Source organism: Haloprofundus salinisoli, assembly GCF_020097815.1.
GTDB classification, from domain to species: Archaea; Halobacteriota; Halobacteria; order Halobacteriales; family Haloferacaceae; genus Haloprofundus; species Haloprofundus salinisoli.
The window spans coordinates 2,694,395-2,918,943 of the sequence record NZ_CP083663.1 but is presented as its reverse complement, the minus strand read 5'-3'; the positions used below and the strand labels follow the sequence as shown (position 1 = coordinate 2,918,943).

General features: G+C 65.5%; 219 protein-coding genes, 3 tRNA genes and 3 pseudogenes (2 of these 225 running past the window's edge). 105 read left to right on the top strand and 120 right to left on the bottom strand.

Going from position 1 to position 224,549, the window contains the following annotated elements; translation table 11 throughout:
• The 4 genes in view from LAQ73_RS15300 to LAQ73_RS15285 are tightly spaced (at most 57 nt apart) and all read left to right on the top strand, a layout consistent with a single transcriptional unit that may run on beyond the window.
• Positions 1-641 carry the 3' portion of an alkaline phosphatase family protein gene (locus tag LAQ73_RS15300; protein ID WP_224269121.1) on the top strand. 907 nt of this gene lie to the left of the window's left edge, so the window shows 641 of its 1,548 coding nt (coding positions 908-1,548); its start codon lies off the left edge, out of view; the stop codon is at positions 639-641.
• Positions 641-2,104 (top strand): oligosaccharide flippase family protein, encoded by a 1,464-nt coding sequence (locus tag LAQ73_RS15295; protein ID WP_224269120.1) that lies wholly within the window; start codon positions 641-643, stop codon positions 2,102-2,104. Before LAQ73_RS15300 ends, LAQ73_RS15295 begins: the two co-directional genes overlap by 1 nt.
• A 57-nt stretch (positions 2,105-2,161) precedes the next feature.
• Positions 2,162-5,449, top strand: coding sequence for an oligosaccharyl transferase, archaeosortase A system-associated (locus LAQ73_RS15290; RefSeq protein ID WP_224269119.1), 3,288 nt, complete (start codon positions 2,162-2,164; stop codon positions 5,447-5,449).
• Positions 5,450-5,453: 4 nt separating this feature from the next.
• The gene (locus LAQ73_RS15285; protein WP_224269118.1) at positions 5,454-6,437 is read left to right on the top strand and encodes a DUF368 domain-containing protein; all 984 of its coding nucleotides are present in this window, start codon (positions 5,454-5,456) and stop codon (positions 6,435-6,437) included.
• Between the two features lie 58 nt (positions 6,438-6,495).
• On the opposite strand, the gene LAQ73_RS15280 is transcribed toward LAQ73_RS15285, so the two are convergent.
• Together LAQ73_RS15280 and LAQ73_RS15275 are read right to left on the bottom strand one after the other, a co-directional pair.
• Entirely contained in the window at positions 6,496-7,050 is a 555-nt protein-coding gene (locus tag LAQ73_RS15280; RefSeq protein WP_224269117.1) for a class I SAM-dependent methyltransferase, read from the bottom strand.
• Between the two features lie 159 nt (positions 7,051-7,209).
• On the bottom strand, positions 7,210-7,530 hold the full coding sequence (locus LAQ73_RS15275; protein WP_224269116.1) for an EthD family reductase: 321 nt from the start codon (positions 7,528-7,530) through the stop codon (positions 7,210-7,212).
• Positions 7,531-7,668: 138 nt separating this feature from the next.
• On the opposite strand from LAQ73_RS15275, the gene LAQ73_RS15270 reads away from it, so the two are divergent.
• Entirely contained in the window at positions 7,669-7,860 is a 192-nt protein-coding gene (locus LAQ73_RS15270) for an HEWD family protein (protein WP_224269115.1), read from the top strand.
• A gap of 21 nt (positions 7,861-7,881) precedes the next feature.
• Positions 7,882-8,193 (top strand): divalent-cation tolerance protein CutA, encoded by a 312-nt coding sequence (gene cutA, locus LAQ73_RS15265; protein WP_224269114.1) that lies wholly within the window; start codon positions 7,882-7,884, stop codon positions 8,191-8,193.
• A gap of 16 nt (positions 8,194-8,209) precedes the next feature.
• Here cutA and LAQ73_RS15260 read toward each other — a convergent pair whose 3' ends face one another.
• Complete coding sequence (locus LAQ73_RS15260; protein WP_224269113.1) at positions 8,210-8,875, bottom strand: phosphoglycolate phosphatase; 666 nt, start codon at positions 8,873-8,875, stop codon at positions 8,210-8,212.
• Positions 8,876-9,002: 127 nt separating this feature from the next.
• Here LAQ73_RS15260 and dhaK point away from each other — a divergent pair, with 127 nt between their 5' ends.
• The 4 genes from dhaK (at position 9,003) to LAQ73_RS15240 (ending at position 12,283) form a co-directional block, all read left to right on the top strand.
• Complete coding sequence (gene dhaK, locus LAQ73_RS15255) at positions 9,003-10,004, top strand: dihydroxyacetone kinase subunit DhaK (RefSeq protein WP_224269112.1); 1,002 nt, start codon at positions 9,003-9,005, stop codon at positions 10,002-10,004.
• 204 nt (positions 10,005-10,208) lie between these two features.
• Positions 10,209-10,952 carry a dihydroxyacetone kinase subunit DhaL gene (dhaL, locus tag LAQ73_RS15250; protein ID WP_224269111.1) on the top strand — a complete coding sequence of 248 codons (744 nt, stop codon included), beginning with the start codon at positions 10,209-10,211 and terminating at the stop codon, positions 10,950-10,952.
• Complete coding sequence (gene dhaM, locus LAQ73_RS15245) at positions 10,953-11,345, top strand: dihydroxyacetone kinase phosphoryl donor subunit DhaM (RefSeq protein WP_224269110.1); 393 nt, start codon at positions 10,953-10,955, stop codon at positions 11,343-11,345.
• Positions 11,346-11,605: 260 nt separating this feature from the next.
• Entirely contained in the window at positions 11,606-12,283 is a 678-nt protein-coding gene (locus LAQ73_RS15240; RefSeq protein ID WP_224269109.1) for a helix-turn-helix domain-containing protein, read from the top strand.
• Positions 12,284-12,405: 122 nt separating this feature from the next.
• Here the strand turns inward: LAQ73_RS15240 and LAQ73_RS15235 are convergent, their stop codons facing one another.
• Together LAQ73_RS15235 and glpK are read right to left on the bottom strand one after the other, a co-directional pair.
• On the bottom strand, positions 12,406-13,473 hold the full coding sequence (locus LAQ73_RS15235) for a DUF7973 family transport facilitator (RefSeq protein ID WP_224270775.1): 1,068 nt from the start codon (positions 13,471-13,473) through the stop codon (positions 12,406-12,408).
• 57 nt (positions 13,474-13,530) lie between these two features.
• A complete protein-coding gene (gene glpK, locus LAQ73_RS15230) occupies positions 13,531-15,069 on the bottom strand; it encodes a glycerol kinase GlpK (protein WP_224269108.1) in 1,539 nt (512 codons plus the stop codon).
• Positions 15,070-15,356: 287 nt separating this feature from the next.
• On the opposite strand from glpK, the gene glpA reads away from it, so the two are divergent.
• From glpA to LAQ73_RS15210, 4 genes are all read left to right on the top strand, one after another.
• Positions 15,357-17,114, top strand: a complete 1,758-nt coding sequence (glpA, locus tag LAQ73_RS15225; RefSeq protein WP_224269107.1) for an anaerobic glycerol-3-phosphate dehydrogenase subunit GlpA — start codon at positions 15,357-15,359, stop codon at positions 17,112-17,114.
• Positions 17,114-18,388, top strand: a complete 1,275-nt coding sequence (gene glpB / locus LAQ73_RS15220; RefSeq protein WP_224269106.1) for a glycerol-3-phosphate dehydrogenase subunit GlpB — start codon at positions 17,114-17,116, stop codon at positions 18,386-18,388. Before glpA ends, glpB begins: the two co-directional genes overlap by 1 nt.
• A gap of 4 nt (positions 18,389-18,392) precedes the next feature.
• On the top strand, positions 18,393-19,700 hold the full coding sequence (locus LAQ73_RS15215; protein WP_224269105.1) for an anaerobic glycerol-3-phosphate dehydrogenase subunit C: 1,308 nt from the start codon (positions 18,393-18,395) through the stop codon (positions 19,698-19,700).
• A gap of 108 nt (positions 19,701-19,808) precedes the next feature.
• Positions 19,809-21,056, top strand: coding sequence for an FAD-dependent oxidoreductase (locus LAQ73_RS15210; RefSeq protein ID WP_224269104.1), 1,248 nt, complete (start codon positions 19,809-19,811; stop codon positions 21,054-21,056).
• A gap of 17 nt (positions 21,057-21,073) precedes the next feature.
• Here the strand turns inward: LAQ73_RS15210 and LAQ73_RS15205 are convergent, their stop codons facing one another.
• The 3 genes from LAQ73_RS15205 to LAQ73_RS15195 form a co-directional block, all read right to left on the bottom strand.
• On the bottom strand, positions 21,074-21,577 hold the full coding sequence (locus tag LAQ73_RS15205) for an SHOCT domain-containing protein (RefSeq protein WP_224269103.1): 504 nt from the start codon (positions 21,575-21,577) through the stop codon (positions 21,074-21,076).
• A 78-nt stretch (positions 21,578-21,655) separates the two neighbouring features.
• Positions 21,656-24,874, bottom strand: a complete 3,219-nt coding sequence (ileS, locus tag LAQ73_RS15200; protein ID WP_224269102.1) for an isoleucine--tRNA ligase — start codon at positions 24,872-24,874, stop codon at positions 21,656-21,658.
• Positions 24,875-24,966: 92 nt separating this feature from the next.
• Positions 24,967-25,119: a hypothetical protein gene (locus tag LAQ73_RS15195; protein WP_224269101.1), complete on the bottom strand. Its 153-nt coding sequence runs from the start codon at positions 25,117-25,119 to the stop codon at positions 24,967-24,969.
• A gap of 15 nt (positions 25,120-25,134) precedes the next feature.
• Here LAQ73_RS15195 and LAQ73_RS15190 point away from each other — a divergent pair, with 15 nt between their 5' ends.
• On the top strand, positions 25,135-25,428 hold the full coding sequence (locus tag LAQ73_RS15190; RefSeq protein ID WP_224269100.1) for a hypothetical protein: 294 nt from the start codon (positions 25,135-25,137) through the stop codon (positions 25,426-25,428).
• A 60-nt stretch (positions 25,429-25,488) separates the two neighbouring features.
• On the opposite strand, the gene LAQ73_RS15185 is transcribed toward LAQ73_RS15190, so the two are convergent.
• From LAQ73_RS15185 to LAQ73_RS15175, 3 genes are read right to left on the bottom strand one after another with little or no spacing between them, the layout of a single operon-like run.
• The gene (locus LAQ73_RS15185; protein WP_224269099.1) at positions 25,489-25,947 is read right to left on the bottom strand and encodes a DUF7992 family protein; all 459 of its coding nucleotides are present in this window, start codon (positions 25,945-25,947) and stop codon (positions 25,489-25,491) included.
• Between the two features lie 47 nt (positions 25,948-25,994).
• The gene (locus tag LAQ73_RS15180; RefSeq protein ID WP_345778388.1) at positions 25,995-26,159 is read right to left on the bottom strand and encodes an SHOCT domain-containing protein; all 165 of its coding nucleotides are present in this window, start codon (positions 26,157-26,159) and stop codon (positions 25,995-25,997) included.
• The gene (locus LAQ73_RS15175; protein WP_224270792.1) at positions 26,156-26,434 is read right to left on the bottom strand and encodes a hypothetical protein; all 279 of its coding nucleotides are present in this window, start codon (positions 26,432-26,434) and stop codon (positions 26,156-26,158) included. Before LAQ73_RS15175 ends, LAQ73_RS15180 begins: the two co-directional genes overlap by 4 nt.
• Positions 26,435-26,579: 145 nt before the next feature.
• Between LAQ73_RS15175 and LAQ73_RS15170 the strand changes: the two genes are divergently transcribed.
• The 3 genes from LAQ73_RS15170 (at position 26,580) to LAQ73_RS15160 (ending at position 31,532) form a co-directional block, all read left to right on the top strand.
• Positions 26,580-27,146 (top strand): sugar O-acetyltransferase, encoded by a 567-nt coding sequence (locus tag LAQ73_RS15170; RefSeq protein ID WP_224269098.1) that lies wholly within the window; start codon positions 26,580-26,582, stop codon positions 27,144-27,146.
• 55 nt (positions 27,147-27,201) lie between these two features.
• Positions 27,202-27,657, top strand: coding sequence for an acyl-CoA thioesterase (locus LAQ73_RS15165; RefSeq protein ID WP_224269097.1), 456 nt, complete (start codon positions 27,202-27,204; stop codon positions 27,655-27,657).
• A 236-nt stretch (positions 27,658-27,893) separates the two neighbouring features.
• Positions 27,894-31,532 carry a PAS domain S-box protein gene (locus LAQ73_RS15160; protein ID WP_224269096.1) on the top strand — a complete coding sequence of 1,213 codons (3,639 nt, stop codon included), beginning with the start codon at positions 27,894-27,896 and terminating at the stop codon, positions 31,530-31,532.
• 85 nt (positions 31,533-31,617) lie between these two features.
• On the opposite strand, the gene LAQ73_RS15155 is transcribed toward LAQ73_RS15160, so the two are convergent.
• The 3 genes from LAQ73_RS15155 to LAQ73_RS15145 form a co-directional block, all read right to left on the bottom strand.
• On the bottom strand, positions 31,618-32,073 hold the full coding sequence (locus LAQ73_RS15155; protein WP_224269095.1) for a bifunctional nuclease family protein: 456 nt from the start codon (positions 32,071-32,073) through the stop codon (positions 31,618-31,620).
• Positions 32,074-32,207: 134 nt separating this feature from the next.
• Positions 32,208-32,825, bottom strand: coding sequence for an ArsR/SmtB family transcription factor (locus LAQ73_RS15150; protein ID WP_224269094.1), 618 nt, complete (start codon positions 32,823-32,825; stop codon positions 32,208-32,210).
• Between the two features lie 53 nt (positions 32,826-32,878).
• Positions 32,879-34,231 carry a glycerate kinase type-2 family protein gene (locus LAQ73_RS15145; protein WP_224269093.1) on the bottom strand — a complete coding sequence of 451 codons (1,353 nt, stop codon included), beginning with the start codon at positions 34,229-34,231 and terminating at the stop codon, positions 32,879-32,881.
• 126 nt (positions 34,232-34,357) lie between these two features.
• Between LAQ73_RS15145 and LAQ73_RS15140 the strand changes: the two genes are divergently transcribed.
• From LAQ73_RS15140 to LAQ73_RS15125, 4 genes are read left to right on the top strand one after another with little or no spacing between them, the layout of a single operon-like run.
• Positions 34,358-36,034, top strand: a complete 1,677-nt coding sequence (locus LAQ73_RS15140) for a TraB/GumN family protein (protein ID WP_224269092.1) — start codon at positions 34,358-34,360, stop codon at positions 36,032-36,034.
• Positions 36,016-36,630: a zinc metalloprotease gene (locus tag LAQ73_RS15135; RefSeq protein ID WP_425601134.1), complete on the top strand. Its 615-nt coding sequence runs from the start codon at positions 36,016-36,018 to the stop codon at positions 36,628-36,630. The genes LAQ73_RS15140 and LAQ73_RS15135 overlap by 19 nt, the downstream gene beginning before the upstream one ends.
• Before the next feature lie 59 nt (positions 36,631-36,689).
• Positions 36,690-38,090 (top strand): NAD-dependent succinate-semialdehyde dehydrogenase, encoded by a 1,401-nt coding sequence (locus tag LAQ73_RS15130; RefSeq protein WP_224269090.1) that lies wholly within the window; start codon positions 36,690-36,692, stop codon positions 38,088-38,090.
• Positions 38,087-39,664, top strand: a complete 1,578-nt coding sequence (locus tag LAQ73_RS15125; RefSeq protein ID WP_224269089.1) for an acetolactate synthase large subunit — start codon at positions 38,087-38,089, stop codon at positions 39,662-39,664. Before LAQ73_RS15130 ends, LAQ73_RS15125 begins: the two co-directional genes overlap by 4 nt.
• Before the next feature lie 14 nt (positions 39,665-39,678).
• On the opposite strand, the gene LAQ73_RS15120 is transcribed toward LAQ73_RS15125, so the two are convergent.
• Positions 39,679-39,930, bottom strand: coding sequence for a DUF8028 family protein (locus tag LAQ73_RS15120; protein WP_224269088.1), 252 nt, complete (start codon positions 39,928-39,930; stop codon positions 39,679-39,681).
• 342 nt (positions 39,931-40,272) lie between these two features.
• Between LAQ73_RS15120 and purM the strand changes: the two genes are divergently transcribed.
• Positions 40,273-41,241, top strand: coding sequence for a phosphoribosylformylglycinamidine cyclo-ligase (purM, locus tag LAQ73_RS15115; RefSeq protein ID WP_224269087.1), 969 nt, complete (start codon positions 40,273-40,275; stop codon positions 41,239-41,241).
• 192 nt (positions 41,242-41,433) lie between these two features.
• Here the strand turns inward: purM and LAQ73_RS15110 are convergent, their stop codons facing one another.
• Both LAQ73_RS15110 and LAQ73_RS15105 read right to left on the bottom strand, forming a co-directional pair.
• Positions 41,434-41,973, bottom strand: coding sequence for a CBS domain-containing protein (locus LAQ73_RS15110; RefSeq protein WP_224269086.1), 540 nt, complete (start codon positions 41,971-41,973; stop codon positions 41,434-41,436).
• 96 nt (positions 41,974-42,069) lie between these two features.
• Entirely contained in the window at positions 42,070-42,426 is a 357-nt protein-coding gene (locus tag LAQ73_RS15105) for a DUF555 domain-containing protein (RefSeq protein ID WP_117591109.1), read from the bottom strand.
• A 283-nt stretch (positions 42,427-42,709) separates the two neighbouring features.
• Between LAQ73_RS15105 and LAQ73_RS15100 the strand changes: the two genes are divergently transcribed.
• Together LAQ73_RS15100 and psmB are read left to right on the top strand one after the other, a co-directional pair.
• Positions 42,710-42,883, top strand: coding sequence for a hypothetical protein (locus tag LAQ73_RS15100; RefSeq protein ID WP_224269085.1), 174 nt, complete (start codon positions 42,710-42,712; stop codon positions 42,881-42,883).
• A 134-nt stretch (positions 42,884-43,017) separates the two neighbouring features.
• Positions 43,018-43,743: an archaeal proteasome endopeptidase complex subunit beta gene (gene psmB, locus LAQ73_RS15095; protein WP_224269084.1), complete on the top strand. Its 726-nt coding sequence runs from the start codon at positions 43,018-43,020 to the stop codon at positions 43,741-43,743.
• Positions 43,744-43,784: 41 nt separating this feature from the next.
• Here the strand turns inward: psmB and LAQ73_RS15090 are convergent, their stop codons facing one another.
• Genes LAQ73_RS15090 through LAQ73_RS15080 form a run of 3 tightly spaced genes read right to left on the bottom strand, consistent with a single transcriptional unit; the run spans position 43,785 to position 46,680 of the window.
• Complete coding sequence (locus LAQ73_RS15090; RefSeq protein ID WP_224269083.1) at positions 43,785-44,288, bottom strand: redoxin domain-containing protein; 504 nt, start codon at positions 44,286-44,288, stop codon at positions 43,785-43,787.
• Positions 44,289-44,346: 58 nt separating this feature from the next.
• The gene (locus LAQ73_RS15085) at positions 44,347-45,879 is read right to left on the bottom strand and encodes a glutamate-cysteine ligase family protein (RefSeq protein ID WP_224269082.1); all 1,533 of its coding nucleotides are present in this window, start codon (positions 45,877-45,879) and stop codon (positions 44,347-44,349) included.
• A gap of 48 nt (positions 45,880-45,927) precedes the next feature.
• Positions 45,928-46,680 carry an FxLYD domain-containing protein gene (locus tag LAQ73_RS15080; protein WP_224269081.1) on the bottom strand — a complete coding sequence of 251 codons (753 nt, stop codon included), beginning with the start codon at positions 46,678-46,680 and terminating at the stop codon, positions 45,928-45,930.
• Positions 46,681-46,825: 145 nt separating this feature from the next.
• Here LAQ73_RS15080 and ligA point away from each other — a divergent pair, with 145 nt between their 5' ends.
• The 4 genes from ligA (at position 46,826) to LAQ73_RS15060 (ending at position 51,158) form a co-directional block, all read left to right on the top strand.
• Positions 46,826-48,559, top strand: a complete 1,734-nt coding sequence (gene ligA / locus LAQ73_RS15075) for an ATP-dependent DNA ligase LigA (RefSeq protein WP_224269080.1) — start codon at positions 46,826-46,828, stop codon at positions 48,557-48,559.
• Positions 48,560-48,688: 129 nt separating this feature from the next.
• Positions 48,689-49,438, top strand: a complete 750-nt coding sequence (locus tag LAQ73_RS15070; protein ID WP_224269079.1) for an MBL fold metallo-hydrolase — start codon at positions 48,689-48,691, stop codon at positions 49,436-49,438.
• Positions 49,439-49,443: 5 nt separating this feature from the next.
• The gene (locus LAQ73_RS15065; protein ID WP_224269078.1) at positions 49,444-50,283 is read left to right on the top strand and encodes an alpha/beta fold hydrolase; all 840 of its coding nucleotides are present in this window, start codon (positions 49,444-49,446) and stop codon (positions 50,281-50,283) included.
• A 53-nt stretch (positions 50,284-50,336) separates the two neighbouring features.
• Positions 50,337-51,158: a DUF8108 domain-containing protein gene (locus tag LAQ73_RS15060; RefSeq protein WP_224269077.1), complete on the top strand. Its 822-nt coding sequence runs from the start codon at positions 50,337-50,339 to the stop codon at positions 51,156-51,158.
• A gap of 4 nt (positions 51,159-51,162) precedes the next feature.
• On the opposite strand, the gene LAQ73_RS15055 is transcribed toward LAQ73_RS15060, so the two are convergent.
• The 3 genes from LAQ73_RS15055 to LAQ73_RS15045 all read right to left on the bottom strand — a co-directional run bounded on the left by LAQ73_RS15055 (position 51,163) and on the right by LAQ73_RS15045 (position 55,680).
• Positions 51,163-52,071 carry a DMT family transporter gene (locus tag LAQ73_RS15055; RefSeq protein WP_224269076.1) on the bottom strand — a complete coding sequence of 303 codons (909 nt, stop codon included), beginning with the start codon at positions 52,069-52,071 and terminating at the stop codon, positions 51,163-51,165.
• 86 nt (positions 52,072-52,157) lie between these two features.
• On the bottom strand, positions 52,158-53,258 hold the full coding sequence (locus LAQ73_RS15050; protein ID WP_224269075.1) for a DNA topoisomerase IV subunit A: 1,101 nt from the start codon (positions 53,256-53,258) through the stop codon (positions 52,158-52,160).
• A 1-nt stretch (position 53,259) separates the two neighbouring features.
• Positions 53,260-55,680, bottom strand: a complete 2,421-nt coding sequence (locus LAQ73_RS15045) for a DNA topoisomerase VI subunit B (protein ID WP_224269074.1) — start codon at positions 55,678-55,680, stop codon at positions 53,260-53,262.
• A gap of 455 nt (positions 55,681-56,135) precedes the next feature.
• On the opposite strand from LAQ73_RS15045, the gene gyrB reads away from it, so the two are divergent.
• On the top strand, positions 56,136-58,052 hold the full coding sequence (gene gyrB / locus LAQ73_RS15040) for a DNA topoisomerase (ATP-hydrolyzing) subunit B (protein ID WP_224269073.1): 1,917 nt from the start codon (positions 56,136-56,138) through the stop codon (positions 58,050-58,052).
• 3 nt (positions 58,053-58,055) lie between these two features.
• Entirely contained in the window at positions 58,056-60,563 is a 2,508-nt protein-coding gene (gene gyrA / locus LAQ73_RS15035; RefSeq protein ID WP_224269072.1) for a DNA gyrase subunit A, read from the top strand.
• Here gyrA and LAQ73_RS15030 read toward each other — a convergent pair.
• Both LAQ73_RS15030 and rocF read right to left on the bottom strand, forming a co-directional pair.
• Positions 60,461-61,843, bottom strand: coding sequence for a DUF389 domain-containing protein (locus LAQ73_RS15030; RefSeq protein ID WP_224269071.1), 1,383 nt, complete (start codon positions 61,841-61,843; stop codon positions 60,461-60,463). The genes gyrA and LAQ73_RS15030 overlap by 103 nt on opposite strands.
• Before the next feature lie 69 nt (positions 61,844-61,912).
• A complete protein-coding gene (rocF, locus tag LAQ73_RS15025) occupies positions 61,913-62,821 on the bottom strand; it encodes an arginase (RefSeq protein WP_224269070.1) in 909 nt (302 codons plus the stop codon).
• Positions 62,822-62,955: 134 nt separating this feature from the next.
• On the opposite strand from rocF, the gene LAQ73_RS15020 reads away from it, so the two are divergent.
• Positions 62,956-64,314, top strand: a complete 1,359-nt coding sequence (locus tag LAQ73_RS15020) for a DUF389 domain-containing protein (protein ID WP_224269069.1) — start codon at positions 62,956-62,958, stop codon at positions 64,312-64,314.
• A gap of 78 nt (positions 64,315-64,392) precedes the next feature.
• Here the strand turns inward: LAQ73_RS15020 and LAQ73_RS15015 are convergent, their stop codons facing one another.
• Positions 64,393-65,310, bottom strand: a complete 918-nt coding sequence (locus LAQ73_RS15015) for an NAD-dependent epimerase/dehydratase family protein (protein ID WP_224269068.1) — start codon at positions 65,308-65,310, stop codon at positions 64,393-64,395.
• 201 nt (positions 65,311-65,511) lie between these two features.
• On the opposite strand from LAQ73_RS15015, the gene LAQ73_RS15010 reads away from it, so the two are divergent.
• Positions 65,512-66,045 (top strand): Rrf2 family transcriptional regulator, encoded by a 534-nt coding sequence (locus LAQ73_RS15010; RefSeq protein WP_224269067.1) that lies wholly within the window; start codon positions 65,512-65,514, stop codon positions 66,043-66,045.
• A 222-nt stretch (positions 66,046-66,267) separates the two neighbouring features.
• Here LAQ73_RS15010 and LAQ73_RS15005 read toward each other — a convergent pair whose 3' ends face one another.
• The 3 genes from LAQ73_RS15005 to cdd form a co-directional block, all read right to left on the bottom strand.
• A complete protein-coding gene (locus tag LAQ73_RS15005) occupies positions 66,268-67,434 on the bottom strand; it encodes an NAD(P)/FAD-dependent oxidoreductase (RefSeq protein WP_224269066.1) in 1,167 nt (388 codons plus the stop codon).
• A 128-nt stretch (positions 67,435-67,562) separates the two neighbouring features.
• On the bottom strand, positions 67,563-68,387 hold the full coding sequence (locus LAQ73_RS15000) for a nucleoside phosphorylase (protein ID WP_224269065.1): 825 nt from the start codon (positions 68,385-68,387) through the stop codon (positions 67,563-67,565).
• Between the two features lie 261 nt (positions 68,388-68,648).
• Complete coding sequence (gene cdd / locus LAQ73_RS14995; protein WP_224269064.1) at positions 68,649-69,068, bottom strand: cytidine deaminase; 420 nt, start codon at positions 69,066-69,068, stop codon at positions 68,649-68,651.
• A gap of 128 nt (positions 69,069-69,196) precedes the next feature.
• On the opposite strand from cdd, the gene LAQ73_RS14990 reads away from it, so the two are divergent.
• Positions 69,197-69,451, top strand: coding sequence for a DUF7520 family protein (locus tag LAQ73_RS14990; protein WP_224269063.1), 255 nt, complete (start codon positions 69,197-69,199; stop codon positions 69,449-69,451).
• Between the two features lie 54 nt (positions 69,452-69,505).
• Positions 69,506-69,775: a DUF8142 family protein gene (locus LAQ73_RS14985; protein WP_224269062.1), complete on the top strand. Its 270-nt coding sequence runs from the start codon at positions 69,506-69,508 to the stop codon at positions 69,773-69,775.
• A 16-nt stretch (positions 69,776-69,791) separates the two neighbouring features.
• Here LAQ73_RS14985 and LAQ73_RS14980 read toward each other — a convergent pair whose 3' ends face one another.
• The gene (locus LAQ73_RS14980) at positions 69,792-70,379 is read right to left on the bottom strand and encodes a GNAT family N-acetyltransferase (protein ID WP_224269061.1); all 588 of its coding nucleotides are present in this window, start codon (positions 70,377-70,379) and stop codon (positions 69,792-69,794) included.
• A gap of 73 nt (positions 70,380-70,452) precedes the next feature.
• The gene (locus LAQ73_RS14975; RefSeq protein WP_224269060.1) at positions 70,453-72,003 is read right to left on the bottom strand and encodes a hypothetical protein; all 1,551 of its coding nucleotides are present in this window, start codon (positions 72,001-72,003) and stop codon (positions 70,453-70,455) included.
• Positions 72,004-72,327: 324 nt separating this feature from the next.
• Here LAQ73_RS14975 and LAQ73_RS14970 point away from each other — a divergent pair, with 324 nt between their 5' ends.
• Both LAQ73_RS14970 and LAQ73_RS14965 read left to right on the top strand, forming a co-directional pair.
• Complete coding sequence (locus tag LAQ73_RS14970; protein ID WP_224269059.1) at positions 72,328-74,421, top strand: AMP-binding protein; 2,094 nt, start codon at positions 72,328-72,330, stop codon at positions 74,419-74,421.
• Between the two features lie 73 nt (positions 74,422-74,494).
• Positions 74,495-74,956, top strand: a complete 462-nt coding sequence (locus tag LAQ73_RS14965) for a hypothetical protein (RefSeq protein WP_224269058.1) — start codon at positions 74,495-74,497, stop codon at positions 74,954-74,956.
• A gap of 30 nt (positions 74,957-74,986) precedes the next feature.
• Here the strand turns inward: LAQ73_RS14965 and LAQ73_RS14960 are convergent, their stop codons facing one another.
• Positions 74,987-75,982 carry a DMT family transporter gene (locus tag LAQ73_RS14960; RefSeq protein ID WP_224269057.1) on the bottom strand — a complete coding sequence of 332 codons (996 nt, stop codon included), beginning with the start codon at positions 75,980-75,982 and terminating at the stop codon, positions 74,987-74,989.
• A 220-nt stretch (positions 75,983-76,202) separates the two neighbouring features.
• On the opposite strand from LAQ73_RS14960, the gene LAQ73_RS14955 reads away from it, so the two are divergent.
• Positions 76,203-76,997: a helix-turn-helix transcriptional regulator gene (locus LAQ73_RS14955; RefSeq protein WP_224269056.1), complete on the top strand. Its 795-nt coding sequence runs from the start codon at positions 76,203-76,205 to the stop codon at positions 76,995-76,997.
• 9 nt (positions 76,998-77,006) lie between these two features.
• Here the strand turns inward: LAQ73_RS14955 and LAQ73_RS14950 are convergent, their stop codons facing one another.
• Positions 77,007-78,344 carry an amidohydrolase gene (locus tag LAQ73_RS14950; protein ID WP_224269055.1) on the bottom strand — a complete coding sequence of 446 codons (1,338 nt, stop codon included), beginning with the start codon at positions 78,342-78,344 and terminating at the stop codon, positions 77,007-77,009.
• An 85-nt stretch (positions 78,345-78,429) separates the two neighbouring features.
• A complete protein-coding gene (locus LAQ73_RS14945; RefSeq protein WP_224269054.1) occupies positions 78,430-79,149 on the bottom strand; it encodes an acyl-CoA synthetase family protein in 720 nt (239 codons plus the stop codon).
• Positions 79,150-79,350: 201 nt separating this feature from the next.
• On the opposite strand from LAQ73_RS14945, the gene LAQ73_RS14940 reads away from it, so the two are divergent.
• Together LAQ73_RS14940 and LAQ73_RS14935 are read left to right on the top strand one after the other, a co-directional pair.
• On the top strand, positions 79,351-80,511 hold the full coding sequence (locus tag LAQ73_RS14940; protein ID WP_224269053.1) for a glutathione-independent formaldehyde dehydrogenase: 1,161 nt from the start codon (positions 79,351-79,353) through the stop codon (positions 80,509-80,511).
• A 255-nt stretch (positions 80,512-80,766) separates the two neighbouring features.
• Positions 80,767-80,919 (top strand): hypothetical protein, encoded by a 153-nt coding sequence (locus tag LAQ73_RS14935; RefSeq protein WP_168191268.1) that lies wholly within the window; start codon positions 80,767-80,769, stop codon positions 80,917-80,919.
• Between the two features lie 11 nt (positions 80,920-80,930).
• Here the strand turns inward: LAQ73_RS14935 and LAQ73_RS14930 are convergent, their stop codons facing one another.
• The 5 genes from LAQ73_RS14930 to LAQ73_RS14910 form a co-directional block, all read right to left on the bottom strand.
• Positions 80,931-82,106: a CobW family GTP-binding protein gene (locus LAQ73_RS14930; protein WP_224269052.1), complete on the bottom strand. Its 1,176-nt coding sequence runs from the start codon at positions 82,104-82,106 to the stop codon at positions 80,931-80,933.
• 93 nt (positions 82,107-82,199) lie between these two features.
• Positions 82,200-82,520, bottom strand: coding sequence for a cupin domain-containing protein (locus LAQ73_RS14925; RefSeq protein WP_224269051.1), 321 nt, complete (start codon positions 82,518-82,520; stop codon positions 82,200-82,202).
• 165 nt (positions 82,521-82,685) lie between these two features.
• Complete coding sequence (gene dnaJ, locus LAQ73_RS14920; protein ID WP_224269050.1) at positions 82,686-83,843, bottom strand: molecular chaperone DnaJ; 1,158 nt, start codon at positions 83,841-83,843, stop codon at positions 82,686-82,688.
• A gap of 122 nt (positions 83,844-83,965) precedes the next feature.
• Complete coding sequence (gene dnaK / locus LAQ73_RS14915; protein ID WP_224269049.1) at positions 83,966-85,858, bottom strand: molecular chaperone DnaK; 1,893 nt, start codon at positions 85,856-85,858, stop codon at positions 83,966-83,968.
• A gap of 173 nt (positions 85,859-86,031) precedes the next feature.
• Complete coding sequence (locus tag LAQ73_RS14910; protein WP_317988511.1) at positions 86,032-86,709, bottom strand: nucleotide exchange factor GrpE; 678 nt, start codon at positions 86,707-86,709, stop codon at positions 86,032-86,034.
• 209 nt (positions 86,710-86,918) lie between these two features.
• Here LAQ73_RS14910 and LAQ73_RS14905 point away from each other — a divergent pair, with 209 nt between their 5' ends.
• Positions 86,919-87,641 carry a DUF2270 domain-containing protein gene (locus LAQ73_RS14905; RefSeq protein ID WP_224269048.1) on the top strand — a complete coding sequence of 241 codons (723 nt, stop codon included), beginning with the start codon at positions 86,919-86,921 and terminating at the stop codon, positions 87,639-87,641.
• Positions 87,642-88,259: 618 nt separating this feature from the next.
• On the opposite strand, the gene LAQ73_RS14900 is transcribed toward LAQ73_RS14905, so the two are convergent.
• Together LAQ73_RS14900 and LAQ73_RS14895 are read right to left on the bottom strand one after the other, a co-directional pair.
• On the bottom strand, positions 88,260-88,424 hold the full coding sequence (locus LAQ73_RS14900) for a hypothetical protein (protein ID WP_224269047.1): 165 nt from the start codon (positions 88,422-88,424) through the stop codon (positions 88,260-88,262).
• A gap of 843 nt (positions 88,425-89,267) precedes the next feature.
• Positions 89,268-89,735 (bottom strand): hypothetical protein, encoded by a 468-nt coding sequence (locus LAQ73_RS14895; RefSeq protein WP_224269046.1) that lies wholly within the window; start codon positions 89,733-89,735, stop codon positions 89,268-89,270.
• Positions 89,736-89,873: 138 nt separating this feature from the next.
• Here LAQ73_RS14895 and LAQ73_RS14890 point away from each other — a divergent pair, with 138 nt between their 5' ends.
• Entirely contained in the window at positions 89,874-90,437 is a 564-nt protein-coding gene (locus LAQ73_RS14890; protein ID WP_224269045.1) for a hypothetical protein, read from the top strand.
• A gap of 296 nt (positions 90,438-90,733) precedes the next feature.
• Entirely contained in the window at positions 90,734-91,396 is a 663-nt protein-coding gene (locus LAQ73_RS14885) for a hypothetical protein (protein ID WP_224269044.1), read from the top strand.
• A gap of 223 nt (positions 91,397-91,619) precedes the next feature.
• Here the strand turns inward: LAQ73_RS14885 and LAQ73_RS14880 are convergent, their stop codons facing one another.
• Entirely contained in the window at positions 91,620-92,060 is a 441-nt protein-coding gene (locus LAQ73_RS14880) for a hypothetical protein (protein WP_224269043.1), read from the bottom strand.
• 995 nt (positions 92,061-93,055) lie between these two features.
• The gene (locus LAQ73_RS14875; protein ID WP_224269042.1) at positions 93,056-93,799 is read right to left on the bottom strand and encodes a proteasome assembly chaperone family protein; all 744 of its coding nucleotides are present in this window, start codon (positions 93,797-93,799) and stop codon (positions 93,056-93,058) included.
• Between the two features lie 110 nt (positions 93,800-93,909).
• On the opposite strand from LAQ73_RS14875, the gene LAQ73_RS14870 reads away from it, so the two are divergent.
• Both LAQ73_RS14870 and LAQ73_RS14865 read left to right on the top strand, forming a co-directional pair.
• The gene (locus LAQ73_RS14870) at positions 93,910-94,866 is read left to right on the top strand and encodes an RsmB/NOP family class I SAM-dependent RNA methyltransferase (RefSeq protein WP_224269041.1); all 957 of its coding nucleotides are present in this window, start codon (positions 93,910-93,912) and stop codon (positions 94,864-94,866) included.
• Entirely contained in the window at positions 94,863-95,420 is a 558-nt protein-coding gene (locus LAQ73_RS14865; protein ID WP_224269040.1) for a DUF7122 family protein, read from the top strand. The genes LAQ73_RS14870 and LAQ73_RS14865 overlap by 4 nt, the downstream gene beginning before the upstream one ends.
• Before the next feature lie 18 nt (positions 95,421-95,438).
• On the opposite strand, the gene LAQ73_RS14860 is transcribed toward LAQ73_RS14865, so the two are convergent.
• Together LAQ73_RS14860 and LAQ73_RS14855 are read right to left on the bottom strand one after the other, a co-directional pair.
• On the bottom strand, positions 95,439-96,161 hold the full coding sequence (locus LAQ73_RS14860) for a hypothetical protein (protein WP_224269039.1): 723 nt from the start codon (positions 96,159-96,161) through the stop codon (positions 95,439-95,441).
• Positions 96,162-96,225: 64 nt separating this feature from the next.
• Entirely contained in the window at positions 96,226-97,731 is a 1,506-nt protein-coding gene (locus tag LAQ73_RS14855; RefSeq protein ID WP_224269038.1) for a DUF790 family protein, read from the bottom strand.
• A 119-nt stretch (positions 97,732-97,850) separates the two neighbouring features.
• Between LAQ73_RS14855 and LAQ73_RS14850 the strand changes: the two genes are divergently transcribed.
• Entirely contained in the window at positions 97,851-98,258 is a 408-nt protein-coding gene (locus tag LAQ73_RS14850; RefSeq protein ID WP_224269037.1) for a transcriptional initiation protein Tat, read from the top strand.
• Here LAQ73_RS14850 and LAQ73_RS14845 read toward each other — a convergent pair whose 3' ends face one another.
• Positions 98,259-99,605, bottom strand: coding sequence for a DEAD/DEAH box helicase family protein (locus LAQ73_RS14845; protein ID WP_224269036.1), 1,347 nt, complete (start codon positions 99,603-99,605; stop codon positions 98,259-98,261).
• Between the two features lie 105 nt (positions 99,606-99,710).
• Here LAQ73_RS14845 and LAQ73_RS14840 point away from each other — a divergent pair, with 105 nt between their 5' ends.
• The 4 genes from LAQ73_RS14840 to LAQ73_RS14825 all read left to right on the top strand — a co-directional run bounded on the left by LAQ73_RS14840 (position 99,711) and on the right by LAQ73_RS14825 (position 103,745).
• Complete coding sequence (locus tag LAQ73_RS14840; RefSeq protein WP_224269035.1) at positions 99,711-99,863, top strand: hypothetical protein; 153 nt, start codon at positions 99,711-99,713, stop codon at positions 99,861-99,863.
• A 119-nt stretch (positions 99,864-99,982) separates the two neighbouring features.
• Positions 99,983-101,572: a right-handed parallel beta-helix repeat-containing protein gene (locus LAQ73_RS14835; protein ID WP_224269034.1), complete on the top strand. Its 1,590-nt coding sequence runs from the start codon at positions 99,983-99,985 to the stop codon at positions 101,570-101,572.
• Between the two features lie 124 nt (positions 101,573-101,696).
• Positions 101,697-102,818 carry a pyridoxal phosphate-dependent aminotransferase gene (locus LAQ73_RS14830; RefSeq protein WP_224269033.1) on the top strand — a complete coding sequence of 374 codons (1,122 nt, stop codon included), beginning with the start codon at positions 101,697-101,699 and terminating at the stop codon, positions 102,816-102,818.
• 72 nt (positions 102,819-102,890) lie between these two features.
• Positions 102,891-103,745, top strand: coding sequence for a UbiA family prenyltransferase (locus tag LAQ73_RS14825; RefSeq protein ID WP_317988510.1), 855 nt, complete (start codon positions 102,891-102,893; stop codon positions 103,743-103,745).
• A 26-nt stretch (positions 103,746-103,771) separates the two neighbouring features.
• On the opposite strand, the gene LAQ73_RS14820 is transcribed toward LAQ73_RS14825, so the two are convergent.
• Positions 103,772-103,951: a hypothetical protein gene (locus tag LAQ73_RS14820; RefSeq protein ID WP_224269032.1), complete on the bottom strand. Its 180-nt coding sequence runs from the start codon at positions 103,949-103,951 to the stop codon at positions 103,772-103,774.
• A 297-nt stretch (positions 103,952-104,248) separates the two neighbouring features.
• On the opposite strand from LAQ73_RS14820, the gene LAQ73_RS14815 reads away from it, so the two are divergent.
• Together LAQ73_RS14815 and LAQ73_RS14810 are read left to right on the top strand one after the other, a co-directional pair.
• Entirely contained in the window at positions 104,249-104,464 is a 216-nt protein-coding gene (locus tag LAQ73_RS14815; protein WP_224269031.1) for a hypothetical protein, read from the top strand.
• A 205-nt stretch (positions 104,465-104,669) separates the two neighbouring features.
• On the top strand, positions 104,670-104,990 hold the full coding sequence (locus LAQ73_RS14810; protein ID WP_224269030.1) for a PadR family transcriptional regulator: 321 nt from the start codon (positions 104,670-104,672) through the stop codon (positions 104,988-104,990).
• Between the two features lie 93 nt (positions 104,991-105,083).
• Here LAQ73_RS14810 and LAQ73_RS14805 read toward each other — a convergent pair whose 3' ends face one another.
• Complete coding sequence (locus tag LAQ73_RS14805) at positions 105,084-106,259, bottom strand: redox-regulated ATPase YchF (protein WP_224269029.1); 1,176 nt, start codon at positions 106,257-106,259, stop codon at positions 105,084-105,086.
• A 50-nt stretch (positions 106,260-106,309) separates the two neighbouring features.
• Positions 106,310-107,164 (bottom strand): polymer-forming cytoskeletal protein, encoded by an 855-nt coding sequence (locus LAQ73_RS14800; protein WP_224269028.1) that lies wholly within the window; start codon positions 107,162-107,164, stop codon positions 106,310-106,312.
• A 95-nt stretch (positions 107,165-107,259) separates the two neighbouring features.
• Between LAQ73_RS14800 and LAQ73_RS14795 the strand changes: the two genes are divergently transcribed.
• Positions 107,260-107,457: a DUF5800 family protein gene (locus LAQ73_RS14795; RefSeq protein ID WP_224269027.1), complete on the top strand. Its 198-nt coding sequence runs from the start codon at positions 107,260-107,262 to the stop codon at positions 107,455-107,457.
• Positions 107,458-107,592: 135 nt separating this feature from the next.
• Here LAQ73_RS14795 and LAQ73_RS14790 read toward each other — a convergent pair whose 3' ends face one another.
• A complete protein-coding gene (locus LAQ73_RS14790) occupies positions 107,593-108,342 on the bottom strand; it encodes a ribonuclease H-like domain-containing protein (protein WP_224269026.1) in 750 nt (249 codons plus the stop codon).
• A gap of 97 nt (positions 108,343-108,439) precedes the next feature.
• Here LAQ73_RS14790 and LAQ73_RS14785 point away from each other — a divergent pair, with 97 nt between their 5' ends.
• Positions 108,440-109,147, top strand: a complete 708-nt coding sequence (locus LAQ73_RS14785; RefSeq protein WP_224269025.1) for an SOS response-associated peptidase — start codon at positions 108,440-108,442, stop codon at positions 109,145-109,147.
• A 425-nt stretch (positions 109,148-109,572) separates the two neighbouring features.
• Here LAQ73_RS14785 and LAQ73_RS14780 read toward each other — a convergent pair whose 3' ends face one another.
• From LAQ73_RS14780 to LAQ73_RS14755, 6 genes are all read right to left on the bottom strand, one after another.
• Positions 109,573-110,634, bottom strand: a complete 1,062-nt coding sequence (locus LAQ73_RS14780) for a tyrosine-type recombinase/integrase (protein ID WP_224269024.1) — start codon at positions 110,632-110,634, stop codon at positions 109,573-109,575.
• Positions 110,624-111,019 carry a DUF5805 domain-containing protein gene (locus LAQ73_RS14775; protein WP_224269023.1) on the bottom strand — a complete coding sequence of 132 codons (396 nt, stop codon included), beginning with the start codon at positions 111,017-111,019 and terminating at the stop codon, positions 110,624-110,626. The genes LAQ73_RS14780 and LAQ73_RS14775 overlap by 11 nt, the downstream gene beginning before the upstream one ends.
• Before the next feature lie 289 nt (positions 111,020-111,308).
• On the bottom strand, positions 111,309-112,214 hold the full coding sequence (locus LAQ73_RS14770) for a phosphoribosyltransferase HisG-related protein (protein WP_224269022.1): 906 nt from the start codon (positions 112,212-112,214) through the stop codon (positions 111,309-111,311).
• Positions 112,215-112,294: 80 nt separating this feature from the next.
• A complete protein-coding gene (locus LAQ73_RS14765; RefSeq protein WP_224269021.1) occupies positions 112,295-113,842 on the bottom strand; it encodes a hypothetical protein in 1,548 nt (515 codons plus the stop codon).
• A 144-nt stretch (positions 113,843-113,986) separates the two neighbouring features.
• Positions 113,987-114,820 carry an MBL fold metallo-hydrolase gene (locus LAQ73_RS14760; protein WP_224269020.1) on the bottom strand — a complete coding sequence of 278 codons (834 nt, stop codon included), beginning with the start codon at positions 114,818-114,820 and terminating at the stop codon, positions 113,987-113,989.
• A gap of 47 nt (positions 114,821-114,867) precedes the next feature.
• A complete protein-coding gene (locus LAQ73_RS14755) occupies positions 114,868-115,941 on the bottom strand; it encodes a phosphotransferase family protein (RefSeq protein WP_224269019.1) in 1,074 nt (357 codons plus the stop codon).
• Positions 115,942-116,306: 365 nt separating this feature from the next.
• Between LAQ73_RS14755 and LAQ73_RS14750 the strand changes: the two genes are divergently transcribed.
• Positions 116,307-116,795, top strand: a complete 489-nt coding sequence (locus LAQ73_RS14750; RefSeq protein ID WP_224269018.1) for a hypothetical protein — start codon at positions 116,307-116,309, stop codon at positions 116,793-116,795.
• 162 nt (positions 116,796-116,957) lie between these two features.
• The gene (locus LAQ73_RS14745) at positions 116,958-117,362 is read left to right on the top strand and encodes a helix-turn-helix domain-containing protein (RefSeq protein WP_224269017.1); all 405 of its coding nucleotides are present in this window, start codon (positions 116,958-116,960) and stop codon (positions 117,360-117,362) included.
• Positions 117,363-117,438: 76 nt separating this feature from the next.
• Here LAQ73_RS14745 and LAQ73_RS14740 read toward each other — a convergent pair whose 3' ends face one another.
• Positions 117,439-118,002 carry a type 1 glutamine amidotransferase domain-containing protein gene (locus LAQ73_RS14740; RefSeq protein ID WP_224269016.1) on the bottom strand — a complete coding sequence of 188 codons (564 nt, stop codon included), beginning with the start codon at positions 118,000-118,002 and terminating at the stop codon, positions 117,439-117,441.
• A 118-nt stretch (positions 118,003-118,120) separates the two neighbouring features.
• On the opposite strand from LAQ73_RS14740, the gene LAQ73_RS14735 reads away from it, so the two are divergent.
• Positions 118,121-118,876 carry an NAD-dependent protein deacylase gene (locus LAQ73_RS14735; RefSeq protein WP_224269015.1) on the top strand — a complete coding sequence of 252 codons (756 nt, stop codon included), beginning with the start codon at positions 118,121-118,123 and terminating at the stop codon, positions 118,874-118,876.
• A gap of 23 nt (positions 118,877-118,899) precedes the next feature.
• On the opposite strand, the gene LAQ73_RS14730 is transcribed toward LAQ73_RS14735, so the two are convergent.
• Positions 118,900-119,889: a DUF7972 family membrane protein gene (locus LAQ73_RS14730; RefSeq protein ID WP_224269014.1), complete on the bottom strand. Its 990-nt coding sequence runs from the start codon at positions 119,887-119,889 to the stop codon at positions 118,900-118,902.
• A 121-nt stretch (positions 119,890-120,010) separates the two neighbouring features.
• Here LAQ73_RS14730 and LAQ73_RS14725 point away from each other — a divergent pair, with 121 nt between their 5' ends.
• Both LAQ73_RS14725 and LAQ73_RS14720 read left to right on the top strand, forming a co-directional pair.
• The gene (locus tag LAQ73_RS14725) at positions 120,011-120,784 is read left to right on the top strand and encodes an SDR family NAD(P)-dependent oxidoreductase (protein ID WP_224269013.1); all 774 of its coding nucleotides are present in this window, start codon (positions 120,011-120,013) and stop codon (positions 120,782-120,784) included.
• 54 nt (positions 120,785-120,838) lie between these two features.
• Positions 120,839-121,876: a hypothetical protein gene (locus LAQ73_RS14720; protein WP_224269012.1), complete on the top strand. Its 1,038-nt coding sequence runs from the start codon at positions 120,839-120,841 to the stop codon at positions 121,874-121,876.
• Positions 121,877-121,956: 80 nt separating this feature from the next.
• On the opposite strand, the gene LAQ73_RS14715 is transcribed toward LAQ73_RS14720, so the two are convergent.
• Positions 121,957-122,172, bottom strand: coding sequence for a hypothetical protein (locus LAQ73_RS14715; protein WP_224269011.1), 216 nt, complete (start codon positions 122,170-122,172; stop codon positions 121,957-121,959).
• 93 nt (positions 122,173-122,265) lie between these two features.
• On the opposite strand from LAQ73_RS14715, the gene LAQ73_RS17655 reads away from it, so the two are divergent.
• Positions 122,266-122,400: a hypothetical protein gene (locus tag LAQ73_RS17655; protein WP_255634881.1), complete on the top strand. Its 135-nt coding sequence runs from the start codon at positions 122,266-122,268 to the stop codon at positions 122,398-122,400.
• Between the two features lie 30 nt (positions 122,401-122,430).
• Here the strand turns inward: LAQ73_RS17655 and LAQ73_RS14710 are convergent, their stop codons facing one another.
• Both LAQ73_RS14710 and LAQ73_RS14705 read right to left on the bottom strand, forming a co-directional pair.
• Entirely contained in the window at positions 122,431-124,041 is a 1,611-nt protein-coding gene (locus LAQ73_RS14710) for a hydantoinase B/oxoprolinase family protein (protein ID WP_224269010.1), read from the bottom strand.
• Complete coding sequence (locus tag LAQ73_RS14705; RefSeq protein WP_224269009.1) at positions 124,038-126,056, bottom strand: hydantoinase/oxoprolinase family protein; 2,019 nt, start codon at positions 126,054-126,056, stop codon at positions 124,038-124,040. Before LAQ73_RS14705 ends, LAQ73_RS14710 begins: the two co-directional genes overlap by 4 nt.
• 244 nt (positions 126,057-126,300) lie before the next feature.
• Here LAQ73_RS14705 and LAQ73_RS14700 point away from each other — a divergent pair, with 244 nt between their 5' ends.
• From LAQ73_RS14700 to LAQ73_RS14690, 3 genes are all read left to right on the top strand, one after another.
• Complete coding sequence (locus LAQ73_RS14700) at positions 126,301-126,759, top strand: Lrp/AsnC family transcriptional regulator (protein WP_224269008.1); 459 nt, start codon at positions 126,301-126,303, stop codon at positions 126,757-126,759.
• Between the two features lie 195 nt (positions 126,760-126,954).
• Entirely contained in the window at positions 126,955-127,239 is a 285-nt protein-coding gene (locus tag LAQ73_RS14695) for a HalOD1 output domain-containing protein (RefSeq protein WP_224269007.1), read from the top strand.
• Complete coding sequence (locus tag LAQ73_RS14690; RefSeq protein WP_224269006.1) at positions 127,239-127,388, top strand: hypothetical protein; 150 nt, start codon at positions 127,239-127,241, stop codon at positions 127,386-127,388. Before LAQ73_RS14695 ends, LAQ73_RS14690 begins: the two co-directional genes overlap by 1 nt.
• A gap of 175 nt (positions 127,389-127,563) precedes the next feature.
• Here the strand turns inward: LAQ73_RS14690 and LAQ73_RS14685 are convergent, their stop codons facing one another.
• Positions 127,564-128,106, bottom strand: a complete 543-nt coding sequence (locus LAQ73_RS14685) for a DUF8173 domain-containing protein (protein ID WP_224269005.1) — start codon at positions 128,104-128,106, stop codon at positions 127,564-127,566.
• 75 nt (positions 128,107-128,181) lie between these two features.
• A complete protein-coding gene (gene dph2, locus LAQ73_RS14680; protein ID WP_224269004.1) occupies positions 128,182-129,228 on the bottom strand; it encodes a diphthamide biosynthesis enzyme Dph2 in 1,047 nt (348 codons plus the stop codon).
• A gap of 181 nt (positions 129,229-129,409) precedes the next feature.
• Here dph2 and LAQ73_RS14675 point away from each other — a divergent pair, with 181 nt between their 5' ends.
• On the top strand, positions 129,410-130,066 hold the full coding sequence (locus tag LAQ73_RS14675) for an alpha/beta hydrolase (RefSeq protein ID WP_224269003.1): 657 nt from the start codon (positions 129,410-129,412) through the stop codon (positions 130,064-130,066).
• Between the two features lie 33 nt (positions 130,067-130,099).
• A complete protein-coding gene (locus LAQ73_RS14670; protein WP_224269002.1) occupies positions 130,100-130,516 on the top strand; it encodes an HIT family protein in 417 nt (138 codons plus the stop codon).
• 20 nt (positions 130,517-130,536) lie between these two features.
• Here the strand turns inward: LAQ73_RS14670 and LAQ73_RS14665 are convergent, their stop codons facing one another.
• Positions 130,537-131,559 carry a sodium:calcium antiporter gene (locus LAQ73_RS14665; RefSeq protein WP_224269001.1) on the bottom strand — a complete coding sequence of 341 codons (1,023 nt, stop codon included), beginning with the start codon at positions 131,557-131,559 and terminating at the stop codon, positions 130,537-130,539.
• A gap of 95 nt (positions 131,560-131,654) precedes the next feature.
• On the opposite strand from LAQ73_RS14665, the gene LAQ73_RS14660 reads away from it, so the two are divergent.
• The 3 genes from LAQ73_RS14660 to LAQ73_RS14650 all read left to right on the top strand — a co-directional run bounded on the left by LAQ73_RS14660 (position 131,655) and on the right by LAQ73_RS14650 (position 133,529).
• Entirely contained in the window at positions 131,655-132,029 is a 375-nt protein-coding gene (locus tag LAQ73_RS14660; protein ID WP_224269000.1) for a YlbF/YmcA family competence regulator, read from the top strand.
• Positions 132,030-132,262: 233 nt separating this feature from the next.
• Positions 132,263-132,883, top strand: a complete 621-nt coding sequence (locus LAQ73_RS14655) for a MinD/ParA family ATP-binding protein (RefSeq protein ID WP_224268999.1) — start codon at positions 132,263-132,265, stop codon at positions 132,881-132,883.
• A gap of 19 nt (positions 132,884-132,902) precedes the next feature.
• A complete protein-coding gene (locus LAQ73_RS14650; protein ID WP_224268998.1) occupies positions 132,903-133,529 on the top strand; it encodes an RAD55 family ATPase in 627 nt (208 codons plus the stop codon).
• A gap of 20 nt (positions 133,530-133,549) precedes the next feature.
• On the opposite strand, the gene LAQ73_RS14645 is transcribed toward LAQ73_RS14650, so the two are convergent.
• Positions 133,550-133,798, bottom strand: a complete 249-nt coding sequence (locus LAQ73_RS14645; RefSeq protein WP_224268997.1) for a DUF8049 family protein — start codon at positions 133,796-133,798, stop codon at positions 133,550-133,552.
• Between the two features lie 57 nt (positions 133,799-133,855).
• Entirely contained in the window at positions 133,856-134,866 is a 1,011-nt protein-coding gene (locus LAQ73_RS14640) for an FKBP-type peptidyl-prolyl cis-trans isomerase (RefSeq protein WP_224268996.1), read from the bottom strand.
• A gap of 183 nt (positions 134,867-135,049) precedes the next feature.
• Between LAQ73_RS14640 and cyaB the strand changes: the two genes are divergently transcribed.
• Complete coding sequence (cyaB, locus tag LAQ73_RS14635) at positions 135,050-135,613, top strand: class IV adenylate cyclase (RefSeq protein WP_224268995.1); 564 nt, start codon at positions 135,050-135,052, stop codon at positions 135,611-135,613.
• Between the two features lie 14 nt (positions 135,614-135,627).
• Here cyaB and LAQ73_RS14630 read toward each other — a convergent pair whose 3' ends face one another.
• Complete coding sequence (locus tag LAQ73_RS14630) at positions 135,628-136,788, bottom strand: ABC transporter permease (RefSeq protein WP_224268994.1); 1,161 nt, start codon at positions 136,786-136,788, stop codon at positions 135,628-135,630.
• A 73-nt stretch (positions 136,789-136,861) separates the two neighbouring features.
• Here LAQ73_RS14630 and LAQ73_RS14625 point away from each other — a divergent pair, with 73 nt between their 5' ends.
• From LAQ73_RS14625 to LAQ73_RS14595, 7 genes are all read left to right on the top strand, one after another.
• Entirely contained in the window at positions 136,862-137,860 is a 999-nt protein-coding gene (locus LAQ73_RS14625) for an ABC transporter permease (protein ID WP_224268993.1), read from the top strand.
• A 121-nt stretch (positions 137,861-137,981) separates the two neighbouring features.
• On the top strand, positions 137,982-139,187 hold the full coding sequence (locus LAQ73_RS14620; protein WP_224268992.1) for a methionine adenosyltransferase: 1,206 nt from the start codon (positions 137,982-137,984) through the stop codon (positions 139,185-139,187).
• Between the two features lie 273 nt (positions 139,188-139,460).
• Positions 139,461-140,726, top strand: coding sequence for an NRAMP family divalent metal transporter (locus LAQ73_RS14615; RefSeq protein WP_224268991.1), 1,266 nt, complete (start codon positions 139,461-139,463; stop codon positions 140,724-140,726).
• Between the two features lie 18 nt (positions 140,727-140,744).
• The gene (locus tag LAQ73_RS14610) at positions 140,745-141,515 is read left to right on the top strand and encodes a sulfite exporter TauE/SafE family protein (protein WP_224268990.1); all 771 of its coding nucleotides are present in this window, start codon (positions 140,745-140,747) and stop codon (positions 141,513-141,515) included.
• A gap of 74 nt (positions 141,516-141,589) precedes the next feature.
• The gene (locus LAQ73_RS14605) at positions 141,590-142,813 is read left to right on the top strand and encodes a tRNA sulfurtransferase (RefSeq protein ID WP_224268989.1); all 1,224 of its coding nucleotides are present in this window, start codon (positions 141,590-141,592) and stop codon (positions 142,811-142,813) included.
• Between the two features lie 61 nt (positions 142,814-142,874).
• On the top strand, positions 142,875-143,327 hold the full coding sequence (locus LAQ73_RS14600; protein WP_224268988.1) for a DUF5804 family protein: 453 nt from the start codon (positions 142,875-142,877) through the stop codon (positions 143,325-143,327).
• A 135-nt stretch (positions 143,328-143,462) separates the two neighbouring features.
• A complete protein-coding gene (locus LAQ73_RS14595; RefSeq protein WP_224268987.1) occupies positions 143,463-144,524 on the top strand; it encodes a Kelch repeat-containing protein in 1,062 nt (353 codons plus the stop codon).
• 31 nt (positions 144,525-144,555) lie between these two features.
• Here the strand turns inward: LAQ73_RS14595 and LAQ73_RS14590 are convergent, their stop codons facing one another.
• Positions 144,556-145,581 carry a PLP-dependent cysteine synthase family protein gene (locus LAQ73_RS14590; protein ID WP_224268986.1) on the bottom strand — a complete coding sequence of 342 codons (1,026 nt, stop codon included), beginning with the start codon at positions 145,579-145,581 and terminating at the stop codon, positions 144,556-144,558.
• A gap of 188 nt (positions 145,582-145,769) precedes the next feature.
• On the opposite strand from LAQ73_RS14590, the gene LAQ73_RS14585 reads away from it, so the two are divergent.
• Complete coding sequence (locus LAQ73_RS14585; protein WP_224268985.1) at positions 145,770-146,153, top strand: TlpA family protein disulfide reductase; 384 nt, start codon at positions 145,770-145,772, stop codon at positions 146,151-146,153.
• Positions 146,154-146,159: 6 nt separating this feature from the next.
• Here the strand turns inward: LAQ73_RS14585 and LAQ73_RS14580 are convergent, their stop codons facing one another.
• Positions 146,160-148,259, bottom strand: a complete 2,100-nt coding sequence (locus tag LAQ73_RS14580; RefSeq protein ID WP_224268984.1) for a thioredoxin domain-containing protein — start codon at positions 148,257-148,259, stop codon at positions 146,160-146,162.
• 166 nt (positions 148,260-148,425) lie between these two features.
• On the opposite strand from LAQ73_RS14580, the gene purD reads away from it, so the two are divergent.
• From purD to LAQ73_RS14565, 3 genes are all read left to right on the top strand, one after another.
• Positions 148,426-149,721: a phosphoribosylamine--glycine ligase gene (gene purD / locus LAQ73_RS14575; RefSeq protein WP_224268983.1), complete on the top strand. Its 1,296-nt coding sequence runs from the start codon at positions 148,426-148,428 to the stop codon at positions 149,719-149,721.
• A gap of 128 nt (positions 149,722-149,849) precedes the next feature.
• Positions 149,850-150,995 carry a GNAT family N-acetyltransferase gene (locus LAQ73_RS14570; RefSeq protein WP_224268982.1) on the top strand — a complete coding sequence of 382 codons (1,146 nt, stop codon included), beginning with the start codon at positions 149,850-149,852 and terminating at the stop codon, positions 150,993-150,995.
• A 69-nt stretch (positions 150,996-151,064) separates the two neighbouring features.
• Positions 151,065-151,685 (top strand): acyltransferase, encoded by a 621-nt coding sequence (locus tag LAQ73_RS14565; protein ID WP_224268981.1) that lies wholly within the window; start codon positions 151,065-151,067, stop codon positions 151,683-151,685.
• Here the strand turns inward: LAQ73_RS14565 and LAQ73_RS14560 are convergent.
• The 3 genes from LAQ73_RS14560 to LAQ73_RS14550 all read right to left on the bottom strand — a co-directional run bounded on the left by LAQ73_RS14560 (position 151,676) and on the right by LAQ73_RS14550 (position 153,750).
• Positions 151,676-152,464, bottom strand: a complete 789-nt coding sequence (locus LAQ73_RS14560) for a mechanosensitive ion channel domain-containing protein (RefSeq protein ID WP_425601133.1) — start codon at positions 152,462-152,464, stop codon at positions 151,676-151,678. The two genes, LAQ73_RS14565 and LAQ73_RS14560, sit on opposite strands and share 10 nt — an antisense overlap.
• Positions 152,457-153,266: a diadenylate cyclase DacZ gene (gene dacZ, locus LAQ73_RS14555; protein ID WP_224268979.1), complete on the bottom strand. Its 810-nt coding sequence runs from the start codon at positions 153,264-153,266 to the stop codon at positions 152,457-152,459. Before dacZ ends, LAQ73_RS14560 begins: the two co-directional genes overlap by 8 nt.
• A 400-nt stretch (positions 153,267-153,666) precedes the next feature.
• Positions 153,667-153,750, bottom strand: a tRNA-Leu gene (locus LAQ73_RS14550).
• Between the two features lie 94 nt (positions 153,751-153,844).
• On the opposite strand from LAQ73_RS14550, the gene LAQ73_RS14545 reads away from it, so the two are divergent.
• Positions 153,845-154,153, top strand: a complete 309-nt coding sequence (locus LAQ73_RS14545) for a cyclin family protein (RefSeq protein ID WP_224268978.1) — start codon at positions 153,845-153,847, stop codon at positions 154,151-154,153.
• 5 nt (positions 154,154-154,158) lie between these two features.
• On the opposite strand, the gene LAQ73_RS14540 is transcribed toward LAQ73_RS14545, so the two are convergent.
• The 10 genes from LAQ73_RS14540 to paaA all read right to left on the bottom strand — a co-directional run bounded on the left by LAQ73_RS14540 (position 154,159) and on the right by paaA (position 160,668).
• Positions 154,159-154,653, bottom strand: a complete 495-nt coding sequence (locus LAQ73_RS14540) for a phosphopantetheine adenylyltransferase (RefSeq protein WP_224268977.1) — start codon at positions 154,651-154,653, stop codon at positions 154,159-154,161.
• A gap of 51 nt (positions 154,654-154,704) precedes the next feature.
• The gene (locus tag LAQ73_RS14535; protein WP_224268976.1) at positions 154,705-155,217 is read right to left on the bottom strand and encodes a helix-turn-helix domain-containing protein; all 513 of its coding nucleotides are present in this window, start codon (positions 155,215-155,217) and stop codon (positions 154,705-154,707) included.
• 66 nt (positions 155,218-155,283) lie between these two features.
• Entirely contained in the window at positions 155,284-156,360 is a 1,077-nt protein-coding gene (locus LAQ73_RS14530) for a glutamate--cysteine ligase (protein ID WP_224268975.1), read from the bottom strand.
• Between the two features lie 107 nt (positions 156,361-156,467).
• Positions 156,468-157,100 (bottom strand): fibrillarin-like rRNA/tRNA 2'-O-methyltransferase, encoded by a 633-nt coding sequence (locus tag LAQ73_RS14525; RefSeq protein ID WP_224268974.1) that lies wholly within the window; start codon positions 157,098-157,100, stop codon positions 156,468-156,470.
• Complete coding sequence (locus tag LAQ73_RS14520; RefSeq protein WP_224268973.1) at positions 157,097-157,939, bottom strand: NOP5/NOP56 family protein; 843 nt, start codon at positions 157,937-157,939, stop codon at positions 157,097-157,099. The genes LAQ73_RS14525 and LAQ73_RS14520 overlap by 4 nt, the downstream gene beginning before the upstream one ends.
• Positions 157,940-157,985: 46 nt before the next feature.
• The gene (paaE, locus tag LAQ73_RS14515) at positions 157,986-158,150 is read right to left on the bottom strand and encodes a 1,2-phenylacetyl-CoA epoxidase subunit PaaE (protein WP_224270791.1); all 165 of its coding nucleotides are present in this window, start codon (positions 158,148-158,150) and stop codon (positions 157,986-157,988) included.
• Positions 158,150-158,569, bottom strand: coding sequence for a 1,2-phenylacetyl-CoA epoxidase subunit PaaD (gene paaD / locus LAQ73_RS14510; RefSeq protein ID WP_224268972.1), 420 nt, complete (start codon positions 158,567-158,569; stop codon positions 158,150-158,152). The genes paaE and paaD overlap by 1 nt, the downstream gene beginning before the upstream one ends.
• Positions 158,566-159,399, bottom strand: coding sequence for a 1,2-phenylacetyl-CoA epoxidase subunit PaaC (paaC, locus tag LAQ73_RS14505; RefSeq protein WP_224268971.1), 834 nt, complete (start codon positions 159,397-159,399; stop codon positions 158,566-158,568). Before paaC ends, paaD begins: the two co-directional genes overlap by 4 nt.
• The gene (gene paaB, locus LAQ73_RS14500; RefSeq protein ID WP_224268970.1) at positions 159,396-159,722 is read right to left on the bottom strand and encodes a 1,2-phenylacetyl-CoA epoxidase subunit PaaB; all 327 of its coding nucleotides are present in this window, start codon (positions 159,720-159,722) and stop codon (positions 159,396-159,398) included. Before paaB ends, paaC begins: the two co-directional genes overlap by 4 nt.
• Before the next feature lies 1 nt (position 159,723).
• On the bottom strand, positions 159,724-160,668 hold the full coding sequence (gene paaA, locus LAQ73_RS14495; RefSeq protein WP_224268969.1) for a 1,2-phenylacetyl-CoA epoxidase subunit PaaA: 945 nt from the start codon (positions 160,666-160,668) through the stop codon (positions 159,724-159,726).
• Positions 160,669-160,753: 85 nt separating this feature from the next.
• On the opposite strand from paaA, the gene LAQ73_RS14490 reads away from it, so the two are divergent.
• Positions 160,754-161,395, top strand: coding sequence for a helix-turn-helix domain-containing protein (locus tag LAQ73_RS14490; protein WP_224268968.1), 642 nt, complete (start codon positions 160,754-160,756; stop codon positions 161,393-161,395).
• Between the two features lie 26 nt (positions 161,396-161,421).
• Here the strand turns inward: LAQ73_RS14490 and LAQ73_RS14485 are convergent, their stop codons facing one another.
• The 7 genes from LAQ73_RS14485 to LAQ73_RS14455 all read right to left on the bottom strand — a co-directional run bounded on the left by LAQ73_RS14485 (position 161,422) and on the right by LAQ73_RS14455 (position 167,377).
• Positions 161,422-162,570: a YhjD/YihY/BrkB family envelope integrity protein gene (locus LAQ73_RS14485; protein ID WP_224268967.1), complete on the bottom strand. Its 1,149-nt coding sequence runs from the start codon at positions 162,568-162,570 to the stop codon at positions 161,422-161,424.
• A gap of 64 nt (positions 162,571-162,634) precedes the next feature.
• Positions 162,635-163,849, bottom strand: a complete 1,215-nt coding sequence (locus LAQ73_RS14480; protein WP_224268966.1) for a YihY/virulence factor BrkB family protein — start codon at positions 163,847-163,849, stop codon at positions 162,635-162,637.
• Positions 163,850-163,897: 48 nt separating this feature from the next.
• Positions 163,898-164,722 (bottom strand): prolipoprotein diacylglyceryl transferase, encoded by an 825-nt coding sequence (locus LAQ73_RS14475; protein WP_224268965.1) that lies wholly within the window; start codon positions 164,720-164,722, stop codon positions 163,898-163,900.
• Positions 164,719-165,540 (bottom strand): hypothetical protein, encoded by an 822-nt coding sequence (locus LAQ73_RS14470; RefSeq protein WP_224268964.1) that lies wholly within the window; start codon positions 165,538-165,540, stop codon positions 164,719-164,721. Before LAQ73_RS14470 ends, LAQ73_RS14475 begins: the two co-directional genes overlap by 4 nt.
• Positions 165,533-165,781, bottom strand: a complete 249-nt coding sequence (locus LAQ73_RS14465; protein WP_224268963.1) for a hypothetical protein — start codon at positions 165,779-165,781, stop codon at positions 165,533-165,535. The genes LAQ73_RS14470 and LAQ73_RS14465 overlap by 8 nt, the downstream gene beginning before the upstream one ends.
• Positions 165,778-166,749, bottom strand: coding sequence for a hypothetical protein (locus LAQ73_RS14460; protein WP_224268962.1), 972 nt, complete (start codon positions 166,747-166,749; stop codon positions 165,778-165,780). The genes LAQ73_RS14465 and LAQ73_RS14460 overlap by 4 nt, the downstream gene beginning before the upstream one ends.
• 166 nt (positions 166,750-166,915) lie before the next feature.
• Positions 166,916-167,377 carry a MaoC/PaaZ C-terminal domain-containing protein gene (locus LAQ73_RS14455; RefSeq protein WP_224268961.1) on the bottom strand — a complete coding sequence of 154 codons (462 nt, stop codon included), beginning with the start codon at positions 167,375-167,377 and terminating at the stop codon, positions 166,916-166,918.
• A gap of 95 nt (positions 167,378-167,472) precedes the next feature.
• Between LAQ73_RS14455 and LAQ73_RS14450 the strand changes: the two genes are divergently transcribed.
• Both LAQ73_RS14450 and LAQ73_RS14445 read left to right on the top strand, forming a co-directional pair.
• Entirely contained in the window at positions 167,473-167,586 is a 114-nt protein-coding gene (locus tag LAQ73_RS14450; RefSeq protein WP_224268960.1) for a hydrogenase maturation nickel metallochaperone HypA, read from the top strand.
• 88 nt (positions 167,587-167,674) lie between these two features.
• Positions 167,675-168,139, top strand: a complete 465-nt coding sequence (locus tag LAQ73_RS14445; RefSeq protein WP_224268959.1) for a DUF8009 family protein — start codon at positions 167,675-167,677, stop codon at positions 168,137-168,139.
• Positions 168,140-168,153: 14 nt separating this feature from the next.
• Here the strand turns inward: LAQ73_RS14445 and LAQ73_RS17775 are convergent.
• Positions 168,154-168,490 (bottom strand): annotated as a pseudogene (locus tag LAQ73_RS17775) (ASCH domain-containing protein).
• A 111-nt stretch (positions 168,491-168,601) separates the two neighbouring features.
• Between LAQ73_RS17775 and LAQ73_RS17770 the strand changes: the two are divergent.
• Positions 168,602-169,000 (top strand): annotated as a pseudogene (locus LAQ73_RS17770) (hypothetical protein); the annotation flags it as partial.
• 131 nt (positions 169,001-169,131) lie between these two features.
• On the opposite strand, the gene paaK reads toward LAQ73_RS17770, so the two are convergent.
• Positions 169,132-170,415 (bottom strand): phenylacetate--CoA ligase PaaK, encoded by a 1,284-nt coding sequence (gene paaK, locus LAQ73_RS14430; protein ID WP_224268957.1) that lies wholly within the window; start codon positions 170,413-170,415, stop codon positions 169,132-169,134.
• A gap of 255 nt (positions 170,416-170,670) precedes the next feature.
• Between paaK and LAQ73_RS14425 the strand changes: the two genes are divergently transcribed.
• The 5 genes from LAQ73_RS14425 to LAQ73_RS14405 all read left to right on the top strand — a co-directional run bounded on the left by LAQ73_RS14425 (position 170,671) and on the right by LAQ73_RS14405 (position 174,629).
• Positions 170,671-171,552 carry a 3-hydroxyacyl-CoA dehydrogenase family protein gene (locus LAQ73_RS14425; RefSeq protein WP_224268956.1) on the top strand — a complete coding sequence of 294 codons (882 nt, stop codon included), beginning with the start codon at positions 170,671-170,673 and terminating at the stop codon, positions 171,550-171,552.
• The gene (locus tag LAQ73_RS14420; protein ID WP_224268955.1) at positions 171,545-172,369 is read left to right on the top strand and encodes an enoyl-CoA hydratase/isomerase family protein; all 825 of its coding nucleotides are present in this window, start codon (positions 171,545-171,547) and stop codon (positions 172,367-172,369) included. The genes LAQ73_RS14425 and LAQ73_RS14420 overlap by 8 nt, the downstream gene beginning before the upstream one ends.
• Before the next feature lie 97 nt (positions 172,370-172,466).
• Positions 172,467-173,114, top strand: a complete 648-nt coding sequence (locus LAQ73_RS14415; RefSeq protein ID WP_224268954.1) for a DUF6517 family protein — start codon at positions 172,467-172,469, stop codon at positions 173,112-173,114.
• A 312-nt stretch (positions 173,115-173,426) separates the two neighbouring features.
• The gene (locus tag LAQ73_RS14410) at positions 173,427-174,395 is read left to right on the top strand and encodes a transcription initiation factor IIB (protein WP_224268953.1); all 969 of its coding nucleotides are present in this window, start codon (positions 173,427-173,429) and stop codon (positions 174,393-174,395) included.
• 54 nt (positions 174,396-174,449) lie between these two features.
• Complete coding sequence (locus tag LAQ73_RS14405; RefSeq protein ID WP_224268952.1) at positions 174,450-174,629, top strand: DUF7836 family putative zinc-binding protein; 180 nt, start codon at positions 174,450-174,452, stop codon at positions 174,627-174,629.
• Between the two features lie 36 nt (positions 174,630-174,665).
• Here LAQ73_RS14405 and LAQ73_RS14400 read toward each other — a convergent pair whose 3' ends face one another.
• Positions 174,666-175,070: a translation initiation factor IF-2 subunit beta gene (locus LAQ73_RS14400; protein WP_224268951.1), complete on the bottom strand. Its 405-nt coding sequence runs from the start codon at positions 175,068-175,070 to the stop codon at positions 174,666-174,668.
• A 161-nt stretch (positions 175,071-175,231) separates the two neighbouring features.
• Here LAQ73_RS14400 and LAQ73_RS14395 point away from each other — a divergent pair, with 161 nt between their 5' ends.
• Positions 175,232-175,468: a UPF0058 family protein gene (locus tag LAQ73_RS14395; protein WP_117590983.1), complete on the top strand. Its 237-nt coding sequence runs from the start codon at positions 175,232-175,234 to the stop codon at positions 175,466-175,468.
• Between the two features lie 39 nt (positions 175,469-175,507).
• On the opposite strand, the gene LAQ73_RS14390 is transcribed toward LAQ73_RS14395, so the two are convergent.
• The 3 genes from LAQ73_RS14390 to LAQ73_RS14380 all read right to left on the bottom strand — a co-directional run bounded on the left by LAQ73_RS14390 (position 175,508) and on the right by LAQ73_RS14380 (position 178,352).
• Complete coding sequence (locus LAQ73_RS14390; protein ID WP_224268950.1) at positions 175,508-175,975, bottom strand: DUF555 domain-containing protein; 468 nt, start codon at positions 175,973-175,975, stop codon at positions 175,508-175,510.
• A 120-nt stretch (positions 175,976-176,095) separates the two neighbouring features.
• Complete coding sequence (locus LAQ73_RS14385) at positions 176,096-177,025, bottom strand: DNA-3-methyladenine glycosylase family protein (protein WP_224268949.1); 930 nt, start codon at positions 177,023-177,025, stop codon at positions 176,096-176,098.
• Between the two features lie 64 nt (positions 177,026-177,089).
• On the bottom strand, positions 177,090-178,352 hold the full coding sequence (locus LAQ73_RS14380) for a Zn-dependent hydrolase (RefSeq protein ID WP_224268948.1): 1,263 nt from the start codon (positions 178,350-178,352) through the stop codon (positions 177,090-177,092).
• Between the two features lie 121 nt (positions 178,353-178,473).
• Here LAQ73_RS14380 and LAQ73_RS14375 point away from each other — a divergent pair, with 121 nt between their 5' ends.
• The gene (locus LAQ73_RS14375; protein ID WP_224268947.1) at positions 178,474-179,529 is read left to right on the top strand and encodes a lysylphosphatidylglycerol synthase transmembrane domain-containing protein; all 1,056 of its coding nucleotides are present in this window, start codon (positions 178,474-178,476) and stop codon (positions 179,527-179,529) included.
• 19 nt (positions 179,530-179,548) lie between these two features.
• Here the strand turns inward: LAQ73_RS14375 and malQ are convergent, their stop codons facing one another.
• Entirely contained in the window at positions 179,549-181,039 is a 1,491-nt protein-coding gene (gene malQ / locus LAQ73_RS14370; protein ID WP_224268946.1) for a 4-alpha-glucanotransferase, read from the bottom strand.
• Positions 181,040-181,169: 130 nt separating this feature from the next.
• On the opposite strand from malQ, the gene thrS reads away from it, so the two are divergent.
• On the top strand, positions 181,170-183,098 hold the full coding sequence (thrS, locus tag LAQ73_RS14365) for a threonine--tRNA ligase (RefSeq protein ID WP_224268945.1): 1,929 nt from the start codon (positions 181,170-181,172) through the stop codon (positions 183,096-183,098).
• 86 nt (positions 183,099-183,184) lie between these two features.
• A complete protein-coding gene (locus LAQ73_RS14360; protein WP_224268944.1) occupies positions 183,185-184,234 on the top strand; it encodes a hypothetical protein in 1,050 nt (349 codons plus the stop codon).
• A 19-nt stretch (positions 184,235-184,253) separates the two neighbouring features.
• Here the strand turns inward: LAQ73_RS14360 and LAQ73_RS14355 are convergent, their stop codons facing one another.
• Positions 184,254-184,448 carry a hypothetical protein gene (locus LAQ73_RS14355; protein ID WP_224268943.1) on the bottom strand — a complete coding sequence of 65 codons (195 nt, stop codon included), beginning with the start codon at positions 184,446-184,448 and terminating at the stop codon, positions 184,254-184,256.
• 57 nt (positions 184,449-184,505) lie between these two features.
• Here LAQ73_RS14355 and LAQ73_RS14350 point away from each other — a divergent pair, with 57 nt between their 5' ends.
• Complete coding sequence (locus LAQ73_RS14350; protein ID WP_224268942.1) at positions 184,506-187,511, top strand: FAD-binding and (Fe-S)-binding domain-containing protein; 3,006 nt, start codon at positions 184,506-184,508, stop codon at positions 187,509-187,511.
• An 87-nt stretch (positions 187,512-187,598) separates the two neighbouring features.
• Positions 187,599-188,786 (top strand): pyridoxal-phosphate-dependent aminotransferase family protein, encoded by a 1,188-nt coding sequence (locus LAQ73_RS14345; protein ID WP_224268941.1) that lies wholly within the window; start codon positions 187,599-187,601, stop codon positions 188,784-188,786.
• A 214-nt stretch (positions 188,787-189,000) separates the two neighbouring features.
• On the opposite strand, the gene LAQ73_RS14340 is transcribed toward LAQ73_RS14345, so the two are convergent.
• From LAQ73_RS14340 to LAQ73_RS14325, 4 genes are all read right to left on the bottom strand, one after another.
• Positions 189,001-189,336, bottom strand: a complete 336-nt coding sequence (locus tag LAQ73_RS14340; protein WP_224268940.1) for a DUF7344 domain-containing protein — start codon at positions 189,334-189,336, stop codon at positions 189,001-189,003.
• A gap of 238 nt (positions 189,337-189,574) precedes the next feature.
• Positions 189,575-190,291: a profilin-fold protein gene (locus LAQ73_RS14335; protein ID WP_224268939.1), complete on the bottom strand. Its 717-nt coding sequence runs from the start codon at positions 190,289-190,291 to the stop codon at positions 189,575-189,577.
• 54 nt (positions 190,292-190,345) lie between these two features.
• Positions 190,346-191,011, bottom strand: coding sequence for an SRPBCC family protein (locus LAQ73_RS14330; protein ID WP_224268938.1), 666 nt, complete (start codon positions 191,009-191,011; stop codon positions 190,346-190,348).
• Positions 191,012-191,349: 338 nt separating this feature from the next.
• Positions 191,350-191,423: transfer RNA gene (locus LAQ73_RS14325), tRNA-Lys, on the bottom strand.
• A gap of 388 nt (positions 191,424-191,811) precedes the next feature.
• Between LAQ73_RS14325 and LAQ73_RS14320 the strand changes: the two genes are divergently transcribed.
• A complete protein-coding gene (locus tag LAQ73_RS14320; RefSeq protein ID WP_224268937.1) occupies positions 191,812-193,266 on the top strand; it encodes a DHH family phosphoesterase in 1,455 nt (484 codons plus the stop codon).
• Positions 193,267-193,272: 6 nt separating this feature from the next.
• Here the strand turns inward: LAQ73_RS14320 and LAQ73_RS14315 are convergent, their stop codons facing one another.
• Positions 193,273-193,563 carry a PRC-barrel domain-containing protein gene (locus LAQ73_RS14315; protein WP_224268936.1) on the bottom strand — a complete coding sequence of 97 codons (291 nt, stop codon included), beginning with the start codon at positions 193,561-193,563 and terminating at the stop codon, positions 193,273-193,275.
• A 188-nt stretch (positions 193,564-193,751) separates the two neighbouring features.
• On the opposite strand from LAQ73_RS14315, the gene LAQ73_RS14310 reads away from it, so the two are divergent.
• A complete protein-coding gene (locus LAQ73_RS14310) occupies positions 193,752-194,399 on the top strand; it encodes a halocyanin domain-containing protein (RefSeq protein ID WP_224268935.1) in 648 nt (215 codons plus the stop codon).
• 44 nt (positions 194,400-194,443) lie between these two features.
• Here LAQ73_RS14310 and LAQ73_RS14305 read toward each other — a convergent pair whose 3' ends face one another.
• Positions 194,444-196,708, bottom strand: coding sequence for an LUD domain-containing protein (locus LAQ73_RS14305; RefSeq protein WP_224268934.1), 2,265 nt, complete (start codon positions 196,706-196,708; stop codon positions 194,444-194,446).
• On the bottom strand, positions 196,705-197,202 hold the full coding sequence (locus tag LAQ73_RS14300; RefSeq protein ID WP_224268933.1) for a LutC/YkgG family protein: 498 nt from the start codon (positions 197,200-197,202) through the stop codon (positions 196,705-196,707). Before LAQ73_RS14300 ends, LAQ73_RS14305 begins: the two co-directional genes overlap by 4 nt.
• Positions 197,203-197,355: 153 nt before the next feature.
• On the opposite strand from LAQ73_RS14300, the gene LAQ73_RS14295 reads away from it, so the two are divergent.
• Positions 197,356-200,595, top strand: coding sequence for an FAD-binding and (Fe-S)-binding domain-containing protein (locus tag LAQ73_RS14295; protein ID WP_224268932.1), 3,240 nt, complete (start codon positions 197,356-197,358; stop codon positions 200,593-200,595).
• A 4-nt stretch (positions 200,596-200,599) separates the two neighbouring features.
• Here LAQ73_RS14295 and LAQ73_RS17815 read toward each other — a convergent pair whose 3' ends face one another.
• From LAQ73_RS17815 to LAQ73_RS14280, 3 genes are all read right to left on the bottom strand, one after another.
• The gene (locus LAQ73_RS17815) at positions 200,600-200,884 is read right to left on the bottom strand and encodes a hypothetical protein (RefSeq protein ID WP_425601112.1); all 285 of its coding nucleotides are present in this window, start codon (positions 200,882-200,884) and stop codon (positions 200,600-200,602) included.
• 32 nt (positions 200,885-200,916) lie between these two features.
• Entirely contained in the window at positions 200,917-201,702 is a 786-nt protein-coding gene (locus tag LAQ73_RS14285; protein ID WP_224268931.1) for a helix-turn-helix transcriptional regulator, read from the bottom strand.
• Between the two features lie 432 nt (positions 201,703-202,134).
• On the bottom strand, positions 202,135-202,569 hold the full coding sequence (locus LAQ73_RS14280) for a DCC1-like thiol-disulfide oxidoreductase family protein (RefSeq protein WP_224268930.1): 435 nt from the start codon (positions 202,567-202,569) through the stop codon (positions 202,135-202,137).
• A gap of 182 nt (positions 202,570-202,751) precedes the next feature.
• On the opposite strand from LAQ73_RS14280, the gene LAQ73_RS14275 reads away from it, so the two are divergent.
• On the top strand, positions 202,752-205,142 hold the full coding sequence (locus LAQ73_RS14275) for a DEAD/DEAH box helicase (protein WP_224268929.1): 2,391 nt from the start codon (positions 202,752-202,754) through the stop codon (positions 205,140-205,142).
• Positions 205,143-205,644: 502 nt separating this feature from the next.
• Here the strand turns inward: LAQ73_RS14275 and malA are convergent.
• Entirely contained in the window at positions 205,645-207,684 is a 2,040-nt protein-coding gene (gene malA, locus LAQ73_RS14270; protein WP_224268928.1) for an alpha-amylase MalA, read from the bottom strand.
• Between the two features lie 129 nt (positions 207,685-207,813).
• Here malA and LAQ73_RS14265 point away from each other — a divergent pair, with 129 nt between their 5' ends.
• A complete protein-coding gene (locus tag LAQ73_RS14265) occupies positions 207,814-212,340 on the top strand; it encodes a DUF7997 domain-containing protein (RefSeq protein WP_224268927.1) in 4,527 nt (1,508 codons plus the stop codon).
• A gap of 137 nt (positions 212,341-212,477) precedes the next feature.
• Here the strand turns inward: LAQ73_RS14265 and LAQ73_RS14260 are convergent, their stop codons facing one another.
• Entirely contained in the window at positions 212,478-212,753 is a 276-nt protein-coding gene (locus tag LAQ73_RS14260) for a hypothetical protein (RefSeq protein ID WP_224268926.1), read from the bottom strand.
• Between the two features lie 36 nt (positions 212,754-212,789).
• Positions 212,790-213,035, bottom strand: coding sequence for a hypothetical protein (locus LAQ73_RS14255; RefSeq protein ID WP_224268925.1), 246 nt, complete (start codon positions 213,033-213,035; stop codon positions 212,790-212,792).
• 429 nt (positions 213,036-213,464) lie between these two features.
• On the opposite strand from LAQ73_RS14255, the gene LAQ73_RS14250 reads away from it, so the two are divergent.
• From LAQ73_RS14250 to LAQ73_RS14240, 3 genes are read left to right on the top strand one after another with little or no spacing between them, the layout of a single operon-like run.
• On the top strand, positions 213,465-213,710 hold the full coding sequence (locus LAQ73_RS14250) for a hypothetical protein (RefSeq protein WP_224268924.1): 246 nt from the start codon (positions 213,465-213,467) through the stop codon (positions 213,708-213,710).
• A gap of 57 nt (positions 213,711-213,767) precedes the next feature.
• Complete coding sequence (locus LAQ73_RS14245; RefSeq protein ID WP_224270774.1) at positions 213,768-214,247, top strand: SRPBCC family protein; 480 nt, start codon at positions 213,768-213,770, stop codon at positions 214,245-214,247.
• Positions 214,248-214,298: 51 nt separating this feature from the next.
• Entirely contained in the window at positions 214,299-214,703 is a 405-nt protein-coding gene (locus tag LAQ73_RS14240) for a VOC family protein (protein ID WP_224268923.1), read from the top strand.
• Positions 214,704-214,722: 19 nt separating this feature from the next.
• Here LAQ73_RS14240 and LAQ73_RS14235 read toward each other — a convergent pair whose 3' ends face one another.
• The 9 genes and pseudogenes from LAQ73_RS14235 to LAQ73_RS14195 form a co-directional block, all read right to left on the bottom strand.
• Positions 214,723-215,655: a DMT family transporter gene (locus tag LAQ73_RS14235; protein ID WP_224268922.1), complete on the bottom strand. Its 933-nt coding sequence runs from the start codon at positions 215,653-215,655 to the stop codon at positions 214,723-214,725.
• A 112-nt stretch (positions 215,656-215,767) separates the two neighbouring features.
• A pseudogene (locus LAQ73_RS14230) lies at positions 215,768-215,947 on the bottom strand (hypothetical protein); the annotation flags it as partial.
• Between the two features lie 163 nt (positions 215,948-216,110).
• Positions 216,111-216,884, bottom strand: a complete 774-nt coding sequence (queC, locus tag LAQ73_RS14225) for a 7-cyano-7-deazaguanine synthase QueC (protein ID WP_224268921.1) — start codon at positions 216,882-216,884, stop codon at positions 216,111-216,113.
• A 19-nt stretch (positions 216,885-216,903) separates the two neighbouring features.
• Positions 216,904-217,689, bottom strand: coding sequence for a 7-carboxy-7-deazaguanine synthase QueE (locus LAQ73_RS14220; RefSeq protein ID WP_224268920.1), 786 nt, complete (start codon positions 217,687-217,689; stop codon positions 216,904-216,906).
• Between the two features lie 2 nt (positions 217,690-217,691).
• Positions 217,692-218,207, bottom strand: a complete 516-nt coding sequence (locus tag LAQ73_RS14215; RefSeq protein ID WP_224268919.1) for a 6-pyruvoyl trahydropterin synthase family protein — start codon at positions 218,205-218,207, stop codon at positions 217,692-217,694.
• Positions 218,208-218,380: 173 nt separating this feature from the next.
• Positions 218,381-218,785, bottom strand: a complete 405-nt coding sequence (locus tag LAQ73_RS14210) for an acyl-CoA thioesterase (RefSeq protein ID WP_224268918.1) — start codon at positions 218,783-218,785, stop codon at positions 218,381-218,383.
• A gap of 242 nt (positions 218,786-219,027) precedes the next feature.
• Positions 219,028-220,359, bottom strand: coding sequence for a hypothetical protein (locus LAQ73_RS14205; RefSeq protein WP_224268917.1), 1,332 nt, complete (start codon positions 220,357-220,359; stop codon positions 219,028-219,030).
• Positions 220,360-220,601: 242 nt separating this feature from the next.
• A tRNA-Tyr gene (locus LAQ73_RS14200) sits at positions 220,602-220,675 on the bottom strand.
• A 27-nt stretch (positions 220,676-220,702) separates the two neighbouring features.
• Positions 220,703-222,937 (bottom strand): N-6 DNA methylase, encoded by a 2,235-nt coding sequence (locus tag LAQ73_RS14195; protein WP_224268916.1) that lies wholly within the window; start codon positions 222,935-222,937, stop codon positions 220,703-220,705.
• 178 nt (positions 222,938-223,115) lie between these two features.
• Between LAQ73_RS14195 and LAQ73_RS14190 the strand changes: the two genes are divergently transcribed.
• Complete coding sequence (locus LAQ73_RS14190) at positions 223,116-223,880, top strand: hypothetical protein (protein ID WP_224268915.1); 765 nt, start codon at positions 223,116-223,118, stop codon at positions 223,878-223,880.
• Positions 223,881-223,904: 24 nt separating this feature from the next.
• Here the strand turns inward: LAQ73_RS14190 and LAQ73_RS14185 are convergent, their stop codons facing one another.
• Positions 223,905-224,549, bottom strand: partial view of an AIR synthase family protein gene (locus LAQ73_RS14185; protein ID WP_224268914.1) — the 3' portion only. 333 nt of this gene lie beyond the right edge of the window; only the last 645 of its 978 coding nucleotides appear in the window; its start codon lies beyond the right edge, outside the window; its stop codon occupies positions 223,905-223,907.

Sequence of the window (224,549 nt, the reverse complement as noted above, 5' to 3'; positions counted from 1 at the left end):
TCGCCGACCTCCCGACGGGGTCGGCGCTCGGCCTGGACAACGCCATCAGCCTCGGGCGCGTCGACTGGGGGCGAACTCGCGCCGTCGCCGATGTCGGTCAGAAGACGACGATGGTGTACGCGCTCCCCGACGACGCCGACGAGCGCGCGGAAATCATCGCACACGCCCGGGAGAAACTCGCCGAGGCGGCCGACGACGTCGGCCTCGACGTGCGCTTCGTCGAACTCGACCGCGGCGGCCCGCACACGCCTGATCTGGCGATGGTCATCGAGACGCCCGAAGTCCACGCCTCCTCGCGGTTCGACGCGGAGTCGCCGCTGTTCGATGTCTCGACGAGCGGCCACGCTCGTCACGGCATCTTCTTCGCCCGCGGCCCGTCGTTCCGCACCGGGACCGTCGAGGGCGCGGCCATCACCGACATCGCGCCGACGGTACTGCACGCGCTCGGCCGGACGCTCCCCTCGTCGACCGACGGCGAGGTGCTCGACGTGTTCGCGCCCGACACCGACGCCGCCGAGCGAGACCCCGAGTACTACGACTTCGTCGGCGGCGGGGCGGTCAACGAGGGCGGCGTCTCCGGCGACGACGAGCGCGAAACCGAGGTCAAATCCCGCCTCCGCGAACTCGGTTACCTCGAATAATGACGGTCGGCGCGGAGGTTTCGAAGCGGTTTCTGGCGAACGTCTTCGGAACCGTCGCCGGGTTCGCCGGGACGGTGTTCTTCACGCGGGAGCTCGGCGCGCCGGGACTCGGCGTCTACGCCATCTTCACGAGTTTCCAGATGGCGGCGGCGACAGTCGTCACGTTCGGTCTCTTCAGCGCCCTCACGAAGCGCGTGAGCGAGGGCGAGAACCAGGCGAAACACTTCACGAGCGGCATCCTCATCGTCCTCGTCGGAACGGCGCTCTCTGCGCTCGCGTTCGCGGCGGCCGCGCCGCTGGTGAACGGGGTTCTCGACGCCGACGCCGCGCTGTTGGTTCCGCTCGGCATCCTCTCGTGGAGCCTCATGCGAGTGGCCGGGGCGTTCCTCGAAGGGAAAGGAGAGGTTGCGCTGGCGGGCTTCATCGAGAACGGACGGTACGTCGTCATCGTCGGCCTCCAGACCGCGCTGTTGCTCGCCGGATACGGTGTGTACGCGCTGCTGTGGGGGCTCGTTCTCGGACAGTTCGCGACGTTTCTCGTCGCCTACCTCGGCTACGCACGGGTCGTCCCGGCGTTCCCCTCGCGCGAACTCGTCGGCGACTTCTTCTCCTTCTCGAAGTACACCTACGTGCAGTCGCTCGGCTCGCAGCTGTTCAAACAGGCCGACTACATCGTTCTCGGGCAGCTGTTCGGCACGGGAGCGGCCGGGCTGTACAAGATTTCCTTCACGCTGACGGAGGCGGCGATGCTGTTCTCGTCGGCGCTGTCGGACGTCTCGTTCCCGGAGTTCTCCCGACTCCAGGCGAACGACCGCGGCGAGCGGATACGCGAACTGCTCGCAAAGTCGGTGACGTACGCCGGCCTGTTCGCCATCCCGGCCATCGGCGGCGGCCTCGTCGTCGGCAACGACCTCCTATCGGTCGTCTACGGCGTCGCCCCCGGGACGGTCTCGCTGGGGGCGCTGGGCGCGGTCGGCGTCGGCAACCTCCTCATCGCCGTGCTCGCGCTGGCGAATCTCTCGAACGGCTACCGGAGCGTCCTCGAATCGTACTTCCTCGGGACGAATCGCCCCCGTATCAGCGCGCTCAGTTCGGTCGTGCTCATCGTGACCTACGCCGTCTTGGTCCTCCCGCTGGCCGAACTGGGCGGCACTATCGGACTCGGCCTCGTGACCACGCTCAGTTTCGGCGGCAGCTGTCTGCTCCTGTGGCGAACGCTCGACTACCGGCCGACCCGAGCCGTCGCGAAGGACGTGGGAACGCAACTGGCGGCGACCGTCGTCATGATGGCCGTCGTCGCGACGCTGTACGCGGTTCTCGACGGCGTCTCCGGCGCTCTCACGCTCTGTCTGTTGCTCGGCGTCGGCGGTGTGACGTACTTCGCGTCGTTGCTCGTCGTGAACGGACGACTCAGAAACGACGCCTGGTGGGTCGTACGGGACCTGACGGGCGAGATTCGCTAACTTCCGGCCGTTAGCGTATCATAAGGCTTATGCGGGTTTTCCAAGTCCTTTCGGCCAATGAGTCATCGAACAGAGAGCGTCGAGGAGACAGAGGACTCCTACCTCGAGCGCCTCGAAGACTGGTACCACGTCCCCGCCCTCCTGGGAGTGGTCGCCGTCATGCTCTACATCCGGTTACAGGGCTACGGCAACTACTTCGCCGAGGACGGTACCGTCGTCTTCTCCGGAAACGACGCCTGGTACCACCTCCGTGAAGTCGAATACACCGTCCGACACTGGCCCTTCACCATGCCGTTCGATCCGTGGACCTACTTCCCCTACGGCACCTACCAGGGGCAGTTCGGGACGCTGTACGACCAGATCGTCGCGACCGCCGCCCTGATTCTCGGTCTCGGCAGTCCCAGCGACCAACTCGTCGCCCAGACGCTGCTCGTCGCGCCCGCCGTCTTCGGCGCGTTGACCGCGATTCCGGTGTACTACATCGGTAAGCGCCTCGGCGGTCGGTTCGCCGGACTGTTCGGCGCGGTCATCTTGATGCTGCTGCCGGGGTCGTTCCTCCAGCGCTCGCTCGTCGGCGTCTCCGACCACAACGGCGTCGAACCGTTGTTCATGGCCATCGCCGTTCTGGCATTTATGGTCGCCTTCGCCGTCGGCGAGCGCGAGAAACCCATCTGGGAGCTCGTCGACGACCGCGACCGCGACGCCCTCCGCTCGCCGCTGAAGTGGTCCGCGCTCGCCGGTGTCGCCCTCGCGCTCTACATGTGGGTCTGGCCGCCGGGCGTCCTCCTCGTGGGCGTCGTCGGCACCTTCCTCGTCCTGAAGATGGTGAGCGACGTCGTCAACGGCGAGTCGCCCGAACCGATCGCCTTCGTCGGCGCGGTGTCGATGGGCGTCACGGCCCTCCTGATGGCGATTCGTATCGACACCTTCCAGTTCAGCGCGACGCAGTACTCGCTCATCCAGCCGGTGCTCGCGCTCGCCGTCGGCGCGGGCTGCGTGTTCCTCGCGTGGCTGGCCCGCGAGTGGGAGGCGCGCGACCTCTCGGTCTCTCTGTACCCCGTCGCGGTCGGCGGCGCGATCGCCGTCTCGCTCGGCCTCATGGCCGTCGTCATCCCCGACGCGTTCCACCAACTGACGAACAACTTCAACCGGATTCTGGGCTTCAGCGCCGGGGCGCGAACCCGGACCATCAGCGAGGCGCAGCCGTTTCTCGACCCGAACACGCTCGCGCAGTTCGGGACGACGGCGACGATGCAACTGCTCAGCGAGTACGGCCTCGCCATCTTCACCGGCGTCGCCGCGGCGACGTGGATGCTCGCGAAACCGCTGCTCCGCGGCGGCGACGTGCGCAAAGTCGGCTACGTCGCCGGCTCGGTCGCCGTCGTCGGCCTGCTGTACCTGATTCCGGCGGTTCCGCGAACGATCGGCGGTGCGCTCGGTATCGACCACGCGCTCTTCGGACTCCTCGTCGTCTTCGGCCTCATCGTCGGCGCGGCGCTGCTGACGAGTTACAGAGCCGAACACCTGCTCGTCGTCGTCTGGGCCGCGTTCATGACCGCGGCGGCGTTCACGCAACTGCGGTTCAACTACTACCTCGCGCTCGTCGTCGTCGCGATGAACGCGTATCTCCTCGGCGAGGTACTCCGCTACCTCGGGCTTCGGAAATCCGTCGCCCGCGTCGCCGACGACATCGAGGGCTATCAGGTGCTCGTCGTGGCGACGGTCATCATGCTCGTCCTCACGCCGGTGCTTCTCGTCCCGCTCGGCGGGAGCCAATCGCCCCAGACGGCGACGGCGCAGCAGATCGGTGCCGCCAACGCCCCCGGCGCGTACACCCAGTGGGACGGCAGCCTCGATTGGATGGCGAACAACACGCCGGAGGAAGGCAACTACGGCGGCGCGGGTAACGCCGACGAGTTCGGCTACTACGAGCGCTTCGGCCAACCCGCCGACGGCGACTACGACTACCCCGAGGGAACTTACGGCGTCATGTCGTGGTGGGACTACGGGCACTGGATAACGATGGGGAGCGAGCGGATTCCGAACGCGAACCCGTTCCAGCAGGGTGCGACCTCCGCGGCGAACTTCCTGCTCGCGCCGAGCGAACAGCAGTCCGAGGAAGTCCTCGCGCGCGAGAGCACCGAGGGCAATCAGACGCGCTACGTGATGGTCGACTGGCAGATGGTGACGCCGGGCGAGAAGTTCGGCGCGCCGACCGTCTTCTACGACGAAGAGGAGAACCTCTCGCAGTCGGACTTCTACCAGCGCATCTACGCCGAAGGGTTCCGCGGGAGCTTCTTCCTGAAGAACCAGCGCTACTACGACAGCACGATGGTCCGGCTGTACGAGTATCACGGCAGCGCGATGGACCCGCAGCCGTTTGTCGTCGACTGGGAGCCGACGCCAGCCGTGAACCAGCAGACCGGCGAGGAAGTCAGCGTCCCGACACCCGTCGGCGAGGGTGAGAACGCGACGCTCTTGCGGACGTTCGACAACATGAGCGCCGCCCGCGACTTCGTCGAGGAGGACGGCACCGCCCAGGTCGGCGGCGTCGGTCCGTACCCCGAAGAGCGCGTCGAGGCGCTGGAGCACTACCGCCTCGTGAAGGTCAGCGAGTCGTCGGCGACGCAGTCGCGGTCGTATTTCAGTCAACTGCTCAGCACCGGTCAGATTACGGGACTGAACGCGCAGTTCCTGACGCAGACGCCGCCGCAGTGGGTGAAGACGTTCGAGCGCGTCCCCGGCGCGACGGTCGAGGGCAGCGGCGCACCCGCCAACAGCGAAGTCCGCGCGATCGTCCAGATGCGGATGGAGACGACCGGCCAGACGTTCACCTACGTCCAGTACGCCGAGACGGACGCCAACGGCAACTTCGAGTTCACGCTGCCGTACTCGACGACCGGCTACGACGAGACGGGCGACGAGTACACGAACGTCAGCGTCCGCGCGACGGGCCCGTACTACGTCAGCACGCAGGCGACCGAGAACGAGTCGGGCGATTCGGTCGTCTACGACGGCACGGTCAACGTCTCCGACGCGAAAGTCGTCGGTGAGGACGACAGCGCCGCGACGGTCGAACTGTCCGAGTCGCCCGTCGAAGACGGCGGCAACGACTCGGGTAACGAGACGGTTGGAAACGAGACGCTCGACAACGCCACCGGCGAGAACCCGTTCGGCAACGAGAGCGTCGAGGGCGACTCCGGCAACGAGACCGGCAACTCGTCGAACGGGTCGACCGACGGCAACGACTCCGACAACAGCACGTCGCTCGTCGCCCCCGACGCGACGACCGCTCGCGGCGCGTCGACCGCACTGGTGACCGCTCCGGCGACGGTGTGGGGCTAACTCGATGGCCGACGGAGAGACGATTTCGGACGTGAACACGGTGTCGGGCGGCCTTCGCGGGTGGCTCGGCATCTACCTCAGAGGCGTCTGTATGGGTGCCGCCGACGCGGTGCCCGGCGTCTCCGGCGGCACTATCGCGCTCATCACCGGCATCTACGAGCGACTCATCGACGCGGTGACGGCCATCGACGTCGACAACGTGCTCCGCGTACTCGGCGGCGTCACCGGCGACAGCAGCGACGCGTTCGCCTCGCTGCGGGAGATGGACACCGTGTTTCTGGTGACGCTCGGCCTCGGCATCATGACGGCCATCGTCACCATCACGGGCCTCGTCGAAGTCGCCGTCGAGACCGTTCCGGCCCCGACGTTCGGGTTCTTCTTCGGTCTCATCGCGGCGTCGGCGCTCGTGCTCATCACCGAGGTGTCTGTCGATACGCCCGGTCGTGTCGCCGCTTCGGTCGCCGGGTTCGCTCTCGCGTTCATCGTCTCCGGCGAGGCGCAGTCGGCGCTCGGGCACAGTCCCGCCGTGACGTTCGTCGCCGGAGCCATCGCCATCAGCGCGATGATTCTCCCCGGCGTCTCGGGGTCGCTGCTGCTGCTCATCCTCGGGCAGTACTTCTACATGACCGGCACGCTCTCGACGTTCCGAGACGGCGTGTTCGGCCTCCTCGACGGCGGTACCCTCGACGCCCTCGTCGGTCCGTTCGTCACTATCGTCACGTTCTGTTCGGGCGCGCTCATCGGCCTGTTCACCGTCGCCCACGTCGTCGACTGGGCGCTCGAACACTACCGCGAGGCGACGTTCGCGTTCCTCATCGCGCTCATCTTCGGCGCGCTCCGCGCGCCCGTCTCGCAACTGTCGACAAGTCTCGCCGAACACGGCGGGTCGTGGACGACGGACGTCCTCGTCGCGTTCGCCGTCGCGGCGCTGGTCGGTGGTGCGCTCGTCGTCGCCGTTGACCGCTACGCGGGAATCGACCTCGACTGAAAGAACTGGGATTTTTTCGCTACTCTCGGGTCACAACGGCGTGACCGAGACGGGCGACTCAAACGGACGCGACGCAGAGGAACGTCTCCGTGCGCGACTCGGCGCGGTCGACGGAGAAGCCTGCATTTTCGAGCGCCGAAGCCGCCTCGCCGACGCTGTAGCGCTCGTCCGTCGGCGGCCCCGCGGTGCCTGCGCCGGTCGCAGTCCAGTCGACGACGACAAATCGCCCGCCGGGTCGGAGCACCCGAGAGAGTTCTGCCAGCGACGCCTCGCCCGCGAACTCGTGGTACGTCATCGTCGAGAACGCCGCGTCGAGCGCGCCGTCGTCGAACGGCAGCGACGCCACGTCGGCGACGACGGTCTCGACCGTCTCGGGGAACCCCTTCTCGCGGTAGATGTCGTGCATCGCCTCCTGGACGTCGACGGCGTAGAGGTGGCCGACGTGCGGGGCCACGTCGTCGGTGTAGAACCCGGTGCCGCTGCCGAGGTCCGCGACGGTCATCTCAGGGTGGGGACGGAGCACCGCGAGCAGCTCCTCGGCCGAGAGGTGGCGGTAGCGACTCTCGTCCTCCAAGGCGTCAGCGCGGTCGATATCGAAGGTGTGGAAACCCATGGCACTCGTTCGTCTGGCGGCGTAAGGAAAGTATCGGGCGCGGCGGTGTCTCCGACCTTCGGGCCGAGTAGCGTCGCGGTCGGTACGTCGGAGGGTGTTCAGTTAGAAGTCGTTAGTCGGAGGGTGTTCAGTTAGAAGTCGTAGTCGGAGGGCGTTCGGCTAGAGGTCGTCGAGCTGTATCGTCTCGTCGAGGACGAGTCGAGGTCCCGCGCCGGTCTCTAAGAACTGTTCGGCGTCCGCGAGGGTTCGCTCGCCCGCCTCTGAGTCGAAAGCGGCCGCCATCGCCTCGCTGTCCTCGAAGTACAGTTCGAGCACGCCGTCGTACTCGGTGCGTTCGGGGTCTTTCGGTACCGAGGTGACGTACTTCTGGAGCCCCGGCATCTCCCTGGCGATAGGGCTGTGTTCGTTCAACCAGTAGTCGACGAACTCCTCGTGGGACATCCCGTCGCGGCGCACCAGCAGTTCTACCAGTTTAATCATACAGGACCCACTCGGAGCGGCGACTTGCCTCTATCGGTCGGGTCGGCGCGTCGAACAGTCGCGCCGTCGAGTCGTTCGAGACGAACGCTTGTCGAAGACGGGAGTACGTTTAACTCGTTCGGCGCGCTCTCGAGAGGTATGAGCAGTGGTGTCCGACTCCGCCGACCGACAGAGAGAACCTGCGAGCGCTGTGGCCGTCGCGAGGCGTGGAGCGACGACAGCGAGTCGTGGCGCGTCGCCGTCGACGACGCCGACGAGCCGCAGACCGGCAGCGTCCACTGTATCCACGAGTGGGATATCAACGGCAACTTCCTCCCCATCGAGGGATAACCGACGGTCTCCACCGTTTTCATGCCCACCGCTTACATCACCGCCCCCGAGAGCGACGCGGCGACGCTCGCGCGGACGCTCGTCGACGATCGACTGGCCGCCTGCGTGAACCAACTCTCCTGCGCCTCGACGTACCGCTGGGAGGGCGAAGTCGTCGACGAAGACGAAGTCGTGCTGCTGGCGAAGACGACCGACGACGCCTACGACGACCTCCGCGACCGGGTGCTCGAACTCCATCCCCACGAGACGCCCTGTATCGAGCGTTTCGACGAGGACGACGTACTCGACTCGTTCGCCGCGTGGCGCGCGGGTGCGGTCGGATCCGAGGAGTAGCGGCGTCGACGGCTCGCTACCGAAGCGACTCCAGCACCGAGAGCGTCCCGTCGCTGTAGCTCTCTTCGAGAACTACGCCGGCGGCCGCGCGCGCCCGGTCGTCGGCGTTGGCGACGGCGTAAGACTCGTCGACCAACTCGAACGTCGAGACGTCGTTCTCGCTGTCGCCGACGGCGACGAACGTCGTCGGATCCAACGAAAGCGTCTCACAGACCGCCTCCAGTCCCTTGCCTTTCGAAACGCCCGGCGACTTCACGTGATAGGCGTAGCCGGTGTCGACGACCTCCATCCCGTACTCGTCGGCGACGGTCCTCAGCAGTTCCTCGTCGGCGTCGATGTTGACCGCGATCTCCGTCTCGCGCCAGCGGTTCGCCGTGTCCGCTCTCCCCCACCCGAGGTCGCCGCCGCGGGCGACGAACTCGTCGGCGACGGCGCTGGCGCTCTCGCGGTCGCCGGTGAACGTCACTTCGTCGGCCGCGTAGACGACGCCGCCGTTCTCGGCGACGACGGTCTCGGGGATGCCGATGAAGTGACAGAGCGCGACCGGGTAGGGAAACGACTTCCCGGTGGCGAGGACCACGGGGGCGTCCCAGTTTCGGAGTACGTCGAATATTCGTGGGTCGACGGAGCCGTCGCCGCGCGTGAGCGTCCCGTCGATGTCGAGCGCGAGGGGGCGAGACATGCGGGGAGTTCGTCTCCGAAGCCGTAAATCCCGTTCCATCGGCGCGCCCGGTGGTCGCACCGAGGCGTGAGTGGCCCCGGAGGCCAGGAAAGCTTTTGCCCGAATTACACCATTGATACCACGAGTCATGAAGAAACTCATCAACGACCCGGCGGATTACGTAGACGAGATGCTCGAAGGGATGGTTGCGGCCCACCCCGACCGACTCCGACGCCTCGACGGGACGAAAGTGCTCGTCCGCGCGGACGCGCCGGTCGACGGCAAGGTCGGCGTCGTCTCCGGCGGCGGCAGCGGTCACGAACCGGCGCACGCGGGATATATCGGCGACGGAATGCTCGACGGGGCGGCGGCGGGCGAGGTGTTCACCTCGCCGACGGCCGACCAACTGGAGGAGATGGTCCGCGCTTGCGACGCCGGCGAAGGCGTACTCTGCGTCGTCAAGAACTACGAGGGCGACGTGATGAACTTCGAGACGGCCGGCGAGATGGCCGAGATGGAGGACGCCGAGGTGGTGCAGGTCGTCGTCGACGACGACGTCGCCGTCGAGGACTCGCTGTACACGAGCGGCCGCCGCGGCGTCTGCGGCACCATCCTCGTGCACAAGATCGCCGGTGCGAAAGCCGCCGCCGGCGGCGACCTGGAGGAGGTTCGGACGGTCGCCGAGAAGGTCGTCGACAACGTCGGGACGATGGGGATGGCGCTCACCTCCTGTATCACACCCGAGAAGGGCGAACCGACGTTCGAACTCGGCGAGGACGAGATCGAACTCGGCATCGGCATCCACGGCGAACCAGGCGTCGAGAGAACCGACGTGATGAGCGCCGACGAGGTCGCCGACCGCCTCACCGAGCAGGTGCTCGACGACATCGAAATCGAGGACGGCGACGAGGTCGCCACTATCGTCAACGGGATGGGCGGCACGCCGCTGTCGGAACTGTACATCGTCAACCGCCGCCTGCAGCAGATTCTCGACGACCGCGGCGTCGAGACGTGGGACGCGTGGGTCGGCGACTACATGACCTCGCTGGACATGATGGGCTGTTCGGTCACCGTGCTCCGCCTGGACGACGAACTGAAGGAACTGCTCGGCGCACCCGCCGACACGCCGGCGCTCAAGCGCACGGACTGAGCGCGCGCCATCCGACTGTTTTTGAGCGATGAGGCGACCAGACCGCCCGTGACCTGACGAACCGCCGCGCGACGCTTCGCGAGAGTACGACACCGTGTCGCGCGGAATCGGCTATCGGTCGTGTCGTCTGTACGCCATCAATCGCGTCTACCGAGCGACGCCGTTGACGCAAACACTTTGCGCCGCAGCGTTGTTCTACCAGACATGGCAGACGCTGAAACTCAGCGGGAGGCGATTCTGGCGGCCGTCGAGAACGTCGCCGACCGCATCGCCGAGGAGAAGTCGCATCTGACGGATCTCGACTCGGCCATCGGTGACGCCGACCACGGAGCGAACATGAATCGGGGCTTTCAGGCCGTCGTCGAGGCCGTCGAGAGCGACGACGTCGACGAGATGAGCCCCGACGACCTCGTCAAGTTGGTGGGCAAAACCATCATCTCGAACGTCGGCGGCGCGGCGGGGCCGTTGTACGGCGGGTCGACGATGCTCGCCAGCAAGGAGCTCGAAGGCGGTATCACCGCCGAGACGAGCGTCGCGTTCGCGGAGGCGTATCTCCAGAAAGTACAGGACCGCGGGAAAGCCGAAATCGGTGCGAAGACCATGGTCGACGCGCTCGTCCCGGCGGTCCACACCTACAAGAAATCCATCGAACAGGACGACCTCCCGCCGCTGACCGCGCTCTCGAAGGCGGTTGACGCCTGCGAACGCGGCGTCCGCTACACCGTCCCGCTTCGGGCGCGAAAAGGTCGGGCGTCGTACCTCGACTGGCGGTCGGTCGGCCACCAGGACCCCGGCGCGACGAGTACGCTGTTCATCTTAGAGGAACTGCTCGAAACCGCCGAGGAGCATCTCGACGGCGAGGTGGTTCGAGACGCCCGGTCGCCGGACGTCCCGGACGAATCGCCCGAAGAGGCCGCGGACGAACCGCTCGACGAGGAGGGCGAGTAGATGGTCGGACTGGTCGTCGTCTCTCACAGCGAGAAGGCCGCGGAGGGTATCTGCGAGATCGCCGGACAGATGGGAGGCGGCGACGCGCGCATCGAACCCGCCGGCGGCGGGCCCGACGGCGACATCGGGACGAGCGTCGACCGCATCGAGGAAGCCATCGCCGACGCCGACGATGGCGACGGCGACGGCGTGGTCGTCCTCGTCGACCTCGGGAGCGCGGTGATGAACGCCGAAGTAGCGATGGAGATGAGCGACTCGAACGTCCGTATCGCCGACGCGCCGATTCTGGAGGGCGCGCTCAACGCCGCCGTCGAGGCGAGCGGGTCGAAGGCGACCCTCGATTCGGTCGTCGAGTCCGCCGAGGAAGCCCGCGACTACCGGAAACTGAACTGAGCGGAACCGAAATCGCCGGTCTCTCGGGGGGACACATCCGAGAAAGGAGATATCTCGAACGTCGAGTTCGGTGAGCCGGACCGCGAACTGACCAACGACGTCGTCGCCCCGACGATAATTCCGGCCAAGCGCATCAGCGTTAGTGTATGTCTTCGACAGTCACAAAACTGCTTATCTCGCTACCCGTGGACGTTTATTCGAAGGAAGTCAGGATTTCGGGCACTGTGAGGAACCCGACACGACTCAGAGAATTTACGGTTATGACAACGATCGCAGAACTACGTACGCCGGCCGAACAGTTCGCTCTCGAGACGCTCTTCGAGCGCTACTCGAACGTCACTATCGACGTTCTTCGGACTGCAGCGCACGGACAGGAGACCCCAGCGTCGCTCCTGTGGTTCAACAACGACGGGTCGGCGGACGTCGAGTCGGTTCTCGACGTCGACTCGTCGGTTGAAGCCGCGACGCTTCTGGCGGAGTCGAACGGGAAGTGGCTCTACCAACTCACGTGGGCATCGTCGGTCCGAGACACCCTCGAGACGCTGCTCGGGGATGCGACGCTACTCGGTGCGTCCGCGGAGAACGGACGCTGGCAGTTCCGTGTGCTGTTTCCCCGACACGAGCAACTCACGACGGCACACGACCGTTGGGAGTCGAACGACCTGCGGATCACCGTCGAACGAATCACCGAACTCGACGAGACGTTCGGAGACAGCGAATTCGCACTCACCGACGAGCAGAAGGAGGCATTCGTCATCGCCCACCGGCGCGGCTACTTCAAGGTCCCCAGAGACGTGACGCTCACGGAACTCGCCGACGAGATCGGAATCACGCAACAGGCGCTCTCGGAACGACTCCGCAGAGCCCACAACTCTTTAGCCGAAAGTACGCTTCACCTCACCGAACTCACCGAGGACGAAGTCGAACCGCTCGGGTGACGACGGAAACCGAACAGTTCGGCGTGTCCGGCCGCCGAGCGGACAGCGACGCCTCGGACGCAGTCAGCGGTCTTTCGAGACGGGAGTGAGCGACTACCTCGCGACGAGAAGAGATAGTCCGTTTAGAGCCCGAGCGTCGGCACGTACGACGAGTCGGGCAGGATGCCCACGATCGCGAGCAGCGCGATGACCAGCGACCCGAAGACGATAGCCGCCGCCGGCGGGTCCCAGTGGGTGTCGCCGTGGGCGTAGAAGACGCGCTGGAACGCCTCGCCGAACAGCCCCGAGATGAGGCCGAAGAACGCGCCGGCGAGCAGTCCGACCGTCGTCGCACCGGTCGGGTCGCCGCCGACGGCGGCGACCGCACCCGCGCTCCCGATGAGCGTGATGTGGTGCGTGACCGGTATCTGTTCGACGCCGCAGTTGAGGAAGACCAGCGTCGCCGCGCTGATACCGAACCCGAGGAACACGAGTCCGGTTTCGAGTGCGATGAACGCGCCGAGCAGACCGCCGAAGATGCTGAGCGTGACGACGTTCACCCACTTGTACTGGTGGGGGAGCCACGGTTCGACCGCAAAGCGGGATTTGGTCACGGTCCCTCCGTCCGTCTGCGGCTGGTCCACCCCGCCGTCGACGGCGGCTTCACCGCCGCCCGCGCGCATCTCTTCGCGTTCGAACGGCGACATGTCGAGCAGGCTGCCCCCGCGGACGTCGCCGATGAGCGAGTACCCGAAGGCGAGTCGGTGGATGAGCGCCGAGACGACGACGCCCATGGCGATGGAGTCCCACGGGAGCAGGAAGACGTTCGACACCTGGGTGATCCAGTAGCCGACGACGCCGAACACCGCGCCTACGAGGAGCACGTCGGGCTTCGTCCCCTGCGCGAAGGCGATGTTCTTCGCCTCGTGGTAGTCGAAACCGGTGTCCATGTAGCCCTGCTTCGCGGCGTACGCCGCCGCGGCGGCACCGCCGGCGAAACTGACGGCCGGCGAGAACGGCGGTCCGAAGGCGATTGCCCCGGTGATGGCGGCCGCCTCGGGGTCGACGTACTCCGCGACCTGTCCGGCGATGACCATGAAGCCGGTGAAGATGAACGCCGGGAGCGCCCCGAGCGCTGCGCCGAACGCACCGCCGGCGAGCGCCGCCAGAATCATCACCGGGTCGACGAAGACGCCGAATCCGGTCTGCATCACCGGCACGAAGCCGGAGAGGCCGACCGCAGTCAGGGGTCCGAGTTTCAGCATCGGTCACTCACTCCCGTCGCGCGCCCAGTCGAGCGAGCGCTTGACCGCCTCTTGCCAGCGTTCGTGGCGTCCCTCGACGTTCTTTCCGTCCTCGGCCTCGAACTCGCGGTCGACCTGCCAGTTGGCGCGGAGTTCGTCGACCGTCTCCCAGTAGCCGACCGCGAGACCTGCGGCGTACGCGGAACCGAGCGCCGTCGTCTCGTCGACCTGCGGGCGGACGATGGTCGTGCCGACGATGTTCGCCTGCAGTTGGCAGAGGAAGTTGTTCTTCACCGCGCCGCCGTCAACGCGGAGGTCCGTCATCTCGATACCGGAGTCGGCCTCCATCGCGTCGGCGACGTCGCGTGTCTGGAAGGCGATGGATTCGAGCGCCGCGCGGACGATGTGCTCGCGGCGCGTCCCGCGGGTCATCCCGACGATGGTCCCGCGGGCGCGGCCGTCCCAGTGCGGCGCGCCCAGTCCCGTGAACGCCGGCACGAAGTAGACGCCGTCCGTCGAGTCGACGCTTCGGGCGAGCGTCTCGCTCTCGGAGGCGTTCGAGATGAGCGTCATGTCTTCGAGCCACTCGATGGCCGCGCCGGTGACGAAGATCGCCCCTTCGAGGGCGTACTGCACCGGTTCGCCCGAGCGTTGGAAACCGACGGTCGTGAGCAGGCCGTGTTCGCTCTCGACGGCTTCCTCGCCGGTGTTCATCAGCATGAACGACCCCGTGCCGTAGGTGTTTTTCGCGTCACCCTCGTCGAAGCAGGTCTGGCCGAACAGCGCCGCCTGCTGGTCGCCGAAGGCGGCCGCGACGGGCACTTCGCTACCGAGGAAGCCCTCCGAGTCAGTCGTCCCGTAGTAGTCGTCGTCGGAGGAGGGGCGAACCTCCGGAAGCATCGCCATCGGGACGCCGAACTCCTCGCAGAGCTCCTCGTCCCACTCCATCTCGTGGATATCGAACAGCATCGTCCGCGACGCGTTCGTCACGTCGGTGATGTGGTTCCCCGTCAGTTTGTAGATGAGCCACGTGTCGATGGTGCCGAACAGTACTTCGCCGTCTTCGGCGCGTTCGCGGACGTCGGCGGGTCGCGCCCGCTGCATCTTCATCGGGTCGGCGTTGTCGAGGAGCCACTCGGCCTTCGTCGCCGAGAAGTACGCGTCGGCTTCCAACCCCGTCTTGCCGCGAATCCACTCGACTTTGTCCTCTGCTTCCAGCTGTTCGACGCGGTCGGTCGTTCGACGGTCCTGCCAGACGATGGCGTTGTGGACCGGCGTCCCGGAGTCGGCGTCCCACAGCAGCGTCGTCTCGCGCTGGTTCGTGATGCCGATGGCCTCCAGCTGGTCGGCCGTCAGGTCCTCCTCCTCGAGCGCCGACGTAATCACCGACTGCGTTTTCTCCCAAATCTCGGTCGGGTCGTGTTCGACCCATCCCGGTTCGGGATAGATCTGTTCGTGTTTTTCGTACGCACTGGTGACGACGCGTCCGCTATGGTCGAAGACCATAAAGCGCGTTCCCGTCGTCCCTTGGTCGATAGCGCCAACGTATGTCTCTGTTGTCATTGGTAGTTTCTCCCTCGTGTGTCGGAGCTAGTCCCGCGTGCTACGATGACGTGCTAGCGCCCCACACCACAATGAAAAACCGTGTATGAAGATGATAAGCGTTGCTCACTTTCGCACGCCGTGTAGCCCTCAATGGCTCCAATATCGGCAATCACGGGCGATGTTCGTTTCGGTAACTGAGAACGGAGGCGAAAGATACGTCCGGCCGCGAACCTGTCACCTAAACCGACAGTTCGGTCACAGGGAGGTAGAGTGAAGTCTCCGCGAACCCTCGTCTCGGTGAACCAATGACGGACTCACCCCACGTGCTCGTCGTCGGGGGCGGGTCGACCGGAACCGGCATCGCGCGCGACCTCGCGATGCGCGGCCTCGGCGTGACCCTCGTCGAACGTGGCAACCTCACCCACGGCACCACCGGCCGTATGCACGGCCTCTTGCACAGCGGCGGTCGGTACGCCGTCTCCGATCAGCCCAGCGCCAAGGAGTGCATCGAGGAGAACCGCGTCCTCCGCGACATCGCCGCTCACTGCGTCGAGATGACCGGCGGGCTGTTCGTCCAGAAACCCGACGACCCCGACGACTACTTCCAAGAAAAGCTCGACGGCTGTCGAGAGTGCGGCATCCCCGCCGAAGAACTCACCGCCGACGAAGCCAGAGAAATCGAACCGTACCTCGCCAAAGACGTCGAGCGCGCCATCAAAGTCCCCGACGGCGCTATCGACCCGTTCCGGCTCTGCGTCGCCAACGCCGCCAGCGCCCAAGAGTACGGCGCACGCATCGAAACCCACGCCGAAGTCGTAGACGTCCTCGTCGAAGGCGGCGAAGTCGTCGGCGTCGAGGTCGAACACGACTCCGGACCCGGCAAGCGCGTCCACCGAACGCCGGGGTCGACAGAGAAAATCCGCGCCGACTACGTAGTCAATGCTTCGGGCGCGTGGGCGGGCCAAATCGGCGAGATGGCCGGTGTCGAGGTTGCAGTACGCCCCTCGAAGGGCGTCATGACCATCATGAACACCCGACAGGTCGACACCGTCGTCAACCGCTGCCGACCGAAAGGCGACGCCGACATCATCGTCCCCCACGAGACGACCGTGATTCTGGGCACTACCGACGAGGAGGTCGAGGACCCCGACGACTACCCCGAAGAACAGTGGGAGGTCGACCTCATGATCGACACGCTCTCGGAACTCGTGCCGATTCTCAAAAAGGCGCGGACGATTCGCTCGTTCTGGGGTGTCCGCCCGCTGTACGAACCGCCGGGCACTGGAACCGTCGACCCGACCGACATTACGCGCGACTTCTTCCTGTTGGACCACGAGGAGCGCGACGACCTGCCGGGGATGACCAGCATCGTCGGCGGGAAGTTCACGACGTATCGGATGATGGCCGAGAAAATCTCCGACCACGTCTGCGCGCAGTTCGGTATCACGGCTACCTGCCGGACAGCCGACGAGCCGCTTCCGGGCAGCGAGGATTTCTCGGTCCTCCGCGATTACATGGACGAGTTCGGGCTTCGCTCGCCAATCGGCCGCCAGAGCGTCCAGCGGCTCGGCTCGCGCGCCGACGAAGTGCTCAAGACCGGCGAGCCGAACCCGGTCGTCTGCGACTGCGAGGCGGTCACTCGCGCCGAGATTCAGGACGGAATCAGCCAGTCGGGGTCCGACCTCAACGCCCTCCGCATCCGCACTCGGGCGTCGATGGGCAACTGTCAGGGCGGCTTCTGCTGTCACCGCATGGCCGCCGAACTCTCACCCGAGTACGACGAACCCACCGCGCGCGAGGCGCTCGACGAACTGTTCCAGGAGCGCTGGAAGGGCGAGCGACACGCGCTGTGGGGCGAGCAACTCTCGCAAGCGATGCTGAACTACGCGCTCCACGCGACGACGATGAACCTCGACGGCGACCCGGCGGCGATGGACGAAGCACTCGACTTCGCCGCCTTCGACGGCGGGGCGGGCGTCGGTGCGGGCGAGGGAGAGTCCGGACAGTCGGGGGCGACCGCGGCGGACGGGGGTACTCGGAAGCACGAGCGAGGTGAGCGCTGATGCCCATTCGAGAAGACGTGGTCGTCGTCGGCGGCGGTCTCGCCGGGTCGATGGCCGCCCTATCGGCTGCAGAGACCGACGCGAGCGTTCGACTCGTCTCCTACAAGAAGAGCACGCTCCGCTTTGCGAGCGGGCTCATCGACGTGCTCGGCTATCCGAACGGCGACGGTCCCGTCTCCAATCCGTACGCCGCACTCGGGTCGCTTCCCGACGACCACCCGTACTCGCTCGTCGGCGAGCAGGCGATACGCGACGGCCTCGCGCTGTTCGACGAGGTGACCGGGGACCGCTATCGCGGCGGTCACACCGACGCGAACGCGCTCGTGCCCACCTACGGCGGGACGGTCAAACCGACCGCGCGCTACCCCGAAGCGTCGGCGGCGGGACTCGCCAGCGACGACCGGCCGATGCTCGTCGTCGGCCTCCGCTCGCGAACCGAGTTCGACGCCCGCCTCGTCGCCGACCACCTCTCGGCGGCGGGCGTCCCCTTCGACGTTCACGGGGCGGAACTCTCGTTCCCGCGGGAGTTCCGAGCGGACGCCAAGATAACACGATACGCGAAGGCGCTGGACAAAGACGAGGAGGTACGCTTCGGAGGCCGCTCCGTCGGCACGCGCGAGGCGCTCGCCGAGACAGTGAAACCGCGTCTGAAGGGCGCAGAACGCGTCGGCTTTCCCTCGATGCTCGGCGACGAACACGCTTCCGAGGTGCGCGAAGAGCTCGAATCGCAGTTGGGTGCGGAGGTGTTCGAGATTCCGATGGGGCCGCCGAGTCTCCCCGGCCTGCGCCTCGAAGACGCGCTGTTCTCGGCGCTCGACGACGCCGGCGTCCGAATCAGTACCGGAAACCCCGTCGTCGACTACGAGACCGACGGCGACGAGTTGCAGGCCGTGTACGTCGACCGAAAGCGGACGCGGGTACCCTATCACGCCGACGAGTTCGTGCTTGCGACCGGCGGCCTCGTCGGGAAGGGTATCGACTCCGACCGCGAGCGCGTCCGAGAATCGATATTCGGCTGTCACGTCCCGCACTCGTCGGACCGCTACGACTGGTTCGACGAGGAGGCCTTCGGCGAGCACCCGTTTGCGAAGTTCGGCGTCGTCGTCGACGACCGGATGCGCGTCTTAGACGCCGACGATGCGCCGCAGTTTTCGAACTTGCGGGCGGCGGGTGCAGTCGTCGGCGGCGCTGATTCGACGGCCGAAAAATCCAGTAGCGGTGTCTCCCTCGCAACCGGCGTCGTCGCCGGGCGGGGCGCAGCAGCGAGTATCTAAACCCATGAGCGACGCAGAACAACCAGCAGACGAGAGCAACCCGAACGTGGCACAGGACGACTTCGAACCCGTACAGGTGTTTCCCGAAGCCGACGAGATGGACCTCCGCCCCGGCGCGGACAACTGTTACAAGTGTACGACCTGCGACTCGACGTGTCCGGTCGCCGAGGTCGACGACGAGTTCCCCGGCCCCAAATTCCAGGGCCCCGAGCAGTGGCGACTGAAGCGCAAGGGCGACGAGGACATCGACGCGTCGGTGATGAACTGCTCGAACTGCATGCGCTGCGACAACGCGTGTCCATCGTCGGTGCCGCTGAGCCAGATGCACAACACCGCACGAGGCGAGTTCGTTGACGAGCAGATGGAGAAACTCTCGCGCGAGTACATTCGCAACCGTATCCTGTCGAACTACCGCACGATGGCCGAACTCGGCAGCAAAGTCCCGCGGCTGACGAACTTCGTGATGGGTCTCGGCGTCACCAAACTGTTCAACGAGAAAGTCCTCGGCATCACGTCCGAGCGGGAGTTTCCCGAGTTCGCCACCCAAACCTTCCGCGAGTGGTGGGACGAGCGAGGTGGCCCGCAGGTTCGCTCCGAGGACAAACGCGTGGCGTACTTCCACGGCTGTTACTCGAACTACAACACGCCCGAAGTCGGGAAGGCGATGGTCCGGGTGTTCGAGTCGTTCGGTTACGAGGTCGTCGTGCCCAAGCAGCGCTGTTCCGGCACGCCGATGTTCGCCAACGGGATGCTCGACGACGCCAAACGCGCCGCTGGCATCAACGTCGAGAACTTCTCGGGGCTCATCGCCGACGGCTACGACGTCATCGCCTCCTGCACGTCGTGTTCGATGTCGCTGAAGCAAGAGTACCCCGAGCTGTTCGATTTAGAGGGTATCGAGGACGTCTCGGCGCACACCTACGAGGCGATGGAGTATCTCCGCATCCACGAGGACTTGCAGGGTGCGCTCGCCGACAGCGAGGTGTCCGAGCAGGCGTTCGCTTATCACGCGCCGTGTCACGCCCGAAATCAGGGTCTCGACAGACAGGCGGTGGAGCTGTTCCGCGACGTAGAGGGCGTCACTATCGAGGACGTCGGCTCCTCCTGCTCGGGTATCTCCGGGACGTACGGCTGGAAGGAAGAGAAGTACGAGAATTCGATGAAGATCGGCGAAGAGATGTTCGAACACATGCACCACGCGTCAGGGAACGTGGGGATGACCGAGTGCCCGACGTGTTCGATGCAGATGGAACACGGCACCGGCTACGAGATTCGACATCCCCTGCAACTGCTCGAAGAGGCGGTCGTCTGATAACCTGAAACGGGTTTTCGACAGACGGCGACGACCCACGCAGGGCTTTTCCTCGTCGGGGCCTAACCCTCGAACGGAGATTGTGGGCGGGTAATTCGCCCGACGACTATGAGTATCCAAACCGAAGTTCTCGTCATCGGCGGTGGAGCAACGGGTGCGGGAATCGCGCGCGATCTCGCCATGCGCGGTCTCGACGTGGTCGTCGCCGAGCGCGGCGGCCTCGCCAGCGGAACCTCCGGGCGGTCGCACGGCCTGCTGCACAGCGGCGCGCGCTACGCACCGGCCGACGAACTCGGCGCGGAGGAGTGCATCCGCGAGAACCGCATCCTCCGCGACATCGCGGGTCACTGCATCCGCGACACGGGCGGGTTCTTCGTCCAACTACCGGAGGACGACCCCGAGTTCTTCGACGAGAAACTGGCCGCCTGCGAGGGGATCGGCATCGAAGTCGAGGTGCTCGAGGACGAGACGGCCCGGGCGGAGGTGCCGGGACTCGCTCCCGACGCGGAGCGGGTGATGAAGGTGCCCGACGGCGTCGTCTACCCGTCGCGTCTCGTCGCCGCCAACGCGGCGAGCGCGACCGACCACGGCGCGGAGATACTGACACACGCCCCGGTGACGGACATCCGCGTCGAGGACGGACGGGCGACGGGCGCGACGCTCGGCGGTGATGTCGACGAAGACGTGGAGGCGGAGTACGTCGTCAACGCGGCGGGAACCTGGGCCGGCGAGTGCGCGGCGCTCGCGGGCGTCGGCCTGGAGATGCGTCCGACGAAGGGCGTGATGGTCTCGGTCGACTATCCGGGGCTCGGGCCGGTACTCAACCGCTGTCGACCCCCGGCAGACGGCGACATCATCGTGCCGCACGAGACGCAGGCGGTGTTGGGGACGACGAGCATCGAGGTCGGCGACCCCGACGAGTTCGACGAGGAGCACTGGGAGGTCCAGAAGATGGTGGAGGAGTGCGCGAAAATGCTCCCGGACGTGGCGACAAGCGAGATTCTCCGCACGTGGTGGGGCGTCCGCCCGCTGTACGCGCCCGACGAGGCCGACCGCGAGACGATGGACGGCGGCGAGGGCGACGCCCGCGGCATCTCGCGCGGGTTCTTCCTGCTCGACCACGACGCGGAGGGCGCCGAGAACTTCGCGAGCATCGTCGGCGGAAAACTGACCACCTACCGGATGATGGCCGAAGCGACCGCCGACCACGTCTGCGAGGCGTTCGGCGTCGACGAACCGTGTCGGACCGCAGAGGAGAACCTCCCGGGAGTCGACGACGAACGGAGGTTAGACGAGTTCGTCGCCGAGTACGACGCTCGGTCGCCGACCGACGAGGACGTGCTGACGGCGGACTGAGACGCAGCGGTCGCGTCTCAGTTCCGCTCTCGAAGCGTACGCTTCGAGGCCGCGTTTTCGCCGTCGCTTCCGCGGCGGGTGATTTCGTCGGCGTTCAGCAACGTATCCAACCGACGCTCGAACTCCTCGTCGGAGAGCTCTCCGGCCGCGTACTTGCGCTTTAGAATCTCCGACGGGTCAGTGTCGTCGGCGCGCTTAGCCGCCATCGTCGACGGTGGGCCCGCCCGACCGTACCTCTCCGGCGACTCGATATTACCGATGAGCGAGAGGTACACCGGCCAGAGCGTCAGTATCGTCAGCAACGCGGCGACGACGCCGACGCCCGCCGCGAGCACTCCCGTGAGGAACCAGACGAAGCCAAAGGAAGCCAGTCCGAAGACTGCGAGCAGGAACGCGCCACCGGAGAGCGTACCCGTCACCGACGCGAGGAGAAGGCGGCCGAGCATCCCGTCGGGCGTGTAGTGTTCGACGAGGCGGTGCGACTGACGGAGGGTCGACTGTTCGGGCGGGTCGCCAACCATACAGCGAGATAACAGATAGGCTGTAAAACAGTTCTGGAACTGTCTCCCAGCTGAATATACGAGGACGGTGCGCGCCGGTCAGTCGTCCTGTGCGGACGCGGACCGCTCGGCGACGCGGGCGATGCCGATGGTCACGTCGACACCTTCGACGTCCCACTCCTCGCGGAGGTCGAACTCCTCGCTTTCGTCGACGTACTCGCTGGTCCGCGTCTCCTCGGCGATGAGCTCCCTGTTCTCGTCGACGAACTCCGCGACCCGGTCGTCCGCGACGTCGACGTAGGCGCGGATGGTCTCCTCGACGTCGAGGTCGAGTTGCTTGCGCATCTCCTGCATCCGACGGACGACGTCGCGGGCGTAGCCTTCGGACTCGATATCGTCGGTCAACCGGGTGTCGACGTACACCGTCCCGCTCTCGAACTCGGTGGCCGAGAGATACTCGGGGGGTTCGGTGTGGAACTCGACCATCTCGTCGTCGAGTTCGTACGTCTCGCCGTCGACGTCGACGACGAGGTCGCCGTCGCCGTTCGGCGGCGAGCCTCCGGTCGCGTCGCTCCCGGAGACGCCGCCCCGCGTGAGTTCGTCGCGGGACGCGCCCTGCACCGCGCCCATCACCTTCTGGGCGTCGCCGCCGAAGGCGGGGCCGATGACGCTCATCTGCGGGTCGGCGGTCTCGACGAGTTCGTCGAAGCCGTCGACAACTTCGAGCGACCGGCTGTTGACGCGCTCCAGGAGGAGCGATTCGAGCGAGCGAACCGAGTCGGCCACCTCGTCGGCGGTCGTCTCGACGACGATTCGCTGGACGGGCCAGCGGAGTTTGCGGCCGCCCTGCTGGCGGGCGTTCGCCGCCGCTTCCTCCACTCTCCGGAGGACGTCCATGTCGGCCTCCAGTGTGGGCTGGTGGAACCGGTCGTCGACCTCGGGTGCCGAGAGCATGTGCACCGTCGTCTCGCTGCCGTCGAGGTGCTGGTACATCTCCTCGGCCAGGTAGGGAGCAACCGGCGCGATGAGCCGCACCGTTTCGAGCAGCACCGTCGAGAGCGTGGCGTACGCGCCGCGCTTCGAATCGGAGTCCTCCTCCTCCCACATCCGCTCGCGGATGGCTTTGACGTAGAACCGCGAGACGTCGCCGACGACGAACTCGAGCACCTCGTTCAACGCGTCGTGGACGCGGAAGTCGGCCCACGCCTCGTCGACGTTCGCTTTGACCGACTGCAGTCGGGAGAGCACCCACTCGTCGACGACGGTGAGCTCGCCGTCGCTCAGGTCGGCCTCGGCGGGGTCGTAGCCGTCGAGGCGCATGTATGGCAGCGGGAATCGGAAGACGTTCCAGAGGATGTTGAGCGTTGACTGCATGTCGGCGAGGCCCTCCCACTCGAACGAGAGGTCGACGCCCTGCTGGTCGTGGCTCAACAAGTAGGCGCGAAGCGGGTCGCGGCCCGCGCGCTCGATGGCCTCCTCTGGCGTGACGATGTTACCGACGGACTTCGACATCTTTCGGCCGTCTTTGTCGTTTGCGAACCCGTGCATCAGCACCTCCTTGTACGGTATCTCGCCGGCCGCAGCGGTGCCCATGCCGAGCTGCGACCAGAACCAGCCGCGGGTCTGGTCGTGCGCCTCGACGATGAAGTCGGCGGGCCACAGCTCCTCGTAGTCGGCCTCGTTGCCGGGGAAGTCGAGCGTCCCCCACGAAGCCACCGAGGAGTCAATCCACACGTCGAACACGTCGGGGACACGCTCGTACGTCGTGCCGTCCTCGGTGATGGTCAGCGGGTCGACGGAAGGTCTGTGGAGGTCGACCGCTTCGGGGTTCACGTCCTGGTCGACGCGTTCGGCGAGTTCCTCGCGCGTGCCGATGACGATGAGCTCGTCGGGGTCCGGCGTGGCGTTGCCCTTCGGCACCCAGATGGGCAGCGGAATTCCCCAGTAACGCTGTCGGGAGATGTTCCAGTCGGGGGCGTCCTCGACGAAATTGCGGAAGCGACTGTCGCGCGCCCACTGCGGGTGCCACTCCGAATCCTCGATGTTCTCCAGCAACTGGTCTTTCACGTCGGTGATGGTGATGAACCACTGGTCGGTGGCGAGGAAGATGATGTCCGTATCGCAGCGCCAACACTGGCCGTAGCGGTGGCGGTGTCGACCCGAGGCGAACAGCAAGCCGTGAGAGTCGAGGTCCTCGATGATCTTGTCGTTGGCGTCGCGGACGAACGTGCCCTCGTACTTCCCCGCCGCTTCGGCGAAGTCACCGTTGCCGCGGACCGGCGAGAACACGTCGAGGCCGAGTTCCTGACCGCGCTCGAAGTCCTCTTGACCGTGGCCGGGCGCGGAGTGGACGAGACCCGTCCGGTCGGCTTCGACGTAGTCGGCGGTGTAGACCTGCCCCGCACCCTCGAAGTCGGCGTGCTCGGGCACTTCCTCGGCGAGCGGGTGGTCGTACTCCCAGCCGACCATCTCTTCTCCCGTCACTTCGTCGACGACCTCGTACTCCTCGTATCGACCCTCTTTCAGGGCTTCCTCGACGACGGGTTCGGCTAGATACAGGAGTTCGCTCTCGCCGTCGCGCTCGGCGCGAACACCCACGTACGTCATCTCACCGTCGACGGCGACGAACGTGTTCGCGGGGATGGTCCACGGCGTCGTCGTCCAGATGACGAGGTTCCCGTCGCGCTCTTTCAGCGGGAACTTGACGTAGATGCTCGGCGACTCGATCTCGTGGTACTCGACCTCGTTGTCGGCGATGGCCGTCTCGCAGCGGGGACACTGGTTGATGGAGCGCTTGCCCTGGCTGAGCAGGCCGTTCTCGTGGACCTGCTTGAACGCCCACCAGCCGGCCTCCATGTACTCCGGCGAGAGCGTCTTGTAGGGGTTCTCCCAGTCCATCCAGACGCCGATGGACTGGAAGTCCTCGTCCATGTTTTCTCTGTTGCGCTCGGCGAACTGCTTGCACTCCTCGATGAACGCCTCCATCCCGTACTCCTCGATGTCGCGCTTGGACTCGAAGCCGAGTTCCTGCTCGACTTTCACCTCGATGGGGAGGCCGTGCATGTCGTAGCCCGGCCGGTCGGTGACGCGGTGGCCCTCCATCCGCTTGCGGCGGATGATGGCGTCCTTTAACGTCTTGTTCCACGCCGTTCCGAGGTGCATCTGCCCCGAGGTGTACGGCGGGCCGTCGACGAAGAAGAACGCGGGGTCGTCGGCGTGCGCCTCCTTCGTCGCCTCGTAGGCGTCCGTGTCGTCCCAGTGCGCCTGCGCCGAGGACTCCACGTCCTCCGGGACGTACTGGTCTGCGACGTCTTCCATACTGGGTGCTGTCGCCCGGCGTATATCAAAACGGTGGTCCCGGGCGTACGGCTGCGGGACGACTCGGGGACGGAGTCAGGGCGCACCCTCGCTCACCGACGAACGACGTTCGGCACTTCCGGACTGCCGTTTTCTATCTCCAGGTACACGTCCCAGACCAAGTCCGACAGGAGGTGGCCGTAGAGGACGACCGCCGTCAAGAGCGCGAGCGTCGGACTGAGAAGCGCGAGCACCGGAAGGAGCACGCCGGCGATGACGACGTGGCTGAGCAGTCGCCGAAGCGTCCCGACGTCGCCCTCTTCGAAGATGTCGTCCTGTCCGGCGAAGACGCGCGTCGGGTTCCGGAGACACTCACGGGCGGCGCGCCAACTCCCGGTGTTGATGCGGGCGACCAGAAAGTGGTCGAAGTCGATGCCGACGCCGACGACCGCCGAGTACGCGAGGACGAACCAGAGCGGAAGCGAGGTGTCGACGGCGAGGACGAACAGCGCGCCGAGCGCCAGCGAGATGACGAGATGGTGTTTGGAGTAGATAACGAGTCACCTGCCGTGTGAGTCACGCGGAGAGGTGAAGAATCCGGCGGGCGTCTCCGACGCGGCGGAGGAGTCGCGTCGTCAGCCGAAATCGGGTAAATCGTCGGGCGCTTCGAACTCCGCTTCCCAGTCGACGTACTCCTCCTTCAGCACGTCGCAGACGATCTGGCCCAGTTCCGTGAGGCCGGCGTTGATAGAGGAGACCGCCGACCAACTGCCGAGGTCCGGGTGGACCTCTCGCTCCTTCCAGTCCTCGGAGATGCCCGGCGCGTGGTAGCCGACCCGGTCGGCGAAGTCGTCCCAGAAGAAGTCGAACTCCGAGACGAGTTCGAGGTCTTCGACGATGGCCCACTCGGATTCGCTGAGTTCCGTCGTCGCCGCCCACTGCTCGAACGCCTCCGTCCACGCGCCCGATTCGAGGAACTCGCCGAGTTCGTCGCGGCGGTAGTCGTCCTCGGCGATGACGTCGGCATCGTCGTACTCGGTCGGGTCGACGGCGGACAGCTCCGGCGGGTCGGGCGTGGAAACGTCGAGTGCCATGGTTCGAGCGTCGCGGGCGAGAGAGAAAAGTACCGCGACGCGGGAGTTCAGCGGGCGGGCGTCTCGGAGAGGCGTTCGCGCTCGCGTCGGCTACTTCGCTCGCGGTGGTCGCGGGCGTCGCCGGGCGTCTCGGTCGACAGCAGGACGTCGAGCATCCGCTCGAACTCCTCGTCGTCGAGGTTCCCCGCGGCGTATCGCTCGCGGAGCGTCAAAAGCGGGTCCGCTTCGGACTCGGGGTCGAACTCGGGCGGCGCGGTACGCTCGCGGTGTCCAGCGTCGAAATCCAGTTCCAGCCCGCCTCGATGCGGTCGAGGAACTGGTCGGGGTCCGCGATGAACACCAGCGTCGCAGACCAGAGGAAGACGTAGGCGATGAGGAACCAGAACCCGGCGTTGACGACGACACCGGCGATGCCGAGGGCGACAAGGCCGGCGACGAGCGTGAGCGAGAGCGGACTCTCCATCGTCTCGCGCGGGAGGGGAGCCATACGATGTGATTCGTCGTATGAGGAAATAAACACTTTCGGTACCGTCTGCCGGACCGGAGTACGTTCGCTGGAGTTTCACGTCGTTCTATTCCTGTGAGTTCAACCCGAACCTACTTTCGCTCGCACACCGAGTCGGCACGCAGACGTGCCCACCGAGAGGGAGAAGATGCTCCGCGGCGATCCCTACGACCCGTTCGACCCGCAACTCGTCGCGGAACGCGACCGAGCGCGGTCGCTCACCCGCTGGTACAACGACACCGAGGAGACCGAGACGGAGACCCGCGCGGCGCTGCTGTCGGAACTGTTCGGCACCGCCGGCGAGAACGCCTTCGTCGAACCGCCGTTTCGCTGCGACTACGGCACACAGACCCACGTCGGCGACGACTTCTTCGCCAACTTCGGCTGCGTGATGCTGGACGTCTGCGAGATACGGTTCGGGTCGCACTGCCTGCTCGGGCCGGGCGTCCACGTCTACACGGCGACGCACCCGCTCGACGCCGAGACGCGCCGCGAGGGCGTCGAGTTCGGCGACCCCGTCACCGTCGGCGACGACGTGTGGATCGGCGGCCAAGCGGTACTCAATCCAGGCGTCTCGGTGGGCGACCGCGCCGTCGTCGCCTCTGGGTCGGTGGTGACGAAGGACGTCCCCTCGGACGTCGTCGTCGGCGGTAACCCGGCGCGGGTGCTGAAGGAACTGGACGCGCCGGAGTAACTGTCACGAACGATTCGACGCCACGTTCATCGGGCTTCCCCTCGAAACGGGAGATATGACCGACTTGATGGAGACGTACATCGAGAACCGGCACCTGATTCAACCGAACGACACGAACAACTACGACATGGCCCACGGGGGCAACGTCCTGAAATGGATGGACACCGACGGCGCGCTGTCGGCGATGCGCTTTGCGGGCCAGACCTGCGTGACCGCTCGGATGGAGCAGGTGAACTTCGTCCAACCCATCCCGCGCGGCGACACGGCGCTGATACAGGCGTACGTCTACAAAGCCGGCGAGACGAGCATCCGCGTCCGTATCAAGGCGTTCCGGGAGAACCCCCAGACCGGCGAGACGGAGTTGACCACCGAATCGCTGTTCGTCTACGTCGCCATCGACGAGGACCACAGACCGTCGCCGGTTCCGGAGCTGACCGTCGAGAGCGAGGAGGGCGAGCGACTTCGGGAGCAGGCGCTGGAGGCGGAGGCGGAGTTGGCGAACGGACGATAGACGCCGGCTCATCGGGCCGTTCTTGGTCCGAGCCCGACTCCCCCTCTCGTCGACACCGCCCGTCTCCCCCGATTCGGACTCGATTCAGTGTGGTCGAACGGCCGAGTGGCCGAACGAACGGGTACTCGACCGGTTGAGCGGCGGGCCGTCGAGCGGGCGTCCGGCTGTCAACTTCGATGTAAGTCACTTATCTGCCCGTTTAGTTTATGGCCTACAGCCTACTGTGAGCGACTACCATGTCTGGGGAGGCTGGGAGCAACAAGCAAACGCCCGCAGAGAGGAACCGAACGCTCCAGCGATACGAGTCGATCATCGAGACGGTCGGCGACGGAATCTACCAACTGGACCTCTCGGGACGCTTCGTCGACGTGAACGACGTCCTCCTCGACGTCACGGGGTACTCGCGCGAGGAACTCGTCGGCGAGCACGTCTCCGTACTGTTAGACGACGACGATACCGCTCGGTTCGCCTCGGATATCCTCGAACTCCTCCGCGAGCCGACCGAGAGCGTGCGAACCCGCGAGATATCGATTCGGGTTCGGGACGGCCGCGAGATTCCGGTCGAAATCAGGTTCGGGCTGCTCACCGAAGAGGGCGAAATGACGGGGACGGTGGGCATCGCCCGCGACATCACCGAACGCCGCGAACGCGAGAGGCAACTCGAGCGCGAACGCGACCTCCTGGAGAACGTCCTCGAAACGAGCCCCGTTCTCATCGGCGTCTTCGATGCCGAGAGCCGCGAGCTCGTCCGCGCGAACGACGCCGCAGCGGAGGTGCTCGACGCCCACACGGACGGCTCGGAGGTGCTTGAGTACACGGCGGGCGACATCCTGGTGTACGACGAGGAGGACGAGCCGATTCCCCGAGAGGAGCGCCCCTACACGTGGGCACTCGAACGGGGCGAACCGGTGTACGATTGGCAGGCGCAGATGGAACACCCCGACGGCGAGCGGCGCTGGTACTCCGTCAACGCGATGCCGCTCGTCGACGACGGAGAGGTCGAACAGGTCGTGGTCGTCGGCGACGACATCACCCAACTGAAGCAGCAGGCCGAGTGGCTGCGGCGCGAGCGCGACGAGCTCCGATCCGAACTCGACGAACTGTTCGCGCGGGTCACCGACGCGTTCTTCGGTCTCGACGCCGACTGGCAGTTCACGTACATCAACGAGACGGCGGAGAAATTTTTGGAACGCTCGGCCGACGAACTCGTCGGCGCGAACATCTGGGAGGAGTTCCCCGAGGCGGTGGGGGGAGCGTTCGAGACCGAGTACCGCCGAGCGATGGAGACGCAGGAGCCCGTCTCGTTCGACGAGTACTACCCGCCGCTCGACGCGTGGTTGGAGGTGCGAGTGTACCCCTCCGAGACGGGACTCTCCGTCTACTTCCAGAACCTCACCGAGCGCAAAGCGCGTGAATTCGAGCTCGAACGTTACGAGACCATCGTCGAAACGGTCGACGACGGCATCTACGCCGTCGATTCGGACGCGCGGTTCGTCCTCGTGAACGACGCCTTCTGCGAGATGACCGGCTACGACCGCGAGACACTGCTCGGCGCGCACGCTACGACGGTCCACGACGACGCGGTCGCGCCACAGGTCGAGCGGATGGCCAGAGAGGTGAGCGAGGGGAGACGCGACGAGGTAATCATCGAACTGGACCTCCTGACGAAAGAGGGCGAGAAGGTGCCCGTGGAGAGTCAGGTCGCCCCGTTCTCGACGGCGGAGAGCGACGGGCGGTGTGGGGTCGTCCGGGACGTCACCGAGCGAATCGAACGCGAGCGGGAACTCGAATCGCGGGTCCGCCAACAGCAGGTCGTCACCGACCTCGGTCAGCGGGCGCTCGCCGAACGGGACCTCGACGCGCTCGTGAAGGCCGTCGTCGTCGCCGTCGCGGAGACGCTCGAGATGGACTACTGCAAGCTTCTGGAGCATCGCCCCGAAGACGAGGAGCTGCGTCTCTTCGCGGGCGTCGGTCGGCACGGGGATATCGTCGACAGCGAGACCGTCGACGCAAAGGAGAACTCACAGGCGGGGTACACGCTGCTCTCGGACGAACCGGTCGTCGTCGAGGATCTCGCTGCCGAGACGCGATTTTCGGGGCCCGACCTCCTGATCGACCACGACGTGACCAGCGGTATGAGCGTCGTCGTCGGTCCGCCCGACGACCCGTGGGGAGTCCTCGGCACGCACGCCACCGAGCGACGGGAGTTCTCGCAGAACGACGTGAACTTTCTACAGAGCGTCGCGAACGTCCTCGCGACGGCCATCGAGCACGCCGAGTACGAGCGGGCGATGGAGGAGAGCGAGCAGCGCTACCGGACGCTCGTGGAGCACTTCCCCAACGGGGGCGTCGCGCTCTTCGACGAGGAACTGCGGTACACGCTGCTGGAAGGGGCCATCTTCGAGGAGTACGACGTACCGAGAGAGCGGCTGTTAGGGGCCGACGTCGCCGAACTCTCCTCGGACGCCGAACTGCGTGACCGCCTCCGCCGGTACTGTCGGGACGCGCTCGACGGCGAGACGACGCGCTACGAGTTCGAGTGGACCGGCCGGGTGTTCCAGGCAAGGACCGTGCCCATCGTCGGCGAGGGCGGCGAACCGTACGCCGGCATGCTTGTGACGCAGGAGATCACGGAACTGCGCGAGCGCGAACGTGAACTCGAACAGCAACGCGAACGACTCGTCGCACTCAACCACCTCAACCGGGTCGCCCGCGACATCACCGAAGCGGTCATCAGCCAGTCGACGCGCGAGGAGATCGAACGCACGGTCTGTGAGGCGCTCGCCTCCACGGACTCGTACCTCTTCGCGTGGGTCGGCGACGTGAGCGCCGAGACGGAGACGGTCTCGCTCCGCGAGGAAGCGGGCGTCGAAGGCTACCTCGACGACGCGACTATCTCCGTCGACCCCGACGACCCGCGGGGCCGAGGACCGACGGGGCGGGCGGCACAGACAGGGGAGATACAGGTCACACAGGACATCTTCTCTGACCCCGACTACGCGCACTGGCGTGAGCGGGCGACAGCGTACGGCTACCGTTCGTCGGCTGCGGTCCCCATCGTGTACGAGGGGAACCTCTACGGCGTCCTGAACGTGTACGCGGGACGAGCGAGGGCGTTCACCGAGGAGGAGAGCGAAGTGTTGGAACAACTCGGCGAGGTCGTCGGACACGCCATCACCGCCATCGAGCGCAAGCGCGCGCTCACGAGCGACCGGCTCACCGAGGTCAACTTCCAGATAGAGAACGTCTTCGAGGAACTCGACCTACGGGTGACCACCGACGACGAGATAACGCTCGACCAGTCGGTCCCGATCGGCGGCGGCGAGTACCTCGTCTACGGTACGGCGAGTGCAGACGACCTCGAAGTCGTGCGGAAGATCACCGAGAAACTGCCACACTGGCGCTCGGTTCGCGTCCTCAGCGAGGGGTTCGGCCGAGCCAAGTTCGAACTCCGGATGTCGGAGCCGCCAGTGCTCTCGGCCATCGCGTCGTTGGGGGGCTACGTCAAGCACGCCAGAATCGAAGACGACGACTACCAGATGCGCATCCACCTCCCGGTCACAGCGGACCTTCGGGAGCTCGTCGAGACCGTCCAGGAGGCGTACCCGGCGGCGGTGGTGCGCTCGCAGCGCCAGATCACGCGTACCGGCGGCTCGAACCAGGCTGCGAGCGCGTTCCACGAGGAACTGACCGAGCGGCAGCGTGCCGTCCTAGAGTCGGCGTACTACGCCGGCTTCTTCGAGTGGCCCCGCGAGAGCACCGGCGGGGAAGTCGCCGAGTCCCTCGGCGTCTCGGCGCCGACGTTCTCCCAGCATCTTCGGAGCGCAGAAAACAAGGTGTTCGGCGCGCTGTTCGCCGAGAGTCCCAACGTCTGAGTCGGCGGGCGCACCCCCGGACCCATCGCAGCGAGATTCGCGCGTCGACACGTCGAGAAGAACGGACGGACGAACTCCGGCGGATTCAGAACTGGTCGTCGTCGTCCGGCGAGAGGTCGATCGCGGAGGGCGGTCGCCCGGCGGCGTCGAGAATCTCGTCGGAGACGTAAATCGGGCAGTCGACTCGAACGGCGAGGGCGATGGCGTCGCTCGGGCGGGCGTCGAAGACGTAGCTCACCGGTTCGCCGTCCTCGTAGCGCTCGGCGTCGAGTTTCGCGTAGAACGTTCCGTCGGTGAGGTCGTCGATGCGGACGCCGTCTATGGCACCGCCGAACTCGGTCACCATCTCGACCAGCAGGTCGTGAGTCAGCGGCCGCTCGAACGGTTCGCCGGCGAGTCCGAGGCGGATGGTCTGTGCCTGGTCGGCCGTGACGAATATCGGAAGGACCTCTTCGCGGGCGCGGAGGACGACGGCGGGGACGTTCGTCCCGTCGGAACCAACACCGACGCCGATGCCTTCTACTTCGGCAGTGTGCTCCATGCTCACACGTTCGTTGTCGAAGGTAAATAGCTACCTGCGACCCGCAACTCGCGCGAACAGACACTACAGACGGAGAGAACCGCAAACGACACAATCAATTTTCTCTATAGGTCAGCGGCGGAGTGTCGAGACGCTCACCGCCGGGCGTACCAGACCGCGAAGGCGAACGCGAGGACGACGAGGCCGCCGAGGAAGAACGCCAGTCCCGGCGGGAAGGCGGGTGCCGTCGACGCAGTCGTCTCGACCGCGGAGGTGGCGACAGTGCTTCCGCCATCAGCACCTTCGGAGGCCGTCTGCGCGAGAAACGGGATCTCACCGGTGGCGACGACCTGGACCACGAAACTGACGGCCGCGAGGATTCCGACGCTCGCCAAGAGGCGTTTCAGCGCCGTCTTCAATCCCGTGCTCTCGGACTCGCGCCCGGCGAACACCACCAGCGGCCGGTCCGACGGCGCGTACACGCTCATCTCACGGCCCTTCTCGGAGTAAACGGTGTCGACGACGCCGACGAGGCCGGCGTTCTCCAGTTTCTTGAGGTGGTACTGGACGTTCTGCAGCGAGGAGTCGACGCGCGAGGCCAACCCCGACGGCGTGTCGGGTTCCTCGTGGAGTTTCGAGAGCAGGGTGCGGGCGGTGTCGGAGGAGAGCGCCGACAGCAGGTCGTCGGCGTCCTCGCTGTCGACGCCGATGACCCGCGGTTCCGCCTCGTCGGCGGCGGAGGTGTCGGGCGTGGAGGGCAACATTCTCGCCATGTCGAGAGAGTATCCAGTCGGTGAACAAAACGGTTTTCGTCAGCGAGTCGACTTCACTCGCCGTCGTCGACGACGAGCACCCGAAGGTCGTTGACGTTCGTCCCCGTCGGCCCCGTCTCGACGACGGCGTCGCGGGCGTCGAGATACGTGAACGCGTCGTTGTCGGCGAGGGCCGCTCGGGCCGCGGCGACGTCGTCGACCGTCTCGGCGTCGACGATGGCCCCGGCAACCTCGGACCCGCCGTCTCGGCCATCGGTGTCTACACTGGCCAAGACGACGTCGGCCCCGTCTCGCCACGCCGTCGCGAACTCGATGGCGGCCGAGAGCGCGAACTCCTGGTTCGGACCGCCGGTGCCGTCGCCGCGGACCGTCACCGTCGTCTCGCCGCCTGAGAACACCACTGCCGGCGGGGACACCGGGTTTCCGGTGAAAATTGCTTCTTCGGCGACTGCGGCGTGCGTCTTCGCCGCTTCCCGCGACTCGCCGCGAACCCGCGAGGAGAGGATACAGCTGTCGTACCCCCGCGACTCGGCTTCGTTTCTGGCGGCGGCGAGGGAACTGAAGTTGCTTCCGAGCAGGACGTTTCGGACCCGGTCGAAGACGGAGTCGTCCGCCCGGGGCGTCTCCGAAATCTCGCCCGCCGCGCCGCGTTCGAGTCGCGTTCGGACGGCTCCGGGCGCGTCGATGTCGTAGCGCTCCAGCACGTCGAGCGCGTCGGCGTAACTCGTCTCGTCGGGGGCGGTCGGTCCGCTGGCGATGACGCTCAGGTCGTCGCCGACGACGTCGCTGAGGACGAGGCCGACCACCGTCGCGGGGGCGGCGGCGCGGGCGAGGCGGCCGCCTTTGATGGCCGAGAGGTGCTTTCTGACGGCGTTCATCTCTCCGATCTCCGCGCCGCTGTCGAGCAGCGCGTCCGTGGCTCGCCGGAGGTCGCCGAGGCTCACGTCTCCGGCGGGTGCGGCCATGAGCGCGCTCCCGCCGCCGGTGACGACAGCGAGGACGAGCGTCCGTTCGTCGGCCGCGTCTGCGAGTTCGAGCAAGCGCCGAGTCACCTCGACGCCGCGTTCGCTCGGAACGGGATGGTCGCCGACGGCGACTTCGATTCGGTCGAGTTCGGCAGGGTCGGGGACGACCACGACACCGCCGGTGATGCGGTCGCGAAGGACGTCCTCCAGCGCGCGAACGACGCCGACGCCCGCCTTGCCGCCGCCGAGGACGACCACGTCGTCGAACTCGCGGAGGTCGTAGCTGTTGTCGTCGATTTTCAACGCCGTGCCGTCGAGCGCCACCGCGTCGGCGACGACGCGTTCGGGGTTCGCCGCGTCGATTCCGGCGTCGAGACAGGCCAGCGCCGTCTCACGGGCGTCGCTGCCGCCGAGGTCGGCAGCGTTGCGCACGAAAGTCATACCGGAGCGTCGCGCGGGAGCGACAAAAGCATGGATGAGGACGGTCCGTCTCCCCCATCGAATTCGTCGAGAGATTCGTTCACGACTCCGACACTGATAACAGGGGTGAACTTGTAGCGGAGGTCGATGAGTAACAGAGCGGAGTCCGCCCCCGAGAAGGGACGCGTGCGCGTCGTCGGCACCGCGCACGTCTCCGCCGAGAGCGTCCGCGAGGTCGAAGAGACCATCGAGGCCGAGCGACCCGACGTGGTCGCCGTCGAGCTCGACGAGGGGCGCTACCGGCAGATGCAGGGCGAGACCCCCGACGACCTCGACCCCAGCGAACTGCTGCAGGGGAACACGGTCTTTCAGTTCATCGCCTACTGGATGCTTTCCTACGTGCAGGCGCAGATGGGCGAGAAGTTCGACGTGAAACCCGGTGCCGACATGCTCGCGGCCGTCGAGACGGCCCAGGACCACGGCATCGACGTGGCGCTGGTCGACCGTGACATCCAGACGACCATCCAGCGGTTCTGGGCGCGGATGGGCTTCATCGAGAAACTGCGGATGGCCGGCGGCCTCGCCTTCGGCGTCACCGACGCTCGCGTCGTCGGTCTCGTACTCGGTCTGCTCGTCGGCGTCGTCGCCGGTCCGGTTATCGCCGTCTTCGGCGGCTTTCTCGGCATCACGGACGCGGTGTTCGTCCGGTCGCTGGGGTCGGCCGCGCTGGGCGTCGTCTCCGGGCTCGCCATCTCCTGGGTCGCCTCCTTCGTCGTCGACGACGGCGACAGCATCTTCGCGGGCATCGCAGGCGGCCTCGCCATCGCGCTGCTCGGCGGCGCGACGCTCGGCCTGGCGGACCCGTTCGTCCAGTCGACGTTCTCCGAGTTCGTGATTCAGGTGGGCGGGAGCCTCGTCCTCGGCATCTCCGGCGGCGTCGTCGTCGGACTGCTCACCGGGTTCGTCCTCGCGGCAACGGGGAGAGACCGCGGCGAAGACATCGAGGAACTCGACATGTCGGAGCTCACCGACACCGACGTGGTCAGCGTGATGATGGAGGAGTTTCGGGCGTTCAGTCCCGGCGGGGCCGAAGCGCTCATCGACGAGCGTGACGCCTACCTCGCGCACAACATCGCCGCCCTCCGCGACCAGGGGAAAGACGTCATCGCCGTCGTCGGCGCGGGGCACAAACAGGGCATCGAGAACTACCTCCGAGACACCGAGACGCTGCCGCCGATGGAGTCGTTGACGGGCGTCGCCAAGAAGCGGGGTATCCCCTGGATGAAAGTTATCGGTACGCTCGTCTCGGTCGGGTTCGTCGCCTTCTTCGTCCTCTTGGCGATGGCGGGCGTCAGAGACGACTTCCTGCTTCGACTGTTCGGCGCGTGGTTCCTCGTCAACGGCATCTTCGCGGCCGGTCTCGCCAAACTCGCCGGAGCCAGATGGTCGTCGGCGACCGTCGGCGGCCTCGTCGCGTGGATGACGTCGGTCAACCCGCTGCTCGCGCCGGGGTGGTTCACCGGCTACATGGAACTGCGCCACACGGCGGTGAACGTCGCCGATATCGGCCGGCTGAACGAACTGCTGACCGACGAGGAGACGCCGCTGGGCGAACTGCTGGGGCAGATGTTCGACGTGCCGCTGTTTCGGCTCATCATGGTCGTCGCCATGACGAACATCGGCAGCATCATCGCCAGCCTGCTGTTCGTGACGTACATTCTGCCGCTGTTCGGCGCGGAGCTCGGCGGCGCAGAGGCCGTCAGCCGACTGATGCTGGAGGGCGCACGCAGCAGCGCCGAACTCATCTGGGGGGCGGTTGCGTGAATCTCACCTTCAGCGGTCGCGAGATGCGCGACCTCGCCGTCGCGTGGGTCGCTCTCGGCGTCGCCTTCGCGCTGTTTTTCGCCGGCGGCGATCCCTTCAGACTGCTCGAACAGGGGCTGGTCTCCGGACTCGTCGTCAGTCTGCTGACGGCGGGCGTCGGCTTCCTGCTGCACGAGCTCGGACACAAAGTCGTCGCCGTCCACTACGGGCAGGTCGCGGAGTTCCGCGCCGACTACAGCATGCTGTTGCTGGCGCTTCTGAGCGCGTTTCTGGGCTTCATCTTCGCCGCACCGGGTGCGGTTCACCACCGCGGGATGCTCACGAATCGTCAGCACGGCCTCATCGCGCTCGCGGGACCGGCGGTCAACGTCGCGTTGGCGCTGCTTTTCATCCCGCTCGCGCTCTCCGTCCCTGCGGGCGGATTCCTCGCCGAAGTCGCCAACCTCGGCGTCATCATCAATCTCTTCTTGGCCGCGTTCAACATGATTCCGTTCGGCCCGCTCGACGGCCGGAAGGTGTTCGGCTGGAGTAAAATCATCTACGTGGTCTTCACCGTACCGACGGTGGGCGTGACGGCGCTTCTCCTCTTCTTCTGAAGGGAGGGGCCTTCGCTTACCAGCGAACGACTATGCGACTCGCGTCCGTCATCGAAGCCATGGAGAGCGTCAATCCGACGACTGGCGAGCAACTGGACACGTACCGCGACGACGGCGAGGAGACCGTCGACAACGCCCTCGACACCGCGACGGAGACGTTCGAGGAGTGGAGCGACACGAGTTTCACCCACCGCTGTTCGCTGTTGAAGAAGGCGGGCGACGTGCTCCGCGACAACGTCGACGAGTACGCCGAACTGATGGCGCGCGAGATGGGCAAACCCATCTCGCAGGCGCGTTCGGAGGTCGAAAAGTGCGCGTGGGTCTGCGATTACTACGCCGAGACGGCCGCAGAACACCTCCAAGACGAGGTCATTGGTACAGAAGCCGACGCACACGCGTTCGTGAGCTACGAACCGCTCGGACCGATTTTGGCGATTATGCCGTGGAACTTCCCGTTCTGGCAGGTGTTCCGCTTCGCCGCGCCGAACCTCGCGGCGGGCAACGTCGGCCTCCTGAAACACGCCTCGAACGTCCCCGGCTGTGCGAAGGCCATCGAAGACGTGTTCTCGGAAGCCGGCTTCCCCGACGGCGCGTTTCAGTCGCTTCTCATCGGCTCTGATCTCGTGAACGGCATCATCGAGGACGATCGCTTGGCGGGCGTGACGCTCACCGGCAGCGCCGCCGCCGGGAGCGCCGTCGGGTCGGCCGCAGGCGAGAACCTGAAGAAGTCGGTGTTGGAACTCGGGGGGAGCGACCCCTTCGTCGTCCTCGACGACGCCGATATCGAGCGCGCGGTCGGGAGCGCCGTCTACGGCCGGGTGCAGAACAACGGCCAGTCCTGCATCGCGGCCAAGCGGTTCATCGTGATGGACGAGGTGTACGACGACTTCGAAGAACGGTTCGTCGAGGAGATGGAGGCGCTCACCGTCGGCGACCCGATGGACGAGGAGACGGAACTCGGCCCGCAGGCCCAAGAGAGCCTGATGGAGAGCCTCCACGAACAGGTCGAAGAGACGGCAGACGCCGGCGCAACGGTGCTCACCGGCGGCGAACCGATGGATCGAGAGGGGGCGTACTACCCGGCGACGGTCCTCTCTGACGTCCCGGATGGGACGCCGGCGGCCCACGACGAGATATTCGGCCCCGTCGCGTCGCTGTGGCGTGTCGACAGCGAGAAAGAGGCCATCGAGCGGGCCAACGACACGCCGTTCGGGCTCGGTGCGAGCGTCTGGACCGGCGACCCCGAGAGGGGGGAGCGGTTCGCCCGGCAGTTCGACGCCGGCTGCTGTTTCGTCAACGAGATCGTCAAATCCGACCCGCGGGTACCGTTCGGCGGCGTCAAAGATTCGGGCTACGGCCGCGAGCTCTCAGAGCACGGCGTCCGAGAGTTCGTCAATCAGAAGACCGTCTGGGTCCAGCACGGCGACTCGAAAACCAATCTGGACACCATCTCGGAATGAAGGCCGCTGACCTACTCGTCCGCTGTCTGGAAGCGGAGGGCGTCGACTGTGTCTTCGGCGTTCCGGGTGAGGAACTCGAGGACGTGCTGTTCGCGCTTCGGGACTCCTCGATTCGGTTCGTTCCGGTGCGACACGAACAGGGGGCGGCGTTCATGGCCGACGTCCACGGCCGTCTGACCGGCGAGGCCGGCGTCTGCCTCGCCACGCTCGGGCCCGGCGCAACGAACCTCATCACCGGCGTCGCCGACGCCCACCTCGACAAGTCGCCGCTGGTCGCCATCACCGGGCAAGGCGGAAGAGAACGACTCCACAAGGAGAGCCACCAGGCGCTCGACATCGTCCACACGTTCGAGGCCGTCGTCAAGTGGAACACGCAGCTGAACGACACCGAGATCATCAACGAGTCCGTTCGGAAGGCGTTCAAACTCGCCGAGTACGAGAAACCCGGCGCGACCCATCTCGAATTTCCGGAGGACGTCGCCGCCGAGGCCGTCGACTACGAACCGCTTGCGGTCCGCGACAAAGTCCGGCGATCCGACCCGGACGCGGCGTCGGTCGAACGCGCCGCGGACCTGCTGTCGACCGCCGATCGACCCATCGTGCTCGCCGGCAACGGCGCGGTCCGGGCCAACGCCGCCGACCGCCTCCGGTCGTTCGTCGAGGCGACCGACGTCCCCGTCGCCTCGACGTACATGGGGAAGGGCGCGGTGTCGGACCGCAGCGCCCACTCGCTGATGACGTTGGATTCGGGCCCGGACGGCGAGGCGGAGGCGGCGATGGAGCGCGCCGACTGCGTCGTCGCCGTCGGCTACGACATCGCCGAACACGACCCGAAGCGCTGGAACCCGAACACCGACACTCACGTGGTCCACGTCGACCACGAACCCGCCGAGGTGTACCAGCACTACAATCCGGACGTCGAAATCGTCGCGGACATCTCGATGGCGCTCAAGCGCCTCGAAGAGACGGTCGACGAGACGTGGAGAACGTGGTGTGCCGACATACACGAGACGGTGCTGGCCGACGCGCTGGAGACGCCCGAGGACGACGACCCGTTCTCGGTCGCCGGCGTGCTCCCGTACCTCCGAGACGCGATGGCAGACGAGGACGTGCTGATCTCCGACGTGGGGAGTCACAAGATGGCCATCGCGACCCAGTTTCCCACGTTCGAGCCGAACACCTGCATCGTCTCGAACGGCCTCGCGAGCATGGGTATCGGCGTCCCCGGCGGCGTCGCCGCCGATCTGGCGCTCGACTCGAACGTCGTCGTCGGCACCGGCGACGGGGGGTTCCTGATGAACGGCGCGGAACTGGAGACGGCGACGCGTCTCGGTCTCGGGTTCACGGTCTTGGTGTTCAACGACGACGACTACGGGCTCATCTCCGAGAAGCAGCGCGAACACACCGGCGAGGCGTTCGGAACGGGACTCACCAACCCCGACTTCGTCGCGTTCGCCGAGAGTTTCGGCGTCGACGGCTACCGCCCCGAGTCGTGGGCGGAGCTCGAAGCGGTACTGAACTCGGTAGTCGACGGCGACGAGATGGCTCTCGTCGAGGTTCCGTTAGGAAGGTGACGCGTTCGGCGGCGTCACCGTCTCCGGTAGTTGTGCCCGACGACGAGTGCGAGCGCGTTCACACCGAGAAGGGCGACGAGCACCAGCGACCTGTCGCCGGCTAACCCCCCGACGACCAGCGCGAGCTGGCAGAACGGCAGTGCGACCGCCAACCAGAAGGCGACGAAACGGATCACCGAGGTGGCGACAGCACGAACCGTGGGGCCGAACCGAACGTCTGCGGGGCGAGTGATACGGCGGTCGGCAGTTGAAGGCGCACTTGCCATGGACGGCGTTCTATTCGACGGCTTTCCCTGGTTTATAAATACGAGATCGTTGAGAACTGTTCTCGAAAGTTGTCTGTTCCTACCGTCCGTGCGAGTGATTCGCACAGGGCCGGTCGGCGTGCCGTCTCGCGTTCTCCGGTTCGCCACTCGTCCGTTCGAAGCGGCGGTTTAGGGCCTGCCAACTCCTCGACAGACGCGAGTAGGCGTCGGCTTTCCTCGAAGTTGGCGTCGCCTATCACGGAACTGAGTGTCGATGCGTTTCTGTTACGCGTAGCGTACCGGCGCACCGGTGTGCGACCCGCGAGCGGTGGGCTTTTGGGGAGCCACCGCGGGGGTTCGCGCATGGGAGACGACGAGGAACTCACGTACTCGGACGCCGGCGTCGACATCGGGGCGAGCGAGGCGGCGACGGCCGCGCTCGTATCTGCGGTCGGCGACAGCGAGGGCGACTACGCCGGACTGCTGGACATCGGTGACCGGTATCTGGCGCTGGCGACGGACGGCGTCGGGACGAAACTGCTGGTCGCGGAGGCGCTCTCGGACTACTCGACGGTCGGCATCGACTGTATCGCCATGAACGCGAACGACCTCGTCGCCGCCGGCGTGCGACCGGTGGCGTTCGTCGACTATCTCGCGGTCGACGAACCCGACGAGACGTTCGCCGAACAGGTCGGCGAGGGGCTCGCGGCCGGAGCCGACGAGGCGGGCGTCGAACTCGTCGGCGGCGAGACGGCGGTGATGCCCGAGGTCATCAACGGACTCGACCTCGCGGGCACGTGCGCGGGACTCGCGGCGAAAGGCGACATCTTCGAGGGCCGCGCCGAACCGGGCGACGCGCTGGTCGGCTTCCGCTCGTCGGGAATCCACTCCAACGGGCTGACGCTCGCGCGGAAGGCGGCGACGAAGAGCCACGACTACGACGACGCCTTCCCCGGCGGCGGCTACGAGACGGTCGGCGAGGCGCTGTTGGAACCGACGCGGCTCTACACTCACCTGCTCGAACCGATGCGCGACCACGGCGTCCGCGGCGCGGCCCACGTCACCGGTGGCGGATGGACGAATCTCGAACGGCTCGGCGACAACCACTACGTCGTCGACGACGCCTTCGAACCGCAGGCCGTCTTCGAGTTCGTCCAGTCGGAGGGTAACGTCTCCGACGAGGAGATGCATCGGACGTTCAACATGGGCACCGGGTTCGTCGCGGCGCTCGCCCTCGAAGACGCCGAGGCGCTGGCGGAGGCGACCGACGGGCACGTCGTCGGCCGCGTCGAGGACGGCGGCGGCGTCTCGATTCGCGGGCTGGAGCTGTAAGCGCTCGGCCGACGGCGACGCTCACGGGGAGAACGGATGGCGGACAGACGGCGAACGGGCGACTCCGGAGGCGCAGCGGGTTCGCCGTGCTCCCGCCTCGGCCGCGCTGCGCCGACTCGTCAGGTCACGCGGCGAGGTGGTCCCGTCTTCGTACAAAAACGTCCGGAACGGCGGATGGGAACTGAGAAGCGATTACGAGAGCTGCGCGGCCACGTCGGCCTCGGTGATGATGCCGATCGTCTCGCCGCCCTCGGTCACCATCACGGCCTTGTAGTGGTCCAAGAGGTTGCGAACTTCGTCGACGGTAGCGTCGCGGGCGACGGTGGGGAACGACTCGCTCATCAGTTCGCTCACCGGCTTGTCACCGACGTTGTCACCGCCGTGGATGACGTCCGACTGGCTGATGGAGCCGACCGGAATCCCCGACTGGAGTACGGGGAGTTGCGAGTACGCCTCGTCTTCCATCGCCTCGACTGCCTCGCGGACCGAGGAGTCGGGTTCCACGTGGATGACCGTCTCGTTCATGATGTCGCCGGCGCGGAGCACGTCGCCTTCGGCTTCGTCGAGCGCCTCGACGATGCGGCGGAGCGTCGACAGACGAGGGTCGACGTCGCCGCCTTCGATGCGAGCGATGAGCGGTTGGGAGACGCCGGCAGCGTCCGCCAGCGCGCTCTGGGTCAACCCGAGCGTGTTCCTGCGTTCGCGCAGGTCCTGAGGCGTCGGAAGTTCCATATCCGCTGATAACCAGCGGTTATTGAAAAGGTTTCGGCTATCCGCACCACGGCCGGCGGTGCGTCGAGCGGGCGAGCAGTCGACGCCGTGACCGTGTTACTCGTCCTCTTCTTCGGTCTCGACGATGTCGATGACCGACAGCGGGACGTCGCGGAGCGCGCCGCCGACTTCGCTCTTGGCGATGCGGGCGGCGTGCTTCTCACCGTCGGCGTTGAAGACGTCGATCTCGAGGAGAAGGCCGACGAGCGCCGTGTTGGCCGCGATGAACGCCGAGTCGAACGGTTCACCGCAAGCCGGACACGGCGTCGCGCCGACTTCGACTTCCACGTACTCCTTGTTCTGCTGGTTGAGGCGCTTGCCCGCTTCGCTGACGGCGACGCCGATGGCGTCGTCGATGTCTTTCACGTCGCGTACGAGCCAGGCCGCCTCCATCGCTACGAGGTAGTTGCTCATACCCGTAGGTAGGGATAGGGGGTTTCGTGTCTTGTGATTCGGTCGTGACCGACCGTTCGGCGAGGAGGGCGGGCGAGCGCGGGCGAAACACCTCGGCGGATTATCTCCGTAAGTTATGCGTGGGACAGGGGTTGCTCACCGACGGTATCCGTCGTGGTTGCCACAAATTCAACCTCGTTTGTAAGAGATACAAATATACTTTAATCGCAAGCAGGCGTCGGCTTCGGCGGATGAGACGACCAAGAAGACTTATATATGGGCGTGATGGACCGCGGAGTAGGCAATGTTCGAATCGCTGTCCCGTATCAGCCTGTTCGCCCTGTACCACCTGACGCTCGCCCTAGGTATCGCGCTCCTCCCACTGACGCTCGTGGTTCGGCAGTTCGGCGTTCGACTCCCCGTCGGCCGTCTCGTCGAAACCGTTGGCACCGCCTACGAGAACGCCGCTACACAGTAAGCCCGAGAACGTCGTTTTTCGCGCTTAATCGGCCAGCAGCGACAGTACCGCGACCGCGAGAATCCACTGCCGCGACGGCGGCAACGAGCGAGTGAAGAGGTGCATTTATCTGCGCGGCCGCGCAAGTGGAGGTAATGCGTCCACCGACATCGGATTTCTCTGGGAGCGACAGTCCCCTCGACGGTGACCGTTCACGAGTGTTCGGGCCGGAACTCGGCGAGTTTCCGAACGCCGGGCAGTCGTCGGAACCGCGCGAAGGCGAGATGAAGACCGGAACGACCACCGTCGGCCTCAAAACCGAAGAAGGCGTCGTCCTTGCGACTGACATGCGCGCCAGCGCCGGCTACATGGTGGCGAGCAAGGACGTCCAGAAGGTCGAAGAGATTCACCCGACGGGCGCGCTCACCATCGCCGGGTCGGTGTCGGCCGCGCAGTCGCTCATCCGCTCGCTCCGCGCGGAGACGCGCCTCTACGAGGCCCGTCGCGGCGAGGAGATGAGCATGACCGCGCTGTCGACGCTCGTCGGCAACTTCCTGCGCTCGGGCGGCTTCCTCATCGTCAGCCCCATCCTCGGCGGCGTCGACTCCGAGGGCTCGCACGTCTACAGCATCGACCCCGCCGGCGGCACCACCGAAGAGGAGTACACCGTCAGCGGGTCGGGCTCGCAGTACGCCCTCGGTGTGCTCGAACAGGAGTACGACGACAGCCTCTCGATCGACGATGCGAAGGAAGTCGCGACCCGCTCCATCAAGAGCGCCGTCGAACGCGACCTGGCCTCCGGCAACGGCATCAACATCGCCGTCGTCACCGAGGACGGCGTCGACATCGAGCGCCACAAGGACATCAACGCGCTGCTGTAAGCGGCGAACGAGACCACTGACCGCTCGAACGCCGATTTTTCTCAGTCCGACGCGAACGCGGCTTCCTCGACGGCGTCTCTCGTCTCCGAGACGAGCGCATCGAAGTCGGGGTTCTCTCCGTCTCGAACCCACCGGTACGTCACGACGCCGTCGGTATCGACGACGAACACGCTGCGTTGGGCCACCTCTATCATGCCGTACATGTCGTCGAGCACCACGTCGTATGCGTGGATGACGTCGTGTCTCCAGTCCGAGAGCATCGGGAAGTTGAGTCCCTCCTGCTGTATCCAGATGTTCTGCGAGAACGGCAGATCGACGCTGACGCCGTACACCTGCGCGTCGAGGTCATCGAACAGTCCCATCGAGTCCCGAAAGGCGCACATCTCCGCCGTACAGCCGCTCGTGAACGCCGCGGGGTAGAACGCGAGGACGGTCGGTCCGTCCGCGACGGCGTCTGAGAACGTGAACTCTTCGAGGTCGTTGTACGTCTCCCCGCCGGCCTTCGGCACGGTGAACTCGGGTGCGTCGTCTCCGATGTCGACCATGGTCAGCAGTCGGAGCGACCGATATTCACGATTTCCCCCGAAGAACCGGACGAGTGCGCTACGTCCAGTCGGCGAACGACCCCTCCAACAGCGTCTCCTCCTGCGCCTCGATGTACGCCCGCTGCATTCCCGTGATAGCCTCGTCCAGCGACGCCCCGTCGTCGAGTCGCGTTCTCACTTCTCTGCGTTTCCACGTCGCGGGCGTCTCCATCGCGTTCACGCGCCACTGAAGCGGCGCGATGTAGCGCTCGGCCTCCGTCTCCGAGAAGCCCGACACTTCGAGGCCGTAGCGGGCGTGCGCCAACAGGTCGCGGTAGAGTTCGACGGGGTTCGTCGTCTCCTGGCCGTCGTTCGTGATCCAGCGCTGGCCGCCGTCGAGACCCATCCGCGTCGCGGCGGTGAAGTTCTCGCGCGCCCGCTCCCAGTCGAGCGAGAGCACGGGATGTTCGCGCCGCGGCAGCGCCTCCATGAGCCCCGCGAAGGCCGCCTGAAAGGCGATGGAGTCGCGGACCGTCGGCTGGGCGGGAATCGGGCGGAACTCGATGCGGGCGTTCGCCGCCGAGCGGGTCGGCCCGTCGAACACCGGACGGACCCAACGCCAGTAGGTGCCGTGTTTCGTCCGCAGCGTCGCGAACGCGTCGTCGAACCGGTCGCCGCGTTCGACCGGCATCGGCACGAGCGTGGAGTCGAGAACGACACTGTCGACCGCTTCTTCGACCGAATCGAGGTCCTCGGGGAACGCCACCTTGTCGTCGCCCTCGTCGTTCAACACCGACTCGAAGACGGCGATGCGGTGTTCGTCCCACGCGTCGGCGAGGATGGTCTCGGCGTCGACGCCCTCCTCGTAGAGATCCGGCGGGAAAAATGGCGAGTTGACGCCGAGCGCCAGCAGCGGCCCGGCGATGCGGAGCGCGTAGTTGTGGTAGACGGGGAGGTCGGCGGCGTGGGCGACCTGGTAGTGCGGCTGGATGGAGGTGATGAGGCTCTCGGGCATCACCGTGTCGGCGGTTAAATCGACGTTCGGCGCGTCGACCGTGAAGCTCTCGGCCGCTTCCGAGGTGTTGGCCATCGCGTGGTAGCGGACGGAGTCGCTCATGTTGGTCGCGATGCGGACGCCGTCGTCGACGACGCTGTCGGCGAGGTAGCTCCGGGCCGTCTCGCCGGCGGGCGGAATCGTCCACATCGCGTCGCTGACGAGGCGCATCCCCTCGGCAGCGGCGCAGTCGAGCGCCGCCGCCAGCCGCGCCTGCACCTCCGACTCCTGCGCGCGGATGCCGTACGGGCCGAACGGTTGGGGGCTCGTCGACATCTCGGCGTTGTGCAGGCCGAGCTCCTTCTCGAAGCCCATGAGTTCGAGCAGTCGGCGGGGAACGCGCATCAGCGCGTTCACGTCGTCGGTCGACTCGGTCCACCGGCCGTCGGCGACGGCGTAGAACTCGTACTCGAAGCCGACGATGGACTGGTGGTTGTCGAACGTTCCGGCCGCCAACTCCTCTTTGACGACTTCGCCGTCGGCCGCGGCCTGGGCGCGGAACTCGTCGGTGTCGACGTCGAGTACCTCCGACACGCGTTCCGCGAACGTCTTCTCCATACCGCCTCATGCGCGGAGGAGCGTCTAAAGTGCGGCGGCCTCGGCCGTTCAGTAGGGGCTGTCGACGACGTGTAACTCGTAGTCGGTGATGGGACTGGCCCACTCGTCGGCGTACGGGAGGTAGGTGACGGTGAAGGGCCACTCGGCCTCGGCTTCGAGGTTGGTCGTGCTCGCGTAGTTCGAGGTGAGAACCGTCGTCTCGTCGGCGTAGAACTTCGCCTCGGCTTTGAGATAGCCGTGCGCCTCCTCGCCGACGTTGCGGACTCGGCCGGTGAGTTCGGCTTCGACGTCCTCGGCGTCGAGTTGGCTGTCGAGGAGCTCGATTCCCTCCGGGAGGCGCGGGAGCGGTTCGACCTGGAACGCCGCTTCGAGCTCGTGCGAGGCGACGTTCACCCCGTCGTCGTAGTACGGAATGTACGCCTTCCACGTCTCGCCTGGGTTGAGACCGATGAGATACTCGGTGGCGACGTCGAGCGGATTGTCGTCCTCGTCGAAGAAGCGCGCGGTCACGCGGACGCCGCCGGACGGGGCGGGTCCGACGTTCTCCATCAGTGCGAGGACAGCCGCCGCCTGACGGTAGGTGTCGTCGGTGGTGACGAGTTCGTGGGAGGTGACCACGATGTCGGGGCTATCCTCGTCGCTACTGCCGCCGCTGTCGTTGCCCGCGAGCGCGTCGATGACGCCGTTTTCGGTCTCCGTCGGTTCGCTCGTCGTATCGACGGTCCGCGTATCGCGGGACGTACAACCCCCGACTCCGGCGAGAGCACCGCTCGCAAGCGCCAGAAACCGCCTCCGATGCATACCTGAGATAATGAGAGTTCAACATAAGAACGCTCCTACTTTCTTTTTTAAAAGAATATCTGTGGAGATGGAATAATAGTCGCGTGGTGACCGCGTCGCCGCCGAGACGAGGTAGTTAAATCGGGGACGTGAGTACCGCCCTGCGATGGAGTTCGCGGCGTTTGCAGACCGGGCGGCGGCTATCGAGGCGGAGTCGGCGGACCTCGAAATCGTCTCGCTGTTGGCGGAGACGTTTCGGGAGGCCGGGCCGGAACTGCCGATCGTGGCGAGATTCGTCCAGGGGCGCGTCTTTCCCGCGTGGCGGTCTGCGACGCTCGATATCGGGCCGAGTCTCTGCTACGAGGCTATCGCGCGCGCCGCCGGCCGGAACGTGGACGCCGCGGACGTGGAGTCGAGACTCGCCGAAACGGGCGAAATCGGTGCCGTCGCCGCCAGCTACGAGTTCGGCGGCCAACAGGGCCTCGCCGCGTTCGGGGCCGGAGGAGCCGCCGACCTGACCGTCACCGAGGTGGACGAGACGCTTCGAGCGCTCGCCGCGGCGGCGGGGTCGGGCAGCCAAGACCGCAAGGTCGACACCCTCTTCGGCCTGTTCAACCGCGCGAGTCCGGACGAGGCGCGCTACCTCGCGCGAATCGTCCTCTCGGAGATGCGCATCGGCGTCGGCGAAGGGGCGGTTCGAGACGCCGTCGCGGAGGCGTTCGAGGTCCCCGCCGAGAGCGTCGAACGCGCGCTACAGGTGTCGAACGACTACGGCCACGTCGCCGAAGTCGCCCGCGACGACGGCGTCGGCGGATTAGACGCGATGGGGCTCGAAGTCGGCCGGCCGGTGCAAGCGATGCTCGCGCAGGCGGGCAGTGTCACCGACGCCCTCGACGAGTGGGAGGAGGCCGCCGTCGAGACGAAGTACGACGGCGCGCGGGTCCAGATTCACCGCCGGACCGACGGCGTCGAGGGCGGAAGCGGAGACAACGGCGATGGCGGAGACGACGGCGATAACGGAGACGACGCCGAATCGGATGCGGTGTCGGTGTTCTCGCGCAACATGGAAGACGTGACCGACGCCCTCCCCGAAATCGTCGAGTTCGTCGAACGCTCCGTCGACGTGCCCGCGATTTTCGACGGCGAAGTCGTCGCCGTCGACGACGGGGGCGACCCGCTCCCCTTCCAGGAGGTTCTGCGTCGATTCCGTCGGAAACACGACGTCGCGCGGATGCGCGAGGAGGTATCGCTTCGGTTGCACGCCTTCGACTGCCTGCACGCCGACGGCGACGACTTGCTTACGGAGCCGCTCGTGACGCGCCACGACCGACTCGCCGACGTCGTTGACGACGACGCGGCCGTCTCGACGCTGCTTCGCTCGAACGACGCCGACGAGATAGCCGCTTTCGAGGCCGATGCACTCGACGCGGGACACGAAGGCATCATGCTGAAAGATCCCGAGTCGACGTACTCGCCGGGCAACCGCGGGAAACACTGGCTGAAACGCAAACCGGACGTAGAGACGCTCGACCTCGTCGTCACGGGTGCGGAGTGGGGCGAGGGGCGGCGCGCGCAGTTTTTGGGGACGTTTCTGCTCTCGGCGCGCGACGAGGACGGCCAGTACCGCACGCTCGGGAAAGTCGCCACTGGCATCACCGACGAACAACTCGCGGAGTTGACCGAACGCCTCGAACCCGAGATCATCTCGCAGGACGGCCGCGACGTGGAGCTTCGGCCCTCGACGGTGTTCGAGGTCGGCTACGAGGAGATTCAGACCTCGCCGACGTACTCGTCGGGGTACGCGCTACGGTTCCCGCGATTTCTCTCGGTGCGCGAAGACAAGACGCCCGCCGACGCCGACACGCTCTCGCGGGTCGAACGACTCGCCGAGAGGCAGTAACTGCAGGACGAACCCGCCCCAGGCGATGGCGGAGGGGAGGTTCGTGCGCCGCGACGAGAGCCGTCGGGCGACTCACAGCGACTGCGAAGACGTGCGAGATTTATCCCGGCGCGCTTCGACTCACACTGTATGACGATTCGACACGACGGTCTCACCGTCGACTGGTTCGGTTACGCGACGGTCAGAATCGAGACGCCCGACGGGTTCGTCGTCTACCTCGACCCCGGTCGCTACGGCGTCCTCGACGACTACGACGCGCAGGACGGCGTCTCCGGGAGCGACGCGACCGGAGGCTCGTCGCCGTTCGGCGACGGCGATTTGGTCTGCGTCACGCACGTTCACCACTACGACTCCGACGCCATCGAGCGTGTCGCAAAGGAGGACGCGACGGTCGTCGCCTACGGCGGCATCGAGGCCGACGACACCGACCGCGACGTGACACCGCTCGACCGACTCGACTACGAGGTGGTGACGCTCGGTCAGGAGGACCGATTCTCGGTCGACGGCGCGGACGTGTGGACGCTCCCGGCGTACAACGAACCCGACGGCCCCCACACCCGCGAGAACGGCGACCCCTACCACCCGGAGGGGTTCGGCGTCGGCTATCTCCTCGCGGTGGGCGGCCGAACCGTCTTCTGGCCGGGCGACTCCGACGTGCTGGAGGGCCACGAGCAGCTGGAGGTGTCACTGTTTCTGCCGCCCATCGGCGGCGCGTTCACGATGGACCGCGAGGAGGCCGCCGACCTCGCGGAGACGCTCGACCCGGACCTCGTCCTCCCAATCCACTACGACACGTTCGAGGACCTGGAGACCGATTCGCACGCGTTCGCTGCCGACGTCGCGTCGCGGGGCGTCCCCGTCGTCCTCGACGAGCGGTGAACTTCATGCGTAACCGCATCGACTACGGGCATCTCGACGGGCGACACCCCTACCATCGAGTCGGTAACGGGCCGCGCCAACTCGTCGTCTTTCCGGGGCTGAGCGACCCCCTCTCGGGGCGCGAGCCCTCTCGCTTGGTCGCCGAGCTGCTCGTAAACTACGCGTACCGCCGCTACACCGACGAGTTCACCGTCTGGGTCATCAGTCGCCCGCGGGGGATGCCCGCCGGTCACACGACCCGCGACATGGCCGCCGACTACGCGGAGGTGGTGTCAGACATCGGGTCGGCGTCGATTCTCGGCCTCTCGATGGGTGGGCTGATCGCCCAGCACTTCGCCGCCGACTACCCCGAGTTGACTCGGCGTCTCGTCCTCGGCGTCAGCGGCTGTTACGTCGGCCAGCAGGGTGCCGACACCCTCGGTCGGTGGTCGTCGTGGGCCGAACGGGACGACTGGCGCGAGATTCTCCTCGACAGCGTCGCCGTGACGTACGGCGGCTATCGATCGCTTTTCTACCCGCCGCTGCTTCGACTGTTCGGCGACGTCTTGGTTCCGGACCCCATCGTCGGCTCGGACGTGCACGTCTCCTGTCGCGCTTGCCTGGAACACGACACGAGGCGTCGACTCGTCGACATCGACGCGCCGACGCTCGTCATCGGCGGCGCGCACGACCACTTCTTCACCGAAGAGATACTGCGCGAGACGGTCGCCGGGATCCCCGACGGCCGACTCGCGCTGCTCGGCGGCACCGGACACGGCGCGCTCCAAGAACGGAAAGCGACCGCCGACGCGACCATCGAGCAGTTCCTCCGCGGTCGAACCGAAGCGATGGCGAGACTCGACTGAGCGGCGAGTCGAGTCACACAAATTACTTGTTTCCTGCGTGTCGATTTTCGGTGATGGTTCCCGAATCGAAGACGCCGAACTTCTGTGCGGACTGCGGCGCTCGTCTCACGTCGGGGGCGTCGTTCTGTTCGCAGTGCGGAACGGCCGTCTCCTCCTCCACCGAGTCGGGCCCGAACGCAACGCTGTCGTCCTTCCGGCAGCGAGTCCGCGAGTACACCGTCCACGGCTGGGAGATAGAACAGGACTACGGCGACCGGGTCGTCGTCAAGAAGCGCGGGGTCGGGTCGATTCCGGTCCACGTCCTGTTGTTCGTCTTCACCTACGGTCTCGGCAACGCCGTCTACGCGTGGTATCGCTACTCGCCCGGCGCGTCGCGGGCGGAACTGAGAGCCGACGGCACCGAGCGGTGGGTCGACGGCCGGTCGAAGAGCCGCTCGAACTGGGGGGTCGACCTCGCGACGGCGGGCGGCGTCGTCGTCGGATGCCTGCTCGTGTTCATGTCGATAGCCGTGTTTTCCACTGGCATCTCCGGCGTCGGCGGCTTGGTGCTCGGAACGTCGCTCCTGGCTGCCGGACTTCTCTTGTTCCCGCCGATTCGGGACCGACTGAACAGAGCGCAGTCGCTCACCACGTTCGGCCGAAAGCAACAGATCGACACCGAACCCGCCGACGAGACCCAGCGCTGCGTTGTCTGCGGTGAGCGCGCCCGCGGCGGCGTGACGCGGACGTTCGCCGAGAAGACCTACCTCGCCGGGGTTCCGGTGAAGACGCATCAGGAAGGGTCGAACAGCTACTGTCGCCGCTGTGCGGCCGAGGAAGCCGTGGACGCGTCGACCGCCGACCGGGCACCGAGCAAACTCCGCGAGACGGCCTGACCAGTCAGCCTGACTCTGCGTGGATGAGCCAGACGCCGACGAGGACGAGCGCGCCGCCGGCGAACGTCGTCGGCGGGAAGGGTTCGCTGAGCAGGAGCACCCCGAGTACGACGGCGACTATCGGTTCGACCGTACTGACGAGGCCGGCCCGCGAGGCACCGATTCGCCGGAGTCCGCCGAAGAACGTCACGACGGGGACCACGGTCGAGAGCACGGCGATACCGGCGACTGCCAACCACCCGTCGGTTGTCGTCGGCAACGCCAGCGAGTCGGTGGCGGTCCCGTAGGTGAAAAACGACACGGCGGCCGCCGGGAGGACGTGCCCCGCGAGCAGGAGGCCGTCGGTGTCCGCGAGGGCGACGCGGCTGACGACGATGTAGCCGGAGTAGACGAGTGCCGACCCGAGGACGATGACGACCCCGACGGGCGAGACGCCGGCCGGGTCGACGCCCGCGACGAGCGCCACCCCGCCGAGCACGAGCGGGAGGGCAACCAGTCGCCGTCGCGTCAGCGGTTCGCCGAGAACCAGCGCCGAGAGGACGAGCACGAACGCCGGGTAGGTGTAGAGCACCAACGTCGTCACGCCGGCGGTGAGATATTCGAGTCCCCAGAAGAACAGCGCGCTCTGTCCAGTGTATCCTACGAGGCCGAGTCCAACTGCGGTGAGAAAGAGTCGTCCGCGGAGTCGCAGTCGCTCGGACGCGTCGGACCGGCGTCGGCGCGCGGCGAGGAGAGTCCAGACGAGAACTGTCGCCAGCGTAAAGCGCAGCACGAGCACCGACGGGACGTTCAGCCCGGCGTCGAACGCGAACTGTCCGAGCACCGCCAGCGTGCCGAAACCGAACGCGGAGACGACGACCAGCGCAGCTCCGACGGTCTCGGAGCGACGGGCGGGGTCGGCCCCTCTGCTCATCGGTTCACTATTTGCGAGAACCGACAGAAGCGTCTACCGATACGGCGTCGACGGGTCCCTCGCGCCGGAAGGGAGTCGCCGTCGACTCAGAAGATACCCATCTCGCCGAGTCGCTCGGGAAGGTAGGTGTCGGTGACGAAGTCCAGACCCCGAGAGGCGAGCGCCTGCTGTTCGGCCTTCTTGCCGATGTCGAGTTGGAGCTCTATCTGCTCGGTCCAGTACTCCGTCTGGAACCGCGGGTCGTCCAACTCGCTCTCGAGTGCGTTGACGTCGGAGTCCGACAGCGGGTCCGTCGGCAGATCGTAGTCGACGATGTCCTGCGGTTGAATGCCGACGAACTTCGCCTCGGGCGTCGCCAGATACTCCGAGAGATGCGCGGACTTGATGGAGCCGTAGGCGACGGAGCCGTAGATGCGGTACGACCAGGGGTCGCCGTCAGTGAACACCACGACGGGCAGATCGAGTTCGTCGTGGAGGCGCTTCGTGATGCGGCGGGTCGCGCGGGCGGGTTGACCCTTCAGGTGGACGACCATCGCGCCGTGGTCCTCGTCGAAGCCGTTTTCGACGAGTCGGTCGCGCATCCCGCCGGTCTCCACGCAGAGGACGAACTCGATGTCGTGGTCGAGGAACTCGATGGTGTCGGGGTTGTTCGGAATCTGATACCCACCTTCACCGACGTCCTCCTGACAGTGAATCTCGCGCTCGCCTCTTCGCGTCTGCTCGCGGATGCGCAGCGGTCCCATCAGCGTCGCCCCCGACTCCTCGGGGCGCATGTGGAAGTCCTCGCGGGTGACCTTCGAGACGATTTCGAGGTCTTCGACCAGCTGATTCGACTCGTCCTGGTCGTTGAAGCCCGCCTCCTCGGAGTCCCACGACTCCGAGAGGTAGTACAACTCACGCAGCGTCGAGGAGCGGTCCTCCGCTAACTGCTGGGAGAGGAAGTCGATGGTGTAGATGGCTTTGAGCAGTTTCCGCGCGCCGCGAACGCTGTTGGCGCTGCGAGTGCTCGTCCGGTCGCCGTACACCCAGACGTGGCTGTCCTCGTCGTACTCAATGTTGCTCTTCGTCCGGGTGGGCAGTTGCATCTCCGGAATCTGCCCGCCGGCGAACTGGTCGTAGAACTCCGCCGCGAGGTCGATGAGACGCTCGCGGGCTTTCTCGTCTTGTATCTCCGTGTTCGAACTCATATCAGGCGTTCACCGTGAGTCGTTCCGTCTCGACACCGTCGACGTCGATGTCGAACGTTGCGTCCGCGCCGACCGTGTAGGTCAGCGTCGCCGTCTCGCCCGACGGAACCGCGGGCTTCCACTGCACGAACCACTCGCCGTCCAAGTCGACGACGTTCGCCTCGCCGTTGAGACCCTGCGGTTCGATCGAGACGATGTCCGTGATGTCCAACTCCTCGCTTCGGTCCGAGTAGTTTCGGACGGTGAGCGTCACTTCGTCGCCGTCGAGACGGCGTTCGACGCTCACGTTGTTCATGATGCGGGCCATCGCGCCGTCGATGTTCGGACGTTCTCGTCCCGTCACCTCTGCCACCTTGTCGGCCATCTCGGGGAGAATCGTCCCGAGGACGTTCTGCTTCTGGCGGCGCTGCTGCATCGAGCGCCGTTTCTTCAGGTAGGATTTCAGCTCGCGGGCGGCCTCGCGGATGGCGAGCTCGATCTCGTCTTCGATGGCCGGGATGTTCGCCAGCGCGTCCTTCGACTCGCTCGTGAACGGGACGTTCGTCGACGCGACGTGGACCATGATGACCGCGGGGCCGTTCGGCATCCCGCTGCCGCCGGGTTGGTCCAGTCCGTAGTTTCGCCAGCCGATCTGCTTGACCACGTCGGTCGTCGCACACGCGCCGCGTTGGTAGACCAGCGGGACGCGGTTGGCGAACCGAAGCAGGTCGACGCTCCCCTCGGCGGCGAGTTCGCCGCCGTAGGCAATGCCGGCTTCGACGATGAACGGGTCGCCGCCGTGGACCTCCGCGTCGCGGGTCGCCGCCGCGTAGAAGTCGGCGTCGTACTCCTTTCGGAGCCCCGCCTCGACCAGTTCAGCGGTGATGGGCGAGAGACACTCCGTCGGCGGCGCGAGGATGTCGGTGACGCGCATCGCTTCGAGCAGGTCGCTCGCGGCGTCGCGGTCGTCCGCCACCTCGCGCACCGGGGGCGCGTCGTCGGGAACCGTCCGCATCGAGTTCCAAAGCGCGTCTGTGACGTTCTCGCGGGCCGTCTCGCCGAACGCCGCGTCGTCGTACTCGACGGTGGCGTCGGCGGCGTCGTCGACGAGCGCGCGGAGCTCCTTCCGCGGGAGGCGGTGTCGGCCGTCGTCGAGCGCGGCGAACTTCCGGGCGAGGCGTTCGGCGAGGCCGTGGACCGTCGCGTCGTCCTTCTGCGTGCTCGTCGCCGAGTCGACGGCAGCGTGTATCGACGGGACCAGCGCCGACTCGGTGCCCTCGTCGGTCTCCTCGTGGCGCGTCAGTTCGGCCCACGCGGCGTCGACGGCGTTCTCTCTCACCGTCTCGCCGAACGTCTTCCCCGTCTCCTCCTGTACCGTCTCGGCGACGTTGGCGACGATATCGGCGAGTTCGTGGTGGCTCGTCCGCTCGCGGGAGGTCAGCACGTCGGCGACGCCGCCTGCGAACTGCGCCGTCGCGTCCGGACCCTTTCTGGAGACGGCGTCGGCGATGGCGGCTTCGAGGTCGTCGGCGTCGGCGACGGCGGGCCACGACATCTCGCGGCCGTAGTGGTTGTCGCGGAAGTTATCCAGAACTTTCGTCGCCGTCTTCTGGCCGACGCGGGTGAACTCCTCCTGGAGGAAGCCCGAAATCGAGTACGAGTCCGTCGCGCCGAGCATCTTGAGCAGCGTCCCGAGTTCGACCCCGTGGGGGTGCGGGCGAATCTCCTCGGTCTTGGCGGGGAGCTGGTCGGTCGCGCGCTCGAACTTCAGCGGCGCGTCGAGTCCCGGTTCGCGGAGCTCGAAGCGCGCGTGGGGGTTGACGACCGCCGTGTGCTTGATGTAGTCGTGCAGTTGCTGGCGGGCGCGCATGTTCGCCTCCATCTCCAGTTCGATGCGCGTGCCGTGGGGGCGGTCCCAGGACGTCTCTCGGGACTCACGGATCTCGGGGTCGTTCTTGTCGGTGTCGACGACGAGCTCGAAGTACTGCGCGTCGGCGCTTCCCTGGGTTCTGGAGGTGATTTTCGCGGGTTTCCCGCTCGTCAGTTGCGAGTAGAGGACCGCCGCAGAGATACCGATACCCTGCTGTCCGCGGGACTGCTCGCGGGCGTGAAAGCGAGAGCCGTAGAGCAACTTCCCGAACACCTTCGGGACCTGCTCTTTGGTGATACCCGGCCCATTGTCTTCGACGACGAGGCGGTAGTAGTCGCCCGCCTCCGCGATTTCGACGTAGATATCGGGAGCGATTTCGGCTTCTTCGGTGGCGTCGAGGGCGTTGTCGACGGCCTCCTTGACCGCAGTGACGAGCCCTCTGGCCCCGCTGTCGAAGCCGAGCATGTGTTTGTTCTTCTCGAAGAACTCGGCGATGGAGATCGACCGCTGGTTCTGCGCCAGCTCGTCGGCGATTCCCGCCTCGTCGCCGAGTGTCGACTGAAACGAGGTCATTCTGTGAATCCAGTTATCAACGGGACGGTTAAAACCTGTTCGGGACCGGAGTGAAAGTGAAAACTGCGGTGCGAGAGCCGTTCGCACACCGAAATATCGCTCTCGTGGACCGTCTCGGGGGAGAGAGTAATCCGATTTCCCATAGAGTCCGGTCGTCTCGGGTTTACCCCCGGGGTTCGATGGCCAAAACACCCTTCCACGGGTCTGAACGAGAACGCTTCGGCCGCCCGAGAGTCGCGGGCGTTCCGAGCCTCTGCCGCCCGAAAACTATTCGAGGGTGACCATCCGTATCGATGCGACGAAGCCGACACGCGGAGGCGACGAACGGAGACGTTCTGTCGGGCTCTGCGTCCGAACTCGGAGACTGATTGCAGCCTCTGTGGTCTATTTGGTGTCCGCGCGCCCGCGCGTGCGAGGGCTTTAAGGAGGGCGGTATCTTAGCTGAAGTAGATTCTATGTCCCAAGACAGCGAGTACGGCGCTGGGCAGATTCAGGTCCTCGAGGGCCTGCAAGCCGTCCGGAAACGTCCGGCGATGTACATCGGTTCTACAGACGTTCGTGGACTGCATCATCTGGTCTACGAAGTCGTCGACAACTCCATCGACGAAGCCCTCGCGGGCTACTGTGACGCTATCGAGGTGACGATTCACGACGATGGCTCGGTGTCGGTCTCCGACAACGGCCGCGGCATCCCCGTCGACACCCACGAACAGTACGACCGCCCGGCGGTCGAAGTCATCATGACCGTCCTCCACGCAGGCGGGAAGTTCGACAACAAATCCTACCAGGTCTCCGGCGGCCTCCACGGCGTCGGTGTCTCCGTCGTCAACGCGCTCTCGCACTGGCTGGAAGTCGAAATCAAGCGCGACGGCGGCGTCTGGAAGCACCGCTTCGACCGCGGCGAGCCCGACCAAGGCGAGTTCGAACGCGTCCGCGACCTCGAGGCCGACGAGACCACCGGAACGACGATTCAGTTCTGGCCCGACTCCGAGATCTTCGAGACGATGGAGTTCGACTTCTCCACGCTCGCCACTCGCCTCCGCGAACTGGCGTTTCTCAACTCCGGCGTCGAAATCACGCTCACCGACGAGCGCTCCGAGGAGTCGGAGACGTTCTACTACGACGGCGGCATCCGCGAGTTCGTCGAGTACCTCAACGAGACGAAGACCGCCCTCCACGACGACGTCGTCTACTTCGAAGACGAAGACCAGAACATCCAGGTCGAAGTCGCGATGCAGGCGACCGACGAGCTCCAGGGCTCGATACACGCCTTCGCCAACAACATCAGCACTCGCGAAGGCGGCACCCACCTCACCGGATTCAAGACGGCGCTCACCCGCGTCGTCAACGACTATGCGAGCAAGCAGGGACTCATCGACGACTTAGACGACAACCTCCGCGGCGAGGACGTCCGAGAGGGCCTTACCGCGGTAATCTCCGTCAAACACCCCGACCCGCAGTTCGAGGGGCAGACGAAGACCAAGTTGGGCAACTCGGAGGTCCGCGGCATCGTCGAGAGCGCGACGCACAAGCACCTCTCGACGTACTTCGAGGAGAACCCGGCGACGGCGCAGGCGATAATCCGCAAGGCCGCCGAGGCCGCCAAGGCCCGGAAAGCAGCGAAGAAGGCCGAAGAACTGACGCGCCGCAAGAGCGCGCTCGAATCGACGGCGCTGCCCGGCAAACTCGCCGACTGTCAGACCCGCGACCCCGCCGAGTCCGAGCTGTTCATCGTCGAGGGTGACTCCGCGGGCGGCAGCGCCAAACAGGGCCGCGACCGGCACAACCAGGCCATCCTCCCGCTGCGCGGGAAGATTCTCAACGTCGAGAAGCACCGCCTGGACCGAATTCTGGAGAACAACGAGGTTCGCGCGCTCATCACGGCCATCGGCGCGGGAATCGGCGAGGAGTTCGACGTCGAGAACGCCCGCTACCACAAGATCATCCTGATGACCGACGCCGACGTCGACGGCGCGCACATCCGAACGCTCCTGTTGACGCTCCTGTATCGTCACATGAAGCCGCTTCTGGAGGCCGGCTACGTCTACGCGGCGCAACCGCCGCTGTACCGCATCCGCTACCGCGGCGAGACGTACGACGCCATGACGGAGCAGGAACGCGAGCGCATCATCGAGGAGAAGTGCAACGGGAATCCGACGCGCATCCAGCGGTTCAAGGGGCTCGGCGAGATGAACCCCGAGCAGCTGTGGGAGACGACGATGGACCCCGACAACCGCATCCTCAAGCAGATCACCATCGAGGACGCCGCCCAGGCCGACCGCATGTTCAACGTGCTGATGGGCGACGCCGTCGAACCGCGAAAACAGTTCATCAAAGACCACGCCACCGACGCCGAGTGGGTGGACATTTAATATATGAGTTCAGAACTTCCCGACCCGGACGTGAACGCGGAAGCCGCGAGCGTCCAGACGGCACGCATCGAAGACGAGATGGAGCAGTCGTACATCGACTACGCGATGTCCGTCATCGCCGGACGCGCCCTCCCGGACGTCCGTGACGGACTCAAGCCCGTCCACCGGCGCATCCTCTACGCGATGCACGAGGCGGGCGTCACCTCGCGCTCCAGCCACCGCAAGAGTTCCTCCATCGTCGGCGAGACGATGGGTGACTACCACCCGCACGGCGACTCCGCCCTCTACGACGCCCTCGCCCGGATGGCGCAGGATTTCTCCATGCGCTACCCGCTGGTCGACGGCCAGGGCAACTTCGGCTCCGTCGACGGCGACCCGCCGGCGGCGATGCGGTACACGGAGGCGCGGATGGCCTCCATCGCCGAGGAACTGCTCTCGGACATCGAGAAGGACACCGTCGACTACCGGCCGAACTACGACGACCGCCTGGAGGAACCGGGCGTGCTCCCCGCGGCGTTCCCGAACCTGCTGGTCAACGGGTCGTCGGGGATCGCCGTCGGCATGTCGACGAACATCCCGCCGCACAACCTCGCGGAGGTCATCGACGCGACGATTCACCTCATCGACAACCCCGACTGCACCGTTGAGGACCTGATGGAGTTCGTGAAGGGACCGGACTTCCCGACGGGCGCGAACATCGTCGGCCGCAACACCGTCCACCAGGCGTACAAGACCGGCCGCGGTCGCATCCGCGTCCGAGCGGAGTTCGAGGTCGAAGACGACGAGCGCATCGTCATCACCGAACTGCCGTTCCAGGAGAACAAAGCGCGACTCGTCGAGCGCATCGCCGACAACGTCAATGAGGGTAAGATAGAGGGCGTCCGCGACCTGCGCGACGAGTCCGACCGCGACGGGATCCGCATCGTCGTCGAACTGAAGCGCGACGCCATCGCGGAGGTCGTCAAGAACCAACTGCTCGAACACCACCTCGAATCGACGTTCGGAGTCATCAACCTCGCGCTCGTCGACGGCGAACCGCGCGTGCTCACCCTCAAGGAGACGCTGGAGGAGTACGTCGACCACCGCCGTGAGGTCGTCCGTCGCCGCAGCGAGTACGATCTCGAAGAGGCCGACGACCGCGCGCACATCCTCGAAGGTCGGCTGACCGCGCTCGAAAACGTCGACGACGTGGTCGAACTCATCCGCGACTCCGAGAGCCGCGACGACGCCAAGGAGGCGCTGATGGAGGCGTACGACTTCTCGGAGGCGCAGGTCGGCCACATCGTCTCAATGCAGCTCGGTTCTTTGACCTCGATGGAAGCCGAAGCCATCGAAGACGAGTACGAGGAGGTGCAGGCGACCATCGAGCGCCTCAACGAGATTCTCGACAACGAGTCCGAACTGCTCGGCGTCATCAAGGACGAACTCCGCGAGGTGAAAGAGGAGTACGGCGACGAGCGCCGGACGAGCTTCATCGAGGACACCGGCAGCGTCACCCGCGAGGACCTCATCCCGCAGGAGGACACGGTCGTCGTCGTCACGGAGGACGACTACATCAAGCGAATGCCCGCCGCCGAGTTCCGCGCGCAGGGCCGCGGCGGGAAGGGTATCATCGGCACGGACCTCAAGGAGGGCGACCGGGTGTCGTCGGTGTTCTTCGCCAACACTCACGACTACCTGTTGGTCTTCACCACCCACGGCCAAGTCTACCAGCTGAAGACCTACCAGATACCGGAGATGGGTCGGACCGCCCGCGGGAAGTCCGCGGTGAATCTGCTCGATTTGGACGCCGACGAGGAGATTACGGCGGTCGTCAACACCGACGAGATGGACGACGACGAGTTCCTTACGATGGTCACCCGCGACGGCTACGCCAAGCGGACCGCCGTCGACGACTTCGCGAACATCCTCTCGACGGGCATCCGCGCGATTCGCCTCGAAGACGGCGACGAACTCGCCGACGTGGAGGTGACAGACGGCGAGCGCGACCTCGTTATCGCCACCGAGGGTGGCATGAGCATCCGCTTCGACGAGGACGAAGTCCGCGCGATGGGCCGCAGCGCCCGCGGCGTCCGCGGCATCGACCTCACCGCCGACGACCACGTCGCCGGCGTCGCCGCCATCGACCTCAGCCAGCACGACTGGCTGCTCACGGTGACGCAGAACGGCTACGGCAAGCGCAGCGACCTCGAAGATTACCGTAAGCAGTCCCGCAACGGGAAAGGTCTCATCGACATCAAGACCAACGACCGCAACGGCACCGTCTGCGCAATCGAGGCCGTCGCCTCCGGCGACCATCTGCTCGTGATGAGCGAGGAGGGCCAGATCATGCGTACCCGCGTCGACGACATCTCGAAGTACGGTCGCAACACGATGGGCGTCATCGTGATGGACTTAGGCGAGGGCGACTACGTCGCCGCCGTCGACGTGATCCCCGCCGCGAGTGTCGGCGAAGAGGCGGAGTCAGATATCGAATCCGCAGAGACGCCGACCGCCGACGCCGACGAGTAGTTCGTCTGCGAGTAGTCGACGAACCGGACGCGGACGACGGGGTTCTGTCCCGTCTCCGCGCGTATCTCCTGCTGTATATCACTCGGGAGCGACGAGTACGACCTGTCGGTCGTCCGCGTGACCGTGACGGTCACCGTCTCGCGGTTGGCGAAGCCGACCGGGTAGGCGTACTGGACGCTGACGCTCGTCGCCTGGAGGTCGCTGTACTGCTGCTGCCCAAGCACCTCTTCGACCTGCTGGTTCACCGTCCGTTGGTAGGCCGACTGCTGAACCGTTCCGACCGTGACGACGCCCACTCCCGCGAGGAGAACCAGCGCCGCGAGCGCGACGGCGGGCACGTTGACGGCGTCGTTTTGCAGGTAGCCGCGGAGGCTATCGACGCTGGAGCGGTACCCCAAGAACGACAGCGTAGCGATCATCGCGACGTCGATAGCGAGCACCGTCGCGGCCAGAAGCAACAGCGTCCCGAGCACGAGCAGCGGCGCACCCCACGCGACGCCGATGCCGGTGACGCCCGCCGCGGGGATGAGCGCCGCCGCGACCATCACGCCGATAAGCGACAGCGGCCCCTTCGTCGTGACGCCGAACGTCGCCGCGGCCCCGGCGGCGACTCCGACGAGGATGGCGACCGAACTGGGGGCGAGGCGGAGGCTGACGAGTTCGATGCTCGCGGGGGCGAGCGTCGACGAGACGAGCGAGAGTTCCTTCAGCGTGAACGCGGTGACCGTCGCGCCGACGACGGCGACGCCGAGGCCGAGAACCTGCTGGCGGACGCCGGCGACGCACATCTCCCAGTTGCTCGTCGTCGCGCCGACCGTCGCGGTGAGTATCGGCCCCATGATGGGCGCGATGACCATCGATCCGACGACGATGGCCGGCGAGTCGATGAGCAACCCCGCCGTGGCGATGATGGCGCTGAGAAATAGCATCCAGACGTAGGAGTAGTCGTCGCGGCTCAACGACTCGGCTTTCGATTTGAGTTCGAACTCCGCTAACGGGGTGAAGTCCTGCGCGTACCGCTTCTGAAGCCGGTCGACGTTCGGCGTCAACACCGCCTCGGCGCTGCCGACGACGGTGTAGGTTCCCTCCTCTACCCCGGCGTCGTGAAGGTCTTCGAGCACCTCTCGAACCCCGTCGACGGGGACGGGGAACTGGAAGAGAACCTTCGCCTCAGTACCGCTGCCGTCGCTCGTGACGGCGTAGTCGACGTCGAGTTCCGAGAGCGTCTCTTCGACCGCCGGGCGCTCCTCGGCGGGGACGAAGATGTGGACGTGGCGCACGTGGAAAGTAGCGACGGAGAGCCGGAAAAACGGGGTGTCTGTGTATTCAGGGTCGGTGACGCTGTGTCGTCAGAGAATCGTCTTGCCCAGCGCGCTCGCGGCCAGTTCCGTCGCCAACTCGGCCGTCTCGTTGTGTTCGTCGAGGATGGGGTTCACCTCGACGACCTCGAGCGACCGCAGCGCCTCCGACTGGGCGACCGTCTCCAGCGCCGAGTGCGCCTCGCGGTAGCTGACGCCGCCGCGGACGGGCGTGCCGACGCCGGGGGCTTCCTTGGGGTCGAGCCAGTCCAGGTCGAGGCTGACGTGGACGCCGTCGGTGCCGTCGGTCACCACGTCGAGGGCGTCGTCGACGACGTCGGTGATGCCGCGCTCGTCGATGTCGGACATGGTAAACGCCGTGAGGTCGGTGGTGCGGATGAGTTCGCGTTCGGCGTCGTCGAGGCTGCGGAGGCCGACGAGCGCGACGTTCTCGGGTTCGAGCCCCGGCGCGTTGGCCCACTCGACGCCGCCGAAGTCGGCGATGCCGAGACCCGCCGCCAGCGGCATCCCGTGGACGTTACCGCTGGGCGTCGTCGTCGGCGTGTTCAGGTCGCCGTGGGCGTCGAACCAGAGGGCCCCGATGTCGGCGTCGCGCGCGGAGCCGACGAGCGAGCCGATGGCGACGGAGTGGTCGCCACCGAGCACCAGCGGCGTCACGCCGTCGTCGAGGGCGTCGGCGACGTCGTCGGCCAACCGCGTCGAGACCTCTTCGGTCTCGCGGAGGAACTTCGCGTGTCCCTGCGACGGGGAATGGGACTCCGGGTCGCGCTCCTCGGCGCGCGGGACTGGCAGGTCGCCCGCGTCCTCGGGGGCGACGCCCGCGTTCTCCAGCTGCTCGGCGAGGCCGGCGTAGCGAATCGCCGACGGCCCCATGTCGACGCCGCGTCGGTTCGCCCCGTAGTCGGTCGGTGCGCCGATGATTCGGACCGTACGAGTCATACCCGAACGTTCGTGACTGAGCGGGTAGTGGTTCCGGTTTACTCCGCGGACGCGACAGTCGCGTGAACACAACGTTTCGTCGTATGCGACTGCCCGCCACCCTCAAGGCGAAGAGACGCGTGTCGTTGGAGTAGATGCGGCTCATCAAGCTCCTTGTCGACGAGGCCAACAAACAGAGTGTCGTCGACGTTCTGGAGACTGAGAACATCGACTTCGTGGTCACGAAAAACGACTCCGAGCGCAGAGACACCGTCCTCGTCGAGTTCCCGCTCCCGACGCAGGCCGTCGGCTACGTCATCGACGAGCTCCGCGAGGCGGGCGTCGACGACCGGAAGTACACCGTCATCGCCAGCGCCGAGACGGCGAAAACCCGCAACTACCACCAACTCGAAGAGCGATTCGTCGCCGGCGTCGAAGAGAACGACGCGGTGGCGCGCGAGGAGATTCGCGCGAAGGCGCTCGACATGCACCGGAGCAAGTTGACGTACTACTCGATGACGATGTTCAGCGCCATCGTCGCGGCGGCGGGGCTGCTCATGGACTCGCCCGCCGTCGTCGTCGGCGCGATGGTCATCGCCCCCCAGGTCGGTTCCGCGCTCATCGCGGGCGTCGGCATCTCGCTGAACGACCGCCGGATGATTCGCATCGGGTTCGCCCAGCAGTTCTTCGGCTTCGGCGCAGCGATTCTCGGGGCGTTCGCGCTGGGAATGCTCCTGCAGTCCGGGCAGATCGTCACGTCCGTTCTGGACGTGTCGACGGTCAGCCAGATTAGCAAACGCATCTCACCCGGCCTACTTTCGCTGCTGGTCGGTCTCTGCGCGGGGGCCGCCGGAGCGTTCGGCCTCGCGACGGCGCTGCCCGTCTCGCTCGTCGGCGTCATGATCGCCGCGGCGCTCATTCCGGCGGCCGCGGCCATCGGCATCGGGCTGGCGTGGGGTCTGCCGAGCGTCTACCTCGGCGCGAGCGTGCTCCTCGTCGCCAACGCGGTGGCGGTCAACGTCTCGGCGTTTCTCGTGCTCTGGTATCTCGGCTACCGACCCGACTCGTGGACCGAGAACACCCGCGAGGTCAACAACGGCGAGTCCACCACCGAGACGAACGACCGCTCGCAGTATTTCGGGGCCGCGGCCGCGCTGTTGCTTCTCGGGGGCATCTTCGCCGGAGCGGGCGGCCTCCTGGTCGGCCAGATGGGGTTCGACAACGACGTGAACACCGCCGTCGAGCAGGTGATGCAAAACGACCGGTACAGCGAACTCGAACTCACGTCGATGCGGACGGAGGTAGGGATGACGCGCTACTTCGGACAGACGCCGGAGGTGACCGTCGTCGTGATGCGGCCGGCCGACGAGACGTATCCGAATCTCGCGGCGACGCTCCGCAAGCAGATTCGACAGGAAACGGGGCGCGACGTCGCCGTCTCGGTCGAGTTCCGCGAGGGACAACACGCCGGACAGTCGCTGCGCGCGCCGGTTCAGGTCGTCGAGAACCGGTAGTTATCCGCTCGTCCTATCAGGTCGGCGAGACCGACATCTCGTACTAGTCGTGGTACGACCGTCGTGGCGCGCCGGCGGTTACTCGTCGAGATACGGCGCACAGACGCGGCGGACGCCCTCCTCGAAGCCGATTTTCGGTTCCCACCCCGTCTCCTCGCGCATCTTCGAGGCGTCGGCCATCGTGTCGTGGACGTAGATGTCGAGGGGGTTCTCGACGTACTCCGGTTCGACGTCGGTGCCGAGAGCCTCGTTTATCATCGCCACCATCTCGTTGAAGTCGTAGCTCTCGCCGGTACCGAGGTTGTAGATGCCCTGCAATCGGTGGTCGGCGGCGAGTTCGAGTCCACGGACGATGTCGTCGACGTGGGTGAAATCGCGGGTCTGCGAGCCGTCGCCGAACAGTTCGGGTCGCTCCCCGTTGGCGATCGTGTGCGCGAACTGCGCGACGGTGTTGGCGTACTGACCCTTGTGCTCCTCAGCCCCGCCGAAGCCCTGGTACACCGAGAAGAAGCGCATCCCCGCGAGCGACAGCTCGTAGTGGTTGTGGAAGTACTCCGCGTAACGCTCGCGGGCGAGTTTCGACGCCTCGTAGCCGGTTCGCGCCTCGACGGTCATCGACTCGGGCGACGGTTCGGTTCGACTACCGTAGATAGAGGACGTAGAGGCGTAGACGACGGTGTCGCAGCCGTCCTGTCGAGCCTGGTCGACGGTGTTGACGAACCCCTCGACGTTGACGCGCGTGCCGCGTCGCGGGTTCTCCTCGTGCATCGCGTACGAGGAGAGCGCCGCGAGGTGAAACACGACGTCGACGTCGGTGGGAAGGTCGTCGTCGAGGACGCTCCCCTCGACGAACTCCACCGCTTCGGAGAGGTTCTCGGGCGTGCCGAGATAGAGGTCGTCGACGGCCACCACGTCGTTGTCGACGGCGAGGTGGTTTGCGAGGTTCGACCCGATGAATCCGGCCCCCCCGGTGACGAGAACTCGCTGATCCTGCATACGTGTATGGGCCAGAGACGGCAGTAAAGGCCTACCGATACACTCACGGGAAACGGAACGTTCCGGCAGAGACCGAACGGTGAGCGTCATCGGAGAAACATTCTCCGAGGAGACAGTCACCGAGCCGATAGCATCGCCATAATAATCACTAAAAACCGGCTATCCGTCGAATTTAAGAACGTCAATTGCGAACGTTCGATTATGTCGTCTATCGAACTCACCCCGAGCCAGAAACAGATACTCACGGCCCTGATAAATCTCTACCGCCAGGCCGAGGACGCAGTGAAAGGCGAAGACATCGCCGCAGAGGTAAACCGGAACCCGGGTACGATTCGCAACCAGATGCAGAGCCTGAAGGCGCTGCAGTTGGTCGAAGGCGTCCCGGGGCCGAAGGGTGGCTACAAGCCGACGGCGAACGCCTACGAGACGCTCGACGTCCAGGAGATGGACGAACCGGCGACGGTTCCGCTGTTCCACGAGGGCGAGCGCGTCGAGAAGGCCAACGTCGAGGAGATCGATCTCTCGAGCGTCCACCACCCCGAACTCTGCCGCGCGGAGATTCACCTGCAGGGGTCGGTCCGCAACTTCCACGAGGGCGACAGCGTCACCGTTGGCCCGACGCCGCTGTCGAAACTCGTCGTCGAGGGAACCGTCGACGGGAAGGACGACACGAGCAACATCCTCATCCTCCGCATCGACGACATGACAGCGCCGTCGGAGGAACCGGAACACTAGCTGATTCGGGGTAAATCCGGGCACTCACGGTTCTCTCTGTCTCTCTCGCCGAAGACGCGCAGAGCGTCGGCCGTATCGACCGTCGAAAGTGGTGGGCACCGAAGGTATCTCACACCGAACGTGTGGACCCGCAGCAGACGCTCCGGTCGCTCGCGGAGGCGGCGACCGGACGAGACGAGAGGTGAGAAAGAAACGACCGCGGCCGCGCGAGGCGGCCGTCTCTTACATGTCGTCCCAAGCGGTGACGGCGCGCTTGGCCGACGAGATGTCGGCGATCCAGCGCGTCGCAACCGCCTTCTTGAGGACCTTCGCGCCCGGGCCGCCGAACGTCTGGACGGGAACGCCCATCACGCCGTGGGCGACGGCCATCTCGCCGATGGAGACGAGCGTCCCCTTGTCCTTGTGCGTCCACGTCTTCAGCGGCTGACCGCGAATCGTCCGTGCGAGGTTCTCGCCGGCGACTTCCGCCGCCTGCCACGCCGCCTGTGCGGTCGGCGGGGCGACGTTGTCGTTGCCCTGGTCGACGAGCGCCGAGTCACCGATGGCGAAGACGCGCTCGTCGCTCGTCGAGAAGTCCGACCCCGCGAAGATGCGGTTCGAGCGCTCGTCCTTGTCGAGTTTCGCCTCCGCGACTTCCTTCTGGCCCGTGATACCGCCGGTCCAGATGAACACGTCGTAGTCGAGTTCCGTCTCCTCGCCGACGGAGATGGTCTCCTCGTCGACTTTCGAGATGAACTCGCCGGTCATGATTTCGATATCCTGCACGTTGAGGCGCTTGCGGAGCGCACCCTGTAGTTCGGGGTCGTTGCCGGGGAACACCTCGTCCAGCCCTTCGACGAGTTTGATGTCGAGGGGCGCGCGGTGCTTGTCGCGGAACTCCGCGATCTCGCCCGCCGCCTGGATACCCGAGAGGCCCGCCCCGCCGACGATGACCTGCGCGGGGTCGCTGCGCGAGGCGTCCTCTGCGGCCGTCTTGATCTCCTCGTGGATCTCGCGGGCGTCGTCGAGGCTCTTGAGCGTCAGCGAGTACTCTTCGAGCCCTTCGATGCCGTAGAAGGCGGTCGCGCTGCCGAGGCCGACGAGCAGGTAGTCGTACTCGACGGTGCGGTCGTCGCTCAGTTCGACGACGCGCTCGTCGACGTCGACGTTCTCGACGTGACCTTTCACGAAGTTCGTCTCCGGCGATTTGATGTCGTCGATGGGGACGGCGACTTTCGACTCGACGCTCGGGTCGCGGATGACCCGGTGGACCTCGTGGAGCACGAGGTGGTAGTCGCGGTCGGAAACCCACGTGAGTTCGGCTTCGCCGTCTTCGATCTCGTCTTCGAACGCTTTCACCGCGCCGGCACCGGCGTACCCGGCACCGAGAACGACGACCTTCTGAGTCATGTGTCTATTTGCGGAGCCATGAGATAAAGGGGCTTTGGAACGAGAACGACCTCTTCGCGGCCTCTCTGTGCGCATTTGGGTCGCGTAACGATTCTGTGATGAAGGGTGGGGTCGACGAAGTTACTGACTCACAGCGAGAGACCGGCGTGCCATTGGTCGACGCCCGCCTCGCGTTTGACATCGTCCATGCGGGCGAGCAGCGAAACGGCGAGGCACGCCGTCTCCGCCGCCCGCGACTCGCCTTCGGTTCGGAACTCGCCGGTGATGCGGTTGGCGTAGACGGAGCAAACCGCGCCGGCACGGAGGCCGTAAACGCTCGCGATGGTCAACAGCGCGCTGGCCTCCATCTCGATGTTCTTCACGTTCGCCTCCCGCAGCTCTTCGACGAGCGACTCGCCGCCCGCGGCGCGGAACCCCTCGAATCCGGGTCGACCCTGTCCGGTGTAGAAACTGTCGGCGCTCATCGTGAGGCCGACGTGGTAGTCGTAGCCGAGTCGCTCGGCGGCGGCGACGAGCGCGGAGACGACTTCGTGGTCGGCGACGGCGGGGTAGTCCTCGCGGACGTACTCGGCGCTCGTCCCCTCCTGCCGAACCGCGCCGGAGGTGATGACGAGGTCGCCGACGTCCATCTCCGGTTGGATCGCACCACAGGAGCCGACGCGGATGAACGTGTCGACGCCGACTCGCGCGAGTTCTTCGACGGCGATGGCGGCGGAGGGGCTGCCGATCCCCGTCGAGGTGACCGAGATGGGCGCGCCGTCGTAGATACCCGTCGCCGTGCGGTACTCGCGGTGGTAGGCGACTTCCTCGTAGTCGTCCCACAGCGCGGTTATCTTGTCCACGCGCTCGGGGTTCCCGGGAAGCAACACGGCGTCGGCGACGTCGCCCTCGGCGACTTCGAGGTGGTACTGGATCTCGTCGTTGGGATCCTCGCTGGCGTCGGTGTCGGTCATATCCGCTCTCGGAGGCGATGTACCAAATAAACCGGTGGTGTGTGGGATTTGACGAGAGCGTCCGACGGCGCGCTCGCTCGGCGGGTGAAAACGCCCGCGTCGGCTCACCGACGCCCGTGGAACGGCGTCGATGACGCGCGCTGATGGGATGACAGACGATAGTCTGGTATCGATACGCGGGCGTGCCGCTTGTTACCCGTTCGCAGTATAAATCATTCGATTGATACAGTATTCATTACCGGAAAATGAACGTTCGGGGCGTCAGTTTCGGTCGCTGTGATCGGCAGCGTCCGAGAGCGTCCCCTCGGAGATGGTGTTCGGCAGCAGTTCGCCGAGAGTGTACTCGCTCGTCTCCTCGCCACCTTCGTCGCAGACGACGACGAAACTGTCGTCGCAGAACTCCGTGAGCGTCTGCCGACACATGCCGCAGGGGGTGACGCCGTCGCGGACGCCCGAGGAGACGGCGATGCGGTCGAACGTGCGGTAGCCGTTCTTCACCGCCTCGGCGATAGCGACCTCTTCGGCGTGGAGGCTGTTGCTGTAGTTGGCGTTCTCGATGTTGCACCCGACGAACACCGTACCGTCGGCCGTTCGGAGCGCAGCACCGACGCGGTACTCGGAGTACGGAACGTGGGCGTTCGAGAGCACCTCGCGCGCCTTCTGGACGAGTTCGTCGACCATGGGGTTTCGACGACGCACGCGGCCGGTATAATCGCTGCGCCGCGGGCGTCGGGTCCGGTCGGTGGGACCGTCGACCGCCTCGGCCGGAGTGAGAAAGAGTCTATAACCGACGCCACCCGAGTTCGACTGTGAACGAATCCGACCGCGGCCGTCGCATCCTCCTCGGCGTCGGTGGCGTCGTCGTCCTCGTCGCGGGGCTCATCGGTCTGTTCGTCGGCGAGAACAGCGCAGGCGCGTCCATCGACCTGTTCGGCGTTGCGACGTTGCCGGTGAGTCCGGTGCCGATGGCGCTCTACGGCGCGATACTGGCGACGGTAGCGCTCGGCGCGCTGTTCGGTGCCGTCGAGTTCGTCTCCCGGCTGGAGGACCGCGACCGAGTGTAGTCGGGGCGTCGACCGGAGCGGGGCTCTTTTCAGGGTTCGTCACGGAGTTTCGGTATGGCCGCCTCGACGAGCGACTCCGACTCGCCGGACTCGACCCCGACGCCGGAGGAGAACACACCGCTGGCGGAGGAGAGCGGGCGAAACCGAAAACGGGCCGCCCTCGCCGTCACACCGTTTCTCGCTCTCGGTCTCTTCGACGTTGTACTGTTGCTGTTCTGGGGTATCGAACCGCTCTGGGCGTTCGCCATCCTCCCGCCTATCCTCTTCTGCTCGGTGCTGGCGTGGATCGTCTTCAGCACCGACTTTCTCGACGACCGGACGTAGTCGCGGCCGGGTCCCGCTATCGGCCGGTGTCGTACTTGTACGTCGCCGACTCCGGGTCGATGCCGAAGTCCTCGGCGCGCTCTTCGGGTTCCGACGCCGCTGAGTCCGCCTCCGGTGCGGCCCGCTTGAACGCTTCTCTGGCTTCGGCGGGCATCTCGAACGCGTCGACGGAGAGCGAGAGCGCCACCGCGTCGGGCATCGCGCCCTCGCGTTTGACTTCGAGTCGTTCCCGAACCGGAGTGGGAAGCGACTCCGATTCGACCGGGTCGAAGCCGAACCGGACCAGGTAGTTCGGTTCGTTCGTGAAACAGTAGACCTGCTCGAACCCCTCGTCGCCGGCGGTTTTCACGAGTCGCTCGACGACGTGTGCGCCGACGCCCTGTCCGCGCCACGCCTCCAGTACGCCGATGCCGGTGAGTTCGCAGAAGTCGCCCTCCTCGCGTTTGTGGATGCGGATACGACCGAATCCCGCCCGAGTGTTCGACGCCTCGTCGACGGCGATGACGTAGTCGCGAGAGCGGAACGCGACGTCGTCGAGGTCCATCGCCTCGATGTGATCGAGCAACCAGACCTCGTCTCGGTTTTTGGCGTCTCGAACGTACATGCTAACGGATAGTCACCGAGCGGGCAAAAGAATTTACGCAGGCCGCAGCGTCCGCGAACGACCGCGTCGGATTTCACATATCCCGGACGACGACGCGCGAGTTGGTGACCTCTCGGACGTCCGACCCCGAGAGGGTGTACGTATCCTCGTCGACGTCGCCCCAGTCGAGTTCCGCTTTCAACCGGTCGGTGAGGCTCGGCGAGGGGTCGACGTGGATCACGTCGCCGTCGACCTTCGCGACGATGCCGACTTCCCGACCGCTCTCGTCGACGATGTCCTTCCCCTGATCGTTCTCGTCGAGGTGCGCCTCGGTGCCCGCCTCGTCGGCGGTACTGCGGTCGGTTCCGGCCTCTGCACCCTCGTGTCGCTGTCCCTCGGTCGACTCGGTCGACTCGGTCGCCTCGCTGGTGAACGGTTCGTTACTCCCCTCCGTCTGGGTCGCGTCGCTGCCGAACGGCTCGACGTCCTCGGATCCGGTCGTATCCTCCTGTTCGACCGCTTCGGAACGGTTCTCCTTGGCGGCCGCCGTTCCCTCGGTCTCCGTCGGTACGGTGGTCCCTTCACCTCGCTCGGGTTGGTCGGACTCCATCCCTTCGGCGGTCGCAGCCATATCTGTGTCGGCGGTCGTCGTCATCTCTGTGTCGGCGGTCGTCGTCATCTCTGTGTCGGCGGTCGTCGTCATCTCCTCGGTCGCGACCGCCTCCATCCCCTCGTACTCGCGGTCGACGATTTCGCGCTCGATCACCTGACTCGTGACGGCGTTCGTGTCGAGCAGCTCCGTCTCCGAGAGGGTGTAGATGCCGCGTTTGCGCTCCTCGACTTCCTCTTCGACGATCGTTCGCTGGAACAGTTCGCTCTCGACGATGTCGCCTTCGATGACCCGGCTCTCGACGACACCGGCCTCGACGACTTCGCTCCCGACGGCGTCGGTCTCGACGATGTCGCTCTCGATGACGGTCTCTTGGACGCCTCGGACGTCGATATCCGCCTCCATCGTGTCGCTCTCGACGGTGTCGGTCTCCTCGAGTTCGGTGTCGACGACGCGACTGTGGACGGTCATTCGTTCGAGAATCTCGTTGGTGTTCGACCACACCTCCTCGATGGTCGCCTCGATGCGTCCCTCGTCGATGAACGACGCTTCGACGAGTTCTCGACTGACGAGCTCGCGGTCGACCGTGGTCTCGCCGATGGTCTCGGTGTCGACGACTTCGCTCTCGATGGTGTCGCGTTCGACGATGGTCCGTTCGACGACTTTCGTCTCCGTAACCTCGGTGGTCACCGTCTCGCCCTCCATCAGCGCGTTCTCGACCTCCTCGTTGTCGATCGCCGCGCGCTCTGCGATGTCGGAGTGGGCGACGAACTCCCACGGTTCGGCGTCGCCTTCCATCTCCGCTTCGGTGTAGGCGAACGCCACGTTCTCCGAGTCGAACGTCTCGAAGAACTCGTCCCAGTCGCGGCGGTCGTGCGTGTCGGTTATCTCGCTCTCACGGACGAACCGGTAGCTCAACTCCCCCGTGTCTCGCTCCTCGTAGACGGGAACGTACTCGCGATCATCGGCCCATTCTCGGATTTGGTCCCGGTTCGTCGTGACGTTTCGTTCACGTCTGGTTGGTTCGTCGGACATCTTTCTCCACTAAGGATGTGTCCGACGAGCCAGCACTTAACAGATTGGTGAGATGTGTCGGAGAGGTCGTATCTACAACGTTCGATATAGTCCAGAATTGTTAGTATATCGAGTCACCAGACCCTATTCGTCGGTTACTGTTTGCGTGACATATTTTAGAGATTTCGCGCGTTTTCCGCGCGGGAGGCGGGTGTAGGACGTCGACTGTTCGGTTGCCGGGCGACCTCCCCACGTCAGGTACACACGTGAATCGGTCGTCAACCTCGGTCCTTCACAGACGATAGTGAGCAAGCTACTTGACGACGGCAGTAAAAGATGGGTGCGATGAACACGCACCCAGACACCAACGAGGTGGTTCACGAACCGACTCGGGAGTTCGTCGAGTCGACTAACGTCTACGCGTTCATGCAGGAGTACGGGATCGACGACTACGAGGAGCTCGTCGCCCGCACCTGCGGCGACGTTGAGGGCGAACCGGACTCGGGCGTCGACTGGTTCTGGGACCTCCTGCCCGACTATCTGGGTATCGACTTCTACAGCGACTACGACGCCGTCCGCGACGACAGCGACGGCCCGCAGTTCTCCCGCTGGTACCCCGGCGGCACCATCAACATCGCGCACAACACGCTCGACAGACACGCCGCCGTCGACTCCGAGACCCGGAACAAAGTCGCCTGCATCTGGGAGGGCGAACCCGGCGACGTGCGCGAGGTGACCTACCACGAGCTCTATCGTCAGGCCAACCGCGTCGCCAACGTCCTCGAAGAACGCGGCATCGAGACGGGTGACACGGTGGGACTGTACATGCCGATGGTCCCCGAAGTCATCTCGATTCTCTACGGCTGTTTCAAAGTCGGCGCTATCGCCGTGCCCATCTTCTCGGGGTTCGGCGTCGACGCGACGGCGACGCGAATCGAAGACAGCGAGTGCTCGGTGCTCTTTACGGGTGACGGCTTCTACCGTCGCGGCCGCGAGGTGACGCTGAAAGACGCCGCCGACGAGGCCATCGCGCAGGCCGGACACGTCGAACACACCATCGTCTACGAGCGCCTCGGAAGCGAAATCGAGTGGGAGAACGACCGAGACGAGTGGTGGCACGAGACGGTCGGCGTCGCCGACGACGAGTACGAGACGAAGGAACTGCCGAGCGAGCAGGAGTCGATGCTGCTGTACTCCTCCGGGACGACGGGCAAACCCAAGGGCATCGTCCACACGCAGGCGGGCGTGCTGATGCAGACGGCCAAAGAGATCTACTTCGGTTTCGACCACAAGCCGTCGGACCGCTTCTTCTGGGTCTCCGATATCGGCTGGATGATGGGGCCGTGGACGCTCATCGGCAACCACGCTTTCGGTGGAACGGTCTTCATGTACGAGGGCGCGCCGGACCACCCCGGCCCCGACCGCTTCTGGGAGATGATCGACCGGCACAAACTCTCGGTGTTCGGCATCTCGCCCACCGCCATCCGCGCGCTCCGGAAGTACGGCAGCCGTCGGACATCGTCCGACGAGCCATCCGGAACCGAGGGTTCCGGAGACGACGACTGGCTGGCGGGCCACGACCTCTCCTCGCTGCGGCTCCTCGGGTCGACGGGCGAACCGTGGGACCCCGAGTCCTGGATGTGGTTCTACGAGAACGTCGGCCGCGGCGAAGCCCCCATCATGAACATCTCCGGCGGCACCGAGATCTGCGGCTGTTTCCTCATGCCGATGCCCATCCAGTCGCTGAAACCCTGCACGCTGGGCGGTCCGGGTCTCGGCATGAACATCGACGTCGTCGACGCGGCGGGCGAGAGCATCGCCGACACCCACGAGCGCGGCTACCTCGTCGCGCGCGACTCCTGTCCGTCGATGACCAAGAGCCTCTGGGACGGCGACGAGCGCTATCTCCAGGAGTATTGGTCGCGCTTCGACGACATGTGGAACCACGGCGACTGGGCGCAGAAGGACGAGGACGGCTTCTGGTTCCTCCACGGCCGCGCCGACGACGTGCTCAACGTTGCCGGACGGAAGGTCGGCCCCGCCGAGGTCGAAGGCGCGCTCATCGACCACGACGCGGTGAACCAGGCCGCCGCCGTCGGCGTCTCCGACGATACGAAAGGCACGGCCGTCGTCGCCTACGTCGTCCTCGAAGACGGTTGGGAATCGAAAGATTCCCAAGCCAATCAGAACTCTCAGAGTTCTGATGACGGCGTGACGGCCGACGACGACCTGCGCGCGGAGCTTCGAGAGGTGGTGGGAGAGGAACTCGGCAAGCCGTTCCGCCCGCGCGAGGTGCTGTTCGTCGACGAGTTCCCGAAAACCCAGAGCGGGAAGATACTCCGTCGGGCTATCGCCTCGGTGTACGAGGGCGAGGACCTCGGCGACATGAGCAGCATCGAGAATCCGCAAGCGCTGGAGAAGGTGAAGGCGGCGAAGTGAGGAGGTAGCTGGCGCTCGAAACGTTGAGACCACGGAAAGCTTATTCTCTCGCCCTCGGTCGTCGGAGTCGTCTATGAGCCCTCCACTGACGCGTCGCGGTACGGTTCGAGCTGCCGCCTCCGTATTCGCACTCGGGTTAGGGGGATGCGCCGGTCAGACGAACGCAACCGAAAACGAGAGTTATGGAGAACCCAAAATCGAAACCTCGACCGCGACACCGGAACCCGCGACGAACACGAACGTTGGACGCATCGTTCTCCGGAACGGGGATTCGACGGCGCACGAACTGGACGTCGCCATCAATCACTACGGCGAGGAAATTCACCGACGAACGCACACGATAGAGGCCGACGGCAGAGAGACGATTCCGCTCCGAGAACCGGGAAGCTACAGTATCACCGTTGGCCTCGACGGGGACACTGTCTCGTACCGTGAATCGCTCACGGAGTCGAACCGCTGCCGGGAGTGGGAACTCTCGGTTCGAGTGACGGCAGAAGGGACGCTGAAACGGGTCGTGACGGTGTGTCCGGAGTAGCTCACCTGCAAGCGAGAGAAGGTCCGCCGCTCAGTCCGCGTCGCAACCGGCCCGACCCTCGGTGTCGCGGCCGCCGTCGGTCAGAGCATTCGACGGACCACCCGTCGGGAACCGGTCAACGAGCGCCGGCAGCCGACCCTCGATCTCCTCGGAGCCGAGAATCGCAAACCCGGCGAAGATGACGCCGAATCCGGCGATAGTGGAGAGCGTAATCGACTCGCCCAACAACGCCCACCCGCCGAGCGTCGCGACGACGGGGCTGACGTAGAAGACGAGGCTCGCGCGAATCGCGCCCACGTCGTCGAGCAGGCCGAAGTAGGCGATGTAGGCGACCGCACCCGCGAAGACGCCGACGTAGCCGAGCGTAACGACTGCGGCGGGCGACCACGAGACGGCCGAGAGCGACTCGCCCGCGCCGAGGCTCATCCCGTGGACCATGAGCGCGCTCACCGGGAGCGCCCACGCCGTTCGGACGGTGCTCGACAGCGTGCCGTCGGCGCGGCGGATGAGCACCCCGCCGAGCGCCGCGCTCGCGGCACCGCCGAGGATGATGGCCTTGCCGACGACGCCGCCGCCGAGGAGGTTCTCCGGGTCGACACCGACGACGAGCGCCACGCCGAGGAGGCCGACGAGAACGCCGACGCCGCCGCGGTGCGAGAGGCGCTCGTCGGAGAGGAGGAAGGCGGCGAGAAGCGGCGTGAAGATGGGCGAGAGGCTGAAGATGATAGAGCCGACGGCGCTGGAGACGTACTGCTGGCCGACGAACAGGAGGCCGTTGGCGAGGCCGATAGCCAGCACGCCGGTGGCGAGGATACCCGCCGCGTCGCCGCGCGTGCGTGGGAGGAGCTCCTCGCGGGTCGCCGTCAGCGCCACGTAGCCGAGAAGTACCGCCGCCGCGACGTCGAAACGAAGCGCGACAAACAGCAGGGGAGGGAAGTACGCCATGCCCGCTTTCGCGGCGACGAACACGCCGCCGAAGAAGACGCTGGCGAGCGCGAAAAACGCCAGCGAACGCTTGGCGACCACTACGGGGACACCTCCGGCGTCGGTGCTGCGTAGATGCCGGGTCGACCGGCCTGTAGAGTGAGCGTAATCGTCATCGAATACGAGTAGGAGTACCGGGCTTAAACATATATTCAGTAAAATTTTCAAAGCAAGAAAAGTGGCCGGCAGGCGACGTCGTTTCATCTATTGAAAAATATTCATAGTGCGAAACGCACTTGTGCGATTGCGGTAAAGGTGGCCTATGGAATCGGCGCTCGAAGATATCGAATTTCTTGCCCTCTCGGCGAACCGCGTCGAGGTGCTGGACGCACTCGCCGAGACACCACATACTCGCCGCGAACTTCAGGAGCGAATCGGAGCGTCACAACCGACGCTCGGTCGCATCCTCCGCGACTTCGAAGAACGAAACTGGGTCGAACAGACCGGTCGTGAGTACGCCGCGACGCCGACGGGACGACTGGTCGCGGAGGGTTTCTCGGACCTCCGGGAAATCGTCGAAACCGAACAGCGACTCCGCGACGTGGCGAACTGGTTGCCGACGGAGGTGATGACGTTCGACCTCCGTCGACTGCGAGACGCGACCATCACGGCCCCGACGCAGACCCGGCCGAACGCCCCTGTGCAGCGGGTGCTCGGCTTACTGCGGGACGGAGCGGGCGTGAAGATCGTCTCGCACGCGTTCAACGAGCAGAGCATGGGCGTGATTCGCCGGCGCGTCGCCGACGGCACACAGACGTTCGAGGGCGTCTTCTCGGCCGGCGCCATCGACGCCATCGCCGACGACTCCGCGCTCCGGGAACGTCTCCGCGAGCTGGTCGACCTGCCCGGCGCGGAACTTCGCATCGTAGACGACGACGTACCCGTCGCACTCACCATCACCGACGACGTCGTCCACCTGTTTCTCCGCGACGACGACGGGTTGCTCCAAGCGGCCGTCGACACCGACGACGACACGGTGTCGTCGTGGGCACACGACGTTCACGACCGGTACTGGAACGAGGCTCGGCCGCTGAACGCCGACGATCTCGCCGACTGAGTTCGCGTTTTACGCGTTGTACTCGCCGACGACCGTCTCGCGCATCCCACGTACGACCTCCAGATACTCGTCGACGGACCGTTTCTCGGCTTTCGCCGCCCGAATCTCGGCCTGCTTTTCGGGGTCGACCAGGAGGTCGATGACGAGCATCGCCGTCAGTTTCGCGGGGATGACGTACGCCATCTCCTCGTCGACGACCTCGAAGTCGCGGGCGTGGACCGCCCCCGAGAACCCGCCGACGTAGGGGTGGATTCCGGGGATGACCTGCGTCACGTCGCCCATGTCGGTCGACCCGGTGAGGTGAGGTTTCCCCGGCGTGAGCGCGTCCTCGCCCAAGAGTTCGGAAGCGTTCGCGTCGTACGTCGACACCATCGTCTCGTCCGTCCGAAGCGGCATGTAGCCCGGATAGTCCTCGATCTCGACGTCCGCACCGACGGCCATCGCGCCGGATTCGAGCGCTCGATTCGTCTTCTCGTTGGCGTCGACGACGGCGTCGATGCTGCTCGCGCGGACGTACGACTCCATCTGCACGTCGCTCGGGACGACGTTGACGCCGTCGCCGCCGTTGGTGACGATTGGGTGGACGCGAACGTGGTCGTCGTCGGCGAACGTCTCGCGGTTGGCGTGGACGGCGTTCATCCCGAGCATCGCCGCGTTGAGCGCGTTGACGCCCTCCTCGGGGGCGGCCCCGGCGTGCGATTCTGTCCCTTCGTAGGTGACGAACTTGCCGACGAAGCCGTTCGAGGAGAAGTCGCTCGTGACGACGCGCTCGGGCGTGTCGCTGCCGGCGTGAATCATCATCGCGCAGTCGACGTCGTCGAGGTGCCCCCGGCGAATGAGCTCCTGTTTGCCGCCGAGGAACTCCACTTCGCCGCTCTCGACCAGCGTTCGGCGGTAGCCCAAATCGAGATACTCCTCGGCGGGCACGGCGATGAAGTCGATAGCGCCCTCCAAGTCGTCGACGACGCCCGCCGCCGTGAGTCCGTACGCCGCGCCGACGAGGTTCGCGAGCTGCGCGTGGTGGCCGCAGGCGTGACACGCACCCGTTTCGGGGTTCGCCTTCGGATGTGCAGGGTTGACGAGCGCGTCGAGTTCGCCGAGGACGGCGACGACGAACTCGCTCGCATCGTCGGTCCCCCACCGGGCTTTCGCGCCGGTGACGGCGATGTTCTCCTCGACGTCGAGTCCCATTCCCTCCAGTTCGGCGACGACCTTCCGGGTCGTCTCGGTCTCTTTGAACCCGAGTTCCGGTTCCGCTTCGACGTCTTCGGCGAAGGTGACGATGTCGTCGGCGTGTGCGTCGATGGCTTCGACGGCCCGGCGTTTTCGGTCGGCTACGTCGGTCATGGCAGGTGATTTCACCGGACGAACGTAGCGTTTGGGTGTCCGGCAGTTCGCGCAGTCGGTTGCGTCCGCGAGAGCGAGTAGAGGGCTATCGGGCGAGGACGCCCGCCGGGTCGACGACGGTGGGCTCCGGCACGTCGTCCGTCGCACTCACGGCGAAGTCTCCGGAGTTCCCCACGTCGGCGTCGGCGAGAACAACCGTCGCCCCGGCGAGAAGCGGCGCAACGACGCCCGCGACGACGACGCCGGAGTGCGACAGCGAGCTACGGACGACGACGCGCGAGGCGTCTGTCAGGGCGTACTCGTCGACGACACCCTCAGCGAACTCCAGCAGTTCCGCGTGCGTGTACGACTCGTCGTCGACGAGCGCCGGCGTAGAGGGAGCCACGTCGTACGGCGGAATCGCCGGGTTCTCGCTCCAGACCTCAGTCTCCCAGTGAGTCGTCTCCGGGCGGGTCGGGCGGCCGCCGTAAACGACCAGTTTCGTTCCCGGCGAGGGGTCGAAACTCGTCTCGCGGTCGACAGTGGCGACGACGAGACGCGTCTCGTCGTCGCCGCGGACCTCGAAGCGGACAGGCGACCCGAGCAACGACGCGCCGAAGAAGGCCAGAAGCGACTCCGGCGACCCGACGGGTTCGATTTCGACACCTCGTCCGCCCGCGAGGCCGAGATGTCGAAAGACGTTCCCGGCTTTCCACGCCGTCGTACAGAAGTCGTGGTAACTCATCGTCCGGTCGGCCGCCGGAAGATGGACCGCCGAGCGGTCGGTCCGCCGGTCGCGCGCGACAATCTCTCCCAGAACGTTCACGACTTCGATACGGAGAGGTCGAAGAAAAACACACCGAGGAGTCGACGACGGGGCGTCTCGATCCGAAGTCGAGACAGTGTTCGAGAACGATAGCAAATTCATCACGACCGATGCTAACACTCCCGACGTAACTCAACTTGTCTTGGATTAGATATAATAGTCTGTCTGAGGGGTTACCATGTGAGGTTATAGCAAATGTCAATGAACGCTGTCGTTTACAAGGGACCGCACGAGGTCGCCGTCGAAGAAGTGGACGAACCCGAAATGGAACACCCCAACGACGTCATCGTCGACATCACGACGTCGTGTATCTGCGGGTCGGACCTACACATGTACGAGGGTCGTACGTCGGCGGACCCGGGCATCGTCTTCGGACACGAGAACATGGGCATCGTCGAGCAGGTCGGCGAGGGCGTCGACACGCTCGAGGAGGGCGACCGCGTCGTCATGCCGTTCAACGTCGCCTGCGGGTTCTGTCAGAACTGCGAGAACGGCTACACCGGCTTCTGTACGAACGTCAATCCCGGTTTCGCCGGTGGGGCGTATGGATACGTCGCGATGGGACCGTATAAGGGCGGACAGGCGGAGAAGCTCCGCGTTCCGTACGCGGACTTCAACGCGCTGAAACTCCCGGAGGGCGACGAACACGAGGACGCGTTCTCGCTTCTGGCGGACATCTTCCCGACGGGGTGGCACGGAACGCGACTCGCGGACCTCCAGCCCGGCGAGTCCATCGCTATCTACGGTGCGGGTCCGGTCGGGCTGATGGCGGCGTACAGCGCGAAGATTCAGGGTGCCTCCGAGATCTACGTCGTCGACCGCGTCGACAGTCGCCTCGAACTCGCCGAGCAGCACTGCGACGCGATGCCGATCAACTTCGAGGAATCGGACCCGATAGAGCAGATAAAGGACGCTCACGGCGAAGGAGTCGACAAAGGCGTCGACGCGGTCGGTTATCAGGCCATCGACCCCGAAACCGACCTCACCGACGACGCCTACGACCCGGCGCGCGAGAACCCGGCGGTCGTCCTCAACCAGCTCATCGAGACCGTCCGTCCGACGGGCAAGCTCGGGATTCCGGGGCTCTACGTCCCTTCGGACCCCGGCGCGCCCGACGAGATGGCCGCGCAGGGACGTCTCGGCATCGACTTCGGGACACTGTTCGAGAAGGGTATCGCACTCGGAACCGGCCAGTGTAACGTCAAGCGCTACAACCGACAGCTCCGCGATATGATCATCGAAGGTCGCGCCGACCCGACGTTCGTCGTCTCGCACCGCGTCGGCCTCGACGAGGCACCGGAGATGTACGAGCGCTTCGACAACCGCGAGGAGGGCGTTACGAAGGTTCTGCTGGAACCGTAAACGCCGGTACCCGTTCCCTTTTTAGGCTCGAACCCACGCGTCGTGGTGATTCTCTCTCAGGTGCGTCTGGTACGCTTGCACCATTTCCGTGTACGATGTCGTAATCATCGACCACTCACAGTGGTCGCAACGTCCGGTTATCACAGTTGGTCACACATTCTCACTCACGCTCACTTATCAATTTTCTTATTTCGTTTCCTCGAAATAGTCACAGATGGAAGGTATAAGGGTGGACGCGACGTATCTATCGTGACAATGTGCCAGTACTGTAACTACGCGATGGAGGGGTGGACCGAGCTACTCCAGTACGACACCGTCTATCAGGACGCCATCGGGAAACGGAAGGCGGCGAACGCGAACTACGGATTCGACGAGTCGTGGGACGAACTCCGCGAGGAGTTCGCCTGAGCGAAGGCCGCTCAGTCGTCGACGGTCACCGCCAGCGGGAACGGGTCGTCGCGCGCGGGCGGTTCGCCGCGTTCGGCGTCGTTCGAGAGACAGTCGTCGAGTTCCGCGCGGAGCGCCGTTTCGTCCATCTCGCTCCCGATGAAGACGAGTCGCGTCCGCGGGGCGTCCTCGTCGCCCCACTCACCGATGGGACCCGCCTGCACCGACGGCCCCGCCTGACTCAGCCCCATCACCGACTCCTCCCGGTCCGCGAGGAGGAAAAAGCCCTTCGCGCGAACGATGCTTCCGTCCCAGTCTCGAAGCCACGCCGCGAACCGGTGCGGATGAAACGGCGTCTCCGTCGCGTAGACGAACGACGAGACGCCGTGGGCCTCGGCGGCAGTCAGTCCGCCGCGGTCGTGCTCGTGGCCGTGCCCGTGCCCGCCCTCGTCGTGAGAACCTCCCGTCTCCGTCTCTCGCTCGTGTTCGGCGAGGCGGCGTTTCCAGCCGACGTTCTTCCGGGCTTCGTCCACGTCGAACCGGCCGGTGCCGAGGATGCGCTCGGGGTCGACCTCCGAGTAGGTCGTCCGGGTGAGCTCCGCCCGAGGTTGCAGTTCGCGGATCACCGACTCGATGCGGTCGAGTTCGTCGTCGGGCACCATGTCGCACTTGTTCAGAAGGAGGACGTCGCAGAACTCGATCTGGTCGACGAACACGTCGGCAAGCGGGCGGTCCACCGACGCCGACTCCTTGCGCGTCGTCGGGTCGAACTCCTTCCAGAACCCGTAGGCGTCGACGACCGAGACGGTGGTGTCGAGTCGGTAGTGGTCGGTCGGGTGGACATCGCTCTCGGGCGAACCTTCGACGAACGACCGCGCGACGGGCAGCGGTTCGCTGATACCTGATGACTCGACCAGCAGGTAGTCGAACGACCGGGTCTCGGCGAGTTTCGCCGTTTGTTCGAGCAGGTCGCCCTGCAACTCACAACAGATACAGCCGTTCGAGAGGTCGAGAACGCCCTCCTCGCTGTCGTCGGCGTCGGCGAGCAGTTCGGCGTCGACGTTCACCTCGCCCATGTCGTTGACGACGACGGCGACTTCCATTCCGCGTCGGTTCTGCAACACGTGGTTGACGAGCGTCGTCTTCCCCGCCCCAAGATAGCCGCTGACGACGGTGACCGGGATTCGGTCGGCGTCGGTATCGCTCATATCACGTGGGACGGTACCGAGTAACGTATCCTCTGGCACCGTCACTGGTCGGTGACACTCATCGAATCAGACGAGAGGAGACGGAACGCTTCGCTACGGCGCGCCCGCGAGCACGAGCGTGCTGTCCTCGTCGCTGACGCGAATTTGCCGCGTCGCCTCCGGCGGGATGCGGACGGCGTCGCCGGGTTCGAGCGTTACGTCGTCGCCGTCGATGCTGACCGTCGCGCCGCCGTCAATGAGCAGGTACACCTCCTCGTGACCCTCGTCGCCGTGGTCGTGTTCCATCCCCGACCACCCCGCCTCACAGTCGAGCACCGTCACACCGAGGTTGTCGGTGTCGAGCGCGTCGCGGAGAAAGTGCATTCCGTCGGATTTCGGTTCGACGTCTCGGTAGTTGACTTTCGAGTGGGACACACGGAGGGTTCGGTAGCCAGTTGGAAGTAAGTTGGTTGCGGAGGCTGGTTGAGACAGCTGTTCTGTACCGCGAGCGAGGCCGTAAGGCCGAGATGAGCGACCATTTTGTGCAGATTTTTGCAAGTGGGGGTGCGCTTCGCGCACCCTCCGCAGCAAAAAGGCGCGTTAGAATGAGTTCTTTATCTTCTCGAAGAAGCCTTCCTTCACGTCGACCTCCTCGCCGCCGGCCTCGGCGAACGCTTCCAGCGCCTCGCGCTGTTCTTTGCTCATCTGTTCGGGCGTCACGATCTGCACCTGCACGTAGAGGTTGCCCTCGCCGCGGCGGCGGAGTCGCGGCATCCCCTTACCTTGGAGGCGGAACGTCTCGCCGCTCTGGGTCCCCTCCGGGATGTCCATCTCGACGCTGCCGCCGAGCGTTGGGATTTCGACGGTCGCGCCGAACACCGCCTGCGGGAACGAGATGGGATGCTGGTAGTGCAGGTCGTCGCCGTCGCGCTCGAAGTCGTCGTGCGGGCGAACCTGCACGTCGATGAGCAGGTCGCCGTTCGGGCCGCGGTTCTCCCCGGGGGCACCTTCGCGCTCCATCCGTAGCGTCTGGCCGTTCTGGATGCCGGCCGGCACGTCGACGGTGAGCGACACCTCCTCGCGGACGATGCCGTCGCCGCCGCAGGTGCCGCAGGTCTCGTCGTACAGTTCCCCGTCGCCGCCGCAGCGGCGGCAGGTCGTCGTCTGCTGGACGCGGCCGAACGGCGTCTGCGACACCTGCGTGACCTGGCCTCGACCGTTGCACTCCGGACAGGTCTCGGCGTCGGCGTCGGCGGGGTGGCCCTCGCCGTCGCAGTCCGGGCAGTGCTCGGGTCGCGTGATGGTCACCTGCTTCGTGACGCCCTCGTACACGTCGTCGAGGTCGAGCGTCAGGTTCGTCCGGAGGTTGCGGCCCTGTCTCGGGCGGTCCTGCTGGCCGCGGCCGTTGCCGCCCGCGCCGCCGCCGAAGAACTGGTTGAAGATGTCCTCGAAGCCGCCTCCACCGCCCGCACCGCCGAAGGGGTTGCCGCCGCCGAACCCGCCTGCGCCGCCACCGACGCCGCCGCGTTTCTCGGCCTCCTCGAACCGGTCGTGACCGACCTGGTCGTACATCCGACGCTTCTCGTCGTCGGTGAGCACCTCCTTGGCCTTCTTGACCTTCTTGAACTTCTCGTCGGCGTCAGGGTCGTCGCTCACGTCCGGGTGGTACTCCGCGGCTTTCTTCCGGTACGCCTTCTTTATCTCGTCCTCGTCGGCGTCGCGCGACACCCCGAGTACGTCGTAGAAGTCCTCGCTCATCAGTTATCTCTCGTTATTCGGGGGAACTACTTGAACGGAATGGCTCGGCGGCAGTCGTCGTGGGTCGTGTGAAGAATACTACTCGTCGAATCGGTGCTGGAGTGATGGGTTGGGCGAGTGGCTTACTCGTCCTCGTCCACGTCCTCGAAGTCGGCGTCGACGTACTCGTCGCCGTCGTCCGACTCGTCGCCGCCCATGTCACCCATACCGCCGGGGCCCGCGCCGCCGGGACCGCCCGCCGCGCCGCCCGCGCCGCCGGGTCCGGCCTGCGCCTGCTGCTGGTACATCTTCTTGCCGATCTCCTGCAGTTCCTTCGAGAGGCTCTCGGTCGCGTCTTCGAGTTCCTCGGTCGAAGCGTCCTCGTCTTCGAGCGTCGCCTCGACGTCCTCGATGGCCGACTCGATGTCGGCGTAGAGGTCGTCGTCGATGTTCTCCTCGTTCTCGTCGAGGAGTTTCTCTGCGCGCTGGACCGCGCCTTCGGCCTCGTTGCGGGCCTCGATGCGCTCGCGGCGCTGCTTGTCCTCCTCGGCGTGTTGTTCGGCTTCCTCCTGCATCCGCTCGACCTCCTCGTCGGAGAGCCCCGCGCCGCCCTCGATGGTGATGTCCTCTCTGTTGCCGGAGCCTTTGTCCTCGGCTTCGACGTTGACGATGCCGTTCTCGTCGATGTTGAACGTCACCTCGATCTGCGGCGTTCCGGCGGGCGCTGGCGGGATGCCCGTCAGCTGGAACTCGCCGAGCAGTTCGTTGTTCTGCGCCATCTCGCGCTCACCCTGGAAGACGCGCACCTGCACGGAGGTCTGGTTGTCCGCCGCGGTGGTGAAAATTTTCGACTCCTCCGTGGGGATGGTCGTGTTCTTCTCGATGAGGCGCTCGAACAGGCCGCCCTTGACCTCGATACCGAGGCTGAGCGGCGTCACGTCCAAGAGGACGATATCGTCGACTTCGCCGCCGAGGACGCCGCCCTGGATGGCCGCCCCGAGCGCGACGGCCTCGTCGGGGTTGACGTTCTTCTTCGGTTCTTTGCCGACGAGCTCCGTCACTTTCTCTTGGACCTGCGGCATCCGGGTGGAGCCACCGACGAGGATGACTTCGTCGATGTCGGATTTCGAGTAGCCGGCGTCCGAGAGCGCCTGCTCGGTCGGGTCGACGGTGCGGTCGATGAGGTCCGACGTGAGGCTCTCGAACTTCGCGCGCGTGAGCGACTGTTCGAGGTGGACCGGCCCGGAGTCGGTCGCCGTGATGAACGGGAGGTTGATGTCGGTCTCCTTGCGCGAGGAGAGTTCGATCTTCGCTTCCTCGGCCGCGTCCTTCAGACGCTGGAGCGCCTGTCGGTCCTCGCGGAGGTCGATGCCGTGGTCGTTCTCGAACTCCTGGGCGAGGTAGTCGATGACGGCCTCGTCCCAGTCGTCGCCGCCGAGATCGTTGTCGCCGTTGGTGGCGACCACTTCGTAGACGCCGCCGCCGAGGTCGAGAATAGAGACGTCGAAGGTGCCGCCGCCGAGGTCGTAGACGAGAACGGTCTGGTCGGAGTCGTCGTCGAGGCCGTACGCCATCGACGCCGCCGTCGGTTCGTTGATGATACGCTCGACGTCGAAGCCGGCGATCTCGCCGGCGTCTTTCGTCGCCTGGCGCTGTCGGTCGTTGAAGTACGCGGGGACCGTGATGACCGCCTTCTCGACGTCGTCGCCGAGGTACTCCTCGGCGTCGCGCTTGATCTTCTGGAGGATCATCGCCGAGATCTGCTCGGGCGTGTACTCCTCGCCGTCGACCTCCACGGTGAACTCTTCCTCGCCCATGTGACGCTTGATGGAGCGGAACGTGCGGTCGGGGTTCTGGATGGCCTGGTTCTTCGCCGGTTTGCCGACGAGTCGCTCGTCGTCGGTGAACGCAACGACGGAGGGAGTCGTGCGGTCGCCCTCGGCGTTGACGATGATTTCGGGGTCGCCACCTTCCATCACCGCGAACGCGCTGTTCGTGGTACCGAGGTCGATACCGAGAATCTTGTTAGTCGCCATTTGCCGACAACTACCGGTTTGCGCCGGTTAAAGGTTACTAGACTGGACGGCGGGAGCGAGGAAAACACCTCGTCCCCCGCTTGCGATTTTCTATCGGCGCGCCGGACGAGGTCGGCGGATTTTTATCGACGCGCTTTCCGAGCGGACGGCCCGGTTCGGCCCGCGTCGAGCGACTACTCGTCGCCCTTGCTCACCGTCACCTGCGCCGCGCGGATGACCTTCTCGGCCATCTCGTAGCCCGGTTGGTAGACGTCGGCGACGGTGCCCTCGGGGTGGTCGCTGTCGACGCGCATCATCACCTCGTGGCGCTGGGGGTCGACGGCCTCGCCGGGGTCGGGTTCGATGGGTTCGACGTTCTCGTCGTCGAGGACGCGGTCGAACTCCTTGAGCGTCGACTCGACGCCGGGGCGGATGTCGGCACCCTCCTCCTGGTCGAGTGCCCGCAGGAGGTTGTCGCGGACGCCGACGAGGCGCGACACCAACTCCTCGGTCGCGCGGTCACGGATGTCGTCCTGCTTCTTCTTCGCACGCTTCTTGTAGTTCTGGAAGTCCGCCTGCGTGCGGCGCAGACCCGCCTCCAGTTCCTCGACGCGGTCGTCCTTCTCGGCGAGTTCGGCTTCGAGTTCGTCCGCGCGCGTCTGTAACGCGGCCACGTCGGCGGCGAGGTCGTCGTCGTACTCCGCGGCGCGCCCGGCGAGACCTTCGCTCGTCGGCGCTTCTTCCGATTCGCCGCCGCGCTCGCCGCTTTCGGTCGCCTCGGCTCCCGCCGTCGACGCGTCTTCGACGGGTTCTTCGGGCGTCTCCTCGGTCTGTCGCTCCGCCGCTGACTCGTCAGTAGCGTCGTCGGTCATAGTCGGACTGTACCGCTGGTTCGGCTTAAGGATTGCAGAAACAAACGGCGGGCGGTGGCGGGACGGTAGCGGTGGACGACTCTGCGAGAATGGATAGAGATTGACAGTAAACGCGTGCTGAATACAACGCGCTTGTTCGATGTACACCAAATCATAGTTTCTCGAAACGCTCTCTCCCTGTTTATGTGAAGGGGAAACGTACCTACGATATGACCGAGGCAGACAGCGATGAGTTCGACCCAACTGCGCCCGAACAGCGGGAGATAGGGCGAGAGATGGTTGACCAGAGTACCGGACTTGGGTCGGTGATGGCCCATTTCTACCGCGGAGAGATGGATCGTGTCACGACGTGGCGACAGCGCCTCGACCAGACGACGACGTGGGCGGTGACGGTGATGGCGGCCATCTTGACGTGGGCATTTTCGAGTCCCGACAACCCCCACTACATTTTGCTCATTGGGGTAGTCGTCGTTACCGCCTTTCTCGGCATCGAAGCGCGACGGTATCGGGACTACGATGTCTTTCGCTCGCGGGTTCGAATGCTCCAAGAGAACTTGTTCGCGAACGCCCTTGACCCAACGCAAGAAGTTGAACATCAAAACTGGCGAGCGGAGTTGAGTGCGGACTTCCGCGTCCCGACCCTGAAAGTCTCCTTCCAAGAAGCGCTCGCCAACCGGCTTCGACGCGTGTACCTCGCCCTGCTCGGGGTCTTACTCGCTGCATGGGTCTTTCGGATTACAGCGTTTACGCCGCCACGTCAAACCTGGCTTGAAGCCGCTAAAATAGCTTACATCCCCGGAATTGTCATGGTTACTCTCGTCGGTGCGTTCTACGTGATACTGGTAGGCGTTGTGTTTTGGCCCCGAGAACGCCACGCCAAAGGTGAATTCCGTGAAGGCGACCCCGGCGAGTGGAAAGAAACGAACCAATAAATACACGCTCTGTATCTCGCATGCTGTTTCTGGCAAGAATTGGGTAGGTTTCTACGGTCGTGCTGAATACAGCGCGCGACTACAGCAGATTTCTCACACCGAACCACAGGGCTGTCTATTGCTGAATGCAGAGGGCGAACTTATCAGTGGGTAGACTGTATTCGAGTATAGAGATGGATTCCTATCCCAAATTTCTGCTTGCTGCTGCAACAGGCTTGTTAATGGGGATTCCTCTTTGGCTAGCCATCTTCTACCCTGAGATACTCTCCATCAGACTGTTCACTAGTGTAGCATTCTGGGTTCCTATGGCTACTCTACTCCTCGTAATGCTATTCGGATTTTGGATAGGTCAGCGGTCAAAATTCGCGTAACCTGTTCTTCTCTTGAACTCAATACACATGTCCACTTAGCGGTTAGTTCAGAGCCGATGGGGCGAAATAAATGGGGTTTCAGTGAGAGATACACCCTCTGTATCTTGCACTCCGTTACTGACAGTGGTTGAGGAGTTCATTCACCGGCTGCTGAATAGAGTGCGCATATCGGTTATCGGTTCAGCGCTCGATGTGGGCGCTAATCAAATCGCTCAGTACAGGTGAGCTGGCTAACGGTAGGCAATAATCAGTTCTGCTGGGTTTCAAGTTCTTCCACTCGTCGTTTCAGTTCCTCTATCTCTTCGTCATCGGCCCCGCCAGTCGCACGGCTAATGAGTGCAACAACGCCGATGAATACCGGGACAGTCACAATCAGGAAGAGGAGGAGAATGAACCACGTTTCAGGGGACATACTCGCGAGATTATCAGTGACTCAATTGATTCTTTCGGACGTCTACTGAACGGTTAGTTCAGCGTTGGTGAGTCGAAATAAATGAGGCTTCTGTGATGGCTGCAACCTCTGTAGTCAGCACGCGATCTCTGACACCGGAAAGAGAGGTTCCAGCGATAGTGCTGAATACAGAGCGCGAATCTTGAATTGGTTCCGTCAGGGGATCATTTTGACCGACAGCCTCAGTACTTATTCAGCCAGAATATGATTTGTGAACATGGCTTCTGGCCGCCGGTTACTCTCGATTTGGTTTGCCTTCCACCTGTCTGTCGGTATTGGCTTGATGGGAGTCACCAACGCGCTACTCAGAGGGACAGAAGTATCTCAGGGAATTCCGTTAGTGATTGGGGCCGCCGGTGCGTTGATGGCAGCATACGTCCTTCTCCGAAGGTTCCCTGAACTCAAATCCGGTGTGGTCTGGCGCTGCGGATTTCTCACTACTGTGTTGTTCATCTTCGGAAATGTCGTTACACCAAACGGCATTTACTCTCCCACTGGCGAGAGTTCACCACTCACTATTGGACTTCTCTGGCTCGTCGCGATGGCAGTCGCGTATGGGGTGAGTGTGAGAGGTGGCTATGCATGGCTTTTGAACCGACTTGTTTCTCGGTGACTACTCTAATCTCAGCAAATCGTTCCGGTGGCCAACACGAGGAATCGCCTGATGAACTCACCTTCTGTATCTTGCAATCCGTTACTGACAGCTGTCGTGGAGTTCGTCGAGGCTGTGCTGCATACACAGCGCGAATCGGCCACTGGTCAGTAGTGGTCTGGCGAGGAATCAGATTGGTAGATACAGACTGACTATGTATCGGTGGTCTCTGCGTTGCACTTGTTGTGCCTCCATATCGAGATTTTTTCAGGACTGTCGGAGAACGGTAATCCGAGTTTAATATTGAGGCTCCAACAAGGGTATCCCCACTCGTAGATTTTCGCTTGAGTCCATGCGTCGTCTGGTTGATTGTCTCCCTTCGCGTATAGTGTGTATAACCCTGCCTCCGTCGGATAGCTGGAAAATTCCCCGCCACCTGCATCGTTCTTCTCTCTATCACCGGATGTGACCTGAATCGACGACCAGTAGACGACCTCATCACCATCCTGAAGCACTGCATGGACGGTGTGTTGGCTCTCGGTATGGTTCGATACCGACAGTTCGACCAGACGACTCTCAGTTATTGATTCTTCTTGGGGCGAAGAACACCCAGCGAGGCCAACCCCAAGAGCGGCCCCACCAAGTTGGAGAATTTTTCGGCGAGTTGGAGAGTAAACCATATTCCAGCATCTTCTCAGTTGGATATAGTCTTTGTGTAGTTACTAATCTGACCAATTCGCACCACGAATTGCTCAATCCAGAGCGTGAATTGATTAGTGCAGACAAAATATTTACCGATTCGACAGTTTCTCAAAATCATGGATAGACGACAATTCTGCCTCGGTACAACTACTGTTCTGGCACTTAGTATCTCCGCAGGCTGTTCCACGACCACGAGTTCTTCCCCCACTGCAACGGAGTCCCCGGCCAGCGAAGGAGCAGATGGAGTCACTCCGACAGCCTCTCCTACACCCGATCCCCTTCCGAACGTCCCAAAACCAACCAGTAACTGCGAGATAAGTGAACTACCTGACTCAACCTATCCATCTCTGCCTTCCTCGGTTTCAAAATCAAGTGTGGTGAACTATTCTCTTGAATTTGAGAAGGCGTACTCTTCGGCAACCGTGGAAAACAAGCGGGAGGTCACCTTCAGCGGCTTCGATGGATGGGACACCAAGGTCATGCAGAGGACGAAAGCAGGGTTTGTCGTCCGAGTGTGGGTGAGCTTAGACTTCACGAAGGAAGGCGGCAGCACGACAGTTGCAGGGAGCGAGGAGTTCTACGGGTGGTATTACGTCACGGATGACTTCGCCGTTCACGCACCCGGAGATTCGTCGGGCTCAATTCCTTCGACCGGGTGGGAAACGGTCGCTTGTAAATAGGCATGCTCTACCTATCGGTCTGTTCAACTCATTCAGTGTAAAACAAAGGACGGCGGCTTGCTGAATACACCCTCTGTATCTCGCACGGTTTTTTGACACCATCTCGGTAGATCATTGGGGGAGATGCGAGATACAACGCGCGTATCGGTCATCTGGGGTTTGCTGATAAAAACGGTCGAAGGAGTGGTAAAGATAGGAGTATAGTTTACAAATTTGCAAACAGTTAAGACTCCAGGTTTCTGGAGGAATATCTCTGGGAGGGAAAGATTGAGATGGTCTCTCTTAACAGTAGGAATATGGTTTCTGTCGAAAGGATTTCGTTTGTGACTACTGGCCACGAAGCGGATGAACAACTGATTCGAGAGTATATCGTCCCTTCTCTTAATCGCCTCGAAACAATCGAGGGCTGTGAAGGAGTGCGATTTTCTCGCTTTGGGCAGGATACACGATATGAGAAGAGTGAGGTGATTCTCGGAATCTATGGGGAGTACGAAGCGGTCGTTGAAGCCGAACGTGAGCGGTGGGACGAACTCGTCGAAGAAGGTTTTGCCGAATCGTGGTCACGGAAAGGGATGCCCTTCGCCAACCGACCGGAGGACGTGCAGGAAATCCTCGGAGAAGCCTACATTCTTGGGAGCCATATGGCCGCAGAGTATTACGAAACCTTCGACGAGCGCCCCGGCTTGGTTGAGGAGGTAACTGATGATGCTGGCCGTCGATACGGTCTCTGGTCGGCGTTCCACGTCCTCGCCAATAACATCGGGTGTGACCCAGAAGAAGAGGTTGATGCCTACGACATCCTTCTCCGGGATAGACTTATTGCACTCACTGAACTCCGTGGTCACGATTTTGTGCGCACCCAGATTGACGAACTCCGAGCAGCACTTGACGAACTTGAAGAGACGGTCGATGAACTCGAAGAACAGGGGGGGTTCGAATACTACGACGGGCCCGAGTGACCAGTAGACACACCCACCTAACGACTGTATCGCCACCGAGAACGTGAAACGAACGAGATCTGATTGCTGAATACACGCTCTGTATCTCGCAGCCCGTTGCTGACAGCAGTCGAGGGTTTCGCTTACCGACTGCTTAATAGAGAGCGCGTATCTCACACAGAATTATCTCCCGATTCAATCAGATTGGATTGGTCAGTACAGAGCGTGAGTGTAACAGATGTTGTTAGTGATTGTCCGATTCACACCCTCCGAGTAAGACGAGCAACGGTGTTTCTGGCCAATCACCAGTGACAACAGCGACGCTGTAACATTCGTTTTCAGAACCTCTGGCCGCATCAATTGTGGCGTCTCTCCACTTGCTCTCGGGTATCTTGGCCCGAATAGTCCACTGGCGTGCATCCGGGTTCTCTTTCCACTCGTTGATGGTGTACTGTGGCCGTTCTTGTTCTGACCCCGGGTCCAGTTGATACGATGCCTGATGCACGGAAGCGCCGTCACGGAGGACTTCGAGCGAGACGTTGAACGGGTCTGCAATACTGTTCGCCAGCGTCACTGCTCCGAGTGTATCGGCTCGCATCCCAAGTTCGGCTTCGAGAGTTGCATATCCTGTTACCGACGTGAGGGCAGGCGTACCGAGGACTGCGAGGGCCTGACGGCGATTCATGTTGGTTACTACACCGAAAGGACGGTAAGTGCCTTCTGCAAAACTGATTCATCCGCAGGCACATTCTATCGGCTAATTCAGGATTCATTTGGAGAAAATGACGCAGTTCCCGTGCTGACTACATCCTCTGTATCTCGCAGCCCGTTACTGACAGCAGTCGAGGGTTTCGCTTACCGACTGCTGAATAGAGAGCGCAAGTCGGGCACGGAGAAGTCCTCGGGCAAGCTATTCAGTTCACTCAATACATCGTGTCAATTTATTAATCCTCGGCCACCAGGTTTCTTCATGTCCTCCCTCCACGAATTGTCTTCGTCGAGAAGAAAATGGAAGCGAGCCCTCCTGAGTAGTGGCGTCGCTAGCGTCGTTTATACTGGTATTGTCCTCGGGTACAGTGCGCTCACGCCCGACATACAGATCACCGGCTCATTCTGGTCATCAGTTGGAATTGGATTGCTCTTCGCGTACGGGACAATTGGAGTTCCAATCGTGCTCTGGGTGCGCTATCGAATTCGAGGTCCGTCCATTCTCATGGGACTCGTCCTACTGTTCTGGCACGTCTTGATTTACCTGCCCGTTCTAGGGGGTGAAGGAGGTGACGCACCTGCATTCGCCTTGGTGCTCTTTTGGGCACCGTTCTATCTGCTTGCGTATGGTCTACTTGCCGGGGGTGAGTATTGGCTCCGGAGACGAAATGTCGCCACCCCTGTGTCACAGACCTAATTTTCGGTGGTGAACTCGCACGAGACACACGCTCTGTATCTCGCACGGTTTCGCCAAACTGTCTTTGATTGAGGATTTCTAACAGAGTCCGGTGACCTGAACTGCGCAGAGCGGTGTGATCAGGGTCAGAGTGAGATATTGTACCGCGAGCGAGCCCGCAAGGACGAGCGAGCGGCCCGAGGAATCCTCGAAGGCGCGGAGCGCCTGAGAGGGTGACGCTGTGTTTTGGTGCAGTTTTGCCGAGGGCCGCGAAGCGGCCCGCAGCGCAAAAGGTGCTATTGGTACATCCGCAGCGGCTGCGCCTGCGAACTCTCGTCGTTCTCGGCGTTCTGAAGGCGCTGGGCGAGTTGCTGCTTGGCCTCTCGAATCTCCTCGGCCCGGTCGACCAGGTCGTCTGTCGGCACCTCGATATCCAACAGCGCATCGATACCCTCTGTGACGACGACGCGGGCCGCCTCCGGGTCGGGGAACTGCGGGTCGGACTCGACGACGAGACCGACGGCGTTCTGGTCGTTCTCGATGGCGTAGCTCAACAGCGCGCCGGTCGGCCCGGAGACGAGGCCCATCTCGGCGGGCGAGTCGATGCCGGCTTCGTCAAGCATCGACGCGGCGTCGCCGGTGCCGATGCCGTAGAGTTCGGGCGGTTCCTCGTCCTTCTCACGCGGGAGACCGCTGATGTAGACGGGCGTGAGCCGTTTCTCGTCGAACCAGTCGCTCAGACAGTCGGCGAACTCTGTGGCCGCGCCGGGCGAGATGGGCACGTCGCTCTGCAGAACGAGCAGGTCGCGCTCGGTATCACCGTAGATGCGCACCGGCGGGTGGATGCTCCGGTCGTCGTCGCGATAGACGGCGACCTTCGGGATGCTCTCGCAGTAGACGTTCGCGTAGTGGTTCATCTCGAACGTCTCGACGAGGTGGTCGGCGGCAATCTTTCCGACCAGTCCGACGCCGGGAAGGCCCTCTACGAGCAGCGGTTCATCGAACTCGAGGTCGTCGGCGAGCACGTTGATTCGCGCCATAGGCGGTGAGACGAAGGCCAACGTTGTAAAACCGCCCCGCCAGGGCGACAGAATCGGCTCCGCGCGCCCACTCCGAAACCGACAAACGCGCCGCCGGGAAACTCGACTACATGAACCCCTTGGAGCGGTACGCGCCGCTCGTCGACGACGAGGAGGCGTTCTTCGCGGCCTGCGAGCGACCGCTTCCGTCCGTCGTCCGCGTGAACACCATCAAGACGACGCCCGAACGCGCCCGCGAGGCGCTCGACGAGGAGGGCGTCGGCTACGAACCGGCCGGCTGGCACGACGAGATACTGAAACTCGACGGTCGCAGTCCCGGGACGACGTGGCCGTACTTCCACGGCTGGCTCCACGGCCAGGAGGAAGTGTCGGCGCTCCCGGCGCTGGCGGTCGACCCGCGGCCCGGCGAGTTCGTCTGGGACGCCTGCGCCGCGCCGGGCAGCAAGACGACCCAACTCGCCGCGCTGATGGACGACACCGGCCTCTTGGTCGGCAACGACAACAACCTCGGGCGGCTCTCGGCGCTCCGGCACAACGCCGAGCGACTCGGCGTGACGAACCTCGCGGTGACGAACCAAGACGCCAGAAATTTCTCGCTCAAGCCGTTCGGCTCCGACCAGTTCGGCGGCCGCGAGAGTAGCGAACTCGACGGCGCGGCGCGGGAGGCGTTCGACCGGGCGCTCGTCGACGCCCCCTGCTCCTGTGAGGGCACCGTCCGGAAGAACCCCGACGTGCTCGACCAGTGGACGATGGACCACGTCTACAGCGTCGCCGGTATCCAGAAAGGCGTGCTCCGCCGCGCGATTCAGGCGACGAAACCCGGCGGCACCGTCGTCTACTCCACCTGCACGTTCGCACCCGAGGAGAACGAGGCCATCCTCAGCCACGCGTTGGAGGAGGAAGACTGCCGGATGGTTGAGTTCGACTCGCCGCTCGAAACGGTGCCGGGCGTCACCGAGTGGGAGGGCGACGAGTACCACCCCGACGTGACGAAGGCCCACCGCGTCTACCCGCACCACAACGACACGGGCGGGTTCTTCTGTGCGAAACTGGAGGTGGAAGCATGAGCGACGAGGAGAGTGGAGCCGGCGGCGAGAGCGCGGAGGACCCGACGAACTCCGGCCAGCAGTTCGACCGCCTCCCGGCCACCGCCGCCGACCGCGAGGTGCCCGGCCGGGCGACTCGCGAGGAGGTCGTCGGCTGGTGGGAGGAGCGCTTCGGTATCCCGCCGGAGACGTTCGACGGCTTCACCTTCTGGGAGAAGGGCAAGGGCAAAATCTGGGCGTTCCACGGCGACACCGCCGACCCGATACGCATCGAGGGGCTCGGCATGTCGTTCCTCCGGACGCGACAGGAGCACTGGAAACCGACGACGAACGCCGTCCAGCGCTTCGGGAGAGAAGCGAGTAAAAACGTCGTCGAGCTCTCCGGCGAGGCGGCGAAACGGTTCGCCGCCGGCGAGGACCAAGAGGTGGAGTGGGACGGCGACTGGGGCTATCTCGTCGTCGCTCACGAACTCGTCGGAGAGACCGAGCCGATGGGCGTCGGCCTGTATCTCCACGGCGAACTCCGGTCGACGGTCCCGAAGGGGCGGCAGGAGTCGCTTCCGGTGCTCGACTGAACGACCACGACCGCTCGGTCACTCGCTCATCGAGGCGGTGAACGTTTGCTCCGACACGTCTGCGTACAGCGCTTCCACGTCCTCACCGAGCCGGTCGAGTGCGCCCGTCGTCCCGCAGGCGACGCGGAACAGCGACACCGTGTCGAACACCGACCCGAGCCAGACGGCGTCGTCGAAGAACACGCCGAAGCGGTGGCCCGTCGCCTCGAAGGGGTACGTGTCGTGGTCTCGACTGTCGAGACGCCACGCGACGTACACCGCGCCGCCGCCGGGCGGTCGCCACGGTTGGAACCATCCGCGGAACTTCCCCTTCCGACCGACGAGTTCGTGGTGATGAATCTCACCGGTAGCGGCGGCCTCCGGCGGGGCGAGAAACACTTCGCTGTCGAAGACGGTGGGTATCGCGCCGACGTGCGGCGACAGCATCGACTCGGTGAGCGTCGCGAGTTCCGATCGAAGTCGGTCGGAGACGGTCTCCGAGAGCGTCGCGGCGTACCGACGCGTCCCCGGGCGTTCCGGGAACGCGCCGTAGCCGAACCGGAGTTCGTCGCGTGCAGCGCGGTACGTCCCCAGTCGGCCGGAGGCCGGACCTACCCGCCACGCGACGTAGAGACCGCCGGTCCGCCCGGCCCACGGCTGAATCACGCCCTCGTAGTCGACGTCGTCACCGCCGAAGGTACACGGGATAGGGTCGCCGCGTCGAGCGTTCTCGGTCGGCGCCGGTCCCCCTGAGTCGGTCATATTGTCGGAACGCAGGCGAGCGGTAAGTGCTTTTTATCGGCTCTCTGTCACCCTCGCCGTGTCGTCAGCCTTTCTCGCGGAGCGTCCCTCCGCCCAGACCCTCCCACTCGACCCGGTAGCCGAGCCCCGAGAGCACCGCGCTGGCGTCGTCGACGCCGCGGGAGTCGAGCACGGACTCGGCCGCCGAGAGCGACATCCCGGCGTCGAGTTCCTCGCGCAGTTCGTCGAGGACGGCCGGGCGGACGAGCGTCCGACCGAGCCGTTCGTGGGCCGGGAACCGCCGGTCTTCGACGGCTTCGACGCCGACGCCCAACTCGGCGGCCACCGCCTCGAGCGTCGTCACGTCGGGGTCGGGGTCGAGTTCGTCGGGAACGTCGGCTGCCGCGGCGGCGACGAGGTCGGTTTCGTACTCGCGGAGCACGTCGACGACGTCTTTCACCCGCACGCTCCCCGTGTACGGAATCGCGCGGTGGTCGCGAGCGCGAATCTCCTCGCCGACGCCGAGCGACTCGTCGACGGCGACGACCATGTCGACGGCTTCGAGCTCCGCCAGTTGCGAGAGCTTCTTCTCGACGTACTCGGGCGTCCAGAAACCCATAATCTCGAAGTAGATCCGAAAGTCGGCGAACTCGTAGTCGAACGCGAAGTCGGGAATCATCACGCGATAGCCGGTTTCGAGCGGTTCGGGTTCGCGTACGAGGTCCCAGTCGAGATTCAGGGCGGCGAAGCGGGCGGCGAAGTCGGCTTCGACGCCGCTGTCGTACGTCGGTTCGGCGACGGGGTCGACGCCCGGCACCGACACGTCCTCGTTCGTGAGCGTCATCTCGCGTTCGGTTCCCCTGTCGTCGACGGTCGCCGTGAGCGACCACTCCGGCGCTTTGGCGGCCGTCCGAAGCAAGCGGGCGAAGCCGGTGCCGTAGCGGCGGGTTCGTCGAAACAGCGCGTCGGGACCGGTGACGAGGACTTCTCGTCCCGCCGCAGTCTTTCGAATCTCGTACATCAGCCGCAACCGCTTCACCGCCGAGACGAGCGCCTTCGGGTCCGAACTCCGAACCCTGACTTCGGTGGCGTCGAAGAGGGCGGTCTGCGCGAGCGAGAGGTTATATTGAGAGAGGAGTTCGTCGGGTGACCACCGCGAGTCGAACGCGGCGAGTCGCTGGTTCACGTCCCGGTCGGCGTACAGCGACCCCTCCACGTCGGCGACGTCGACGCCTAGCCGGTCCGCCGCGGCGTCGACCGCCGCCGCTCGTTCGCCGTCGGTGGCGACGCCGCCGACGGATTCGGCGCTCTCGAAGACGACGCGGCGGGTTCGTTCCGGCGGTACCGCGGCGTCCGTCTCGAACGTCGCCTCCCGGTCGGCCAGCGCCGCGAACCCGCGGACGAGTTTGAAGTCGTCCGCGCCGGCTTCGAGCCCCGACAGCGCCTCGGTGAGCGCCGCCCGACGCTCGCCGACGTGGCCCTGGTAGGTGCCGAGCACCTTCGCCGCCAGCGGACGACGCGACGAGTCGACGAACTGCGGGTGGTAGCCGCCGCCGCGGCGCGACACCCGGAGGAGGTCTTTCGTCAGCACAGCCGTCGTTTCGTCCCGGACGATAAAAGCGCCGCGGGGTTGGAGTCGTCGGTTCGCCGGCGGAGCCGACGGCGACGACGGAGGACAAGGCTCATACGCCCCCGCGCAGACGCTCGGCTATGAAGCGACGGACGCTCGTGACCGCCCTCCTGCCGGCGCTGTCGGCGGGCTGTCTCTCCTCGCTCCCGAGAGCGACGGGACCGCGCGGGCCGCCCGAAGCACCGGCGAACGGCCCCGGTGAGACGCCCGAACCGGACCCCCTCTCCATCGAGACGTTCGACTACGAGGGAACCGACGGCGACCAACTGCGGGCGTTCGGCACCATCGACAACGGGAGTTCGGAGGAACGGACCGGCGTCGTGCGCGTTCGCGTCACCGTCGACGGCGAGGAGACGGTCGAAACGACGGAAGTGGCCGTGTCCGGAGACTCGACGGCGGAGTTCGAGACGGTCGTTCCCGTCTCCTTCGAGGCGTTCCAGCGCAACGGCCAGTTGCAGGTGACCGTCGAAGCGGCCGGGTCCGGCTGACTACCGCCGACGCGCCGCCACCCGCTCTTCGGCGGTTTCGGCGCTTACGAGTTCGTACAGCGTCGCCGTCTGTCCATCTTCTTTGGGTCGGAGAATCCGCCCGAGTCGCTGGGTGAACTCGCGTTCGCTCCCGCTGCCGGAGAGCACGACGGCGACGTTGGCGTCCGGCACGTCGACGCCCTCATCGAGGACGTTCGCCGTCACGACTCGGGAGTACGTGCCATCGCGGAACCGCTGGAGAATCTCTCGCCGCTCCGGCGCGCCCGTCTCGTTCGTGATAGCCGGGAGCAGGAACCGCTCGGAGAGGCGGTAGACGAGGTCGGTGTGGGCGGTGAAGACAATGACGCGGTCCTCGCGGTGGCGGTCCAGAATGCGGCCGAGTTCGCGCACCTTCTCGTCGGCGTTCATCATGATGTCGCGAGCGCGCTGTTTCGCCAGCAAGGCCTCGCGAGCGCGCGGGTCGTTTCCGGAGCGCTTCACGAGTCGCTGATAATCGCTGCCGCTTCGGAACGTGATGTTCGCCGTCCGAAGGTAGTCGACGAACGTGCCCTGGGCCGCTTCGTAGCGTTCGCGTTCCTCGTCCGTGAGTTTGACTTCGACGCGGCGAATCGCGTAGTCGGCGAGGTGGTCGCCCGCCAACTCGTCGACGGACACGTCGTACACCCTGCTGCCGACCAACTCCTCTACGACCTCGTGTGCGCCGTCGGGACGCTCGAACGTCGCCGTCAGCCCCATTCTGGCGGGAGCGGCCAACAACCGACCGATGTCGCGGTAACCCTCGCCGCCGAGGTGGTGGACCTCGTCGAAGACGACGAGGCCGAACTCGCCGCCGACGTCGTCGGCCCGGAGGTACGCGGAGTCGTACGTCGAGACGGTAATCGCCTCTTGTACCTGCTCACCGCCGCCGAACTGGCCGATGGGAATCCGGAACTCCGTTCGGAGCTCGCGCCGCCACTGCTCGAGGAGGTCTATCGTGGGAACGACGACCAGCGTCGGGACGCCGAGTTCGACCATCGCCGCGATGGCGACGACGGTCTTGCCGCTGCCGGTGGGGAGTTCCAGAATCCCGCGCCGACTGTTCGACAGCCACGCCTCCAACGCGTTGCGCTGGTACTCGCGGAGGTCGTACGTCGTCGAGAGATCCAAGGAGGTGTCGGGGAGCACCCGGTCGTCGCAGTCGACGCCGCACCCGTCGAGAACGCGCCGCAGTTGCGCGTAGCGGTAGGCGGGCGCGCGGGCGACGCCGCTTCGCGGGTCGTCCTCGACGAAAGAGAGCGACGGCACCGAGTCGCCGCTCTCGGCGTCGATGCGGATGGTGCCGTCCTCGTAGCGCAGCGTGACCGTCACTACTCCGGGGTTTGCGGGTGGAGACTAAAGGCGCTCCGGAGACGCGACAGGCCGCCGGGGACGCCGACCCAATGAGACAAGAGCCTCCGAGTCGACGTAGCGGGTATGGCAGACGAACTCGAATCGGCGGTCGAGACGTTCCTCGACGACGCCGACACCGTCCTCGGCGAGTACGAACAGGGCTACATGGACGCCGACGCCGCGCTGGGACAGCTCCAGTCGCACATCGAAGAGCTCAGAGACGAGTTCGAGGGGTAGGCCGAAGTCGGAACGTCTACTTTTCCGCCTGTCCGGCCGGTTCGACCGTCCCGAACGTCTGAGATACTGTTATCTCCTCCTCTCGCATCAGTAATATCATGAATATTAGTGATACAAGTGTGTCCGCGATCGTGATGCTACTCGTCCTCTCGACGTTCGGCGGCTTCATCGGCGTCGTCGCCGGGCAGACGGCGACGCCGCTCGACGAGTGTACCGTGATTTCGGAACCGGGACGGTATGTTTTGACGGAGGACATTAGGGATGCGACCATCGACGGGGAGGCGTGTATCGTCATCGAATCCGGTGGTGTCGTCTTCGATGGAAGCGGTTACGCCGTCGATGGTCGAAGCGATATGCGTGACGGAAACGCTGGCATCAGCGTCGTAGGAGACTTCGAACCCACCAGCGATATCACCATCCGTGACGTCGTCGTCTCCGATTGGGGCACGGGAATCGAGACGAACTTCGATACTGAGGTAACCCTCGAGAACGTCGTCGTAGAGAACAATCTGGTCGGAATCTTCGCATTAAGTAGCGACGTAACCGTCCGGGAGAGCATCGTTCGTGACAACGACTTCATCGGCATTTCCGGGTCGTCCGGGACGTTCGTCGTAGAATCGACAGACGTTGTGGACAACAACTTCGGAGTCGAACTTTTCGAGACGGCCGGTTCGGTCGTCACCAACAGTAGAATCGCCGGGAACGACCGATTTGGTCTCTCGGTGAGCGTCGGGTCGGAGATCGAGGTCTCGGACAACGTCATTGAGAACAACGAATTCGGCGTTCTCATCTTGTCGATTTACGGAGGGTTGATCGTTGAAAACAACGTTATCGCGAACAACGACCGACACGGCGTACTCCTCAGCGGTGACGTGGACTTTGGGGACTCGACCGAGAACGCGATCCGCGACAATCACGTCGTCGACAACGGCGTCAACGGGATTTTCATCTCGTCGCACACCGCCGACAACGTCGTCGAGCACAACGTCGTCAGCGGAAACGGCAACGACGGAATCAGCGTTCAGGCTGAATTCGAGGATTTCGGCTCCGCGGAACGAACTGTCGTGCGCTCGAATCTCGTCGAGCGGAACGGTGACGACGGTATCAGCCTCGGTGAGGGCGCTCTCGACACCGAAATCTCGGAGAACACTGTCCGCAACAACGGCGGTGACGGCGTCTTCGTCCGCGGTGCCGAGGGAACGACCCTCGACGGCAACGAACTCGTCGGCAACGGCGTAAACGGCATCAACGTTGTCGCCGCCCCCGGCACGACCATTGTCGAGAACGTCGTCGACGCGAACCGCAACGACGGTATCGGGCTGACCGACCTCGCCGGCGGAGCGGTCGTCGAACGTAACACGGTCACGAACAACCGCGACGACGGTATCGGAGTAGGCGAGAGCGACGGGAACCAGTTCGTCGACAACGTCGTCACCGGCAACGGCGACGACGGGTTCTTCCTGCGCGGGTCCGGCGGGAACGACCTCTTCGGGAACGTCGTCCGCGACAACGGCGACGACGGCATCTACCTCCTCCGCACGGACGAGGGTACCATCGTCGACAACGAAGTCGTGGGTAACGGCGACGAAGGTATCGAACTCGACAACTCCGACGGCAACCGCGTCGAGGACAACGTCGTCCGCGACAACGGCGGCCGCGAGATACTCGTCCGCAACGGTTCCAACGGGAACGTCGTCCGCAACAACTGAGTTCGGGTCGCTTTTCTGTTTTTGGTTCGACAGCTCGTGTGTAGTAGTCACCGCTGCCCGTCCGTAGGGTGTCCGCACTTCCGCGGAAGCAAGAACTATGCGGTCGGCCCGCACGGATAGGTGCATGACGGAGTTCTCCGAGCGAGTCGAGCGAATCTCTATCAGCGGCATCCGGAAGGTGTTCGAGGCGGCGGGCGACGACGCCATCAACCTCGGCATCGGCCAACCGGACTTCCCGACGCCCGAGCACGCGCGGGCGGCGGCCGTCGACGCCATCGAATCGGGGAAGGCGGACGGCTACACCTCGAACAAGGGCGTGTTGTCGCTCCGGGAGGCCATCGCCGCCAAGCACGAAAGCGACCAGGGCGTGAGCCTCTCGCCCGAGCAGGTCATCGCAACGTCCGGCGGGAGCGAGGCGCTGCACATCGCGATGGAAGCGCACGTCGACGACGGCCAAGAGGTCCTCATCCCCGACCCGGGTTTCGTCTCCTACGACGCGCTGACGAAACTCGCCGGCGGCGAGCCCGTCCCCGTCCCGCTCCGCGAGGACCTGACGCTCTCGCCGGCGGCGGTCGAAGACGCCATCACCGAGAACACGGCGGCGTTCGTCGTCAACAGCCCCGGCAACCCGACGGGTGCAGTCTCGCCGGAGGAAGATATTCGAGAGTTCGCCCGCATCGCCGACGAACACGACGTGCTCTGCATCTCCGACGAGGTGTACGAGTACACCGTCTTCGACGGCGAGTTCCACTCGCCGATCGAGTACGCCGAGACGGACAACGTCGTCGTCGTCAACTCCGCCTCCAAACTGTTCTCGATGACGGGGTGGCGACTCGGCTGGGTGTACGGCTCCGAGCGCCGCGTCGAACGGATGCTCCGCGTCCACCAGTACGTTCAGGCCTGCGCGAGCGCTCCGGCGCAGTACGCCGCCGAGGCGGCGCTGTCGGGCCCACGCGACATCGTCGACGAGATGACAGCCTCGTTCCGCGAGCGTCGTGACCTCGTCGTCGACGGCCTCACCGACGCCGGTCTGGAGGTGCCGACGCCCGGCGGCGCGTTCTACGCGATGCCGAAAGTGCCGGAGGGGTGGGTCGACGAGGTGCTCTCGCGGGGTGTCATCGTCGTCCCCGGCGACGCCTTCGGCGAGCATGGCGCGGGTTACGCGCGCCTCTCGTACGCGACGGGAACCGAGGAACTGAAAGAAGCCGTCGAAATCATGACCGACGCCGCCCGCGCCGTCCGCTGAGCGGGACGTTCTCGACGCAGATATAATTCGACGCGGACAGGATTTATCTCTCTGTTTGCTGGCGACTAGCCCATGGGAGTCGCACGACACGGAACCGGACCGGTGGCGGCGCTTCGCGCGTTCGGGTCACAGGTACACCCGGTGTTCATGTTACCGCCGGTCGCCGCGTCGTGGTTCGGCAGCGTTCTCGCCGGGTCGTTCTCGCCCGCGGTCGGGGGGGTCCACGCGCTCGCGGTGTTCTTCGCCGTCTACACCGCCCACGTCAAGGACGGTTACGTCGACTTCCACGTCCGCGGCGAGGACGACGACCACCCGCTGTCGGTCGGCGGCTGTCGCCTCGCGCTCACCGGTGCGACGGTCGGATTCGTCGCCTGTCTCGCCGCGCTCTGGTCGCTCGTCGGCCCCGTCGCCGCCGCGGTGACGCTCCCGTGTTGGGTCGTCGGCTATCTCCACGCGCCGCAGTTGGACATGCGCGCGGTGACGACGACGCTTGGCTATCCGACGGGCATCGCGCTGGCTATCCTGGGCGGATACTACGTCCAGACGGAGTCGTTCGCGGCGACGCCGCTGGCGTTCTCGCTCGTGTTTCTCGTGATTCTCACGGGGGTGAAGATTATCGACGACTCGAAGGATTACGCGTACGACCGCTCCATCGACAAGCGAACCGTCGCGGTGGTGTTCGGCCGACGCGACGCGCGGCGACTCGCATACACCTTCCTCGTCGCGGGACTGAGTCTCGTCGTCGGGTTCGCGCTGGTCGGCGTGTTTCCGACCGGAACCGTTCTCGCGGCCGCGGCGTTGGGCGTCGTCGTCGCCGTCTCCGCGCGGACGACGGACCCGTCGCTGGCGACGATGCTTCTGGTCCGTGGGTCGTACGTCTTCTTGGCGCTTCTCGTCGTAGCGGTCTGGTATCGACCGCTCGCGTGAGGGTCCCCCGGCCGCCCGTCCGTCGCTTAGTCCGCGATGGACGGCTCGTCGCCGAGCTGGACCTCCTCGTTGATGAGCGCGACGAGGTTCGCGTACGGGATGAAGGCGATGAACTCCTCGTCGTCGGTGAATATGTCGACGCCGTAGTCGCCGTGTTCGTAGTTCGCGCACTCCATGTCGCCATCTGGGAGAATCGCCCTGTACATAGGATACCAACCAGCAAGGAGATACTTGAAACGTCGGTCCGTTCGCCTACCATCTTCGTCCGCCGACTCCGGCTCGGGATGCCGGCGTCCGCCGCGTCGTAGAGGAATCCGCCGCGTCGTGGGGGAACCCGCCGCGTCGTGGAGAAACCCGCCGCGTCGTCGGCCATCGTCGGTGCATCGTCAACGTGAGGAGCAGTATCTATATCTACGCCCCCGGAGAGAGTATCGTCACAGAGATGTCTTCGAGATTGAGTTTCAGACATTCAAACTACTTCTGCGACGGTCGGAGGGAGGACGGTGTCGACGACGGCGGTTAGAGTCGTCGCGGTGCTTCTCGTCGTGATGGGCGTCGAGACGACGGTGTATCTGTGGCAGCTCAAGGAGTTGCAGATCGGCGGCACCGACGTCGAGTATCTGGGAACCATCGCCGTCGTCTTCTTCGCGTGCTGGGTCGTGCTGTTCTCGGCCGTACTGCTCCGGATTGCGATGACCGGAAATCCGCGGGTCGTCTGAGGAAATTTTGACCCCGTTTCCGGTGGAGCGTGTAAACGGACGGAACCGCTAGACTGCGTCCGGTTGCAACGGTTCGAAACTGTCCGAAACGGTCCGCGATGGTCGGGCGACGGCGACGACAAGGAGATACTAACTTCGCGGTGAAATTCACGTTCTATTGCTTAGCAGCCCGATAACTAACATCTTGAGTGTCCTCTATGTTGATGTGAACGACCTAACTGGCTTCCAACGAGACCTGCTGTTCGTCTGTGCGGGACACGACCACCCTTCGGGACAGGACATCAAAGTCCACATCGAGGAGTACCTCGGCGACGAGGTCAACAACGGTCGTCTCTACCCGAACCTCGACATCCTCGTCGAAGCGGAACTCGTCGAGAAAGGCACCCTCGACCAGCGGACGAACTACTACGAGCTGACGGAGAAAGGCCGTCGCGCCATCCGCCAACGCTGGGCGTGGGAGCGACGCCAGCACAGTCGCGCGTCGGACGCGAGAAACGACACGACGGTCGGCAGCAGCGCCGACTGAGCACGATTTCGGAGGGTTTTTTCGAGCGTCGCAGTCGAGAGCGGAGCGTCGGGGTGTCAGGTCCGCGACTCAAAAACCGTCGCTGCCTCGCCGCTACTTCGCCGTACTCACGATTTTGATGACGTCGCCCTCCTCCAGTTCGTAGGAATCCGAGATGCGTCGCTTCGATTTCGCGTCGACGGCGTGGAGATACCCGTCGCCGATGTCGGAGTGGACCGCGTACGCGAGGTCCAGCGGCGTCGACCCCCTGGGTACCAGAAACGCGTCGGGCAAGACGTTTCCCTGTCCGTCGGTCCACTTCGACTCGTTCTGGACCGGGTACGCCGTGAGGTGGTCGAGCAGGTCGTATACCGCTGCGTTTATCGCCTGCTGGACGCCGGTGCCGCCGTACTCGTCCATCACGTCGCGAATCTGTTCGAGCCCCTTCCGCTGGGCGTCGCTGACGTCGCCGACGACCTCGAAGTCCTCGTCGCCGGGGTCGTAGTCGACGACATCCGCCTCCGCCGCGCGGCGCAGCGCGAGTTCGCCGTCCGCCGTAGCGGGGATGACGAGTTTCTCGGTCTCGCGGAGTCGCCGAACGTTCTCCTCGGGGGCGATGTCGACCTTGTTGGCGACAAGGACGATGGGTTTGGTTCGCGCGCGCACGTCGCGCGCCAGCGCCTCGCGGTGGTCGTCGGTCCACTGCATCGGGTCCGAGGGGTAGTCGAGTTCGCGGAGGCTGGCGGCCACCTCGTACTCCGACGCGCCGAACCCGGTGAGCAACTCCGCGAGGGCGTCGTCGATGTCGAAGTCCGGTGACCGGGATTTGCGTTCGATGGACTCCCAGTTGCGGTCGATGATGCCCGCGAGCCACTGGTCCATCTCCTCCTCGATGAAGTCGACTTCGTCGAGCGGGTCGTAGGTGCCGACTTCGACGGGTTCGCCCTCCTCGTTGGTGCCGCCGGAGGCGTCGACGACGTTGACGATGACGTCGGCGTTGGTCAGTTCGTCGAGGAACTGGTTGCCGAGTCCTTTCCCCTCGTGCGCGCCGGGAACGAGTCCGGCGACGTCGAGCAGTTCGACGGCGACGTAGCGCTTGCCGTCCTCGCAGTTGCCGCAGCGCTCGTCGCGTTCGAGACAGGGGCACTCCGTCCGCGCGTACGTGACGCCGCGGTTGGCGTCGATGGTGGTGAACGGGTAGTTCGCCACGTCCACGTCAGCCATCGTGGCCGCGGTGTAGAACGTCGACTTGCCCGCGTTCGGCTTGCCCGCGAGCGCGATGGTGAGCATACCCACAGTTCCGCAGTCGCGGGGAATTTCCTTTCGGTTAGTCGGGGAGATTACTCGATTTCGCGCGTCATGTCCGAGCGGACGAAGCGCACCTCGCCGCGGGCGCGCATCGAGCCGTCGACGGTCGCCCCCTCGTGGACGACGAGGTCAGAACAGACGACGTCGCCGAGGATTCGCGCGTCGTCGGCGACGTGGACGGTTCCGGACCGTGTCGTCACGTCGCCGTGGACCCGAGTCTCCGAACCGACGGAGATGTCTTCGCGGGCGCGGAGGCTCCCGAAGATGTTGTTCCGCTGGCCCACTTGGATGGCCTCCGCGCGGACGTTACCGTGGAGTCGGCAGTCGCTGCCGATGCGGGCGGGCGTCGAGACGCGCCAGGCGTCGTCGGAGACGTGGCCGCCGCGCGGGACGACGAGCGGGTCGCGCTGTTCGTCGCCGTCGGCCATCGCCGCCGCGAGTTCGTTGGCGGCGTCGCGCTCGCCGAGTTTGAGCAGCTGCGAGAGGACGATGAAGTAGAAGACGAGCGTCGGGACGGGATTGCGGATGACGATCCAGCCGCTGGCCTCGAACCCCTCGTCTATCTCGACGTCGTCACCGATGTCTAAATCGCCCGAGACCATGAGGCGGCCGCCGATGTGGACGCGCTCGCCGAGGTAGGCGTCGTCGCCGACGAGGACGTTGCCGGCGATGTCGCACCACATGTCGAGGCGGCAATCGCCGTCGGCTTCGATGTCGCCGCCGAAGGTGACGCGTTCGCCCGCGGCGAGGTTCCGGCCGCGGACCCCGAAGTCGACGGTGGCTTGGCTGCCGACGATGACGTCGCCGTCGGTCACCAAGTCGTGTTCCTCGACGGTCGTTCCGTCGGGGATGCGGAGGGCGTCGAGAGGGTCCTGACCGGGTGGCACACTGCGCACCAAAACGTCAGGGATAATAAACCGTCCGTAAGACGCCCGGCAGACAACGAGCCACGTTTTTACGTTCCGGTGGTCAACGGCGGGGTATGACCGTTCTCTCCTTCGACGATCAGGGCGTCGACGTCGTCTACGACGGAACCGAGTTCCGACTCGAAAAGCAACTTATCGAGGAGGCGACGCAGAAATCCTATCCCGACGTGACCGACCACGAAGTACTCAAAATCGTCGAGAAGGAGCCCGAACTGAACGGCGAGGCGCGACGCATCGGCGACATCCTGGCGTAAGCGACTCTCAGTCGATTCCCGCGAACGGAACGCCGGGTTCCGAGCCGAGCGCGTCTTCTAACGGCGGTAGCTGACGCGGGTGGACCTGTCGCAGCGTGGTCTCGGAGCGACTTCCGGTTCCGTCTTCTCGTCTCCTCAGACGGACTGGACGCTCGCAAACACGTCGTCGTGTAGCCGCGAGGAGACGTCGTCGGCCAGCGTCCGGAGGTTCACCGTGTCGTCGCGGTTGTACGAGACGAGCGTGTCGAGGGCGTCGTCGTCGCCGCGTTCGTACTGCCGCCAGAGACGAACCGCGTCGCGGCCCGAGAGGTCCGGCCGGTCGCGCTCGATATCCAGATCCGCCTCTATCTGCTTGAGACCCCCGGAGAAGCCGAGCGTCTTGCAGGGGTACATCAGGTCGAGGTGCGGGGCGTCGACGTCGATGCCGAACGACTCCTCCAGGAAGGGTGCGTCGAAGCGGATGCCGTTGAACGAGACGAGAAGCGGCGCGTCCGCGAACTGTTCGCGCAGTGCCTCCGCCGAGAGGTCCTGCCCGCGGACGAGCGTCGTCGTCTCGCCGCCGCGGTGGAGGCTCACCGTCGTCACGTCGGCGTAGGAGGCGTCGAGCCCGGTCGTCTCGATGTCGAAGAAACAGGCGTCGTCGCGGAAGTTCTCGTACAGTCGCCAGCGCGCGCTGCTCGGCAGGGCGGCGTCGAAGTAGCGCGAGTCGCCGGCGTCGAGGCGGCCGGTCGCCTCGTCGATGAACGTCTCGATGCGGTCCGCGGTCGTCTCGCCGACGGCCGACCGATCGAACTCGTCCCAGTGGGTGATGCCCGACTCCCAGAGTCGGCGCTCGGTTTTCTCGCCGACGCCGCGAACGGGGATGAAACTGTTCTCAATTCGCACGTTCGTACGCCGGAGACGGGGAAACCTAAACCCGTCGCACCGTCACGCGAGGCGGACGACCCGACGACCTAACTCGTTCGGCGTCCTTCGATAACGTATGTGTGGCCGTTACACACTCTTCACCCCGCAACCCGAACTGGAAGAGCGGTTCGACGTGACCGCCGAGCGCCCGTTGGAAGCGCGCTACAACTGCGCTCCGGGCCAGCAGCTTCCGATTATCACGAACGAGGCACCCGACGCCCTGCAGTTCGTCCAGTGGGGGTTCATTCCCGAGTGGGCGGAGTCGCGCTCGAAGTCGTTCATCAACGCCCGCGCCGAGAGCGTCGCCCAGAAGCGGAGTTTCCGCGAGGCGTTCGAGCGGCGTCGCTGTCTCGTACCGGCCGACGGCTTCTACGAGTGGACTCCACGCGAGAACGGCGACGGCAAGCAGCCCTACCGAGTGGCTTTCGAGGACGACCGCCCGTTCGCCATGGCCGGCATCTGGGAGCGGTGGACGCCGCCGGAGGCCCAGACCGGCCTCGGCGAGTTCACCGACGACGGTGACGTGGGCGACCCCGAACCGATAGAGACGTTCGCGATACTGACGACGGAGCCCAACGGAGTAGTCTCGCCGCTGCACGACCGGATGGCCGTCGTCCTCGCCCCCACCGAAGAACAGGAGTGGCTCACCGCCGACCCTGACGAGGCGGCGGCGCTCTTGGACCCGCATCCCGAAGCCGAGATGCGCGCGTATCCGGTATCGACGCGGGTGAACAGCCCCGCGAACGACTCTTCGACGTTGGTCAAAGAAGTAAACCCGGTGTAGCGACGAGCTGCGCTTTGGGTATAGCGAAATGGAGTTTGTATGATCGTGTGGCGACGAACGATTCGTCCGAAGAGATGCTCACGCGACGTGGAAACACGGACGAACGGCAGTAAGCGGACAAAGCAGGTACCTCGACGCGCCGGATCGAGTTCGCCTGCTCTCGGATAGCGGACACGACTCCCCTCGACCCAACGTGAACGATGAAGGGTTGGAAGCTTTATCCGCAGTTGGTTCAGCGGATACGTTGCGAGCGACTGTCTTCGAGTAGCTTCGAAGATAGATATTCAACTTAGTAGCCGGATAGATATCTATCAAAATATCTAGATAGTTTTATAGAAATACGTCAGAGCAGCGCCGAAATACTGGTGACACTCTCAGCTATCGGCTCAGTCTTGGAGACTCGGAGGAAGAAATCGAACGACGGCTCAGAGTATCGAGTAGATGTTCGACTCGTACGTCTCCCGAACTTGCCCGCCCCAGTTGTGGGTGTACGTGTCGATGATGTCGGTAGCGACGTCGCCGCGGAGATACTTGACGATGCCGCGGTCGCCGGTCCGCTCGCGGAGGTGCGTCGTGAAGAAGTGCCGAAAGTAGTGTGGCGTGACGTTCTCGGTCGCGTCCCCGCCGGAACGGTACCACCCCGCCTCGCTTGCGTAAGTGGTGACGATGTTGTGAACGGCGTTCGGCGTGAGTCGCTCGCCCCACCCTTCGCTCGTACCGACGAACAGCGGGTCGGCGGGTGAGACGGGGTCGGGACGAATCGCCAGCCACGATTTCAGGAACCGAGAGAGTTCGTCGTCGATCGGGATCACAGTGTCGCGCTTCCGCTTGTTCGACGCCGACCGAATCTCGCCGTTGTGTCGCTCGCCGACCGTCGGATTCGAAGAGACGAAAAGCGAGTTCGGACGAGCGTCCAGTTGAGGTCGCCCGCCGAGATCGTAGGCGTTCGACAGCTCGGGGTCGGCGAGTGACACGTCCCGGAGGTCAAGGTTGCAGAGCTCTCCCACCCGGATGCCGGTTTTGAGGAACGTCCCGACGAGCGCTCGGTGGAGAGGATGTCGAACGTCGGCGACGAACGCCCGCATCGTCGGTACGTCGATGTCGCGGCGGGTCGGATCTTTCTCGATCGACTCGTCCATTTCCTCGGTGACGAGCGTCATCGGGTTGGAGTCGAAGACGCCGACTTGGGTCATGTAGCCGTAGAAGCGGTGGAGGTACGCGGCGTAGATAGCGACCGTGCTCGACGCGACGGTGCCGCGCAGCGAGTGGACCCACGCCATGCAGTCACGGTGGGTGGCGTCGGCGGGGGCGACCGATCGACCACCGGGGTTCCGGTCGGGATCGGCGAGGAACGATTCGAACCGACGCAGCACTCGTTCGTACTCGGTCCGCGTGCGCTCTGACTTGCCGTGGTACACCATATCTTGGAGGAAGTAGCCGACGGGGTCGTCGGTCTCTGCTGTCCCCCCGGTGGATTCACTCGCCATCGGTCACCACGTATCCCCCTTCGCGTCCGTTGTACCGAATTCGGTTCGCCGACTGCAACGAGTCGAGCGCGTCTTCGAGTCGGCTCTCGAAATCTCCCGAGAGCGCTTCGACCAGTTGGTCCCACGACATGACGTCCCGTCGATGGAGCACTTCATGGACTCGGTCTTCGAGCACGTTACCCCTGGGGTTCGGGGCGTCAACAGGGGCCTCCAGAGTTTCGTCCGACGCGTCGAGATCGAAGTCGCGTCGACCCGCTTGAACCATCGTCCGGATGAACTCGCTCTGGCTCATCCCGAGTTCGTCGGCGTGGTCGGTCCACTGTTCTTTCTGATACGTCGGTACGTACGTCTTCACCGACGACCGACTGGTGTCCCGTTCGCTCACGTTTCAGCGTCGGAGCGGTCCACTATCAAGGTATCCCTACGTTCGTATCTTAGCGTACTAAGATTCTTTTTTGGGACCGACAAAACCGTGGGTGAGCTGAGCAAAGGTTGGGTTATACCCCCACAATTCGGTGGAGAAGTACCATAGCACAATCTATTCAAACACGGTGGAGTCGGCCACCACAGACGTGGTGGCCGCTAGCACCGAGAGACGCTTCGGTAATCGAAGACATCTTACCCAAAAACTCGAAGCGACGAGGAGTCGTCTGCGGGGTCTGGAACTATCGCCGCTAGACGCGAATCGCCGTCTCCGAGGAAACTTCGGACAGGAGCGCCTTGGTCTGGTCGATGGCGCTTCCCCGTTCGGCGTCGTTCTCCATCAGCACGGTTTCGCTCGGAAACAGGTGGTCGCCGAGGACGAGACCGTGGTCGCGAGCGGTCGACCCCGTCATGGTAAGATAGACGCCGAGGCCGGTGTCGGCGATGGCGGCTTCCTCCTCCCGTCCGTCGTCGGCATCGGGGTATCGGAAGTCGACGTTTTCGATGGCGTCGGTTCCGAGCACCGCCTCGACGAGTCGTTCGTACCGCGGCGAGATGCACAGCGGGCCCTCGTAGTCGGCGACGAACGAGCGGTCGAGCGTCGCTCCGGCGGGGAGCACCTCCGGTGTCGCCATCAACGTGTGGTAGACGGTGTCGCCGAGTCCGGTGACGACGCGAACGTCGGACTCCATCGGGTCGATGCGGGCGTTGATGTCGTCGATACTGCCGATTCCGTCCGGTTCGAGGCTGACGACCTCTTCGAGAACGAGGTCAGCGCTGTCGAATCCGAGAGCGAACTCGTGGGTTCGGAGCGCGCGAAACGGCTCCTCGCGGCCGACGAGTTGGACGTCGACGCCGTCGAGCGAAAGCGTGACGCTGTCGAAGACGATGCGTCGCGGCAGTCCGGCGCGACCGTCTCGCAACAGCGTGTACTCGGGTTCGGTCGGGTCCGAGAGGTCGCTGTACTCGGCGAGTCGTTCGTATACCGTCCGGTCGTCGGTGTTTCCTTTCGTGACCGACTTCTCGTAGCGGAGCGTCGAGGAGATGTCGTCGGTGACCGAATGCGAATGCGTGCCCGCCACAGTTGCGAAACGTTCGAGTACCGCTTCGAGCGGACGTCCCTTCCGCGGGACCGCGACGGACACGGTCTGTGTCATTGTCCGCTCAACGTAGCGGCGTCGTAAACCGATTACGTTTCGGGAGATTCTCCAACGAACTCGTGTCCGGGTCGACGGGGCTACTGTTCGCCGCCGAAGACGCTACTGAGACGGTCGCGGAACGAATCGAGCGCTTCGAGTTCCTGACGAATCAGTTCGAGTTCGGCCTCCAGTTCGGCGCGTTCGTCCGCGCTCAGTTCCTCGACGGAGACGAGCTGCGAATCGAGGTCCGCGAGGTCGCTTCTGACCTCACCCATCTCGTCGTCGAGCGATTCGACGCCGGCGTCGACGCTGGCGACACGCTCGTCGACGCCGTCGAGGCGACCCGAAACGTCGTCGACCGTCGACGCCAGGTCGGTGCGGTCCTCCCGCAACGCGGCGACGTCAGTCTCCAATTTATCGGCCGTTGCGGACAGCGACTCCAGTTCCCCGCGGAGGTCGGTGACGAGTTCGTCGGCGGTCCCGTTCTCGTCGAGGAACGTCTCGAGCGCGTCCGAATACGCTTTGAGGTCGTCCATCTGCGATTGGAGGCGACGAATCCGGACGTCGACGCTTCGCGGAAGCCCGAGATCGAGTTCGTCGCGGAGGAGTTCGAGGTCCTCGTCGTCGACGTCCCCCGACCGAATCTCGTCGGCGAGCGCCGCAGCCACACCCGTCTGCGGGGACGGTGCGGCGTCGGCGGCGACTGCGGCGACCGGAGTCGCTTCCACTTCGGCGTCCGGGGCCGGCGTCTCGTCCGACACTTCGTCGAACTGTGTGCCGAGCGGGGTTGCGTCCGACTGGCGGGCGACGACCGCTGCGGTGAGATCCGACGACAGCGAACGTGGAACCGGCGTGCTCTCGTCGACGGATTCACTCGACTCGACCGACTCATCCGCTTCGTCGGAAGTCGAAAGCGGGTCTTCGAGTGCCAGCGGTTCAGGCTCGTCGTCGGTGTCGGTCGTCTCAACCGGTTCGTCTGTCGTCTCAGCCGGTTCGTCCGTCGTCTCCGTCGATTCGCCGGTCGTCTCCGGCGGTTCCTCGGCGATCTCCGGTACCTCCGACAGCGGGTCGTCCGCGAGAGGGTCTTCGAGTGCCAACGGTTCCGGGGCGTCTGCGTCGTCCGCCGCGGGGTCGGACGACTCTGAGGTATCGAGGCCGGCGGCCACGGGGTCGTCGGCTTCCAGTCCGGGCAGTGCGGTCGCCTCGTCGGCGAGTACGTTCCGAACCACCTCGGAGCGGTCGTCTCCGACGACGGATTCGACGGTGTCACCCTCGTCACCGGGGACGATAGTCTCCAGCATCGGTTCGGTGAGAAACGCCGAAACGTCCTCCTCGTCGTCGACCCGAATGCCGTAAACGGTCAGGACCTCCTCGTCGGGGTCGAGCGAGCGCTCGTACTCGACGAACTGGTCCTCGTACGCCGTCCAGTTCGCGCTCTCGTAGTCGGGGTGAAAGCCGATACGCTCCATCGAGAACGACTCGGGGATGTCGTCGGAGAGTCGCACGTCGACGACGTCGTCTCGTTCCGATCGAATGACGAACTTGATAGCCGGGACCGGAAACTCGTCGGCCGCGAACGTCTTCTCGAGGCTCACCCCGCCCGCCGAGACGGTCACCGTTCCTTCGTGGTCTGGCTCTTGACTCATCTACCCGGGTATCCCGGAGACAGTACATAAAACAACCGGCAAAAATGCTGGTATCAACGACGGTCTTCGAATCGAACGAGTGGGACGCGAGTTCGCCGAAGCGGAACGCGAGCGAGAACCGAAGAGAACGGAGAAGACGAAACCTTAGAGGTCGACTCGATCGCCGATAGAGACGATAGTCAACGCTTTCGGATACGTGTAGCTGGCGGCGTGTTTGTACAGCGCCGTCGGGTCGGCGGTCATCCCGCGCCACATGTCCCAGTGGCTCGGCAGGAGACGGTCGAACTGTAGGCTGCTTGCCGCCTCGATGATCTCGTTTTCGGTGCTGTACCACTTCGTTCGGACCATCTCGCCGGTCTCCTTGTTCGGGATGTTGCCGATAGAGCCGAACGCGAGAATACCGAGGTCGATGTCGTACTTTTCGCCGATGTCGTCGAAGGCGTCGCTCGGCTTGGTGTCTCCCCCGTGGAAGATAGTGCCCGCGTCGTGTTCGATGACGTAGCTCACCGGGTGCGTCGCGTCCGCGTCGGCGGCGAGTTCGACGTGGACCGTGAACTCGCCGACCTCGAACGTGTCTCCCTCCGAAACCTCGGTGAACTGGTCGTCGCTGACGTCCCAGACGCTCGTCCAGTTCTCCTCCTCGTGGGCGACGGCGAGCGTATCGTCGGGGGCGTAGAACTCCGCGCCCGTGTTTTCGAGAATCGGCGCTTGACTCGGACCGTGGACGTGGTCAGTGTGTTCGTGGGTTGCGAGAATCGCATCGGCTTCTTCGATGTCATCGGGGTCGAACGGAACCGGAATCATTCGGATCGTCCGCGGCGGGTCGCCGACGCCGACGTACGGGTCGACCAACAGCGTCGTACCCCCACTTCCTTTGATGACGAAGCCGTTACAACCGAGATACCAGACGGCGACAGTCTCGGGTTCGGCCGTCGCGACGGCGCGCGGCAGCCAGTCACCCCAGTCACTACTGGTCATACCTCTTCATCCACGGGAGGCGGACTAAGTGTTGTGGACTCCGGCGGTTACAGCGGTTCGTCGCCCTCGATGATGCCCATTGCTCGGTCGGCGAGCGCGGGCACCTGCGTCTCCATCTGCGGATAGAGGTCGTCGTCGGAGTTGCCTTCGAGATAGCGCCGGAAGAACATCTCGCCGAGCGCCGCGAGTTTGTACACCGCCAGCGTCCGATAGAAGCGGTCGTGTTCGTACTCGAATCCGGTCGCCTCCTCCCACCGAGAGACGAGTTCGCGGCGGGTCGAATACTCCGGGTGTTCCATGAACGTCGTCGTCAGGTCCGGAACCGCCGGGTCGGGGTCGTCGGCGTCGCGCCAGTACGAGAGCATCCACCCCACGTCAGTCCGCGGGTCACCGAGCGTCGACAGCTCCCAGTCGAAGACGGCGCTGATCTCCGGGGGCGTCCCGGGCGCGTACATCACGTTGTCGAGCTTGTAATCCCCGTGGACGAGCGTGTGCGGATACGCCTCCGGGACGTTGTCGTCGAGCCACGACATCACGTCGTAGAGGACGGGCACCTCTCGTTCCTCGGTCGTTTTCGAAAAGGCCCACGTCAACTGTTCGGACCATCTCTTCACTTGGCGTTCGGTGAATCCGTCGGGGTAGCCGAACTCGCCGAGACCGATGGACTCCGGATCCACGGCGTGAATCGTCGAGAGGGTGTCGACGAGTTCCGTCCCGATTCGTTTGCGGTAGTCGGTGGTGTCGAACCGGTCGGGTTCGGACTCGCGGAGCACGTCGCCGTCGATGCGTTCCATCACGTAGAAATCGCTGCCGAGCACATCGTGGTCCTCGCAGGCGAGAACCGTCGTCGCCAGCGGGACGTCGGTTTCTTGGAGCGCGTCCATCACTCGATACTCCCGAAGGACGTCGTGGGCGCTGGACGCCGTCTCCCCCGGCGGCGGGCGGCGAATCACGAGTTCGCGGTCGCCCCACGTGACGAACAGCGTCTCGTTGGAGTGTCCTTCTTGGTGGTGGTCGACGGCGTACGCGTCGTCGTCGACGGGACCGAGTTCCGCGGCGAGATACTCGCGGAGGCGTTCGGGGTCGACGAGGCGGGTGAAGTAGTCGCCCTCGCGTGTCATGCGCGTACACGCGCACCCGAAGCATGAATAACTGTGCGTCGAGGGTGGGCACAGAGAGTCAGCTCGAACGGGATCGGTCGCATTCTATCGAGTTCGAGCGGATTCGGCTGAGAATTCGAACGACGAACGGAGAGACGGCGTCTGTCCACCCACATATACACCGTATGTCGATATACTAAATCGGGTGGTCCACCCATGAGTCCGAAGACGAGCCGGTCGCTCGCTTTCACCCGCGAGAGAGACAGTGTATCGGGGACACGAGGTCCGGCACGTCGTTTTGGCCGCTCGACTCGGCATCGTCTATCCGTCCGAACGCGAAAATCGAACCGCAGAACGTATTTATCAGGTCGCGGACGAGGGCAGACATGTATCGTCGCGGGTTCCTCTGTTCGCTGGGTCTGCTCGCGGCGTCGAGTTTCACGGCGTGTCTCGACCGGATCCCGTTCTCGGAGCGGACGACGACGCTCGGCAGACTCACCGTTAGCAATCACGACAGCGATTCCGGTCACGAGTTCTCCCTCCGAGTCGAGCGCGACGGGACGGTGGTTCACGAGTCGGCTCACTCGGTCGAACGGATGGAACAGAACCGGCTTCCGGGCGCAATCGCCGACTGTACGTGGAGCCCCGTCGCCGGTAGGTACGTCGTGTCCGCCCGAGTCGACCGCGGAGAGTGGCACGAGTTCGACCTGCTGGAGCAGACCGACCAGTCGCCCGAATGCGTCGTCACCTCGGTGCACTACGAACCCGGCCCCAACACCGACCAACCGGTGTACGTTATCGTTCGGGCCGACTGTGACCGGTACGCCGGGGCGGTCGGGCGCTGTCCGACGAACGAATCGAACGGGAACCGATAGCCGAACGGTCGTGGACAGTTTCGCGCATACGCGCTCAGCGCCACCGTTTCGAGACGGTGAGTCTCGGGCCCGTCGACCGCGGTTTGGGCCGGTTCGCCGCGGTCAGTATTGTACCGACTATGCAAACGGTTTTGGGCGCGCGTCGCCTACCGTCGCCAAGCGATGGCGAACTCGATGGGCGAGATGCTCCGACAGGATATGCAGTGTGAGGAACTGCTGGAGTGTTTTCACGACCTTAAGGAGATAGACAAGGACGTCTTCCGACTGCTGAACGAGACCGAAGACCCCCTCACAGTCGACGAAATCGCCGACGAAATCGACCGCGAACGGTCGACGGCGTACCGCTCGGTCCAGCGACTGCTCCAGGCCGGCTTCCTGCAGAAAGAGCAGGTGAACTACGAACAGGGCGGGTACTACCACGTCTACCGCCCGCGCAACGCCGACGAGATCGCACAGGAGATGCAGCGGATGCTCAACGACTGGTACGCCAAGGTGGGCCAACTCATCGGCGAGTTCAACGAGAAGTACGCCGAGGAGCCGCCTCGCTCGCCGCCGGTCGAGAGCTAACGCCGCGATACTTCCCCGTCCGCTCGTCGGCGAACCGCCCCTCGGTCCGGTAGGGGGAAATCCGACGCGACCGTGTTCAGTCGCGTTCGTGCTGTCCTTCCTCGAACTCCTCGACGATTTTCTCGCAGAAGGCGTCGAGGTCGTCCGGGTTCCGACTGGTCACGACGCCCGCGTCGACGACGACCTCCTCGTCGACCCACTCGCCGCCCGCGTTGCGGATGTCTGTCTGCAGGCTGGGGTAGGAGGTGAGCGTCGCCCCGTCGACGACGTTCGCCTCGACGAGCGTCCACGGGCCGTGACAGATGACGCCGATGGGCTTGTCGGCGTCGAACATCTCGCGGACGAACGTCACCGCCTCGTCGTCGGCGCGGAGTCGGTCCGCCCCGACGCAACCGCCGGGGACGACGAGCGCATCGTACTCCTCGGCGGAGACCTCCGAGAACGTCGTGTCCACCTCGAAGCTGTCGCCCTCGTCGAGGTCGTTGTTGACCGCCTGCGCCTCGTCGGTCTCGCTGCTGACGACGTCGACGGTGGCTCCGGCGTCCTCGACGGCCTGCTTGGGTTCGGTGAACTCGACCTGTTCGGTACCCCGCTGTGCGATGAAGAGCGCGACGTTCGTGTCGGTGAGTTCGTCTGCCATCGTGGAAAACGACGGCTGCCAGCCGTGTAAACCACGGGGCGACAAATACAAGTCCGGCCGTCGGGCGCTTCGACGTTCGAGCACTTTCTTCTCGCTCCGTCTCGAAGTCGCCACCCTGATGGACCGACTCGCCGAACTCGCCTCCGAGCTCCACGACGCCGACGGTACCGTCGCACTCACCGGCGCAGGTATCAGCGTTCCCTCCGGCATCCCGCCGTTCCGCGGCGACGGCGGTATCTGGGGCGAGCAGTTCGACCCCGCAGCGTTTCACATCCGCCGATTCGAGCGCGACCCTGCCGGCTTCTGGACCGACCGCCTCGAACTCCACGACGCGATGCGGCCGCCGGACGTCGAACCGAACGCCGGCCACGACGCGCTGTCGACGCTCGAACGCGAGGGGTTCCTCGACGCCGTCGTGACGCAGAACACCGACGGACTCCACACCGAAGCGGGAAGCAGACGAGTCGTCGAGCTACACGGCAACGCCGAACGCGTCGTCTGCTCGCGGTGTGGGGAGAACGCGGCCGCCGACCCGGTCAGACAGCGTGTCCGTGACGGCGAGAATCCGCCCCGCTGCGACTGCGGCGGCGTCTGGAAACCGGACGTGGTGCTGTTCGGCGAGCAACTCGACCCGGCGACGCTCACCGAGGCGCGCGAACTGGCCGAGGGGAGCGACGTGTTCCTCGCTATCGGGTCGTCGCTGCAGGTCGAACCCGCCGCGTCGTTGCCGCTGACGGCCGCGCGGGGCGGAACGCTCGCGGTCGTGAACTTGGAGGAGACGTCCGCGGACGGGCAGGCCGAGTACGTCTTCCGACGGGACGTGACCGACGTGCTGCCCGAACTCGTCCGCGCCGTCGAGGCGCTCGACGCTTGAGCGGACTCCGAACGCGACGGTTCTCACGCCTCCTGTTTCGGCGTCGTGAACGGTATCGTCGCCGAGGTCCGTTGCGTGACCGTCGCCGTCCGGAGGATGTACGAGAACAGCACGACGAGCGGGACGAGCCCGACCACGGCGGCCACCGGAAAGACGAGTTCGCGGACCAGTTGGGGAATGACGCTCTGCAGTGCCGTCAGCCACAGTAAGACGAGGATGCAGAGCGCCTCCGCCGGAACGCCGACGTAGAGGAGCGTCCGCGAGAGCGACGAGAGTTCGTCCTGTAGGTAGACGGTCTTGAAGTACTGCCGCGCGATGTCGACGTCTTCGAGTCTGTCGACGAGGCGGTCCAGCGCCGCGTCGGTCTCGTCGGTGAGGTCGTACTGCTCTCTAATCGTCCGCGCGCGGTGTATCTGCTCGGCGTAGTTCGTGGTCAGCGTCGCAGAGAGTGCCTGAAACGGGCTTTCGTCGGCGTTCTCGGTAAGGTCGACAACCGAGTCGACGTGTCTCGTCACCGACGTGACGAGGTCGTCTATCTCCTCCCACGCGTCGTCGTTCCCGGAGCCGACGGCGAGGCCGCCGAGTCGCTGGGCGTCCCGCCGCGTGTTCTCCATCAGCAGGTTGAGAAACGCCGTCGGGCGGACGGGTGCGACGCGGCCGGCCGCGTCCTCGACGCGGCGCTTGAACGCCCCGGTGCTCTCTATCTGGGATTCGAGTTCTCCCGGCGTCTGCAGCGCCCGCGACAGCAGCAGTTGGTTGATGGAGACGACGACGGTGACGAGCGTGAGATTTCCGCTTATCAGCCCGCCGAACACGTAGTAGACCGGCTGGAGCCGTCGGAACTTGACCACTTCGAGCGCGACGAAGAAGTAGACTGTCAGCAGCAACCCCAACAGAACGACCGCCGACAACGCGGCTCTGTTTCCGCGGAGGAGGACCCAGTCGCGCAGTCGCTCGGTAGTTGACCGCTCGTCTAACAGCGACAGGCCGTCGTCGGAATCCGTCTCGGTCATGGCGTGAGTGTGGTCCTACGACCTGGCGGAAGAAAGTTGGTCGTCCGGTGGCGGAGTGGAGCCGACGCCGAGCCGTGGAGTCGCTGCCACTTTTATCACGGCCGCCGCCGACAGGGGTTCTATGTCCACTGACAGGTTCAGCGTCACCGGACGGACCGCCATCGTCACCGGATCGTCGAGTGGCATCGGGAAAGCCATCGCGGAGACGTTCGCCGCCGACGGCGCGAACGTCGTCGTCTGCTCGCGCGAACAGGAGAACGTCGACCCGGTCGCCGAGGGAATCCGCGAGGCGGGCGGGTCGGCGCTGGCCGTCGAGTGCGACGTCACCGACCGCGACGCCGTCGAGGCGCTCGTCGAAGCGACCGTCGAGCAGTTCGGCGGCGTCGACGCGCTCGTGAACAACGCGGGCGCGTCGTTCATGTCCTCGTTCGAGGACATCTCACCGAACGGGTGGGGCACCATCGTCGACATCAACCTCACCGGGACGTTTCACTGCACGCAGGTCGCCGGCGAGCACATGCGCCAGAACGGCGGCGGCAGCGTCATCAACCTCTCCAGCGTCGCCGGGCAGCAGGGGTCGCCGTACATGACCCACTACGGCGCGGCGAAGGCGGGCATCATCAACCTCACCACCTCGCTGGCGTACGAGTGGGCCGACCACGACGTGCGCGTCAACTGCATCGCCCCCGGGTTCGTCGCCACACCCGGCGTCGAGAGCCAGATGGGCGTCTCCGGGGACGACATCGACCGCGACGAGGTGAAACGGCGCATCGGCCTCAGCGAAGAAATCGCGGACATTGCACAATTTTTGGCCGCCCCCGCCTCCTCGTACGTCGTCGGCGAGACCATCACCGCCCGCGGCGTCCCCGACGTGATGGAGACGCCGGATATCTGACCGAGGACCGTACCAACCACGAAGTATTTGTCACCCGGCCGACGAACCACCGGCGTGCAACGCAGAGCCCTCCTCGCGTCGCTCGGTTCCCTCAGCGTCGCCGGCTGTATCAGCGGCGGCGACTCCGGAAGGTCACAGACGACCCGAACGACTCGTCGAACACAGTCCACATCGTTGCCGTCGCCAACGACCGAATCTTCGACCAAGACGGACCGACCCACTACCACCGCCGCCGACCCACCCGAGAACGTCGGTATCGCCCCCACCGATTCGGACTGTCCGGCACCGGAGAACGCCGACCGCGTCGTCTGCGCAGGCGAGACGGACCTTAACGACGCGCCGCTCCCGTTCTCGGCGTCGACGACAAGTGGGTCGCTCCCGGAAGCAACGTTCAAGTTCACACTCCGGAACCGTTCGGCGGCCCGGTTCGACATCAACTTCTACGCGTGGCGAATGTGGAAGCGGGTCAACGGCGAGTGGTTTCACGTCGCTCCACGCGGGTGGCCCCAACCACTGATGATGATGCGCCCGGGCGACTCCCACTCGTGGTCGGTGACACTGGAAAGGGACCTACCGAACCCCGGGATGGCCCGCTGTTGTTCGGGTGGCGGAACTAAGGGAGGAACGCTCGGCGGGTTTGGCGGCGGCGAGTACGCTTTCCTCACCGACGGCTGGTTCGCCGGTGACTCCGGGCGGCGAATCGCCCTCGTCGCCCGGTTCGAACTCGCGGGCGACCCGCTCGTTCTCGAACCGGCGAAGATCGAAACGTGGGCTCGTGAGGGCGATACGGTCACGGTCCGGTCCGGATACGACGACGGAGACGGCGAGATGGCGACGCTGGTCGTGACGCGAACCGACGCCGACCCCGACCGGACGCTGATTCCCGAGCAAGCCGTTCGAGACTATCGCCTCCGGAACACGCTCCCGTTTTTCGACGACGGTGTCCGACAGGTTCGATTCCGACAGCGCGAGGGAACGGTCCCACCGTTCGGTGTGAACGATTCGTTCGTCGTCGTCTACGGCGGCGAGCGGTTCCGGGTGTCTGTCGAGAGCGACTCCGAAAAGACAACGTCGGACGAAAGCCCGGAGTAGCAGGGGGCACGTCGGTCGCCTATCCAATCCAGGGCGTCCCCGACGTGATGGAGACGCCGGACGTCTGAGTGGGGCCGGAGTCAGTCGGGCCGGTTCGTCTCGTCGCCGCCGAGAAGCGAGTCGACGACTCTAAACAGCAGGTAGAACGGCAGCAACGGGAACGTCAACACGGCGATGAACGCACCGATGATGCCCCCGATGAGCCCCATCTCGGCGTCCGGGGTGAAGTTTCGCTGTCGGGAAATCTGGTCGTTCTCGTCGCTCGGCTGGTCGCTGTCCGGCGGTGCGCGAGACATGTTCGAACGTCGGGGGCGCGACCGGATGACTCCTGACGTGGGAAATACAAGCGGACAAACGAGGGGCGTGGCGACAGACGGTTCGAACGAACCATGGCGATGTGTCCAATCTGCGAGTCGCTGGTTGACGAGAACAATCCGCCCACGCAGGGTCACTACCAGGGCGAGACGTACTACTTCTGCAGCGTCGAACACCAGTCGGAGTTCGAGGACGAACACATCCAGTGAACCGAACGCGGGCGGACAGCCGCCCGTAAACTACTCGCTCGTTTTTCCGTCGGCTCGGTCGCGCTCTCGCGCCGCCGGGTCACGGTCCTCGGGATCACCGTAGCCGCCGCCACCGGGCGTCCGCACGGTGACCGTCGTCCCCGCCGGAATCTCCCGAGTGGTCTTCGCCGGTACGAGGTCGTCGCCGACGAGGTTCTCGCCGACTGCACCTGGTTGGCCGCCGGCGACGCCCGCGGGAGCGGTGCGCCGGCGTTCGGTAAGCAGCGAGACGGTGGCGTCGACGCCGACGGTGACGGCGCGTTCGATACCGAGACCGCCGCGAAACTCGCCGTCGCCGCCGCTGTCGGGGCGGAGCGCGTAGCGCTCGACGCGCAGGGGGTACTCGGCCTCCATCGCCTCGACGGGCGTGTTCAGCGTGTTCGTCATCCCGACCTGGACGCCGTCCATCCCGTCCTTCGTCGGCCGCGCGCCGAACCCGCCCGCGATGGTCTCGTAGTAGGTGAACCCGCCGGCCTCGCGGTTGCCGAGGATGAGGTTGTTCATCGTCCCTTGTCCCTGCGCGGGGACGCGGTCGGGGGCGGCGTCGGCGAGCGCGGCGAACACCACGTCGGTGACGCGCTGGCTCGTCTCGACGTTGCCGCCGACGACGGCCGCCGGCGGTACGGGGTTCAGCAGCGACCCCTCGGGCGCGGAGACCGAGATGGGGTCGTAGCAGCCCTGGTTCGGCGGGATGTCGGGGTCGGTCACCGCGCGGACGACGAAGTAGACGGCGCTCTTGGCGACCGCTAAGGGCGCGTTCACGTTGCCCGCGACCTGGTCGGCGGTGCCCGAGAAGTCGATGCGAACCTCGCTACCGCTGATTTCGACTTCGACCTCGATGGGGACGTCGTCGTCTGTGATTCCGTCGCCCTCCATCGCGTCGGTCGCGCGGTAGATGCCGTCGGGGAGGTCGGCCAGTTCGGCGGTGATGCGCTGCCGCGAGTAGTCGATGACCGCGTCGAAGGCGGCGAGGAGTCGCTCGCGGCCGTGTTCGTCGACGAGGTCCGACATCCGGGACTGCGCGCGGTCGTTGGCCGCGATCTGCGCGCGGAAGTCGGCGCGGCGCTCGCTCGGACTGCGGACGTTCGCCAGCAGGAGGTCCATCACGTCGTCGACGACCTCTCCCTCGGAGACGAGTCGGACGGGCGGCAAGCGGAGGCCCTCCTGGAAGATTTCGCGCGCCCCGGCGGGCATGCTCCCGGGCGTCATCCCGCCCACGTCGGCGTGGTGGGCGCGGGAGACCGCGTAGCCGAGAATCTCGCCGTCGACGGCGACGGGCGAGACCATCGTCACGTCCGGCAGGTGCGTGCCGCCCTCGAACGGGTCGTTGAGGACGAAGACGTCGCCCGGTTTCGGATTTCGGTCAAGGATGGCCGCGACGGAGGCGGGCATCGCGCCGAGGTGGACCGGGATGTGCTCGGCCTGCGCGACGAGTCGACCCCCGGCGTCGAACAGCGCCGTCGAACAGTCGCGCCGCTCCTTGATGTTCGGCGAGTACGACGACGTGATGAGCACTTGTCCCATCTCCTCGGCGACGCCCTCCAACTGGTTGCGGACGATTTCGAGCGTCACCGCGTCGATTTCGGCCTCGGGAGCGCTCACCGGCTTTCACCTCCCGTCGTGAGGACGACGGTGCCGTCGGCGTCGACCTCTCCCGACCACTCGGGCGGGACGACGGTGGTGCTCTCGTCCTGTTCGAGAACCGCCGGCCCCTCGAACGTCGCCCCCAGCGCGAACGCCTCGCGGTCGTAGACGGTCGCCTCGCGGAACTCGCCGTCGCCGCCGAAGCCGAAGAACGCCTCTCGGGACCCGCGTACGGGGTCGCCCGCGCCCTCGTATCCGATGGCGAGCGGGTCGCGCTCGACCGTCGCCGTCAGTCGGAGGTTGACGAGTTCGACGGGGTCGTCCAGGGCGTAGCCGTAGGCTTCCTCGTGGGCCGCGGTGAAGCGGTCGGCGACCGCCTCGGCGTCGAACTCGTCGCCGACGGGGACGGAGAGTTCGAAGCTCTGGCCGACGTAGCGGAGGTCGGCAACGCGGTCGATGGTCGCGTCGTCGGGAGTGGACACGTCCGCAAGCACGTCGGCGCGGAGGTCGTCGTACGCCGATTCGACGCTGTCGAGGTCGACGTCGTCGAGCGGTGTTCGAACGGTCCGGACCGAGTCGTGTTTCTCGTCCGCGGCGAGGAGGCCGTACGCCGAGAGCACGCCGCAGGCGCGCGGGACGACGACCGTCTCGACGCCCAACTCGTCGGCGAGCGCGGCGGCGTGCATCGGCCCCGCACCGCCGAAGGCGACGAGCACGAACTGTCTGGGGTCGTGGCCGCGCTCGACGGTGATCGTTCGGGTGGCGCGCGTCATGTTCGCGTTGGCGACGCGGTAGACGCCCTGTGCGGCCGCGAGCGCGTCGTCGAGGTCGGCGTCGTCGGCGAGCCGAGAGAGCGCCTCGCGGGCGGCCTCGACGTCGAGCGAGAGTTCGCCGCCGAGGGCGGTGTCCGCGCCGATGTAGCCGAGAACGACGTTCGCGTCGGTGACGGTCGGTCTCTCGCCGCCGCGACCGTACGACGCCGGGCCGGGGTTCGCGCCCGCCGACTCGGGACCGACGCGGAGCGCGCCGCCGGCGTCGACCCACGCGACGCTCCCGCCGCCCGCGCCGACGGTGTGAACGTCGACCATCGGTACGCGGATGGGGTGGCCGCTTATCTCGGCGTCGGTGGTTCGTTCGACTTCGCCGTCTCGGACGAGGCTCACGTCGCTGGAGGTGCCGCCCATATCGAAGGTGACGAGACCGCGGAGCGATTCCGAGGCTTCGACGGTCGCCCCCGCGCCGACGACGCCCGCGGCGGGTCCGGAAAGCGCCGTCGTGACGGCGTGTTCTCTCACCGTCGCGGCCGACGCGATACCGCCGTTCGACTGCATGATTCGCGGCGAGGGGACGCCGGCGTCGCTCGCCCGCGCTTCGAGGTGGCCGACGTAGGCGTCGATAGCCGGCGTGACGTAGGCGTCGACGGCAGTCGTCGACGTCCGCTCGTACTCGCGGAACTCCGCGAGCACCTCGTGAGAGGCGGAGACGGGCACGTCGAGTTCCTCGCGGAGTACCTCTGTGACCCGCTGTTCGTTCTCGGGGTGCGCGTAGGCGTGGAGCAACGAGACGGCGACGCTTTCGGCACCCGTGGCGTCGATGTCCCGGGCGAGTCTCCGAACCGCATCGGCGTCGACGGCGCGTTCGATTCCCTCGGTGGTCGCGCGCTCGTCGACCTCGAAGCGGCGGCGGCGGGGGACGAGCGGTTCCGGGAGTTCGGCGTCCAAATCGTAGAGGTTCGGTCGATTTTGCCGTCTGATTTCGAGCACGTCGCGGAAGCCCTCGGTGGTGACGAGCGCCGTCTTCGCGCCGTCGGATTCGAGCAGCGCGTTGACCGAGACGGTCATCGCGTGCGAGAACGCCCCGAGGTCGGCGGGGTCGATATCGGCCTCGGTACAGGCTTTCTCGATGCCCGCCATCACGCCGACGCTCTGGTCGTCGGTGCTCGGGACTTTCGCGGTGACGAGCGAGCCGTCGTCGGTCAGGAGGACGACGTCGGTGAACGTGCCGCCCACGTCGACGCCGATGTGTGAGGCCACTCAGCGTACCTCCCTGTAGGGACGGACTCGGTAATCGAACAGCATGCCAGAGATGTGCGTCCACGGAGCCAAGTAGTATTCCGTTCGCGTTGCTCGTCCGCGCTGCGTCGGGACGTGGTACGCCAGCGGGGGTGGAGTCGGAGCCGACGAGTCCGACGGTCGGCGGTCACCCCGTAATCACAGAATATCTGGCTTGTTATGACCAGTAAACACCTTTTTTATCGTTCGTCGAGCGTCTTTCGGTGTGACCGAGGACGAGCTCGATACGATAGACCACGAAATTCTCCACGCCTTGCAAGAAGACGCGCGAAACAACACGAACGCCGCCATCAGCGACCGCGTCGGCGTTTCCGCGAGCACGGTCGGAAAGCGGATCAAGCGCCTGGAGGAAGGTGAGGTCATCAAAGGATACCGTACCGAAATCGACTACGAGTTGGCCGGGCAACCGCTTCGAGTCCTGTTCATCTGTACCGCACCCATCGCCAATCGGAGTGCGCTCATAGAGAAGATACTCGAAATCAACGGCGTGGTGAACGTCCTCGAGATGATGACCGGCGAAGGCAACATCCACGTGCAGGTCGTCGGCGCGTCGAACCAGGACATCACCCGTATCGCGGAGACCATCGACAGCTACGATCTCGTCGTCAACGACGAGATACTCATCCGAAGCGAGCAATCACGTCCATCGACGCTTTTCGACTGAGTTCGGACACCAGTTCGGAGGGCCGGGTTCGGCGGCGGGGGACCGAAGAGGACGGGTCAGTATCTATCGGCGAGACAGGGGTCGTCGACAGATTCGCTCGAAACGCCAGAAACGTGCGCGTATCGGTTTCTTGCGACAGAGTCTAAACGTTCCCATCGATAAACTATATACTGAACTGAAGGCTGTATTACTCTCGTGAGCATCTCTGCCGAACACCGTTCCGAGAGTATTTGCGAGCAGATAGTCACGGCAGTCGCCGACCGCGAGAACGTCGACCCACTGGAGCTCTCCCCGCTGTATCACGCGCTCGGGTCGGAGCTGCGCCAATCGCTATTCGGGTTGGAATCCGAACGCACCCGCGAACCGTCGACGTCTCACACGTTCACCTACCACGGCTACGAGGTGACCGTCGACGGTGACTCGGTACAGGTCTCTCAACACCCGACCCGACAGGAGACAGAGTACCCGTCGCCGAGCTGATGTCGTACGAACTGACCTGCACTGGTTGTTCGTTCGAGAAGACGGTCGCAGGGAACACCGACGAGGTGTACGACGTAATCGAGAGTTACCAGACGAACTGCGGCGACGATCCGATGGTTCACCTCGTCGAGTTCGTGAAGACGGACTGAACAGGGGGCGGAGAACGGTCTCGAACACCGCGTCCGCAGACGATTTTGGAGTCGAACAGTAGTCGACCACGAGACATTTATGCGGCCGCTGTTTCGCGCGAAAGAGCCGTTACACTATCGAGTACGAAGGCGAGTACTACCGAATCAAGGGGAAAACGAGAACCCGAAAGCGAGTTCAGCGACCTTCGCGGAACTCGTTCACTATCGCGCCCACGCCCATCATCCCAAGGATGAAGTTCACCACGCCGCCGAGGATGGGAATCTGGGCGATAAGCGAGACGATGAGGACGCCGACGACGAGCGGTACGAACAGGTTGTCGCCGCTCGCGCTTCTCGTGACGGCCATACCGACCACGACGGCCACGATGGCGTTTCCGACGAGACCGAGGACGAGAAGCGCCGGAATCGTCACGATGAGCGTGATGAGGAGGATAGAGGCAACTACCAACCCAACAACGGTGAGAAGACCCCAGAGAAACGCCGAGACGGGGTTATTTCGGACGCGGGCGGTGGTCCGCCGGAGGTAGTTCGGCGCGACGGCGACGACGATACCGCCGATGACGAGGTTAATCGCGAGCGAGACAACGAAGCCCACGACGGGCGATATCTGTGGAGTACTCGGTGTCGAGGGCGGTTGCTGTGCGGCGACGACGCCGGTCAGCGCGGCGAGCGCGACCGTCGCCGACCCGGCGATGCGGAGGGTTCGTCTGGAGACCATACGTGAGAGAAAGAACAACGGTGTGAAATGTTTTGTGGAGTCAGAGACCGACGCCGAGTGAGGGGTAACCCGACCTCACCACGTGCCGTGGAACGTGTCGAACTCCAGATCTTCGAGCGGTTTGTTGCCGACGGCGATCTCGTACTCGCCGGGCGTCAGCATCGGCTTGTGGAAGCGCGGGCCGTCGTCGGTGGTGATACGCGGACAACCGGTGTTGACGAACGCGTCCATGTCGAAGTTACGCAGGCGGTCCGGCGTCACCTCGTCCATAGTGATGAGGTAGGCGTTGTCGTTGTTCTCGACGATCTCCTCGGCTTTCTCCCAGCGCCCCTGCCCGATTTTGGTGCAGAAGATGACGCCCCACTTGTCGGCGTCCATCGCGCGGTGGACCGCGCCGTAGCGCTGCTTGAGGAACTTTTCCGTATCTGCGAGGGTGACGACGTTGTTGACGGGGTCTGCGATGACGACGTTTTTGTCGGGGTGTTCCATCGCCAGACCGAGCGGGTGGAACTTCCCGCCGCCGACGTACAGCACCTGGTCGGCGTCGATGTCGGCGGAGGCGTAGTTGCAGCCCAAGACTTGGCCTTCGTGAGTGAGTCGGTCGTCGCCGCGTCGGGTGTGGACCTCGAAGCCGCGCGCTTCGAGCCACTCGCACATGTCCTCGAAGAGGTTCATGTGCTGGGCCGTCGTGACGAGGCCGACATCGGGATTTTCGGCGGGGTCGTCGAGTTCCTCCAGCGACTCCTCCATGATGGGGAAGGGATCGACGTTCGAGAAGAGGGGGACGTAGATGATCTTCTCCGACTCCTTCATCGGCGAGTGGCCGAAGTGGACGAACACGTCGGTGCGGCGCATCAGGTAGGTGTCGAGGTCGCACGCGCCGTAACACGGCTGTCCCGACAGGAGGAACGTCACGTCGTCGTCGCAGAGCTGTCGGAGGTCGTCGGCGACCGCCGGGCCGCGACGCTTGAGGCCTTCGGGGAACTGCAGTCCCACCTTCTTGGCGTCGCGCTCCTCGATGGCGTCGATGATTCGTTCGAGTTCGTAGTCCCACTCTCGGTCGTGGCGGAGGGCCATGCCCGTGTTCCGGAGATCCCCTTCGGAGAAGGCGTCCTGGCTCATTGGCCTCTCTTGCGTGCCGGGACGTTTAACCTCGGCGTTTCGGGGATTCGCTCAGCCCCGCGCCGCTCACGCCCGAAACGGGAGCCTCCCTCGCGCGGCAGCGACGCCGAGAAGCGCGGGTCGACCGGTTACGTCGGCGACACTCCCCGATTGAAGGGCGACGAACCCGTACGTGGGGTCGATGGCCGACATTCCGTTGGAACACGTCCACGTCGAACCGGAACAATCGAGCGACGGCCCCGCACCCGCCGTCTTCGTTCTCCACGGGCGCGGTGCCGACGAAGAAGACCTGCTTCCCATCGCCCAGCAGCTGCCCGACACGCTGCACGTCGTCAGCCTCCGGGCACCGGACCGACTGATGGGCGGGTACACGTGGTACGAACTCGACACGTCCGCGGGCGGCCTCCACCAGAGCCAACCGCACGCGGAGGAGTTCCGCCGGAGTCTCGACTTGGTCTCCGAGAGCATCGACGCCGCCGTCGAGGCGTACGACCTCGACGCGGGGGACCTCGGACTGCTCGGGTTCAGCCAGGGGTCTATCACGAGTCTCGCACTCCTCTTGGAGAACCCCGAGCGGTTCGCGTGGGTCGTCGCGTTGCACGGCTACCTCGCGGAGTCGCACGCGGACCTCGAACCGCCCGAACTCACCGGAAAGCCGGTGTTCGTCGGGGCGGGCAGCGCCGACCAGATAATCCCCGAGGCGCGCGCCGAGGCGGCCGCAGAGCGCCTGCAAGAACTCGGCGCGGACGTCTCGTTCTCGGTGTATCAGGTGGGTCACGGCGTCGGGCAGGACGAACTCCGCGACCTCGTCGAGTTCGTCGAGAGCCGACTGTCGTAACGCTCAACTAGTCTGCTCCGAATCGTTGCGGCGATGGCCTGCCCGTTCTGTGCGATCGTCGACGGCGACGCTCCCGGTGTCGTCCTCGACGAACGCTCCGAGTCACTCGTCGTCGTTCCTCGAACGCCGGAGACGCCGGGACACGTACTCGTCGTCACCCGAGACCACTATCGGAGTCTGTTCGACGTCCCCGAGGAGGTGTTCTCGGACGTCACACAGCACGCCCGGGACGTCTCGCATCGGTTGCAGACGGCCGGCTACGACGGCGTCAACCTGCTACACGCCAGCGGCGAGGCCGCCCAGCAGTCGGTGCCGCACTTTCACATCCACCTCGTGCCGCGCCGCGGCGACGACGGTTACGACCTCTGGCCCGCGTCGAACCAGTGGGACGGGACGAACCAACACGGTGTGTACGACGAGCTCCACGCAGTGCTCGGCGGCGGGAGATAACGCGAGGGGACCGCTAGCGGTCAAACCCCGGGGACGAACGACGTGAGACCGACCGTCTCGGCGACCATCCAACCGACGAACAGGAGATAGGTCGTCAAGAGTACCGTCGCCTCGCCGTCGGTCAGTTCGAGATCGGTCCGCATCGCGGTGAACAACACGATAGTGGCGACCGTCAGAAAGCCCATCATCGGCACGGCCGCGCCGTAGTCGAAGTCGACGGAGCCCATGATGAGCACGCCGACGGGGACGGCGACGAGCAGGTCGAAGATGTTGCTTCCGAGCACGTTCGAGAGACTCGTCACGCCGCGGTCGTCGCGGGCGGCGCGGACGCTGACGAGCGTGTCGGGCAGGCTCGTCCCGGCGGCGACGACGGTGAGCCCCCAGAGATACTCCGGCGTACCGAACAGGTCGGCGAACCCGCGAGCGGCGTGGACCAACCCTTCGACGGAGACGACGACGATGACGAGACTCGCCGCCAGCAGCGCCCACTGTTTGCCGACCGCAGTATCGCCGTCGGACGTCGGCGGGTCGTAGTCGACGGTGTCCTGGTACTGGATGAAGATGTACAGCCCGTAGAGGAGGATGGGCAACAGCGCCATCGGCCGCGTGACGGTGGTGACGAGTCCGCCGGCGTCGGAAATCGGTTCCGGCGAGTAGATGACGCCGAACGAGAACACCAACAGCAGCACGGCGACCGAGAGCATGTAGAACTGCGCCTCCTTGTACACCACCTCTCGGTTGGCTTCGAGGCGGTCGGAGAACAGCGTCGCCACCGCCGGGATGACGAGCACGTTGAAGATGGCCGACCCGACGATAGCGCCGACGCCGAGGCCGAACGAGTCGTGGAGTACCGTCGAGAGCACGACGCTCGCCAGTTCGGGGAAACTCGACCCGACGGCGACGACGACGGCTCCGTGGACGGCGGGCGGGAGCCCGTAGTACTTCGAGAGCCGTTCGCTGGAGGATTCGAGCAGGTCACTGCCGTACCAGACCACGGCCGTCGAAACGACGGCGAGTCCCAGCAGTGAGAGCGCAGACTGCATCGCCTGAGGCTTCTCGGTAGAGGGAATATAACCCGGTGGTCCGACCTCGATTCGCTATTCGGCAAGCCTAAACCGTTTCGGCACCAAGCGCGCCCATGAGCATCGAAACGGCGCGAACGGACGAACTCGGCCGCGAACTCGGCGACGCCATCGCGGCCCTCCCCGAGTACGAAGCGTTCGAAGACGCGAAAGCCGCGGTCGAAGACGACGAGGAGGTCCAGGCCCAGATTTCGGAGTTCGAACAGCTCCGCGAGGAGTTCATGGTCGCACGCCAGATGGGCGAGGCGAACCAACAACAGCTCCAGAAGGTCCAGCGCGCCCAGCAGGAACTGCACTCGCTGCCGACGATGGCCGAGTATCTCGAAGCGCAGGAGGAGCTCCAGAACCGCCTCGAAGACGTCAACAGGGCGATTTCGGAGCCGCTCGCCGTCGACTTCGGCGGCGAGGCCGGCGGCTGCTGTCACGACTAGCGACCTTTTTACTGCGGGGGGTGCGCTTCGCGCACCGCCCTTGCAAAAACGTCGATGAAAAAGGGCCGCTCGCTCGGCCTGACGGCCTCGCTCGCGGTACAACCGGTCCCCCGATTTCCGCACCGCAACCCGCCTTCAGCACCGGCCACCGCACGCACTGTCACCGCCCGCCGCACGTACTGCCACCGCCCGCCGTCCGAACGTTCAAATCCGAGAACGCGGCCAGAGCCCGTATGCTCGCAATCGCCGGAGGGAAAGGTGGCTGCGGAAAGACGACGACGACGCTCGGGGTGGCGACGGCGCTCGACGGTCACGTACTCGCCGTCGACGCCGACCGGGATATGCCGAATCTCCACGCGCTCGCGGGTGTCCCGCGCGAACCGACGGTGGCCGACGTGGGCGACGATGCGCTGTCTGTCGCCCACGAGTCGTCGCCGGGACTCTCGGTGCTCCCGGCCGCACCGGGCGGTCCCGACAGCAACACCGCGACACAGCTCGCCCGACTCGAATCGACGGATGCGGCGACGTTCGTCGACTGTCCGGCCGGGGCGGGACCAGACGCCGCCGGGCCGCTGGGCGTCGCCGACGCGGTGCTTCTGGTGACGACGCTCTGTGCGCCCGCGCTTCGGGATACCGCGAAGACGGCGGCGATGGCGCGGGCGCTCGGAACGCGGGTGGTCGGCGTCGTTCTCAACCGGACGCGGCTCGCCCCGGCGGGCGTCTCGGAGTTGCTCGACTGCCCCGTTCTGGCGTCGGTGCCGGAGCGAAAGAGCCCGAACAGTCGGACAGACGGCGGACGAGCGGCGTACGTCCGCGTGGCGGAGGCCCTCTCTCGTGAGCAAGACATATTATGATTCACGCTCGTGAGAGAGTATGGCAGAGAAGCTTCCGACCGGAATCACGGTACTCGACCGCCAGTTAGGCGGCGGTATCCCGGCCGGAAGCATCGTCACGCTCGCGGCGACGCCGGCGAGTCAGTCGGAGTTGCTGCTGTACGAACTCACGTCGACGCGCGGCACGCTCTACCTGACGACGGTCCGCTCCGACCAGGCGGTCCAGGACGCGCTGAACCGGGTGACGACCCGCGTCGGTCGTCCGACGGTGCGCGACGTCGGCGGCGACGCGGCGTTGGACCACGCGAACCGACTCGTGCAGGCGCTTCCGGAGGGGGCGAACCTCATCGTCGACGTCGTCGACGTGCTGGAACGCACGGACGCGACGCGTTACCGAAACTTCCTCAACGAGCTGCAGACCCACGTCATGAACACCGGCGGTCTCGCGGTGTTGCACGCGCTCGACGGTCGGTCGGTCCCGGACAACCGCGACATGACCGAGCACATGTCCGACGCCGTCTTCGAGCTGCAGACGCAGGTGAAGGGCTCCGAAATCGAAAATCGGCTGGCGATTCCGAAGTTCCGCGGCGGCCGGGCGTTAGAGGAGACGATCAAACTGCGGTTGACCGACGAGGTCACCATCGACACCAGCCGAGACATCGCCTGAGCGCGTCTCTTCCGCGTTCGCTATACGGCGTAGAACAGCAACGCGCCCACAGTAGTGAGGACGGTCACGGCGTACCACGTCACCGTCTCGCCGAACGCCGTCTCCGAGAGCGCGTCCTTCGCGAACAGGTAGAGAAAGTAGACGCCGAGCGGCAGGAGGCGCACGAAGATGTTCGCGTCGACGTCGAGGCCGTATCGAAGCGTCAGCGAGAGGCCGACAGTGCACCCCGCAGCGACGGCGGCGACTTTCAGGTCGTCGGGAACGTCCATGCTCGCCAGTGATACGGCGGACCTAAAGAAATCGCGGATTCGCAGTAGGCGGTGCGGTTAGTGGTCGTGGTCGTGGTCGTGGTTGTGATCGTGACTGTCGTCGCCTTCGGCTTCGAGTTCGTCGACGATCTCGTCGGCGTCGACGTCGACGTCGTCGAGTGCGTCCTCGATGTCACCGGCACCCATGCCGCCCATGCCACCCATCATGCCGCCCATACCGCCCATGCCCATCCCGTCGATGGTCTCCTGGACGATGACGCGGTCGACGTCGAGGCGGGTCATGAGGTCCTGAGCGATCTGCTGCTTGGAGAACATCCACTGCTGGTTCATCGTCATCTGCGGCGTGGCCTCGATGTACAGCGTCTCCTTCTCCTCGGTGACGGTCTCGGTTTCGACCTCGTCGGGGTCGACGTCCTCGCCGCCTTCGAGCGCCATCTCCTCTTCGACCTCGTCGGTCTGGATCCAGAGCTCGGGGCTCTGCTGGAGATACATGCCGAGCAGCCCCTTCGCCTGCTCCTCGCGGTCGTCGACGACGTCGAGAATCTCGTACTCGTACTCGAGGTCGTCACCCGCCAGCGGGTGGTTGAAGTCGATGCGGGCGCGGCCGCCGATGATGGTCTCGATGTGACCCTGCTCGCCGTCGACGTTGACGTGCGCGCCGGGGTAGCGGTCGTCCTCGGAGATTTTGTCCGCGCTCACCGTGCGGAGGTTGTCAGAGTCGTACTCGCCGAACGCTTCGGCGGCGGGTACGTCGACGCTCCCCTCGTAGCCGACTTCCTTGCCGAGGAGGTCGTCGTCGACGGCCTCGAACACGTGACCCGCGCCGACGATGACGACGCGCGGTTCGAACTCGTAGTCCTCCGTGTCGATTTCGGCCTCTTCGGCCACTTCCTGGCTCGTCGTGTCGACGACGGTGCCGTCGTCTTTGGTTCGGACCGTGTAGGCCAGACGGACGAAATCGCCGTCCTGCAGTCCGGAGCTCTCCTCCGCGTCGGTCTCTTCGACGTCCTCGGGCGTGTCGGCGTCTACCGGCTCGTCGGCCGATTCCGCCTGTTGTTCATCGCTCATGTAGGCTACGTCTCCCGTGCGCCCTATAAGAATCACGTTTCGTACCCGCGGAACCGACTGCCTTCGAGCCGAGAGGGTCGTGATACCGTTGCACTCGGGAGGCGTCGACGGACCGCCGAGACATCGAACGCAGAGAGCGAGGGGGACAGCCACGCTTTTGGGGCGAACCACCGAGTGTTCCCCATGTACGAGGTCGAACTGAAACTCCGCGCCGACCACGACGACGCCCGGGAGCGACTCGCAGCGCTCGACGCGGAGGAACTCGGCGACGTCGCGCAGGCGGACACCTACTACGACGCGCCGCACCGCGACTTCGCGGAGACCGACGAGGCGCTCCGCATCCGCCGGGAGCGTCGCACCGACGCGGTGGCCGACGGAGACGCCGCCGAGACGGCGAAGGTGACCTACAAGGGCCCGCTCGTCGAAAACGAGTCGAAAACCCGCGAGGAGTTCGAGACGGGCGTCGACGACGGCGAGACGATGTCGAGTGTCTTCGACGGGTTGGGATTCGAACCGGCCGCCGTCGTGGAGAAACAGCGCGAGTACTTCCGCGTCGACGAGTACACCGTCGTCCTCGACGACGTAGCGGGCCTCGGCGAGTTCGTCGAAATCGAGCGGGAGGCCAAAGAGTCCGAACTCGAAGCGGTTCGCGACGGCGCGGTAGCGGTGCTTCGGGAACTCGGTCTCGACCCCGACGAGCAGATTCGGACCTCGTATCTCGGGTTGTTGTTCGAAAAGCGGGAATGAGCTATCGACTGATTTCAGGCGTCGAGCACGTCCTGTAGCGCGTCGCCGAAGACGCTGAGCGCGACGACGGTGAGTGTCAGAAACACCACCGGAACCGTCGATACCCACCACGTCACCGTCGGAGCACCCTGCGTGCCGCGCGCGATGGTTTCTCCCCACGACAGGAGAGTCATGTCGTTGAGGTTCATGAACGAAATCGCCGCCTCGACGAGGACGAGCAGCGGAATCTGGCGCGTCGCCGCGACGACGACCGTCTCGCGGACGTGCGGCAGAATGTGGTGTCGGACGATGTTCCATCGCTTCACCCCGGCACTGCGGGCGACGGTGACGAACGGTTCCTCGCGCAGCGACAACACCTCGCTGCGGACGACGCGCGCGACGCCGCCCCACCCCAGCAGGCCGAACACCAGAAGAAACAGAAACAGGCTCCGACCGAAGACGTAGATAGCGATGAGGTAAACGACGAACGCCGGAAGTGTCTGCTGGATGTCGACGTAGCGCATCGTCAGCGTGTCCACCCACCCGCCGAGATAACCCGCCGACACGCCGACGACGGTGGCGATGGGGACGACGAACATCGACGTGACGAACCCGATGACGACGGTGACGCGCATCCCCTCGACGACGAGCGTAAACATGTCTCGGCCGTACGTTCCCGTTCCGAGCGGATGCCGGAACGACCCGTGACAGAGCAGGTCGGTCGTCGGTCCCACGCAGTCGGAGACGATGTAACTGGAGGCACTGAAACCGACCGGTGGTTGGAGGATTCGAGTCGGGTTCGCCGCCGAGTCGAACAGGAAAGGGCCGACGGTGCCGAACACGAAGACGACGAGGAGATACGCGGAACTCACGACGGCGAGGCGGTTCTGTCGGAGTCGGCCCCAGTAGCGGGCGGTCCGCTCACGATCGGTCCGGAGGGGTGCGACGACGAACACGGCGAACCCGACGAGCGAGATAGCGAAGAGGAGGTCGACCGCGGTGGGCCGCCAGCTGGCGACGAGCGGTGCGTCCGGTGGGTGTACCAGCAGGTCGTAAGCGTAGATGGTGATAAACACTGCAGTGGCGGCGGCGAACACCGCGGTGTTCCACGGGAGACCGTCGGAGTCGAATCCCGAGAGCAGACCCTGGAGACGCGAAGAGCACGAGACGTCCGACGAGTCGTCGCTTGCGGGCATGTCAAACGGCTGTCGTCGCAAGTGACATAAACCATGCTGAACGATGCTGACAGAGTGATACGACCAGCTCTCGGTGAACGTCCGCGACGTCACGGTGACGATGGCTGACTGGCCGCGGACTGCCGCTCGTCTCGGATTCGCCTTCTTCACCGTCTACCTCGTCGTCTCGCTGACGTTCGCAGTCGTCGTCCTCACCAACGACCCGAACGTCGCGGCGGTGCGGTGGGGTGTCGCCGCCGGGGGCGGAGACGCGGCCGCCCAGCAAGCCGCCGTCGACGCCTATCGGGAGGCACGAAACCTCGATGGGCCCGTCCTCGACCGGTACGTTCAATGGATGACGAACGTGTTAACGCTGAACTGGGGGCACTCGCACAATTTGGGTGCACCGGTGACGACGCTCATCGCAGAGCGCGCGCCGTATACGCTGCTGTACCTCGTACCGGGCGTCCTCGCCAGCGTCGCCGTCGGCGTCTCCGGTGGCGTGGTCGCCGCGTTCCGTCACAACAGCCTCGTCGACAGAGCGGTGACGCTGCTTGCGTATCTCGCGTTCGGGATTCCGTCGTTCTGGCTGGCGCTGGTGTTCATCGTCGTCGTCGGGCCCGCACTGGGATGGGAGAGTACGGAGTTCTCGCTCGCCGACGGTGCGCTGACCGAGCAGAACCTCAGACGCTATCTGTTGCCGACGGCGGTGTTCGCGACGGGGTTGACCGCCGGACAGTTGCAGCACGCTCGCTCGCAGACCGTCATCCATCTGAACGCGACGTTCGTGCGACTCCTGCGAGCGATGGGCGTCGGCCCGCGTCGGACGGTCAAACACGTCCTCCGGAACGCGGCGGTGCCGCTTCTGACGCTGTTCTTCTCAGACCTCCTCGGTATCGTCGTTGTGAGTGTCTACGTCATCGAGTACGTCTTTGGGATTCCGGGCCTCGGAACACTGAGCTACGACGCGATTTTCAATCGAGACCTGCCGCTTCTGTTAGGAACGACGTTTCTCGTCGTTCTCGTCGGCGTCGCGAGCAACCTCCTACAGGACATGGTGTACCCGCTCGTCGACCCGCGAATCGAAGAGTGAGCAGTGACCGAAAGAACGGAAGCCAAGAGACGAGAGCGACTGCCCGCCGACACTGCGATAATAACGACCACACCCGATTACTACCGCAAGTTATAGCATCTGCGGCGCAGAACGCCGAACAATGAGCGAGCGGAACATTCGGGTCGAGGGTATCGACCGACTCGCAGTCGAGGATCAAAAAGTCGAAATCGTCGAACGGAAGGGTATCGGCCACCCGGACTCCATCTGCGACGGCATCGCCGAGAGCGTCTCGCGGGCGCTCTCGAAACTGTATCTCGACCGGGTCGGCAAGGTCCTCCACTACAACACCGACGAGACGCAACTGGTCGCCGGAACCGCCGCGCCCGCCTACGGCGGCGGCGAGGTCATCGAACCCATCTACATCCTCATCGTCGGCCGCGCGACCAAGGAGTACGGCGGCCAGCAGCTCCCGGTCGGGTCGACGGCGCTCGCGGCCGCCCGCGAGTATCTCGACGAGAACATCCCGGAGCTGGAGTACGGCCGCGACGTCGTCGTCGACGTGAAACTCGGCGAAGGCTCGGGGGACCTCCAGGACGTCTTCGGCGAGGACGAGGTGCAGGTGCCGATGGCCAACGACACCAGTTTCGGCGTCGGTCACGCCCCACTCACGGAGACCGAGGAGATCGTCCTCGCGGCCGAACGCGAACTCAACGGCGCGTACGCCGCCGACCACCCCGAACTCGGTCCGGACGTGAAGATTATGGGCAAACGCGAGGGCGACCGGATAGACATCACCGTCGCCGCCGCGATGGTCGACTCCTACGTCGCCGATCTCGACGCCTACGACGCCGCGGTCACCCGTGTCCAAGAGTTCGTCGCCGGTCTCGCGCGCGAACACACCGACCGCGAGGTCAACGTCGAAGTGAACACCGCCGACGACTACGAGGAGGGCTCCGTCTACCTCACCACGACCGGCACGAGCGCCGAACAGGGCGACGACGGCTCCGTCGGCCGCGGCAACCGCGCAAACGGCCTCATCACGCCGAACCGCCCGATGAGCATGGAGGCGACCAGCGGGAAGAACCCCGTCAACCACATCGGCAAGATATACAACCTGCTGTCGACCGAAATCGCCGAGAGCGTCGTCGACGAGGTAGACGGGATTCGGGATCTGCAGGTCCGCCTCCTCTCGCAGATCGGCCGGCCCATCGACCACCCGCACGTCGCCGACGCGCAGGTCGTCACCGAGGAGGGCGTCGACGTCGAGGAGATCCGCGGCGAAGTCGAGGCCATCGTCGACCGCGAACTCGCCGACGTGACCGATGTCACCCGCTCGGTCATCGAAGGCGACATCTCGACGTTCTGAGCGCCGGCGCTCGTTTTCACTTCGACCGCGAATTGGTCGTAACTGAGTCCGTTCAGCGGTCCAACCGAGCGGACGGTGCCGACGGCTGGGATTTCGCCGGGACACCAGCGGATGCGGAATGGATCCGGCGTGCAGAACGACACCCAGCGCTGCAGTAAGACCAAGGGAGGACGAAAGGACGGCTTGATAGTACAAGCACCAGAGAGTATCCGCTTCTCGCTGTGAACTTATCTGTGACTTCGTAACCGAAAGTAGTGTCCACTACCATACAAAATGTCATATAACTCATACGGTGCGAAGATTCGGGGTACAACGTCCAAATTCTTCGAGAAGTACGGGCTCGCGTTCGTGATGGTCGCCAGCTACTTCGGATCAGGGTCGGTGTTCATCGCCAGCCAAGCTGGAGTACAGTTCGGCTACCTCCTCGTCTGGGCCGTCGTCGGCGCCGTCTTCATCGGCTTCATCGGCCAGGACATGAGCGCGCGACTCGGTATCTTCGGCGTCCCGCTGATGACGTTCGCGCGTCGAAAGCTGGGGACCGGCGGTGCGACCGTGTTGGCGGCAATCCTCTCGGTCGGCTGCGTCGCGTGGGCGCTGGAACTGACGGCGGCGGTCGGAACGGGCATCTCTATCCTCCTCGGCGGTGTGGTCGGATGGCAACCCCTCGCCGTCCTCAGCGGCGCGCTCGCCATCGTCGTCGGCATCCAGAACTACGACGGCGTCGAGCGCATCATGACCGCCATGATGATCGCACTCTTGGCGATCTACGTGACCGTCGCGGGGGTGAGTTCACCCTCTCTAAGCAGCATCGCCGCCGGGTTCGTCCCGTCGTTGCCGGGTGGGTCGCTGACGCTCGCCGCGGCTATTATCGGCACGACGGCGCTGTGGCCGAACTTCTTCCTCGAGTCGAACCTCGTCGAGGAGAAGGGGTGGACGAGCGCCGCCGACCTCCCGTCCGTTCGCCGCGACCTCGGTATCGGCTACCTCGTCGGCGGGGCGACCACCGTCGCCATCATCGTGGTCGCGGCCGCCATTCTCCGGCCGGCGGGATACACCAGCCTCGAGACGTTCATCACACCCGGACGGGCGCTCGCGGAGGTGCTCGGCGATTGGGCGATGGTCATGTTCCTCCTCGGCACGGTCGCCGCCGCGTTCAACAGCATCGTCCCCATCATGTGGACGCCCGCGTACCTCTTCCAGCACGCCCGCGGGCGCACCGCCGACCCCGGAAGCCGCGAGTTCAAACTCATCTACGCGGTCGGCGTCGCCATTGGGAGTCTCTCGCCGCTCGTCAACGAGTTCGCCGGCCTCAGCGTCATCGACATGATAATCCTGTTCCCGGCCTACAACGGCATCGTCAGCCTACCCATCGCTGCAGTGTTGCTTTTCTGGGCGGTCAACGACCGGGAGACGATGGGCGAACACAAGAACAGTCTCCGCATGGCGCTCGTGAACGCGTCGCTCGTGCTGCTCTCGATATATCTCGCCGCGACGTCGCTTCCGGGGTTCGTCGAGACGGTAACCTCCGGCGGGTTCTGAGCGACGAGGCCGAAACCCATGCTTCCAACCTCGACACTGGTGCTTCTGGTCGTCATCGCGTTCCTGGCCGGCGTCGGCATCACCGCCGTCGGCCCTGGCGGCATCTTTGTCACCGTCGCGCTGTTTGCGCTGACCGACGTGGGGTCGTCGACCGTGGCGGGGACGGCGCTGACGACGTTCGTCGCCACGGGTCTCCTCGGGAGTTACACGTACTATCGGTCCGGAGAGCTCCGGACGCGGGCGGGGAAGCGCCTCGCGACGCTCGTCACCGCGCCGAGTGCGCTCGGCGCGATAGTCGGCGCGCTCGCGAACGCGGTGCTCTCGGAGGCGGCGTTCGGGTCGCTTTTGACCGGGTTCACGGCGCTCGTCGGCGCGAGCATCGTCTACCGCGAGCGACGGGCGCTCGGGTCGCGGTGGTCGGTCGACCCCGCGCTGCCGAGCGGCGCGGCGGTCTTCGCCGTCCTCGGGTTCGCCATCGGCGTCCTCTGCGGACTGCTCGGCGTCGGCGGCCCCGTCATCACCGTTCCGGTGTTGGTACTCCTCGGAATCTCGATGCTCGACGCGCTCGCCGCCGCACAGGTGCAGTCGGTGTTTCTCTCGGCGTTCGCGGCGGCGACGTACGTGATGCAGGGCGCCGTCTCGCTCCCGCTCGTCGTCCTCGTCGGCGTTCCGGAACTCCTCGGCGTCATCGTCGGGTGGCGGGTCGCCCACCGGGTCGAAGCGTCCCGGCTGAAGGTTGCTCTCGGGGCGACGCTCGTGGCGTCGGGCGTCTTGCTCGCCGCGACGTAGCGGAGCCGCTTCGGGCCGGCGGTTCGGATTCGAGGTGAGAACCCTCTTGTCCTCCGACCGGATACCCTCCGCCCGTGGAAACCCGTCAGCGCGACACCGTCGTCGTCTCCTACGGCGAAATCGGAACGAAGAGTTCGAAGGTCCGCGGCCGCATGGAGCGGACGCTTGTCTCGAACCTCGAAGCGATGCTCGCCGCCCGCGGCGTCGACGCCGACGTGGAACGCCAGTGGTCGCGGCCGTTGATTCGGCTTCGGAACCTCGAAGAAGTCGACGCCGGTGCCGGACGGAGTCCGGCAACCTATCGGACGTTGTCCGATGACGCCGCCGACGCCGTGGCGAACACGTTCGGCGTCGTCGCCGCCCGCCCGGCCGTCACCTGTGCGCCCGAGCGAGAGGCGCTCCTCGACCTGCTGTCGTCGCTGGCGGACGACCAGGCGGCGGCGGAATCGTTCGCCGTTCGGGTGTCACGCGCCGGCCCCAAAGACGCCCACGACTTCGGGAGTCGAGAGCTCGAACGCGTCGGCGGCGCGGCGATAGAGGAGCGAACCGGCGCGCCGGTCGACCTCGATAGCCCTGACGTGACCTACCGCGTCGAAGCCCGCGAGGACGAGGCGTTCGTCTCGACGGAGGTGCGCGACGGGCCCGGCGGCCTGCCGCTGGGTACGCAAGGAACGGCAGTCGGATTGGTCAGCGGCGGCATCGACTCGCCCGTCGCGGCGTGGGAGGTGATGAAGCGGGGTTGCGTGGTCGTTCCCGTCTACGTCGACCTCGGCGACTTCGGCGGGCCGGACCACGAGGCGCGAGCGGTGTCGACGATGCGCCGCCTTGCGACCTTTGCGCCCGGATTCGACGTTCGCCCTCGGGTGGTCTCGGCGGGCGACCTCGTCGCCGAACTCGCCGACGAGGTGGGTGCGACGCGGATGCTCTCGCTCCGGCGGATGATGCTCCGAATCGGTGAAACGGTGGCGAGAGACGTCGGTGCGCACGCCGTCGTCACCGGCGAGTCGCTCGGCCAGAAATCGAGTCAAACGGGTCCGAACTTCGCCGTCACCGACGCGGTCACCTCGCTTCCGGTGTATCGGCCGCTGTTGACGCGCGACAAAACCGATATCGTCGCGCAGGCGCGGCGAATCGGAACGTACGACGATTCGACGCTTCCCGTCGGCTGCGAACGCGTCGCGCCCTCGCGCCCGGAGACGAACGCGGCGCTCGAAGACGTGGCGGCCGCGGAACCGGACGGGTTGTTGCGACGGGCCGAGAAGGTAGCGCAAGCGGTGCGCGTGGTGGAGTTCGGCTGATCGTCTCTCGAAACTGCCGCGGGACCGCAATCCCTTTAGCCGCCAGCGGGTACCTACAGCCGTGACGCGGGTCTGTCTACTCGGCGCGCCCGAGGTGAATCTCCGATACGAGCTGCTGTCGCGCGACACCGCCCGCGCGGCGCTCTCGACGTACGTCCTCCGCGAACCGTACCGCAACAGCCTCGAACTGGAGACGGTGAGCGTCGGCGCGGCCGTCTCGCTTCTGAACGACCTCAACTGGTATCTCGTCCGGTTCGTCGACGAGGCGCTGGTCCAGTCGCCGAGCATCAGCGAGACGGAGTGGCTCTCGCGGAAACTGGCGACGGCCGTCCGCGAGGGCGAGATTCGACCCGAGGAAAGCGACCGCTTCCTGAAGGTGTACGGTGTCGACGACGACGACCTACTCGACCCGATGTACCTCGCGCGCGTCGACGGACAGGTCCCCGAGTACGACCTCTACGACGTCGAGGAGACGCTGACGGTGCGCGTGACCGAAACCGAGTTCGGCGGGTGAGTCGATTTCGGGGCGGTCGTCCGTCCCGAACCGATTCGGCGAGTGGCGGAGAAATTCGGTGTTTCTGACCGGAATCGACGGGTAAGCGCGACATAACCATGAGTGAGGTCGGTATACTCTCGCCGAGAGCAAACCGTGAGCACGAACAGACGACAGTTCCTCCGACGCGGTACAGTGGTGGCAGCCCTCGCGCTCGCCGGATGTACAGACCAGATCGGCGGCTCGGGTGAGACGTCGGGGTCCGAGCAACCGTCAGAGACCGACCAACCGGTGCAGACGGACGCACCGAACCAGGCGACGCAAACCGCCGAAGAGATGAGCTGGACCGAACTGACGCCGATGCCCGGCCCCGAGCGGACGGAAGTGGAGTCGGTGGCGTTGAACGGCGAGCTGTACGTCATCGGCGGCTACGTCCCCGACGGCGTCACCGGCGACGTCGCCGTCTACAACCCCGAGAACGACGCGTGGCGCAGCGCCGCGGCGCTGCCGCAGGCGCTCCATCACGTCAAAGCGGTCACCCACCAGGGCCAGATTCTCGTCTTCGGCGGCTACACCGAGGCGGAGAAGTCGGTGGCGACGACGTACGCCTACGACCCCCAGAGCGACTCGTGGGAAGAGCGCGCGCGAATGCCGACGGGTCGCGGCGCGCCGACGGCCGAGCTCGTGAACGGAAAGGCGTACGTCGCCGGCGGGTACACGAAAGGCGGCCTCGGCGGCGGGCTCCGGGCGACGCTCGAAATCTACGACCCGCAGGCGGACAAATGGTCGAAAGGCCCCGACATGCCGACGGCTCGAAACCACCTGACCTCGGGGACGGTCGGCGGTAAACTGTACGTCGTCGGCGGCCGCGAGGAGTTCGGCGAGGAACTGAGCGCCAACGAGATGTACGACCCCGAGACGAACGAGTGGACCGAGCTGACGCCGATGCCCTCCGAACGCGGCGGCGTCAACGGCGGCGCGATGAGCGGGAAAGTGTTCGTCCTCGGCGGCGAGAAACCCGAAGGTACGCAGGCGACGGTCGAAGCCTACGACCCCGAGAGCGACTCGTGGGAGCGGTACCCCGACATGCCGGAGGGGAGACACGGACTCGGCGTCGCGGCCATCGACGGCCAGTTGTACGCCGTCTCGGGCGGTCCCGAACCGGGCAAGAAGTACTCCTCGACGCTGTGGCGACTGTCGGCGGAGGAGTCGGAGTAGTCGTTCAGCGAGGCGGAAACGCCCGACGTGGCTACGGCGACCCGCCGCTGCCGAGGTCGGGTCCGGCCTCAAACATCCCCGTCGACATGTACCGCTCGCCGCTGTCCCAGAAGACGGTGACGACGAGCGGGCAGTCGTCGTAGTCGGTCGCAGCGGCGGCCCCGCCGTCGGTCTCGATGGTCTCGATGCGCTGCGCAGTGACGTCCGGTGCCTCCGGGCAGTCCAACTCGGGTTGAGCGAGGCGCTCGGCGACCTGCTGGGCGGCGAGGTTCGACGCGCCGCTGGACTGGCCGACCAAGATGCCTTCCTCGCGGGCGAGGCGGCGACACTCGGCCTCGGCGTCGTCGAGCGAAATCGTGATGACGTCGTCCAAGAGGTCGGTGTCTAGGTTCGGGCTGACGAAACCGGGGCCCATCCCCTGGAAGCTATCGCCTTCGGGTTCCTTCCCCGAGAGGACGGCGCTGTCCTCGGGCTCGACGGCGACGACCTCCATCTCGGGGAACTCCTCTCGGAGGCGTCGACCGATGCCCGACAGCGTGCCGCCGGTGCCGACGCCGGCGACGAGCGCGTCGACGTCTCTCCCTTCGACCTGTTCGAGAATCTCCTCGGCCGTCGTGCGGTAGTGCGCCTCCGGGTTCGCCTCGTTTTCGAACTGGCGGAGTTGGACCATTCCTCGCTCCGTTTCGAGTTCGTCGGCGCGCTCCTTCGCGTCGGAGATGTCGCCGTCGACGAGTTCGAGGGTCGCGCCGTAGGCTTTCATGATGCGGCGACGCTCGGGCGATTTCGAGCCGGGCATCACGATTGTGATGTCGTAGCCTTTCGCGGCGGCGACGACGGCCAAGCCGATGCCCGTGTTCCCGCTCGTCGGTTCGACGAGCTCGTCGCCGGGCGAGAGCGTTCCGTCGCGTTCGGCCGCTTCGACCATCGCCAGCGCCGGGCGGTCCTTCGCCGAGCCACCGGGGTTCTTCGACTCTATCTTCGCCGCCACCGTTGCCCCTTCGGGCGACTGCAACTGCACCAGCGGCGAGCCGATAGTATCGAGGATGCTCGCGTCCATTGCCGACCGGTAAGCGGTTATGACGTAAACCGGTGACGGACACCGGCAACGTTCGACGGCGTCTCCGTCGCGCGAACTTCGGTCGGGTACCGTCGAACCGCCGAGCCCGTCGAACCGCCGAAACGGCCGTGTGCGGAGAATCACCGCCAGCGAGGCGGTTAAAAGCCTCCGCTACTAACGCCCGGCCAATGGAACTGAACACGATGGAGCCGAACCCGACGTGGAGCCCCGCAGCTTACGAAGACGCCGTGGAAGCGCTCGGTCGGGACGGGCTGACGTTCAAAATCTGGGGCGGCGACTGGTGTAAGGACTGCCGCCAGCAACTGCCCGACTTCGCGGCGGCGCTGCGAGAGGCGGGCGTCCCCGAGGAGCGGATCGAGCAGTTCCCCGTCGAGAAGGAAGACGACGGCAGCAAGATCGGCCCGCAGGTCGAGGAGTACGACATCGAGTACATCCCGACCGTCGTCGTCGAGAGAGACGGCGAGGAGATCACGCGGTACGTCGAGGATGAACCGATTCCGGCGACGGCTTACCTCGGCGAGCGGCTCGAAGAAGCCGAGCAGACCGCCTAGTCGGCCTCAGTTCTCCAGCGCCCAATCCAACGCCGACCGAATATCGGACTGCGGCGGCGAGCAGGTGAAGTTCTCGCAGGCGTACACCGTCGGGTCGTCGTCGACGGCCTCGCGCCCGGCCCAGATGGGCGGTGCCTCGTCGATGTCGAGCGCCTCCAGCCACGCCTCCAGTTCGCCGTCGGTCCCCGGGCGGCGCGTCAGAATCGTCGCCGGGAGATAGCGACTCGCCAGCGCCTCCCACCAGTCGTCGGGGAGTTCGTCGGCGGCGACAGTGAGTTCGAGCGCGCCGCGGCGGTGTTTTTCGGCCGCGAGCACGAGCGAACCATGTTCGAGCGGACTCCCTCGGAGGCGGTTCGCGTGCGTCGACAGCACCTGCTCGGCGACGTGGCCGAACTCGGCGTCGGGCGCGAAGTGGTCCAAGCCCAGGAGTACGGAGACGGCGACGCCGAGACTCGACGGCGTCGACTGGTCGCGGCGCTCCTGCGGGCGGGCGACGAGCGCCTCGCCGCTCTCGGGCGTGAAGTACAGCGTCTTCTCGTCTTCGTCCCAGAACTCGGCTTCGATGGTCCGCGCGAGCTCCAGTGCGAACGCGAGGTGGTCGACGTCACCGGTCGCCTGGTACAGGTCGAACGCGCCGCGGGCGAGGAACGCGTAATCTTCGAGGTAGCCCGAGCCTTTCACGTCGCCCGACTTGAACCGCCGCGAGAGTCGCTTCTCGCTTCCGTCCCAGAGGCGTTCTCGGACGAACGACAGCGCCGTCTCGCCCGTCGCCGCCAGCGCCGGGTTGAGCGTCCGCGCGCCCGCCGCGAACGCCGAGATCATCAGGCCGTTCCACCCGGCGAGAACCTTCTCGTCGCGGGCGGGGCGCTCGCGCTCCTCGCGGGCCTCGTACAGCGCCGTTCGCGCGTCCATCAACCGCTCTTCGACCTCGTCCCCGTCGAGGTCGTACTCCTCGGCGAGGCTCTCGATGCTCTCGGCGAGCGTCAGGACGGTGGTGCCGTGCTCGAAGTTCCCGCTCTTCGCGATGCCGTAGCGGTCGCAGACGAGGTCGGCGGTCGTCTCGTCGCCGACGACGTCTCGGACCGCGTCGGGCGTCCAGACGTAGAACTTGCCTTCCTCGCCCTCGCTTTGGGCGTCGAGCGTGCTGTAGAACCCGCCCTCCTCGTGGGTGAGTTCGCGCTCGACGAACGCGAGCGTCTCCTGTGCGACGGTCGCGTAGCGAGGCCGACCCGTGAGGCGGTAGGCGTCGAGGTAGATGCGGGGGAGTTCGGCGTTGTCGTACAGCATCTTCTCGAAGTGCGGGACGGTCCACTGTCGGTCGGTCGCGTAGCGGTGGAAGCCGCCGCCGACGTGGTCGTACAGTCCTCCGCTCGCCATCGCGTCGAGCGTCTCCGTGACGACGGCGAGCGCCTGGTCGCGGCCGGTGCGGGCGTACGTCCGCATCAGGAGGTCGAGTCGAGTCGGTTGCGGGAACTTCGGCCCGCCGCCGCCGAAGCCACCGTACTCGCGGTCGGCGCTTCTGAGCGCCGCCTGCGCCGCCGAACCGAGCAGGTCGTCGTCGAGTTCGCCCGGTTGGTCGGGGGTGTCCTCCAACTCGTCGCGGACGGCCGCGGTCCACTGGTCGGCGCGGTTCTCTATCTCGTCTCGGTCCTCCTCCCAGGACCGCGAGAGGTCGCCCAGCAGGTCGAGAAAGCCCGGCATCCCCTGGCGCGACTCGGGCGGGAAGTACGTCCCGACGAAGAAGGGCTTGCCCTCGGGCGTGAGCCACACCGAGAGCGGCCACCCGCCGCGCCCGGAGACGAGTTGGCAGATGCTCTGGTAGACGCCGTCCAGATCCGGTCGCTCCTCGCGGTCGACTTTGATGGGGACGAACTCCTCGTTGAGCACCTCGGCGACGGCGTCGTCCTCGAAGCTCTCGTCGGCCATCACGTGACACCAGTGGCAGGCGGAGTAGCCGATAGAGAGGAAGATGGGGACGTCGCGCTCGCGGGCGGCGTCGAGCGCCGCGTCGTCCCACGGCTGCCAGTTGACGGGGTTGTCCGCGTGCTGCCGGAGGTACGGCGACTGTTCCTCGTCGAGGCGGTTTCGGCCCGTCGGGTCGGTCATACCAGAAGGTACGAGCCACAGCGGGGAAAAGTCGTGTGCTCCGGCGAGCGACCCTCGTCGGTCGAGCTCCGCCCGGACCGATCCCCGAGCCGGATATACACGAATTCGCACAGAAATAGGCGTCGAAGCAGCAAGGTTTACACTGTCGTGCGCAGCACGTCGTCGTATGACGGAGACGGCGCTTCTCATCGGCGGCGGCGGCCGCGAACACGCAATCGCTCGGTCGCTCGCCTCCGACTGCGACCTGTACGCCTGCGCGAGTAACCGAAACCCCGGAATCGTCGCGCTCGCCGAGGGGTTCGAGCGAGTCGACGAGACGGACGCCGACGCCATCGCCGACTACGCCGAGACGGTGGGGGCGACGCTCGCCGTCGTCGGCCCCGAATCCGCGCTCGCCGCAGGGGTCGTCGACGCGCTCGAAAACCGCGGCGTCTACGCCTTTGGCCCGAAGAAGATGGACGCTCGCCTCGAGACGGACAAGGCGTTCCAGCGGCGGTTCATGGTCGAGAACGACGTTCCCGGCTGCCCCGACTTCGAGACGTTCCACGACATCGAGGCCGCCTGTGCCTACATCGACCAGTACGACGGCGACGTGGCGGTCAAACCCGCCGGCCTCACCGGCGGGAAGGGCGTGAAAGTCACCGGCGATCAGGTGACAAAGGAGGAGGCGAAAGAGTACCTCCGCACCGAGAAGTACGAACAGGTCGTCATCGAGGAGCGCTTCGTCGGCGAGGAGTTCACCGTGCAGGCGTTCGTCGCCAACGGCGACGTGCGACCGACCCCCGCCGTCCAGGACCACAAGCGCGCCTACGAAGGTGACGAGGGGCCCAACACCGGCGGTATGGGCAGTTACAGCGACGCGAGACGGTCGCTGCCGTTCATGGACGACGGCGACTACGAGGAAGCCGTCGATGTCCTCGAATCGGTGGTCTCGGCGCTTCCCGACTACCGGGGCGTCCTCTACGGCCAGTTCATGCTCACCGTCGACGGCGTCCGCGTCGTCGAGTTCAACGCCCGCTTCGGCGACCCCGAGGCGATGAACACACTTCCCGTGCTGGAGACGAAGTTCCTCGACGTGCTCGTCGCCGCCCGCGACGGCGAGACGCTGCCCGAGCTCGACTTTTCGCCGACGGCGACGGTGTGTAAGTACGCCGTCCCGGAGGGCTACCCGACGAACCCCGAAGCGGGCGCTCGCATCGATGTCGACGAGGAGAGCGTGACTCGGGCCGGCGACGGACTGCTGTTCTACGCGAGCGTCGAAGAGCGCGAGGACGGCCTGTACACGAGCACGTCGCGGTCGTTCGCCGTCGTCGGGCTCGGTGACACCATCGCGGCGGCGGAGGCCGTCGCCGCCGACGCACTCGCGGCGGCGGGTGACGGGCTGCGAATTCGCCACGACATCGGTACTGCGGAGTTGGTCCAGCGACGAGTCGACCACATGGCGAAGTTACGGGGTCGATAACTGTCCCGAAGCGAGATTCGTCGCGGGCAGCGTTCGACGGTAAGAGCGAACAAACGAGGTCTCATGAGCCCGATTACGAACGGTACGTACGGCATAACAAAGCCGATAGCTGTGAAATCCGAGGGTACATGGGACACGCATCGCCTCAAAGTAAAGTGATTCCAGCGGAAGACGGCTACATCGTACGCCGGTACGAACCGGCCGACCGGGACAAGTTCCTCGCCCTCTACGAAGAGGTGTTCGAGAAGACGCGTACGCCCGAGTGGTTCGACTGGCGCTACGGCGGCCCCCACACCGACGAGGTACGGATGTTCCTCGCCGAGAAGGACGGCGAAATCGTCGGCGCGGAGCCGTTCATCTCCTTCGAGATTCGCGGCGGCAACGAGACGGTGTGTGCGCTCCAACCCGCCGACGCGATGGTCCACCCCGACCACCGACGCAACGGCCTCCTGACGCGCATCACCGAGGCCGCCATCGACTACTACACCGACAACGGCCCGTCGTTCATCTTCAACTTCCCGAACCAGGCCGCCATCGGCGCGTTCCTCAAGCTCGGGTGGGTGCAGGTCGGCGAGGTGGCGACGGCGTACCGCATCCAGAAACCCTCCGTCTTCCTCAAATCCGACCGAGCGAAACGATTCGGCCCGGTCGCCGACGTGCTCTCCGCGGCCGGATACCGCGCCCGCGACGCCGCGACGCTGGCCGCCTCGCGCCGACGGAGTGACGACGAGGTGACAGTGACGCGACACGCCGAGATTCCGGCCAAGCGCCTCGCCCGCCTCTACGAGTCGGCGGTCCCGCCGCGTCTCCACGCCCCGCGAACCGAGGCGTTCTACAACTGGCGCTTCGGCAACCCACAGTGGGACGTCGCCGCGTACTCCGCCAAGCGCGACGGCGAGATCGTCGCCAGCATCGTCGCCTGTACGCAGGAAACCCGCGGCATCACGACGACGAAGATTCTCGACGCGCTGCCGATGGTCGACGCCGAGGCCGAGTGCGAGGCGTTCGACCGCCTGCTCCGCGTCGCCATCGCCGACCACGAGGATGCCGACGCCATCGCGGTCGCCGAGGACACGATTCCGCCGAGCGTCCTCTCGCGGCTGAACTTCCTGCGCAACGACCGCTTCCCGATGTCGATGGTCGGGTCGCCGACCCCGGTCGTCACGCGACCGCTCGTCCCCGAAGAGGAAGCCCAGTGGATCGTCGGCGGACAGCACCTCGCCGACCGAAACGACTGGCGGCTCTCGTTCGCCGAGCAGGACACGAGCGTCTGAGCACGGAGCAGCAGGCGAGCGTTTCTCTCGTCCTACCGCTTTATTAGTCGCCGAGCGAAAGCACGCGGCGTGACAGACGAAGGTACGCGGCACGACCGACTCGCGAGACATCCGACACCGGGTCCTCGAAACTCGTTACAGTCGTGGCCGAACGCCCGGTCTCCGCTCGTCGTCGCTCGGAACTACACCGCCATCGTCGCCGCCCGCGTCTCGCCGAGCCTCCGGGTGAAAAACTGGTTGCTCCGCCGCATCGGCGTCACCGTCGGCGAGGGCGTCTCCTGGGGATTGGAGTCGACGCCGGACGTGTTCTGGCCGGACCTCATTACCGTCGAAGACCACGCGATAATCGGATACGACGCGACGCTTCTGTGTCACGAGTTCCTCCAAGACGAGTACCGAACCGGCGAGGTCGTCGTCGGCGAACGCGCGATGATCGGCGCGGGGGCGGTCGTCCTCCCAGGGGTCCACATCGGCGCGGGTGCGCAGGTGGCGGCGAACTCGCTGGTCGTCGAGGACGTTCCGCCCGGTGCGACGGTCGCTGGCGTTCCCGCCGAACCCGTCTCGCGGAGCGGCGGTCGTGGTGGCGGCGACGAGACGAGAGGCGAGGCCGACGAATCGAGAAAAGCGAGAGAAGGGGACGAACCGGGCGAATCGAGCGAAGACGAGTCCGAGGACGCGACTCAGTCGTAGAGGCGAACGATGCCTTCCTCGAAGACGGCGCGGTTGGGGATGATGTACTCGCGGTTGTCGGTTTCGACGCGCGTGACGAGCATGTCGACCTCCTGGACGATGCCGGACTGCTCGCCGAGTTTGACCTCGTCGCCGATAGTGTACGGCTGGTTCAACAGCAGGTAGATGCCCGCCGCCGCCGACGAGAGCATGTCCTTGAGCGCGAGCGACGTGAACACGACGAGCGCGAACGCGTAGGCCGCCAGGAGGACGACGAGCGCGAGCGTGTTGATCTTCACCTGACTGAACGCGACGAGGATTGCGAGGTAGAAGACGCTGTACTTCGCCAGCGTCGGGAGGAGACCGATTTCGGGGAGTTTGACCCCCCGAAGCCGCTCGGCGACGAGCAACTCGACCTTGTCGCCGATGAGGATGCCGACGATGAGGATGAGCAGCGCGACGAACAGCCGCGGCAGGAACGCGACGAGACGCGTCCAGAAGGTATCGGTGTAGCCGACGTCGGCGACGGTGAGCGCGACGACGATGGTGAGCCCGATGAGAAAGTACGTGCTGAGTTGGGCGACGATGGCGATGGTGGAGGTGCCGATCCCCTGCGCGAGGCGCTCGAAACCGGTTCCCTCGATGACGCCCGCCAGCCCCGCCCGTTCGAGCAGTCGGCGGTTGACCACGCCGACGATGATACTGAGCATGACGCCGAGCACGAGGACACCGAGGGCGAGCCAGATGCGCGGCGGCACCGCGTTGTAGAGCTGACCCAGCTGCGCCTGCATCTCAGTAATCCTCCGGGTCCAGTTCGAGAATCAACCGCCCGCCCTTGAACGCTCGGACGAGACCGTCCGACTCCGAGAGCACGATGGCCGTCGCGTTCGTGTCGCGGGTTATCGCGCCACCGGCCATGTGGCGCGCACCGAGACCTTTCGGGATGTCGACGCCCTCCGCGCCGGGTTCGAGGTAGCGGTACGCCGAGACGATCTTCCCCGAGTCGGAGATGACGAACGCGCCGTCGAGTCGGGAGAACTCCTTGAGCATCACGTTGACGATGGGGTCGCCGACGTGAACGTGGCTCTTCTCGAAGGGGTTGTAGCTCAGCGGGCGCGATTTGTTCATCACTTTGCCCGCGTCGCCGACGACGAACAGCGCGCCGACGGGGCTGCCCTTCTGGCCCTTCTTCCCCAACTCGATGGCCACCTCAAACACGTCGCGGATGACGCTCGGGTCCGCGCGGGAGTTCGTGAACAGGTCGTACATCCCCGAGTGCATCTTCTCGTCGGCGCGGACTCGAAGCAGCGTGTCGCTGTCGTCGCCGAACGTCCCGAGAGCGCAGGCGATGGCGTCGCCGGCGTCGACGAGGTCCTCGTCCATCGCGCCCTCGATGCCGAAGCGGACGCGGTCGCGGACGTTCTCGAACTCCAAGGGGAGCTCGACGAACTGGTCGGCACCGACGCTGTTTTGGGGGGCAACGACCACGAGACCCGTCTCGACGCTCTCGAACCGTTCGTAGAACGAACTGCTCGGAGAGAACAGAAACAGACCGTCCACGTCGGCGACGAGGTCGTTCAAGAAGTCAGCCAGCATTGACATTGTCCGATACCTCTCAAGGAGTGCCTATAGAAGTTGTGGCGCGTGCCTAACGCCGTTTGGCGATTCTCGTTATTATGCATCAAGAAATAAGAGAGTTAAGTTGTTTGTGGTGAGCGAATCGAGTAGGGAGTTCGCTGCCGATGGCGCAGTAATGATATCTGTTCGACGTGTTAGGCGAGTGTATCAGGAAGGAGAGATTCAGTTTGTGTTTCGACGACTGGTTTCCCGGAGCAACCGTTCGAGGCCAATTCCGACTTCGATGAGGGCTACCAGTGTGACGGCGATACCAAGGTCGTAGTGCGTGGGACCGGATTTGAACCGCGAGGACTCGCTTCGCTCGTCCTCTGGGTTCAGAATCCGCACTGGACGATTTTCGTGCTCGCTCCGCTCGGGCAGAAAATGCGTGGGACCGGATTTGAACCGGCGGACTCCTACGAGACAGCGTCCTAAGCGCTGCGCCGTTTCCTGGCTTGGCTACCCACGCGCACCCTCCACTACTGGAAAGTGCAGTAAGTAGCTGTCGTTCCCAAAGCGGCGTCACGCGGTCAGTTTATAGCCGCTGAGACGGAACGGGAACTATGTACCGCGCACGTGACCGCGTCGACAACGAGGAGTGGCTCACCCAACTCGAACGGGCGGCCGACAGCCTCGACCTCGGCTCGGAGTCGCGGTCGAACGCGACTGACCTGTTTCTCACCCACGTCCCCGACGAGGACCGCTCGAAGCCCGCGACGGCCGCCGCCAGTCTCTACGCCGGCGCGCTCATCGCCGGCGAGGAGCGCTCGCAGACCGCCGTCGCCGACGCGATGGACGTGACTCGGCTCTCGATACAGAAACGCTGGAAGAACATCTTAGAAGACGCCGGCTTCCGCCCGCCCTCGTGGTGAGCTAGTTACTCCGGCGGCGTCTTGCCGCGGCCCTCGCGCTCGGGCGTGAGGTTGCCGTGGCGGTCGATTTCGCCCGAGACGATACGCGTCGAGGAGATGCGTTCGCCGTCCTCGGCGGCGAGGTGGTCAACGACTTCGATTTCGAGCGGGTCGAGGTCGCGCTCGCGCCGGATCTCGTTGACCTTCTCGCCGCCGCGTTCGGTCTCGGGGGAGACGATGAGCACGTCGAACCCGGGCTCGGTGGCGATACCGGTCGGCTCCGACAGCTCTCGTATCTCGAACTCGCGGTCGTACTCGGCGGCCAGCGGTTCGAGTTCGTCAATCAGCTCCCGCTTTCGGTCCTCGAACGACCGAACGTACCGGTCGACGTGTCGGGTCTTCGGTGCGAGCTCGTCGGAAGTGAGCCCGACGGTGAGGTCACCGAGTTCGAACGCGCGCTCGAACAGGGCGCGGTGGCCGTCGTGAACCGGGTCGAACGTGCCACCGAGCGCGACGTGCATAATCCTCGTGTCGGCGTCTGCTCACTTAAAAAGGTCGGCTTCGTCGGACAGTTAGTCGTCGGCGTCGTCGCTGTCGACGGTGATGGTCACCGGCGTCGACTCGGCGGCGTCGTCGCCGTCGGCGCGGAGTTGCGAATCGAGGTTGAACACCGTGTTCAGCTCCGATTGGACCTGTTCGGTGACGCTGCGGACGAGATCGCTCGGCGCGATGGTCTCGTACTCGTAGGGGTTGTTGCCCGCACCGGCGCTCTCGCGTTTCTGTCGCGTCACCCGCTCCTCGGCGTGTAGTTCCGCGAGCGCCTCGCGGACGGTGCTCGGATACAGTCCGGTCCCCTCGGAGACCTCGTCGCTGGTGCTGTTCGGATGCTGACGGAGGTACACGTAGATGCGCGCTCGCGTCTCCGTGTCGAGCACCCAGGCCAGCAAGTCGACGACGTTCTGGTCGAACTCGGTCACGGCACGGTCTGCGCCGTCGCCGAGTCGTTCCCGAGTCGTCGACTGGTCGTCTTCCTCGGCCGCCCTGTCGTCGCTCCGCGGCTCGTCGGAGGTGTCCTCGGCAGACATATGTCTCGGTTCGGAGGTCAGAACTACAGTCGGAAAAAGCGTTTGGCCCCTCGGTCGTCTGACGACTCAGAGGCGCAGCGACGCACAGAGCGCGTCCAGATCGCCCTCGCGGAGAACCCGCCGCTGTCTGGACGCACCGCTCTCGTCGGCGAGAACCGAGCGAAGTCCGGAGATGTCGAGTCGGTCACAGACGCGGTCGACGGCGGTTTCGAGGTCGACGACCGACTCGGCGTCCGTGTCGACGAACGAGGCGTCGTGGCCGTGTCGCATCGCGCGCCACTTGTTCTCGTCGAGCAGTTCCCGGCGGATGTCGGTGCCGGGTTCGCCGTCCTCAAAGCGCTCGGCGAGGTCGACGACCAGCGCGTGGACCGCTTCGACGAACGCCAACACCACCTCGGGGTCGCGCTGGGTGTCCGGCGTCCGGACTTCGACGGTTCCGTGGCCGGTGTGGGGGCGGACGTCGTACCAGAGCTCGCCCCTGTCGTTTATCGACCCCGTCTCGACCATCCGACGCTCGAACCGCGCGTACGACTCGAAGTCCGAGAACCGAGTCGGCATCCCCGTGTTCGGCAGTCCCTCGAATATCTTCGCCCGCGCCGACGCGAGGCCGGTGTCGAAACCGTCCCAGAACGGCGAGTTCGCCGACAGCGCCAACAGGACCGGGAGATACCAGCGGAGTTCGTTTGCGACCCAGACGGCCTTGTCGGCGCCGTCGACGCCGACGTGGACGTGGAGTCCCGCGGTCGTGTTTCGGTGCTGCGGATACTGGATGCGGTCGAGTTGCGCACGGTAGCGCGGCTTCCGAGCGTGGTCGAGTTCGCGCCACTTCGCCGCCGGGTGGAGACCCGCGGCGGCGATACCGAAGCCGTGGGTCTCGGCGTGGTCAACGAGCGCCTCGCGGACGTCGGCGAGGGCGTCCGCGGCGTCGCCGGGGCGTTCGATGAGCGGCGTCTGCGTCTCGATCGTGAACTGGAACAGTTCGTGGTCGATGCGGTCTTCGAGTAGTTCGGGCGGGTCGTCGCCGTACACTAACTCGTCGATACCCGACGTGGGACGCCCTGCGTCGTCGACGATGAAAAACTCCTCTTCGATGCCGAGGGTTCCCATCCGGTCGAACGCCTCGCGCGTGCCCAACTCCTCCATTGCTCGCCTTTCGGAACCTCGAAGTAAATAGTTCGTGAAGTCGGCCGCAGCGACCGGGAGTGCGGGCGATACGCCCATCCGCGGGCGGACCGAACGGCGCTTCCGCGTTATCTCGGTCGGGCGACGACTCCGAGATGGTCGCTGTGGAAGCGGTCCAGACGCTTCGTCTCCAGCACCTCGTAGGCGTCTTCGAGTCGGGAAACGACGCCGTCGAACACCTCGTCGGGGTCGCTGGTCACGTCCTCGCTTCGCGCCTTGACCGCCATGAGCAGTCGCCCGTCGTCGGTGAGAAACTGGCGATTGCGGACCGCGACGTCGGCCTGTCCGCGCGTCGCCACGTCCTGGACGATGACGTCGAGGTCGGCTTCGACGGCGTGGGCGTACGTCTCGGGTTTCCGAGCGTCCTTCAACAGTGGGAAGAGGTTGTCTCTGTCCTCGGCGACGTCGACGAGGTCGCGGACGGGGCGGGGCGCGAACTCGACGGCGTACGTCGGGCCGGCGAAGTCGGCGACGTGGCTCACCGTCGTCCCCGACGCCGCGCCGAGGTAGAGGACCGACTCGTCGCCCGCGAGGCCCGTCTCCATTTCGAGTTCGAGCATCGCGCCGAGCTTCGATCGTCCGGCGTCCCAGAGTCGCCACTCCCCGTCCGTGGGTTCGCCGTAGACGGTCTCGCCCCGCGTGGCGAGTCGCTCGCGGCCGTCGAACGAGCGGCGCTCGACGCCCTCGGGAAGCGCAGTCATTCGCCTTCCTCCTCCGCACGGGCGCGAATCGTCTCGATTCGCTCGCGGAGTTCCTCGTGTACCTCCGGCCTGAGATCGCCACTGTAGTGGTCGATGCGGGCGGCGATGGCGAGTTTGCCCGCGAGCGCGCGGGCGGCCGACCCGCGGTCCTGCGGTCGAGTTCCCCTGACCGCTTCGTGGACGTAGATGACGCCGTGTTTCGGCGACGACGCGCGTCCGGCGAGGTGCGCGAACAGCGCGTCCTCCGCGCCGAGCACCTGCACCGTTCCGCTGGGTTTCTTCGCCAGCGAGTCCAGACCGCCGGCCAGCGAGATGAGACGGGCGGTGAGCACCGGTCCGGCCATCTCCGCGAGGTTCGGCGCGACTTCCGGGGCGCGGCGCTCGACGTACTCGCGGAGCGCGTCTCGCTCGTCGGCCAGTCCGGTCACGCGCTCGGCGAGCGAGACAACGCGCTCCTCGGTGGCGTCCTGCGGGTCGCGGTCGGCGAGGTCGCGGGCGTAGTCGACGCCCGTTCCGGCGTCCCCGAAGAGGCTCCCGGCCCACTCGCCGAGGCGCTCGGCGAGCTCGTTGGCCGTGCGCTCGGCGTCGTCCATCGCGCGGACGGCGTGCATCAACTGCTTGTCGTCGGCGCGCTCGGCCTCCGCAGCGGCGGTTCGGGCGGCCTCGATGCTCGCCGCTCGAAACAGCTCGTAGTACTCGTCCCCGTCGGCGGCGAACCCGCTGTCGACGGCCGCGGCGGGCCAGTCAGCGGGCGCGTCGGCGCTCCCCTCACGGATGCGCGACGCCGCCGTCTCGGTGTCGCCGACGTCGACGCCGGCGAACCACGCGTCTTCGGTCATGGTCGGAGGTGGACGCGCCGAGGGTTAAAAGGGGTCGACTCCGCCGTCAGCCGAACCGCTCGAACGGCTGTTCGCAGTCCTCGCAGTAGTGCATCGACCGGCAGAGTCCCGGTCCCTTGGGGTGGTCGCGCACCGTGTTCGTCGACTCGCAGTAGGGACACTCGACGCCGGTTTCGGGGCCTTCGCCGCGGGTGCTCGGGTCGAAGCGCATCAGACGCTCAGCCCGAACTCCCGAAGGTCTTCTTTCCCTCGCTCTGTCACCATCTCGACGTTCCACGGCGGCGAGTACCGTAGCGTCACCTCGGCGTCGGCGACGCCGGCGGCGAGCGCGGCACAGCGCACGTCGTTGAGAATCATGTCGCGGGCCGGACAGCCGGTGTAGGTGAGCGTCATCTCGACGCGCGCGACGTCGTCGGCGACTTCCACGCCGTAGATGAGCCCCAAGTCGACGATGCTGACGGGCATCTCGGGGTCTTCCACTTCGTACAGCGCGTCCCACACGTCGCGCTCGACGCCGGTCGCTCCCCCGCCGGTCTTCGGGTACTGCTCGTGGGCCTCGCCGGACGTGTAGTCGGTGTAGGCGCACGCCTCCGACTCGAACTCGTTGCCTTCGAAGTCGTCCGCGCTCACGCGCCCTCACCCCTGAGCGTGGTCGGCCTCTCGAAGTCGAGTTGGCGGTACGTCGCGGTGAACTCCTCGTAGAGGTCGAACCAGTCGTCGGTGTGGTCGCCGTCGCGGCCGGTCGACTGCACTCGTTCGACTTCCTCGGGCTCGGGCACGTCCAGGCCCAGCGATTCGAGATACGGGACGACGATATCCAGCCATTCGGCGCGGAGGTCAGACAGCGTCTCGGTCCGGAGTCCCAGGTCGACGATGTCGTCCTCGCGGGGACTGGGTGCGAACAGCGTCAGCGCGTGGGGGAACAGGCGGTCCAGCGCGGTCTGGACGCGGGCGCGACTCTCTTCGCTGCCCTCGTCGGCGAGGCGGTCCAGCCAGTTCTGGGCGTGCTCGCGGTGGTACGACTCCTCTGCGAGCACTTTCTCGACGCGGTCACACAGCGGCGCGTACGACGAGTCGACGATGGCCTCCATGCGCAGCTGCTCGGCGGTGTCGTAGAGGTACGTCCGGACCATCGTGTCCGCCCAGTCACCGGGTTCGGTTTCGAGTTCGACGAGCGTCGCGTGCCGCCAGCTCTCGGGCGGGCGCTCCCAGATGAGTTCCTGTTCAGTGTGGCCCAAATCCTGGAGCAAGTCGTACCAGAGTCGGGCGTGGCCGTACTCGTCCTGGGCGACGTTGGCGAGCGCGAGGTCGGATTCGAGCGTCGGCGCGAAGATCTGCCACTCGACGTAGCGCTCGGCGGCGACGTACTCGTCGTCGGCCATCCGAAAGAGGAGGGCTTCGAGCGCCGCCCGTTCGCGGTCGCCGAGGTCGTCGGGACCGGCGAATCGTGGAGAGCTCACGACTGGGCCTCCTTGCGCTTCTTGGCCGCCTCGCGCTGTTCGTCCTCGCTCTCCTCGACCTCGGCGGCGAAACTGGCGTCGACGTTGTTGTACGTCATCGCCCAGCGGTACGCCTTGTCGGTCGTGCCGCCGAACTTCGCCTCGTCGGCGTCGACCTCGCCGATTTCGTCGCGCGGGACGACCCAGAGGCTGTTGGTCTGCATGCGGCGGCCGTGCTGAATCTGCGCGAACATCAGCGCCATCTCGCGGTCCGGCGCGTGGACGTTGCCGCAGTGCTGGTGGTACTTCCCGGGTTTCTCCTGTCTGAACACTTCCCAGATCATTCTAATCGGCCGCCTGTGGGGTCGTGCCCGCGGAGTTGTGCTCCCAGCCGTCCATCGCCTCGCGTACCCACGCCACGGCCTCGTGGCGCTGACGACGCGAGCCGATCTGTTCGTAACTACCCTCGTAGTCGTTCTTGGCGATGGTCCAGAACTCGTCCCAGTCGAGGTCCTCTTCGACGACGGCGTACTTGCCGGTCTCCTCGTCGTACTCGATTCTGGGTTCGTCGGGGATTTCGAGGCCGTACTTCTCGGCTTTCGGGATGTAGGCGTTCAGAAACGCCTGCCGGAGCTCGGAGTTCGAGACGGTCTTCAGTCCCACCTGCTGGGCGAAGTCGTTGTGCGTGCTCTGGCTGTTCATCGGCCCGAAGAACTGGAGGATGCGCGGCCACCACGTGTCGAACACCTCCTGGGTTCGCTCCTGGTTCGCCTTCGAGGAGCGCATGAGTTCCCGAAGGATGTCCTCGCCGTGTTTGACGTGAAAGCCCTCCTCGAAGCAGACTTTGTCCATCGCGTGCGCGTACGGCTCCCACGAGGTGCTCTTGAGCGTCGCCTGTCGGCGCATCGCGCCGCCGTCGACGAAGAAGTCGATCATCGGCGCTTCGTACCACGAGCTCACCGGGTAGTGAAAGCAGTTGAGAAACTTCCCGTCGCCGCGTTCCAACTCGTCCAACATCTCCTCGCGCGTCTTCACGCCGAGCGTCTCGGCGGCGCGGTAGAGCAGTTGCGCGTGACCGATTTCGTCTTGCGTCTTCGCCGTGCAGGCGAGTTTCCGATCGAGACTCGGGGCCATGCGCGTGAACACCTTGTCGAGGTAACCGCCCATCACCTCGGAGTTGGCGTGGAACTGGATCATCCGCGTCGCCGCTTTCCGGTACTCCTCCGGCATGTCGTCTTTCGGGCTGAACTGCCGCGGTCCGGCCCGCTCTTTGACGGTGTCGAGGTCCATGGTCGTTCATTATAGATTCTCCGGCTTACCCGTTCACCCGGCTATAGGCGGTATTTATATGTTTCCGCCGGACGATTAGCGGTCGATGCGCGAGGAGTGTTTGGTCGTGGAGTTCCGGGTGACCGGCGACGACTGCCCGCTGGCGGCAGCGTCACGCGCGACGAACGCGACTATCGAGTGCGAACCGCCGCAGTTGCGCGGTGACGGGAACGTCCTCCTCCGGTTCGGCGCGCCGACGAGCGGCGAACTCGCGGCGGCGCTCGACGACGACGAACGACTGCGCTACCTCCACCGCGCGACGGCCGAGGGGCGGGACACGTACCGTTGTCTCTCGAAGCATCCCTGCATCGTCCACGAACTGACAGACGTAGGGTTCGTCGCCGAGACGCTGAGCTACCGCGACGGCGAGGAGCGATTCACGGGCGCGGTCGTCGGCTACGACGTGCTGCAGGGCGTGCTGGCGGCTGCCGGCGAAGCCGTCGGCGTGACGCTCGAACGCGTCTACCCGCTCGGACCGCAGGCGGAGTCGGCCGCCGCACGGTGGGACGTGACACCCGCTCAGGAGGCGGCGCTCCGGGCGGCGCTGGAGATGGGCTACTTCTCGGTGCCGAAGGCGGCGACGGCGTCGGAAGTGGCCGAGGAGCTGGAAATCAGCAAGTCGGCGTTTCTCGAACGACTCCGGCGCGGGCAGTCTGGAGTGTTGGGACAGATTCTCGGTCGGGGTTAGCCGGTCGGCGTCAGTCGTCGGCGAACTCAGTCGTCTGCGGGCGTCGACGACCGGTCCGGTGAGTCCGCGTCGGCGGTGTCCGTCGCCGCAGCCGCCCCGGTGTGCGCGTCGCTCTCTCCGAGTTCCCACCGGAGTCGTACCTCGTAGGTCCGCCCGTCGTCTTCCTCGAACGCTCGCTCTTCGACTTCGAGCGTGCCGGTCTCCGGCATCCGAGAACGACCGGGCGTCCCGTCGGTGGACATCGGTTCCATCCCCTCGTAGCGCCGCGCGACGTCCTCACGGAGTCGTCGAAGGTACGACGCCGCCTGGTCGCGGTTCAGGCGGTCTTCGCGCAGCAGTTCGCGGTTCGCCGCACGCTCGGCGGCACCGCGGCCGACGCCGCCCGACGCACCGGTCGCGTAACCTCCGACGACGGCGTTGACCACTGCGCCGAGCAGGAGGACGAGGCCGCCGAAGTAGAGCCAGGTCACGAGGAGGATGACGCCGCCGAGCACGCCGTACGCCTCGGACTTGTCCGAGAAGGCGATGTAGAACTGGAACACGCCTTGGAGGAGCGCCCACCCGACCGCCGCCGTCAGCACGCCGGGAAGGATCCCCCGGACCGAGAGGTCGGCGTCGGGGAACACGTAGTACAGCGGGAGGAACGCGATGCTCAGCCCGAGAATTAACACGAGCGGGTTGAGCAGTCCGACCCAGGGTAGCGATTCGAAGGCGGCGAAGGCGGTGCTGGCGGCGACCATCGCCGTGATGCCGACGAGGAGTGCGACGAAGACGACGAGTCCGTCGCGGAGTTGGTCGACGAACTCGTTGCTCCCTTCGGTCTCGTAAATCTCCGAGAAGGCGGTGTCGAGCCCGCGGAATATCTTCAACGTCCCCCACAGGAGGACGACGACGCCGACGATGGAGAGTCCGGTACCCTCGCTCGCGCTGTCGAGGGCGTTCGAGACCAGCTCCCCCGTCGCGGGAGTCAGCGACGACGCGACCAGACCCGAGACCCGTCCTTCGAGTTGCTCGGAGCCGAGAAGCGACACGAGGAGCACGACCAGAAGTAAAAGCGGAATCAGCGAGACGAACGCGTTGTAGGCGATGCTGCCGGCCATGAACGCGACGTTCTTCGAACGGAACTCCGCGAGGACGCCTCTGCCCACCGCGATAGGGGAGCGCCGGGTGCTCATACCATCCAGTCGACGCCCCGGCGGAAAGCGTTTCGCCGGGAGTCGCCGGTGTCTGTCCTCGGATTCAGTTCTCCTCCGCTCGCCGCGCGTCGGCCGGCGCGGACTCGTCCGCTTCACCGGGGTCGGCGGTGTCGGCGGTGCCGGGCGTGTCGGCGGTGGCGTCGGCGTCGATTTCGGACTCTCGCTCGGGGACGCGCCACCGGAAGCACGTCTCGTAGACGGGGTCGCCGTCGGTCTCGTACGAGCGTTCGAGCAATCCGATTTCGGTCGCTGCGGCGGGAGACCGGTGAGACCGTTCGCCGTCGGTCGGTCGCATGCCGCGATATCGATCGGTCAGGTCCTCGCGGAAGCGGTCGAGGTACGTCGCCGTTTCGTCCGGCGTCAGCCGCGTTTTCCGATGCGTTCGGTGGGGTGCCGCGTTTCCGACGCCGCGGGCGTCGATGACGTCGAAAAGGTCAGCCTGCTCGGGACCCGAACCGTCGTCAACGCCGTCGCCGACGTACCCGCCGACGACGGCGTTGATGACTGCCCCGAGCAACAGGAGCAGGCCGGCGAAGTAGAGCCACGTGACGAGGAGGACGATACCGCCGAGGACGCCGTAGGCGTCCGTCTTCGCGGAGGCGGCGACGTACACCTGAAACAGCGCCTGGAGCGCCGCCCACCCCGCGGCGGCGGTGACGAGTCCCGGAACGACGTCTCTGATCGAGAGGTCGGCGTTCGGGAAGATGTAGTACAGCGGGAAGAACGCGATACTGAGGGCGACGACGAGAAACAGCGGGTTCAGGACGCCGATGGCGAGTCGCTGTGCGAGCGCGGCGAAGGCCGACCCGGTCGTGATCATGGCGACGACGGCGACCAGGAGCGCGACGAAGACGACGAGTCCGTCGCGGAGTTGGTCGACGAACTCGTCCGTGTCCTCGGTCTCGTATATCTCGGCGAAGGCGGTGTCGAGCCCGCGGAATATCTTCAGCGTCCCCCACAGCAGCACGACGATGCCGACGAGCGAGAAGCCGGTGTTGTCGTTGGCCTCCCGCAGCACCTCCCGAAGCGTCTCGCCGACGCCGGGAGCGAGATACGTCGCCGCGAGTTCGATAACCCGGCGTTCGAGCGCGGCGCTGCCGACGACCGACACCGAGAGGACGAGCAACAGAAGCAGGGGGAGCAGCGAGACGAACGCGTTGTAGGCGATGCTGCCGGCCATGAACGCGACGTTCTTCGAGCGAAACTCGGCGACGACGTTCGTCAGCGTCGCCCGGACAGTCGACAGGTGTGGTATCATCTCGAGTGGAAAATTACGAACGGGCCGCGGTCGTCGGAGCGTACCCGCTCACCGCTTCGGAACGGTCGAATGACGGGCGACGCCGTTCATGTCGCGGCGTGACTTCGGCACGGTCGAGTGCATCGTCGCACGTCCCCGGGAATCGCGGTCGTCGCCGACGTCGTCGCCGATGTCGTCGCGGCCGACGTCGAGAAGACCGTCGTCCTCTTCTTCGGTCTCGGCTTCGGCCTCGGCCTCGGCCTCGGCTTCGGCTTCGGCTTCGGCCTCCTCGTCCGTGGCCCCCTCGTCGTCGGCCTGCATCTGTTCGATACTGGCTCTGATCGAGTCGGCCGCCTCGTCGAGTTGCGACTGCAGCGACTCCGTGAGAAGCGGCCCGTCTTCTTCGTCCGCTTCGGCTTCTCCGGAGCCCTCGACTGCCGGTTCCTCGGCCGACTCGGCGTCGGTCTCTTCGACCTCGTCCGCCTCGGCCGTCGTCTCGTCGGCTTGCTCGGGTTCCTCGCCTTCGTCGGTCGGGTCCTCGTCCGCCGACTGCTCGGACCCGCCGGTGAGTTCGGAGAGCCGTTCACGAAGGTTGCTCATCGCGTCGGGGTCGTCGAGGTTCTCGGCGTTCGACAGCGCCAGAATCGTCTTGAGGCCGAGCACAGAGTCCTCGCTGCCGACGGCGAGGGCGTTCGGAATCGTCTTCACCTGCCCGCCGTCGTCGTCGGTGAGGCCGACGCCTTCGATGAGGTCGGCGGTCGACGTCTCGTCGACGAACGCCGCCGTCTCGTCGGCGAGTTCGCGGAGTCGGTCGTCGCGCTCGTCGTCGGGCGCCGAGAGCGCCTGGGTCGCTTCTTCGAGGAGGCGGTTGACGTTCTCGGCGGCGTCGGTCATTCGTCTCCGTCACCCCCGTCGTCGGACTGGTCTGCCTCGTCGGTCTCGTCGGCTTCGTCGGTTTCGTCGTCCTCGTCGGTCTCCTGGTCGAACTGCTCGACGAGGTCGTCGACGAGTTCCTCGCGGCTCTGATTCGCCTTGATCTCGGCGTCCTTCGCCATCGACTGCAGTTCCCGGTAGGAGACGGTTTCGAGCAGTTCCCGGTACGTCTCCCGCCGGACGTCGCTGAGGTTGTCGGGGACGCCGCCCGTCGCGCGGGACTCGGCTTCGTCGGCCGTCTCCTCGTCGCCCTCGGCTGTCTCTTCGGCGCTCTCGCCGGTGTCGGTCACCTGTTCCGTAGCGCTCTCGGCGGCGTCCGCCGCTTGGTCGGTGGCTTTCTCGGCGGTGTCGGTCGTCTTCTCGGCGGCGCTCTCGGCCGTATCCGTCGCTTGCTCTTTGGCGCTCTCGGCGGACTCCGTGGCCGTCTCCGCGGTTTCCTCGGCCGTCTGCTCGATTTCGCTCGGTTCGGAGACCGCGTCGCGTAGCACGCTGGCGCTCTCCTCGACCGCCTCGCGCGTCCCGAGCGAGTTCAGGATCGCCTGTTTGAGCGTCTCTTTGACGTCGCCGAGAATCTCGAACGGCTTCTTTCCCGCTTCGACGCCCTCTCGGACGGTCTCGTCGACCGTATGGCCGAGCCGTCTGCCGAGTTCGCGACCCAGTCGACTGCCGATCTTTCGGCCGACGCTCTCGCCGACCTGCCGGCCGTCTATCTGGTCTCCGACTTCGTCGGCGACGACGCTCTGTATCGAAGACGACGAGGAGGACGACGAGTCACTCATCGCCGCTCCCTCCGGTAAATCGGGTCAGCGCGCCTTTGACGACGCGTTCACCGAGCAGTGCGCCGAGCGCGGAGCCGACGAGTGCACCGAGGACTTCGCCGCCCCGGCCACCGAGCTGCTCGCCGAGACCGTCCTCGTCCTGAATTCCGTCCCACTTCGTGTCGGCCAGCAGTTCGTCGTAGTCGAGGCTAGTCAGCAGCTCGGTCACGTCTAGGCGACCGAGAATCGACGACTCGCTCACGACTCGTCGTCCCCCTCGTCCTCTTCGTCGCTCGATTCGGTCTCCTCGCCTTCGGTCTCTTCGGCTTCGCTCTCGTCGCTTCCGTCCTCGTCAGCCTCGGCTTCTTCCTCTTCGTCAGCCTCGGCTTCCTCCTCCTCGTCGGTGTCACCGAACAGTTGGTTCACCACCCCGACGACGAGTTGGACCGCAATCTCCTGGAGCGGGAGCTCCTTCGCGGCGGATTTGAGCGTGTTCTTGGTGGCGTCCGCCGCCGACGAGAGGGGACCGCCCTCGCCGTCCTCGCCCTCGCCGCCGAGCGACGGGAGGAGGTCACCCATCTCCGGGAGTTCGGGGATGCCCGGGAGTTTGTCCGCGATGTTGCCGAGTCCGTCGTCGAGCAGTCCGGCGACGGCCGCCAGTAGGTTGCCGACGAGGTTCCCCTCGCCCTCTTGGGCGGAGATGTCCAAGACGACGTCGCCGAGGTCCACCTCCAGTCCGAGTAGGTCGAGATGCAGGCCTTCGAGGTCCAAGAAGAGAACTCCGGTCTCGTCCTCACCCCGCATCGCCTCCTGTCGCTTGTCGGAGGCCTCTTCCTTCTCTTTGGCCGTTTCGGAGGGATACTCCTCGCCTTCTTCGTCTTCTCCACCTTCTTCATCTTCTCCGCCTTCTTCGTCTTCTCCACCTTCTTCATCTTCTCCGCCTTCTTCGTCTTCTTCGTCTTCCTCGCCTTCTTCGCCTTCCTCGCCTTCTTCGCCTTCTCCACCTTCTTCGGCTTCCTCGCCTTCGGGTTCGGCCTCGGCTTCCGACTCTTCCTCGTCTGCGGACTCCTCGGACTGTTCGGTCTCCTCGGCGGATTCGGACGTCTCCGACTCGTCGTCCTCCTCTTCGTCTTCCGCCTCGGCTGACTGCCCGCCGTCCGGCAGTACTCTCTGTTCGACTTCGTCTGCTGCTAGCCGTCCGACTCGCTCGGGTGAACGTTCCGAATCCATTGCTTTGTAAGATGTCCACACCGTCGTTCATGGTGATTCGGCTTGCCATAGCAAGCAAGCGCTTCGTTTCATACCGCTTACGACTGAGGCCACCGATTTCGGAGCGGTGCGAGACTCGCGTTCGGAACTCCCGCACCCGTCGATGACCAAAGAAAACGTGTTGGGATTACGGTTCGGTCTTTATCATGAACTTCATGTCGCCGGCGAACACCGTTTCGCCGTCCTGATTCGTCATCTCGGAGTCGATGACGACGAGTCCGGCGTCGTCACGACTGGAGAACGGTTTCGTCTCGACGACTTCCAGATCCAAGGAGATGGTGTCGCCCATCTTGACCGGCGCGGGGATGTCCATGTAGTTCATACCGAGGAAGGCAACGACGGTGCGTTCGAGGAAGCCACAGCGGAAGACCAATCCCGTGGCGAGGACGAACGTCATCGGTCCGTGGGCGACGCGTTCGCCGAAGTACTCGTCGTCGGCGTAGTGACGGTTCGTGTGGAGTTCCGTCCAGTCGCCCGACAGCGCCGAGTGCATGACGAAGTCCGTCTCGGTCACGGTGCGTCCGGCGCTCTCGAACGTCTGACCGACCTCGTACTCCTCGAAGTACTGTGGTTCGTAGCTGTATGGCACGTCTCCCGGTTCTCCTATCGATGATAAAAATTTGTGTACTATCCGCCATCCGATTCATGGTAGCATTTAACACGAAGCAGCGACCAGTGGGGACGATGACGGAACGTTCTGTGTTCGTCTGCGAGCAGTGTGACCAGCGAGTGACGCCACGCTCGTACTACGCGCTCTGCCCCGAGTGCGGCGGCGGCCTCCGGTCGGCCCCCTCGTGAGCGGGTTCGGCCGTCGAACCGAGTTCGGTCGTCGAGTCACCGACGGGAGCACGAAAACGCCTTGGCTCTCACCGCCGAACCGAGAGCGATGACGCGCGACGAAAGCGAGACGGCCGAGAACAACGAGACGGCCGGCGACAGCGACCCCGCGCGCATTCGCTCCATCGCCGTCACCGGTGACGACGTCGTCACAGCCTTGGAGGCGCGGCGGCGAAAAGGCGTGCCCGCCGTTCTGCGCGTGACACCGCCGTTCGCGGGACGGATGCGCGCTCGCCTCCACCTCGCCGGGAGTGAAGGGAGTTACGAGGGACCGACCGACCCGATTCACCTCGACCCCGAGCGTCTCGTGGCCGACGTTCCGGCGTTTCCGGACCCCGACGAGACCGAAGACCGCCTCCGTGAGGCGGGCGACTACTCGGTCGACGCCCACCGTGACGTACACGCGGAGGCGGTCCGGCGGTGGCGCGAGACGGCGAAAGATGCCATCGTCGAGGCGGTGACTGTCGAAACCGAGAGCGGCCAACACGAAATCGCGGTTAAACGGCTAGGATAGGCGGGGAAATTCGGTTACTCGACCGGCTCGAAGCGGTGGCGGACGACTTCGGTGTCGTCGTCCCACTCGAAGTCGCCGTGAGCGCGTTCGAGGCGTTCGCGGTACGCGTCCAAGTTCTCCGAGCCTTCTGCGCGGGCGTCCTCCTCGGTCAGATCCCCGAGCGTCCGGGTGTCGACGGCGACGACCTCGAACCGTCGCCCGTCGACCTCGAAGGTGTCGCCCGTCGACCTCGAAGGTGTCGCCCGTCTCGGCGTAAGCGTGCCCGCGGTGCAGTTGCGTTACTCGACCCTCGGCGACCATCGACTGGAGTCGCTCGGTCGGCAACACGTTCGCGGCGTCGATCTCTGCCATACGAGCCCTTCGGCCGGAGCGAAGAAAAGCGGCGGGGCCGCCGTCTCCGAGCGTCGGCGATGGGCGACGAACACCGACCGAGGGGATGAGCGACGAACGCCGGTCAAGGGGATGGCGGCGGGCGAATCGCTTTTGCTCCGGCGGTGGCCATCTCGACGCATGGACAGCTACAGACGCGGACGCGACGCCGACCGCGGCGGCGACGGGTGGAGCGAGCGCCGATTGGTCGCGCCGTACCGCAAACTCGTGCTTCTCATCTGGGTGCTCGGCATCCCGCTTCTCGTGCTCTCGATTCCCGTCGGCGACGGCGCGGGGTTGGTCGTGATGCTCGTCACGCACCTGTTCATCGCCGGGTTCGTCCGCTCGGACATCAAGGCGATGCGGCGACAGGGGTACGAGTGGGGCTGGACGCGCCACCTCTGGTTCGGCGCGGCGTTCGCGCTCCCGTTCGTCGCTCCGGCGTACTACCTCTACAGCGGACGACGCATCCGCGCCGAGAACGAGCGGCGACGCGAGAAGTACACCTCTGAGGACGGAGACGCTCGTGAGGGGTCGGCGGGCGTAGACGACAGTCCGACTGGGGACCCGGTGGCGACGTCCTCAGACGCCTGAAACCGAACGACCGGCGTGTCGCGTGCCGGTCAGCGGTGGTCGAAGACGCGCTTTACTTTTCCCGTTTCGGTACGCTCGATACCGCCGGGCATCGCGATGGTGAGCGAGTCCGGCGACAGCGAGAGCACCGTCTGGAGCCGGTCGCGGAGTCGGTCGGCCAGTTCGTCGGCGTCGCCGTCGAACTCCTCGGTCCGCTCGACGGTGATGTGGATGGTGTCGAGTTGGCCGTCGCGTCGGAGGTCGATGCGGTAGTACGGCGCGACGGCGTCGAACTCCAGCACGACCGACTCGATCTCGCTCGGGTAGACGTTGACGCCGCGGACGACGAGCATATCGTCGCTCCGGCCAGTGACGTGCGACATGCGGACCATCGTCCGCCCGCACTCGCAGGTCTCGCGCGTCAGCGTCGCCAGATCGCCGGTCCGATACCGGAGGACTGGAACGGCTTCCTTCGTGAGCGTCGTGAAGACGAGTTCGCCCTCCTCGCCCTCCGAGAGCGGGTCGCCCGTCTCGGGGTCGACGATCTCGGGGTAGAAGTGGTCCTCCCAGACGTGTAGGCCCGACTTGGCCTCGCACTCCATCGAGACGCCGGGGCCGACGATTTCGGAGAGACCGTAGATGTCGAGCGCCGTCACGTCGAGCGCCTCCTCTATCTCGGCGCGCATCGGCTCGGTACAGGGTTCCGCGCCGATGACGACCGTCGAGAGATTCCACTCGCGGGGGTCGAGGCCCTTCTTTTCCGCCGTCTCTGCGAGATAGAGTGCGTACGAGGGCGTGCAGGTCAGTACGTCCGACCCGAGGTCCGAGAGCAGTTCGAGCTGTCTGCCGGTCTGCCCGCCGCCGATGGGGATGACGTTCGCGCCGAGCGTCTCACAGCCCATGTGGATGCCCAGACCCCCGGTGAAGAGACCGTAGCCGTAGGCGTTTTGGACCGTGTAGCCGGCGGTGACGCCCGCCGCCGCGAGCGACCGCGTGACCACCTCACCCCACACGTGCAGGTCGCCTTCGGTGTAGCCGACGACTTTCGGCTTGCCCGTCGTCCCCGACGAGGCGTGGATGCGGCGCAAGTCCTCGCGGTCGACGGCGACGAGGCCCGTCGGGTAGTGGTCGCGGAAATTCTCCTTGGAGGTGAACGGCAGCAGCGAGATGTCGTCGATACCGCGGATGTCACCGGGTGAGACGCCCGCCTCGTCGAGGGCGTCGCGGTAGAAGGGAACGTTCTCGTAGGCGTGTTCGACGGTCGTTCGCAGTCGCTCGTCCTGCATCGCCCGTACCTCGTCGCGGTCGGTGCGTTCTACCTCATTGTAAACCATGATGATTCGCTCGGAGAGGCGGTACAAAACGGTTACTCCGAGCGGTCGTCGCCGTCGCGGAGTTCCTGCGCCAGTTCTTCCAGACGCGCCGCCGCGTCTTCGCGACTCATCTCCTCTGCGTCGAGTATGACGCAGACCATACCGTCCCCAGCGTGAACCCCAAATAAGCGGGAGAGTTCGTCTCTGTTGATATTTGACGGAACGAGATGTGATCCAATGGGAATGATTTAATCGCTGACCCGAGCCACATCGTTCATGAACGTCTGTGTAATTGGTGCGGGGACGATGGGCCACGGCATCGCGCAGGTGAGCGCGATGGGCGGTCACGACGTGACGCTCCGCGACATCGAAGACGAACTCGTCGCCGACGGACTCGCGGCCATCGAGGCGAATCTCGACGGGGGCGTCGAACGCGGGAAGGTGAGCGAAACGGAGCGGGAGGCGACGCTCGCGCGACTCGACGGCACGACGGACCTCGCCGACGCCGTCGCCGACGCGGACCTCGTCGTGGAGGCGGTACCGGAGGACGAGGAACTCAAAAAACAGGTGCTGTCGGACGTTGCCGACCACGCGCCGACCGACGCCGTGTTGGCGACGAACACCTCGTCGCTGCCGGTGACGAGCATCGCCAGCGCGCTCTCGGACCCCTCGCGCTGTCTCGGCCTGCACTTTTTCAACCCGCCGCATATCATGCAGTTGGTCGAAGTCGTGCTGGCCGAGCAGACGGGCCCAGAGACGCGCGAGTTCGGCGAGTCGTTCGTCGAAGGAGTCGATAGAACCGCCGTCGTCGTCGAGGACACCCCCGGGTTCGCCACCTCGCGGTTGGGCGTCGCCCTCGGCGTCGAGGCGGTTCGGATGGTCGAATCCGGCGTCGCCAGCCCCCGCGACATCGACGCCGCGATGGAACTCGGCTACAACCACCCGATGGGACCGCTCGAACTCGGCGACGTGGTCGGGTTGGACGTCCGCCTCGACATCCTCGAACACCTGCGCGAAGAGTTGGGCGAGCGGTTCCGCCCGCCGACGCTCCTGCGCAAGAAGGTCCGCGCCGGGAAACTCGGCAAGAAGACCGGCGAGGGGTTCTACGTCTGGGAGGACGGCGAAATCGTCGGCGTCTCGGGGGGCGGCGATGAGTGAAGAGCAGTCGAGCGTCGACGCCGCGGCGGACGCCGAGTTCGTCCGCACAGAGTACGGCGAGTACGGCGACCACGTGCTCACGGTCACCATCGACCGACCCGACGCCCGCAACGCGCTGAGCGCGCAGGTCCGGGCGGAACTCACGCAGGTATTCGAGACGGTCGAGACTGACGACGACGTACGAGTCGTCGTGCTCACCGGGTCCGACGAGGCGAAGGCGTTCGTCGCCGGCGCGGACGTGAAGGAACTCCGCGAGCGAAGCGCCGTCGAACAGCACGAAGCGAGCGAGCGACCGCGCATCTACGAGACGGTCGCAGACTGTTCGAAGCCCGTTGTCGCCCGCGTCAACGGCCACGCGCTCGGCGGTGGGTGCGAACTCGCCCAAGCCTGTGACATCCGACTGGCCCGCGAGGACGCCAAACTCGGACAACCCGAGATCAGCCTCGGCATCATCCCCGGCGGCGGCGGCACCCAGCGACTGACGCGACTGGTCGGGACCGGCCAGGCGCGAAAACTCGTCCTGTCTGGCGAACTCGTCGACGGAACGGAGGCGGCCGAGATCGGGCTCGTCGAGGAGGCCCACCCGGCCGGCGAGCTCGACGACCGGGTTTCGGACCTCGCCGGGAAGATGGCGTCGAAGAGTCCGCTCGCGCTGGCGCGGGCGAAGGAGGCGCTTCGGGCCGCGACCCGGATGGACCTCGATTCGGGGCTAGCGTACGAGTCCGAACTGTTCGTCGGCCTCTTCGACAGCCACGACAAGAACGAGGGCATCGACGCGTTTCTGGAGGGAAGAGACCCCGATTGGCGCGGTGAGTAAGCGAGTGCGTGACCGAGATCGGATTCTCCGAGAGCGGCCGTAGACGACAACAGTCCAGCCGAGAGACTTATAACGCTGAGTGAGAGAGACGGGTGCGATGAGACACACGAGACGCGAGGTAGCGACTGCGGCACTCGGCGCGCTGGTCGCGTCGAGCGGTTGTCTTAACTTCGTCACGGGCCAGGAAGCGCTCTCGTTCGAGGCGGACCCCGCGCTGGCCGAGGAGTCGGTGGCGAACGACACCGGCTACGAGCTCGACGGCACCGAGGCCCAGACCATCACCCGCGAGTTCAGCGCCGCCGGGCAGACGCGAAGCGTCGAAGTGACGAACCAGATCTCGACGTACGAGAAGAGTTTGAGCCTGAGTCTGCTCGCCGAGCAGAAGCTCGGCGTCTTCGCCGCCATCTCTTCGCCGGCCGTCGAAATCGCGAGTCGGACGCTCAACCCGCTGAAGGACTACAGCAACGAGGACCTCGTCCAGATGCTGACGAGTCAGTACGAGGGACTGAGTAACGTCAGCGAGGTGAGTTCGCAGACGCTGACGATGCTCGGAACCGAGACGGAGGTGACGAAGTACGAGGCGACCTCGAACGTCGAAGGCCAGCAGGTGGACGTGTTCGTCCACGTGACAAAGGTGCGCCACGAGGACGACTTCGTCATCGCGCTCGGCGTCTACCCCCAGCAGTTGAGCGGCGAGGAGTCGAACATCGTCTCGCTGTTCGAGTCGGTTCAGCACCCGGCGTAAACGGGTCGGAGCCGGAACTCGGTCGACGGGTGGACGCTCGAGACGGGACCCGCCCGAGACGTCGGCCGGAACAGGCGAAGAGCCCGGCTGTTTGCGATCCGACTCACCGTCAACTTTAATACTCTCAGATAGGCCAATCGGAAATTCTCGAATACTGAATACTCACGTAATCGTCGGTTTGAGACCGTCTCTCGGGGATTCGGCGCGAAACATTTATAAAGGTTGCGTCCTTACTGTGGGTAAGGACCGATCCGGCGTATTCTCCATATTTCTCCTTCCGGATAGCGGTCCGCCACTAATACGAGGACCACCATGACCGACACAACCATCCGTACCTACACCGGAGAAACGGAATCAGAACGAGAACGAGAGAGCGAGTCGGTACGCACCTGTCCCGAGTGTGGCGGCCAACTCGTCAGCGACACCGAACACGGTGAGACCGTCTGTACCGACTGCGGCCTCGTCGTCGAGGAAGACTCCGTCGACCGCGGCCCCGAGTGGCGCGCCTTCGATAGCGCAGAGCGCGACTCGAAGTCCCGCGTCGGTGCGCCGACGACGAAGATGATGCACGACAAGGGGCTGTCGACGAACATCGGCTGGCAGAACAAGGACGCCTACGGCAACTCGCTGTCGAGCCGCCAGCGCCAGCAGATGCAGCGACTCCGCACGTGGAACGAGCGCTTCCGCACCCGCGACTCGAAAGAGCGCAACCTGAAGCAGGCGCTCGGCGAGATCGACCGCATGGCCTCTGCGCTCGGACTTCCCGAGAACGTCCGCGAAACGGCCTCGGTCATCTACCGCCGTGCGTTAGCAGAGGACCTGCTCCCCGGTCGCTCCATCGAGGGCGTCGCCACGGCGAGTCTCTACGCCGCCGCGCGTCAGGCCGGGATGCCCCGCAGCCTCGACGAGATCGCGATCGTCTCCCGCGTCGAGAAGATGGAGCTCACCCGGACGTACCGCTACGTCGTCCGCGAGCTGAAACTCGAAATTCAGCCCGCCGACCCCGAGCAGTACGTGCCGCGGTTCGCCTCGGCGCTCGACCTCTCCGACGAGGCCGAACGCCGCGCCCGCCAGCTGCTGAAGACGGCCAAGGAGAAGGGAATCCACTCCGGGAAGTCGCCCGTCGGTCTCGCCGCGGCGTCCGTCTACGCCGCCGCACTGCTGACCAACGAGAAGGTGACCCAGAGCGAGGTCAGTGACGTCGCCAACATCAGCGAAGTCACCATCCGCAACCGGTACAAGGAGCTCCTAGAAGCCGAAGACGCCGGGCTGTTCGCCTGAAGCGTGTGAGAGCGGCACAAACTTTTATTGAAGTCGCTCCCGTCGGTCAGGCGTATGGTCGAAGCGTTCGTTCGCTTGTTGTGTCCCGAGTGTGGAAAAGACTGGGAGTCCGGTCCCAGCGAGTTGCCCGGCCATCGCGCGAACTTCAGTTGCCCTAACTGTCACGCGACGCGTCGGTTGGCCGAATTCATGCGGACGGAATCCGACCTGAACACCGTAAAGCAGTTCGAATAGCGTCTCTTCCTCAGGTTCCTGTCGCCACGAGCGGCGTCACTGACCCATCGACGACAGCGCGCCGCAGGCGTCGCATTTCAGCATCGTCGCCTCGCGTTCGTCGACGAGGCGCGTATCCGGAAGCCCGCACTCCGGGCAGAGGACGAACGCCTCGGTGTACTCCTCGACGGCGCGGGCGACGCGGTCCCGGCGGAAATCTCCCGTCAGGCGGGCGCGCCCGCTCTCGTCGATCTGTCCGCTCGTCCCCAGTTCTGTCTGGAGGAACTTCAGGACGTCCGACTCGTCGCGGTCGAGTTTGTCGACCACCGACTGGAAGTTTTCGAAAACCGTCATGTTTCCTTCCGGTCGGACGTTCGGGTCGGGGACCTCGAACCGACTACCGGTGCTTTCGATGTCGGGAGACTCCGCGAGCGCCCTCTCGAGTTGGTCGTCGTACTCCATATTTCACCGGTCAACACGCGGACGGTAAAACGTTCACGACCGGAAACTCCCTCACCTCATAGAAACACCACTATCGGGAGATAGAGAGTCTCTCGCACAGCACTGTGCTAACGAGACTCAAGATAGTACTATAAGCATCGAGTATCAACGAGAATTTGCTCATGAAGAAGCAGGAGCTCATTCACCTTCACGGCCTGCTTGCAGAGGTACGAAGCCAGCAGGAACATTGGAAAGACACCGAACTCGACCTCACTGAATACAACGAACTTGGCGTTCGTCCGACATCTATTCACAAGTCGAAAACAGACCACAAGGCCGCCGTCTTCAAACTCGCAAAAGGCATCACGGCCTCGATGGAAGAGACCGAGCCGGAGACCGTCGCGCCGAAAGCCGACTGAGTCGTCGACTGCAGGTTCTCTCGAATCTACCTCGACAGGTCAGCCGTCGCTCTCTTCGTCGACCATCTCCTCGAACTCCGGCAGCAACTCGTCGTCGTCCGACTCGGAGTCGTTCTGCGCGTCCCCGTCGGGCGACCCCTCTGCGTTCTCTCCCTCGTTTTCGTCCGTTTCGTCGGCGACGATGGTTACTTCCAGCACCTTGAGCGGGATGTTGTCCAGACGCTGGCCGATCTCTTTTCGGGCGATTCTCGACGCGTGCTCTTCGCGTTCGACGTTGAAGACGGTCATCTCCAGTTCGAGAGCGACGAGCGCCTCGTCGGCGGCGATGAACGCCGGCGGGAGTTCCTCGCCGGACGGCGACTGTCGGCTCCCCATATTGATCTCGACGTAGTTGAGGTCCGGGTTGAGCATCTCGCCGGTTTTGGAGATAGCGATGCGGACCGCTTCGTCCGTCGTCCCCACGTCGTAGACGGGCACGGCCGCCTCTACGACGACTCTGCAGTCCATAGTGGGTAGTGGTAACTCATCGAAACGCATAGACTTTCGCTCGGTGTCGCGTGTTCGTCACCGGAGGCGGACAGTCAAGCAAACTCGACGGGTCCGGTGCCTCGAGCGTCGCCGACGGTGTTATATCGCGCCGCCGGCGCGCAGGTAGTAGAAGACGTACGTCTGAGCGTAGCCCGCGTAGTCGCCGCCGAACCGTTCGCGTATCGCCCGCGACGTCTCGCGGTAGCTGCCCCGTTCGCAGTCGGGGTAGTGGTCGGCGATGGCCGTCTGAATCCACGTGTCCAGCGGGACCGCTTCCAGAAAGCCCAGCGAGAAGAGGAGGACGCAGTCGGCCACCTTGTCGCCGACGCCGACGAACCGCGTCAGCGACTCGCGGGCGTCCTCGTAATCGAGGCCAAGCGCCTCGTCGGGGTGCGCCTCGCCCGAAGCGACCATCTCCGCGCTCCGTCGGACGTAGGGCGCGCGGTAGCCGAGTTTCAGCTCCCGGAGTTCGTCCTCGGTCCGCTCGGCCAGCTGCGCGGCCGTCGGAAACGCGTAGTACGTCTCGCCGTCGAACTCGAACCGGTCGCCGAACTCGCGGGCCATCGCCGTCTGCATGCCGTGAATGCGCGAGACGCGCATCTGCGCCGAGCAGATGAACGAGATGAGACAGGCGAACGGCGGGTCGCGGACGAGTCGCATGCCGCGGTAAGCGTCGTAGGCCCGGCGGAGCAGCGGGTCGTCTGGGGTCGCGCCGAGAATCGCGTCGAGGTCGTCGTCGAGGCGCAGCAGGTGGGTGAGAAGCGGTACGGCGTCGACGTTCGACTCCCACTCCAATCTCCCGGTGGCGGGGTCGCCGACCTGTCGCACGCGCAAAACCGCCTGCTCGTCGCTCACGCCGTCTATCCGGGGCACGACCGTCTCGTACCAGTGGTCGCCGCCGTGGGCGACTATCGTCTCGTACATGCCGCCGTCGGCGCGGTCCCAGAGATACGACTGACCGCTCTCGACGGTCGCTTGGAGGTCGAACTCCCCGGCCAGGTCGTCGAGCGGAATCGTCCCTCGCTCCATCGTCTCTCCGTTAGTTCCCGCGGGCTTGCGGGTTTCGATGTTCGGCGGCGGCGACCGGAGGCGGCTACTCGTCAGCTCTCGCGCCGGCCGCGGCGGCGACGGCCCCGGCGAGCACGCGCGTCGCCGCCGCGCAGTCGTCCCAGTCGGTCCACTCGCGCGGGTTGTGCGAGATACCGTCGCGCGACGGCGCGAACAGCAGCGCCGCGTCGGTCACGTCGGCGACGTGCATCGTGTCGTGGGCCGCCCCCGAGTGCATCTCCATCGTCCCGATGCCGGCGGCCTTTCCCGCGGAGTGGGCCGCCTCGCGGAGTCGGTCGGCCATCGGCGTCGGTTCGAGGTCGAACGGACGCGCGAACTCGGTGTCGACGCCGCGCTCGGTTTCGAGGCGGGTCAGGCTCTCCCGGGCCGCGTCAACGATCGTCTGCATCGACTGGTACACGACGTCGCGGACGTCGACGCCCATCTCGACGCGGCCGGGGACGACGTTCGTCGCGTTCGGCGAGACGTCGAGCGACCCGACCGTACCCACCGCGGAGTCGCTGGAGTCGTCGACCACGCTGTTGGCCGCGCGCTCCACGTCGAGGACGAACTCGGCGGCCGCCGCGAGCGCGTCGGTTCGCTCGTCCATCGGCGTCGCCCCGGCATGGTTGGCCTCGCCGACGACGGTCGCTTCGCAGTGGGTGATACCCGTGATGGTCGTCACGACGCCCACCGGAACGTCGGCGCGTTCGAGTTGGGTGTCCTGTTCGATGTGCAGTTCGTACCACGCGTCCCACTCGCTCGCGTCGAGCAGTCCCTCGCCGCGGAAGCCGATGTCGTCGAGGGCGTCCCCGAGCGTTGTTCCGTCGCTGTCTTCGAGCGCGAGCGCCTCCTCGACGCTGCGCTTGCCGACCGAGACCGAGGAACCGAGCAGGCCGTCGGCGAAGCGCTGGCCCTCCTCCTCGGTGAACGAGACGACGACGAGGGGGCGTTCGGGTTCGACGTTCGACTCCTGCATCGCACGGACGCTTTCGAGCGCGGCGTAGACGCCGAGCGGACCGTCGAAGATGCCGCCCTCCGGCACCGAATCGAGGTGGCTGCCGAATGCGACGGGTGCGGCAGTCTCGTCCGCGGAATCGGGCGTCCACGTCCCCGAGACGTTGCCGACGGCGTCGATGTCGACGTGGAGACCGGCGTCGTCGAGTCGGTCGACGAAGTACTCGCGGGCTTGGCGGTTCGCCTCGGTACCGCAGAGGACGGTCCGACCGCGACCCTCTTCGGCGGCTACGTCGCCGAACTCGGCGTTCGCTTCGATGTCCGCCCGGAGGCGGTCTGCGTCGACGTGCATGGACGGGTGGTTGCGGCGGACGAGTATGTCGCTTGTCCCCGCGGCTATCCGTGCGCAGTCGATTCGTTCAGACACGTGACAGACAGAAGACTCATACTGTCTTCCGAAACTATCACTCTGCATGGAAACGACAGGGGTCACTCGCGTCGGGTCGATGCGCAAGCGCGTCGTCGCGGGTGTCGCTGTCGTCGTCGCGCTCGCGGCGTTGGTCGGCCTGTCGGGCGTGAGTTGGCGCGGGGTCTTCGTCGAGTTGCGGACGATGGACCCGCTTCTGGTGGGAGCGGCGCTCGTCGCGAGTCTCCTCGCGCAGTTGGCGTGGAGCAGTTCGACGCTGCTGTTTCTTCGGTCCGTCGACCCCGTGGTACCGACCGGACGAGTTCGGCTGGGGTATCTCACGGGGACGTTCGCCAAGCAGCTTCTCCCGTTCGGTCACGCTGGCGGGGTTCCGCTCATGGCGTACGTGCTGGCAGAAGAGACTGATCTCGACTACCGGGGGACGTTCGCCTCGGTGACCGCGAGCGAGCTCGTCGTTTTCGTCGCGTCGTTGGCCGTCGCCGGCGTCGGCTTCGGGTGGTTCGTCGTCGCCGACGGCGTCGCCTCCGGGACCGAACTCGCCGCGCTCGGACTGGTTGCCGTTCTGACGCTCGTCGCTCTCGCGGTCGCTGGATTCGTCAAGCGGCGGACAGCGTTTCGGCGCGTCGTCCGCGGCGTTGCGATGGTCGGCCGGACGGTGTTCCGTCGGGCCGGGCCGCGGATGCAGCGCCGTCTCGCTCCCGAAGCAGTGGACCGCGGCCTCGACGAGTTCTTCGAGACGTTCGACCGCGCGACCGGCGACCGCCGGACGGTCGTCTGGGCGGCGACGTACGCCGCCGTCGGGTGGGTGCTGTTCGCGCTCCCACTCTATCTGGGGTCGCTCGCCGTCGGTCAGTCGCTCCCGCTGGCGCTCGTGCTGTTCGTCGTCCCGGCCGCGGGGCTGGCGACGTTGCTGCCGACGCCCGGCGGGTTGGGCGGGACCGAAGTGGGGTTGACCGCGGCCGTCGTGCTGTTCGCCGAAGTCGGATTGGAGACGGCCGCCGCTGCCGTCTTGGTCTATCGACTCTGCTCGTACTGGTTCCTGCTTCTGGTCGGGGGCCTGAGTTCGCTGTTTCTCTCGGCCGGGTTGCGAGAGCTTCGGTGAGACGGATGCCCCGATCCGGCTACCGAATCGTGAAATCTGTCACGCCCCGAAGCCGTTCGGCGACACCCTCGTCCAGTCCCTCGCACGTACACCGCCACGACCAGTTTCCTTCCGCCGTTCCGGGCGTGTTGAACCGCGCTTCCGAACCCAAACCGAGGAGATCGGGTACCGTCGTCATCGCCAAGACGGCTTCTGAGTTCCACACCGCTTCGATGAGCGACCAGTTGATCTCGCTACCGTCGACGCCGAGGTTGTAGTGTAGGCAGTCCTTCTGGTGGTCGGGCAGACTCTGGTAGTAGCCGACCGTGGTGTCGGTGTCGTGGGTGGCGGTGTAGCCGATGCTGCCGTGGGGGTAGTGCATCGGTTGGTTCATGTCGCCCTCGCGGCACCAGTCGGCGTAGTGCGGCACGCGCATGCCGGGGAGCTCGAGGTGGTCGCGGAAGGCGGCGAGCTGCTCGTCGATGAACCCCAAATCTTCGACGACGAACGGGAGGTCGCCCAACTCGCGCTCTATCGTCTCGAAGAAGTCGTAGCCGGGCGCGTCGCGCCACGATCCGGCGGCGGGGTCGTCGGCGTCGGCGGGAATCGCCCAGTGCTCGTCGAACCCCTTGAAGTGGTCGAGACGGGCGGTATCGACGAGGTCGAACAGCCGCGAGAGGCGTCGACGCCACCACTCGTAGTCGGTCTCGCGGAGATAGTCCCAGTCGTAGAGAGGGTTGCCCCAGCGCTGGCCGCTGTCGCCGAACTGCGGCGGCACGCCCGCGACGGCCGCGGGTTCGTTGTTCTCGTCGAGGTCGAACGCCTCCGGCGACGCCCACACGTCCGCGCTGTCGAGGGCGACGTAGATGGGCAGGTCACCGACGAGCGAGATACCCTCGTCGTTGGCGTAGGACTTGAGCTCGCGCCACTGTTCGTCGAAGAGGTACTGACAGAACGCGTGGTAGCGTCGCTCGCTTTCGAGGTCGTCTCGGGCGCGTTCGAGCGCCGTCTCGTCTCTCGTCTTCAGTTCCTCGGGCCACTCGATCCACGCGACGTGGTCGTGTGCTTCCTTCAGCGAGATGAACAGCGTGTAGTCGTCGAGCCACGAGGACTCACGTTCGCGGAACGCCTCGAACGCCTCGTGTTCGTCGTTCGAGGCCTCCGACTCGAACCGCTCGAACGCGGTTTCGAGCAGCGAGCGTTTGTACTCCGAAACCCGCTGGTAATCGGTCTCGTGGGGGTCGAACTCGGGGACGGGCTTGAGGTCTCCGTCGGTGAGCCACCCTCGGTCGAGCAGGTCTCGGAGGTCGACGAAGAGCGGGTTGCCGGCGAACGCCGAGAACGACTGGTACGGCGAGTTGCCGTGCGCCGGCGAGGTCGGACCGAGCGGGCAGAACTGCCACAGCGACTGGTCGGCTTTCGCGAGGAAGTCGACGAACGCGCGCGCGCCGTCGCCGAGGTCGCCGATGCCGTGCGGACCGGGCAGCGAGGAGACGTGGAGAAAGACGCCGCTTTGGCGGTCGAATCGCATGGCAGACAGTTCCGGCTTCTGTGATTTAACTGTAGGGACCGCCGGGGTCGGAACCGCCGACACATTCCTTTCGCTACCCCGGTAGCGCGGGTCAAAAACACTTATCCCCGTCCTCCGGTTTCGTCCTCTCATGAGTGATATCGTAGTGACCCTGCCGGACGGCTCCGAGCTGTCTCTCTCCGCGGGGTCCACGGTAGAGGACGCCGCCTACGAGATCGGACCGGGCCTCGGCAGGGACACCGTGGCCGGCGTCGTCGACGGCGATCTGGTCGACAAGGCGACGGAACTCGACGACGGCGCGGAACTCGTCATCGTCACCGACGGCTCCGACGAGTATCTCGACGTCCTTCGCCACTCGGCGGCGCACGTCTTCGCGCAGGCGCTCCTTCGACTCCGTCCCGAGGCCAAACTGACCATCGGTCCGTGGACGGACGAAGGATTCTACTACGACGTGACGAACGTCGACCTCGACGAGGGCGACCTCCGCGAGATAGAAGCGGAGATGACCGACATCGTCGCCGATGACTACGAGATCGAGCGCTTTACGATGAGCCGCGAGGAGGCGTTCGACTACTACGAGGAGAACCCGTTCAAACAGGATATCCTCGACACCGAGGCCGCCGACGAGGAGGAGATCAGCTTCTACCGCCAAGGCGAGTTCGAGGACCTCTGTAAGGGCCCGCACGTCGAGTCGACGGGCGAGATCGGCGCGTTCAAACTCCTCAACATCTCCTCTGCCTACTGGCGCGGCGACGAGTCGAACGAGACGCTGACGCGCGTCTACGGCACGGCGTTCGCCGACGAGCAGGAACTGGAGGAGTTCGTCGAGCGACGCGAGGAGGCCGCCGAGCGCGACCACCGCAAACTCGGCCGCGAACTCGACCTGTTCTCCATCGACGAGGTGACGGGACCGGGCCTGCCGCTGTACCACCCGAACGGCAAGCGCGTCCTCGACGAACTCGCCGACTACGCGAAGAGTCTCAACCTCGAAGCGGGCTACGACCCCGTCGAGACGCCGCACCTGTTCCGGACGGAGCTGTGGAAGAAGTCGGGCCACTACGAGAACTACGTCGACGACATGTTCCTCCTCGACGTCAACGACGAGGAGTACGGCCTGAAGCCGATGAACTGTCCGGGCCACGCGACCATCTTCGACCAGCAGTCGTGGAGCTACCGCGACCTGCCCGTCCGCTACTTCGAGGACGGCAAAGTGTACAGGAAGGAACAGCGCGGCGAGCTCTCGGGGCTCTCGCGCGTCTGGTCGTTCACCATCGACGACGGCCACCTGTTCGTCCGCCCCGACCAGATCGAAGCGGAGATCAACCTCATCATCGACAACATCCTCACGGTGTTCCAGACGTTCGACCTCGACGCCGACGTGGCGCTGGCGACGCGCCCGGAGAAGTCCGTCGGGAGCGACGAGATCTGGGAGAAGGCGGAGACGCAGTTGAAGGCCGTCCTCGATGGCGGCGACATCGACTACCACCTCGAAGAGGGTGACGGCGCGTTCTACGGCCCGAAGATCGACTTCGGCTTCGAGGACGCCCTCGGTCGTAGTTGGGACGGTCCGACGGTCCAACTCGACTTCAACATGCCCGAGAGGTTCGACCTCACCTACACGGGCGAGGACAACGAGGACCACCGCCCGGTGATGATCCACCGCGCGCTCTACGGCAGCTACGAGCGCTTCCTGATGGTGCTCATCGAACACTTCAACGGGAAGTTCCCGCTGTGGCTTGCCCCCGAACAGGTTCGCGTGCTGCCCATCAGCGACGACAACCTCGGGTACGCCGAGCAGGTGGCCGACGAGCTCCGCGAGGAGGGTCTCCGCGTCGGCGTCGAGAACCGCTCGTGGACCATCGGACGCAAAATTCAGGACACGCACACCGACCGCGTGCCGTACATGGTAATCATCGGCGACAACGAGGAGGGCGCGGGCACCGTCTCCGTCCGCGATCGAAACGAGCGCGAGGAGAACGACGTGGACCGCGATACGTTCCGCGCGCACCTCCGTGAGGAGCGCGACGAGAAGCGAGTCGCCCCCGACTTCCTCGACTGAAGGCCCCCATAGGTATTTTTTCTGACTCGTTCCGAACCAGTACTGTCTGACTAAGTTATATGTAGTGGTCGCTCCACTATCGACGTGTGTCGCAGCGTGTGCGGTCGATAGTCTTCGGAAATAACGAGAGTTTGACGCATCGAGCGGCTGTCGCGTCAGTCGTCTTTGCGCTCGGAGTCGCGAGCTACGGGTTCGTCGACCCGACGGCGCTGTACGGACTGACGCTCTTTTCGGCACCGGCGCTGCTCGGCGTGACGGTCGGCATCGGCGGATTGACCCTCTACGCCGTCCGCGGCGGCGGTGTCGGCGGCGCGTGGACCGCGGTGTTCGCGGTTCTCTTCGCGCTGTCGCTTCACGGCCAACACCTGTTCAGCGTCTCACTCGGCGTCGCCGACGGTTCGGCGGCCACCGCCGTCGCCAGAGCCATCGGCTACGCCGGGAGCCTCGCGGCCGTCGTCGGGAGCCTCGTCTTCGTGGCCGGCGTCGCCGTCCGTCGACGCGAGAGTTCGGTCTCGCGCGGCGACGTGACGCCGCTGTCGTTTCTCCTCGACGTCCGACGCGGCCGCGCGAGGAGCGACTACGACTGGGCAGTGGGCGCGCTCGCCGTCGTCGGCACTGCCTCGCTCGTCGTCGCGGGGTCGCTGCTCCCGTGGAGTACCGCCATCTACACGGTCGGTATCGGCACGCTCCTCGGCGTCGCGCTGTACGCTCGGAGACGGAACTGGGAGCGGGACGTCCGACTGGGTGTGCTCTCGCTCGCCGCCGTCCTGCTGGCCGCACACCTCTCGCAGTTCACCCACCCGGCGCTTCTGAACGGCGTCGTCGTGGTACTCACGGTCGCAATGGTCGCGTACGGCTCCGCGCACGGTGAGCACGTCTTCGCCTGTCTAGCCGTCGCCGTCGGCGTCTCGTCGCTCCTCGGGGTCGTCTGGGCCGTGCAGTCGATCGCGTCGTCGCTGGGCGGCGTTCTCGCGGTGAGCGTCGGAATCGGTCTCGGTCCCGGCATCGTCGTCGGTGCCGTCGGCTACGCGCTCGGATGGGCCGTTCGACCGGACGAGAGCGAACGAGCCCGGCAGGCGAACCAGCGCGTCGAGGCGTCGAACCGAACTCGCCACCGCGTCTTCGGCGACGACTGAGCGAGCGCGTCGGCCGCGTTCACCACTCCGTCAGCGCGCGGACGCCGGTGCCGTTGTGATAGGCGAGCACGCCGAGCATCGTCAGGACGCCCGTAATCCACGGGGAGGGATGGGACGAACCGGCGAAAAGGGGTTTCGATTCGTAGGTCGGTAGCGACGACGCTGCGCCGGGTGCGAGGCGGAGAGGTGTCGGCTCCCCTCGTCGAAAAACCACGAACGTCCGTGAACAATTCCCGTGCTATTTAGTCACACTCCGTCGTAGCTTCGGGTAATGGCAGCCGATGAACACCCGACAGTCGAACCGGTCGACGAGCTCGCAGCGTTCCGAACGTTCGAATCGGATTCGACGGCGGACGTGGACGAGTACGCCGCCCTCGCGGCGGCGCTGCGCGACGCCGTCGCCGGGGAGGTCCGGTTCGACGAGTACAGCCAACTGCTGTACGCGACCGACGGGAGCATCTACCGCGCCCGTCCAGCGGGAGTCGTCCTCCCGCGCACCGTCGAGGACGTGCGGGCGACAGTACGACTCGCCGACGAGTACGACGTGCCGGTGCTCCCTCGCGGCGCGGGGTCGTCGCTGGCCGGGCAGGCGGTCGGCCCTGGCTGCGTCGTCATCGACTTCTCGAAGTACATGGATCGGATACTGGATATCGACCCGGACGCCAAGCGCGCACGGGTGCAACCCGGCGTCGTACAGGACGACTTGGACGACGCGCTCGCCCCGCACGGGTTGAAATTTGCCCCCGACCCCGCCTCCTCGAACCGCGCAACGGTCGGCGGCGGTATCGGCAACAACTCGACGGGCGCGCACTCGGTCCGCTACGGCATCACCGACGCCTACACCGAGGAGCTCGACGTGGTGCTCGCCGACGGGTCGCTGATTCGCACGCGCGACGTCGTCGTCGGCGGCGAGGAGTGGACAGAGCTGGTGGAGAAAGACGACCTTGAAGCCGACATCTACCGGACGGTTCGGCGACTAGTCGAGGAGAACGAAGCGGAGATTGGGAGTCGTTACCCCGACCTCAAACGCAACGTCTCGGGCTACAATCTGGACAAGGCGGTCAGAGAGACCGACGACGGCGAGCGGGTGATGAATCTCTCGAAACTCCTCGTCGGCGCGGAGGGGACCCTCGGCGTCGTCGTCGAAGCGGAACTGTCGCTCGTGACGAAACCCGAGGAGACGGCGCTGGCGGTGTACTGCTTTTCTGACCTCGTGGACGCGATGGCGGCGGTTCCGGCGGCGCTGGAGTTCGACACGAGCGCCGTCGAACTGATGGACGACGAGGTGTTTCGGCTGGCCCGCGAGTCCGGCGAGTTCGCCGAGTACGCCGCCCAGATGCCCGAGGGGACGGCGGCTGCGCTGATGCTGGAGTTCGACTCGGAACTGCACGACGACTTTCCGGCGGCAATCGGGGAGACGAACGACCGGTTTCTGGTCGAGGGAGAGGCGTTCGACGTGGTCGAGGCGTACACCGACGAGGCGCAGGGGCGGCTGTGGAAGCTCAGGAAGGCGGCGATTCCGCTGCTCATGTCGCTGCCGGGCGACGCGAAGCCGTACCCGTTCATCGAGGACGCGACTGTTCCTCCCGAAGAGCTCGCCGAGTACGTCACCCAGTTCGAGCAGGTGCTGGAAGACCACGGTACGTCGGCGGCGTACTTCGCTCACGCGGGGGTCGGCACGCTCCACATCCGACCCATTCTGAACCTCAAAGACGGCGAGGACATCGAGACGATGCGGTCGATCTCCGACGCCGTGACCGACCTCGTGTTGGAACGCCACGGCTCCTTTTCGGGCGAACACGGCGATGGCCTCGCGCGGACCGAGTTCAACCCGAAGATGTACGGCCCGCAGCTGTGGGCGGCGTTCCAGGAGTTGAAGACGGCGTTCGACCCCAACTGGCGGATGAACCCCGGAAAGGTCGTGTTCAGAGAGGAGAATCCGACCGACATGCGGCAGTCGCTGCGCTACGGGACGGAGTACCTCTCGACGGAGTGGGAGACGACCCTCGACTTCGAAGAGCACGGCAGTTTCTCCGAACTGGTCGAACTCTGCAACGGCTGCGGCACCTGCCGACAGACCGGCAGCGACACGATGTGCCCGACGTACCGGGCGACGCGCGACGAGGCGGCGACGACGCGCGGGCGAGCGAACCTGCTTCGGGCCGCTATCACCGGCGAGTTGGACGAGGAGGAACTGTACTCCGAGCGATTCCAGTCGGAGGTGTTGGACCTCTGCATCGGCTGCAAGGGCTGTGCGAACGACTGTCCGACCGGCGTCGATCTGGCGAAACTCAAAGCCGAGGTCAAACACCAGTACCACGAACGGGAGGGTAGCGGCCTCCGGGAACGGCTGTTCGCCAACATCGACCGTCTCGCCGCCGTCGGCAGCGCGACCGCGCCAGTGTCGAATCTCGCGCCCAAAGTTCCGGGCGCGCGCCCGCTTCTGAACCGGGCGCTCGGTCTCGCCCCCGACCGCGAACTGCCGACGTTCACCCGCCAGTCGCTCGAACGGTGGTTCGACGAGCGGGAATCGACGGCCGAGACGGCGGATGCCGACGAGAAAGTGTTGCTGTTCCCCGACACGTACACGAACTACGTCTACCCAGAGGCGGGGAAGGCGGCGGTCCGGGTGCTGGAAGCCGCAGGGGTGCACGTCGAACTCGCCTCCGGCGTCGCGCCGAGCGGGCGGGCGGCGTACTCAGGCGGCTTTTTGAACCTCGCTCGAAAGCGCGCGAGGCGGAACGTCGACGGCCTCCACCCGTACATCGAGCGGGGATGGTCCGTCGTGTTCGTCGAACCGTCCGACGCCGTGATGCTCCAAGACGAATACGCGGACCTGCTCGACGGCGACGAGGCGCTGGCGGTGGGCGCGAACGCCTACGGCGTCCTCGAATACCTCGACACGTATCGGTTGAGCGAGCGTCTCTCGTCGCGGGCGGTCCGCGAGCGCCTCACCTACCACGGCCACTGCAACCAGAAGGCGCTGAACAAGGACCACCACGCGGCGAACGTGCTCCGAGACGTCGGTTACGACGTCGACCACCTCGACTCGGGCTGCTGCGGAATGGCCGGTTCGTTCGGCTACGAGGCCGAACACTACGACCTCTCGCAGTCTATCGCGGACATTCTCGTCGAGCAGGTGGACGCGAGCGGCGGCGACGCCCTTGTCGCACCCGGCGCGTCGTGTCGGACGCAACTCGGCGACCGCGACGACGCGAGAGACCCGGCGCATCCGGTCGAACTCGTCGCGGCGGCGCTTGACTACTCGGCCAGATAGCCGGGCGGCGGCGTTCGAGGTTGGAGAAACCGGCATCGTGCGACGAACACCCATGACTTTTTCTCGCAGTCCGCGAAACCGGGAGGTATGTCCGACGCGCCCGACGTCGACGAACTGACACCGCCGCAGCGAACGTTGATGGGTCCCGGACCGAGCGACGTCCACCCCCGTGTGTTGCGGGCGATGAGCACGCCGCTGGTCGGTCATCTCGACCCCTCGTTCATCGACATCATGAACGAGGTGCAGGAACTGCTTCGCTACGCGTTCCGCACCGAGAACCAGTGGACGATTCCCGTCTCCGGGACCGGTTCGGCCTCGATGGAGGCGGCCATCGGCAACCTCGTCGAACCGGGCGACACGATGCTGGTGCCGACGAACGGCTACTTCGGCGGTCGGATGGCGAGCATGGCCCAGCGCGCGGGCGGTGAAGTGGTCGAAGTCGAGGCACCGTGGGGCGAACCGCTCGACCCCGCGGACGTACAGGAGGCGTTCGACGACCACCAACCCGACATCTTCGGCTTCGTCCACGCCGAGACGAGCACGGGCGTCCTTCAGCCGAACGTCTCGGAACTGACCGACATCGCGCACGGCCACGACGCGTACGTCGTCGCCGACACGGTCACGTCGCTCGGCGGGGTCGAGTTCCGCGCCGACGAGTGGGGCGTCGACGTCGCCTACTCGGGGCCGCAGAAGTGTCTCTCCTGCCCGCCGGGGGCGAGTCCGCTGACGCTCAACGACCGCGCCATGGACAAGGTGCTCTCCCGCGAGGAGGAACCGCGCTCGTGGTATCTCGACCTCTCGCTCTTGGAGGGCTACTGGGGCGACGACCGCTCGTATCATCACACCGCGCCCATCACGAACGTCTACGCGCTGCGTGAGGCGCTTCGACTCGTGGCCGAGGAAGGCATCGAAGAACGCTGGGACCGCCACCTACGCGTCGCTGGCGCGCTCAAGGCGGGCGTCGAGGCGATGGGACTGGAGATGAACGCCGACGACGAGTACTGGCTGCCGAGTCTCAACGCCGTTCGCGTCCCCGACGGGACCGACGACGGCGCGGTCATCTCGTATCTGCTGGGCGAGTACGACCTCGAAATCGCCAGCGGCCTCGGCGACCTCGACGGCGAGATATTCCGCATCGGCTGCATGGGTCACTCGGCGAGCCCGAAGAACGTCACGTACCTACTCGCATCGCTCGCGGACGCGCTCGACGCACAAGACGTCGACGTCTCTAGCGACGAGGCACTGGACGCGGCGGCGGCGCAGTTACAGGAGTAGGGTACGTCGGGTCGGCGCGACCTTCGACGCCATCGGTTCTACGTCGCGTTCTCTTCGAGTTCGCTGAAGCTCCCGCTCGTTATCTCGTGAAGGGCGCCGCCGTCGCTCCCGCGCGGACAACCGGCGTCGGTTCCGATTATCTGAGTTGACTGGTCGGTCGGTTTTCTGGCGGCGTAGACGCTGCCGCAGTCACGACATCGACACGGCGTTCGGTTCACTGCGGGACCTTCCAGGCGGCGTCGACGAGCGAGAGCGCATCCTCCGTCCGCACCGTCGGCGAGACGGTGTGTTCGTCGGCGTCGTACGCCACCAGACCGGCATCGTCGAGCTTCGGGAGGTGGGCGTGGACGAGCGAGATCTGTATCTCCCTCTCGTCGCTGTTCGCGTCGCCGCCGGTCAGTGCCTTTGCGAGTACTTCGACTGGAATTCGGTCGTCCGCTCTCTCGACTGCGTCGAGTATCCGGCGACGACGGCGGTCTGCGAGTGCGTCGAAGAGTTCTGTGGCGGTTGCTTTGCTATCTACGTCGGAATGCGTGGCTGCGTTAAACATCGTTGTGATTCACCGTGGAGTACATAATTACTCTGTAAGCGAACCACGTGTGGAGGCGTGACGGGGCCGTATTAAAACACGAAAGGGTCGTTGCCCAACGTTGAGTGCGCTGGGGCGAACGCGTACTGTGTATCTCTGTAATCCGTACCCTCAATTCATCATCGAATACTTATAAGCACGTCGCTTGTGTGAACTTCGGATTACTGCGAAAAATGGGAGAGAGTGCGGCTACGCCCGCTTAAAGCGTGATTTCCGAGAGGTCGGCCTCCAACTCGGCGACGTGGTCGTTGTAGGCGTCGACGAACGCGACGAAGTCGTCGGCGTGTTCGCGGACGTCCGGCGCCGACGGCGGTTCGTACTGCGAGACGAGATACGTTCCGCTCTGGCCGCCGACGCGGAGGTACGAGACGCGTGCGTGGTCGCGTTTCAGCTCCCAGCGAGAGCCGTTGACCCGCGCGGAGAACGTCCCGTAGTCGGTGCCGTCGTAGCGGTGGAGTTCGCCCGCAATCGCGTCGGCGACGTCCCGGATACGCTCGACCAAGCGGTCCCGCTCGGAGACCACCGAGTCGGTCTGTTCGATCGTCGGAAAGTCGCTCTGCACATCGTCGAGCACGCCGTCGAGCGACCGGACGTAGCGGTTGTACGAACCGACGAACGCGTCGTAGTCGGTCATCGCGCGGTGGAGGTCGGTCGGCTCCGGCGGTTGTTTCGTCGAGACGACGTAGACGTCGTCGCCGGAGCGCCCGCTGAAGCGGAGATACTGGAGGTCGCCGGCTTCGTACTTCAGCGTCCACTCGCCCTCGTCGGTGTTGAACGTCCGCTGGCCGTAGTCGCCGCCCTGCAGGAGCGCGAGTTGGCGGGCGATTTGACCGGCGTGCGAGCGGACCGCCTCGACGGTCTCGTCGCGGTCGGTCACTACGTCGTCGGCGGGTTCGGCGTCGGGGAACTCGGTCACGGTGACCCGGATAGGGGGGTCGACCCTATAACCGCTCCGTGTTCGGCGACCGAATCACGAGTCGAGGGGCGCTCGCTCCGCGCGCGCTTTGAGACTCAGAAGCATCTTCCGCTCCATCAGGAAGTGGACGGGTTCGTAGACCAGGAAGTAGAGCAAGCGACCGACCCGACTCCGAATCGGAGCCGCCCGCGAGCGAACGAGTAGTCGCGTCGTCTCCGCTGCGATTGGTTCGAGCACGAACGTCCACGTCCCGCCGTCGAACCCTTGCAACACGAGCACGCGTCCGGCGTCGACTTCGCGGACGGTGAGCGACGTCACCGGCGGACTGACGAAGTAGTCCTCCGGCGCGAGGCGGACGGTGTCGGCCGGGGCCAGCGTCTGTTCGTCGGGCAGGGTTCGGTCCGCGTTGTGGATGTCGGCACCGAGGAGGTTCTCCAGCCAGTCGTAGCTGTAGAAACCGTCGCTACCCTGTCCGAGTTGGGTGAGCCACGGCCAGACCTCGTCCGGCGGCGCGGCGATGGTCACCGCCCGCGTCGACTGGGCGAGCACGCCGTCGAGCAGTTCGTCGCCGGGCAGCGACGACCGGCGTTCGGCCGTCGTCGCACCCCACGACAGGTGCCACGGCCGAATCAGGTGTCGATAGATGGTCGTTACGAAGGCAAGTACGGCGAGTGTAGCGACGTTACGGAGCGTCAGGAGGCGGCGCGAACTGTCGGACACAGGGAATCACCTATGGGAGGAGTCAGCGAGTAGCGACAAAAAATTTCGAGGCGGATTCTGGAACCGACGAGAGGATGCAAACGCGGGGGGTGTGCGAACTAGTCCAGAAGTGAGCGAAGCGGCGGGATTTAGGACTACGCTCGTTCCGCTTACCCCGTTCTCTGTTCGAGTCCCTCGTGGCGTTTTCACTGCTCACTTGGTTCGCAGGAAGAGCGGGCAGGGAGGGATTTGAACCACGCGAAGACGGACCTGCTCGCTCCGCTCGCAGGTTGCGACTTCTCTACTTTAAATCCTTCACGGCGGTCGCTTTTCAGGACTCACTTCCTTCGTCCGAAAAGCGGGCCGGGAGGGATTTGAACCCCCGACCGACGGATTAAGAGTCCGTCGCTCTCCCTAACTGAGCTACCGGCCCTCACCATCTCGTTTCGAGGGTACGCTAAAAGGCGTTTCCTTTCGAGACGGCGACGATGCCGCGAACGCGGGTGTGTTCGGCTTCGGCAGTAGCTCCGCCCACAGTTGTGATACCACAGACCACACCAAATAATTTAGCTGGAGTATTGAATAGTATTGCTCTCGATGAAATAGATAGCGAGCAGGCGTCCGTTCGCTCGCTCTGCGGTGGCTGTGATGTCGGTGTAACGGTGTGTCATCTCGCCACAGCCGTCGTCCCAGAGTGTTGGTGTGTCAGGGCCGCGGGGTTCTCGTGGCCGATTTCGTTTCGGTAGCGTCGCGTCCGAAAGCGCCCATCCGGGAGAGAAACGAATGCTGTTAAGTGTCGTCCGCGGGTATACGAGATACTGATGAGTTCTGAGGTCAGCATCTCCTCGATGTCTACGTACGCTATCTTGGGGTGCGGGAGCGTCGGGCATGCCGTCGCGGACGAACTCGCGGCCGGGGGTAAAGACGTCCTCATACTCGACAAAGACGAGAGTCGGGTCGAGGCGCTCCGCGACCAAGATTTGAACGCGCAGGTACAGGACATCCGAGAACCGGAGGTCGCGTCGGTCATCGAGGACCGCGATGTCGTTCTCATCCTCTCGTCGGACGTCGAGGCGAACAAAGCCGCCGTGTCGGCGATTCGAGAGCGCGGCGGCGACCAGTTCGTCGTGGTGCGCGCCTCCGACCCCGTCTCCGAGGACGAACTGACCGAACTCGGCGCGGACGTGGTCATCAACCCCTCGACGGTCATCGCCGACTCCGCGCTCCGCACGCTCGAATCCGGCGAGTTGGAGTACAAAGCCCGGCAGTTGGCCGACGTGCTCGTCGCCACCGACGGTCAGTTGGCCATCCTGACGCACGACAACCCCGACCCCGACTCCATCGCCAGCGCCGTCGCGCTCAGACAGATCGCCGAAGAGTACGGCGTCGACGCCGACATCCTCTACAACGGCGACATCGGCCACCAAGAGAACCGCGCGTTCGTCAACCTGCTGGGCATCGACCTGCTCTCGCGCGACGAAGCGAGGTCGCTGTCGCAGTACGGTGCCGTCGCACTCGTCGACCACATGAAGTCCGGCGCCTTCGACGTCGAGGTTCCCATCGACATCTTCATCGACCACTACGAACCCGACCGGGAGTTCGACGCGACGTTCACCGACGTCCGGCCGAACGTCTCCTCGACGTCGACCATCCTCACCAAGTACATTCAGGAGTTCGATCTCAGCCCGAGCGAGGAAGTCGCCACCGCGCTTTTGTACGGCATCCGCGCTGAGACGCTCGATTTTAAGCGCGACACGACGCCCGCCGACCTCACGGCGGCGGCGTATCTCTACCCCTTCGCTAACCACGACACGCTCGAACAGGTCGAGTCGCCGTCGATGTCGCCCGAAACCCTGGATGTGCTCGCCGAAGCCATCCAGAATCGGGAGGTCCAGGGCAGTCACCTCGTCTCGAACGCGGGGTTCATCCGCGACCGCGAGGCGCTGGCGCAGGCGGCGCAACATCTCTTGAATCTGGAGGGCATCACCACTACCGCCGTCTTCGGCATCGCCGAGGACACCATCTACCTCGCCGCGCGCTCGAAAGACATCCGGATGAATATCGGCAACATCCTCCAGGACGCGTTCAGGGAGATCGGCGAGGCGGCGGGCCACTCCACACAGGCGAGCGTCGAGATTCCGCTCGGCATCTTCACCGGCATCGAGACGAGCGAGGGCAACCGCGACACGCTGCTGGCGCTCACCGAGGAGGCGGTGCGCCGAAAACTGTTTCAGGCGATGGGCGTCGACGGCAGCGAGAGCGGAAACGGCAGCTAACCCGCGTTAGACAGCGAGTTCCGCCTCTTCTTCCGGTTGTTTGAGCCGTTCGATAACGTCGTTGATGAGGATGACGTCGCCGACGGCGCGAACCCAGCGGTACGGGATGAGCACTCCCTTACCGCGCTCGATGCGGCCTTCGAACAGTTCTCGGTTCAGTTCGGCGAGAGCGAGTCCCGTGACGACTTCCTGGTCGAGGTCGAGGCGAACGTCTTCGACCTCGCCGACGTACACTCCGTTGTTGGAGTACACCTCTCGGCCGACGAGCGTCGTGATTTCTTGCGGCGTCCCGTCCATACTCGCCCTCATGGAGGCCCGGGTCTTTAATGTTCGTAGAGTCCGAGCACGGCGTCCGACCGGCGTCTGACGCCGAACGGACGCGTCGACGTTGACGCCGTTTCACCGTCCGTTACTCGTCGCCGAACAGTTCTCAACGCGTGAGTCTCAGGGGGAACGACTTTTATGTGGCTGTCGTCCTCGTCGGCGTGACTCGAACGCGACCCAGTGATGACCGACGAGACGGCCTTCCGGCGGTCTCCAGGCGGACTGCCCTCCGAGCGGCCGGTGCGGCCGCCGTCGGTGCGGTGACCGCGCTCGCCGGCTGTTCGACCGGCGAAGCGGAGTCCGATGCGACGCCGACCGACGTCGGAACCGGCAGCACCGGCGGGTCGAATGGGACCCAGACGGCGGCGTCGACGGAGGCGACACAGACCGAATCGGCAGGGATAGAGTCGACAGAGACCGAATCAACAGAGACCGAATCAACAGAGACCGAGACGGCCGACGAGGAGTGGGAGTCGTGGTTCGCGCCGACCGACAACTACGACGGGTTCGCCGACCACACCGGCGAGAGCGAGGTGACAGTGATGGTCGGTGCGGACGGCATCGAGGGTCCGCACGCCTACGAACCGACGGCGATTCGCGTCTCGCCGGGAACGACGGTGGTCTGGGAGTGGACCGGCGCGGGCGGAACCCACGACGTGATAGCCGAGGACGACAGCTTCGAGAGCGAGCTCGTCGCCGACGAAGGCCACACCTTCGAGCAGACGTTCGAGGAGACGGGGACGACGAAGTACTTCTGTACCCCGCACAGAGCGATGGGGATGCGCGGCGGCATCATCGTCGAGGAGTGAGAGGACGCGCCGCTGTCGCGCGCTGACCGAAATCAGACGCCGACTCACCGCGGCGCGACGAGTTCGACCGGATGCTGCGTCGGCCGCGACAGTAACGCGTCCAGCTGTTCGAGACAGGAGGTGCCGGAGGCGACGACGGTCCGGTCCGCCGCGTCGGCGGCCTCGAACTGCTCGCGGATGGGTTCGCCGACGTCCATGCTCAGTTCGTAGTACTCGCTTTTGTAGCCGAACGAGCCGGCCATCCCGCAGCACTCCGTCTCGGAGGTGACCACGTCGTAGCCGAGGTCTTCGAGCACGGCGATGGTGTACGATTCGAGGCCGAGCGTCCGCTGTTGGCAGTGGCTGTGGTAGGCGACGCCGGCGGCGACATCGCCGCTGCCGGGGTCGTCGGCCCCCGAGAGGAGCGTCGGTTCGGCCCCGGCGTGGAGCAGGCCGTAAACGTACTCCATCACCTCGTAACTGTGCATATCGAGGCGCTCGAACGACTTCGGCGCGAGGAACTTCTCGTACTCGCGGCGGAACATCGCCAGGTCGGAGGGTTCGACGACGACGAGGTCCCGGTCGGCGTCGATGTGCTCGGCCAGCGCCGCGTACACGTCGTGGGCGTGGCGTTCGGCCGTCGACACCATCCCCTGTGAGAGCGGGGCGCGGCCGCTCGACGGGACGTCGGGAACGACGACGTGGACGTCGAGCGCTTCGAGCGTCTTGACCGCCGCCTTCCCGCGTTCGACGTGGACGTGGTTCGTGTAGAGGTCCGGGTAGACGACGGCCTCCCGTCTCGCCCTCGCCGGCGGCACTTCCGACCCGCCGCGGCGCTCGAACCACGTGCGGAACGTCTCGCGCCGGAACGACGGCAGGTCGCGTCGGGGGTCGACGCCGACCGTCTCGGCGAGCAGTCGCCGCGCCGGGCGTGTCCCAGCCAGCCAGTTCGAGACGGGTGCGGTGGCGCTTCCGAGTTTGGCTATCGTCGAGAAGTTGCCGAAGAACCGTTTGCCGATGTCCAGACCGCCGGGTTCGGCGTCCGGCGTCAGTCCTTCGACGAGGAAGTCGAGTTTGCCGTCCTCGCCCCGGTTGAGGCGGTCTCTGACGACCGTGTTTATCCACGGAACGTCGATCTTGACGGGGCAGGCGTTCACGCAGCGCGAACAGCCGGTACAGAGATCGTTGAACTCCGCGGCGACGTCGAGGCCCTCGATGCCGGCCTCCCACCCGGTTGCGATGCCGCCGGAGTACGTCTCGCCGCCGAAGACGTGCCCGCCGACGCTCTGGAAGTTGCCGCAGGAGTTGGCACACGCCGAACACCGGATGCAGTAGAGCGTCTCCTTCAACTGCTCGTCCTCGCGCATCGCCATCCGGCCGTTGTCGACGAGAACGAGGTGGAACTCGCGGTCAGAAGCGCGCGACGGTACAGAACCGCCGTCGCGCTCCGTCTCCCTGTCGGTCATCGGTACGTCGGGCGCGTCGAAATCGACCGTCGGCGAGTCGACGGGCGGAGTCAGAAGCGAGACGTAGGAGGTGATATCCTGACCCGTCCCGGAGCGGCCGATGAGTTCGACGAACGGCTGAAAGTCGCGGACTGAGGGGACGATCTTCTCGACGCCCGCGACGGCGACGTGCGTCTCGGGCACGACGACCGACTTTCTCGCGTTACCCTCGCTCGTGACGAGCAGCAGCGTCCCCGAGTCGGCGGCGATGAAGTTCGCACCGGTCATCCCCACGTCGGCCTCGGCGATGCGCTCGCCCAGTTTCTCGCGGGCGAACATGGTGAGTTCCTCGGCGGTTTCGAGCGGTTCGTCGAGCTCGAACGTCGCCTCGAACAGCTCGGCGATACCCTCGCGGGACTTGTGGATGGCGGGCGCGACGATGTGCGACGGTGCCTCGTCGGCGAGTTGGAGCACCCACTCGCCGAGGTCCGTCTCGACGACGTCGACTCCAGCCGCTCGAAGCTCGTCGTTGACCTCCAGTTCCTCGGTGGTCATCGACTTGCTCTTGACGAGCGTCTCGGCCCCCTGCTCCTCGGCGATTTCTCGAATATAGCGGTTGGCCTCGTCGGCGTCGTCGGCGACGTACAGCGTGCCGCCGTTCGCTTCGACCGACTCCCGAAGCTGATCGACGAGTTCGGGCAGTCGCTCGATGGCGTCCTCTTTGATAGCACGGGCGCGCTCTTTGAGTTCCTCGTACTCGTCGAGCTTCTCGACCGAGTCGTACCGCCCGGCGTTGAAGCCGCGAGTTCCCTCGGCGACGGCGTCGCCTTCGGTGGCCAGAAAGTGTCTGATTCGCGCCGCCTTCTCCTCGCGGGTCGAGCTCATTCGAGAACCACCACGTACACCTCTTTCGGCCCGTGTGCGCCCTTCACGAGCGCTCCCATGTCGGCCGTCGCGCTCGGCCCCGTGGCGACGATGGCGCTGTCGCCGTTTTCGGTCCACTCGGCGAATCGCTCGAACGCCTCGGGCATGCCCGGAACGACGTCCTCGGCGCGGACGACAGCGACGTGACGGTCGCAGAAGAGACTCACCTGCTCGGTGGCGTCGGGCGTCGCGCGAATCACGACGCTGCCGTAGTCGGCGATAGCCAACTCGGCGGCCGTGACGCCCGTCTTCGCGCTGTCGAGTTCGGCGGGCGTCGGGTCGGTCGGCACCCAGTCGGGCAGCGAGCAGTCCGCGAACGGCAGCGGCGCGCCGACGACCGGGTCGAGCGTGACCGAGGCCAGCGCATCGTCTAACTCCTCGGGCGTCGTCCGAATCGACTCGACGTCGAGTCGCCGCAGGGACCGTTCGAACGCCGATAGCGTGCCTGCACTCATGTCACCATCTAGCGTGGCCTCTGCCATTGTGTTTTCGGTTACAGACGTTGTGAAACGAACGGCGGCGAACGAGCGGAATCACCGGACGACTGCGAGGCCCCGTCGCCGTCAGGTCCGGACGTTTATAATACGGTACCACACAACACATACGTAATGGCATCTCACTCTTCTTCCGCCGGATCCGCAAAGTCGTCGGGGGAGCCAGACCCCGCGACGGACGCCGCGGCGAACTACGACTATCAGGGCGACGACGTGGCCCGACCGGGCATCGTCCGCGACCTCCAGTCGCGCGTCGACGGCGACGTGCGCTTCGACAGCTACACCCGGCAACTGTACGCGACCGACGCCTCCGCCTACGAGGTCACGCCCGTCGGCGTCGTCTTTCCCGCCTCGACTGACGACGTAGCGACGGTCGTCCGCTACTGCGCGCAGCGAGAGATATCCGTTCTTCCGCGCGGCGGCGGGACGAGCCTCGCGGGGCAGACGGTGAACGAGGCGGTCGTCCTCGATTTCTCTCGGTATCTGGACGGCATCGTCTCCGTCGACCCCGGCTCTAGAAGGGCGACGGCGCAGGCGGGGGCGATACTCGGCGAACTCAACGAGGAACTCGCGCCGCACGGGCTGAAGTTCGCGCCCGACCCGGCGTGGGGTGACCGAAGCGCCATCGGCGGCGCTATCGGCAACAACTCCACGGGGTCGCACTCGCTGAAGTACGGGAAGACCGACTACTACGTCGAGGAAGTCGAGGCCGTTCTCGCCGACGGGACGGTGACGCGATTCGGCGAGATCGAGCTGTCGGAACTCCGCGAGAAGGCCGACCCCGATTCGTCGGCGTGGGGCGACGACGGCCCTGAAAGCGACCTCCTGCCGCGCATCTATGCCGAAGTCGTCCGTATCCTCGACGAGGAGAGCGGCGAAATCGACGAGCGCTACCCCGAACTGAAGCGCAACGTCTCGGGGTACAACCTCGACATGCTGGTCGACGAGGCCCGCGGCGAGCGCCGGACGCCGGACAACTCCGCGATCGACCCCGACAGCGAGGTCGGGACGGTAAACCTCGCGCGTCTGCTCGCCGGCAGCGAGGGGACGCTGGCCGTCGTCACCGAGGCGACCGTCTCGCTCGAACCCGTGCCGAACACGAAGTCGGTCGCGCTTCTCACCTACGAGAGCGTCGGCGACGCGATGGAGGACGTCGCGCCCATCCTCGAACACGGTCCCGCCGCCGTCGAGGTGATGGACGACGTGCTGCTCTCGTTGGCACGTGACACCGCCGAGTTCGCCGACGTGGTCGGGTTGCTCCCGGAGGGGACGGACTCCGTCTTGCTCGTCGAGTTCTACGCCGAGGACGACGACCACGGCCGCCAGCAGGTCGCGGACCTCGTCGCCGATAGAGTGGACAGAGAGCTGTCGACGGCCGATATCTCGCCGGGCGCGGCCGAGACGACGGAGAAAGAGCGCTACGCCGTCACGGCGATGGAAGCCCACGACGATGGGACGATAGCGAAGTTCTGGAAGATGCGGAAATCCGGCCTGCCCATCCTGCTCTCGCGCACGTCGGACGCCAAACACATCGCCTACATCGAGGACACCGCGATTCCCGCCGAGAACCTGCCAGACTACGTCGCCGACTTCCAGGAGATTCTCGACGAACACGACACGTTCGCCAGCTACTACGCCCACGCCGGCCCGGGCGTGCTCCACATCCGCCCGCTGACGAACACCAAGACGATAGAGGGAGTCGCGGAGATGGAAGCCATCGCCGACGCCGCGACGGACCTCGTCGTCGAGTACGGCGGGTCGGTGTCGGGCGAACACGGCGACGGGCGCGCGCGCACCCAGTGGAACCGGAAACTGTACGGCGACCACCTGTGGAACGTGTTCCGCGACCTGAAGACGGCGTACGACCCCGACTGGATTCTCAACCCCGGAAACGTCTGCGGTATGCGCGAATCGGGCGATTCGCGGGCTCGCGGGTCGGTACCCGCGAACGCCGTCGACATGACCGAGAACCTCCGCTTCTCACCCGAGTACGAGTTCGACGCCGGGTTGGAGCCGACGCTGAACTGGGAGAACGAGAACGGCTTTCAGGGGATGGTCGAACTCTGTCACGGCTGCGGCGGCTGTCGCGGCGGGCAGTCCACGGTGGGCGGGGTGATGTGTCCGACCTACCGCGCCGCCGACGAAGAGTCGCTGTCGACGCGGGGTCGCGCGAACATGCTCCGGCAGGCGATGAGCGGTGATCTGGGCGACGAGGAGCAGTTCGACGTGGAGTTCATGCACGAGATTATGGACCTCTGCATCGGCTGCAAGGGCTGTGCGCGCGACTGCCCGAGCGAAGTGGATATGGCGAAGCTCAAAGTCGAGGTGACGCACGAACACCACAAACGCCACGGCGCGAGTCTGCGCGACCGGTTGTTCGCCAACATCGCGTGGTTCTCGTCGCTCGGGTCGCGCTTCGCACCGCTTTCGAACTGGGCGACGAAGGTGCCGGGCGCGCGGACGCTGCTGGAGAAGGCAGTCGGTATCGCGAGCGACCGGACGCTGCCGACGTTCCACGCCCAACCGTTCGCGTCGTGGTTCGAGAGTCGCGGCGGGGCGCGCGTCCCCGAGTCGCAGGCGACTCGCAAAGCGCTGTTGCTCCCTGACACGTACACCAACTTCAACCATCCCGAGGCGGGGAAGGCGGCCGTCAGAGCGTTGGAAGCCGCCGGCGTCCACGTGCGCGTTCCCGGCAACGTCGCCGACAGCGGCCGTCCGGCGTTCTCGAAGGGCTTTCTGGGGAAGGCGCACGACACCGCCGAGTCGAACGTCGAGACGCTCGCGCCGCGGGTTCGAGACGGCTGGGACGTGGTCGTCGTCGAACCCTCCGACGCCGTCATGTTCCAGTCCGATTACCTCGACTTACTCGGAGGGGAACCCGCGACGGTGACGGACCCGACGAAAGCCGAGGAGCGCGCGCCCGACGAGACGCCCGACACGGACGCGGGAGTCGTCGCCGCCGGAACGTACGGGGTAATGGAGTACGTCGACACGTTCCGCCTCGACGAGGAGATGTCGTTCGCCGACAGGAGCGGGGAGTTTCTCACCTATCACGGCCACTGCCACCAGAAGGCGACGAAGAAAGACCACCACGCCGTCGGCGTGCTCCGACGGGCGGGCTACAACGTCGACCCCCTCGACTCGGGCTGCTGCGGGATGGCCGGTTCGTTCGGCTACGAGGCCGAACACCGCTCGATGAGCGCCGCAATCGGCGGGATTCTCGCCGACCAGGTCGAAGAAAGCGGCGGGCGGGTCGTCGCGCCGGGAGCGTCCTGTCGGACCCAACTCGGCGACCTGGCGACCGACGAAGAACCGCCGCACCCCGTCGAGAAATTGGCCGAGGCGCTGGCCTAATCGGCTACAGCCCGTCCAACACCGCGCCGAGCGCGTCGACGCCGGCGTCGAACTCGAACACCTCGGACGCCCGTCCTAGCGACAGTCGGAACGACGACGGGTCGTCGAAGAACCGAACCGGGACCATCAGGACGCCCGCTTCCCACGCCGCCTCGGAGACGGCGTCGCCGGCGGCGGAGTCGCCCGAAACGAGGTGCCGACGCCCGGCGCAGGTCGCTGGACCCGACGTCGAACGCTGCGGCCGCCGGTCGTCGGTGACCGACTCCAGATAAGGCATCCGTGGGAACATCTGCGCGCATCTACGCGGGGCACTCGACAGAGCTACCGGTCGGAGCGTATCGGCAGCGGGGCCGCGTCGGCCCACCACTCGTCGAACACCGACTCCGCCCACTCGACCGCGGCGGAACTGTCGTTGCCGATAAACGCGTAGGCACCGGTCTCTCCGTACAACAGCAGACTCACCTCGGGACCCGTCGGCGTCTCCGCGCAGACGAGGCCGTACGGCGGGTCCGACGTCGTCTGTCGGATGTGAAGTCGGCCGGTCGAGAGCGCCTCCTGTAGCTCCTCGTCGTATGCGCTGACGAGGCGTTCGACGACCGCTTCCGAGAGGGCGAGTTGCGCTTCCATCTCGCCCGCCGTGAGACGGTCGTGATATATCTGGACCTGCTGTGGGAGAACTGCCGGGGCGAGCGCGCGGACGCGCTCTGCTCGGCAGACCGCTTCGCCGTACCGCGTGACGGGTTCGTGCGGCGAGTGTTTCTCTGCGTAGACGATGTCCGCGCCGTCGAGGAGCGCCGCGTCGAACTCGGTTTTCGGATGAAGCGTGTCGAGCGCGTCGAGCGACTCGACGATGCCCCCGAGACGGGAGGTGAAACTGTCGTACTCCGAGAGAACGAGTTCGCCGGCGAGCGTCCGTCGGTAGCCGTCGTCGATGCGCTCGACCAACCCCTGTCCTTCGAGCTCTCGAATCGCTCTGTCGACCGTCGAGCGCGACACAGAGAGCTGTTTGGCGAGCTCGGACTTTCGGGTCCCTCCGTCGAGCGAGCGGAGAGCGCTGCCGCGCCGAGCGACGGCGGCCAGTATCTCAGAGGGACCCGACTGACTCATCAGGTGGTGTACCCCGGACGACGGATAAAAGCGTTCGGATGCGACATATTGTATATAAGTATGCGACGGGTTTATATATCTGTTCTCAGTGGTTGCTGAGAATCTACGATAGGTGATGTAAAGACACCCCCGCACGAACGCATCAGTGCCGGGGTGCCTCTGACAACCGGCAATTCGTCGGCCACCGGCTCTGCCCGGACTGGTGGCCGACGGGAGAGATTTAGCGGTTCGACCGGCGCGTGACTCTGCCCGGATCGCTCGCCGGTCGACGCTTCTTCCGATGTCTCATCGATTCACGCCTTCGAGCCGCACGCTTCATCGTGTGCCGCATCACCGCCCGCCGAGCGTCGTCTACAGTCGACCAGCGCGCAAGGTGCGACCGACACCCGCAATCCGACGGCCCGAACTCCGGTATCGACCTGTCGCCGGCAGTCACTTCCGTTCCGACGCTTCGGGGCGGTCGGCCGCCGCGGCGACGAGCGCGTCGAACTGCTCGCGGGCCGCGGCTGTCAGCGGGTAGATATCGTGGACGTCGTCGGGGTCCCGCCCGCGGCCGCTGGCCGCGCCGACGGCGGTGGCGATGCGGTCGTAGTTGTCGCGGACGAGCGAACTGATGATACCGGGCGTCCCCGCTCGGTCCGCGAGTTCCTCGGCGGCGGAGCGACCGGCGTACGCGCGGTCTCGGCGCGTATCGACGAGCACCATCGCGAACGGTGTCTCGCCGAACTGCGCCTCTAACGCCGCCTGGGCGGCGTCGTCGTACCACGAAATCGCACCGATGTCGTCGAGTCGTCGGAGAGCGCGGGCGGCGACGGAGCAGTACGGACACTCGCCGTCGTAGATGAGCACCGCGTCGTAATCGACCATGTGCACTCGTTAGAATCGCCCGGACAAAACCCCGTTGAACGCCGCATCCGACGGGTTCTCTCCCTCTGCATCACTACTCCCGAACGATGGCACCCCACGTAGACCAGTGAAAGGCGGTGCGGATAGGGGTCCCGGAGGAGGACCATCGCAACCGTTAGGCGCGTTCACCGCCGAACGCGGATGTGGACGAGTTCATCGCGTGGCTTCGGGACCGGCCGTACTACCAGGGGCAGATAGCCGACCACCGGACGGTCCCGGCGCGCGACCCCGAGTTCGCCGACGTAAGCCTCGAACCCAGACTTCGGTCGGCGCTCGAATCACGAGGCATCGACCGTCTCTACCGCCACCAGGCCGAGGCCGTCGAAGCCGTGAGAGGCGGGAAGAACGTCGTGCTGGCGACGCAGACGGCCAGCGGCAAGAGCCTCGCGTATACGGTTCCGGCGTTCGAGCGCGCGATGGACCACGGCGGGCGCACGCTGTATCTCGGGCCGCAGAACGCGCTCGTCGCCGACCAAGCCGAGACGTTAGAGGAACTGGCCCGAGATCTCGGCTTCGGAAGCCGCGTCTCCGTCGCGCAGTACACCGGTCGCCTCTCGCAGTCCGAGAAGCGGGCGGTCCGGGACCGCGCGCCGACGGTGTTGCTGTCGAACCCGGATATGCTGCACTACGCGCTGCTGCCCCACTCACATCGGCTCTGGGAGTGGTTCTTCTCCTCGCTCGAGACGGTCGTCGTCGACGAGGTACACGGCTACCGGGGCGTCTTCGGGAGTCACGTCGCGCTGACGCTCCGTCGACTGAACCGCATCTGCGAGCGGTTCGGCTCCGACCCGCAGTTCGTCTGCTGCTCGGCGACCATCGGCAACCCCGTCGAACACGCCGCGCGCATCACCGGCCGAGAGGAGTCGTCGTTCGCGCTCGTCGACGAGGATACGGCGGCGACCGGCGAGAAACACTGGGTGCTGTGGAACCCGCCGAAGTACGAAGACGAAGATCGAGGAGGCGGAAGCGGACGGCGAAAATCGAGTCACACCGAGACGAAGAACCTGTTCGTCGACCTCGTCGCGAGCGGCTACCAGACGCTGGCGTTCACCCGCGCCCGACAGGCCGCCGAGCGCTACGCGACCGACAGCAGCAAAGAGCTACGCAGGCGAGGCGAGCGCGACCTCGCGCGGCGGGTGCGGGCGTACCAAGCATCTTTGAAGCACGACACCCGCAGAGAGATCGAGGCGCGATTGCACGGCGGCGATTTGCGGGGCGTCTGGAGCACGAACGCGCTGGAGCTCGGCGTCGACGTCGGCGGACTCGACGCCGTGATTCTCGACGGCTACCCCGGCACGCGGATGTCGACGTTCCAGCAGGCGGGACGGGCGGGTCGCGGGTCAGACGCGGCGCTCGTCGTGCTCGTCGGCGGCGAAGACCAACTCGACCAGTACCTCATGCGCAACCCCGACGACCTGTTCGGGGCCTCCAGTACTGTGACCGGCGGCTCGAAAGACGAGCAGCGCGAGTCTTTCGGTGGAACTCCCGAGGAGGCGGCGTCGAACCCCGAGAACACGGAACTCCTACCCGACCACGTCGCCTCCGCGGCCGCCGAGAACTGGCTCTCGGTCGACGACGAGCGGGTTTTCGGACCGCCGTACCCCGATATCGTTTCCGGGCTCGAATCCGCGGGTCGGCTAGAGCGCCGCGATACGGCGCAGGGACCGCGGTGGATTCACAGCGGCGAGGGGAGTCCGCAGCACTCGATGAGCCTCCGAAGCATCGAGCGCCGCGAGATCGAGCTCGTGGTCCGCGACCGGAACGAGGTAGTGGCGTCGCTCTCCTTCTCGGACGCACTGCGCGACGCACATCCCGGTGCAGTGTACCACCACCAGGGCCAGTCGTACGAGGTAGTCGACCTCGATTTGGACCGCGACGTCGCGGAGTTGCAGGCGACGTGGGCGGACTACTACACCCGCGTCCTGACGGACAAGACCATCGTCGTCAACGAGGATCTGACGGAGAAGCCGCTGTCGGCGCGGCCCGACACCCCCGTGCGATTCGCCGACGTGACCATGACCGAACGGATAACCGGCTTCGAGCGCCGCGACCCCAAGCGCAGCGAGGCAATCGGGCAGGAGGCACTCGACCTGCCGGAGACGAGTCTGCGGACCAAGGCGCTGTACTTCACCGTCCCCGGCGACGTGGAGCGGGAGATGCGCGAGGGGGCCGACGACTGGGAGTTCAACGGCGGCATCCACGCCGCCGAACACGGGATGATCTCGCTGTTTCCGCTCACGTTGCTCTGTGACCGCGCGGACATCGGCGGTCTCTCGACGCCGTATCACTCCCACACCGGGAAGAGCACCATCTTCATCTACGACGGCTATCCGGGCGGCGTGGGCCTCACACGCGGTGGGTACGAGCGAGTGGAGGCGCTGATGGCGCGCACGGCCCGCCTCATCGCCGACTGCGACTGCGCCGACGGCTGTCCGGCGTGCGTCCAGTCGCCGCACTGCGGCAACGCGAACGAACCGCTCTCGAAGGACCCCGCGGTTCTGTTGCTCGAATCCTTGACAGCGGAGTCGGCGTAGCCTGCCTCGTCGGTGGAGCGGGCTCTCGCCGAACAGCGTCGTTGAGGCGCGGTCGGTCGAGTTAGTAACTGTCCAAACTGTTTACGCCGTCAAAAGGTGAGGTCGACGCGTCGACTGTCGAGTGCATGGCACGACAAACGGTGTTGCCGACCTCCGGACTGTCGTGACTTCTGAACAGTCATAAGTCTTTATGGAATCGGTCGGCGTCTGACGTAGATCGCCTCGACAACTGGCGACAATCCGACGATATATTCATCTGTATGAACGGAATTTACGGCAGTTGAACGGAATGAATGGTTCGTTTACTAGTCCTCTATCGGAACAATCTCCGATTCTCACGTAGTAAATAATTCTGATATGTAGACCAGTTTATACAGTATATCGCGCCACCCACGTGCCTGGAAACGGTTACGAACGCGCTCCGAGACGGCCCGACTGCTAGAGCGTCCGCGACCAGAGTACCGTGTCGCCGTTCGAGAGACGGACCCCGCCGGGCGTCCCCTCACCCATTCACGGGGAGGACCGCGACGTGGTCGACGTAGAGGCCGCGCTCGTCGGCGTCGAGCGCCTCGCCGGAGACGATATCGCGGTTCTCGACCGAGGGACCGAGCTCGACCGGCGCAGGCGATTCGCCGAAGTTCAGCGCGACGACGTACTGTTGCCCGTTCTCGCGAGCGGAGCGAGTGAGGGCTCGTTGCGAGGAGTCCGAATCGACGGTGGCTTCGCGGGCGAACGCGACGACGCGGTCCGACTCGCTCTCGTAGTCGATACGGCTGAACGCGCCGTCGTAGCGGAGCGCGTCCGTCTCGTTGCGGGTATCGATGAGCGATTCGTAGTACTCTCTGAGTGCCTCGTTCGCGTGGTCCCACGCCAGCGCGTCGCGCTGACCCATCTGGCCGAGTTCCTGTCCGCCGTAGAGCATCGGGACGCCCGGGAGCGTGAACAACGCCGCACCCGCGGCGTACGCCTCGGGGTTGCCGCACTCGACGATATATCGGGTCTCGTCGTGATTTTCGAGATAGAGCATGAACGACGCGTGGTCGGGGAAGCCGACCTCCGTGCGCTGTTCGACGGCGTCGAGGATGGCCTCGGCGGGTTCGGTGCCGCGGCCGACCTGTCGGAGCGTGAAGTACAGCGTCGTGTCGAAGTGCATGTCGAACGCCAGGTCGTGGAAATCCGCGATGTACGGAATCGTCTCGTCGAGCAGCAGAAACTCGGGGTCGCGCGTCTTGAGCCGTTCGTGGAGCTCGGTCCAGAACGGCCGCGAGACGGCCCACGCCATGTCGCAGCGGAAGCCGTCGGCGATTTCGGCCCACGTGTCGGCCGCGTCGAGCAGGTGTCTTCGAACTTCGAGGTTCCGGAAGTCGAAGTTGGCGATCTTCTCCCAGCCGAAGTAGGTGCCCGGTTCACCGTTCTCCTGCCACTCGTACCAGTCGTAGTGTTCGGAATCGGGGTTCTCGTACGCGTCCTCGAAGAACGGGTGTTGGCGCGCCGAGTGGTTGAGTACGAGGTCGAACAGCACCTTCATCCCGCGGTCGTGGGCGGCGTCGACGAACCGCTCGTACTCCTCCCGGGTGCCGAGGTCCTCGGCGATAGAGAAGAAGTCCGTGATGTTGTAGCCGTGCGGGGCGTCGTCGTTCTGGAGGACGGGCGTGAGCCAGAGGCAGTCGACGCCGAGGTCGTCGAGGTAGTCGAGTCGCTTCGTCAGCGCCTCGAACGTGTTCTCGCTCTCCTCGTCGTCCGACGCGAAGCCGCGGACGTAAATCTCGTACAGCGTCACCTCGGTCGACCACGCCGGCGGGTCGTTCAGGCGGACGATGGAGACGTCTACGTCGGCACCGGCCGCCGAGTGGCCCTCGGCATCGACGCGGCCCGAGGACGTGATTTCATCGCGCTCGATGGCGACGGAGTCGGGGACGCTGTAGGACTCGCCGACGGCGACGGCGTGGACGCGGGCGAGTTTCGGCAGTTTCGAGACGGGAACGCGGAGTTCCCAACCGTCTCTCGTCACGTCGCGCCCGCCGAGGTCGTCGCGGTCGTCGACGAGGAACTCGACGTCGAGCGAGTCGCGCGGTTGGTCGCTCTGCGGGTTCGGTTGCGGGTCGGCGCGGACGACGACCTCGTCACCGTCGACGGCTCCGTGGAGTTGGATTCGGGGCCGTCCGCCGCCGGCGGAGCCGCCGGAGCCAGCGCCGGACCCTGAGCCGCTGACGCCGCCGCTCTTGCCGGCCGGTCGGGTCGACCCGCTGGCGAAGCCGCTCATCCCGCTGACGCCGTCGACGGTCCCCGCGGGGGCGAGTTCGCCGGGAAACGCGCGGAGGGTCAGATTGTGGGTGCCGTCGGGCGCGTCGAGTTCGACGACGTACGTCCCGGGCACGTCGGGCGTGAAGAACTCGACGGGGTCGTCGCCGAGCGACGCCTGACTGGTGAGCGGCGCGGTCTCGACGCGCCAGCGGTACGTCGCCTCGGGGTCCGGGTCGGTCGGTGCGAGTTCGAGCGTCTGCCCGGTCGCGGTGAATCTCGGCGGGCCTGGATGATGCATGGGCGTCGTATCGCATCCCACCACATTGACTTTACGCCCCATCGAACAGTTTCCACGCGTGGGAGTTCGGTTAGCGTGCGGAGAGCGACTGTCACCAACGCTTATGCTATTTCGTCTCGCTTCTCCTGCATGAGACTCCGAACCGCGTTGAACGATTACAAGAGAAATCGTGGCGCGCGTTTTCCGGAGGAGTGTCCGACCACTGACGGGGCCTTTTCGGCGCACGGCGACCGACTCGTCTACGTCGACCCCCGCGGACGCCTCCGGGACTATTCGTCTTCGCTCTCCGGGCTCTACGGCATCGACCGGTCACGGTTCGGCATCGAAACCGACGACGGCACCCGCTGGTTCGACGAACTCGAGACCGTCCGACAGCACTACTACCGCGAGACGAACGTCGTCGAAACCGAGTACGACGCCGGGGCGTACACAGTCCACCAGTACGACCTCACGCTGGGCCGGGCACACGTCACGCACGTCGAACTCCGCGGCGCGATTCCCGCGGACGCGCACCTGACGGCGTTTCTCACGTTCGCACCCGAGGGCAGAGAAACGCGCGTCGGCCGACTCATCCACGAGACGGCGGGGCCGAACGGGACGAAAGCCGTCGAGGTGTTCCACCGGACCGAGCACGACTACGTCACCGCCTCGACGGGGCTGACCGACGTCCGCGGGCAGATTCCCGAACGGTTCGAGGAGATGCTCTCCGACGACTCCTTCGAGTTCCCCCGCGAGGCGGTGTTGAACAGATACGAGGACACCCACCTCAGCGGCGACATCGTCGTCTCCGCGCCGTTCGAGCGCGAGGGGCGCGCCATCCGGACGACGTTCGTCACACAGCTGTCGGACCACGACGAGTTGACCCGCGAGCAGGCGCTGACGGACCTCCGCGACTGTGCGCTCTCGCACGCGACAGCCGACGACCTCCGAGAGGCGGGGCGGACGCGCGCCGAGGTGTACGTCCCCGACGGCGCGCCGAACGCCCGCGTCGTCCGCTCGGACCTCCGGGCGCTGTCGCTTCTCACCGCGCCGACGGGCGCGCACATCGCCGGCCCCGAGTTCGACCCCTTCTACGCGCACTCGGGCGGCTACGGCTACACGTGGTTCCGCGACGACGCCGAAGTCGCCGCGAACCTGCTCGAGAGCGACGAACTGCTGGACCTCGATATGGACGACCAACTCCAGCGGAGCGTCAGCTTCCTCTGCGACACCCAGCAGGACGACGGGTCGTGGCCGCACCGCGTCTGGGCCGTCGACGGGTCGCTCGCGCCGGGGTGGGCGCACGGCCGCGTCGAGGGCGGCGACAGCGACGAGTACCAGGCCGACCAGACCGCGAGCGTCACGGCGTACCTCGCCACGTACCTTCGCAAGCGCGGTGAGCGACTGAGTGCGGCCGAGCGGCGGGAGGTGCGCGAGACCGTCGACCGCGCGGTGACCGCGATGGACGAGACGCTCGCCGATGACGGCCTCCCGATCCGCTGTCAGAACGCGTGGGAGAACATGACCGGGCGGTTCACGCACACGGCCGCGACGGTCCTCGAAGCGTACGCCGCCGTCGCACGCGCACCTGTCGAGGACGACCTACGCGACCACGCCGAGAGACAGGCCTGTGCGGTCGCGGAGGGTCTCGACGCCCTCTGGTTGGAGGACCACGGCCACTACGCGCTTCGCCTCGACGGCGACCACCTCGACGACCGACTCGACTCCAGCACGCTCGCGCTCGTCGACGCCTTCGACGAGTACGGCCACCTCGAAGAACTGGGCGAGACGGAGCTCGACCGACTGCGCGGCCACGTCGGCGCGACGCTCGACGGTCTCTACCGCGACCCCGACGACACGCCCGTCGCCGGCCTCGTCCGCTTCGAGGACGACACGTGGCGACGCGGCGAGCAGGAACCCTCGAAAGTGTGGTCGGTGTCGACGGCGTGGGGAGCCAACGCCGCGGTCACTCTCGCGTCGCTGCTCGCGCGGTTCGGCTTCGACGGCGAGGCGTTCCTCGCCCGCGCGGAGACGCTGTACGAACTCCTATTGCCGGAGGGGCCGTTCGCCACCGAGGCCGGCTATCTCGCCGAACAGATATTCGACGACGGCACGTTCGACAGCGCCACCCCGCTGGGATGGTCGCACTCGCTCCGACTCGTGACGACGGCGTTGCTGCGCGAAGTCGATGCGCTCCCGATGGGCACGCCCGCGCCATCGGGCCCGGAGGAGTGGCCGCGGTGGACCACCGGCGAGAAGTACGGCGTCGGCACCGTCGCCGATCACGGCGACGCGGACCCCTCGCGGGTCTGGTTCACGCTCACCGAGGGCGCGCTGACGGAGGTTCGCTTCCCCCGGGTCGACCTGATGAACCTGCGGACGCTGGACTTCCTCGTCGTCGACGCCGACGAGGAGTCGGAGTACACGGCCAGAACGTACAACGAAACGCGCCGCGACGACGCGGCCGAGACGATAGAGCGGCGGGCCGAAATCGTCGAGGAGGACGCGCTGGTGTTCCGACACACCATCGCCGAGGGGGGTGACGGCCGTGGTCACGAGTGGAAACTCGTCGTCGAGTACGCCGCCGACCCCGAACACGACGCGCTACTCGTCGACGTCAGCTTCGAGGCGCTCGACGAGAACGAGTACCAGCTGTTCGCCGTCGCGGACACTTCGCTGACGAACACCGGGACGATGGACCGCGGGATGCGCCTCGGCAAGCCCGGCAGCTACCACCTCGTCGCCCGCGACGCCGGCGCGTACGACGTCGGCGACCCGCTTCTGACCGACGAGGAGGGCGAACCGTACAGCGTCGCGCTCGCGCTCGCGGCGGCGCACCGCTTCGAGTGGGCCACCGTCGGCGTCGCCGGCTCCGAGTACCTTCGCGGGCTGTTTTCGGGCGGCGAACAGCCCGAATCGCACTCGCGGGTCGACGACGAGAACATCGTCCTGGTGGGGCGGGTCGGCGTCGGCCGCGACCTCGAAGAGACGCTCGCGCTCGGCTTCGGCGAGAACGCCGACACCGCGGCGGCGCTCGGCGAGGCCGCGGGGGCGCTGACCCGCGGTTACGAGACGGTCCGGTCGGCGTACGTCGACTCGTGGGAGAGGTTCCTGGAACCGAAGGAGTTGCCGAACTGCGTCGCCGACGACGACGAACTCAGAGCGCAGTACAAGAGCTGTCTGATGGGACTTCGCGCCGTCGAGGACAAGACGTTCCTGGGCGCGGGCATCGCCTCGCCCTCCGTCCCGTGGGGAGAGGAGGTCAGCGCCGAGGAGGCGAAGGGGTACGGCTACAACTTCGTCTGGGCGCGCGACCTCTACCAGGTGTTCACCGTCTTCGAGGCGGTCGGCGACCTCAAAACCGCCGAGGACGCGCTCTCGTACATCTACAACTACCAGCAGGACGACCACGGCTTCATCCCACAGAACTCCTATCTCGACGGCCGCACCCGCTGGGGCGGCGAGCAGATTGACAACATCTCCTTCCCGCAGGTGATGGCGTATCAACTTCGGGAGGACGGTCTCGACTTCGAAGAGACCGATTACGACTACGTCAACGTCAAACGCTCGGCGGACTACGTCGCCCGAAACGGCCCCGCGACGGCCCAAGAGCGCTGGGAGGAGGAGGCGGGGTACTCTCCCTCCTCCATCGCGGCCGAGATCGGCGGCCTCGTCTGCGCGGCGTCGATCGCACTCGACGAGGGGCGGACCGACGACGCGCTCGTCTGGTTGGCGCTGGCCGACGACTGGACCGAAAACGTCGAGAGGTGGACCGCCACCGAGACGGGGTCCGAGTTACACACCCACACGCCGTACTACGTCAGGGTGACGCGCGACGGCGACCCCGAGGCGGGCCACCTGCGGACGCTGGCGAACGACGGCCCGACACTCGACGAGCGCGAAATCATCGACGGGGGCTTTCTCGAACTCACGCGATTGGGCATCAAGCCGTGGGACGACGAGGTGATTCGCAACTCGCTGGTCGAAGTCGACGAGACCATCCGCGTCGACACGCCGTACGGGCCGGCGTTCTACCGGTACAACGGCGACGGCTACGGCGAGCAGGGCGGCGACGAGGAGGGTGCGCCGTGGTCTATCGAGACCAAAGGTCAGGGACGACTGTGGCCCATCTTCACCGGCGAGCGCGGCGAGTACGAACTGCTCGCCGGCACCGAGGACGGTCCGCTCGCCCCCGAGAACCTGCTGCGGACGATGGCGGCGTTCGCCAACAGCGGGCGGATGCTCGCCGAGCAGGTGTGGGACCGCGACCAGGAGACCAAGTACAACTGGGAGTTCGGCGAGGGCACCGGGTCTGCGACGCCGCTGGCGTGGAGCATGGCGCAGTTCGTCCGCCTCGCCCACGGCATCGACGCCGGAAAGCCCGTCGAGATGCCGGCCGTCGTCGCCGAACGCTATCTCGAAACCGAACGGCCCGAGGGGCCGTCGCTCCGCGTCGGCACGGACTTCCGCGGCGACACCCTCCACGTCAGCGGCGAGACCGACGCCGCAGTCGTCGCGGTCCGGACCGGCGAGGGGACGGCGCTCGTCGAACCCGAAGACGGCCGCTACGAGGCGACAATCGACATCTCCCACGGCGAAAACCAGATAATCGTCGCCGCCGCGACCGACGCGGACCTCACGGTTGCGGGGACGACGGTGAAGCGGTTCACGCTCTGAGAGGAGAGGCGTCGATTGTCAGCGTCGCCCGTCGTGTCGTCGGTACAGATCCATTTTCCGGTACGCGTAGAAAACGAGCGCGAGCGCGACGAAGAGCAGCAGGCAGTCCAACGGTTCCGAACCGCCAGGATACACGCTCACTCGCTTCCGGTGCTCGGCTTCGGCGAACCCTCGCGCACCTGTTTTTCACGGACGTAGATGTACGCCAAGAAGCCGAGAACGCCGGGAACGACGTACGCGAAAAACAGCGCTAAGACGCCGAGCGCCCACGCCGGGGCGTACTTCATCCCGTGTTGTTTCGCATCGTAGTAGACGAACAGGCCAGCGCCTATCGGGAGGACGAGTACGAGGAGGATAATCGTCAGTTCGGGACCGCCGGGAAGTGCGCCGAACAGCGGCAATGGAGGGCTCATCTCTCCGACATCACGGGGGGAGTGAATAACTCTTGGCTACAGTCCGCCCTTCTCGCGTACGTAGAAGTACACCGCCAGCGCGAGCAGGCCAGGGAAGAACCCGGCGAAAAAGAGCGCAACGACGCCGAGCGCCCACGCGGGTGCGTAGTCGAGTCCGTGGCGTTTCGCGTCGCTGTAGACGAATCCACCGACACCGAGCGGAATGAGAACGAGGAGAAGGAAGATGAGGAGCAGTTCCGGACCGCCGGGCAACGCGCCGAACAGGGTGATTGGAGGGACCATCACCGGTTCGTTCACGGCGGGTGACAAATAGCGTTCGGGTTCAGTCGAGTATTTAACAGTACCGCGGGCATGCGTCGCACACTCCGAGTACGATTAAGTGACAACCGTTTATAGAGAGAACTGCGACGCCCCCGCTGGCGTCTACGCACGGAGGATACGACCCATGCCAAACTTCGAAATCCCGACTGTCGCCGGCCGAAAGCGCACGCTCGATTGCGCCTTCGGCGAGCGGGTCGGGGCCCTCCGCGTCTCACTCCTACCGACGAACCGCGGCGGCAACTGACGCCGCCGAACTCCGTCGACGCGCCTGCAGCCGAGAGCGACCAGTCTGCGAATCGGTCCCCGGTCGCGGCCCACACCGCTTCGGTCCCGCTCTCGTCACCGCGTCCGTCCGGTTTCCGACTACACCCATCAACCACACAGAGAACGATGTACACCACGTCACAACACCGCAGTACCGCCCAGACGACCACCACGGCCGACCCCACGTTCGGCGTCACCGTCGCGCTCGCCGTCGCTCCCTTGGTGATTCTCGTCGCGCTGTCGTACGCGGCGTTCACCGCCGTCTTCGTCGTCGGTGTCGTCACGACGCTGGCCGTTTCGTTCGTCCGTCGACGGCTCGCGACGGCGACTCGTCGCCGGGAGGCGGCGTTCGACCGCGCGAGCCGAGCGTGAACGGACGTTCCGACCATGGACGACCTTTTGCTTCTCACGCCCGTAACCCCGACACCGATGGCCGTCTACAAGCGACGAGTTCGCGTCGCCGCACCGCTGGATGAAGTGTGGGAGTTTCACTCCCGAATCGAGGGACTGAAAGCGCTGACCCCCGGGTGGATGGGCCTCACCGCCGAAGGCGTTCGCGGCCCGGACGGCGAGGAGAACCCCGACGTGCTCGACACTGGGACGGAGATTCGGATGGCGATGCAACCGCTCGGCGTCGCGCCGAAACAGCGGTGGCGCTCCGTCATCGTCGAACGCGAAGAGGAAGACGGCTCGCCCTGGTTCCGCGACGAGATGGTCGGCGGGCCGTTTCCGAAGTGGGTCCACACCCACGAGTTCTACGGTGACAGGGACGAAACGGTGGTGTCGGACACCGTCGAGTACGAACTCCCGGGCGGCGAACTCGGGCGGAGAGCGAGTCCGCTCGGCGGAATCGGCTTCGAGCCGATGTTCCGGTACCGACACAAGAAGGCAAAGGAGCTGCTGGAGTAGATCGCCGCCGTCGCCCCGCAGGATTTTGTCACGCCGCGCCGACTACGTGGTATGGACGTTTCCGTCGTCGACGTCGACCACGTCGCCATCCGCGTCACGGACCTCGACCGCGCGCTCTCGTTTTACCGCGACCTGCTGGGGATGGAGGTGCGAGACCGCAAACGGTTCGAAGCCGACGAAGTACCGTACGTCGCCGTCGTCGCCGGCGGGCGACACATCCACCTCGTGCCGACCGACGACGAGATCGACGTGGACGGCGAACACATCTGCCTCTTGCTGCGTTCGAACGAGATGGAGACCGAGGAGGAGCTCGAATCGCTGCTCTCGGAGCTCCGAGAGGAAGGCGTCGAAATCGAAGAGGGCGAACCGTACAAGCGGTACGGCGCGTACGGCCGCGACTGGGCGGCGTACGTCCGCGACCCGGACGGGCGACGCGTCGAACTGAAACTGCACTGACCCGGCCGGGCGCTCGCTCTCAGTCGTCGGCGACGCTCGCTTCGTCGCCGGGCGAGCCGGCGCGTCGAGCGGAAGCTGTCACGTAGATACCGCCCAGAACGACGGTTCCGCCGGCGAGCGTCGCGGGAGTCGGCACTTGCGAGAGGAGCACGAGCGCCAGCAGCGTGCTGCCGACGGGTTCGCCGAGCAGCGAGACGCTGACGACGCTGGATTCCAGATGCGCGAGCGCCCAGTTGATGACGGTGTGACCGAACAGACCCGGTCCGAGCGCCATCGCCGCGAACAGCAGCCACTCGCGGACGGGGTACGCCGAGAGAGAGTGGCCGCGAGCGACGGTCAACGCGAGCAGAACGGCGGCACAGACGCCGTAGACGACCGTCACGTACGGAAACAGCGCGACGCGCTGTCGTATCGAGCGGCCGGCGAGCACGTAGCCTGCGGCGGTCACCGCCCCGACGACGGCGAGCGCGTTACCGTAGAGGGGGTCTGCCCCGACGACGGCCGCGCCGGTCAGAAAGTCGCCGAGCGACATGACGACCATCCCGACGAGCGCGATTGCGATGCCGACGAGCGTCCGACCGGTGACGCGTTCGTCCAACAGCGCCCACGCGCCGAGCGCGACGAACAGCGGTTGCGCCTGCACGAGCGTCACGCTCGCGGCGACGGAGGTCCAGTTGAGGCTCTCGAACCACGAGGCGAAGTGTAACGCCAACGCCGCGCCCGCGACGCCCGCGACGAACAGGTCCCGTGAACCCAGTCGGGCGAAGTCGCGGCGGTTTCGGGTGAAAGCGACGGGAGCGACCAGTGCGAGCGTGAACAGTACGCGGTAGAACGCCTTGACGAGACTCGGCGCGGCGCTCCACGTGACGAGGATGGCGCTCGTGCTCACTGCCAGAATAGCGACAGCGAGTCCGGCCAGCGGCGAGACGCGGGCCCCGGGAGCGGAACGCACGTGACGCCCGACGAACACTGGACGTTTACCGGTTGCGGATGCGGCACCGAGGCCGGTCCGCCCGCGGTCGCTCTCGGAGAGCGCGCGCCTCGTCGCCGACGCCGTAGCGGTCTCAGCGCGTCGCCTCCGTATCTGCGTTGTCCGCGTCGTCTGCGCCGTCCGCATCGACCGCGTTTCCCACATCGTCCACGTCGTCCGTATCGGCGACGTCGAAGTCGTGAACCGGTTCCCCGCGAACCTCGCTCAGGATGTCGAGGGCAGCGGCCGCGCCGTCGCCGCCGCGGTGGACCGCGCTGTCGACGCACTTCGACGCCGCGCGACCGAACGACCGGGCGTTCTCGCGCTTTCGGTCCCTGTGGTCGGTCATAGCGGTGTATTCTCGGGCGCAGAGGAAATCGATGCCGGGTGAAGCAGGTTCGCCGTTCGGCCAGAAGGCGAGCCGAAAAAGGTGCGAGTCAGTCGGTGTACTGCGGTCGCTCGGCGTACTCGATGGGGTCGCGGACGCCGACGTTCTGGAACGCTTCGAGCCGATACGCACAGGAGTCACAGGTGCCGCAGGCGGGTTCCTCCGCGCGGTAGCAGCTCCACGTGTGCTCGAACGGGACGCCGAGTTCGACGCCGCGTTCGGCGACGTCTGTTTTCGAGTCGTTCACGAAGGGCACTTCGACCGAGATCTCCGTCTCGGGTTTCGTTCCCACGTCGACCATCGCCTCGAACGCCTCGAAGAACGCCGGGCGGCAGTCGGGATAGCCCGCGTAGTCCTCGGAGTGCGCGCCGACGAAGACGGCGTCGCAGTCGTTGGCTTCCGCGTAGGAGACGGCCATCGACAGCAGGTTCGCGTTGCGGAACGGGACGTAGGTGTCGGGGATCGCCTCGCTCTCGGTGTCGGCGTCGGCGACGGCCATCGCGTCGTCGGTGAGACTCGACGCGCCGATGCGCTTCAGGTGGTCGGTCTCGATGTGGAGGAAGTCGCGGGCGTCCATCTCCTCGGCGAGTCTGGTCGCGCAGTCGTACTCCTTGCGCTCGGTCTTCTGCCCGTAGGAGGTGTGTAGGAAGTAGAGGTCGTAGCCGCGTTCCTTCGCCTCGTAAGCGGTCGTCGCGCTGTCCATCCCACCGGAGACGAGTACGACGGCGCGTTTGCCGCTCGTGTCGCCCTCGGAGCGGTCGTCGGTGGCGGTCGAATGGGGGCTGTCGGTGTTGTCGGGGTTGTCGGAGTTGTCTGTGGTCATCGGTAGGTCGTCGGAGAGGTCATTTCTCGGGGGCGTCGTTCCACAAGTCGACGTGGATGCGCGGCGTGTAGCGGTAGCCGTGTTCGAGCGCGAGGTCGGCGACGACGCCGCGCGTACCGTCTAACTGTTCGCGGGTCTGCCCTTCGGGCATCAGCAGCACGTCGTCGTCGTAGACCGGCGTGTTCGCCGCCTGGCGGACGTCGGCAACGAGCGAATCGATTTCGGCCATGTCGTCGGGGCCGGTGACGACGAACTTCAACTGGAAGCTGTAGCGGTCGACGAGCGTCGCCAACGCGTCGAGGTCGATACGGCGCTTTTCGTGATGCTCCGCCCGCTCGCCGTCGCCTTTCGGGTCTCGTTCGGGCGTCGGCGTGCTGCTTTCGAGTTTGGGGCTGATGCTCGCCAAATCGACCGGCGCGTCGGGAATGAGGGTCCCGTTGGTCTCGACGGTCGTGTGGTAACCGCGGTCGGCGAGTTCGCGCAGGAGTACCGACGAGGCGTCGTGAATCAGGGGCTCGCCGCCCGTTAAGACGACGTGGTCGGCGTCGAACGACTCGATTTCGGCAAGAATTTCGTCGAGGCTCATCCACGCGTGCGTCGGTTCCCACGAGGTGTGATAGGAGTCGCAGAACCAACAGCGGAGGTTACAGCCGCTGGTCCGGACGAAGACGCTCGGCACGCCCGCGAGTTTCCCTTCGCCCTGCAACGAGACGAACAGTTCGTTGATGGGAAGCGCGTCGCTGTCGGGTCGGTCGGCGGATTCGTCCTCCTGTTCGCGGTCGTCGACGTTCGAGGTGACGGGCATCGTCAGAGGTGGCCACCGTCGCTTCGCTCTGCTTGCGACGAGCCTCGGTTCGTTTCCCGCACCGTACCGCCACAGAGTTCGCTCGTCTCGCTCACTTCGACGGCGATGTCGCGTACGGTGTCTGGGAGTGCCGCGGTGAGTTTCTCCTCTAAGAGGACGCTCATCACCTCGGCTGTCGGCGGCGCGTCGAGGACGACGGTGGCGTCGCCGTCCCCGACGTCGGCGAACGCCTCGACCAGCGGGTCACCGTCTTCGAGCAGGAACATGTGGTCCCACTCGTCGATAACCGCCGTGACCTCGCCCTTGTCGACGACCCACCCCTCCTCGGTGAGGTCGCCGACGAGCCGGACCGAAATCTCGTAGTTGTGGCCGTGCGGGCGGCTACACTTGCCGTCGTGGTGCATGAGACGGTGGCCCGCGCTGATGCGAATGGGCCGGTCGCGGCCGATGTGGAGGACTCGCTCGCCTGCCCGCGAGGCGAGAGTCTCCGAATCGTCTCCGAGTACGCTCCGAGTCATATCCGGAGAATATCGGGTCGACTATAAATACGTGGCGTCAGCTCGTCCGGGGAGTGTCCGCGGCGGAGAACCCGGCGAGTGCAGAGGGTTCACAAGTATTGAAAATTGAAAACATTGTAAAAATCGCACAAATTGTGCAGTTCGTACGAGTTGTGGAGAGTGTGGGGGCGCCCTCACTCCAGCCTCGGATCGTACTCGTACAATCGCTCGCGCCACTCGGTCGGAACGGCTGTCGGGCGCTTGGTCTCGCGGTCGATGACCACCTGCGTCGTCTCGGCGGTGGCGACGACGTCCTCGGCCCGGAGTTCGTACGTCATCGTAAAACTCGACTCACCGAGAGCGGTCACGGAGACGGCCACTGTGAGGTCGTCGTCGAAGGTGACGGGCTTTCGGTAGTTCAGTTCGAGGTTCGCGACGACCATCGTCACGTCGTCGGAGGTGAGGTCGAGTACCTCCCGCAGATAGCGGATGCGCGCCTGCTCGCAGTAACTGGCGTAGACGGCGTTGTTGACGTGGCCGAGCGGGTCGAGGTCCCGGAACCGGACCTCGATGTCGAGTTCGTAGGCGAAGTCGGGCATCGAGAGCAATCGTCGGCCCACTGAGTAAACGACGGCGGTTTTGTCGATGCTTCGCGGACTGAGACCGAGTGCCCGGTATCGACGCGGGAGGGGAACTCGGCGTTCGGGGTCTCCGTTCGGGCGAACCTTCGTGTCGGTAGCGACCTGACGGTGTCGCTAATCGAAGACAAACACGTCCAGGACAAGCGGAAGTAGCGACGCCACTGGCGATGCGGTGTGGCCGTGGCCCCGGATGCGCAGAATCAGTACTGGGAGGGATCTATCTCGTTGCCGTTGAGGTAGACAGTCGCGTCGCCGTCGAACTCCGTGAACGCGATGGCATCGCCCGCGACAGTTCCCGAGTCAGAGAACCGGTACGCGTCGGTGCCGCCGGCGGTCGCACCCGCACCCTCTCCGTGGGAGACGGTGTCCTCGTCGTCGTAGCTCGGATTGAGGCTCAGGCCGGTGCCCTCCACCTCCGTGGTCTTGATGAGGTCGCCGGAGACGCTGAACGCGTAGTCGGTGCGGCTAGACCCACCTGTGATGGCGAGGTGGTGCGGGAGTTCGTCGGTGTAGTCGTCGGGGTCGATTTCCTCGCCGTCGAGGTAGACCGAGGCCGCGCCGTCAACGCCGACGTTCGTCAACTCGCCGGTGAAGACGTAGGCGTCCGCACCGCCGGCGACGCCGCCGCAGGCCGAACTCCCCGAGACGTAATCCTCGTCGTCGATGGTGGCACTGCTGAACGGCGCGTCGCCGGTCTCGGTCGTCTGTTCGAGCGACCCGCTGACAGTGAGTCGGTAGTAAGAGACGTCGCTGCTGCCGCCGATGACGAGGCGGTGTTCGGTCACCGGTTCGGAGTCGACCACGTCGCCGGTTTTGAACGTCTGTGGTTCGCTCTCGGCGTAGTCGGTCTGTTTTTCGGTCGCCCACGTGTCGAGTCGTGTCCACGCGGCGGCGGTATACTCCGTGTCCGGAGCGAGTCCCGTGACGACGGTCCGAGCCGTCGTCGGTTCACCGTACTCGTCGGTCCGTTCGGTGGTGTACTGCGGGTCGCCGGAGTTCGACCCGTTGATGGACGAAACCGATGCGCCGACGCTGTAGAGTGCCGGTTTCTCGGGCGCGACTTCGTAGTCGATGGTCGCTGTCGTCCCCGAAACCGAGACGCCGAGCAGTTGCGGCGCGGGCGCTTCCGTCTCCGGTGCGAGGCCTACCGAGTCAACGCTGTAGTAGTCCGAACCCGCTTTGACGAACGCGTAGCAGGAGTACGGCGCTCGGTTTAGCGGAACGACCTTCGACACCGTCTCCTCGCCGGAGGACTGGTTGAACCAGTGCATGGCGATGTCGACCGTCTCGTCGTTGTAGTCTTCGACGATGAACCCGGCCCTGTCGACTTCACCATTGGGGTCGGTGACGCTGATCGTAACGTTGAGTTCTAGTCCGTCGGTGGAGGAGTCGACGATTTCGGCGTCGACTGTAGGGTGACTGTCGATGTTCTGTGCGCCTTCGAGGTTCGCTGCCGAACCGAGTCCCGTACTTGCGAGCGCCGCGCCGGCGCCGAGTGCGAGGACCTTCCGGCGGGAAGGGTCGAATTTCATATCGTTGCAACGTGCCGATTCTTAGATAGTCAATATAATTGTAAGGAAAGCCAGGATTAGAGGAATATCTCATGAAGGATTACTAACACTTTCTCGACAATTTATCAGTTATGAACACTGTGGCTGATTTCGTACATTCGGTTCACAGAGGAGAAATCACCGCAGTTGACGCCGATTGGAGGGAGTCGGTCGAAGGTCGAGTCGTCGTCACCCGCGTCTTCTAGAGCGATTCGCAGGAGAAGTCCGCTCTCCCCGATTTGAACGGGGGACAAGCCGATCTACAGTCGGCTGCTCTGCCAGGCTGAGCTAAGAGCGGTACCCGAAGATAGGTCGACTGTCGAACTTAAGAATTATCATCCCGTTCGGCAAGCAACCGCTCGACGGCGCGGTCGAGTTCACCCATCACAACCTCCAGTTCGGGTATCGTCGTCCGGTTGTACTCGCGCTTGCTCACGTCGACGTGGCCCGGGACGATGCCGTGGGCGCGCTCGGAGCAGTCGGCGATGCGGCGGAACAGCGGGTCGTCACGCCACTCGGGAAGGTAGAGCTTCGAGACGGCCGCTTTCGAGAGACTCGCCTTCCCCTCGCCGCCGAGTTCGCGCAGACAGCGCTGGTAGGGCGCGGAGTTGAGTAACCCGCAGAGCAGGTGCGCCTCCCGCCGGTCGTCGGTGGCGACGAACATGCAGTGGTCGCCGGGGACGACCGTCTTCTCGCCCAGTTCGGGGTCCTCGACGGTCGAGACGACGACGAAGTGCGGTTTGAACCCGAGGCGACACCAGACCACCTTGTAGTCGGCCCACGTGTACGGCCCGAGTCCGAACAGGTTATAGAACGGTCCGCCGTCGAACCACGTCGACGCCCGCGCGTCGAGCGATTCGCGGTGATCGGTGAGGTACTCGTACGTCCGGGGTGCGTCGCGGACCAGTTCCGACTCGTTCTCCTCGTTCGTGCGCCGCTGGGGGACGAGGTGGCGGTCGTGGCCGAACAGGCCGAACTTCACGACGTGCTTCGACCGGAGATACGGGTAGAGATGGGCGGGTTCCAGCGTCGATACCATCCGGTCGTCGACGGTGAACACGTCCTTCGCGTCGTCTTTGAGCCCGTGTCGAATCTCGTGGGCACACGGGCCGAGCGCCGCGCGTTCGGCGTCGACGCGGACCCACGACCCCGCGGGGTCTTCGATGTCGACGGGTACGAGTGCCGTCGTCTCCGTGTCGAGCGTCCTCTGCATCGCGTCGAGGCAGTCGAACGCGGGTGAACCGACACGTCCGCGACGCGCCCGCCACGTTCGGAGACTCACCGGAAACTCGGTGTCGGCGTCGGCCGCAAACTGGTACAGCGCCGCGGCCGCGCGCACCTGGTCGCCGAACGGCGCGAGACCGCCGAAGTCCTCGACGCGACGGAGCGAGAGCGGGCGGTCGCCGACGCGGAGCTGTCTGAGCAGTCGCCCCGCCGGTCCGCTTCGCAGGTCGCGTTTGAGCACGAACGCCGCTCGGCCGCCTTCCTTCAGATATCGCTCGATGCAGACCCAGACGAACGGCACCGACAGGTCGTCGTTGGCGTGGCCGAGCAACCGTTCGGCGCCTCGTCGCGGCAGGAGGTCCAGGCGGTCGATGTGCCGTTCGCGCCACCGCGAACGCGCGCGCTCGCTGAGTCGCTCCCACGTCAACCACGGCGGATTGCCGACGAGCACGTCGGCGCGAAGGTCGGTCGTCGGCAGGGCGGCGTGGGAGGGTTCGGCCGACTCTCCGCCGAGTCCCAGCGAGTCGCCGAGGTGGACGGGGAGTTCGACCGTCGGCGAGTCGGCGTCGGCGAGAAGCGGCGTCAGCGCGAGGAGATACGCGAGGCGGGCGCAGCGGACGGCGACGGGGTTGAGGTCGACGCCGACGACAGTCGAGGTGATTCGTTCGAGCGCCCGCCGGGGCGTGAGGTCCGACAGCGCCGCCCGTTTTCGGTCGATGGTCGCCGTGAGGAAGACGCCGGCACCGCACGACGGGTCCAGCACGGTTTCGGCGGCGCAGTCGGCCGGGAGCGCCAGTTCGGCCAGACCTCGGGGCGTGTAGTATTCCCCGAGCGAGAGTCGCGCGCGTCGGGGAACGATTCGTTCGTACAGTTCGCCGACGGCGGCCGGGTCCAACGCGTCGAGCGCGTCGGCGTCCGCCGATTCGACTCGCGCGACTCGCGCCGCGCCTCCGTCGGCGAAGTCGCCGTGAACCAGTCGATGGACGGCGTTGAACGCCGCGGTGAAGTCGGCGTCCACGTCGACGCAGTCGGGCGTGGGCGACGACCGACAGTCGACGCCGAACGCGGATTCGACCGCCCGTCTGAGGCGCGAGACGGCGAAGTCCGCCGCGAGGACGTCGAGAAAGACTTCGCGGTCCGTCGGAACGTCGACTCCTCGGGCGTCGGCGTCGAACACCGCTCCGTGGTGGTGTCGGACGAACGCCGCCCACGTCTCGGCCGCGTCGGTCACGGCGGCGTCACCGAGGCGGAGGCGCTCCGTCGCCGCCTCTCGGTACGTCTCGCAGAGTCGCTCGGCGCATGCGAACAGCGTCCCGTCGGGCGCCGGGGCGGTCATCGCCGACGCGCCGGCGAAGGACGATCCGAAAGCGGTGCGGGTCCGGCGGACGAGACGGGGATCACGGTTCTCGTAGAGAGTCTTGCGGAGGCGACTTAACGGTAGTTACACCGGTTGGAGTCCTCCGTCGCCGACCGAGTGCAGAGCGTTGATTACGTCGCCGCGCCGTCGGTTCGGCATGACCGACGAGAGACAGGCGACGTTCGGCTCCGACGGGAGCCTCCAGGCCGACACGCCGCCGGAAGCGACCGGCGAGAACGACTTCGGCGAGGAGAAAGCCGAGAACGAGACCGACGGCGGCTACAGCCGGTACGTGGTGTCGAGTCTCCTCCAGAAGGCCGTCCGACGTTCCGACGAGGAGGTCGCCGCGTGGGCGGCGTGGGAGCTCGCGCGCTCGGGGTTCGGCTGGAACCTCTGGGACCGCCTCAACCTCTACGTCGTCGAGGACCTCCGCGCCGGCGACGAGGTGGCGCTGACCATCGAGCGCTACGAGGAACTCGCCACCGAACGGTGGTCGATGGACTCGTGGAAGGGACGCCTCTGTGCGATTCACGCCGCGCTGGCGGCCGCGCGCGCGCCGTCGACGCGCGAGGCGTCGAACGCCGACGAGTACTTCCGGAAAGTCGCCGACGAACGCGCCGCGGCGAAGGAACGCGGCGAAGAGCCGGCGCACGATTTCCCCGTCGGCGACCTCGAAGTCGGCGGAACGTTCGACGCCGTCTTCGACGGCCACACCGGCGAGGGGTCGAAGCGCGGGCGCGGCACCGAGTTCTTCAAGACGCGCGGGGCGCGCGTCGGCCCCGAGGGCGAAGGCGAGTTGAGCGCCCGCTGGCAGCGACTCGCAATGGTGTTAGACGAGATAGAGTACTCCGAAGAGGAGATTCGCCGCGCCGTCGAGCCGGTCGACCCCGAGGCGCGGTGGGACGAGCCCGAAGAGTTCTGAACTGTCGTCGCGTGTTCTGTGGATTCAGTCCCAGAGCGCGTACATCTCGTCCTCCGGCGGCGACGTGAAGAGCTCGTCTCCGAGACGGAGACCCGGCGTTCCGGCATCGGTGTCGTTCGGAGACGTGACCGCGCCGATTTCGGCGGCGTCGATGTCGACGGCGTCCAGCGCCGCCAGCGCCTCGTCGACGGACGCTTCGGGCACGGCGGCGACGAGTGCCCCCGACCCGAGAATCCGAAGCGGGTCGACGCCCGCTGCGTCGCAGAGCCGTCGGGTTTCGGGGCGAACAGGGACGTCGTCGGGGTCGACCGAGAGCACGACGTCGCCGGCGACGGCTACCTCGGTGAGGCCGGCGGCGACACCGCCCTCGGTCGGGTCGTGCATCGCCGTCGCGAACGGGGTGAGCGCCGCCGCATCCGGGATGACGCTCAAGTCGTCGAAGAACGCCGTCGCGTCGGCGACGAGGTCCGCGGGGACGTCGAACTCGTCGGCGAAGTCGGTCGCGAGCACGGCGGTTCCCTCGACGCCGGCGGCCTTCGTCAGGAGGATTCGGTCCCCCGGGTCCGCGCCGCTCGTCGGGACGTACCGGTCGGCGGTTCCGGCGCAGGTCAAAGAGAGGAGCGGACGCGAGAGCGCGGAGACGGACTCGCTGTGGCCGCCGACGATAGT

Excerpts from the sequence above, each read along its gene's own strand:
- LAQ73_RS15295 (WP_224269120.1), top strand. The coding sequence starts at position 641 with ATGACGGTCGGCGCGGAGGTTTCGAAGCGGTTTCTGGCGAACGTCTTC.
- LAQ73_RS15290 (WP_224269119.1), top strand. The coding sequence starts at position 2,162 with ATGAGTCATCGAACAGAGAGCGTCGAGGAGACAGAGGACTCCTACCTC.
- LAQ73_RS15285 (WP_224269118.1), top strand. The coding sequence starts at position 5,454 with ATGGCCGACGGAGAGACGATTTCGGACGTGAACACGGTGTCGGGCGGC.
- LAQ73_RS15280 (WP_224269117.1), bottom strand. The coding sequence starts at position 7,050 with ATGGGTTTCCACACCTTCGATATCGACCGCGCTGACGCCTTGGAGGAC.
- LAQ73_RS15275 (WP_224269116.1), bottom strand. The coding sequence starts at position 7,530 with ATGATTAAACTGGTAGAACTGCTGGTGCGCCGCGACGGGATGTCCCAC.
- LAQ73_RS15270 (WP_224269115.1), top strand. The coding sequence starts at position 7,669 with ATGAGCAGTGGTGTCCGACTCCGCCGACCGACAGAGAGAACCTGCGAG.
- cutA (WP_224269114.1), top strand. The coding sequence starts at position 7,882 with ATGCCCACCGCTTACATCACCGCCCCCGAGAGCGACGCGGCGACGCTC.
- LAQ73_RS15260 (WP_224269113.1), bottom strand. The coding sequence starts at position 8,875 with ATGTCTCGCCCCCTCGCGCTCGACATCGACGGGACGCTCACGCGCGGC.
- dhaK (WP_224269112.1), top strand. The coding sequence starts at position 9,003 with ATGAAGAAACTCATCAACGACCCGGCGGATTACGTAGACGAGATGCTC.
- dhaL (WP_224269111.1), top strand. The coding sequence starts at position 10,209 with ATGGCAGACGCTGAAACTCAGCGGGAGGCGATTCTGGCGGCCGTCGAG.
- dhaM (WP_224269110.1), top strand. The coding sequence starts at position 10,953 with ATGGTCGGACTGGTCGTCGTCTCTCACAGCGAGAAGGCCGCGGAGGGT.
- LAQ73_RS15240 (WP_224269109.1), top strand. The coding sequence starts at position 11,606 with ATGACAACGATCGCAGAACTACGTACGCCGGCCGAACAGTTCGCTCTC.
- LAQ73_RS15235 (WP_224270775.1), bottom strand. The coding sequence starts at position 13,473 with ATGCAGACCGGATTCGGCGTCTTCGTCGACCCGGTGATGATTCTGGCG.
- glpK (WP_224269108.1), bottom strand. The coding sequence starts at position 15,069 with ATGACAACAGAGACATACGTTGGCGCTATCGACCAAGGGACGACGGGA.
- glpA (WP_224269107.1), top strand. The coding sequence starts at position 15,357 with ATGACGGACTCACCCCACGTGCTCGTCGTCGGGGGCGGGTCGACCGGA.
- glpB (WP_224269106.1), top strand. The coding sequence starts at position 17,114 with ATGCCCATTCGAGAAGACGTGGTCGTCGTCGGCGGCGGTCTCGCCGGG.
- LAQ73_RS15215 (WP_224269105.1), top strand. The coding sequence starts at position 18,393 with ATGAGCGACGCAGAACAACCAGCAGACGAGAGCAACCCGAACGTGGCA.
- LAQ73_RS15210 (WP_224269104.1), top strand. The coding sequence starts at position 19,809 with ATGAGTATCCAAACCGAAGTTCTCGTCATCGGCGGTGGAGCAACGGGT.
- LAQ73_RS15205 (WP_224269103.1), bottom strand. The coding sequence starts at position 21,577 with ATGGTTGGCGACCCGCCCGAACAGTCGACCCTCCGTCAGTCGCACCGC.
- ileS (WP_224269102.1), bottom strand. The coding sequence starts at position 24,874 with ATGGAAGACGTCGCAGACCAGTACGTCCCGGAGGACGTGGAGTCCTCG.
- LAQ73_RS15185 (WP_224269099.1), bottom strand. The coding sequence starts at position 25,947 with ATGGCACTCGACGTTTCCACGCCCGACCCGCCGGAGCTGTCCGCCGTC.
- LAQ73_RS15175 (WP_224270792.1), bottom strand. The coding sequence starts at position 26,434 with ATGGCTCCCCTCCCGCGCGAGACGATGGAGAGTCCGCTCTCGCTCACG.
- LAQ73_RS15165 (WP_224269097.1), top strand. The coding sequence starts at position 27,202 with ATGACCGACTTGATGGAGACGTACATCGAGAACCGGCACCTGATTCAA.
- LAQ73_RS15160 (WP_224269096.1), top strand. The coding sequence starts at position 27,894 with ATGTCTGGGGAGGCTGGGAGCAACAAGCAAACGCCCGCAGAGAGGAAC.
- LAQ73_RS15155 (WP_224269095.1), bottom strand. The coding sequence starts at position 32,073 with ATGGAGCACACTGCCGAAGTAGAAGGCATCGGCGTCGGTGTTGGTTCC.
- LAQ73_RS15150 (WP_224269094.1), bottom strand. The coding sequence starts at position 32,825 with ATGGCGAGAATGTTGCCCTCCACGCCCGACACCTCCGCCGCCGACGAG.
- LAQ73_RS15145 (WP_224269093.1), bottom strand. The coding sequence starts at position 34,231 with ATGACTTTCGTGCGCAACGCTGCCGACCTCGGCGGCAGCGACGCCCGT.
- LAQ73_RS15140 (WP_224269092.1), top strand. The coding sequence starts at position 34,358 with ATGAGTAACAGAGCGGAGTCCGCCCCCGAGAAGGGACGCGTGCGCGTC.
- LAQ73_RS15130 (WP_224269090.1), top strand. The coding sequence starts at position 36,690 with ATGGAGAGCGTCAATCCGACGACTGGCGAGCAACTGGACACGTACCGC.
- LAQ73_RS15125 (WP_224269089.1), top strand. The coding sequence starts at position 38,087 with ATGAAGGCCGCTGACCTACTCGTCCGCTGTCTGGAAGCGGAGGGCGTC.
- LAQ73_RS15120 (WP_224269088.1), bottom strand. The coding sequence starts at position 39,930 with ATGGCAAGTGCGCCTTCAACTGCCGACCGCCGTATCACTCGCCCCGCA.
- purM (WP_224269087.1), top strand. The coding sequence starts at position 40,273 with ATGGGAGACGACGAGGAACTCACGTACTCGGACGCCGGCGTCGACATC.
- LAQ73_RS15110 (WP_224269086.1), bottom strand. The coding sequence starts at position 41,973 with ATGGAACTTCCGACGCCTCAGGACCTGCGCGAACGCAGGAACACGCTC.
- LAQ73_RS15105 (WP_117591109.1), bottom strand. The coding sequence starts at position 42,426 with ATGAGCAACTACCTCGTAGCGATGGAGGCGGCCTGGCTCGTACGCGAC.
- LAQ73_RS15100 (WP_224269085.1), top strand. The coding sequence starts at position 42,710 with ATGTTCGAATCGCTGTCCCGTATCAGCCTGTTCGCCCTGTACCACCTG.
- psmB (WP_224269084.1), top strand. The coding sequence starts at position 43,018 with ATGCGTCCACCGACATCGGATTTCTCTGGGAGCGACAGTCCCCTCGAC.
- LAQ73_RS15090 (WP_224269083.1), bottom strand. The coding sequence starts at position 44,288 with ATGGTCGACATCGGAGACGACGCACCCGAGTTCACCGTGCCGAAGGCC.
- LAQ73_RS15085 (WP_224269082.1), bottom strand. The coding sequence starts at position 45,879 with ATGGAGAAGACGTTCGCGGAACGCGTGTCGGAGGTACTCGACGTCGAC.
- LAQ73_RS15080 (WP_224269081.1), bottom strand. The coding sequence starts at position 46,680 with ATGCATCGGAGGCGGTTTCTGGCGCTTGCGAGCGGTGCTCTCGCCGGA.
- ligA (WP_224269080.1), top strand. The coding sequence starts at position 46,826 with ATGGAGTTCGCGGCGTTTGCAGACCGGGCGGCGGCTATCGAGGCGGAG.
- LAQ73_RS15070 (WP_224269079.1), top strand. The coding sequence starts at position 48,689 with ATGACGATTCGACACGACGGTCTCACCGTCGACTGGTTCGGTTACGCG.
- LAQ73_RS15065 (WP_224269078.1), top strand. The coding sequence starts at position 49,444 with ATGCGTAACCGCATCGACTACGGGCATCTCGACGGGCGACACCCCTAC.
- LAQ73_RS15060 (WP_224269077.1), top strand. The coding sequence starts at position 50,337 with ATGGTTCCCGAATCGAAGACGCCGAACTTCTGTGCGGACTGCGGCGCT.
- LAQ73_RS15055 (WP_224269076.1), bottom strand. The coding sequence starts at position 52,071 with ATGAGCAGAGGGGCCGACCCCGCCCGTCGCTCCGAGACCGTCGGAGCT.
- LAQ73_RS15050 (WP_224269075.1), bottom strand. The coding sequence starts at position 53,258 with ATGAGTTCGAACACGGAGATACAAGACGAGAAAGCCCGCGAGCGTCTC.
- LAQ73_RS15045 (WP_224269074.1), bottom strand. The coding sequence starts at position 55,680 with ATGACCTCGTTTCAGTCGACACTCGGCGACGAGGCGGGAATCGCCGAC.
- gyrB (WP_224269073.1), top strand. The coding sequence starts at position 56,136 with ATGTCCCAAGACAGCGAGTACGGCGCTGGGCAGATTCAGGTCCTCGAG.
- gyrA (WP_224269072.1), top strand. The coding sequence starts at position 58,056 with ATGAGTTCAGAACTTCCCGACCCGGACGTGAACGCGGAAGCCGCGAGC.
- rocF (WP_224269070.1), bottom strand. The coding sequence starts at position 62,821 with ATGACTCGTACGGTCCGAATCATCGGCGCACCGACCGACTACGGGGCG.
- LAQ73_RS15020 (WP_224269069.1), top strand. The coding sequence starts at position 62,956 with ATGCGGCTCATCAAGCTCCTTGTCGACGAGGCCAACAAACAGAGTGTC.
- LAQ73_RS15015 (WP_224269068.1), bottom strand. The coding sequence starts at position 65,310 with ATGCAGGATCAGCGAGTTCTCGTCACCGGGGGGGCCGGATTCATCGGG.
- LAQ73_RS15010 (WP_224269067.1), top strand. The coding sequence starts at position 65,512 with ATGTCGTCTATCGAACTCACCCCGAGCCAGAAACAGATACTCACGGCC.
- LAQ73_RS15005 (WP_224269066.1), bottom strand. The coding sequence starts at position 67,434 with ATGACTCAGAAGGTCGTCGTTCTCGGTGCCGGGTACGCCGGTGCCGGC.
- LAQ73_RS15000 (WP_224269065.1), bottom strand. The coding sequence starts at position 68,387 with ATGACCGACACCGACGCCAGCGAGGATCCCAACGACGAGATCCAGTAC.
- cdd (WP_224269064.1), bottom strand. The coding sequence starts at position 69,068 with ATGGTCGACGAACTCGTCCAGAAGGCGCGCGAGGTGCTCTCGAACGCC.
- LAQ73_RS14985 (WP_224269062.1), top strand. The coding sequence starts at position 69,506 with ATGGCCGCCTCGACGAGCGACTCCGACTCGCCGGACTCGACCCCGACG.
- LAQ73_RS14980 (WP_224269061.1), bottom strand. The coding sequence starts at position 70,379 with ATGTACGTTCGAGACGCCAAAAACCGAGACGAGGTCTGGTTGCTCGAT.
- LAQ73_RS14975 (WP_224269060.1), bottom strand. The coding sequence starts at position 72,003 with ATGTCCGACGAACCAACCAGACGTGAACGAAACGTCACGACGAACCGG.
- LAQ73_RS14970 (WP_224269059.1), top strand. The coding sequence starts at position 72,328 with ATGAACACGCACCCAGACACCAACGAGGTGGTTCACGAACCGACTCGG.
- LAQ73_RS14965 (WP_224269058.1), top strand. The coding sequence starts at position 74,495 with ATGAGCCCTCCACTGACGCGTCGCGGTACGGTTCGAGCTGCCGCCTCC.
- LAQ73_RS14955 (WP_224269056.1), top strand. The coding sequence starts at position 76,203 with ATGGAATCGGCGCTCGAAGATATCGAATTTCTTGCCCTCTCGGCGAAC.
- LAQ73_RS14950 (WP_224269055.1), bottom strand. The coding sequence starts at position 78,344 with ATGACCGACGTAGCCGACCGAAAACGCCGGGCCGTCGAAGCCATCGAC.
- LAQ73_RS14940 (WP_224269053.1), top strand. The coding sequence starts at position 79,351 with ATGAACGCTGTCGTTTACAAGGGACCGCACGAGGTCGCCGTCGAAGAA.
- LAQ73_RS14935 (WP_168191268.1), top strand. The coding sequence starts at position 80,767 with ATGTGCCAGTACTGTAACTACGCGATGGAGGGGTGGACCGAGCTACTC.
- LAQ73_RS14930 (WP_224269052.1), bottom strand. The coding sequence starts at position 82,106 with ATGAGCGATACCGACGCCGACCGAATCCCGGTCACCGTCGTCAGCGGC.
- dnaJ (WP_224269050.1), bottom strand. The coding sequence starts at position 83,843 with ATGAGCGAGGACTTCTACGACGTACTCGGGGTGTCGCGCGACGCCGAC.
- dnaK (WP_224269049.1), bottom strand. The coding sequence starts at position 85,858 with ATGGCGACTAACAAGATTCTCGGTATCGACCTCGGTACCACGAACAGC.
- LAQ73_RS14910 (WP_317988511.1), bottom strand. The coding sequence starts at position 86,709 with ATGACCGACGACGCTACTGACGAGTCAGCGGCGGAGCGACAGACCGAG.
- LAQ73_RS14905 (WP_224269048.1), top strand. The coding sequence starts at position 86,919 with ATGACCGAGGCAGACAGCGATGAGTTCGACCCAACTGCGCCCGAACAG.
- LAQ73_RS14900 (WP_224269047.1), bottom strand. The coding sequence starts at position 88,424 with ATGTCCCCTGAAACGTGGTTCATTCTCCTCCTCTTCCTGATTGTGACT.
- LAQ73_RS14895 (WP_224269046.1), bottom strand. The coding sequence starts at position 89,735 with ATGGTTTACTCTCCAACTCGCCGAAAAATTCTCCAACTTGGTGGGGCC.
- LAQ73_RS14890 (WP_224269045.1), top strand. The coding sequence starts at position 89,874 with ATGGATAGACGACAATTCTGCCTCGGTACAACTACTGTTCTGGCACTT.
- LAQ73_RS14885 (WP_224269044.1), top strand. The coding sequence starts at position 90,734 with ATGGTTTCTGTCGAAAGGATTTCGTTTGTGACTACTGGCCACGAAGCG.
- LAQ73_RS14880 (WP_224269043.1), bottom strand. The coding sequence starts at position 92,060 with ATGAATCGCCGTCAGGCCCTCGCAGTCCTCGGTACGCCTGCCCTCACG.
- LAQ73_RS14875 (WP_224269042.1), bottom strand. The coding sequence starts at position 93,799 with ATGGCGCGAATCAACGTGCTCGCCGACGACCTCGAGTTCGATGAACCG.
- LAQ73_RS14870 (WP_224269041.1), top strand. The coding sequence starts at position 93,910 with ATGAACCCCTTGGAGCGGTACGCGCCGCTCGTCGACGACGAGGAGGCG.
- LAQ73_RS14865 (WP_224269040.1), top strand. The coding sequence starts at position 94,863 with ATGAGCGACGAGGAGAGTGGAGCCGGCGGCGAGAGCGCGGAGGACCCG.
- LAQ73_RS14860 (WP_224269039.1), bottom strand. The coding sequence starts at position 96,161 with ATGACCGACTCAGGGGGACCGGCGCCGACCGAGAACGCTCGACGCGGC.
- LAQ73_RS14850 (WP_224269037.1), top strand. The coding sequence starts at position 97,851 with ATGAAGCGACGGACGCTCGTGACCGCCCTCCTGCCGGCGCTGTCGGCG.
- LAQ73_RS14840 (WP_224269035.1), top strand. The coding sequence starts at position 99,711 with ATGGCAGACGAACTCGAATCGGCGGTCGAGACGTTCCTCGACGACGCC.
- LAQ73_RS14830 (WP_224269033.1), top strand. The coding sequence starts at position 101,697 with ATGACGGAGTTCTCCGAGCGAGTCGAGCGAATCTCTATCAGCGGCATC.
- LAQ73_RS14825 (WP_317988510.1), top strand. The coding sequence starts at position 102,891 with ATGGGAGTCGCACGACACGGAACCGGACCGGTGGCGGCGCTTCGCGCG.
- LAQ73_RS14820 (WP_224269032.1), bottom strand. The coding sequence starts at position 103,951 with ATGTACAGGGCGATTCTCCCAGATGGCGACATGGAGTGCGCGAACTAC.
- LAQ73_RS14805 (WP_224269029.1), bottom strand. The coding sequence starts at position 106,259 with ATGCTCACCATCGCGCTCGCGGGCAAGCCGAACGCGGGCAAGTCGACG.
- LAQ73_RS14795 (WP_224269027.1), top strand. The coding sequence starts at position 107,260 with ATGACCGTTCTCTCCTTCGACGATCAGGGCGTCGACGTCGTCTACGAC.
- LAQ73_RS14785 (WP_224269025.1), top strand. The coding sequence starts at position 108,440 with ATGTGTGGCCGTTACACACTCTTCACCCCGCAACCCGAACTGGAAGAG.
- LAQ73_RS14780 (WP_224269024.1), bottom strand. The coding sequence starts at position 110,634 with ATGGCGAGTGAATCCACCGGGGGGACAGCAGAGACCGACGACCCCGTC.
- LAQ73_RS14770 (WP_224269022.1), bottom strand. The coding sequence starts at position 112,214 with ATGACACAGACCGTGTCCGTCGCGGTCCCGCGGAAGGGACGTCCGCTC.
- LAQ73_RS14765 (WP_224269021.1), bottom strand. The coding sequence starts at position 113,842 with ATGAGTCAAGAGCCAGACCACGAAGGAACGGTGACCGTCTCGGCGGGC.
- LAQ73_RS14760 (WP_224269020.1), bottom strand. The coding sequence starts at position 114,820 with ATGACCAGTAGTGACTGGGGTGACTGGCTGCCGCGCGCCGTCGCGACG.
- LAQ73_RS14755 (WP_224269019.1), bottom strand. The coding sequence starts at position 115,941 with ATGACACGCGAGGGCGACTACTTCACCCGCCTCGTCGACCCCGAACGC.
- LAQ73_RS14750 (WP_224269018.1), top strand. The coding sequence starts at position 116,307 with ATGTATCGTCGCGGGTTCCTCTGTTCGCTGGGTCTGCTCGCGGCGTCG.
- LAQ73_RS14745 (WP_224269017.1), top strand. The coding sequence starts at position 116,958 with ATGGCGAACTCGATGGGCGAGATGCTCCGACAGGATATGCAGTGTGAG.
- LAQ73_RS14740 (WP_224269016.1), bottom strand. The coding sequence starts at position 118,002 with ATGGCAGACGAACTCACCGACACGAACGTCGCGCTCTTCATCGCACAG.
- LAQ73_RS14735 (WP_224269015.1), top strand. The coding sequence starts at position 118,121 with ATGGACCGACTCGCCGAACTCGCCTCCGAGCTCCACGACGCCGACGGT.
- LAQ73_RS14730 (WP_224269014.1), bottom strand. The coding sequence starts at position 119,889 with ATGACCGAGACGGATTCCGACGACGGCCTGTCGCTGTTAGACGAGCGG.
- LAQ73_RS14725 (WP_224269013.1), top strand. The coding sequence starts at position 120,011 with ATGTCCACTGACAGGTTCAGCGTCACCGGACGGACCGCCATCGTCACC.
- LAQ73_RS14715 (WP_224269011.1), bottom strand. The coding sequence starts at position 122,172 with ATGTCTCGCGCACCGCCGGACAGCGACCAGCCGAGCGACGAGAACGAC.
- LAQ73_RS17655 (WP_255634881.1), top strand. The coding sequence starts at position 122,266 with ATGGCGATGTGTCCAATCTGCGAGTCGCTGGTTGACGAGAACAATCCG.
- LAQ73_RS14690 (WP_224269006.1), top strand. The coding sequence starts at position 127,239 with ATGTCGTACGAACTGACCTGCACTGGTTGTTCGTTCGAGAAGACGGTC.
- LAQ73_RS14685 (WP_224269005.1), bottom strand. The coding sequence starts at position 128,106 with ATGGTCTCCAGACGAACCCTCCGCATCGCCGGGTCGGCGACGGTCGCG.
- dph2 (WP_224269004.1), bottom strand. The coding sequence starts at position 129,228 with ATGAGCCAGGACGCCTTCTCCGAAGGGGATCTCCGGAACACGGGCATG.
- LAQ73_RS14675 (WP_224269003.1), top strand. The coding sequence starts at position 129,410 with ATGGCCGACATTCCGTTGGAACACGTCCACGTCGAACCGGAACAATCG.
- LAQ73_RS14670 (WP_224269002.1), top strand. The coding sequence starts at position 130,100 with ATGGCCTGCCCGTTCTGTGCGATCGTCGACGGCGACGCTCCCGGTGTC.
- LAQ73_RS14665 (WP_224269001.1), bottom strand. The coding sequence starts at position 131,559 with ATGCAGTCTGCGCTCTCACTGCTGGGACTCGCCGTCGTTTCGACGGCC.
- LAQ73_RS14660 (WP_224269000.1), top strand. The coding sequence starts at position 131,655 with ATGAGCATCGAAACGGCGCGAACGGACGAACTCGGCCGCGAACTCGGC.
- LAQ73_RS14655 (WP_224268999.1), top strand. The coding sequence starts at position 132,263 with ATGCTCGCAATCGCCGGAGGGAAAGGTGGCTGCGGAAAGACGACGACG.
- LAQ73_RS14650 (WP_224268998.1), top strand. The coding sequence starts at position 132,903 with ATGGCAGAGAAGCTTCCGACCGGAATCACGGTACTCGACCGCCAGTTA.
- LAQ73_RS14645 (WP_224268997.1), bottom strand. The coding sequence starts at position 133,798 with ATGGACGTTCCCGACGACCTGAAAGTCGCCGCCGTCGCTGCGGGGTGC.
- LAQ73_RS14640 (WP_224268996.1), bottom strand. The coding sequence starts at position 134,866 with ATGAGCGATGAACAACAGGCGGAATCGGCCGACGAGCCGGTAGACGCC.
- cyaB (WP_224268995.1), top strand. The coding sequence starts at position 135,050 with ATGTACGAGGTCGAACTGAAACTCCGCGCCGACCACGACGACGCCCGG.
- LAQ73_RS14630 (WP_224268994.1), bottom strand. The coding sequence starts at position 136,788 with ATGCCCGCAAGCGACGACTCGTCGGACGTCTCGTGCTCTTCGCGTCTC.
- LAQ73_RS14620 (WP_224268992.1), top strand. The coding sequence starts at position 137,982 with ATGAGCGAGCGGAACATTCGGGTCGAGGGTATCGACCGACTCGCAGTC.
- LAQ73_RS14615 (WP_224268991.1), top strand. The coding sequence starts at position 139,461 with ATGTCATATAACTCATACGGTGCGAAGATTCGGGGTACAACGTCCAAA.
- LAQ73_RS14610 (WP_224268990.1), top strand. The coding sequence starts at position 140,745 with ATGCTTCCAACCTCGACACTGGTGCTTCTGGTCGTCATCGCGTTCCTG.
- LAQ73_RS14590 (WP_224268986.1), bottom strand. The coding sequence starts at position 145,581 with ATGGACGCGAGCATCCTCGATACTATCGGCTCGCCGCTGGTGCAGTTG.
- LAQ73_RS14585 (WP_224268985.1), top strand. The coding sequence starts at position 145,770 with ATGGAACTGAACACGATGGAGCCGAACCCGACGTGGAGCCCCGCAGCT.
- LAQ73_RS14580 (WP_224268984.1), bottom strand. The coding sequence starts at position 148,259 with ATGACCGACCCGACGGGCCGAAACCGCCTCGACGAGGAACAGTCGCCG.
- purD (WP_224268983.1), top strand. The coding sequence starts at position 148,426 with ATGACGGAGACGGCGCTTCTCATCGGCGGCGGCGGCCGCGAACACGCA.
- LAQ73_RS14570 (WP_224268982.1), top strand. The coding sequence starts at position 149,850 with ATGGGACACGCATCGCCTCAAAGTAAAGTGATTCCAGCGGAAGACGGC.
- dacZ (WP_224268979.1), bottom strand. The coding sequence starts at position 153,266 with ATGTCAATGCTGGCTGACTTCTTGAACGACCTCGTCGCCGACGTGGAC.
- LAQ73_RS14545 (WP_224268978.1), top strand. The coding sequence starts at position 153,845 with ATGTACCGCGCACGTGACCGCGTCGACAACGAGGAGTGGCTCACCCAA.
- LAQ73_RS14540 (WP_224268977.1), bottom strand. The coding sequence starts at position 154,653 with ATGCACGTCGCGCTCGGTGGCACGTTCGACCCGGTTCACGACGGCCAC.
- LAQ73_RS14535 (WP_224268976.1), bottom strand. The coding sequence starts at position 155,217 with ATGTCTGCCGAGGACACCTCCGACGAGCCGCGGAGCGACGACAGGGCG.
- LAQ73_RS14530 (WP_224268975.1), bottom strand. The coding sequence starts at position 156,360 with ATGGAGGAGTTGGGCACGCGCGAGGCGTTCGACCGGATGGGAACCCTC.
- LAQ73_RS14525 (WP_224268974.1), bottom strand. The coding sequence starts at position 157,100 with ATGACTGCGCTTCCCGAGGGCGTCGAGCGCCGCTCGTTCGACGGCCGC.
- LAQ73_RS14520 (WP_224268973.1), bottom strand. The coding sequence starts at position 157,939 with ATGACCGAAGACGCGTGGTTCGCCGGCGTCGACGTCGGCGACACCGAG.
- paaE (WP_224270791.1), bottom strand. The coding sequence starts at position 158,150 with ATGCGCTTCGACCCGAGCACCCGCGGCGAAGGCCCCGAAACCGGCGTC.
- paaB (WP_224268970.1), bottom strand. The coding sequence starts at position 159,722 with ATGATCTGGGAAGTGTTCAGACAGGAGAAACCCGGGAAGTACCACCAG.
- paaA (WP_224268969.1), bottom strand. The coding sequence starts at position 160,668 with ATGGACCTCGACACCGTCAAAGAGCGGGCCGGACCGCGGCAGTTCAGC.
- LAQ73_RS14490 (WP_224268968.1), top strand. The coding sequence starts at position 160,754 with ATGCGCGAGGAGTGTTTGGTCGTGGAGTTCCGGGTGACCGGCGACGAC.
- LAQ73_RS14485 (WP_224268967.1), bottom strand. The coding sequence starts at position 162,570 with ATGAGCACCCGGCGCTCCCCTATCGCGGTGGGCAGAGGCGTCCTCGCG.
- LAQ73_RS14480 (WP_224268966.1), bottom strand. The coding sequence starts at position 163,849 with ATGATACCACACCTGTCGACTGTCCGGGCGACGCTGACGAACGTCGTC.
- LAQ73_RS14475 (WP_224268965.1), bottom strand. The coding sequence starts at position 164,722 with ATGACCGACGCCGCCGAGAACGTCAACCGCCTCCTCGAAGAAGCGACC.
- LAQ73_RS14470 (WP_224268964.1), bottom strand. The coding sequence starts at position 165,540 with ATGAGTGACTCGTCGTCCTCCTCGTCGTCTTCGATACAGAGCGTCGTC.
- LAQ73_RS14460 (WP_224268962.1), bottom strand. The coding sequence starts at position 166,749 with ATGGATTCGGAACGTTCACCCGAGCGAGTCGGACGGCTAGCAGCAGAC.
- LAQ73_RS14450 (WP_224268960.1), top strand. The coding sequence starts at position 167,473 with ATGACGGAACGTTCTGTGTTCGTCTGCGAGCAGTGTGACCAGCGAGTG.
- LAQ73_RS14445 (WP_224268959.1), top strand. The coding sequence starts at position 167,675 with ATGACGCGCGACGAAAGCGAGACGGCCGAGAACAACGAGACGGCCGGC.
- paaK (WP_224268957.1), bottom strand. The coding sequence starts at position 170,415 with ATGGTTTACAATGAGGTAGAACGCACCGACCGCGACGAGGTACGGGCG.
- LAQ73_RS14425 (WP_224268956.1), top strand. The coding sequence starts at position 170,671 with ATGAACGTCTGTGTAATTGGTGCGGGGACGATGGGCCACGGCATCGCG.
- LAQ73_RS14420 (WP_224268955.1), top strand. The coding sequence starts at position 171,545 with ATGAGTGAAGAGCAGTCGAGCGTCGACGCCGCGGCGGACGCCGAGTTC.
- LAQ73_RS14415 (WP_224268954.1), top strand. The coding sequence starts at position 172,467 with ATGAGACACACGAGACGCGAGGTAGCGACTGCGGCACTCGGCGCGCTG.
- LAQ73_RS14410 (WP_224268953.1), top strand. The coding sequence starts at position 173,427 with ATGACCGACACAACCATCCGTACCTACACCGGAGAAACGGAATCAGAA.
- LAQ73_RS14405 (WP_224268952.1), top strand. The coding sequence starts at position 174,450 with ATGGTCGAAGCGTTCGTTCGCTTGTTGTGTCCCGAGTGTGGAAAAGAC.
- LAQ73_RS14400 (WP_224268951.1), bottom strand. The coding sequence starts at position 175,070 with ATGGAGTACGACGACCAACTCGAGAGGGCGCTCGCGGAGTCTCCCGAC.
- LAQ73_RS14395 (WP_117590983.1), top strand. The coding sequence starts at position 175,232 with ATGAAGAAGCAGGAGCTCATTCACCTTCACGGCCTGCTTGCAGAGGTA.
- LAQ73_RS14390 (WP_224268950.1), bottom strand. The coding sequence starts at position 175,975 with ATGGACTGCAGAGTCGTCGTAGAGGCGGCCGTGCCCGTCTACGACGTG.
- LAQ73_RS14385 (WP_224268949.1), bottom strand. The coding sequence starts at position 177,025 with ATGGAGCGAGGGACGATTCCGCTCGACGACCTGGCCGGGGAGTTCGAC.
- LAQ73_RS14380 (WP_224268948.1), bottom strand. The coding sequence starts at position 178,352 with ATGCACGTCGACGCAGACCGCCTCCGGGCGGACATCGAAGCGAACGCC.
- LAQ73_RS14375 (WP_224268947.1), top strand. The coding sequence starts at position 178,474 with ATGGAAACGACAGGGGTCACTCGCGTCGGGTCGATGCGCAAGCGCGTC.
- malQ (WP_224268946.1), bottom strand. The coding sequence starts at position 181,039 with ATGCGATTCGACCGCCAAAGCGGCGTCTTTCTCCACGTCTCCTCGCTG.
- thrS (WP_224268945.1), top strand. The coding sequence starts at position 181,170 with ATGAGTGATATCGTAGTGACCCTGCCGGACGGCTCCGAGCTGTCTCTC.
- LAQ73_RS14350 (WP_224268942.1), top strand. The coding sequence starts at position 184,506 with ATGGCAGCCGATGAACACCCGACAGTCGAACCGGTCGACGAGCTCGCA.
- LAQ73_RS14345 (WP_224268941.1), top strand. The coding sequence starts at position 187,599 with ATGTCCGACGCGCCCGACGTCGACGAACTGACACCGCCGCAGCGAACG.
- LAQ73_RS14340 (WP_224268940.1), bottom strand. The coding sequence starts at position 189,336 with ATGTTTAACGCAGCCACGCATTCCGACGTAGATAGCAAAGCAACCGCC.
- LAQ73_RS14320 (WP_224268937.1), top strand. The coding sequence starts at position 191,812 with ATGAGTTCTGAGGTCAGCATCTCCTCGATGTCTACGTACGCTATCTTG.
- LAQ73_RS14315 (WP_224268936.1), bottom strand. The coding sequence starts at position 193,563 with ATGGACGGGACGCCGCAAGAAATCACGACGCTCGTCGGCCGAGAGGTG.
- LAQ73_RS14305 (WP_224268934.1), bottom strand. The coding sequence starts at position 196,708 with ATGAGCTCGACCCGCGAGGAGAAGGCGGCGCGAATCAGACACTTTCTG.
- LAQ73_RS14300 (WP_224268933.1), bottom strand. The coding sequence starts at position 197,202 with ATGAGTGCAGGCACGCTATCGGCGTTCGAACGGTCCCTGCGGCGACTC.
- LAQ73_RS14295 (WP_224268932.1), top strand. The coding sequence starts at position 197,356 with ATGGCATCTCACTCTTCTTCCGCCGGATCCGCAAAGTCGTCGGGGGAG.
- LAQ73_RS17815 (WP_425601112.1), bottom strand. The coding sequence starts at position 200,884 with ATGTTCCCACGGATGCCTTATCTGGAGTCGGTCACCGACGACCGGCGG.
- LAQ73_RS14285 (WP_224268931.1), bottom strand. The coding sequence starts at position 201,702 with ATGAGTCAGTCGGGTCCCTCTGAGATACTGGCCGCCGTCGCTCGGCGC.
- LAQ73_RS14280 (WP_224268930.1), bottom strand. The coding sequence starts at position 202,569 with ATGGTCGATTACGACGCGGTGCTCATCTACGACGGCGAGTGTCCGTAC.
- malA (WP_224268928.1), bottom strand. The coding sequence starts at position 207,684 with ATGCATCATCCAGGCCCGCCGAGATTCACCGCGACCGGGCAGACGCTC.
- LAQ73_RS14265 (WP_224268927.1), top strand. The coding sequence starts at position 207,814 with ATGAGACTCCGAACCGCGTTGAACGATTACAAGAGAAATCGTGGCGCG.
- LAQ73_RS14260 (WP_224268926.1), bottom strand. The coding sequence starts at position 212,753 with ATGAGCCCTCCATTGCCGCTGTTCGGCGCACTTCCCGGCGGTCCCGAA.
- LAQ73_RS14255 (WP_224268925.1), bottom strand. The coding sequence starts at position 213,035 with ATGGTCCCTCCAATCACCCTGTTCGGCGCGTTGCCCGGCGGTCCGGAA.
- LAQ73_RS14250 (WP_224268924.1), top strand. The coding sequence starts at position 213,465 with ATGTACACCACGTCACAACACCGCAGTACCGCCCAGACGACCACCACG.
- LAQ73_RS14245 (WP_224270774.1), top strand. The coding sequence starts at position 213,768 with ATGGCCGTCTACAAGCGACGAGTTCGCGTCGCCGCACCGCTGGATGAA.
- LAQ73_RS14240 (WP_224268923.1), top strand. The coding sequence starts at position 214,299 with ATGGACGTTTCCGTCGTCGACGTCGACCACGTCGCCATCCGCGTCACG.
- queC (WP_224268921.1), bottom strand. The coding sequence starts at position 216,884 with ATGACCACAGACAACTCCGACAACCCCGACAACACCGACAGCCCCCAT.
- LAQ73_RS14220 (WP_224268920.1), bottom strand. The coding sequence starts at position 217,689 with ATGCCCGTCACCTCGAACGTCGACGACCGCGAACAGGAGGACGAATCC.
- LAQ73_RS14215 (WP_224268919.1), bottom strand. The coding sequence starts at position 218,207 with ATGACTCGGAGCGTACTCGGAGACGATTCGGAGACTCTCGCCTCGCGG.
- LAQ73_RS14210 (WP_224268918.1), bottom strand. The coding sequence starts at position 218,785 with ATGCCCGACTTCGCCTACGAACTCGACATCGAGGTCCGGTTCCGGGAC.
- LAQ73_RS14205 (WP_224268917.1), bottom strand. The coding sequence starts at position 220,359 with ATGAAATTCGACCCTTCCCGCCGGAAGGTCCTCGCACTCGGCGCCGGC.
- LAQ73_RS14195 (WP_224268916.1), bottom strand. The coding sequence starts at position 222,937 with ATGACCGCCCCGGCGCCCGACGGGACGCTGTTCGCATGCGCCGAGCGA.
- LAQ73_RS14190 (WP_224268915.1), top strand. The coding sequence starts at position 223,116 with ATGACCGACGAGAGACAGGCGACGTTCGGCTCCGACGGGAGCCTCCAG.